The sequence below is a fragment of the Qipengyuania sp. 902 genome (assembly GCF_051195295.1).
GTDB lineage: Bacteria > Pseudomonadota > Alphaproteobacteria > Sphingomonadales > Sphingomonadaceae > Qipengyuania.
In genome coordinates, this window is sequence record NZ_JBNJLJ010000002.1 from 111,500 (window position 1) to 337,963 (window position 226,464).

Annotated in this window: 219 protein-coding genes and 2 tRNA genes (2 of these 221 only partly in view); 99 read left to right on the forward strand and 122 right to left on the reverse strand. The window is 63.0% G+C overall.

Going from position 1 to position 226,464, the window contains the following annotated elements; genetic code table 11:
- On the forward strand, positions 1–252 hold the 3' portion of the coding sequence (locus ACSH0F_RS05620) for a hypothetical protein (protein WP_435200772.1). The gene continues 234 nt to the left of window position 1, outside the view; 252 of the gene's 486 nt are visible here — the last part of the coding sequence; the start codon falls outside the window, past its left edge; its stop codon occupies positions 250–252.
- A 1-nt stretch (position 253) separates the two neighbouring features.
- Here the strand turns inward: ACSH0F_RS05620 and ACSH0F_RS05625 are convergent, their stop codons facing one another.
- From ACSH0F_RS05625 to ACSH0F_RS05650, 6 genes are all read right to left on the reverse strand, one after another.
- Positions 254–718: a MaoC family dehydratase gene (locus tag ACSH0F_RS05625; protein WP_435200774.1), complete on the reverse strand. Its 465-nt coding sequence runs from the start codon at positions 716–718 to the stop codon at positions 254–256.
- A 15-nt stretch (positions 719–733) separates the two neighbouring features.
- Positions 734–1,474: a MauE/DoxX family redox-associated membrane protein gene (locus ACSH0F_RS05630; RefSeq protein ID WP_435200776.1), complete on the reverse strand. Its 741-nt coding sequence runs from the start codon at positions 1,472–1,474 to the stop codon at positions 734–736.
- 36 nt (positions 1,475–1,510) lie between these two features.
- Positions 1,511–2,323, reverse strand: coding sequence for a DUF1206 domain-containing protein (locus ACSH0F_RS05635; RefSeq protein ID WP_435200778.1), 813 nt, complete (start codon positions 2,321–2,323; stop codon positions 1,511–1,513).
- 58 nt (positions 2,324–2,381) lie between these two features.
- A complete protein-coding gene (locus tag ACSH0F_RS05640) occupies positions 2,382–3,647 on the reverse strand; it encodes an ectonucleotide pyrophosphatase/phosphodiesterase (RefSeq protein ID WP_435200780.1) in 1,266 nt (421 codons plus the stop codon).
- A gap of 10 nt (positions 3,648–3,657) precedes the next feature.
- Positions 3,658–4,758 carry a redox-regulated ATPase YchF gene (ychF, locus tag ACSH0F_RS05645; RefSeq protein WP_435200782.1) on the reverse strand — a complete coding sequence of 367 codons (1,101 nt, stop codon included), beginning with the start codon at positions 4,756–4,758 and terminating at the stop codon, positions 3,658–3,660.
- Positions 4,759–4,823: 65 nt separating this feature from the next.
- A complete protein-coding gene (locus tag ACSH0F_RS05650; protein ID WP_435200784.1) occupies positions 4,824–5,819 on the reverse strand; it encodes an SDR family oxidoreductase in 996 nt (331 codons plus the stop codon).
- Between the two features lie 112 nt (positions 5,820–5,931).
- Between ACSH0F_RS05650 and ACSH0F_RS05655 the strand changes: the two genes are divergently transcribed.
- A complete protein-coding gene (locus ACSH0F_RS05655) occupies positions 5,932–7,455 on the forward strand; it encodes a tetratricopeptide repeat protein (RefSeq protein ID WP_435200786.1) in 1,524 nt (507 codons plus the stop codon).
- A gap of 104 nt (positions 7,456–7,559) precedes the next feature.
- Here the strand turns inward: ACSH0F_RS05655 and ACSH0F_RS05660 are convergent, their stop codons facing one another.
- The 8 genes from ACSH0F_RS05660 to ACSH0F_RS05695 form a co-directional block, all read right to left on the reverse strand.
- Positions 7,560–8,291, reverse strand: a complete 732-nt coding sequence (locus ACSH0F_RS05660; protein WP_435200788.1) for a cistern family PEP-CTERM protein — start codon at positions 8,289–8,291, stop codon at positions 7,560–7,562.
- A gap of 145 nt (positions 8,292–8,436) precedes the next feature.
- Positions 8,437–9,006 (reverse strand): aminoacyl-tRNA hydrolase, encoded by a 570-nt coding sequence (gene pth, locus ACSH0F_RS05665; protein ID WP_435200790.1) that lies wholly within the window; start codon positions 9,004–9,006, stop codon positions 8,437–8,439.
- A gap of 91 nt (positions 9,007–9,097) precedes the next feature.
- Entirely contained in the window at positions 9,098–9,793 is a 696-nt protein-coding gene (locus ACSH0F_RS05670) for a 50S ribosomal protein L25/general stress protein Ctc (RefSeq protein ID WP_435200792.1), read from the reverse strand.
- Between the two features lie 125 nt (positions 9,794–9,918).
- The gene (locus ACSH0F_RS05675; protein WP_435200794.1) at positions 9,919–10,800 is read right to left on the reverse strand and encodes a TraB/GumN family protein; all 882 of its coding nucleotides are present in this window, start codon (positions 10,798–10,800) and stop codon (positions 9,919–9,921) included.
- Between the two features lie 69 nt (positions 10,801–10,869).
- Positions 10,870–11,790 carry a TraB/GumN family protein gene (locus tag ACSH0F_RS05680; RefSeq protein WP_435200796.1) on the reverse strand — a complete coding sequence of 307 codons (921 nt, stop codon included), beginning with the start codon at positions 11,788–11,790 and terminating at the stop codon, positions 10,870–10,872.
- Between the two features lie 29 nt (positions 11,791–11,819).
- Positions 11,820–12,473, reverse strand: coding sequence for a hypothetical protein (locus ACSH0F_RS05685; protein ID WP_435200798.1), 654 nt, complete (start codon positions 12,471–12,473; stop codon positions 11,820–11,822).
- Entirely contained in the window at positions 12,457–12,654 is a 198-nt protein-coding gene (locus ACSH0F_RS05690) for a helix-turn-helix transcriptional regulator (protein ID WP_435200800.1), read from the reverse strand. Before ACSH0F_RS05690 ends, ACSH0F_RS05685 begins: the two co-directional genes overlap by 17 nt.
- Positions 12,655–12,870: 216 nt before the next feature.
- Positions 12,871–13,188, reverse strand: a complete 318-nt coding sequence (locus ACSH0F_RS05695; protein ID WP_435200802.1) for a UrcA family protein — start codon at positions 13,186–13,188, stop codon at positions 12,871–12,873.
- Positions 13,189–13,380: 192 nt separating this feature from the next.
- Here ACSH0F_RS05695 and ACSH0F_RS05700 point away from each other — a divergent pair, with 192 nt between their 5' ends.
- Genes ACSH0F_RS05700 through ppdK form a run of 3 tightly spaced genes read left to right on the forward strand, consistent with a single transcriptional unit; the run spans position 13,381 to position 19,433 of the window.
- Positions 13,381–14,280, forward strand: coding sequence for a glycine--tRNA ligase subunit alpha (locus ACSH0F_RS05700; RefSeq protein WP_435200804.1), 900 nt, complete (start codon positions 13,381–13,383; stop codon positions 14,278–14,280).
- Positions 14,277–16,697 (forward strand): glycine--tRNA ligase subunit beta, encoded by a 2,421-nt coding sequence (gene glyS, locus ACSH0F_RS05705; RefSeq protein WP_435200806.1) that lies wholly within the window; start codon positions 14,277–14,279, stop codon positions 16,695–16,697. The genes ACSH0F_RS05700 and glyS overlap by 4 nt, the downstream gene beginning before the upstream one ends.
- A gap of 60 nt (positions 16,698–16,757) precedes the next feature.
- On the forward strand, positions 16,758–19,433 hold the full coding sequence (gene ppdK / locus ACSH0F_RS05710; RefSeq protein ID WP_435200808.1) for a pyruvate, phosphate dikinase: 2,676 nt from the start codon (positions 16,758–16,760) through the stop codon (positions 19,431–19,433).
- Here the strand turns inward: ppdK and ACSH0F_RS05715 are convergent.
- Positions 19,430–20,188: a class I SAM-dependent methyltransferase gene (locus ACSH0F_RS05715; RefSeq protein WP_435200810.1), complete on the reverse strand. Its 759-nt coding sequence runs from the start codon at positions 20,186–20,188 to the stop codon at positions 19,430–19,432. The two genes, ppdK and ACSH0F_RS05715, sit on opposite strands and share 4 nt — an antisense overlap.
- Positions 20,189–20,242: 54 nt before the next feature.
- Here ACSH0F_RS05715 and ACSH0F_RS05720 point away from each other — a divergent pair, with 54 nt between their 5' ends.
- From ACSH0F_RS05720 to ACSH0F_RS05735, 4 genes are all read left to right on the forward strand, one after another.
- Positions 20,243–21,016, forward strand: a complete 774-nt coding sequence (locus tag ACSH0F_RS05720; RefSeq protein WP_435200812.1) for a ComF family protein — start codon at positions 20,243–20,245, stop codon at positions 21,014–21,016.
- 350 nt (positions 21,017–21,366) lie between these two features.
- Complete coding sequence (gene hisI / locus ACSH0F_RS05725) at positions 21,367–21,738, forward strand: phosphoribosyl-AMP cyclohydrolase (RefSeq protein WP_435200814.1); 372 nt, start codon at positions 21,367–21,369, stop codon at positions 21,736–21,738.
- A 32-nt stretch (positions 21,739–21,770) separates the two neighbouring features.
- On the forward strand, positions 21,771–22,229 hold the full coding sequence (locus tag ACSH0F_RS05730) for a MerR family transcriptional regulator (protein ID WP_435200816.1): 459 nt from the start codon (positions 21,771–21,773) through the stop codon (positions 22,227–22,229).
- A 45-nt stretch (positions 22,230–22,274) separates the two neighbouring features.
- The gene (locus ACSH0F_RS05735; RefSeq protein WP_435200818.1) at positions 22,275–24,080 is read left to right on the forward strand and encodes an acyl-CoA dehydrogenase C-terminal domain-containing protein; all 1,806 of its coding nucleotides are present in this window, start codon (positions 22,275–22,277) and stop codon (positions 24,078–24,080) included.
- An 86-nt stretch (positions 24,081–24,166) separates the two neighbouring features.
- Here ACSH0F_RS05735 and ACSH0F_RS05740 read toward each other — a convergent pair whose 3' ends face one another.
- The 5 genes from ACSH0F_RS05740 to tyrS all read right to left on the reverse strand — a co-directional run bounded on the left by ACSH0F_RS05740 (position 24,167) and on the right by tyrS (position 28,855).
- Positions 24,167–24,877, reverse strand: a complete 711-nt coding sequence (locus ACSH0F_RS05740) for a dienelactone hydrolase family protein (protein WP_435200820.1) — start codon at positions 24,875–24,877, stop codon at positions 24,167–24,169.
- Entirely contained in the window at positions 24,874–25,791 is a 918-nt protein-coding gene (gene cysK, locus ACSH0F_RS05745; protein ID WP_435200822.1) for a cysteine synthase A, read from the reverse strand. Before cysK ends, ACSH0F_RS05740 begins: the two co-directional genes overlap by 4 nt.
- Positions 25,788–27,101 carry an MFS transporter gene (locus tag ACSH0F_RS05750; protein ID WP_435200824.1) on the reverse strand — a complete coding sequence of 438 codons (1,314 nt, stop codon included), beginning with the start codon at positions 27,099–27,101 and terminating at the stop codon, positions 25,788–25,790. The genes cysK and ACSH0F_RS05750 overlap by 4 nt, the downstream gene beginning before the upstream one ends.
- A 74-nt stretch (positions 27,102–27,175) precedes the next feature.
- A complete protein-coding gene (locus ACSH0F_RS05755; RefSeq protein WP_278328699.1) occupies positions 27,176–27,514 on the reverse strand; it encodes a PilZ domain-containing protein in 339 nt (112 codons plus the stop codon).
- Positions 27,515–27,625: 111 nt separating this feature from the next.
- The gene (gene tyrS, locus ACSH0F_RS05760; RefSeq protein WP_435200826.1) at positions 27,626–28,855 is read right to left on the reverse strand and encodes a tyrosine--tRNA ligase; all 1,230 of its coding nucleotides are present in this window, start codon (positions 28,853–28,855) and stop codon (positions 27,626–27,628) included.
- A gap of 341 nt (positions 28,856–29,196) precedes the next feature.
- On the opposite strand from tyrS, the gene ACSH0F_RS05765 reads away from it, so the two are divergent.
- The 4 genes from ACSH0F_RS05765 to ACSH0F_RS05780 all read left to right on the forward strand — a co-directional run bounded on the left by ACSH0F_RS05765 (position 29,197) and on the right by ACSH0F_RS05780 (position 32,999).
- A complete protein-coding gene (locus ACSH0F_RS05765) occupies positions 29,197–29,430 on the forward strand; it encodes a hypothetical protein (RefSeq protein ID WP_435200828.1) in 234 nt (77 codons plus the stop codon).
- Positions 29,427–30,629 carry an exo-beta-N-acetylmuramidase NamZ family protein gene (locus ACSH0F_RS05770; protein ID WP_435200830.1) on the forward strand — a complete coding sequence of 401 codons (1,203 nt, stop codon included), beginning with the start codon at positions 29,427–29,429 and terminating at the stop codon, positions 30,627–30,629. The genes ACSH0F_RS05765 and ACSH0F_RS05770 overlap by 4 nt, the downstream gene beginning before the upstream one ends.
- Positions 30,626–31,588 (forward strand): aspartyl/asparaginyl beta-hydroxylase domain-containing protein, encoded by a 963-nt coding sequence (locus ACSH0F_RS05775; RefSeq protein WP_435200832.1) that lies wholly within the window; start codon positions 30,626–30,628, stop codon positions 31,586–31,588. Before ACSH0F_RS05770 ends, ACSH0F_RS05775 begins: the two co-directional genes overlap by 4 nt.
- A 73-nt stretch (positions 31,589–31,661) precedes the next feature.
- Positions 31,662–32,999: a spinster family MFS transporter gene (locus ACSH0F_RS05780; protein WP_435200834.1), complete on the forward strand. Its 1,338-nt coding sequence runs from the start codon at positions 31,662–31,664 to the stop codon at positions 32,997–32,999.
- On the opposite strand, the gene ACSH0F_RS05785 is transcribed toward ACSH0F_RS05780, so the two are convergent.
- Genes ACSH0F_RS05785 through ACSH0F_RS05795 form a run of 3 tightly spaced genes read right to left on the reverse strand, consistent with a single transcriptional unit; the run spans position 32,996 to position 35,424 of the window.
- Positions 32,996–33,382: a hypothetical protein gene (locus tag ACSH0F_RS05785; protein WP_435200836.1), complete on the reverse strand. Its 387-nt coding sequence runs from the start codon at positions 33,380–33,382 to the stop codon at positions 32,996–32,998. The genes ACSH0F_RS05780 and ACSH0F_RS05785 overlap by 4 nt on opposite strands.
- A 20-nt stretch (positions 33,383–33,402) precedes the next feature.
- Positions 33,403–34,236 (reverse strand): DUF817 domain-containing protein, encoded by an 834-nt coding sequence (locus tag ACSH0F_RS05790; protein WP_435200838.1) that lies wholly within the window; start codon positions 34,234–34,236, stop codon positions 33,403–33,405.
- Between the two features lie 6 nt (positions 34,237–34,242).
- Entirely contained in the window at positions 34,243–35,424 is a 1,182-nt protein-coding gene (locus ACSH0F_RS05795; protein ID WP_435200840.1) for a vWA domain-containing protein, read from the reverse strand.
- Positions 35,425–35,549: 125 nt separating this feature from the next.
- Here ACSH0F_RS05795 and ACSH0F_RS05800 point away from each other — a divergent pair, with 125 nt between their 5' ends.
- Positions 35,550–36,950 carry a methyl-accepting chemotaxis protein gene (locus ACSH0F_RS05800; RefSeq protein WP_435200842.1) on the forward strand — a complete coding sequence of 467 codons (1,401 nt, stop codon included), beginning with the start codon at positions 35,550–35,552 and terminating at the stop codon, positions 36,948–36,950.
- Positions 36,951–37,032: 82 nt separating this feature from the next.
- Here ACSH0F_RS05800 and ACSH0F_RS05805 read toward each other — a convergent pair whose 3' ends face one another.
- On the reverse strand, positions 37,033–37,899 hold the full coding sequence (locus ACSH0F_RS05805; protein ID WP_278328688.1) for an AAA family ATPase: 867 nt from the start codon (positions 37,897–37,899) through the stop codon (positions 37,033–37,035).
- A 101-nt stretch (positions 37,900–38,000) separates the two neighbouring features.
- On the opposite strand from ACSH0F_RS05805, the gene ACSH0F_RS05810 reads away from it, so the two are divergent.
- Together ACSH0F_RS05810 and ACSH0F_RS05815 are read left to right on the forward strand one after the other, a co-directional pair.
- Positions 38,001–39,221, forward strand: a complete 1,221-nt coding sequence (locus ACSH0F_RS05810) for a bifunctional alpha/beta hydrolase/OsmC family protein (RefSeq protein WP_435200845.1) — start codon at positions 38,001–38,003, stop codon at positions 39,219–39,221.
- A 9-nt stretch (positions 39,222–39,230) separates the two neighbouring features.
- Complete coding sequence (locus ACSH0F_RS05815) at positions 39,231–39,746, forward strand: hypothetical protein (RefSeq protein ID WP_435200847.1); 516 nt, start codon at positions 39,231–39,233, stop codon at positions 39,744–39,746.
- 42 nt (positions 39,747–39,788) lie between these two features.
- On the opposite strand, the gene ACSH0F_RS05820 is transcribed toward ACSH0F_RS05815, so the two are convergent.
- The 3 genes from ACSH0F_RS05820 to ACSH0F_RS05830 form a co-directional block, all read right to left on the reverse strand.
- The gene (locus ACSH0F_RS05820; RefSeq protein WP_435200849.1) at positions 39,789–40,382 is read right to left on the reverse strand and encodes a hypothetical protein; all 594 of its coding nucleotides are present in this window, start codon (positions 40,380–40,382) and stop codon (positions 39,789–39,791) included.
- Between the two features lie 305 nt (positions 40,383–40,687).
- Positions 40,688–42,679 (reverse strand): DNA topoisomerase IV subunit B, encoded by a 1,992-nt coding sequence (parE, locus tag ACSH0F_RS05825; RefSeq protein WP_435200851.1) that lies wholly within the window; start codon positions 42,677–42,679, stop codon positions 40,688–40,690.
- A gap of 64 nt (positions 42,680–42,743) precedes the next feature.
- Positions 42,744–43,901 (reverse strand): penicillin-binding protein activator, encoded by a 1,158-nt coding sequence (locus ACSH0F_RS05830; protein ID WP_435200853.1) that lies wholly within the window; start codon positions 43,899–43,901, stop codon positions 42,744–42,746.
- Positions 43,902–43,920: 19 nt separating this feature from the next.
- On the opposite strand from ACSH0F_RS05830, the gene rsmI reads away from it, so the two are divergent.
- From rsmI to ACSH0F_RS05850, 4 genes are read left to right on the forward strand one after another with little or no spacing between them, the layout of a single operon-like run.
- Complete coding sequence (gene rsmI, locus ACSH0F_RS05835; protein WP_435200855.1) at positions 43,921–44,790, forward strand: 16S rRNA (cytidine(1402)-2'-O)-methyltransferase; 870 nt, start codon at positions 43,921–43,923, stop codon at positions 44,788–44,790.
- Positions 44,787–45,137, forward strand: a complete 351-nt coding sequence (locus ACSH0F_RS05840) for a YraN family protein (RefSeq protein ID WP_435200857.1) — start codon at positions 44,787–44,789, stop codon at positions 45,135–45,137. Before rsmI ends, ACSH0F_RS05840 begins: the two co-directional genes overlap by 4 nt.
- 10 nt (positions 45,138–45,147) lie before the next feature.
- The gene (gene gshB / locus ACSH0F_RS05845; RefSeq protein ID WP_435200859.1) at positions 45,148–46,116 is read left to right on the forward strand and encodes a glutathione synthase; all 969 of its coding nucleotides are present in this window, start codon (positions 45,148–45,150) and stop codon (positions 46,114–46,116) included.
- Positions 46,117–46,140: 24 nt separating this feature from the next.
- Positions 46,141–46,749 (forward strand): DedA family protein, encoded by a 609-nt coding sequence (locus tag ACSH0F_RS05850; protein ID WP_435200861.1) that lies wholly within the window; start codon positions 46,141–46,143, stop codon positions 46,747–46,749.
- Here ACSH0F_RS05850 and ACSH0F_RS05855 read toward each other — a convergent pair.
- Both ACSH0F_RS05855 and hemW read right to left on the reverse strand, forming a co-directional pair.
- On the reverse strand, positions 46,746–47,642 hold the full coding sequence (locus tag ACSH0F_RS05855) for a tyrosine recombinase XerC (protein ID WP_435200863.1): 897 nt from the start codon (positions 47,640–47,642) through the stop codon (positions 46,746–46,748). The genes ACSH0F_RS05850 and ACSH0F_RS05855 overlap by 4 nt on opposite strands.
- On the reverse strand, positions 47,639–48,793 hold the full coding sequence (gene hemW / locus ACSH0F_RS05860; RefSeq protein WP_435200865.1) for a radical SAM family heme chaperone HemW: 1,155 nt from the start codon (positions 48,791–48,793) through the stop codon (positions 47,639–47,641). The genes ACSH0F_RS05855 and hemW overlap by 4 nt, the downstream gene beginning before the upstream one ends.
- Positions 48,794–48,831: 38 nt before the next feature.
- On the opposite strand from hemW, the gene ACSH0F_RS05865 reads away from it, so the two are divergent.
- Complete coding sequence (locus tag ACSH0F_RS05865; RefSeq protein WP_435200867.1) at positions 48,832–49,392, forward strand: CAP domain-containing protein; 561 nt, start codon at positions 48,832–48,834, stop codon at positions 49,390–49,392.
- Positions 49,393–49,395: 3 nt separating this feature from the next.
- On the opposite strand, the gene rdgB is transcribed toward ACSH0F_RS05865, so the two are convergent.
- Together rdgB and rph are read right to left on the reverse strand one after the other, a co-directional pair.
- Entirely contained in the window at positions 49,396–50,022 is a 627-nt protein-coding gene (rdgB, locus tag ACSH0F_RS05870) for an RdgB/HAM1 family non-canonical purine NTP pyrophosphatase (protein ID WP_435200869.1), read from the reverse strand.
- Positions 50,019–50,735: a ribonuclease PH gene (rph, locus tag ACSH0F_RS05875; RefSeq protein ID WP_278328676.1), complete on the reverse strand. Its 717-nt coding sequence runs from the start codon at positions 50,733–50,735 to the stop codon at positions 50,019–50,021. Before rph ends, rdgB begins: the two co-directional genes overlap by 4 nt.
- A 153-nt stretch (positions 50,736–50,888) precedes the next feature.
- On the opposite strand from rph, the gene hrcA reads away from it, so the two are divergent.
- From hrcA to ACSH0F_RS05895, 4 genes are all read left to right on the forward strand, one after another.
- On the forward strand, positions 50,889–51,932 hold the full coding sequence (gene hrcA / locus ACSH0F_RS05880) for a heat-inducible transcriptional repressor HrcA (RefSeq protein ID WP_435200871.1): 1,044 nt from the start codon (positions 50,889–50,891) through the stop codon (positions 51,930–51,932).
- 12 nt (positions 51,933–51,944) lie between these two features.
- Positions 51,945–52,547: a nucleotide exchange factor GrpE gene (gene grpE / locus ACSH0F_RS05885; RefSeq protein WP_435200873.1), complete on the forward strand. Its 603-nt coding sequence runs from the start codon at positions 51,945–51,947 to the stop codon at positions 52,545–52,547.
- Between the two features lie 25 nt (positions 52,548–52,572).
- Positions 52,573–54,324, forward strand: a complete 1,752-nt coding sequence (locus tag ACSH0F_RS05890) for a DUF885 domain-containing protein (RefSeq protein ID WP_435200875.1) — start codon at positions 52,573–52,575, stop codon at positions 54,322–54,324.
- 63 nt (positions 54,325–54,387) lie between these two features.
- Positions 54,388–54,678, forward strand: a complete 291-nt coding sequence (locus tag ACSH0F_RS05895; protein WP_278328672.1) for a YMGG-like glycine zipper-containing protein — start codon at positions 54,388–54,390, stop codon at positions 54,676–54,678.
- 64 nt (positions 54,679–54,742) lie between these two features.
- Here the strand turns inward: ACSH0F_RS05895 and ACSH0F_RS05900 are convergent, their stop codons facing one another.
- Entirely contained in the window at positions 54,743–55,168 is a 426-nt protein-coding gene (locus ACSH0F_RS05900; protein WP_435200877.1) for a vgr related protein, read from the reverse strand.
- Between the two features lie 113 nt (positions 55,169–55,281).
- The gene (locus ACSH0F_RS05905; protein ID WP_435200879.1) at positions 55,282–55,764 is read right to left on the reverse strand and encodes a copper chaperone PCu(A)C; all 483 of its coding nucleotides are present in this window, start codon (positions 55,762–55,764) and stop codon (positions 55,282–55,284) included.
- Between the two features lie 188 nt (positions 55,765–55,952).
- Here ACSH0F_RS05905 and dnaK point away from each other — a divergent pair, with 188 nt between their 5' ends.
- From dnaK to ACSH0F_RS05920, 3 genes are all read left to right on the forward strand, one after another.
- The gene (gene dnaK, locus ACSH0F_RS05910; protein ID WP_435200881.1) at positions 55,953–57,881 is read left to right on the forward strand and encodes a molecular chaperone DnaK; all 1,929 of its coding nucleotides are present in this window, start codon (positions 55,953–55,955) and stop codon (positions 57,879–57,881) included.
- Positions 57,882–57,954: 73 nt separating this feature from the next.
- Positions 57,955–59,073: a molecular chaperone DnaJ gene (gene dnaJ / locus ACSH0F_RS05915; protein WP_435200883.1), complete on the forward strand. Its 1,119-nt coding sequence runs from the start codon at positions 57,955–57,957 to the stop codon at positions 59,071–59,073.
- A 49-nt stretch (positions 59,074–59,122) separates the two neighbouring features.
- Positions 59,123–60,013, forward strand: coding sequence for an MBL fold metallo-hydrolase (locus ACSH0F_RS05920; RefSeq protein WP_435200885.1), 891 nt, complete (start codon positions 59,123–59,125; stop codon positions 60,011–60,013).
- A gap of 10 nt (positions 60,014–60,023) precedes the next feature.
- On the opposite strand, the gene ACSH0F_RS05925 is transcribed toward ACSH0F_RS05920, so the two are convergent.
- Positions 60,024–62,339: a patatin-like protein gene (locus ACSH0F_RS05925; RefSeq protein WP_435200887.1), complete on the reverse strand. Its 2,316-nt coding sequence runs from the start codon at positions 62,337–62,339 to the stop codon at positions 60,024–60,026.
- Between the two features lie 71 nt (positions 62,340–62,410).
- Here ACSH0F_RS05925 and radA point away from each other — a divergent pair, with 71 nt between their 5' ends.
- From radA to ACSH0F_RS05975, 10 genes are all read left to right on the forward strand, one after another.
- On the forward strand, positions 62,411–63,778 hold the full coding sequence (radA, locus tag ACSH0F_RS05930) for a DNA repair protein RadA (protein WP_435200889.1): 1,368 nt from the start codon (positions 62,411–62,413) through the stop codon (positions 63,776–63,778).
- Positions 63,779–63,792: 14 nt separating this feature from the next.
- The gene (locus ACSH0F_RS05935) at positions 63,793–64,317 is read left to right on the forward strand and encodes a CvpA family protein (RefSeq protein ID WP_278328665.1); all 525 of its coding nucleotides are present in this window, start codon (positions 63,793–63,795) and stop codon (positions 64,315–64,317) included.
- The gene (locus ACSH0F_RS05940; protein WP_435200892.1) at positions 64,314–64,754 is read left to right on the forward strand and encodes an iron-sulfur cluster assembly scaffold protein; all 441 of its coding nucleotides are present in this window, start codon (positions 64,314–64,316) and stop codon (positions 64,752–64,754) included. The genes ACSH0F_RS05935 and ACSH0F_RS05940 overlap by 4 nt, the downstream gene beginning before the upstream one ends.
- A gap of 41 nt (positions 64,755–64,795) precedes the next feature.
- Positions 64,796–66,415, forward strand: a complete 1,620-nt coding sequence (locus tag ACSH0F_RS05945; protein ID WP_435200894.1) for an MFS transporter — start codon at positions 64,796–64,798, stop codon at positions 66,413–66,415.
- A complete protein-coding gene (locus ACSH0F_RS05950) occupies positions 66,408–67,442 on the forward strand; it encodes an alanine racemase (protein WP_435200896.1) in 1,035 nt (344 codons plus the stop codon). The genes ACSH0F_RS05945 and ACSH0F_RS05950 overlap by 8 nt, the downstream gene beginning before the upstream one ends.
- A gap of 79 nt (positions 67,443–67,521) precedes the next feature.
- A complete protein-coding gene (gene phaR, locus ACSH0F_RS05955; RefSeq protein ID WP_435200898.1) occupies positions 67,522–68,076 on the forward strand; it encodes a polyhydroxyalkanoate synthesis repressor PhaR in 555 nt (184 codons plus the stop codon).
- 155 nt (positions 68,077–68,231) lie between these two features.
- Positions 68,232–69,773: a proline--tRNA ligase gene (gene proS / locus ACSH0F_RS05960; protein WP_435200900.1), complete on the forward strand. Its 1,542-nt coding sequence runs from the start codon at positions 68,232–68,234 to the stop codon at positions 69,771–69,773.
- Positions 69,774–69,810: 37 nt separating this feature from the next.
- Positions 69,811–71,160, forward strand: a complete 1,350-nt coding sequence (locus ACSH0F_RS05965) for a M20/M25/M40 family metallo-hydrolase (RefSeq protein ID WP_435200902.1) — start codon at positions 69,811–69,813, stop codon at positions 71,158–71,160.
- Between the two features lie 12 nt (positions 71,161–71,172).
- Complete coding sequence (rnr, locus tag ACSH0F_RS05970) at positions 71,173–73,509, forward strand: ribonuclease R (protein ID WP_435200904.1); 2,337 nt, start codon at positions 71,173–71,175, stop codon at positions 73,507–73,509.
- Positions 73,510–73,558: 49 nt separating this feature from the next.
- Positions 73,559–74,080 carry a peroxiredoxin-like family protein gene (locus ACSH0F_RS05975; protein ID WP_435200906.1) on the forward strand — a complete coding sequence of 174 codons (522 nt, stop codon included), beginning with the start codon at positions 73,559–73,561 and terminating at the stop codon, positions 74,078–74,080.
- 4 nt (positions 74,081–74,084) lie between these two features.
- Here ACSH0F_RS05975 and ACSH0F_RS05980 read toward each other — a convergent pair whose 3' ends face one another.
- Positions 74,085–74,537 carry a universal stress protein gene (locus ACSH0F_RS05980; protein ID WP_305932575.1) on the reverse strand — a complete coding sequence of 151 codons (453 nt, stop codon included), beginning with the start codon at positions 74,535–74,537 and terminating at the stop codon, positions 74,085–74,087.
- Positions 74,538–74,665: 128 nt separating this feature from the next.
- Between ACSH0F_RS05980 and ACSH0F_RS05985 the strand changes: the two genes are divergently transcribed.
- The 7 genes from ACSH0F_RS05985 (at position 74,666) to ACSH0F_RS06015 (ending at position 82,239) form a co-directional block, all read left to right on the forward strand.
- Positions 74,666–76,033 carry a pyruvate dehydrogenase complex dihydrolipoamide acetyltransferase gene (locus ACSH0F_RS05985; RefSeq protein WP_435200908.1) on the forward strand — a complete coding sequence of 456 codons (1,368 nt, stop codon included), beginning with the start codon at positions 74,666–74,668 and terminating at the stop codon, positions 76,031–76,033.
- 334 nt (positions 76,034–76,367) lie between these two features.
- Positions 76,368–76,718 carry an acyl-CoA thioesterase gene (locus ACSH0F_RS05990; protein WP_435200910.1) on the forward strand — a complete coding sequence of 117 codons (351 nt, stop codon included), beginning with the start codon at positions 76,368–76,370 and terminating at the stop codon, positions 76,716–76,718.
- Between the two features lie 310 nt (positions 76,719–77,028).
- Positions 77,029–78,444, forward strand: coding sequence for a dihydrolipoyl dehydrogenase (gene lpdA, locus ACSH0F_RS05995; protein ID WP_435200912.1), 1,416 nt, complete (start codon positions 77,029–77,031; stop codon positions 78,442–78,444).
- A 35-nt stretch (positions 78,445–78,479) separates the two neighbouring features.
- On the forward strand, positions 78,480–80,339 hold the full coding sequence (locus ACSH0F_RS06000; RefSeq protein ID WP_435200914.1) for a cation:proton antiporter domain-containing protein: 1,860 nt from the start codon (positions 78,480–78,482) through the stop codon (positions 80,337–80,339).
- On the forward strand, positions 80,339–81,274 hold the full coding sequence (locus ACSH0F_RS06005) for an aminotransferase class IV (RefSeq protein WP_435200916.1): 936 nt from the start codon (positions 80,339–80,341) through the stop codon (positions 81,272–81,274). Before ACSH0F_RS06000 ends, ACSH0F_RS06005 begins: the two co-directional genes overlap by 1 nt.
- Positions 81,271–82,002 carry an HAD family hydrolase gene (locus tag ACSH0F_RS06010; protein WP_435200918.1) on the forward strand — a complete coding sequence of 244 codons (732 nt, stop codon included), beginning with the start codon at positions 81,271–81,273 and terminating at the stop codon, positions 82,000–82,002. Before ACSH0F_RS06005 ends, ACSH0F_RS06010 begins: the two co-directional genes overlap by 4 nt.
- 51 nt (positions 82,003–82,053) lie before the next feature.
- Positions 82,054–82,239, forward strand: coding sequence for a hypothetical protein (locus ACSH0F_RS06015; RefSeq protein ID WP_435200920.1), 186 nt, complete (start codon positions 82,054–82,056; stop codon positions 82,237–82,239).
- Position 82,240: 1 nt separating this feature from the next.
- Here the strand turns inward: ACSH0F_RS06015 and ACSH0F_RS06020 are convergent.
- Positions 82,241–82,330 (reverse strand) — tRNA-Ser (locus ACSH0F_RS06020).
- Positions 82,331–82,449: 119 nt separating this feature from the next.
- Between ACSH0F_RS06020 and ACSH0F_RS06025 the strand changes: the two genes are divergently transcribed.
- From ACSH0F_RS06025 to mazG, 10 genes are all read left to right on the forward strand, one after another.
- A complete protein-coding gene (locus ACSH0F_RS06025) occupies positions 82,450–83,472 on the forward strand; it encodes a lytic murein transglycosylase (protein WP_435200922.1) in 1,023 nt (340 codons plus the stop codon).
- Positions 83,473–83,515: 43 nt separating this feature from the next.
- The gene (locus ACSH0F_RS06030) at positions 83,516–84,454 is read left to right on the forward strand and encodes an SPOR domain-containing protein (RefSeq protein ID WP_435200924.1); all 939 of its coding nucleotides are present in this window, start codon (positions 83,516–83,518) and stop codon (positions 84,452–84,454) included.
- Between the two features lie 33 nt (positions 84,455–84,487).
- A complete protein-coding gene (locus tag ACSH0F_RS06035; RefSeq protein ID WP_435200926.1) occupies positions 84,488–85,654 on the forward strand; it encodes a D-alanyl-D-alanine carboxypeptidase family protein in 1,167 nt (388 codons plus the stop codon).
- The gene (gene tmk, locus ACSH0F_RS06040; RefSeq protein ID WP_435200928.1) at positions 85,651–86,289 is read left to right on the forward strand and encodes a dTMP kinase; all 639 of its coding nucleotides are present in this window, start codon (positions 85,651–85,653) and stop codon (positions 86,287–86,289) included. Before ACSH0F_RS06035 ends, tmk begins: the two co-directional genes overlap by 4 nt.
- Entirely contained in the window at positions 86,289–87,236 is a 948-nt protein-coding gene (locus ACSH0F_RS06045; protein WP_435200930.1) for an AAA family ATPase, read from the forward strand. Before tmk ends, ACSH0F_RS06045 begins: the two co-directional genes overlap by 1 nt.
- Entirely contained in the window at positions 87,229–88,788 is a 1,560-nt protein-coding gene (gene metG / locus ACSH0F_RS06050) for a methionine--tRNA ligase (RefSeq protein WP_435200932.1), read from the forward strand. Before ACSH0F_RS06045 ends, metG begins: the two co-directional genes overlap by 8 nt.
- Positions 88,788–89,564: a TatD family hydrolase gene (locus ACSH0F_RS06055; RefSeq protein ID WP_435202166.1), complete on the forward strand. Its 777-nt coding sequence runs from the start codon at positions 88,788–88,790 to the stop codon at positions 89,562–89,564. The genes metG and ACSH0F_RS06055 overlap by 1 nt, the downstream gene beginning before the upstream one ends.
- A complete protein-coding gene (locus tag ACSH0F_RS06060) occupies positions 89,561–90,328 on the forward strand; it encodes an MBL fold metallo-hydrolase (RefSeq protein WP_435200934.1) in 768 nt (255 codons plus the stop codon). The genes ACSH0F_RS06055 and ACSH0F_RS06060 overlap by 4 nt, the downstream gene beginning before the upstream one ends.
- Entirely contained in the window at positions 90,325–90,492 is a 168-nt protein-coding gene (locus tag ACSH0F_RS06065; RefSeq protein WP_278328640.1) for a hypothetical protein, read from the forward strand. Before ACSH0F_RS06060 ends, ACSH0F_RS06065 begins: the two co-directional genes overlap by 4 nt.
- A gap of 117 nt (positions 90,493–90,609) precedes the next feature.
- A complete protein-coding gene (mazG, locus tag ACSH0F_RS06070; protein ID WP_435200937.1) occupies positions 90,610–91,386 on the forward strand; it encodes a nucleoside triphosphate pyrophosphohydrolase in 777 nt (258 codons plus the stop codon).
- On the opposite strand, the gene hflX is transcribed toward mazG, so the two are convergent.
- The 7 genes from hflX to dusB all read right to left on the reverse strand — a co-directional run bounded on the left by hflX (position 91,383) and on the right by dusB (position 100,589).
- Entirely contained in the window at positions 91,383–92,681 is a 1,299-nt protein-coding gene (gene hflX / locus ACSH0F_RS06075) for a GTPase HflX (protein ID WP_435202168.1), read from the reverse strand. The two genes, mazG and hflX, sit on opposite strands and share 4 nt — an antisense overlap.
- Positions 92,682–92,698: 17 nt before the next feature.
- Positions 92,699–93,241, reverse strand: coding sequence for an RNA chaperone Hfq (hfq, locus tag ACSH0F_RS06080; protein WP_305932591.1), 543 nt, complete (start codon positions 93,239–93,241; stop codon positions 92,699–92,701).
- 164 nt (positions 93,242–93,405) lie between these two features.
- Positions 93,406–94,791: a sigma-54-dependent transcriptional regulator gene (locus ACSH0F_RS06085; RefSeq protein ID WP_435200939.1), complete on the reverse strand. Its 1,386-nt coding sequence runs from the start codon at positions 94,789–94,791 to the stop codon at positions 93,406–93,408.
- A 23-nt stretch (positions 94,792–94,814) separates the two neighbouring features.
- Entirely contained in the window at positions 94,815–97,028 is a 2,214-nt protein-coding gene (locus ACSH0F_RS06090) for a sensor histidine kinase (protein ID WP_435200942.1), read from the reverse strand.
- 61 nt (positions 97,029–97,089) lie between these two features.
- The gene (ntrC, locus tag ACSH0F_RS06095) at positions 97,090–98,502 is read right to left on the reverse strand and encodes a nitrogen regulation protein NR(I) (RefSeq protein ID WP_435200944.1); all 1,413 of its coding nucleotides are present in this window, start codon (positions 98,500–98,502) and stop codon (positions 97,090–97,092) included.
- Between the two features lie 9 nt (positions 98,503–98,511).
- Entirely contained in the window at positions 98,512–99,573 is a 1,062-nt protein-coding gene (locus ACSH0F_RS06100; RefSeq protein WP_435200946.1) for a two-component system sensor histidine kinase NtrB, read from the reverse strand.
- Entirely contained in the window at positions 99,570–100,589 is a 1,020-nt protein-coding gene (gene dusB / locus ACSH0F_RS06105) for a tRNA dihydrouridine synthase DusB (RefSeq protein ID WP_435200948.1), read from the reverse strand. The genes ACSH0F_RS06100 and dusB overlap by 4 nt, the downstream gene beginning before the upstream one ends.
- 76 nt (positions 100,590–100,665) lie before the next feature.
- Here dusB and ACSH0F_RS06110 point away from each other — a divergent pair, with 76 nt between their 5' ends.
- Together ACSH0F_RS06110 and ACSH0F_RS06115 are read left to right on the forward strand one after the other, a co-directional pair.
- On the forward strand, positions 100,666–101,814 hold the full coding sequence (locus ACSH0F_RS06110) for a bifunctional 2-C-methyl-D-erythritol 4-phosphate cytidylyltransferase/2-C-methyl-D-erythritol 2,4-cyclodiphosphate synthase (RefSeq protein ID WP_435200950.1): 1,149 nt from the start codon (positions 100,666–100,668) through the stop codon (positions 101,812–101,814).
- 10 nt (positions 101,815–101,824) lie between these two features.
- Complete coding sequence (locus ACSH0F_RS06115) at positions 101,825–102,328, forward strand: CinA family protein (protein ID WP_435200952.1); 504 nt, start codon at positions 101,825–101,827, stop codon at positions 102,326–102,328.
- Here ACSH0F_RS06115 and ACSH0F_RS06120 read toward each other — a convergent pair.
- The gene (locus ACSH0F_RS06120; protein ID WP_435200954.1) at positions 102,289–102,747 is read right to left on the reverse strand and encodes a type II toxin-antitoxin system RatA family toxin; all 459 of its coding nucleotides are present in this window, start codon (positions 102,745–102,747) and stop codon (positions 102,289–102,291) included. The two genes, ACSH0F_RS06115 and ACSH0F_RS06120, sit on opposite strands and share 40 nt — an antisense overlap.
- Positions 102,747–103,688, reverse strand: a complete 942-nt coding sequence (lipA, locus tag ACSH0F_RS06125; RefSeq protein WP_435200956.1) for a lipoyl synthase — start codon at positions 103,686–103,688, stop codon at positions 102,747–102,749. Before lipA ends, ACSH0F_RS06120 begins: the two co-directional genes overlap by 1 nt.
- A 97-nt stretch (positions 103,689–103,785) precedes the next feature.
- Here lipA and ACSH0F_RS06130 point away from each other — a divergent pair, with 97 nt between their 5' ends.
- Positions 103,786–104,424, forward strand: coding sequence for a carbonic anhydrase (locus tag ACSH0F_RS06130; protein ID WP_435200958.1), 639 nt, complete (start codon positions 103,786–103,788; stop codon positions 104,422–104,424).
- Between the two features lie 39 nt (positions 104,425–104,463).
- Complete coding sequence (locus ACSH0F_RS06135) at positions 104,464–105,189, forward strand: NYN domain-containing protein (RefSeq protein WP_435200960.1); 726 nt, start codon at positions 104,464–104,466, stop codon at positions 105,187–105,189.
- Between the two features lie 85 nt (positions 105,190–105,274).
- Here the strand turns inward: ACSH0F_RS06135 and ACSH0F_RS06140 are convergent, their stop codons facing one another.
- Positions 105,275–106,546 (reverse strand): tetratricopeptide repeat protein, encoded by a 1,272-nt coding sequence (locus ACSH0F_RS06140; RefSeq protein WP_435200962.1) that lies wholly within the window; start codon positions 106,544–106,546, stop codon positions 105,275–105,277.
- Positions 106,547–106,848: 302 nt separating this feature from the next.
- Between ACSH0F_RS06140 and gyrA the strand changes: the two genes are divergently transcribed.
- The 3 genes from gyrA to ACSH0F_RS06155 all read left to right on the forward strand — a co-directional run bounded on the left by gyrA (position 106,849) and on the right by ACSH0F_RS06155 (position 110,634).
- The gene (gyrA, locus tag ACSH0F_RS06145) at positions 106,849–109,689 is read left to right on the forward strand and encodes a DNA gyrase subunit A (protein WP_435200964.1); all 2,841 of its coding nucleotides are present in this window, start codon (positions 106,849–106,851) and stop codon (positions 109,687–109,689) included.
- Between the two features lie 10 nt (positions 109,690–109,699).
- A complete protein-coding gene (locus ACSH0F_RS06150) occupies positions 109,700–109,933 on the forward strand; it encodes a TauD/TfdA dioxygenase family protein (protein WP_435200966.1) in 234 nt (77 codons plus the stop codon).
- A 107-nt stretch (positions 109,934–110,040) separates the two neighbouring features.
- The gene (locus ACSH0F_RS06155; protein ID WP_435200968.1) at positions 110,041–110,634 is read left to right on the forward strand and encodes a TauD/TfdA dioxygenase family protein; all 594 of its coding nucleotides are present in this window, start codon (positions 110,041–110,043) and stop codon (positions 110,632–110,634) included.
- On the opposite strand, the gene ACSH0F_RS06160 is transcribed toward ACSH0F_RS06155, so the two are convergent.
- Positions 110,543–111,199, reverse strand: coding sequence for a lysoplasmalogenase (locus ACSH0F_RS06160; protein ID WP_435200970.1), 657 nt, complete (start codon positions 111,197–111,199; stop codon positions 110,543–110,545). The genes ACSH0F_RS06155 and ACSH0F_RS06160 overlap by 92 nt on opposite strands.
- A gap of 52 nt (positions 111,200–111,251) precedes the next feature.
- Between ACSH0F_RS06160 and trmFO the strand changes: the two genes are divergently transcribed.
- Positions 111,252–112,619 (forward strand): methylenetetrahydrofolate--tRNA-(uracil(54)-C(5))-methyltransferase (FADH(2)-oxidizing) TrmFO, encoded by a 1,368-nt coding sequence (gene trmFO, locus ACSH0F_RS06165; protein ID WP_435200972.1) that lies wholly within the window; start codon positions 111,252–111,254, stop codon positions 112,617–112,619.
- Here the strand turns inward: trmFO and ACSH0F_RS06170 are convergent.
- The 8 genes from ACSH0F_RS06170 to ACSH0F_RS06205 all read right to left on the reverse strand — a co-directional run bounded on the left by ACSH0F_RS06170 (position 112,616) and on the right by ACSH0F_RS06205 (position 119,100).
- A complete protein-coding gene (locus ACSH0F_RS06170) occupies positions 112,616–113,074 on the reverse strand; it encodes a hypothetical protein (RefSeq protein ID WP_435200974.1) in 459 nt (152 codons plus the stop codon). The genes trmFO and ACSH0F_RS06170 overlap by 4 nt on opposite strands.
- A gap of 28 nt (positions 113,075–113,102) precedes the next feature.
- On the reverse strand, positions 113,103–113,756 hold the full coding sequence (locus ACSH0F_RS06175) for a hypothetical protein (protein WP_435200976.1): 654 nt from the start codon (positions 113,754–113,756) through the stop codon (positions 113,103–113,105).
- Between the two features lie 44 nt (positions 113,757–113,800).
- Positions 113,801–114,205 carry a TadE/TadG family type IV pilus assembly protein gene (locus tag ACSH0F_RS06180; protein ID WP_435200978.1) on the reverse strand — a complete coding sequence of 135 codons (405 nt, stop codon included), beginning with the start codon at positions 114,203–114,205 and terminating at the stop codon, positions 113,801–113,803.
- Complete coding sequence (locus ACSH0F_RS06185) at positions 114,202–114,633, reverse strand: TadE/TadG family type IV pilus assembly protein (RefSeq protein WP_435200980.1); 432 nt, start codon at positions 114,631–114,633, stop codon at positions 114,202–114,204. The genes ACSH0F_RS06180 and ACSH0F_RS06185 overlap by 4 nt, the downstream gene beginning before the upstream one ends.
- 20 nt (positions 114,634–114,653) lie before the next feature.
- On the reverse strand, positions 114,654–115,910 hold the full coding sequence (locus ACSH0F_RS06190) for a pilus assembly protein TadG-related protein (RefSeq protein WP_435200982.1): 1,257 nt from the start codon (positions 115,908–115,910) through the stop codon (positions 114,654–114,656).
- Positions 115,911–116,188: 278 nt separating this feature from the next.
- Positions 116,189–117,574, reverse strand: a complete 1,386-nt coding sequence (locus ACSH0F_RS06195) for a pyruvate dehydrogenase complex E1 component subunit beta (RefSeq protein WP_435200984.1) — start codon at positions 117,572–117,574, stop codon at positions 116,189–116,191.
- A gap of 3 nt (positions 117,575–117,577) precedes the next feature.
- On the reverse strand, positions 117,578–118,654 hold the full coding sequence (gene pdhA / locus ACSH0F_RS06200) for a pyruvate dehydrogenase (acetyl-transferring) E1 component subunit alpha (protein WP_435200986.1): 1,077 nt from the start codon (positions 118,652–118,654) through the stop codon (positions 117,578–117,580).
- Between the two features lie 131 nt (positions 118,655–118,785).
- Positions 118,786–119,100 (reverse strand): FtsB family cell division protein, encoded by a 315-nt coding sequence (locus ACSH0F_RS06205; RefSeq protein ID WP_305932614.1) that lies wholly within the window; start codon positions 119,098–119,100, stop codon positions 118,786–118,788.
- Between the two features lie 149 nt (positions 119,101–119,249).
- On the opposite strand from ACSH0F_RS06205, the gene hppD reads away from it, so the two are divergent.
- From hppD to ACSH0F_RS06230, 5 genes are all read left to right on the forward strand, one after another.
- Positions 119,250–120,371, forward strand: a complete 1,122-nt coding sequence (gene hppD, locus ACSH0F_RS06210) for a 4-hydroxyphenylpyruvate dioxygenase (protein WP_435200988.1) — start codon at positions 119,250–119,252, stop codon at positions 120,369–120,371.
- Positions 120,368–120,940 (forward strand): VOC family protein, encoded by a 573-nt coding sequence (locus ACSH0F_RS06215; RefSeq protein ID WP_435200990.1) that lies wholly within the window; start codon positions 120,368–120,370, stop codon positions 120,938–120,940. The genes hppD and ACSH0F_RS06215 overlap by 4 nt, the downstream gene beginning before the upstream one ends.
- Positions 120,941–121,021: 81 nt before the next feature.
- Positions 121,022–121,900, forward strand: coding sequence for a mechanosensitive ion channel family protein (locus tag ACSH0F_RS06220; RefSeq protein ID WP_305932617.1), 879 nt, complete (start codon positions 121,022–121,024; stop codon positions 121,898–121,900).
- A gap of 66 nt (positions 121,901–121,966) precedes the next feature.
- On the forward strand, positions 121,967–122,881 hold the full coding sequence (locus ACSH0F_RS06225) for a haloalkane dehalogenase (protein ID WP_435200992.1): 915 nt from the start codon (positions 121,967–121,969) through the stop codon (positions 122,879–122,881).
- A gap of 5 nt (positions 122,882–122,886) precedes the next feature.
- Positions 122,887–124,056, forward strand: coding sequence for an MFS transporter (locus ACSH0F_RS06230; RefSeq protein WP_435202170.1), 1,170 nt, complete (start codon positions 122,887–122,889; stop codon positions 124,054–124,056).
- Positions 124,057–124,058: 2 nt separating this feature from the next.
- Here the strand turns inward: ACSH0F_RS06230 and ACSH0F_RS06235 are convergent.
- The 4 genes from ACSH0F_RS06235 to grxC form a co-directional block, all read right to left on the reverse strand.
- Positions 124,059–124,135, reverse strand: a tRNA-Arg gene (locus tag ACSH0F_RS06235).
- A 37-nt stretch (positions 124,136–124,172) separates the two neighbouring features.
- A complete protein-coding gene (locus ACSH0F_RS06240) occupies positions 124,173–124,652 on the reverse strand; it encodes a DUF1178 family protein (protein ID WP_435200994.1) in 480 nt (159 codons plus the stop codon).
- Between the two features lie 9 nt (positions 124,653–124,661).
- Positions 124,662–125,480, reverse strand: coding sequence for a carbon-nitrogen hydrolase family protein (locus ACSH0F_RS06245; protein WP_435200996.1), 819 nt, complete (start codon positions 125,478–125,480; stop codon positions 124,662–124,664).
- Complete coding sequence (grxC, locus tag ACSH0F_RS06250) at positions 125,481–125,744, reverse strand: glutaredoxin 3 (RefSeq protein WP_435200998.1); 264 nt, start codon at positions 125,742–125,744, stop codon at positions 125,481–125,483.
- Positions 125,745–125,903: 159 nt separating this feature from the next.
- Between grxC and ACSH0F_RS06255 the strand changes: the two genes are divergently transcribed.
- Positions 125,904–126,374 carry an Hsp20 family protein gene (locus ACSH0F_RS06255; protein WP_435201000.1) on the forward strand — a complete coding sequence of 157 codons (471 nt, stop codon included), beginning with the start codon at positions 125,904–125,906 and terminating at the stop codon, positions 126,372–126,374.
- A 334-nt stretch (positions 126,375–126,708) separates the two neighbouring features.
- Here ACSH0F_RS06255 and ACSH0F_RS06260 read toward each other — a convergent pair whose 3' ends face one another.
- The 3 genes from ACSH0F_RS06260 to tpiA all read right to left on the reverse strand — a co-directional run bounded on the left by ACSH0F_RS06260 (position 126,709) and on the right by tpiA (position 129,653).
- Positions 126,709–128,343, reverse strand: a complete 1,635-nt coding sequence (locus ACSH0F_RS06260; RefSeq protein WP_435201002.1) for a CTP synthase — start codon at positions 128,341–128,343, stop codon at positions 126,709–126,711.
- A 103-nt stretch (positions 128,344–128,446) separates the two neighbouring features.
- The gene (gene secG / locus ACSH0F_RS06265) at positions 128,447–128,803 is read right to left on the reverse strand and encodes a preprotein translocase subunit SecG (RefSeq protein ID WP_278328603.1); all 357 of its coding nucleotides are present in this window, start codon (positions 128,801–128,803) and stop codon (positions 128,447–128,449) included.
- Positions 128,804–128,891: 88 nt separating this feature from the next.
- Complete coding sequence (tpiA, locus tag ACSH0F_RS06270) at positions 128,892–129,653, reverse strand: triose-phosphate isomerase (protein WP_305932625.1); 762 nt, start codon at positions 129,651–129,653, stop codon at positions 128,892–128,894.
- Between the two features lie 202 nt (positions 129,654–129,855).
- On the opposite strand from tpiA, the gene ACSH0F_RS06275 reads away from it, so the two are divergent.
- The 8 genes from ACSH0F_RS06275 to lexA all read left to right on the forward strand — a co-directional run bounded on the left by ACSH0F_RS06275 (position 129,856) and on the right by lexA (position 138,384).
- On the forward strand, positions 129,856–131,790 hold the full coding sequence (locus ACSH0F_RS06275) for a peptidyl-prolyl cis-trans isomerase (protein WP_435201004.1): 1,935 nt from the start codon (positions 129,856–129,858) through the stop codon (positions 131,788–131,790).
- A 7-nt stretch (positions 131,791–131,797) separates the two neighbouring features.
- Positions 131,798–133,297, forward strand: coding sequence for an anthranilate synthase component I (trpE, locus tag ACSH0F_RS06280; protein ID WP_435202172.1), 1,500 nt, complete (start codon positions 131,798–131,800; stop codon positions 133,295–133,297).
- Complete coding sequence (locus tag ACSH0F_RS06285) at positions 133,294–134,133, forward strand: phosphodiester glycosidase family protein (protein WP_435201006.1); 840 nt, start codon at positions 133,294–133,296, stop codon at positions 134,131–134,133. Before trpE ends, ACSH0F_RS06285 begins: the two co-directional genes overlap by 4 nt.
- Entirely contained in the window at positions 134,130–135,092 is a 963-nt protein-coding gene (pip, locus tag ACSH0F_RS06290; protein WP_435201008.1) for a prolyl aminopeptidase, read from the forward strand. The genes ACSH0F_RS06285 and pip overlap by 4 nt, the downstream gene beginning before the upstream one ends.
- A gap of 61 nt (positions 135,093–135,153) precedes the next feature.
- Positions 135,154–135,768: an anthranilate synthase component II gene (locus tag ACSH0F_RS06295; protein WP_435201010.1), complete on the forward strand. Its 615-nt coding sequence runs from the start codon at positions 135,154–135,156 to the stop codon at positions 135,766–135,768.
- Positions 135,765–136,757 (forward strand): anthranilate phosphoribosyltransferase, encoded by a 993-nt coding sequence (gene trpD / locus ACSH0F_RS06300; RefSeq protein WP_435201012.1) that lies wholly within the window; start codon positions 135,765–135,767, stop codon positions 136,755–136,757. The genes ACSH0F_RS06295 and trpD overlap by 4 nt, the downstream gene beginning before the upstream one ends.
- Positions 136,754–137,539 (forward strand): indole-3-glycerol phosphate synthase TrpC, encoded by a 786-nt coding sequence (gene trpC, locus ACSH0F_RS06305; protein ID WP_435201014.1) that lies wholly within the window; start codon positions 136,754–136,756, stop codon positions 137,537–137,539. The genes trpD and trpC overlap by 4 nt, the downstream gene beginning before the upstream one ends.
- Positions 137,540–137,685: 146 nt before the next feature.
- Positions 137,686–138,384, forward strand: coding sequence for a transcriptional repressor LexA (gene lexA, locus ACSH0F_RS06310; RefSeq protein WP_435201016.1), 699 nt, complete (start codon positions 137,686–137,688; stop codon positions 138,382–138,384).
- A 75-nt stretch (positions 138,385–138,459) separates the two neighbouring features.
- Here the strand turns inward: lexA and ACSH0F_RS06315 are convergent, their stop codons facing one another.
- Positions 138,460–140,574 (reverse strand): ComEC/Rec2 family competence protein, encoded by a 2,115-nt coding sequence (locus ACSH0F_RS06315; protein ID WP_435201018.1) that lies wholly within the window; start codon positions 140,572–140,574, stop codon positions 138,460–138,462.
- Positions 140,575–140,695: 121 nt separating this feature from the next.
- Between ACSH0F_RS06315 and gltX the strand changes: the two genes are divergently transcribed.
- Both gltX and ACSH0F_RS06325 read left to right on the forward strand, forming a co-directional pair.
- Positions 140,696–142,147: a glutamate--tRNA ligase gene (gene gltX / locus ACSH0F_RS06320; protein WP_435201020.1), complete on the forward strand. Its 1,452-nt coding sequence runs from the start codon at positions 140,696–140,698 to the stop codon at positions 142,145–142,147.
- A 10-nt stretch (positions 142,148–142,157) separates the two neighbouring features.
- Positions 142,158–143,444 carry a citrate synthase gene (locus ACSH0F_RS06325; RefSeq protein WP_435201022.1) on the forward strand — a complete coding sequence of 429 codons (1,287 nt, stop codon included), beginning with the start codon at positions 142,158–142,160 and terminating at the stop codon, positions 143,442–143,444.
- Between the two features lie 53 nt (positions 143,445–143,497).
- Here ACSH0F_RS06325 and ACSH0F_RS06330 read toward each other — a convergent pair whose 3' ends face one another.
- The 4 genes from ACSH0F_RS06330 to ACSH0F_RS06345 form a co-directional block, all read right to left on the reverse strand.
- Entirely contained in the window at positions 143,498–144,940 is a 1,443-nt protein-coding gene (locus ACSH0F_RS06330) for a sensor histidine kinase (RefSeq protein ID WP_435201024.1), read from the reverse strand.
- A 2-nt stretch (positions 144,941–144,942) separates the two neighbouring features.
- Entirely contained in the window at positions 144,943–145,908 is a 966-nt protein-coding gene (locus ACSH0F_RS06335) for a hypothetical protein (protein WP_435201026.1), read from the reverse strand.
- A 35-nt stretch (positions 145,909–145,943) separates the two neighbouring features.
- Positions 145,944–147,122, reverse strand: coding sequence for a hypothetical protein (locus tag ACSH0F_RS06340; protein WP_435201028.1), 1,179 nt, complete (start codon positions 147,120–147,122; stop codon positions 145,944–145,946).
- Positions 147,123–147,201: 79 nt separating this feature from the next.
- Positions 147,202–147,507 (reverse strand): Hpt domain-containing protein, encoded by a 306-nt coding sequence (locus ACSH0F_RS06345; RefSeq protein ID WP_435201030.1) that lies wholly within the window; start codon positions 147,505–147,507, stop codon positions 147,202–147,204.
- A gap of 86 nt (positions 147,508–147,593) precedes the next feature.
- Between ACSH0F_RS06345 and ACSH0F_RS06350 the strand changes: the two genes are divergently transcribed.
- Entirely contained in the window at positions 147,594–150,224 is a 2,631-nt protein-coding gene (locus ACSH0F_RS06350) for an ATPase (protein WP_435201032.1), read from the forward strand.
- On the opposite strand, the gene ACSH0F_RS06355 is transcribed toward ACSH0F_RS06350, so the two are convergent.
- The 23 genes from ACSH0F_RS06355 to ACSH0F_RS06465 all read right to left on the reverse strand — a co-directional run bounded on the left by ACSH0F_RS06355 (position 150,225) and on the right by ACSH0F_RS06465 (position 170,936).
- The gene (locus ACSH0F_RS06355; RefSeq protein ID WP_435201034.1) at positions 150,225–150,497 is read right to left on the reverse strand and encodes a DUF1467 family protein; all 273 of its coding nucleotides are present in this window, start codon (positions 150,495–150,497) and stop codon (positions 150,225–150,227) included.
- A 9-nt stretch (positions 150,498–150,506) separates the two neighbouring features.
- Complete coding sequence (locus ACSH0F_RS06360) at positions 150,507–152,156, reverse strand: ribonuclease J (protein WP_435201036.1); 1,650 nt, start codon at positions 152,154–152,156, stop codon at positions 150,507–150,509.
- On the reverse strand, positions 152,153–152,926 hold the full coding sequence (locus ACSH0F_RS06365; RefSeq protein ID WP_435201038.1) for a type III pantothenate kinase: 774 nt from the start codon (positions 152,924–152,926) through the stop codon (positions 152,153–152,155). The genes ACSH0F_RS06360 and ACSH0F_RS06365 overlap by 4 nt, the downstream gene beginning before the upstream one ends.
- Before the next feature lie 3 nt (positions 152,927–152,929).
- Positions 152,930–153,652, reverse strand: a complete 723-nt coding sequence (locus ACSH0F_RS06370; protein WP_435201040.1) for a biotin--[acetyl-CoA-carboxylase] ligase — start codon at positions 153,650–153,652, stop codon at positions 152,930–152,932.
- Complete coding sequence (nuoN, locus tag ACSH0F_RS06375; RefSeq protein ID WP_435201042.1) at positions 153,649–155,112, reverse strand: NADH-quinone oxidoreductase subunit NuoN; 1,464 nt, start codon at positions 155,110–155,112, stop codon at positions 153,649–153,651. The genes ACSH0F_RS06370 and nuoN overlap by 4 nt, the downstream gene beginning before the upstream one ends.
- A complete protein-coding gene (locus ACSH0F_RS06380; protein ID WP_435201044.1) occupies positions 155,112–156,656 on the reverse strand; it encodes an NADH-quinone oxidoreductase subunit M in 1,545 nt (514 codons plus the stop codon). Before ACSH0F_RS06380 ends, nuoN begins: the two co-directional genes overlap by 1 nt.
- Complete coding sequence (gene nuoL / locus ACSH0F_RS06385; protein WP_435201046.1) at positions 156,656–158,713, reverse strand: NADH-quinone oxidoreductase subunit L; 2,058 nt, start codon at positions 158,711–158,713, stop codon at positions 156,656–156,658. Before nuoL ends, ACSH0F_RS06380 begins: the two co-directional genes overlap by 1 nt.
- Before the next feature lie 6 nt (positions 158,714–158,719).
- Positions 158,720–159,025 carry an NADH-quinone oxidoreductase subunit NuoK gene (gene nuoK, locus ACSH0F_RS06390; RefSeq protein ID WP_305932648.1) on the reverse strand — a complete coding sequence of 102 codons (306 nt, stop codon included), beginning with the start codon at positions 159,023–159,025 and terminating at the stop codon, positions 158,720–158,722.
- Positions 159,022–159,645: an NADH-quinone oxidoreductase subunit J gene (locus ACSH0F_RS06395; RefSeq protein WP_305932649.1), complete on the reverse strand. Its 624-nt coding sequence runs from the start codon at positions 159,643–159,645 to the stop codon at positions 159,022–159,024. Before ACSH0F_RS06395 ends, nuoK begins: the two co-directional genes overlap by 4 nt.
- 27 nt (positions 159,646–159,672) lie before the next feature.
- Positions 159,673–160,161: an NADH-quinone oxidoreductase subunit NuoI gene (gene nuoI, locus ACSH0F_RS06400; RefSeq protein ID WP_278328579.1), complete on the reverse strand. Its 489-nt coding sequence runs from the start codon at positions 160,159–160,161 to the stop codon at positions 159,673–159,675.
- The gene (gene nuoH / locus ACSH0F_RS06405; protein WP_278328578.1) at positions 160,158–161,219 is read right to left on the reverse strand and encodes an NADH-quinone oxidoreductase subunit NuoH; all 1,062 of its coding nucleotides are present in this window, start codon (positions 161,217–161,219) and stop codon (positions 160,158–160,160) included. The genes nuoI and nuoH overlap by 4 nt, the downstream gene beginning before the upstream one ends.
- Complete coding sequence (gene nuoG, locus ACSH0F_RS06410) at positions 161,216–163,204, reverse strand: NADH-quinone oxidoreductase subunit NuoG (RefSeq protein ID WP_435201049.1); 1,989 nt, start codon at positions 163,202–163,204, stop codon at positions 161,216–161,218. The genes nuoH and nuoG overlap by 4 nt, the downstream gene beginning before the upstream one ends.
- The gene (gene nuoF / locus ACSH0F_RS06415) at positions 163,204–164,496 is read right to left on the reverse strand and encodes an NADH-quinone oxidoreductase subunit NuoF (protein WP_435201051.1); all 1,293 of its coding nucleotides are present in this window, start codon (positions 164,494–164,496) and stop codon (positions 163,204–163,206) included. The genes nuoG and nuoF overlap by 1 nt, the downstream gene beginning before the upstream one ends.
- On the reverse strand, positions 164,496–164,639 hold the full coding sequence (locus ACSH0F_RS06420; RefSeq protein ID WP_435201053.1) for a hypothetical protein: 144 nt from the start codon (positions 164,637–164,639) through the stop codon (positions 164,496–164,498). The genes nuoF and ACSH0F_RS06420 overlap by 1 nt, the downstream gene beginning before the upstream one ends.
- Positions 164,639–164,812, reverse strand: a complete 174-nt coding sequence (locus ACSH0F_RS06425) for a hypothetical protein (protein ID WP_435201055.1) — start codon at positions 164,810–164,812, stop codon at positions 164,639–164,641. Before ACSH0F_RS06425 ends, ACSH0F_RS06420 begins: the two co-directional genes overlap by 1 nt.
- Positions 164,812–165,480 carry an NADH-quinone oxidoreductase subunit NuoE gene (nuoE, locus tag ACSH0F_RS06430; protein WP_435201057.1) on the reverse strand — a complete coding sequence of 223 codons (669 nt, stop codon included), beginning with the start codon at positions 165,478–165,480 and terminating at the stop codon, positions 164,812–164,814. The genes ACSH0F_RS06425 and nuoE overlap by 1 nt, the downstream gene beginning before the upstream one ends.
- The gene (locus tag ACSH0F_RS06435) at positions 165,473–165,655 is read right to left on the reverse strand and encodes a hypothetical protein (protein ID WP_278322672.1); all 183 of its coding nucleotides are present in this window, start codon (positions 165,653–165,655) and stop codon (positions 165,473–165,475) included. Before ACSH0F_RS06435 ends, nuoE begins: the two co-directional genes overlap by 8 nt.
- Complete coding sequence (locus ACSH0F_RS06440; protein ID WP_435201059.1) at positions 165,652–166,863, reverse strand: NADH-quinone oxidoreductase subunit D; 1,212 nt, start codon at positions 166,861–166,863, stop codon at positions 165,652–165,654. Before ACSH0F_RS06440 ends, ACSH0F_RS06435 begins: the two co-directional genes overlap by 4 nt.
- Positions 166,860–167,399, reverse strand: a complete 540-nt coding sequence (locus ACSH0F_RS06445) for a hypothetical protein (RefSeq protein WP_435201061.1) — start codon at positions 167,397–167,399, stop codon at positions 166,860–166,862. The genes ACSH0F_RS06440 and ACSH0F_RS06445 overlap by 4 nt, the downstream gene beginning before the upstream one ends.
- A complete protein-coding gene (locus tag ACSH0F_RS06450; protein ID WP_435201063.1) occupies positions 167,399–168,286 on the reverse strand; it encodes an NADH-quinone oxidoreductase subunit C in 888 nt (295 codons plus the stop codon). Before ACSH0F_RS06450 ends, ACSH0F_RS06445 begins: the two co-directional genes overlap by 1 nt.
- A 10-nt stretch (positions 168,287–168,296) precedes the next feature.
- Complete coding sequence (locus ACSH0F_RS06455) at positions 168,297–168,842, reverse strand: NuoB/complex I 20 kDa subunit family protein (RefSeq protein ID WP_278328827.1); 546 nt, start codon at positions 168,840–168,842, stop codon at positions 168,297–168,299.
- 68 nt (positions 168,843–168,910) lie between these two features.
- Positions 168,911–169,285 carry an NADH-quinone oxidoreductase subunit A gene (ndhC, locus tag ACSH0F_RS06460; RefSeq protein WP_278328567.1) on the reverse strand — a complete coding sequence of 125 codons (375 nt, stop codon included), beginning with the start codon at positions 169,283–169,285 and terminating at the stop codon, positions 168,911–168,913.
- A gap of 163 nt (positions 169,286–169,448) precedes the next feature.
- Positions 169,449–170,936: a coniferyl aldehyde dehydrogenase gene (locus tag ACSH0F_RS06465; protein WP_435202175.1), complete on the reverse strand. Its 1,488-nt coding sequence runs from the start codon at positions 170,934–170,936 to the stop codon at positions 169,449–169,451.
- Positions 170,937–170,986: 50 nt separating this feature from the next.
- Here ACSH0F_RS06465 and ACSH0F_RS06470 point away from each other — a divergent pair, with 50 nt between their 5' ends.
- Both ACSH0F_RS06470 and ACSH0F_RS06475 read left to right on the forward strand, forming a co-directional pair.
- Positions 170,987–172,183: a thiolase family protein gene (locus ACSH0F_RS06470; protein ID WP_435201065.1), complete on the forward strand. Its 1,197-nt coding sequence runs from the start codon at positions 170,987–170,989 to the stop codon at positions 172,181–172,183.
- Positions 172,184–172,241: 58 nt separating this feature from the next.
- Positions 172,242–172,673 carry a hypothetical protein gene (locus ACSH0F_RS06475; RefSeq protein WP_435201067.1) on the forward strand — a complete coding sequence of 144 codons (432 nt, stop codon included), beginning with the start codon at positions 172,242–172,244 and terminating at the stop codon, positions 172,671–172,673.
- 53 nt (positions 172,674–172,726) lie between these two features.
- On the opposite strand, the gene ACSH0F_RS06480 is transcribed toward ACSH0F_RS06475, so the two are convergent.
- The gene (locus ACSH0F_RS06480; RefSeq protein WP_435201069.1) at positions 172,727–173,194 is read right to left on the reverse strand and encodes an SH3 domain-containing protein; all 468 of its coding nucleotides are present in this window, start codon (positions 173,192–173,194) and stop codon (positions 172,727–172,729) included.
- An 84-nt stretch (positions 173,195–173,278) separates the two neighbouring features.
- Between ACSH0F_RS06480 and ACSH0F_RS06485 the strand changes: the two genes are divergently transcribed.
- Positions 173,279–174,295, forward strand: coding sequence for a 2-hydroxyacid dehydrogenase (locus ACSH0F_RS06485; protein WP_435201071.1), 1,017 nt, complete (start codon positions 173,279–173,281; stop codon positions 174,293–174,295).
- 54 nt (positions 174,296–174,349) lie between these two features.
- Positions 174,350–174,778 carry a nuclear transport factor 2 family protein gene (locus tag ACSH0F_RS06490; protein ID WP_435201073.1) on the forward strand — a complete coding sequence of 143 codons (429 nt, stop codon included), beginning with the start codon at positions 174,350–174,352 and terminating at the stop codon, positions 174,776–174,778.
- Here the strand turns inward: ACSH0F_RS06490 and ACSH0F_RS06495 are convergent.
- From ACSH0F_RS06495 to ACSH0F_RS06520, 6 genes are all read right to left on the reverse strand, one after another.
- Positions 174,775–175,227, reverse strand: a complete 453-nt coding sequence (locus ACSH0F_RS06495) for a GNAT family N-acetyltransferase (protein ID WP_435201075.1) — start codon at positions 175,225–175,227, stop codon at positions 174,775–174,777. The genes ACSH0F_RS06490 and ACSH0F_RS06495 overlap by 4 nt on opposite strands.
- A gap of 4 nt (positions 175,228–175,231) precedes the next feature.
- A complete protein-coding gene (locus ACSH0F_RS06500; protein WP_435201077.1) occupies positions 175,232–176,638 on the reverse strand; it encodes an NAD(P)H-dependent flavin oxidoreductase in 1,407 nt (468 codons plus the stop codon).
- A complete protein-coding gene (locus ACSH0F_RS06505; protein ID WP_435201079.1) occupies positions 176,638–177,402 on the reverse strand; it encodes a class I SAM-dependent methyltransferase in 765 nt (254 codons plus the stop codon). The genes ACSH0F_RS06500 and ACSH0F_RS06505 overlap by 1 nt, the downstream gene beginning before the upstream one ends.
- Positions 177,399–178,526 (reverse strand): peptide chain release factor 2, encoded by a 1,128-nt coding sequence (gene prfB, locus ACSH0F_RS06510; protein ID WP_435201081.1) that lies wholly within the window; start codon positions 178,524–178,526, stop codon positions 177,399–177,401. The genes ACSH0F_RS06505 and prfB overlap by 4 nt, the downstream gene beginning before the upstream one ends.
- A gap of 89 nt (positions 178,527–178,615) precedes the next feature.
- Complete coding sequence (locus ACSH0F_RS06515; RefSeq protein WP_435201083.1) at positions 178,616–181,123, reverse strand: penicillin-binding protein 1A; 2,508 nt, start codon at positions 181,121–181,123, stop codon at positions 178,616–178,618.
- Positions 181,124–181,190: 67 nt separating this feature from the next.
- Positions 181,191–182,048 (reverse strand): N-acetylmuramoyl-L-alanine amidase family protein, encoded by an 858-nt coding sequence (locus tag ACSH0F_RS06520; RefSeq protein ID WP_435201085.1) that lies wholly within the window; start codon positions 182,046–182,048, stop codon positions 181,191–181,193.
- A 449-nt stretch (positions 182,049–182,497) separates the two neighbouring features.
- Here ACSH0F_RS06520 and ACSH0F_RS06525 point away from each other — a divergent pair, with 449 nt between their 5' ends.
- Positions 182,498–185,260, forward strand: coding sequence for an Rne/Rng family ribonuclease (locus ACSH0F_RS06525; RefSeq protein ID WP_435201087.1), 2,763 nt, complete (start codon positions 182,498–182,500; stop codon positions 185,258–185,260).
- Positions 185,261–185,338: 78 nt separating this feature from the next.
- On the opposite strand, the gene ACSH0F_RS06530 is transcribed toward ACSH0F_RS06525, so the two are convergent.
- Positions 185,339–185,974 (reverse strand): class I SAM-dependent methyltransferase, encoded by a 636-nt coding sequence (locus ACSH0F_RS06530; RefSeq protein WP_435201089.1) that lies wholly within the window; start codon positions 185,972–185,974, stop codon positions 185,339–185,341.
- 140 nt (positions 185,975–186,114) lie between these two features.
- Between ACSH0F_RS06530 and ACSH0F_RS06535 the strand changes: the two genes are divergently transcribed.
- Positions 186,115–187,134: a D-alanine--D-alanine ligase family protein gene (locus tag ACSH0F_RS06535; RefSeq protein ID WP_435201091.1), complete on the forward strand. Its 1,020-nt coding sequence runs from the start codon at positions 186,115–186,117 to the stop codon at positions 187,132–187,134.
- Between the two features lie 193 nt (positions 187,135–187,327).
- Positions 187,328–188,998, forward strand: coding sequence for a M10 family metallopeptidase C-terminal domain-containing protein (locus ACSH0F_RS06540; RefSeq protein ID WP_435201093.1), 1,671 nt, complete (start codon positions 187,328–187,330; stop codon positions 188,996–188,998).
- A 64-nt stretch (positions 188,999–189,062) separates the two neighbouring features.
- On the opposite strand, the gene ACSH0F_RS06545 is transcribed toward ACSH0F_RS06540, so the two are convergent.
- Positions 189,063–189,788: an SDR family NAD(P)-dependent oxidoreductase gene (locus tag ACSH0F_RS06545; RefSeq protein WP_435201095.1), complete on the reverse strand. Its 726-nt coding sequence runs from the start codon at positions 189,786–189,788 to the stop codon at positions 189,063–189,065.
- Positions 189,789–190,010: 222 nt separating this feature from the next.
- Here ACSH0F_RS06545 and ACSH0F_RS06550 point away from each other — a divergent pair, with 222 nt between their 5' ends.
- Genes ACSH0F_RS06550 through zapE form a run of 3 tightly spaced genes read left to right on the forward strand, consistent with a single transcriptional unit; the run spans position 190,011 to position 192,374 of the window.
- A complete protein-coding gene (locus ACSH0F_RS06550) occupies positions 190,011–190,793 on the forward strand; it encodes a succinate dehydrogenase iron-sulfur subunit (RefSeq protein ID WP_435201097.1) in 783 nt (260 codons plus the stop codon).
- Between the two features lies 1 nt (position 190,794).
- Positions 190,795–191,262: a PaaI family thioesterase gene (locus tag ACSH0F_RS06555; protein ID WP_435201099.1), complete on the forward strand. Its 468-nt coding sequence runs from the start codon at positions 190,795–190,797 to the stop codon at positions 191,260–191,262.
- Positions 191,259–192,374: a cell division protein ZapE gene (zapE, locus tag ACSH0F_RS06560; RefSeq protein ID WP_435201101.1), complete on the forward strand. Its 1,116-nt coding sequence runs from the start codon at positions 191,259–191,261 to the stop codon at positions 192,372–192,374. Before ACSH0F_RS06555 ends, zapE begins: the two co-directional genes overlap by 4 nt.
- A 7-nt stretch (positions 192,375–192,381) precedes the next feature.
- Here zapE and ACSH0F_RS06565 read toward each other — a convergent pair whose 3' ends face one another.
- From ACSH0F_RS06565 to ACSH0F_RS06620, 12 genes are all read right to left on the reverse strand, one after another.
- A complete protein-coding gene (locus ACSH0F_RS06565; protein ID WP_435201103.1) occupies positions 192,382–194,280 on the reverse strand; it encodes an XrtA/PEP-CTERM system amidotransferase in 1,899 nt (632 codons plus the stop codon).
- Between the two features lie 11 nt (positions 194,281–194,291).
- The gene (xrtA, locus tag ACSH0F_RS06570) at positions 194,292–195,281 is read right to left on the reverse strand and encodes an exosortase A (RefSeq protein ID WP_435201105.1); all 990 of its coding nucleotides are present in this window, start codon (positions 195,279–195,281) and stop codon (positions 194,292–194,294) included.
- Positions 195,271–196,494, reverse strand: coding sequence for a TIGR03087 family PEP-CTERM/XrtA system glycosyltransferase (locus tag ACSH0F_RS06575; protein WP_435201107.1), 1,224 nt, complete (start codon positions 196,492–196,494; stop codon positions 195,271–195,273). The genes xrtA and ACSH0F_RS06575 overlap by 11 nt, the downstream gene beginning before the upstream one ends.
- Positions 196,495–196,508: 14 nt before the next feature.
- Complete coding sequence (locus ACSH0F_RS06580; RefSeq protein ID WP_435201109.1) at positions 196,509–197,570, reverse strand: FemAB family XrtA/PEP-CTERM system-associated protein; 1,062 nt, start codon at positions 197,568–197,570, stop codon at positions 196,509–196,511.
- Positions 197,567–198,439, reverse strand: coding sequence for an XrtA system polysaccharide deacetylase (locus ACSH0F_RS06585; RefSeq protein WP_435201111.1), 873 nt, complete (start codon positions 198,437–198,439; stop codon positions 197,567–197,569). Before ACSH0F_RS06585 ends, ACSH0F_RS06580 begins: the two co-directional genes overlap by 4 nt.
- Before the next feature lie 17 nt (positions 198,440–198,456).
- The gene (locus tag ACSH0F_RS06590; RefSeq protein WP_435201113.1) at positions 198,457–199,656 is read right to left on the reverse strand and encodes an XrtA/PEP-CTERM system-associated ATPase; all 1,200 of its coding nucleotides are present in this window, start codon (positions 199,654–199,656) and stop codon (positions 198,457–198,459) included.
- Between the two features lie 12 nt (positions 199,657–199,668).
- Positions 199,669–201,336, reverse strand: coding sequence for a preprotein translocase subunit YajC (locus ACSH0F_RS06595; RefSeq protein ID WP_435201115.1), 1,668 nt, complete (start codon positions 201,334–201,336; stop codon positions 199,669–199,671).
- Positions 201,326–202,378 (reverse strand): capsular biosynthesis protein, encoded by a 1,053-nt coding sequence (locus ACSH0F_RS06600; protein ID WP_435201117.1) that lies wholly within the window; start codon positions 202,376–202,378, stop codon positions 201,326–201,328. The genes ACSH0F_RS06595 and ACSH0F_RS06600 overlap by 11 nt, the downstream gene beginning before the upstream one ends.
- A 15-nt stretch (positions 202,379–202,393) precedes the next feature.
- Positions 202,394–203,914 (reverse strand): XrtA system polysaccharide chain length determinant, encoded by a 1,521-nt coding sequence (locus ACSH0F_RS06605; protein ID WP_435201119.1) that lies wholly within the window; start codon positions 203,912–203,914, stop codon positions 202,394–202,396.
- Positions 203,915–203,929: 15 nt separating this feature from the next.
- Positions 203,930–204,532, reverse strand: coding sequence for an XrtA/PEP-CTERM system exopolysaccharide export protein (locus ACSH0F_RS06610; RefSeq protein WP_435202177.1), 603 nt, complete (start codon positions 204,530–204,532; stop codon positions 203,930–203,932).
- A 220-nt stretch (positions 204,533–204,752) separates the two neighbouring features.
- A complete protein-coding gene (locus tag ACSH0F_RS06615; RefSeq protein ID WP_435201121.1) occupies positions 204,753–205,979 on the reverse strand; it encodes a pyridoxal-dependent decarboxylase, exosortase A system-associated in 1,227 nt (408 codons plus the stop codon).
- Positions 205,976–207,490 (reverse strand): acyl-CoA ligase (AMP-forming), exosortase A system-associated, encoded by a 1,515-nt coding sequence (locus ACSH0F_RS06620; RefSeq protein WP_435201123.1) that lies wholly within the window; start codon positions 207,488–207,490, stop codon positions 205,976–205,978. Before ACSH0F_RS06620 ends, ACSH0F_RS06615 begins: the two co-directional genes overlap by 4 nt.
- 26 nt (positions 207,491–207,516) lie before the next feature.
- On the opposite strand from ACSH0F_RS06620, the gene ACSH0F_RS06625 reads away from it, so the two are divergent.
- Genes ACSH0F_RS06625 through ACSH0F_RS06640 form a run of 4 tightly spaced genes read left to right on the forward strand, consistent with a single transcriptional unit; the run spans position 207,517 to position 210,308 of the window.
- Positions 207,517–208,506, forward strand: a complete 990-nt coding sequence (locus ACSH0F_RS06625) for a GNAT family N-acetyltransferase (protein ID WP_435201125.1) — start codon at positions 207,517–207,519, stop codon at positions 208,504–208,506.
- Positions 208,507–208,543: 37 nt separating this feature from the next.
- Complete coding sequence (locus ACSH0F_RS06630) at positions 208,544–208,846, forward strand: phosphopantetheine-binding protein (RefSeq protein ID WP_435201127.1); 303 nt, start codon at positions 208,544–208,546, stop codon at positions 208,844–208,846.
- A 32-nt stretch (positions 208,847–208,878) separates the two neighbouring features.
- Positions 208,879–209,535, forward strand: coding sequence for a hypothetical protein (locus ACSH0F_RS06635; protein ID WP_435201129.1), 657 nt, complete (start codon positions 208,879–208,881; stop codon positions 209,533–209,535).
- Entirely contained in the window at positions 209,532–210,308 is a 777-nt protein-coding gene (locus ACSH0F_RS06640) for a hydrolase 1, exosortase A system-associated (protein ID WP_435201131.1), read from the forward strand. Before ACSH0F_RS06635 ends, ACSH0F_RS06640 begins: the two co-directional genes overlap by 4 nt.
- Here ACSH0F_RS06640 and ACSH0F_RS06645 read toward each other — a convergent pair.
- The 7 genes from ACSH0F_RS06645 to ACSH0F_RS06675 all read right to left on the reverse strand — a co-directional run bounded on the left by ACSH0F_RS06645 (position 210,305) and on the right by ACSH0F_RS06675 (position 218,752).
- Positions 210,305–211,519, reverse strand: coding sequence for a class I SAM-dependent RNA methyltransferase (locus tag ACSH0F_RS06645; RefSeq protein WP_435201133.1), 1,215 nt, complete (start codon positions 211,517–211,519; stop codon positions 210,305–210,307). The genes ACSH0F_RS06640 and ACSH0F_RS06645 overlap by 4 nt on opposite strands.
- Positions 211,516–212,901, reverse strand: coding sequence for an NAD(P)H-hydrate epimerase (locus ACSH0F_RS06650; protein ID WP_435201135.1), 1,386 nt, complete (start codon positions 212,899–212,901; stop codon positions 211,516–211,518). The genes ACSH0F_RS06645 and ACSH0F_RS06650 overlap by 4 nt, the downstream gene beginning before the upstream one ends.
- Complete coding sequence (locus ACSH0F_RS06655) at positions 212,898–213,254, reverse strand: hypothetical protein (RefSeq protein ID WP_435201137.1); 357 nt, start codon at positions 213,252–213,254, stop codon at positions 212,898–212,900. Before ACSH0F_RS06655 ends, ACSH0F_RS06650 begins: the two co-directional genes overlap by 4 nt.
- Before the next feature lie 38 nt (positions 213,255–213,292).
- Positions 213,293–215,149, reverse strand: a complete 1,857-nt coding sequence (gene ilvD / locus ACSH0F_RS06660; RefSeq protein ID WP_435201139.1) for a dihydroxy-acid dehydratase — start codon at positions 215,147–215,149, stop codon at positions 213,293–213,295.
- Positions 215,150–215,324: 175 nt separating this feature from the next.
- Positions 215,325–216,050, reverse strand: a complete 726-nt coding sequence (locus ACSH0F_RS06665) for an N-formylglutamate amidohydrolase (RefSeq protein WP_435201141.1) — start codon at positions 216,048–216,050, stop codon at positions 215,325–215,327.
- Positions 216,047–216,853, reverse strand: a complete 807-nt coding sequence (locus tag ACSH0F_RS06670) for a 4-(cytidine 5'-diphospho)-2-C-methyl-D-erythritol kinase (protein WP_435201143.1) — start codon at positions 216,851–216,853, stop codon at positions 216,047–216,049. The genes ACSH0F_RS06665 and ACSH0F_RS06670 overlap by 4 nt, the downstream gene beginning before the upstream one ends.
- Positions 216,854–217,105: 252 nt before the next feature.
- Positions 217,106–218,752, reverse strand: coding sequence for an electron transfer flavoprotein-ubiquinone oxidoreductase (locus ACSH0F_RS06675; RefSeq protein WP_435201145.1), 1,647 nt, complete (start codon positions 218,750–218,752; stop codon positions 217,106–217,108).
- A gap of 80 nt (positions 218,753–218,832) precedes the next feature.
- Here ACSH0F_RS06675 and ACSH0F_RS06680 point away from each other — a divergent pair, with 80 nt between their 5' ends.
- The 5 genes from ACSH0F_RS06680 (at position 218,833) to ACSH0F_RS06700 (ending at position 224,082) form a co-directional block, all read left to right on the forward strand.
- Entirely contained in the window at positions 218,833–219,618 is a 786-nt protein-coding gene (locus ACSH0F_RS06680; RefSeq protein ID WP_435201147.1) for a hypothetical protein, read from the forward strand.
- Positions 219,615–221,333: a lytic transglycosylase domain-containing protein gene (locus ACSH0F_RS06685; RefSeq protein ID WP_435201149.1), complete on the forward strand. Its 1,719-nt coding sequence runs from the start codon at positions 219,615–219,617 to the stop codon at positions 221,331–221,333. The genes ACSH0F_RS06680 and ACSH0F_RS06685 overlap by 4 nt, the downstream gene beginning before the upstream one ends.
- Before the next feature lie 10 nt (positions 221,334–221,343).
- Positions 221,344–221,871, forward strand: coding sequence for a molybdenum cofactor biosynthesis protein B (moaB, locus tag ACSH0F_RS06690; protein ID WP_435201151.1), 528 nt, complete (start codon positions 221,344–221,346; stop codon positions 221,869–221,871).
- A gap of 93 nt (positions 221,872–221,964) precedes the next feature.
- A complete protein-coding gene (locus ACSH0F_RS06695; protein ID WP_435202179.1) occupies positions 221,965–222,957 on the forward strand; it encodes a sodium:calcium antiporter in 993 nt (330 codons plus the stop codon).
- A gap of 39 nt (positions 222,958–222,996) precedes the next feature.
- Complete coding sequence (locus tag ACSH0F_RS06700) at positions 222,997–224,082, forward strand: PA0069 family radical SAM protein (protein ID WP_435201153.1); 1,086 nt, start codon at positions 222,997–222,999, stop codon at positions 224,080–224,082.
- Between the two features lie 19 nt (positions 224,083–224,101).
- On the opposite strand, the gene ACSH0F_RS06705 is transcribed toward ACSH0F_RS06700, so the two are convergent.
- From ACSH0F_RS06705 to ACSH0F_RS06720, 4 genes are all read right to left on the reverse strand, one after another.
- Positions 224,102–224,530: a DUF1330 domain-containing protein gene (locus tag ACSH0F_RS06705; RefSeq protein ID WP_435201155.1), complete on the reverse strand. Its 429-nt coding sequence runs from the start codon at positions 224,528–224,530 to the stop codon at positions 224,102–224,104.
- Positions 224,531–224,555: 25 nt separating this feature from the next.
- Positions 224,556–225,023, reverse strand: coding sequence for a DUF411 domain-containing protein (locus tag ACSH0F_RS06710; RefSeq protein ID WP_435201157.1), 468 nt, complete (start codon positions 225,021–225,023; stop codon positions 224,556–224,558).
- A gap of 41 nt (positions 225,024–225,064) precedes the next feature.
- Positions 225,065–225,466, reverse strand: coding sequence for a GNAT family N-acetyltransferase (locus tag ACSH0F_RS06715; RefSeq protein WP_435201159.1), 402 nt, complete (start codon positions 225,464–225,466; stop codon positions 225,065–225,067).
- A 94-nt stretch (positions 225,467–225,560) separates the two neighbouring features.
- Positions 225,561–226,464, reverse strand: partial view of a long-chain fatty acid--CoA ligase gene (locus ACSH0F_RS06720; RefSeq protein WP_435201161.1) — the 3' portion only. 701 nt of this gene lie beyond the right edge of the window; only the last 904 of its 1,605 coding nucleotides appear in the window; the start codon falls outside the window, past its right edge; the stop codon is at positions 225,561–225,563.

Here is a 226,464-nt window from a genome sequence, read left to right on the forward strand (position 1 = left end):
GCGGAAGAAGGCTATCTCAAGCGCAAGGGCGAGATACTTACGTTCGCTGCAGACTCGGGAAGCACGGAATTGCCCTATCTCGCCCGCTCCAAATACGACGGGAAGGCCTATTCCTTCTCGCTCGCCATCGACGAGGCCAGCGAAACACCGACCGGGATGGAAACGAGCGACTACTCCGGCGAGTTAACGGTCGAAGACCAGTATGGCAGCGTGGTCTACCAGGCGACCGGCATCGTCCAGTGCGGCGCCTGACCTAATCCTCTATCGGCGCGTCCTCGTCGCGTACGCGGATCAGGCCGTTGCTGATCATTTCTAGCACCGGTTCGTCATGCTGGTTGAAGGTCGTCGTCCGGCTCTTGAAAATGCCCATTTCGCGGCGCGACTTGCTCCGGCGCTTTTCGAGAATCTCGCTTTCGCAGCGCAACGTGTCGCCGGGGTACACGGGCTTCTTCCAGCGGAGCTCATCGACGCCGGGTGAGCCGAGACCGGCCTGTTTGTTGGCGGTCAGGTTCTCGACCATCATGGCCATGGTCATGGCGCAGGTGTGCCAGCCGCTGGCCGAAATCCGCCCGAAGTGGGTCTGTGCTGCGGCCTCGTCGTCGAGGTGGAAAGGCTGCGGATCGTATTTGCCGGCGAATTCCAGCACCTCTTCACGGGTGACTTCGTACCGGCCGAAGGACTGGCGGCTACCGACTTCGATGTCTTCGAAATAGATCATGCCGACAGGGATGGATCAGAGTGCGGGGCGAAGCAACATCCAAATCCCCATGCCGATCATCGCGAGGTTCTCGCTCAGCGAAATGAAGCCCAGCGGCACGTTGCCCGATCCGCCCACGCAAGCGCATTTGATGTCGCGCTTCTGGATGTAAACGGCGTAAAAAACGCTGACCGCACCGATCGTCCCGATCGTCAGCGCGACGGGTATGGAAATCCAGGGCAGGTTGCGCCCGGCCATCAGAACCGCCGCGGTCGCTTCCAGGAACGGATAGGCGTAGGCATAGGGCACCCACCGCTGGCCAAGCAGATCGTAGCCGACGAACATGGTCGAAAATTGCTCGACGTCCTGCAGCTTGAGCATGGCCAGCATAGCCATCGAGAACGCGATGAACCACTCTGCAGTGCGGACGGTAAAGGGCGACTGGTAGACGAAAAGGCTTAGCGCGACCGCGAGGGCCGCGCCGACGGCGAAGACGGCAAGGACGGGGGTGTAGCTTTTCCCGCCATCGTCCTTTTTGTCATGGCCGAAATGTTTGCGGAGCTCGGTATAACCACCGAGCCGCTTGCCATCGATGAAGGTCTGCGGCGTCGTCTTGACGCCATGCTCAGCCTTGAAGGCATCGGTTTCTTCGCGCGTGGTGAGGTGGTGATCCTCGACCGCAAAACCCTCTCGCTCCAGCAGCCATTTCGACTTGGTGCCATAGGGACAGACATGCTTGTCCATCACCATGCGATAGAGTTTTGCGGTCTTGGTCATCCTTTCGATATATACCCCCGGGGGGTATGTTTCAACTCACGCGCGGAATTTCGGCACGCCGGCATCCGAGTCGAGATCGGGAATGATCCGATAGCGAGCCAGCACGAGGCTGAAGAGACCGAAAAGCAGCAGACCGATCGCAGTCAGCGTGAAGATGAAACCTTCACCTGCCAAGCTGGCGACAGCGTCGCCCAGCGTCTTGATCTGGTCCGCACCACCCGACATGAAGCCCGCTTGGAACAGCGACCAGCCGATGACGGTGTAGACGACAGCGCGAGCAAGGAAGCCCGCTCCGCCGAGCCAGCGCGTGAAGTCGGGCGCCTGTCCGCTGATGCGGTGCATGAAGCTGCCAGTGATGCCCTTCTTCGCTTGGTGGAACGCTGCCACGAACAGCGCGATGCCGAGCAGGCCGAGCACGATGCCGCCGAATTCGAAACCGAGAACGCCGGAGGCCGCCTCCTGCGCGCCGCCGCCGCTACTACCGGACGAACCGCCCGTATCGCTGGTGGCGAGCTTGTAAGCCGAATATGCGAGTGCAAGGTGGGCGATGCCGCTACCGGCATGGCCGATCCGCTTGCCCCAGCCTTTGGCGTCCGAGCCATTGTTCTCGATATCGAACAACAGCGAGCAGAAGCGGAACAGGGCATAGGCGATCAGGCCGACGACCATAATCCACAGGATCACGGTGCCGAGCGGAAATTCCTGGATCGCGCGGAAGATGCCGTTGGTCCCCTCGGCAATTTTCTGGGCGCTGGTAAGCGCGATCAGGCCGAGGACGAAATAGAGGATCGCACGGCTGAAATAGCCCACGCGCACCAACCAATTGAATTTTTCTGATTTGTCGACCACGTCGAGGCTCCCTGTTGTTCAGGGTGCTAACGTGGCGCGGTCGCAATCCGTTCCAGAACTATTGGTTGAGGGCAGGCCGCAGGGGATCGAGCGATCCGTCGGTCCGTCCACGGGGCGGCAGACCGATGAGTTCTCGCAGCAGCGGCTCCACCGACGTGTTCCGGAACGAGGGCAGGGCGATCCCGGTGCGAAATGCCGGACCGTGAGCGATAAAGAGCGACGCCATCTCAGGCGCGGCGGGATCGTAACCATGAGAGCCGCCCGTCCAGCTGCTGTCTGAAGCGGTCGGCGCGATCGTCCAGCCCGTTTCCGCGAGGCAGAAATACGGCGGGATCCGGCGGTGCGTACCGTACTCGAACCGCTCCGGCATCTCGTCCTTGCGCCAGCACTCCATGTGCTCGTGATCGGTTAGGATAGCCGCCTCGAAAGCAGCGCGGTTGCCTTCGGTAGGCTCGAAGGTGGCATAGGCCCCGCCCTCGACAAGGCGATAGAGCGACGGATCGATGATCGTGTCGAGCCCGATCATCCGCTGCGAGCTGGTAGCGGCCATGCCATGGTCGGAAACGATGACGAGGTTTGCCGGCTGCCCCAGTTGATCGAGGCCAGCGACCAGATCGGCGATGTGCCGGTCTATATCTCGCAGGGCAACATCGAGTTCTTCACCCTGCGGGCCGACATCGTGGCCGGCAGTATCGGTGGTGTCGAAATAGAGCGTCACGAACTCCGGGCGGATATCCGCCGGACGACGCAGCCAGTCGAGCACGCTGTTGACGCGCTGCGTATTGCTGACCTGCATGCTGAATGCCTGCCAGTCGCTCGGCAGCACACCATCATCCACCGGGCCGAAACGCTTGGCGGTGCCGCCCCAGGGCACGGCCGAGCCCGGCCAGAACATGGCCGCGCTCCGGATACCGGCCTCTTCCGCGTCGACCCAGATCGGGCGCGCATCGGCCCACCACCAGGGATCGACGTTCGACATGCCGAAAGTCTCGTCCGGCCGCTCGGGATCTTCCATCCGGTTGGCGGTGATGCCGTGGTGATCGGGCACCAATCCGGTGACGAGCGTCCAGTGATTGGGGAAGGTCTTGGTCGGGAAGGACGCCTGCATCGACGCTGTCGCGCCGTTTTCGGCGAGACGAGACAAGGTTGGCGTGAGCCCGCGCTCGAGATAGTCCGGATGGAATCCGTCGATCGAGACGAGGATGGTGACCGGCTCGCGCTGTTCTACCTCCGCTGCGGCAACCGGCGGAGCATCGGCATAGGTCGCGCAGCCGCCCAACGTGGCGGCGAGCCCCAAGGCCAGTGCTGCGGCAATCCGATTCATGGGTTTCACCTCAGACGTTGAACTTGAATAGCATCACGTCGCCATCCTGCACGACGTATTCCTTGCCTTCCTGCCGCAGCTTGCCGGCCTCCTTGGCACCGCTTTCGCCGCCCAGCGCAACGTAATCATCGTAGGCAATTGTTTCAGCGCGAATAAAGCCGCGCTCGAAATCGGTATGGATTTCGCCCGCCGCCTGCGGCGCCTTCGCGCCGTCGGGAAAGGTCCAGGCGCGGGATTCCTTGGGGCCCGCAGTGAAGAACGTCTTCAGGCCGAGCAGCTTGTAGCCTGCGCGAATGACACGGCTGAGGCCTGACTCATCGAGACCCAGCTCGGCGAGATATTCCGCGCGGTCTTCCTGGGGCATGGCGACCAGCTCGCTTTCGATGGCAGCGGACACGACGACAGCTTCGGCGCCTTCGGCCTTGGCCTTTTCGAACACGAGGTCGGACAGGGCATTGCCCTTCGCTGCATCCTCTTCGGAGACATTGCAGACATAGAGCACCGGCTTGGCAGTGAGCAGCTGCGCCTGGCGGAACATGCGCGCTTCTTCATCGTCCTTGGGCTCCGTGAGGCGCGCAGGCTTGCCGTCGCGCAGCAGATCGAGCGCCTGGCCGAGCACGCTGGCCATGATCTTGGCCTCCTTGTCGCCGCCCGTCGCGCGTTTCGCCGCAGCGGGCACGCGCTTCTCGAGGCTTTCGAGGTCGGACAGCATCAGCTCGGTCTCGACTACTTCAGCATCGGCAATGGGATCGACTTTGTTGGAGACGTGCTGGATGTCGTCGTCCTCGAAACAGCGCAGCACGTGGACGATCGCATCCACCTCGCGGATGTTGCCGAGGAACTGGTTACCCAGGCCTTCGCCCTGGCTCGCGCCCTTAACCAGGCCGGCGATATCGACGAAGGCCAGCTGGGTCGGCACGACCTTGGCCGATTTCGCGATGCCCGCAATCTTGTCCAGCCGCTCGTCCGGCACGGCGACCTGGCCGACATTCGGCTCGATCGTGCAGAAAGGATAGTTCGCAGCCTGAGCGGCCTGCGTTTCGGTAAGGGCGTTGAAAAGGGTGGACTTGCCGACATTCGGCAGGCCGACGATCCCGCAGCGGAAACCCATCGATAACTCCGGAAAATGAGGTGTGGACGCGCCCTTAGCGCCGCCGCCGCAGGAATGCCAGAGCGTCAGACGTTATGGACGGCCTTGATCCAGGGGCCATAACCGCTCTCGCCCAGCCAGCCGACCTGCACCTTGGCGGTGACCTCGTTGATCGGGATCTGGGGCTTCGGTCCGGGATGCACCGGCGTGCGCAGCGGGCGCGTGCCCGGCGGCATGGCGATGATCGCGGCGATGGCGTTGGGCACATCCATTGGGTCGGCGCTGCGGGTGGAGCCGTCCTCCTCGCCCATGCGGGCGACCACTTGCGGATAGCCGCTGGTGTGAATGTCCTCGGCGCGTTCCTTAAGCTGGGCCGAGTAGATGTTGCGGTTGACCCAGACTTCCGTCGGATAGCCGCCCGGCTCGATGATCGCGACATCAATGCCATGCGGCACCAGTTCGTAGGCCAGCTGCTCGCTCATCGCCTCCAGCGCAAACTTCGTCGCGGAGTAGTGTCCAGCGTTCGGAACGATGACCCGGCCCAGCTGGCTCGAAATCGGGACGATCAGGCCCGAGCCACGCTCTCGCATGCCGGGGAGGACAGCGCGGGCCATGCGGTGGCAGCCGAAGACATTGGTGTCGAAGATCAGCTCCGTGGCCTCCATGTCCTGCACCTCGACAGGTGAGGAGATGCCGATACCCGCATTGTTGACCAGCACATCCATGGCGCCGCCCGCGATCCGCACGGCCTCTGCAACACCGGCAGCCACCTGGTCATCGTCGGTCACGTCGATCTCGATGATGTGGAGATCGAGATCGTCGGCTTCAGCCAGGGCGCGCAATTCAGCGGCCTCGGGGCGCGGCAAATTGCGCATGGTGGCGAAGACCCTGGCACCCTTGCGCGCGTAATCTTCCGCCATCAGCCGGCCGAAGCCTGAAGAGCAGCCGGTGATAAGGATATTCTTCCCTGCCAGGCTGGCGGGGATCGGCGTGCTTTGGGCCAATGCGGCGCGCGCGCCGACGACGGCCACTCCCGTCGCAGCTGCTCCGGCGAGAAGGGTACGGCGATTGATGCTCGGCATGGCTCTCTCCTAAAGTCGTGGCTCAACCTAGCACCCGCGCTGCGGATTGACAGGGTCTCTCCGATGCGAAAATTTCACGAAGATTTCAGGCAATCTTGCTAAGCGGCAGACCATGTTCAGCAAACGCCATTTTGCATCGACCTTCGTGCTGGCCGCGGCGCTTGCCGCGTGTTCGCCCGATCCCGCCACGCGCTTCGCGACCGCCGAGGAAGCCTTCGCGGCAAACGACTTCCGCGCAGCGCGCATTTCGCTGATTGCCGGGCTGAGGGAACAGCCCGGCGACCACGAGATGCGGCTGCTGCTGGCGCGGGCGCAACTGGCGCTGGGAGACGGGGAGGGTGCTGCTTCGTCGCTCGACGCCCTTCCTGCGGAGTTCGCCTCGCAACCCCGTATCGCCATCGTACGGGCGGAATCGGACATTTTGCGGGGGCGGTTCGACGAAGCACTCGCGGGCGTGGCGGAGATCGAAACAGGTGCTGCCGACCGTATTCGCGCGCTGGCCTATATCGGGCAGGAGAAGTTCGACAAGGCGGCGGAAGCGTTCGCGACAGGCGCGGCCCGCAATGAGGTCGATGCGCGCCTGTTGGCAGCCTACGGACGCTTCGCCTTGGGGAATGGCGAGGGCGACAAGGCCACATCGCTCGTCGGGCAGGCAATCGAGATCGATCCGCAACTGGTCGAGGCCCATCTGGTCAACGGCCTCGTCAGGGAGAACCGCAACGACCTGACCGGCGCTTTGATGGCCTACGACCGCGCCTTGGAACTGCACCCCGACAATTTCGACGGCCGTCTGGGCAAGGCGCAAATGCTCGCCCTGCTCGACCGATTCGAGGAGGCTTCCGGGATTGCCGATGACCTGGCGCGCGAGGCGCCCGAGGATCGCTCGGTCGCTTTCCTCGAGGCGCGGATCGCTGCGGGCGAGGGCGAATGGCAGGTCGTACGGAAGATCCTGCAGCCGTACGAAAACGAGCTGCGGTCCGCTGCGGGACTGCCTGCGATCTACGGCGAATCGCTGCTCGAGATCGACCAACCTGCGCTGGCGCTCGGCGTGCTGGAGCCGGAGCTGAGCCGACAGCCGAATTCCCGTCCGCTGCGCCGGCTCGTCGCGCGCGCGCAACTGGCCGGTGGTGATGCGCACGCCGCCCTCGGCACGATCCGCCCGCTGGCGACCCGGGCCGATGCGACGCCTGCGGAACTGCGCCTCGCTGCCCGTGCGGCAGAACGGGCGGGAAGCGACTCTGCTGGAGAATTCGAACGCCGCGCCGTGATGCCGTCTGCCGAATGGGTCGGCGGCGAACTGGCCAAGGCGGACCAGGCGCTGCGCAACCGGCAGTGGCGCGATGCTGAGACGCGGTACGAGAGCATCCTGTCGCGCACGCGGTCCGACAATGCGATGGTGCTCAACAACCTCGCCTTCGCGAAAGAGAAGCTCGGCAAGGAAGAGCAGGCGCTCGAGATCGCCTTGCGCGCGGCCAAGCTGGAGCCGGACAATGCCTCCATCCTCGACACCGCTGGCTGGCTGCTGGTTCAGAGCGGATCGCGGGCGCGTGGTCTCGAAATGCTGCGCCGGGCGGCGAAACTCGATCCCGACAATCCGACGATCCAGCGGCATCTGACAGAAGCCACAAAGGGATAGATCTCTTACGCCCCGTCTATGTCGGCTATTTGAGCACCAGACACAAAAACGGCGCAGGACCCATTAGTCTCGCGCCGTTTTTCGTGATCCAGGAGGCTGGACTATCAGGCGTAGGCCAACCGGGCCGGGGCCGCTGCCAGCGGGCGGCGACGGCGGGTGCCGATCGCAAGTCCGAGGACTGCGAGGCCGAAGAGCAGCATCATGCCCGGTTCGGGGACATCGGTACCGCTGGTCGTACCGCCGCTGGTCGAGGTCTGGCGACCGCTGGCCGAACCGACTCCGTCCGCGCCGGTGACCGACTGGTAGCGAACGAAGAAGTCGTCGAGCGCCAGCGACGCCGGAGCAGTTCCGCCAAAATCGAGGCTCAACGTGCCGCTGCCGGTATCGCCGTCGAAGACGCCGCCCGAACCGCCGCCGGCACAGCTGCCAGTACGCTGCGCCTGGAAACAGACGTCAACCGTGCCGATCCCATTCGGATAGTTCGAGCCGGTGTTGGTATAACCGTAAGTGCCGGTGCTGGTGGCCGAATCAACGTCCGGATCGGTGTTGAAGGCGAAACCGGCGACCCGCGAGCCGATGCCGTCGCCATCCGCGCCGGTGTTCGTCATCGTATAGTCGAAGGTGTAGACGCCGTTCTCGATACCGGTCAGCGTGAGCGTAAGTTCGGAGCCGAGGCCGTCGATCGAGGGCCCGCCGTCGACGAAGCCGTCGAAGGTGATGGTGAAGCTTTCGCCGACCGATCCGGCGTCGAGCAGGATCGGCTCTGCAGCTGCCGGTGCAGCAGTCGCCACGCCGACGATGGCAAGTGCCTTAAGGAAAAGTCGTTTCAAGTTCACGGTAGCCCCCGTCTCGGTTCCGGCCTGATTGATTGATTATGTCGAAATGACAGGAGCAATGCGAGAGCACCAGCATGACGAAGCTCATGTCTCATTAGGGAACACCCCGCGTCGGATTGGCTAATCACGACGTCTCGCGAGCGGATCACCCCTGCATCCGCATCGCGAAATCGCTCGTGAAACGGGCGTTGTCTCCGGCGGCCAGCCAACCCGCTTCCGCGGCAATAGCGGCGAGCATATCGGCAAGCGGATCCATTTCCGCCTTGGCGTAATTGCCGAGTACGTGGCCGGTGACCCGCTCCTTGCTGCCGGGATGACCGATGCCGATTCGCACGCGGCGGAAATCGGGGCCGAGATGCTGGTTGATCGAGCGCAGCCCGTTATGGCCCGCCAGACCGCCACCGTCCCGTACCTTCACCTTGAAAGGGGCGAGGTCCAGCTCGTCATGGAAGACGGTGAGCGCATCGGGTTCCAGCTTGTAGAAACGCAGCGCCTCGCCGACCGCGCGGCCGCTTTCGTTCATATATGTGGCCGGTTTGAGCAACAGGATCTTCTCGCCGCCGATCCGTCCTTCTTGCGTCCAGCCGGAGAACTTCTTCTGTACCGGCGCGAACCCGTGGATTTCGGCCAGCACATCGCACACCATAAAACCGACGTTGTGCCGGTGTAGTGCGTATTTGGGTCCGGGATTTCCAAGGCCTGTCCAGATCTGCATCAGCGCCCTCTAGCTTCGTGATCCCCAAAAGCAAAACGCCGGCCCATTGCTGGACCGGCGCTTCGTGTTTCGTAGCTGGATGCGGAGCGGATTATTCGCTCTTCGCTTCCTGCTCGTCTGCGGCGTCGTCGTCCGGACCCTGCTCGGTAGCAGCGGTCTCGCCCGGCTCAATGCCTTCGCCGGTCTGGTCTTCGCCTTCGGCGCCTTCGCTCTTCTTGAGAGCGGACGGGGCGACCAGCGTTGCGATGGTGAAGTCGCGATCGGTGATCGCGCTTTCGCTACCCTCGGGCAGTTGTACTTCGCTGATATGGATCGAATCGCCGACTTCCTTGCCGGTCACGTCGATCTCGATCTCGCCGGGGATCTTGTCGTTGTCGCACACCAGCTCGAGCTCGTGGCGAACGATGTTGAGCACGCCGCCCTTCTTGAGGCCAGGCGATGCTTCCTCGTTCAGGAACACCACGGGCACGTTCACTTCGATCTTGCCGCCCTTGGCGAGACGGAAAAAATCAGCGTGCTCTGGACGGTCGTTGACCGGGTGCAGGGCGACGTCCTTGGGAATTGTGCGGACCTTCTTGCCGTCGAGCTCGATCTCCACGATCGAGTTCATGAAGTGTCCGGTGCCGAGCTGGCGAACCAACTCCTTCGCTTCCACGTGGATCAGGGTGGGTTCTTCCTTGCCGCCATAGATAACGGCGGGAACACGGCCTTCGCGGCGAAGTTGACGGGAGGCTCCCTTGCCAGCCCGTTCGCGCGCCTCGGCCGGCAGGGTCAGAGCGTCGCTCATTGCACATACCTTTCGAATGCATATTGAATGTTCGGTCCCACCACGCCTCCAGGGATGACCATGGTGCCGAAGGACGCGCGCCTAGCAGGTCCGGCGCGAAAGGCAAGCGATTTGGACCGGTCGCGCTATTCGATCCGGGTCACGACATATCCGTTCGCCTGGAGCAGCGCGGGCAGGCCGTCCTCGCCGAGCAGATGGCCTGCGCCCACGGCAATCAATGGCCTGTCGCGGGCGGACAGCAGGTTTTCGATGCGCGTAGCCCAGGCGGAATTGCGGTCGATAAGCAGCGCCTGGCGCAGTTCCGGGTCGGCCAGCATCCCGCTCTGCGTTAACTGTTGCAATTCGTCCGTATCGCCTTCGCGCCACAAGCGGGCGAGGCGTCCGGGATCGCGTCCGTGCGTAGCAGCCTCTTCCAGCACCGCATTCAGCAAGTCGCGTTGCTCCTTCCGCGGCAGGCTGTCGAAGATCGCCAGTTGCGAACGGGCCCCCTCAAGTTCGATCAGGTCGCGCCCATCGAAAGCTTCGATGAGCGCGCGATCGGCCCCATTCTCCGGCTGCCCCTCCTGAGCCACCTGGGCGAGGGCGAGGGCAGCGGCCCAGCTTTCCATCGGATCGAAATAGCTGCGACGAACCTTGGCTTTTACCAGCAGCTCGTCGAATTCGTTGCGCAAATCCTTGCGAATGCGGGCGCGGATCGGGCCTTCGGGCCGGTCGAAAGCCATATTCTCGAACAGGGCGGACAGCTTGGCTCCGTCGCCCAAATTGCCCACCTCGACAACGAGCATGTCGGCATTCTCGATCACCTGTTCGAGCTGCGGAGAGCGCCAGGCTATATCGTCCGGCAAAGCATGGACTGTGCCAAACAGCCAGCCTTCGACGGCACCGTCCTCCCGCGCGATTTCCCAGAGCGCGGGGTAGGTCGTCTGCTCGGGCGGCTGCGCGGGTTGCTGCTCGCAAGCTGTCGCGAGCGTCAGAGCGGCAAAACCGAGGGCGAGACGTTTCAACATGCCGGTCTTCCAGCCCAAACTGCCGGACCGCGCAAGGGGCACGCCACAGGTGCCCCCGCGCGGAGCATCTTACTGGATCCGGGTGACCGCTATGTCGCGCCCGGCAAGGTAATCCTGGACGCTCTTTTCACCCGCCAGGTGACCGGCGCCGACGGCGATGAACACCGTTCCGGGCGTGTCCATCCGCTCATCGATCCACTCCGCCCAATTGGCGTTGCGATCATAGAGCAAAGCCTTGGCAAGCGCGGGATCGGTGAGGCTGCGGTTCATAAGCTCGGCCAGGCCATCAGCATCGCCGGCGACCCATTCGGCCAGCATCTCGTCCATCAGGGGGACGAGCTGATCGATGTTATCGATCGTGCTCATCAGAAACTCGATCTGTGTGTCCTGTGGCAAATTGTCGAATACGCCGATCTGATACTCGACCGTCTCCAGCGCATCGCGCGCCACCGCCTCGCCCGCACTAGTCTCGACCACGTTTTCGACACCGCTCTCGGCCGTCCAGCCATTCTTAAGCAGCGGAAGCACCGCCATGGTCATGCCGGCGAACCACGGCTCGAACCGGTCGAAGGCGTTCACGGGGAGACCGAATCCTGTGAGCGCTGCTTCGTACTTCGCCGACTGTTCTTCACCCAGGATACTGCGAAGGGTCTCGCCCTCCGGCAACATGGCCTGCATCGCGATCGCTTGCTGCGACGCGGGATCGCTGGTCGCATCGGCGGGGATCTCGGTCACGAGGGTATCGGCGGAATCGAGCGCGGTTTCGATCGGACCCTTGTACCATTCCACGCCATCGGGCAGCGCATGGACGGTGCCGAAAAGGTAGATGGTCGTATCCTCGTCGGCGACCTTCCACAGCGCGGGGCCTTCGCCGGTGCTCTGTTCGACAGGTGCGACGGGGGTCGAGGCAACGGCGGTTTCTTCAGCATAGGTGGCACAGCCCTGAAGCATAAGCGCGATAGGGGCGGCGGCCAGAAGAAGGTTTTTCATATCGATTATCTTTCAAGTGAAGGAACTTATCAGTTGGCCTTGCGATACAGCCAAACGATGCCCCAGACAGAAATGACAAGCAGGTACACGATCATCGGTTCCTGCGGCGGGATCAGGGCGGCGCGTTCGAGCAACCACCAGCATGGTGCGAGTATCGAATAGACATACATGGCGATAATGGCGCCATCGCCGGAAGCGCGTTTCTCGAACTCGTCGGCATTGGCGTACCAATAGAAGCTCAGGAGCGGCACGAGCAGCGCGATGGCGGCAACGACGATGAGCGCGACGGTCGGCGAAAGCGATCCGTTGCTGAAGACGCCGTTCTCACCGTTGGCCAGGCCTGCAATGGAAAGTGTCAGCCCGATAACGCCGCCGAGTACACCGCAGGCGACCAGCACCCAATTCGCGCGTCTGGTTTTCGCCGATTGCGGTTCGCTGGTCAGAAACGCCGGCTTGAGCCTGACGATACCCCAAGCGCATAAAGCGATCAAAACGATCGCAACCGCCAGAAGGATGCCGCCGCGCATCGAGAACCCACCCTTTTCGGCGGCGGACATCAGCACGCCGGTGACGAAACCGAGCAGGGCGATGAGGATGAACCCCAGCGTACCCACGCCCAGCCAACGGCGAAACGGAGAAGCTTGCTCGCTTGCAGGAGCATCGAAGTCAGTTGAGTTCGTCATCGAAGATCTCCTCGATAGGCATGCTGAAAAGGCGGGCGATGCGGAAGGCGAGGGGAAGCGAAGGATCGTGCTTGCCGGTCTCGATCGCGTTCACGGCCTGGCGCGATACGTCGAGATGCATGCCGAGCTCGGCCTGGCTCCAATCGCGTTCGGCGCGAAGGACCTTGAGGCGGTTCTTCATACAATCTGCTCCATTCATGCAGTCCCCCGGATAGGGGCCCAGGCATTGCCTGCGAAGAAAGCTGCGACGTAAGAAGGCAGGTCGACCAGCGTCGCGAAATTGTGGCTTCGGGTTTGCTTATCGCGCTTGGTCTTAGGTGGGTTGGTCATGAGAACTCTCTTCGCAAGGTCGCCGGAGCGGCGCGTAGGGCACGCTGCCCCGGCGGTAAGTTTTCGCTCAGGCGTCGGAATCGACGTCGAGGGCTGCGAAGCGATCTCCGCGGGCGGCGGCGATGGCGAGGCGGATTTCGACATTTGCAGCCTCGCGTAGTTCGGCGCGGCACTGCTTTTCCGCGGCCATCACCGTCAACCCCTTGCCACCGTCGGCGCAGGCCTTGCGGATGGCACGTTCGACCCGGCTTTCGAGGCGATTTTGGTCTTTCGCCGAGGCGAGGTCGAGATCGGTCGTCTCTACGGCGATCGAAGGAATGTCGCTCGCGATGACCTGAGCAGGCAGGATGGCCAGGGTGGCGGCAATCAGTACGGTCTTTTTCATGTGTTATCTCCAGATGGATATTCGGTCCAGTGGTAGGTCAACCTTCCGTTGTGTCAGGTTGTGCTGACTATATGTCGTGATTCACTGACCATGTCAACAAAACCTGACAAAAAGTTTTGATGACCTGTCATTCGCTTTGCGTGAGCCTTGCGGCATTGACGCGTTTTCGCCCTTGCGCCATTGCGCCGCTCCATGGACCGAAACCCGCGTAAATCCTTCCAGGGCATGATCCTTGCGCTGCACGATTTCTGGAGCGCGCATGGTTGCCTGATTCTCCAGCCCTACGACATGCGCATGGGGGCGGGGACCTTCCACACCGCCACCACCCTGCGCGCGCTGGGGCCGGAGCCGTGGAATGCAGCTTTCGTGCAGCCCTGCCGCCGGCCGACCGATGGCCGCTATGGCGAGAACCCGAACCGGCTGCAGCATTACTACCAGTACCAGGTGATCCTGAAGCCGAGCCCGCCCGACATCCAGGGCCTCTACCTCGAAAGCCTGCGCATCATCGGCATCGATCCGCTGAAGCACGACATCCGCTTCGTTGAAGACGACTGGGAAAGCCCGACGCTGGGCGCATGGGGCCTTGGTTGGGAAGTCTGGTGCGACGGGATGGAGGTCACCCAGTTCACCTATTTCCAGCAGATGGGGGGGGTCGACTGCAAGCCCGTCGCGGGCGAGCTGACCTACGGGCTCGAACGTCTCGCCATGTATATTCAGGGCGTCGACAACGTCTACGATCTCGACTTCAACGGCCAGGGCGTTTCGTATGGCGACGTGTTCCTCGAGAACGAGAAGCAGATGTCGAAATGGAACTTCGAGGTCGCCGAGACCGACGCGCTATTCGACCTGTTCAACAAGGCCGAGGCGGAGTGCAAGAACGCGCTTGCCAATGAAGTGCCCATCGCGGCGTATGAGCAGGCGGTCGAGGCCAGCCACATTTTCAACCTGCTGCAGGCACGCGGCGTGATCAGCGTGCAGGAACGCGCCAGCTACATGGGCCGGGTGCGCGATCTCGCGCGTGGCAGCTGCGAGGCGCATATGGCAAAGGAAACGCCCGCGTGGGCCGAGAAATATCCGGAGTGGTCGAAATGAGCGGCTCCGACTTCCTCCTCGAACTGCGCAGCGAAGAAATTCCGGCCCGCATGCAGGCCGGTGCGCGCGCCGAACTCGAAAAGCTGTTCCGTCGCGAAATGGAAGCGGCCGGTGTCGAGGCTGGCGAGATCACCGTCTGGTCGACCCCGCGCCGCCTTGCACTGATTTCGCGCGGGCTTCCGGAAGCGACCGAAGCGGTCAGCGAGGAGCTGAAAGGCCCTCCGGTCGGCGCGCCCGATCAGGCGCTCGACGGGTTCTGCCGCAAGGCGGGGGTCGAGAAAGGCGACCTCGAAGTCCGCGAGGTGAAGGGCCGCGAGACCTATTTCGCCGTGAAGAATATTCCCGGCCGCGCGACGAAGGACCTGCTCGCCGAAGCAATTCCCGCGATCATCCGCGACTTCAGCTGGCCCAAGTCGATGCGCTGGGGGGCTGCCTCGATCAGCACCGAGAGCCTTCGCTGGGTCCGCCCGCTGTCGGGCATCGTCGCGCTGCTGGGTGACGAGGTGGTCGAATGCGAGGTGCATGGCGTAACCTCCGGTGCGGTCACGCTGGGCCACCGCTTCCATCACTCGGGCGACATCACCATAGGCAATGCGGACGATTACGCGCTGAAGCTGCGCGCCGGTCACGTCATCGTCGATCACGAGGAACGGCAGAACATGATCCGCTCGGGCGCCGCCAAGGTGGCGAGTGAAGCCGGACTCAAACTGGTCGAGGACGAAGGACTGGTGATCGAGAACGCCGGACTCACCGAATGGCCCGTCCCGCTGCTCGGCCGGTTCGAGGAGGATTTCCTCGAAGTCCCGCCCGAGACGATCCAGCTCACCGCGCGAGTGAACCAGAAGTATTTCGTCTGCGAGGATGCGCAGGGCGAGCTCGCCAATGCCTTCATCTGCACTGCCAATATCGAGGCGGAAGACGGCGGCGCGCGGGTGGTCGACGGCAACCGCAAGGTCCTCGCCGCGCGCCTGTCCGACGCGCGCTTCTTCTGGGACGTCGACCGCAAGAAGACCCTCGCCGAGCACGCCAGGGGGCTTGAGCGCATCACCTTCCACGAGAAGCTGGGCACCGTCGCCGACAAGGTGGAGCGTGTGTCCAAGCTAGCAAGGTGGTTGGTCGAGGAAGGGATAGTAAAACCCACTTCCGTTCGCCCTGAGCCTGTCGAAGTGCCGTCCTTCACTTCGAACACTGGACCAGAAGTAAAGAACGGGGCGTCGACAAGCTCAGCCCAAACGGTTGAGGAATTGGCCGACATGGCCGAACAGGCCGCACGCCTCGCCAAGGCCGACCTCGTCACCGAAATGGTCGGTGAATTTCCCGAGCTGCAGGGCCTGATGGGCGGCTACTACGCCCGCGCCGAGGGACTGCCCGATGCTGTCGCCGACGCGATCCGCGATCACTACAAGCCGGTCGGGCAGGGCGATGAAGTGCCGACTGCTCCGGTGACGGTGGCGGTGAGCTTGGCAGACAAGCTGGACACGCTAGTCGGGTTCTTCTTCAATCAGGATCGACCCACGGGCTCAAAAGATCCGTTTGCTCTCCGTCGCGCTGCCCTCGGTGTGATTTCAACTCTGATAGAGAATGATAGCCGCGCAAAGCTTCTCCCCATCGTTATGCACGCGGGTGCTCCATTCATTGCTTATCGAATGGATCGGATAAGCAAGGATTTCCGTGACCGCATATTAGATCATTATAAGTCCGATGACCCAAGCCTGGACGACATTCGAAGGCTTAGTGCTTGGCGCGATGAAATGTCCGACGACGAGGGCTTCGAGATTCTTACCCTTGGTGCTTACCAGTCGTTCGTCGGTCCATTACTCGATTTCTTCGCCGACCGCCTCAAAGTCCAGCAACGCGAAGCAGGCGTGCGCCATGACCTCATCGATGCGGTCTTCGCACTCGGCGGAGAGGACGATCTCGTCCGCCTGCTCGCCCGCGTGAAGGCGCTCCAGTCTTTCATGGAAACCGAAGACGGCGCCAACCTGCTCGCCGGATACAAGCGCGCGGCCAATATTCTCAAGAAGGAAGACTGGCACGGCGCGGAAGGGGAAATACCGCGCACCGGCGAGGAAGACCCGCTGGCGCTGGTCGACGATCCCGACATGAAGGCGGTGATCGACGCGAAAATGTCCGAGCGTCACGCGAGGGAGCTTTCCTACACGCCCGAGCCGGCCGAAAAGGCGCTGATGGATGCGCTCGACACTTCGGAACCGGCTGCTTCGCGAGCCATTGCAGCGGAGGACTTCGGCGCGGCGATGGCAGCGCTGGCCAGTCTGCGCGGTCCGATCGACCGTTTCTTCGAAGAAGTGACGGTAAATGCGGATGAAGAAAACAAGCGAGCACACCGGCTCGACCTGCTTGCAGCTTTTCGTGCTGCAGTGCACAAAGTCGCGGATTTCTCTCGTATCGAGGGATGAACATTTTCCCCAATGGACTGTGTAACATGCGGTCCATGTCTCAGTTTGACGGGCGGTAACATGAACGAAACAGTCTTCACCTTCGGCGGCGATGCGCCGCATACGAATGCGCGGCAGAAGGACAAGACGGTCACCGGCGGCAAGGGTGCCAACCTTGCCGAAATGGCCAGTATCGGCTTGCCGGTCCCTCCCGGTTTCACCATCGCGACCGAGGAATGTCTGAAGTACCTGGCGGGCGGCAGCGATTTCTCGACGAAGCTGCGTGAGGACGTCGCCGAGGCGCTGAAGCATGTCGAGCGCACCGTTGGCAAAAGCTTCGGCGATGCCGCTGACCCGCTGCTCGTCTCGGTCCGCTCCGGCGCGGCCGTCTCGATGCCCGGTATGATGGATACCGTCCTCAATCTCGGCCTCAACGACGAGACGGTGCAGGGCCTCGCCAAGACTAGTGGCGATGAACGCTTCGCCTGGGACAGCTACCGCCGCTTCATCCAGATGTATGGCGATGTCGTGCTCGGCGTCGACCACGGCCTGTTCGAGGAAGCGCTCGAGATCGCCAAGGAAGACGCGGGCTATTACGCCGACACCGAGCTGAGCGCGGACGAGTGGAAGACACTCGTCGCCGAGTACAAGAGCATCGTGGAGCAGGAACTCGGCACGCCGTTCCCGCAGGACCCCATCGAGCAGCTGTGGGGCGCGATCAGTGCCGTGTTCGACAGCTGGGATACCGAGCGCGCCAAGATCTACCGCCGCCTTAACGACATTCCGCACGACATGGGGACAGCCGTCAATGTGCAGGCCATGGTGTTCGGCAATATGGGCGATACCAGCGCGACCGGAGTCGCCTTCACTCGCGACCCTTCGACCGGTGAGAAGGCCTATTACGGTGAATGGCTGGTCAATGCGCAGGGCGAGGATGTCGTCGCCGGCATCCGCACGCCGCAATATCTCACCAAGGCGCGCCGCGAGGCCGCCGGAGCCGACAAGCCGAGTATGGAAGAAGCCATGCCCGACGCGTTCGGCGAACTCGCCCATGTCTTCGAGCTGCTCGAAAAGCACTACAAGGACATGCAGGACATCGAGTTTACCGTTCAGCAGGGCAAGCTGTGGCTGCTCCAGACCCGCAACGGCAAGCGCACCGCCAAGGCCGCGCTCAAGATGGCGGTCGACATGGTGGGCGAAGGGCTGATCGATGAGAAAACCGCGATCCTGCGCGTCGACCCAATGGCGCTCGACCAGTTGCTCCATCCCACGCTCGATCCCGATGCACCGCGCGATGTTCTGACCACCGGTCTACCGGCCTCCCCCGGCGCGGCGAGCGGCAAGATCGTGCTCGATGCAGACACGGCGGAACTGTGGGCCAATCGCGGCGAGAAGGTTATCCTCGTGCGCGTCGAAACGTCGCCGGAGGACATTCACGGAATGCATGCCGCGACCGGGATCCTCACGGCGCGCGGCGGGATGACAAGTCACGCTGCTGTCGTGGCACGCGGCATGGGGCGGCCCTGTGTTTCGGGCGCATCGCAGGTTGCGATCGCTCGCTCAGAAAAAGGGAAAGAGCGCATGCTAACTATCGGTAATCGCGAGCTTTCCGAAGGCGATGTCATCACCATCGACGGCGGCAACGGCCAGGTTATGGCGGGCGAGGTGGCGACCATCGAACCGGAGCTCGCTGGCGACTTCGGCACACTGATGGAATGGGCCGACAAGCACCGCCGCATGCGCGTGCGAACCAATGCCGAGACCGAAACGGAGTGCAAGATGGCGCGCCAGTTCGGTGCGGAAGGCATCGGTCTTTGCCGGACGGAGCACATGTTCTTCGATGCCGGTCGGATCAGCGCCGTGCGCGAGATGATCCTGGCCGAGAACGAGTCTGGCCGCCGCGCTGCGCTCGACAAGCTGCTGCCCGAACAACGCGGCGACTTCGTCAAGATCTTCGAGGTGATGGCAGGGCTCCCCTGCACGATCCGCCTGCTGGACCCGCCGCTGCACGAGTTCCTGCCGCATGGCGACACGGAGTTCGAGGAGCTGGCCGGGGCGACCGGCGTCGGCATCGACAAGCTGCGCCGCCGTGCGAACGAGCTGCACGAGTTCAACCCGATGCTCGGCCATCGCGGCTGCCGCCTCGGGATCACCTATCCCGAAATCTACGAGATGCAGGCCCGCGCGATCTTCGAAGCGGCGTGCGAAGTGGCGAAGGCTAGCGGCGAGGCGCCGGTGCCCGAGGTGATGATCCCGCTAGTCGCTACGAAGCGCGAGCTGGAACTGCTCAAGGACGTGGTGGACCGCGCCGCGCAACAGGTGTTCTCGGATAAGGGCTGCACGGTCGACTATCTGGTCGGCACCATGATCGAGCTACCTCGCGCCGCCCTGATGGCGGGCGACATCGCAGAATCCGCCGAATTCTTCAGCTTCGGCACTAACGACCTCACTCAGACGACACTCGGGGTCAGCCGCGACGATGCGGGCCGCTTCCTGACGACCTATGTCGACAAGGGCATCTTCGCACGCGATCCCTTCGTTAGCCTCGACATCGACGGCGTCGGCCAGCTGGTCGAACTGGCGAGCGAGCGTGGGCGGACGACACGCGATGGGCTGAAGCTCGGCATTTGCGGCGAACATGGCGGCGATCCCGCCAGCATCGCGTTCTGCGAGAAGACCGGTCTCGACTACGTCAGTGCCTCACCCTACCGCGTGCCAATTGCGCGCCTCGCAGCAGCGCAGGCGAGCCTTCGCTAGTCCTTCCAGCCGGTTAGCGTCAGAATCTCGAAGGTTTCGACGACGCGGCCCTTGGCATTGGCGGAGCGCAGGAAGGCGGCCCGCGCTCGCTCCAGTGCCGCCTTGCCCAGCGGCGGTGCCGGACTGGCAAGCGAACTGCCGAGACCCTGGTCGCGCAGGTCGGAGACCAAGCGGTCGAGGTTGCCATAGGACACGCTCAGCGAGCGTCCATCGACCACCTGCCGCCGGAACAGCGCGCGCTGGAGCAAGGCGGAGGCCGCAGCGTTGTCGATCAGCGGATGCATCCGGGCCGCCGGCCGGTCCGGCTCGCTGGCGATCATGGCGGTCCGCAGAGCGGCGAGGCTTCCGGCCCCGACCACGCTGGCGATCAGGATGCCGCCATCATTCAGCGCGCTGCGAAGATGGAGGAGCGCACCCGGCAGATCGTTCACGCGGTCGAGCGAGGCTAGTGAAACTATGAGGTCGTAGGGACCGCCGGGCAGGGGCTGCTCCTCGTCCAGCGTTGCGACGTCGGCCTCCTCGACCTCGACGCCGAGCCCACGAAGCGACAGCGCGAGCGTGCCGGTCCAGTCACCGATCACCAGAGCGCGTGCCGGGGACAGGCGCATGAATTCGAGCCGCTCGAGCACATCCTCGACCATGTCGTGCAGGATATAGCGCGCGGCATCGCGCTGCGATTGGCGAACCCGCGCGCGACGCAATCCGGCGATGCGGCGGCGGCGCGAGAAGATGCGGGGCGGGGGCGTGCTGGCCATGACGCGTGCCCTGCCGTGCTTGCGGGAGGCGCGCAAGACGGGCATCACGTTTCGATGTCGACAAGACGCTTCCTCGCCGAAAGCCTCGCGCCGGTGGTGGACTTCATCTACCCGCCGCGGTGTCCGGCATGTGGCGAGAGTGTGGGCGAACAGGGCGGCCTTTGCCACGCCTGTTGGGTTGAGTTGGTCATCCCCTCGGAGCCGAACTGCCGCCTGTGCCAACGCCCGTTTGGCGAGAATGGCCCGCAGCACGGGGCGATTTGCGCGCCGTGTCACGCCGATCCCCCGGTTCATGACGGGATTTCGGCAGGAACGCTCTACGGCGAGACGGCGAGAAAGCTGATGCTCGCGCTAAAGCATGGGCGCCGGATAGCGCTCGCCCCGATGTTGGCGCGCCTGATCGCTGCGCGCATCCCTGAAATCGAGGCTGGAAAGGTTCGGATCATCGTGCCGGTGCCGCTTCATCGTCAGCGCCTTTGGCAAAGGGGATACAACCAGGCAGCGCTGCTCGGGCGCCAACTAGAGCAGCTCGGGCATGGTAAGCTTGTTGTCGATGCGCTGGTACGGACGAGACCTACGCCATCGCTCGGCGGACTGGGGGCGAAGGCGCGCAAGAAGGTCCTCGCCGGGGCTATCGCACTCAATCCCAAGATGAAACCGCAGCTCGATGGGGCAGACGTCCTGCTGGTGGATGACGTTCTGACGAGCGGGGCGACCTCTTCGACTTGCGTGAAGGTCCTGAAGCGTGCCGGCGCCAGGACCGTTCGGATCGCCTGTTTTGCACGGGTCCTGGAAGAGGCGAAAGACCTGTCGAGGCGCGCCGCCTAAACGAAACGCCCGGGTCCTTGCGAACCCGGGCGCCACGTGACGAATATTACCGGACCGGTCTTTCGACGGCGGTGCTGCCCCCCAGCAGGCACCTCGGTCCATCCCTCATCGTTTCCGGATGCGCCGCGAAAACCCTCAACGCGGCAGCGGATCCGGGACCCCCATGAACCTGGCGCTCTAGCGGCACCGATGCTCCGGTTTGGCGGATCGTCGCGATCCACGTGAGGAATGTTCACCATGCGCGCACCCGATGGAACAGGCATTTTGAAAGCTGCTCGATTTTGAAACGCATTTGTGGTTATCGTGCAACAAGCCCGTCGCATTTTTACAAGCCGGAAAGGTCCAGCCGCGTGTCCGACAGCGATCAGCGTGAAACCAGTCGCACCCTCAATCCAAAATACGACGATCGCGGCCTGCTGAGCGCCGTGGTGTTGGATTTGGCGACCAAGGACGTCCTGATGGTCGCCTTCATGAACGCCGAAGCCCTCGAAGCGACGCTGGAAAGCGGCGAGGCGCATTTTTACTCTCGTTCCCGCGACACCCTCTGGAAGAAGGGCGAGACCTCCGGCAATATCCTGAAGGTCGATGAAATCCAGGTGGATTGCGACCAGGATGCATTTGTCCTCCACTGCAGCCCCGTCGGGCCGACCTGTCACACTGGCGCTCGTAGCTGCTTCTACAGGGTGGTGGAGGGGCGAACTCTCCAACCCGTCAAGACTTGACGCTTACGTAAACGTTGGGTAGGGAAGTTGGCATGAACCAGCCGCTTCCCAAAGATGCTCCGCGCAGCGAAGGCGACCGGCGGCACGCCGGCGCGCACCTCGAACGCCCGGATGCCTTCGACCGTGAGCAGTTCTCGATCTCGGATCTGACCAGCGAGTTCGGCTGTACCGCCCGCGCCCTGCGCTTTTACGAAGACGAAGGCTTGATCGCGCCGTCACGCGTCGGCCTGACTCGCATCTATTCGAAACGCGACCGTGCACGGCTCGCCTGGATCATGCGGGCGAAGAACGTCGGTTTCTCGCTCACCGAAATTCGCGAGATGATCGATTTGTACGATCTCGGCGACGGGCGGGTCGAACAGCGCCGCGTCACGGTAGAAAAGTGCAAGACCCATGTCGCCAAGCTCAAGGAGCAGCGCGACGACATCGACAGCTCGATCAACGAACTGACCGATTTCATCGACCAGATCGAGTCGCTCGACCTCGATTGACCTAAGGGCCGATTACCCAATTTCACTTCAAGCAAGGACACGCAGATGCCCATCTATTCCGCCCCGACCCGCGACACGCGCTTCATCGTGAACGAAGTCCTCGACCTCGGCAGCTATGGCAATTTGCCCGGTTTCGAGATGGCGAGCGCAGACGTGACCGATGCTGTAATCAACGAAGGCGGGAAATTTTGTGCCGAGGTGCTCGCACCGCTCAACCAGTCGGGCGACCAAGAAGGCTGCACCAGGAACGAAGACGGCTCCGTCACCACGCCCAAGGGCTTCAAGGAAGCGTTCGACCTTTTCAACGAAGCAGGGTGGGGCACACTGTCCCATCCCGAAGAATTCGGCGGACAAGGCATGCCGCATGTTCTCGGCTTCGCAATGGAAGAGTTCATTTCCAGCGCAAACCAGGCCTTTGGCATGTATCCCGGCCTCACCAATGGCGCGATCTCGGCCTTGATCGCCAAGGGTACGCAGGAACAGAAGGAAAAGTACCTGCCGAAGATGGTGTCCGGCGAATGGACCGGCACCATGAACCTGACCGAGCCGCATTGCGGCACCGACCTCGGCATGATCCGCACCAAGGCGGAGCCGCAGTCCGACGGCAGCTATGCCATCACCGGCACCAAGATCTTCATCTCGGCCGGCGAACACGACATGAGCGAGAACATCATTCACCTCGTCCTCGCGAAGCTTCCCGGCGCGCCCGATAGCACGAAGGGCATTTCGCTGTTCGTGGTGCCCAAGTTCATCGTCAACGAAGACGGTACGTTGGGCGAGCGCAATGGCGTGATGTGCGGTTCGATCGAGCACAAGATGGGCATTCACGCCAACTCGACCTGCGTGCTGAACTATGACGGCGCCAAGGGCTGGCTCGTCGGCGAAGAGAACAAGGGCCTCGCCGCGATGTTCATCATGATGAATGCGGCTCGTCTGGGCGTGGGCATCCAGGGCCTGAGCCAGGCCGAGGTGTCTTACCAGAACGCCGTTGCTTACGCGCTCGACCGTCGTCAGGGCCGTGCGCTGACCGGTCCGGCTGATCCCGATGCGCAGGCCGACCCCATTTTCGTCCACCCCGACGTGCGCCGTATGCTGATGGATGCAAAGACCTTCACCGAAGGCATGCGCATGCTGTGCCTGTGGGGAGCGCTGCAGGTCGATCTGACGCACAAGGCGCAGACCGAGGAAGAGCGCGAGGAAGCCGATATGATGATCGGCCTGCTGACGCCGGTCATCAAGGGTTACGGCACCGACAAGGGCTATGAAGTCGCGACCAATATGCAGCAGGTTTTCGGCGGCCACGGCTATATCGAAGAATGGGGGATGAGCCAGTTCGTGCGCGATGCCCGCATCGCCCAGATCTACGAAGGCACGAATGGCGTGCAAGCGATGGACCTTTGCGGTCGCAAGCTCGCCCAGAAAGGCGGCGCCGCGATCCAGGCGTTCTTCAAGGTCGTCGGTGAAGATATCGCCGCGGCCAAGGAGGACCAGGCTCTCGCACCCATGGCCGAAGCGCTCGAGAAGGCACTCGGCCAGCAGCAGGCTGCGACGATGTGGTTCATACAGAACGCGATGCAAAACCCCAACCACCTCGGCGCGGGTGCGCATCACTACATGCACATCATGGGCATAGTCTCGCTCGGGTGGATGTGGCTTCGCATGGCGAAGACTGCGGCGGCCGCTCTGGCCAGTGGCAGCGATGACAAGGCGTTTTACGAAGCCAAACTCGCCAGTGCGCGCTATTACATGGACCGCTTCCTGCCCGATGCCGGTGCGCTGCGCCGCAAGCTGGAAAGCGGTTCGGAAAGCATGATGGCGCTGGGCGAAGAAGCTTTCGCTACCGCTGCCTGAGGCGCGGACGGTCTTTGGTAGAAAAGGGGGCGTTTCGGTGCCCCCTTTTGTTTTGTTGTGAGACCAAATGCCTGATTGGTTAGGCGTCAGGTCCGCGGGTTGGAGAGCACCTCATCGAACAGGCCGAGCATCGCCTGCCAACTTTGCCGATCGGCGCTGGCATTGAAGGCCGGATTGGGCGAGCCGTCGAGGCCGACCTTGGCGGTGAAGCCATGCCCGACATTGGCATAGCTGTGGAAGTGCCAGTCGGCCCCGACCTGGTCCATCTCTTCCCAGAAGGCCATGACATGCGAGCGTGGCACCAGTTCGTCCCGATCGCCATGGCAAACGAGCATGCGCGCCTTCGGACGGTCCTGAGCCGGAAGTCGCGTGTCGAGCAGGCCATGGAAACTCGCTACTGCAAGCAGGTCCTGCCCGTCGCGCGCCATCTCGAGAACGGCCATTCCGCCGAGGCAAAACCCGATCGCCAAATGCGGCCCGTGCGGTGCCAATTCGCGTGACAGATCGAGCGTCGCACGCAGCCGCTGGCGCATGGCGGGCGGATCGCCGCGCAGTTTCTCGAGTGCGACGAAGGCTTCGTCAGGCGTTGAGGGTGCTTCGGGTCCGTAGAAATCGCCGATCAGCACTTCGTAGGCCTCATCCACCAGCGCCCGGGCTTTGGCTTCGACGCCGGGCGTGGAGTTCATGAAGGTCGGGAAGACCGCCACTGCCGCCCGTGCTTGTCCCGCAGGCTTGCCGTGCAGAGCGACGAGCGGCGTGCCGTTATCGCCGTAGTCGATACGCTGGAGTTCGCTCATTCGGGCAGGAAGTCCGGCACCGAGAGATAGCGCTCGCCCGTGTCGTAATTGAATCCCATCACGCGGCTGCCAGCGGGCAGGTCGGGCAGTTTCTTGGCGATCGCTGCAAGCGTCGCGCCGCTCGAAATGCCGACCAGCATGCCTTCCTTCGCCGCGCATTGCCGGGCCATCTCCTTGGCGGCCTCGGCATCGACCTGGATGGAGCCATCAATCGATTGCGTGTGAAGATTGTCGGGCACGAAGCCCGCGCCGATGCCCTGGATGGGGTGGGGGCCGGGCTGGCCTCCGCTGATAACCGGGGACTGGGCAGGCTCGACGGCGTAGGCCTTGAAACCGCTCCACTTCTCCTTGAGCACTTCCGCACAGCCAGTGAGGTGGCCTCCTGTGCCGACGCCTGTGATCATCACATCGATGGGATTGTCTGCAAAATCCTCGAGAATTTCCTGCGCGGTCGTGCGGGCATGGACTTTCCAGTTACTCTCGTTGTCGAACTGGCTCGGCATCCAGGCACCGTCGGTTTCGGCGACCAGCTCCTGCGCGCGTTCGATCGCGCCTTTCATGCCCTTTTCCTTCGGCGTGAGGTCGAAGGTCGCGCCATAGGCCAACATCAGGCGACGCCGCTCGATGCTCATGCTTTCGGGCATCACGAGGACCAGCTTGTAGCCCTTGACCGCGGCGGTCATCGCCAGGCCGATGCCGGTATTGCCGCTGGTCGGCTCCACGATGGTGCCGCCCGGCTTGAGCTTGCCGGTCTTTTCGGCATCCTCGATCATGGCGAGGCCGATGCGGTCCTTGATGGAACCGCCGGGATTGTTCCGCTCGCTTTTCACCCAGACCTCGTGGTCGGGGAACAGGCGGGAGAGGCGGACGTGCGGTGTGCGCCCGATGGTGTCGAGAATGGAGTCGGCTTTCATGGCATCTGCTCCTTGAGTTTTTCTTCCGGTGTCGGTTCTAGCAATTCTTCAGGCGGGTCAAAGGTCCGGGTTGTCCGCAGAACCGGGAACAGCTTGCTCCATAGCGCCACCGTGACGATGGCACCGGCGCCTCCGCCGACCACGGCGATCACCGGGCCGAACACAAATGCGAGCGACCCCGAAAAGAAATCTCCGAACTCGTTAGAGGCGCTGATTGTCAGCAGGCTGACCGAGGAGACCCGGCCGCGCTTGTCGTCCGGAGTGTGCAGCTGGATCAGCGACTGGCGGATGTAGACGCTGAACATGTCCGCTGCGCCGACGATGAACAGCATGGCGAGGCTGAGCGGCATATAGGTCGACAGGCCGAAAACGATGGTCGCCACACCGAAGATCGCGACGGCCCACAGCATCTTCGGCCCGACATTGGTCTTCAGCGGGCGGAAGGAAAACAGCAGCGCGGTCAAGGCAGCGCCGACGGCGGGAGCCATGGCGAGCTGGGCAAGGCCCGTCTCGCCGACCTCAAGGATGTCGCGCGCATAGACCGGGAACAGCGCAGTCGCCCCGGCCAGAAACACCGCGAACAGGTCCAGCGTGATCGCGCCGAGCACCATCTTATTGCGTACGACATAGCGCAGGCCTTCAACCATCTGGTGGATCGGTCGCTTGTTCGCCTCGCGCGGGGGTTGCGGGACCTTGCCGATGAAGGAAATCGCCGTGATCGACACGGCGAACAATCCGGCGGCCACGAGATAGGGCAGGGCAGGGAGGATCGCATAGGTATATCCGCCGATGGCCGGGCCCACGATCATGCCGACCTGCCACGCGATGCTCGACAAGGCGATGGCATTCGGGAGAATGGTCTTGGGCACGAGGTTCGGGGCCAGCGCCGACAGGGCGGGCCCATTGAAGGCGCGCACCACACCGAGGACGATGGCGACACCATAGAGCCAAGCGAGCGACAGGTCTCCGTGCCACGTCAGGAAAGCCAACGCCGCTGCACATCCCAACTGGGCCAGCATCGTCAGCCGCGCGATGTTGCGCCGGTCGAAATGATCGGCCGCCCAGCCCGAAAAGGGTGTCAGTACGAACAGCGGGAGAAATTGCAGCAGGCCGATCAGCGCGAGTTGGCCGGAGGACTCCGCCACGCTCATCCCGGCATCGCGGGCGATATTGTAGGTCTGCCATCCGATGATCAGCATCATCGCATATTGCGCCAGCGTCATGCTCAGGCGCGACAGCCAGTAGGCGCGGAAATTCGCGATCCGGAAGGGCGAGCTATCGGGGGTGATTGCGGTGTCGGTCTGGCTCACGCCAGACGCATGGCAGGCGCGCCTCCCGATGGGAAGACGCGCCTGCTTTGCGTGTCAGAATCAGATCTTGGCGGTCAGCGCAGTTTGCGCAGGCGCGGGTTCGGCTGAAGCTCGTCGATCAGGGCGAGGAAATCGTCCATCCGGATGATCCGCTCGAACTGGAACCCGGCGCGATTGTCGCGGGTCCAGATGACGTAGGATTCGATCCGTCCGATTACGGGCAGGCGGATGATGACCCGCTCGCCACGGCTGAGCCCGTCGGCATTGTCGACCATGAAGCCGTTTGCCGAGATATTGGCGATGTGGAGGCGCAGATCACCCTTGCCGAAGTGCTCGGCGATGACGGGGTGATCGACCGGGTGGCGCGCCATGCGCCGCTGGTCGGTTACGCTCAATTGTGCTCCGGCACTCATCTGTTGCGATCCCTCCGAAAAATTGATCGCAATCGGTATGCACCCGGAAAGGCTGATATTTGGTAAACCCGCCCGAAGGAATTGGCGCTCGCAAGGCGGCGAGCGCCGCGATCAGCGCCGCAAAATCGCGTGTTTCTTCTTGCCCAGGCTGAGCTTGATTTCAGATTCAGTGTCAACGTTTACCAGAAAACCGGGATCGTCGACGACCGCGCCATCCAGCTTGACCGCACCTTCCGCGAGCTTGCGCTTGGCCTCGCCATTCGAGGCCGTGAAACCGAGCGCAGTTAGCGCAGCACCGATCCGCATGCCGTCGCTGCCGACCGAAAGCGTGGGCAAGTCCTCGCCCGATCCGCCACCCGCGAAGGTATCGCTCGCGGTCTGCGCCGCAACGTCGGCTGCCTCGCGTCCGCGAACTAGTGCGGTGACCTCATTGGCCAGCACCGTCTTCGCCTGATTGATTTCCGCGCCCACCAGTGCTTCCAGTCTGGCGATTTCGTCCAGCGGAAGATCGGTGAACAGCCGTAGAAAGCGCCCGACATCGCGGTCGTCGACATTGCGCCAGAACTGCCAGAAGGCGTAGCTCGGAAGCTGGTCCTCGTTGAGCCAAACGGCACCTGCTGCGGTCTTCCCCATCTTCGACCCGTCAGCGGTGGTGAGCAGCGGCGTCGTCAGGCCGAACAGCTCGCTGCCGTCCATGCGGCGAGCAAGCTCCATGCCGTTTACGATATTGCCCCACTGGTCGCTGCCGCCCATCTGCAACCGACAGCCATAGCGTTGCGCCAGCTCGCGGAAATCGTAGGCCTGCAGGATCATGTAGTTGAATTCGAGGAAGGTCAGCGGCTGCTCGCGGTCGAGCCGCAGCTTGACCGAATCGAAGGTCAGCATGCGATTGACGGTGAAATGCGGGCCGATATCGCGCAAAAGCTCGATATAGCCGAGCTCGCTCAACCACTCGTCATTGTTGACCATCACGGCGTCGGTCGGCCCATCACCGAAAGTCAGCAGGCGCTCGAAGACCTTGCGGATGCCGGCGATGTTCGCGTCGATATCGGCATCGGTCAGCATCTTGCGGCTCTCGTCTTTGCCGCTGGGATCGCCCACCTTGGTCGTGCCGCCGCCCATCACGACGATCGGCTTGTGCCCGGCCTGCTGCAACCGGCGCAGCATCATGATCTGGACCAGGCTTCCGACGTGCAGCGATGGCGCGGTGGCATCGAAGCCGATATAGCCCGGCACAATGTCCTCGGCGGCCAGCGCGTCCAGCGCCTCGCCATTGGTGATCTGGTGGATGTAGCCGCGCTCTTCGAGCGTGCGCAGGAGGTCGGAGGAAAAGCTGCTCATGATGGAGCGCGCGCTAGCAGGTAAGAACGCCCGTGCAAACGCATGAACTGGTGCCCCATCCGGCCTGTCCTCCGGCGAGCGTAAGCGCCGTTACGGCTCGGATCATCGGACGCGATGCCAATTGGCTGCGTGTCCGGTGGCGCGTCGAGGGCGTGCAAAAACTTGTCGTACCGAAGTGTGCGGGGCGCGGCCGTGCGGACGGCCTATGGCAGACCACCTGCTTCGAGATGTTTGTGAAGCCCAGAGGCGGCACGTCTTATCGCGAATATAACCTGTCCCCGTCGGAGCGCTGGAATGCTTACGCTTTCGACGCGCCTCGAAAGGGCATGCGAGAACTCCCCATGGCTCGCGGGCCCGATTGCACCATGCGGCCCGGCAGCAGCTTCGCCATCTTCGATGCGGCCATCCCCGCCGATGCCATACCGTCGGTCGATTGCGACTACGCGATGACCTGCGTCATTGAGGAACAGGGCGGCACGAAAAGTTATTGGGCGCTCTGCCATGCGGGCGATGCACCGGATTTCCATGAACCGGCTTGCTTCACAGGCAAGCTTGCGGCACCCACCGCGCCATGAAATTCGGCATCGACCGCCTTCTGACCGAAGATGAACTGCGCGCCCCGCTCGAGGGCAAACGCGTATCGCTGGTGGCGCATCCTGCTTCGGTCACCGCGCAACTGCACCATTCGCTCGACGCGCTGATCGAACGCGGGGTCAACGTCACCTCGGCTTTCGGACCGCAGCACGGGCTGAAGGGCGACAAGCAGGACAATATGGTCGAGACGGCGGACGAGACCGATCCCCGCCACAACATCCCGATCTTCAGCCTCTATGGCGAAGTCCGCCGACCGACCGGACAAATGATGTCGACAGCGGACGTGTTCCTGTTCGACCTTCAGGATCTCGGTTGCCGCATCTATACCTTCGTTACGACCCTGCTCTACCTGATGGAAGAAGCGGCGAAAGCGGGCAAATCGGTCTGGGTGCTCGACCGCCCCAATCCCGCTGGCGGCCCAGTGGAAGGCACGCTACTGGTTCCTGGACAAGAGAGCTTCGTCGGCGCGGCGCCCATGCCGATGCGCCACGGCATGACGATGGGCGAAATGGGCCACTGGTTCAAAACGCATTTCGACCTCGATCTCGATTACAAGGTGATTGAGATGGTCGGCTGGAAGCCCGGTCATGCGGCCGGCTTTGGCTGGCCGGAAGACCGGGTATGGATCAATCCGAGCCCGAATGCCGCCAGCGTCAATATGGCGCGGGCCTATGCCGGTACCGTCATGCTGGAGGGAACGACACTGAGCGAGGGTCGCGGGACGACCCGGCCGCTCGAAGTGCTGTTCGGCGCGCCCGATGTCGATGCAGGCGGCGTTATGAAAGAGATGGAGCGACTTGCTCCTGCATGGCTTCGGGGCTGCGCTTTGCGCGAGTGCTGGTTCGAGCCGACATTCCACAAGCACGCCGGGAAGCTCTGCAACGCACTGATGATCCACGCGGAAGGCCCGTTCTACGATCATCACGAGTTCCGACCGTGGCGGCTTCAAGCGCTGGCCTTCAAGGCGATCCGCAACCTCTATCCGGACTACGATCTGTGGCGCGATTTTCCCTATGAGTACGAGCTAGAGCGACTCGCGATCGACGTGATCAACGGCGGGCCGAGTTTGCGCGAATGGGTGGATGACAGCGAAGCCGAACCCGGCGACCTGGAAAGCCTTGCCGATGCCGACGAAACTGTATGGCGCCAGACAATCGCGCCGCACCTGCTTTACGGATGACCCAGGCAGCGCCGGATTTCGCCAGCCTCGTCGCCGAGGGCGATGCTCGCCTCGACGCTGGCGATCATCGGGCCGCTTCCGCTTACTATACCGCCGCCTTGAAACAGGCCGAAGCAGGCGCGCCCTATGATCGGCCCACAGCGCAAAGAGCCTTGCGGCGCTTGCAGGACATCGAGCAGGGCTATGTGCGCCATCTCCACGCCTCGCTCGAACGGCAAGGCTTCCCGCAATCGGAATGGCATCCCAGATTCGCGAAGAGTATCGCGATCATGACCGGCCAGCTTCAGCGCGAAAACACCGGCGAGCAATATCTCCGGATGCCGACGACCTATTTCTATCCCGATCTGCCCTATGCGGAATATTACGATACCGCTGGCTGGTCCTGGGTAGAAGAACTCGAAGCCTATACCGAGCAGATCGTCTCGGAAGCGAAAACCCTCATGGACGGCGGTGAAACTTTCGCGGCTTACATGAAGCGCACCAAAGACCGCCCACAGGGCAATTCGCACGGTCTGCTCGAGAATGACGATTGGAGCACCTTCGATCTTATCGATTCGGAGAAGCCGATCGCGGACCGGGTGAAGCTTTGCCCGCACACGTTTGGTGCGATTACCGACTTCGCTCCCCAGTGCCGGATACCCAAGCGCGCACCGACGATCATGTTCTCCCTCCTGAAGGCGGGTGCGCACATTCCCCCGCATACCGGGATGCTGAACCCGCGTCTCATATGCCACCTCCCACTGGTCGTGCCGGGTGACGGGGCCCTTCGGGTGGGTTCGGTCACGCGAGTTTGGGAGAAGGGTAAGCTGATGGTTTTCGACGACACGATCGAACATGAAGCCTGGAACCACTCGCAGACCGACCGCTTGGTCCTGATTTTCGACATCTGGCATCCCGATCTCGACGAAATCGAGCAGGCGCAAATCGCGGCGCTGTTCCACGCGGTGGACTCGTATTGAACCACCCCTAGGCACCAAACCCGACTTTCGATCGGTCGAAGAACCCTTGACGAAAGGCAATGGATAGGGTTGCTTGACCGAAAGTGACGGGCATACCCGCGCTTCGGGAGAGAATTTCATGGCGACAGCGGCACCGACCGGCGCAGCGCAGAGTTCAGTGCGTGCCACCCTCTGGATTCTGTTGATCGTCTACATCTTCAATTTCATCGACCGGCAGATCGTCAATATCCTGGCCGAACCGATCGCGCAGGACCTGGGTCTGAGCGATACGCAGATCGGCTTGATGACGGGCCTCGCATTTGCACTGTTCTACACCGTCCTCGGCCTGCCGATTGCGCGCTATTCCGACAGGCCGACAACGCATCGACCGCGGTTGATTGCATTGGCCCTGGCAACCTGGTCGGCAATGACCGCGCTGTGCGGGGTGGCGCAGAATTTTATTCAACTGCTTGTCGCCCGCATCGGCGTCGGTGTGGGAGAGGCCGGTTGCACCCCGCCGGCGCATTCGCTGATTTCGGATCTTGTGCCGCCGGAGAAACGCAGCTCCGCTTTGGCGTTCTACGCGCTTGGAATCCCGATGGGAACGCTGCTCGGCATGCTCATCGGCGGCGTGCTCGCCGATTGGGTGGGTTGGCGCAGAGCGTTTCTCTTCGTGGGGATTCCAGGTGTGGTTCTCGCCCTGATTGTGTGGTTCGTCCTCAAGGAACCGCGCCGTAAGGACAGCCTCGAGGTTCTACGCCAGAGGGGCACCGAAGACGTGGTCCCGTTCTTCAAGGCGATGGGCAAGGTCATGCGCTCGCGCGCCTTCGTCCTGCTTTTATGCGCCGGATCGGCGGCGGCGTTTCTCGCTTATGGCAAGGTCACCTGGACGACGATCTTCTTCCAGCGGACCCATGGCATGACCCCGGGTGAGGTCGGCTTCTGGTTCGGCGTCGTGAACGGCGCAGCGGGCATCGCGGGAACCGTGCTCGGCGGCTGGCTTGCGGACCGCTTCGGCTCGCAGAACCGTCGCCACGTTCTTACCGCGCCTGCCATCGGTATGGCCGTGGCTGCCCCGATCGCGTTTCTCGCCTATCAGGCGCAGAGCTGGCAGATGGGCCTAATCCTACTCTTCGTGCCGACATTGCTGAATTCGCTGTATTACGGTCCGACCTATTCCGCAGCGCAAGGCCTCGTGCCGCTCCGCTCGCGGGCGATTGCCGCGGCCGTTTTGCTATTCTTCCAGAACCTGATCGGGCTGGGCCTCGGGCCGTTATTCTTCGGCATGCTGTCCGACTGGTTGCGCCCCGAATACGGCGAGGAAAGCGTCCGCTACGTGCTCTATGGCGCGGCCTTTCTCGGTCTCATCCCGGCATTCTTCTTCTGGCGGTGCAGCCTGCGTCTCAACGACGAGTTGGACAAGCAGGACTAGCCGGCGGGGATCAGTTCGACGCGATCGTCCGGTTCGGGGACAGGGCGCACATCCGACGTGTCGTTGTGCATAACCATGACACTGCAACCATCGATTTGGTGATCGACCGCCGCGATCATCTCGGCGTCCTCCGGTGCGGCAGCCTCCCGCCGCAGCGAAGGCTGGCCATTAGACTCGCGAACTTGAGTGATGGTCTGCTCGCAGTCGTCCACGGTGATCGGCTCTTCAGGACAACCTTCGGGATTGAAAACCGGTACGCTCCCGTCGCACGGGGTCGTTTCCGCCGCCATTTCGGGCTCGCCAGCCGGCGTGCGCTTCTCGTCGGGCTCCGACGCAATGGCAACACCTGCCAAGGCTAGGGCAGGGAGGACAAAAAAGCGCATTGTGGTCTCCTTCGTTGCTCTCATGCGGGCTCGCGCACCGGGTGCACAAGGCTGACGAGGACGAAGCTGATCAGCATCAACAGGAACCAGCTTCCCAGTTTGGCCAGGCTGACCGGCTGCCAGCCGTCCTCCTGCCCCGGGTAGGTCCAGGCGCGAGCGAAGGTACCGATATTCTCTGCACCCCAGATGAATAACGCGACCAGAAAGAAGCCGAGAAGCAGCGGCATCCAGCGATACTCCACCCAGTTGCGGAAGTGAATTTTCGTTCGCCAGAACAGCAGGATCGTGAGGCCGAACAGCAAGTAGCGAATGTCCGGCAGCCAGTGGTGTGCGAAAAAATTCACGTAGATCGCCGCCGCCAGCGTGTAGGTCGCCCAGCGTGCGGGATAGTGCGAATAACGAAAGTCGAAGATGCGCCAGACGCGGGCGATGTAGCTTCCTACCGCCGCGTACATGAACCCCGAGAATAGCGGCACGTCGCCAATCCGCAGCACGCTCGGTTCGGGGTAGATCCACGATCCCGCTGCTGTCTTGAACAGCTCCATCACCGTTCCGACGATATGGAAGAGGAAGATGACCTTGGCCTCCGACCATGTCTCCAACCGGAAGGCTAGCATCGCCGCCTGAATTGCAACGGCTGCCAAGGTGATGAAATCGTATCGGGGCAAGGACGCGTCTTCGGGATAAAACAGATGCGTCGCCAGCAGTAGCGCCAGCGTCAGTCCACCGAACAGGCAGGCCCAAGCCTGCTTGAACCCGAACAGCAGGAACTCGTAGAGCCACAGCCGCCAGCCCGTGCCCGGATCGAACTGCTCGAGCCGGTGGCGGACCGCCTCGAAGCGGGTGTGCCGCAAGGCGTCCTATCCTTGCTTGCGGCTCAATTCGCGCATCGCGTCGTCGAGGCCGTCCAGCGTCAGCGGATACATCCGGTCGTTGACGAGGTGTTTCATCACCTTGGTCGACTGCGAATATCCCCACTGCTTTTCGGGCACGGGATTGAGCCAGACGGTCGCGGGATAGGTGTTGGTGACCCGCTGCATCCAGGTGGCGCCCGCTTCCTCGTTCATATGCTCCACGCTGCCGCCCGCATGGGTGATCTCATAGGGGCTCATGGCTGCGTCGCCGACGAACACGACCTTGTAGTCGTGGCCGTATTTGTGGAGAATATCCCAGGTCTTGGTCCGCTCCTGCCAGCGCCGGCGATTGTCCTTCCACACGCCTTCGTAGAGGCAATTGTGGAAGTAGAAGAATTCGAGATTCTTGAACTCGCTGGTGGCCGCGCTGAACAGCTCTTCGGTGATCTTGATGAACGGGTCCATCGACCCGCCCACATCTAGGAACAGCAGCAGCTTCACCGCATTGCGCCGCTCCGGTCGCATATGGATGTCGAGCCAGCCCTGCTTCGCCGTACCGTCGATGGTCGCATCGATGTCGAGCTGGTCCGCCGCGCCTTCGCGCGCGAAGCGGCGCAGTCGACGCAGCGCCATCTTGATGTTGCGGGTGCCCAGTTCCTTGGTGTTGTCGAGGTTCTTGAACTCGCGCTTGTCCCACACCTTGATCGCGCGCTTGTGCTTGCTCTCCCCACCGATCCGCACGCCTTCGGGGTTGTAGCCCGAATTGCCGAACGGGCTGGTGCCGCCGGTGCCGATCCACTTGTTGCCGCCCTGGTGGCGCTTTTCCTGCTCCTCGAGCCGCTTTTTCAGCGTCTCCATGATCTCGTCCCAGTCACCCAGCGACTTGATCTTTTCCATCTCCTCGTCGGAAAGGAACTTCTCAGCGACGGCCTTCAACCAGTCTTCCGGAATATCGACCGGGTTCTGGCCGTAATCGGACAGGATGCCCTTGAAGACCTTGGCAAAGACCTGGTCGAAGCGATCGATCAGACCTTCGTCTTTCACGAAGGTCGCGCGGGAGAGGTAGTAGAAGGCTTCCGGCGTCTGCTCGATCACATCCTTGTCGAGCGCCTCGAGCAGTGTGAGGTGTTCCTTGAAGCTTGCCGAAATTCCGGCAGCGCGCAGCTCGTCGACGAAATTGAAAAACATGACACAGGCTTAGCGGCCTCTACCGCGATGGCGAAGCGAAAATCGGCGAAGGCTGCTTAACCGGGCAATAACCATTCCCGTTTAACCCCTGAATCGGGTCTAGAAATACAGGGACGTGGCCAAGCATGGAAATGCGCGAAATCGCGATGACGGACAGCAAGGACTTGTCGGCAATTCCGGAGAGTTGCGGCAAGGTGACGGTCGGGTGCTCCGATGTCGCGGGGATCGTGCAAGGGGTCATCGACTCGTTCGGCCATTTGCGCTCCGAATATGTCGAATTGCAGGGCACGGTGTCCGCCCTGGACGAAGACCAGCGCATGGTGCTCGAAGCGACCGATGAGGCGCGATTGCTGTCGCAACGTGCGATCGAGCGGCTTTCCCAGGGTTCCGAGCTTATCGGCAATTCGCTCGGTCAGATCGGTAATCTTCTGGGTCTAGTCGAAACGCTGACCGAACATGTCACCGGCTTCGCTGCAGCGATGGACCAGGTCCGCCGCAGTTCGCAGGAAATCGACCAGATTGCCGAGACGACGAACATCCTCGCCCTCAATGCGACGATCGAGGCGATGCGTGCTGGCGAACAAGGCCGCACTTTCGCCGTCGTGGCCAACGAGGTGAAAACACTGGCCAGCGAGACGCGGCGGGCGACCGAGGAAATCGGGCGGACGATCGACACGCTTGGCGAAGAAGCCGAACAGGTGATCGAGAAAATCCAAGTCGGTGCCACCGCCAGCGCCGAGGCCAAGAGTTCCGTCACCGCTATCGAACATACGCTTCAGGGCGTCACCGAACTGATCGGCGAGGTCGATCAGCAGCAGGACCAGATCGCCCGGAATACCGCGACCATTTCGGAACATGTTCACCGCGTCCAGGATACGCTTGGCGATTTCGACACCGCGGTCAGCGACAACGAGCAGAAGCTCGCCACTGCGCATGACCGCATGGAAGATCTCGAACTGACCGCCAGCGACATGTTCGACAATCTGGTCAAAGCCGGACTTTCGCCGGACGACAGCCTGATGGTGGATAAGGCTCGAAGCTATGCCGAAGAAATAACCAAGCTTGCCGAGGACGCGCTGGCCGATGGCTCACTGACTATGGAGCAGCTGTTCGACCAGAATTACGTACATGTCGCAGGCACCAATCCCAAGCAGTACAGGACGTCCCTCTGCAATTGGGCCGATGCCAACTGGCGCCCCATAAACGACCGGGTGGTTGCCGAAGGCGGCGCGATCATGATGTGTTCGCAGGCCGACATGAACGGGTTCCTTCCCACGCATATCAGCGACCGTTGCCGCAAACCCACCGGAGACATCACGCACGATACGACCTACTGCAGGAACGGTCGCATCATGCTGTACGGTATCGACAAGAAGGCCAAACAGCAGAACGATGCCTTCATGATGGCGGTCTATCGGCAGGAAGGGGACGGGAAGAATTACGTCGTCGTGCGCAATGTCTATGTGCCGATCGTAATCAACGGTCGCCGCTGGGGCGACTTCGAACTGGCCTACAGCTTCCGCTGATTGCATCCCTTATCGACACGCGAAAAAGGGCGCGAACGACTTGGTTCGCGCCCTTTCGCTACTTTCTGCTTACTGGACGCTGCTAGCTCTGGCGCCGGGCCATGAACGCGAGACGTTCGAACATCATCACGTCCTGCTCGTTCTTGAGCAGCGCGCCGTGGAGTGGCGGGATGGCGCTGTTGGGATTGGCGTCCTGCAGCGTCTCGAGCGGCATGTCCTCGTTCATCAGCAGTTTCAGCCAGTCGAGCAGCTCGCTGGTGCTGGGCTTCTTCTTGAGGCCGGGCACTTCGCGCAGCTCGTAGAAGATATCCATCGCCTTCTTGACCAGCGTCTTCTGGATGTCGGGATAATGGACATCGATGATCTCCTGCATCGTCTCGCGATCGGGAAACTTGATGTAGTGGAAGAAGCAGCGGCGCAGGAATGCGTCGGGCAGTTCCTTCTCGTTGTTCGAGGTGATGACCACGATCGGACGTTCCTTCGCCTCGATCCGTTCATGCGTTTCGTAAACGTCGAAGCTCATGCGATCGAGTTCCTGCAACAGATCGTTGGGAAACTCGATGTCGGCCTTGTCGATTTCGTCGATCAGCAAGACGGGCAGCTGTTCGCTGGTGAATGCTTCCCACAGCTTGCCCTTCTTGATGTAGTTCGAGATGTCATGGACGCGCTCGTCGCCGAGCTGGCCGTCGCGCAGGCGGGCAACCGCATCGTATTCGTAAAGGCCCTGCTGCGCCTTGGTGGTGGACTTCACATTCCACTCGATCAGCGGCGCATCGAGCGCCTTGGAGATTTCGTGCGCGAGGACCGTCTTGCCCGTACCCGGTTCCCCCTTCACCAGCAGCGGACGGCGCAGCGTTACTGCGGCATTGACCGCGACCTTGAGGTCTTCGGTGGCGATATAGGACTGGGTGCCTTCGAAACGGGTCTGGTCGGAAGTGTTGTCGGCCATCGGTTTTCCCTTGCAACTTGACGGGAGCGTTAGGGGGAGGGCACGCGAAGGGCAAGGGGGCGTTGTAACCTCCACGACCCGCCGGACGGACAGGAGAGAATATGCCGACAGAAGCACTCAGCATCACGACCGAAGCGGGCCATGTGCTCGAAGGGTCCCTCGAACTCCCGACGGGGCTTGTGCGGGGCGCTGCACTGTTCGCGCATTGCTTCACCTGCACGAAGAACAGCAAGGCCGCCGTCACCGTGGCGCGCGCGCTGGCGCAGGAAGGCATTGCGACGCTGCGGTTCGATTTTACCGGTCTCGGCGGAAGCGAGGGCGAGTTCGGGCGCGCGGGGTTCGCCACCGATGTCAGCGATCTGGTGGATGCGGCCCGCAAGCTTGTCGAGCGTTTCGGAGGCCCGATCCTGATGGTCGGCCACTCGCTCGGCGGAGCCGCCGTGCTGGCCGCTGCCGACGATCTCGGCTCTGACCACGTCGCCGCAATTGCCACGATCGGCGCGCCCAGCGATGTGCCGCATGTGCTCGAGAATATCGACGGCGATCTCAACGCAGTCCGGGCTGGCGAGGATACCACGGTCACGATCGGCGGCCGCGAGTTCAGCCTCAGCAAGGAGTTCCTCGACAAGGTTGAAAGTGCCGACTTGCTTGCCGAAGTGGCGCGCATCCGCAAGCCGCTGATGTTCCTCCACTCGCCGACCGACCAGATCGTCGGTATCGAGCACGCTGGCGCGCTTTTTCAGGCGGCGAAACATCCCAAGAGCTTCGTCAGTCTCGAAGGGGCGGACCATTTGCTGGTCAAGAAGGCCGACGCGCGCTTCGCCGCCACGGTTATCGCGGGATGGGCGCAGCGCTACCTGCCCCTTCGCGACGACTGGCCGATGCCGGAGGACGGCGTGGTCGTGAAGACCGGCCACGGCAAGTTCGGCACTGAGGTCCACACCAAGGCCCACCGCTTCATCGCCGACGAACCGCGCAGCTATGGCGGCGACGATACCGGCCCGACGCCCTACGATTTGCTCAATGCCGCGCTCGGCACCTGCACGGCCATGACGATGAAGATGTATGCCGACCGCAAGCAGTGGCCGCTGGACGGCGTGACTGTCGAAGTGCGCCACGAACGCCAGCATGCGGAAGAATGCGACCATGTCGAAGCGATGGAGCAGGGCAAGCAACTCCAGGCGCTCCACCGAACGATCACGATCGAAGGCAACGGGCTGGACGATGACCAGCGACATAAGCTATTGGAGATAGCGGATAAGTGTCCGGTGCATCGCACTTTGGAAGGCGAATTGCACGTCCATACCGCGATGCAGGAATGAGGTAGGAAAATGTTTCGACTCAAACGCCACGTCGCGCTGAATGCCGGGTTTGCATGCCTGGCTTCGCTCTCTCTCGCCGGATGTGTCACGCAGATGGACGAAATCGATCAAAGCGATACCCGCACTCCCTTGCTCGAAGCGCGGGTTTCCCATCTTCCCATCCGTCCGCGCAGTAAGATTGTCCAATCGCCCTCAGAAGAGAATTTGCGACAAGCTCTTGCGATCGCTGGGGTCGATCATTTCCAGTTCGTCGCAGATTGTGCGGTCGGGCGCGACGGGGTCATATCTTCGTGCGGAAGGTTTTCCGTCGAACCAGAAACCGCAAACGTGAGAAAGGCAGCAGAAACCCTCTACAGAGGTTTCGCGATTGTGAGGGAAGGCGCGCCACTCAAGACCAGTGTGACACTTTCTGTTGATGCTCGATTCGAAGGCGTAAACAGCATCGAACGATGTGTCGCGGTCTTGCTGTGCGGAATTCCGACACCTCCCGCACCCAAGCCTCCAGAGCCACAGCGCCAGCAATAAATGGGTGGGAACGATTTTCTCCATATCCCACCCATCCGGAATTTATTGCGAGTAAGGCTGCCCGTTATTAGCAGCATAGATGTCGGTAGGTTCCTGAGGAGAACCGTGTTGGCCCGTCGTCGCACCATGCAAGTTCATGTTGATGGCATTTGCCATCTGCTGCGCTAAAGCTTCGGCAAACGCTTCATTGTTTGTGCCGTACTGGGTATCGTAAAATTGTGAACCATTTACAGTATCATCAGCTCGATGGACTTGGAAGCTAAGCTGCCAAAAGTTAAACCCAACCTGGTTCATATGCGCAACCTCGTGAAGGATGAGTATGCTCATGCCAGAATCATCGACATAGTTTGGGTTGCCATAGAAATTCGGATCTTGTCCGTCACCGATAATGTCCTGATAATTGATACTGTCCATATTAGGTCCGGTACCCTCGCCGTAATCGGCAGAACCGACACCATTGTTATTGAAATCGGTACGGTCAGTGACGGTGAACTCAGTATTGAGCAGTTCATCGCGGAACATGGAAACGCTGATGGTCCTTCCGAACACTGTCACGGTCGCCAAGGGGCTAGCGTCGTTCAATGCAACGAGGATTCGGAGAACTGCTTTGACAACGCGTTTGGTGGCTTCATTCAAATCGTTCTGATCGGTATTCGAATCCGTTTTTTCCCGTTTCGACCGATACTTCGATTGTCGGTTCGGGTGACGACCCGTCCGTCGGAACATTCCGCGGTGCGTAGAAGCGGACTCCGGGGCTACTCGTCGTTCCAATCGAGAAAGTCAGAATGATAGACCCGTCGCTCTGTTGTTCGCGACGTCCGGTAACGATGATCCTATTGGACATTTCAATCTCTTGATCTCTGCAAATATCGCAGGATCGGAGCAGCTATCTCACGCTAACCGGTGTAGGATAGGCATTTATTCTCGCTTTGTTCTTTTTCTCAAGCATCGATCATTTCGCGATCGAATTCGCCGGCATTGTTCTGGATGAAATTGAAGCGGTGTTCGGGGTTGCGGCCCATGAGTTGGTCGACGAGTTCCTTCACCACCGCGCGCTGCTCGAATTCGGCGGGTAGCGTGATGCGGATGAGCGAGCGCGTGTCGGGGTTCATCGTCGTTTCGCGCAGCTGGGCGGGGTTCATCTCGCCGAGGCCCTTGAAGCGGCTGACTTCGACCTTCTTGCCCTTGAACACCGTCTCTTCCAACTCGGCGCGGTGGGCGTCGTCGCGGGCGTAGCGGCTCTCCTTGCCCGCCGTCAGGCGATAGAGCGGGGGTTGGGCAAGGTAGAGGTGCCCGCCGCGCACGACCTCCGGCATTTCCTGGAAGAAGAAGGTCATCAGCAGCGTTGCGATATGCGCTCCGTCGACATCGGCGTCGGTCATGATGATGATCCGGTCGTAGCGCAGGTTTTCTGGGTCGCAATCCTTGCGCGTGCCGCAGCCCATGGCGAGCGACAGGTCGGCGATTTCGCTGTTCGCGCGGATCTTGTCCGCCGTGGCGCTGGCGACGTTGAGGATCTTGCCGCGGATCGGCAGGATCGCCTGCGTCTTGCGGTCGCGCGCCTGCTTGGCGCTGCCGCCGGCGCTATCGCCTTCGACGATAAACAGTTCGGTCTCGCCATCGCCTTCGCCGGAGCAATCGGTGAGTTTGCCCGGCAGACGCAGCTTCTTGGCATTGGTCGCGGTCTTGCGCTTGACCTCGCGTTCCTGCTTGCGGCGCAGGCGCTCGTCCATCCGCTCCATCACCTGGCCGAGAAGCGCCTTGCCGCGGTCCATATTGTCCGTGAGGAAATGGTCGAAGTGATCGCGCACCGCATTCTCGACCAGCTTGGCGGCTTCGGGCGAGGTGAGGCGGTCCTTGGTCTGGCTCTGGAATTGCGGATCGCGGATGAAAACGCTGAGCATTACCTCCGCGCCGACCATCACGTCGTCGGCGGTCAGGTCCTTCGACTTCTTGACCCCGGTGAGATCGCCGAAGGCGCGCAGGCTCTTGGTCAGCGCGGCGCGCAGGCCCTGCTCGTGCGTACCGCCATCGGGCGTCGGCACGGTGTTGCAATACCAGCTGGTCGAACCATCGGAGAATAGCGGCCAGGCGATCGCCCATTCCACGCGCCCCTGCTGGCTGCCGTCCTCGCCCTCGGGAAAATCCTGACTGCCGGCGAAAGGCTGAGAGGTGACGCACTCGCGCCCGTTGATCTGCTCGGCCAGATGGTCGGCGAGGCCGCCGGGAAACTTGAAGACCGCTTCTTCCGGCACTTCCTCTGAGGCGAGGCGGTCGGCGCATTTCCAGCGGATCTCGACGCCCGCGAAGAGGTAGGCCTTGGAGCGGGCGAGCTTGAACAGGCGCTTGGGATTGAACTTCCGATCCCCGAAAATCTCGGTGTCGGGCACGAAACTGACGGTGGTGCCGCGGCGGTTGGGAGTCGGCCCCAGCTCCTGCAGCTTGCCCGTCGGGTGCCCCTTGGCGAATTCCTGCGCGTAGAGCGTCTTGTCGCGCGCGACCTCGACCCGTGTGTCGCTACTCAGCGCGTTGACGACACTGACGCCGACGCCGTGCAAGCCGCCGCTGGTGGCATAGGCCTTGCCCGAGAACTTCCCGCCCGAATGCAGCGTGGTGAGGATCACTTCGAGCGTGGACTTGCCCGGATATTTGGGATGTTCGGCCACCGGAATGCCGCGGCCATTGTCCGACACGGTGACCTTATTGCCCTCGTCGAGCCGGATTTCGATGCGGCTCGCATGGCCTGCCACAGCCTCGTCCATCGCGTTGTCGAGAACTTCGGCGACGAGGTGATGGAGCGCGCGGTCGTCGGTCCCGCCGATATACATGCCCGGACGGCGGCGGACGGGTTCGAGTCCCTCCAGCACCTCGATCGAGGAGGCATCGTAATCGCCGCTGGAGGTAGGCGTGTTCTCGAAAAGATCGTCGGACATGCGCCTAGCTATATCGTGCCGAAGCGCCGCGCTACAAGCGCGCGGGCGAGGTTATCCGCCCCGCTCAGAAGCCGCCAGGCGCGTTGGCAACCACCACGACGCTGTCGCCGCGCACTTCGCGAACTTCCATGGCGCGCTCCACGATCCCGCTGGGCCCGAAGCGGAAGGCTCCGTCGAGCCCGAGAAAACCGTCCGAACTGCGCAACTTGCGCACCGGGAAGGGCCGACCGACCTGCCAGTCGCGCGCGACCCGCAACGTCAGCAGCACCGCATCATAACCGAGCGTCGCAATCCGATAGGGCTGGCCGCCGAAGCGCGCTTCGTAGCTGTCGACGAAGCGCTTGTAGCGATTGTCCGACACGGCGGAGAACAAAGCGCCGTTCATCGCGCGTGCGCGTGTCAGCGAGCTTTCCCCGCTCCATAATTCGGTGCCGAGTAACCGGGCGGACCCGCCGCCCGATTTCAACGCGCCAGCTGCCTGGATCGATAGCCGCGCGCCATCGGCAATCAGCACGGTGTCGTACCCGCCATGCGCCTTCAGCCGCTCTGCCGCGCTGACGATCGATGTGTTGCCGCGCGAATAGCGCTCCGTCCAAACCACGCTGCCGCCATAGGCCCCCGTCGCCCGGCGCATTGCTTCCTCGGCACGGACGCCATAGGCGCCGTCCGGTGCAATCACCGCGAAATTCTGCGCCCCGCGCTCCCGCGCATATTCGACCGTTCGCATGATCGACTGTTCGGGGATATGGCCCATGATGAAGACATTCGGGCCGGCGGCATTGGTATCGTTGGAGAAAGAGATGACCGGGACGTCCGCCGACCGGGCGACCGAAAGCACCGACGGGATATTGCTGCCGAGCAGCGGGCCGAGGATCAGGCTGTTGCCCTCCGCCACCGCCTGCCGCGCTGCCGCCTCGGGGCCCTGTGCAGTATCGTAAGTCGTAATCCGCAAGTTTTCCGCGTTGGTATCGAGCAGCGCCATGGTGGTGGCATTGGCGATCGCCTGGCCGACGTTACCGTTCGATCCGGACATGGGCACCAACAGCGCCACACGGTGTCGGGTCTGGTCTTCGGGCAGGGCAGTCGCGCTCGGTTCCGGCGTCGGCGGCGGATCGACCGGCGTGGGCCGCTCCGCCCCGCGCGGAATGACGGCGCAACCGGCCAGCAGCGTGGCGAGCGCTGCGGTTGCCAGCGTTCTACGGTCGATAGTCCAGCGCATCATCTTGCCGCATCCCTTTCAAATGGTTCATGGGGAGGGGGTGAGCGATCCCGCACCTCCCGAAAAAAGCCTCGAGCCCGGGCTGTATATCGTGGCGACGCCAATCGGCAACCTCGGTGACATCACCCTGCGCGCCGTGGGTGTGCTGCGCGCCTGCGATGGGGTTGCGTGCGAGGATACGCGGGTGACGGGCAAGCTACTCAAGCACTTAGGCATCTCCAAGCCGCTATGGCGCTACGACGACCATAGCGAGCATCGCGATCGCGGGCGGCTGGTCGGTTCGATGCGGACGCGGGCCGTCGCGTTGGTCAGCGACGCCGGGACGCCGCTGGTCAGCGATCCCGGATACCGGCTGGTCAATGATTGCCGAGCCGAGGGCATTCCCGTGACCGCGCTGCCCGGCGCCTGTGCGGCGGTAATGGGTCTGTCGCTGTCCGGCCTGCCGAACGACCGATTCATGTTCGCCGGGTTTCTGCCGGCCAAGGACAAGGCGCGCCGCGAGATGCTCGAAGAACTTGGCGGGATCGACACAACGCTGGTGTTCTACGAAACCGCGCCGCGCCTGCTCAAATCGCTCGATGCGATCGAGCAGGTGCTACCACATCGCGAAGTGGCGGTCGCGCGGGAGCTGACGAAATTGCACGAAGAAGTTCGCCGCGGCCTGCCGCATGGCCTGCGTGCCTATTTCGAGTCGCATCCTCCCAAGGGTGAGATCGTCCTGCTGGTCGGTCCGCCGATCCCCGTCGAAGCGAGCGAGGCCGATGCCGACATCCTGCTGCGCGACGCGCTGGCAACGCTCAAGCCGTCTCAGGCCGCCGCCCGCGTCGCACGGGAAACCGGGCTGGAGCGCAAGGATCTCTACGCTCGCGCGCTGGAACTGCGTGCCGAATGAGGCGGCAGCTTGCCGAAAAGAGCGGCCGCGACGGCGAGGCGAGAGCAGCGTTCTGGCTGAAGGCCAAGGGCTGGCAAATCCTCGATAGACGGGTGAAGACCCCGGCGGGCGAGATCGATCTGGTCGCGAGGCGCGGCAATGTGGTCGCGTTCATAGAAGTCAAATGGCGGCGCAAGCGCGCCGATCTCGACCATGCGATCGACGAATATCGCCTCTCCCGCGTCGCAGCGGCAGTGGAGGCCGTCGCGCATCGCTATGCCGAGAACGGCGAGGACATACGGATCGACGTAATCCTGCTTGCGCCCGGCAGCTTCCCCCGCCACATCGCCAACGCCTGGCAACCCTAAGGAGCCGCCGATGAGTCTGCGTGTCGCCGTCCAGATGGACCCGCTGGAAAGCATCAACATCGCTGGCGACAGCTCCTTCGCGCTGATGCTGGCGGCGCAGGCCCGCGGGCATAAGTTGTGGCATTACGACGTCGCGACGCTGGCTTACGAGAGCGACGGCAGCCCTCGCGGCCGGATCACGGCGCGTGTGGCGCCGGTCACGGTCCAGCGGGTCGAGGGCAACCACTTCACAGCCGGGGAGCGGCGGAAGGTTGATCTCGCGAAGGATATCGACGTCGTGCTGATGCGGCAGGATCCGCCCTTCCATCTCGGCTACATCAGCGCTGCTTTCCTGCTAGACCGGCTCAAGGGCACGACGCTCGTCGTGAACGAGCCGCGCGAAGTGGTGAATGCGCCAGAGAAGATGTTCGTGCTGGATTATGCGCAGTATATGCCGCCGACGCTGGTCGCCCGGCACCTCGAGGATCTGCGCGATTTCCAAAAGATGCATGGCTCGGTCGTGGTGAAGCCGCTGCACGGCAATGGCGGCAAGGCGATCTTCCGTATCGACGAGAACGGCACCAATCTATCGGCGCTCAGCGAGGTCTTCGACCAGACTTGGCCCGAACCGCATATGGTCCAACCCTTCCTCCCGGAAGTCAGCGAAGGCGACAAGCGCATCGTCCTGGTCGATGGCGAATTCGCAGGCGCAATCAATCGTTTCCCCGGCGAAGGTGAGTTCCGCTCGAACCTGGCACAGGGTGGTCACGCAGAAGCGGCGACGCTGACCGATCGCGAGGAAGAAATCTGCGCGGCAATGGGTCCGGAGCTCAAACGACGCGGGCTGGTGTTCGTCGGCATCGACGTAATCGGCGGCAAGTGGCTGACCGAAATCAACGTGACCTCTCCGACCGGGATAGTCGCCATCGACAAGTTCAACGGTACCGACACCGCCAGGCTGATCTGGGACGCGATAGAGCGCCGTCACGCGGATCAATAGCCGACCGGGCGCGTTGGTGCCTGCGTGAACAGCTTCATTCTCAACGCGATTGCCGGCGGCGGATATATCGGGATATTTATCCTGATGGCGCTGGAAAACATCTTCCCGCCGATGCCGTCCGAAATCATCATGGGCTACGGCGGTGTGTTGGTGGCGCAAGGGCGCATGACCTTCGCGCCGCTGCTCGTCATCGGAACGCTGGGCACGGTCGCCGGGAATTATTTCTGGTATTGGCTCGGCTCACGCTGGCGCGAGGAGGACCTCAAGCGCTTCATCGCCAAGCGCGGACGCTGGCTGACCTTCGAATGGGACGAATTCGAAAAATCCCGTCGCATCTTTCGCAAGCACGGCGACTGGATCGTTTTCCTGCTCCGCTTCTCGCCATTCCTTCGCACGATCATCTCGTTACCCGCCGGCTTGGCGAGGATGAAGCTCTGGCGCTTCCTGCTTTTCACATTCCTCGGATCGCTGATTTGGAACGGCGCCCTGATCTGGGGAGGGCGATCCCTGGCCGGGCTGATCGGCGAATACGAGACCTATGCCAGTTGGGCGGTCGGCGGTTTCATCGGACTTGGCGCCGTGTGGTATGCCTGGCGGGTGTGGAAATGGAAGCCGTCGGAAAGCGAGTCCTAATCCCGGTCGCGCGGATGGGCGGTGCGGTAGGTCTCGAGCAGTTTCGCAGCGTCGACCTGCGTGTAGATCTGCGTCGAGCCGAGACTGGAATGGCCGAGCAGTTCTTGGAGACTCCGCAAGTCTGCGCCCGCGCCCAGCAGATGGGTGGCGAAACTGTGCCGTAACGCATGCGGGGTCGCAGTATCGGGCAAACCCAGGGCCTTGCGGGCTCGCGCCGTCGCCTTCTGCACCATACCTTGCGACAGCGGACCGCCTTTCGCCCCCCGGAACAGCGGCTCGCCGGTCGACGGCGGCCAGGGGCATTGGCGGGCATAGTCGGCCACCGCCTCGCTGACGATGGGCAGGATCGGGACGACGCGTTGCTTGCCGCCTTTTCCGGTGACGGTCAGCCGCTCGCCGAGCGGAAGGACATCCGCGGTCAGTGAAAGCGCCTCGGCTATTCGCATGCCAGCACCGTAGAGCAGCAAGAGCACCGCCCGATCGCGTGCGCCGGTCCAGGCCTCGCCAGCCATCGCCTCGACCGTCTCCGCGAGCGCAGTCGCATCGTCGGGCGTCACCGGACGGGGCAGGCCCTTCTTGATCCGCGGCCCTCGCATCCGCGGCGGGTCGGTGACGTTATGGCCAGCCTGGGCGCGGGCAAAGGCAATGAAGCCTTTCAGCGCCGACAGTTCCCGCGCAGCCGAGGAGTTCGCCAGTCCATCGGCGCGTCGCGACGCCATATGCGTGCGAAGGCGGGTTGCCGTCAGTGTGGCGACCTCTGGCCAGTCGGTGAGTTCCTGACGAGTTAGAAGCCGCTCCGCCGCCGTGTGATACGCACGAACCGTATGCGGCGACTTGCGCTGGCCGATAGCAAGGTGGTCGTGCCAGACTTGCAAAAGCTCGGCTTTGCTCATGACGTCACGAGGTCTGCAGAGACCAATTCGCCCAGCAGCGCATCAAGCAGCGGCATGCCTTGCGGCGTGACGCCAATACGGCTGCCGCGCTGCCAGATCATGCAGAGGTTCGTGTAGAGCGCGAGCTTGTCGCGCTCGATCGCCCGTTCGGCGTCGAGACCGAAGCGGCGGGAAAGCGCCGTGACGTCGATCCCTTCGGCGAGGCGCAAGCCCATGAGCAGCGCTTCGGACAATTGCTCGGCCGCATCGAGATCGCGCGCGTCGGCGATGCCGTGCGCCTGCCGCTCCACTGCAGCGAGGTAATTCTCCGGCTTGCGATGGCGTATCGTCGCGACGCCACCGCGTCTCCCATGCGCGCCAGGGCCGATCCCGGCATAGTCTTCGTACAGCCAGTAAGTAAGGTTGTGACGGCTCTCCTCGCCGGGCTTGGCGTGATTGCTGATCTCATAGGAGGGCAAGCCCGCCGCTGAGGTCATCTGCTGCGTCAGCGCATAAAGATCGGCTCCGCGATCATCGTCGAGCGGGGCGAACATACCGCGCCGGACATCGGTCGCAAAGCGTGTCGCCGGCTCGATGGTCAACTGGTAGAGCGACATATGGCTCGTCCCCAAGGCTAGAGCCTCGGACAACTCGGTGCTCCACTCTTCCTCGGTCTGCTTTGGCCGGGCGTATATGAGATCGATGGAGACGCGATCGAAGTGCGTTTGCGCGGTTTCGACGGCTTTCAATGCCTCGTCCACGCCATGCAACCGACCGAGAAAACGCAACGCCTCGTCGCGCAGGCTTTGGACGCCGAGCGAGACGCGATTGATCCCCGCAGCTGCAAGTGCTGCGAAATTTGCGGCTTCGACGGAGGAGGGATTGGCTTCTAGCGTGATCTCGATATCGTCTTCGAAGCCCCAAAGCTTTTCGGCCTCTTGAAGCAATCCGGCGACCAGGGCGGGGGGCATCAGCGAGGGAGTTCCTCCGCCGAAAAAGATACTTGCGAGCTTTCCCTCAGATCGGATCGAGGCCGCTTCATGGCGCATGTCCGCGACTAGGGCGTCTCGCCACGCACCATCGTGATGCGTCGCGCGAACATGGCTGTTGAAGTCGCAATAGGGGCATTTCGCGAGGCAGAACGGCCAGTGGATATAGAGTGCGCGCGCCAAGATTGCCTTCAGCTTATCTTAACCCTCCGGGCGAAAACATGGCCTGCATGGACGGGTCGAAAAAATGGATAGCGCCGGTGATCGGCGCTGCGAGCTTGCTATGTGCCACGGGGGTCGGCGTCGCCGCAAGCGCATCGTCGCGCAGTGCTTCGTCGAGCGACGTGCATACTTCAGCGCGCATTCTGGATCTTCACAACGCTGAGCGCCAACGCTTGCGATTGCCGGAGCTCAAATGGAACGTGCATCTCGAGCGCGAGGCGAAACAGTGGGCGCACGAGCTATCCCGCAAGGGTCGGCTCCAGCACGCCGATCGGGCAGTTCGTAACGGAACGGGGGAAAACCTCTGGATGGGCACCGCCGGATATTGGTCTGTAGACACTGCCGTCGGTCTCTTCATCGACGAGAAGAAACACTACCGCCACGGCGATTTCCCGCACATCTCGCGCACCGGCAATTGGGCAGACGTCGCGCATTACACGCAGGTCGTATGGCGCGATACGCAGGAGGTCGGCTGCGCGTGGATCACTGCCCGCGGCAACGACGTGCTGGTATGCCGATACTGGCCCGCAGGAAATGTCTGGGGCCGTAAAGCCTATTGATTTTCAACCGAACTGCTCGGCTACCAGTTTTGCGAACGCATCGGCCCGGTGGCTGATGACGTGCTTCTCGTCAGGATCGAGCTCGGCGAAGGTCTCTTCGCGCCCGATCGGCACGAAGACGGGGTCGTAGCCGAAGCCCATGGTCCCTCGCGGAGGCCAAGTCAGGGTGCCCGGCGCTTTGCCTTCGTAGACAGCGTACTCGCCGTCGGGCCAGGCGAGGGCCAGGACGCAATGGAAAGCGCAGGAGCGAGGCGCATCGATGCCCCTTTCCTGCAGCATCCCTTCGACCTTGCCCATAGCCATATACCAGTCGCGGCCTGGATCGCCTTCGAACCACTGCCGCTCGGCCCAGTCCGCCGTGTAAACGCCCGGACGGCCATCCAGCGCATCGACCGAGAGGCCGCTGTCGTCGGCCAGCGCGGCAAGTCCTGATGCCTCCGCCGAGGCCCGCGCCTTGATCAGCGCATTCTGCACGAACGTAGTGCCGGTTTCGGCAGGCTCGGGCAGGCCGAGCGAGCCTGCCGAGAGACATTTGACACCGTGCGGTTCTAGCAGCGCGGATATCTCCTTGAGCTTGCCCGCATTGTGCGTCGCAATCACGAGGCTGCCGGAACCGAGGCGGCGGGTCATTTGCGCGTCGCCTCGTCCTGGGCCTTGAATATCTGTGCACAGCCCATCTGGGCAAGTCGCAGGAGGCGCAGGAAAGCCTCTTCATCGTAAGGTGCGCCCTCTGCGGTGGCCTGCGCTTCGGCGATCTTGCCCCCTTCAATCAGGACGAAGTTGGCGTCCGCGTCGGCATTGCTGTCCTCGGGGTAATCGAGGTCGAGCACCGGCGTGCCTTGATAGACGCCGCAGGAAATTGCCGCGACCTTTGCGGTGATGGGATCCTGCGTGATTGCGCCCGACTTCATCAGCCCATCGACTGCGAGCCGCAACGCCACCCAAGCGCCCGAGATCGAGGCCGTCCGCGTGCCGCCATCCGCCTGGATCACATCGCAATCCAGCGTGATCTGCCGCTCACCGAGCTTCTTGTGATCGACCACGGCGCGCAAGGAACGGCCGATAAGTCGCTGGATTTCCTGTGTCCGCCCGCTCTGCTTGCCCTTGGCCGCCTCGCGTTGGCCGCGGGTGTGGGTGGCGCGCGGGAGCATCGAGTATTCGCCTGTCACCCAGCCTTCGCCCTTGCCGCGCAGCCACGGCGGGATACGCTCTTCGACGCTGGCGGTGCATAGCACCCGCGTTTCGCCGAAGCTGATCAGGCAGCTGCCTTCGGCATGCTTGGTGTAGCCGGTCTCGATAGTGATGGCGCGCATTTCGTCCGGCGCGCGTCCTGAAGGTCGCATGAAAATCTCCTGTCACCCCTGACCCGCTCACCCTGAGCCTGTGGAAGGGTCGTTCTTCGTTTCTGGCGCTGCGCTAGAAGAAATTGCTGCCCTTCGACAAGCTCAGGGCGAACGGAAATTGAGTTTGTCCGCCAAACTTCCTACCTGTCCAACATGAATTCGCCGCCGCTCACCGACCTGTCCGACCGCGCGCGGGATATCTTCCGCCTTGTGGTCGAAGGCTATCTCGATAGCGGGCAACCAGTCGGATCGAAGGCGCTCGCTTCCGATGGCGGACTGAACCTTTCGCCGGCTTCCATCCGCTCGGTGCTAGCGGAGCTGGAGCAGCGCGGATTGCTGGCAGCCCCGCATACCAGCGCCGGACGCATGCCGACCGAGACCGGTCTGCGCCTATTCGTCGATGCGATGATGCAGGTCGCAGAACCGACGCGGGAAGAGCGTGCCGCCATCGAACAGCGCCTCGGCGAGCCGGGCCCGATCGAGCGGGCGCTGGAGGAAACCTCCGCTCTCCTGTCCGACTTATCCGGCGCGGCAGGCATGGTAATGGTCCCGACGCGCGAGCCGAGGCTGGCGCAGGTTTCGCTGACCGCGCTCGACGCTAATCGCGTCCTCGCGGTGCTGGTGGGTGAGGATGGCCACATAGAAAATCGCGTGCTGGCGCTTCCGGCCGAGGCGCTGGGCACCTCGCTCGAACAGGCGAGCAACTACCTAACCGTGCGAACATCGGGCCGCACTTTGGCCGAGGCGGCAAAGCTGGTTGAGGCAGAGATCGTTTCAGGCAAGTCCGCGCTCGACGAGGCTAGTCGCGATCTCGTGCAACGGGGACTCGCGACATGGAGCGAGGATGCGAGCCATCGGCCGGTGCTAATCGTGCGCGGTCAGGCAAACTTGCTCGACGACAGCGCGCTGTCCGATATCGAACGGGTGCGCTCGCTGCTCGACGACCTCGAAAGCAAGCAGTCGGTGTCCGCCCTGCTCGAACGGGCCCGCCGTGCCGAGGCCATGCGCATTTTCATCGGGAGCGAGAACCGGCTGTTCTCTCTGTCCGGCTCGTCCGTCATCGCCTCGCCCTATCGCGACCGCGAGGGCAAGGTCGTCGGCGTGCTGGGCGTGATTGGCCCGACCCGGTTGAATTACGCGCGAGTCGTCCCCATGGTGGATTTTACGGCCCGATCCTTGGGCAAACGCATAGGCTGACAGGGTTTACCAGTGACCGAAGAGAACAGGAACGAACCGCAGGACAAAGCGGTCGATGAAGAATTGGCGCGCGAGATGGAAGGCGTGCCCGAACACATGCGCGATGACGGCGAGGCGGACGAAGCGAGCGACGAAAACCCGCTGGACGAGGCGCTTGCCAAGCTGAAAGCGGATCTCGAAGCCGCGATGCAGGACGTGCTCTATGCGCGCGCCGACACGCAGAACGTGCGCCGTCGCCTCGAAAAGGAAGTGCAGGACGCCCGCAATTACGCCGCGACCGGCTTCGCGCGCGACATCCTGAGCGTGTCCGACAATCTCGCTCGCGCGCTCGACCACATTCCCGAAGAACTGCGCGAGAACGAGAAGTCGAAGCACTTTATCGCCGGGATCGAAGCAACCCAGCGCGAACTGGAAAAGGTCTTCACCCAGAACGGCATCACGCGCATCGCATCGACCGGCATGCCGCTCGACCCGAACCAGCACCAGGCGATGATGGAAGTGCCGACCGACGAAGCCGAACCCGGCACGATCGTGCAGGAAATGCAGGCCGGTTACATGATCAGGGACCGCCTACTGCGCCCGGCGATGGTCGGCGTGGCGAAGAAGCCGGACTGATCTTCAAACTTGAGGAAATGACACGATGAGGACTGCAATCTTCGGAGCGGCGGTCCTCGTCGCCTCGGCCTTCTCGTTGCCTGCCATTGCGCAGGAAACCACCGGTGATCGCCTCTCGGCACTGACCGAGCAATGGTATGACCAGCGGATCGAAGATGCAGGGCGCATCGTGTCGGACACGGGCGCTACGTCGCCCGGCAGCAGCCTGGCGTCGGTCACGCCCGAAGCGCAGCTGGCGCGAGCCGAATATGCAGAAGCAATGCTGGCCCGGCTCGAAGCGTTGGACGAGTCGCAGTTCAGCGATGCAGGGCGTATCGACGCGGCGGTATTCCGCCACCTGCTCGAAACCGAGATTGGCGATGCGCGCTTTCGCGAATGGGAAATGCCCTTCGACAGCGACAACAACTTCTGGAGTTATCTCGCCGCATCGCGTGGGTTCGCGACAGTCGAGGAGTATGAACGCTACATCGGCCGGATGCGCGACATCCCGCGCTTTTTCGCCGAGCACACCGCCAATGCCCGCGCGGGGCTGGCTCGCGGGTTCAGTGTGCCGCGCGTCACCCTCGAGGGGCGTGACCGTTCGCTGACGGCCTATGTCGTCGATGATCCCGGGGAAAGCCCGTTTTGGGGTGCCTTCGCGCAAATGCCCGAGCGCTTTTCCACCGAAGACCGCGAGCGTCTGCTGGCCGAAGGCCGGGCCGCCATCGCAGGCGCGGTAACGCCCGCCTATGGCGACCTGCTGTCCTTCTTTCGCGACGAGTATCTGCCGAACACGCGCACTACGCTCGGGGCGCGCGAATTTCCCGAGGGAGCGGCCTATTATGCGCAACAGATCAAGGAGTACACGACGCTCGACCTGAGTGCCGAGGAAATCCACCGGATCGGCCTCGAGGAAGTGGCGCGCATTACCGCGCAGATGGAGACGGTGAAGGCGGAGGCCGGCTTCGAGGGAACGCTGCCGGAATTCGTCACCTTCCTCCGCACCGATCCCCAGTTCGTGGCCGACACGCCTGACGAGCTGATGGGTGTCGCGGCCTATACGGCCAAGCGGGTCGACGACCGGCTGGGCGAGTATTTCGGCTTCCTGCCGCGTTACCGCCATGGCATCCGCCCGGTCGAACCGGCCATCGCCCCGTTCTACACCGCGGGCAGGGGCGGGCTAGAGTTCTGTCAGATCAATACCTACGACCTGCCTTCGCGTCCGGTCTACAACATCCCGGCGCTGACCATGCACGAATGTGCCCCCGGCCATTCGTTCCAGGCAGCGATCGCGCTGGAGCGGGACGCGGCACCGCGCTTCCGTCGCCAAACCTATTTCTCAGGCTTCGGCGAAGGATGGGGCCTCTATACCGAATATCTCGGCAACGAGATGGGCATCTACCGCACACCCTACGAACGTTTCGGCCAGCTCAGCTACCAGATGTGGCGCGCGGTGCGGCTGGTGATCGACACCGGCATCCATCACTACGGCTGGAGCCGGGAGCGCGCCATGGAATACCTTGCGTCGCGCACGGCGCTGTCGGAGCACGAGGTCGGCACCGAGGTCGATCGCTACATCAGCTGGCCGGGTCAGGCACTGGCCTACAAACTCGGCGAGATGACCATCCGCCGCGTGCGCGCCAAGGCAGAATCGGAGCTTGGCGAGAACTTCGATATCCGCAAGTTCCACGACGTCGTGCTGGCACTTGGCTCGGTCCCGCTGCCCGTCCTGGAAGAGCGGATCGACGCCTTCATCGCCGATGGCGGTCAGGGGCTGCCCGGCGTAAACTACGACTGATCCGGAACATGCGGCGTGCCTTTCCGTAGTGTGTCCAACAGGGATGCAAGACGGAGAACACTCATGAAAACGAAGCTCATGCTCGCGCCGGCGCTGGCACTATCGACCCTTTCGCTGGGCGCATGCGCGCAGAACTACGGCGTGGAAGGTGCTGCCGCCGGTGCCGCAGCAGGTGCCGGGTTAGGCGCAATCCTCGGTGAGGACATCAAGACCTACGCGCTCGCCGGAGCGGCCATCGGCGGTGTGGTAGGTTACGCCACCGACAAGAACGACCGCTGCGATGGCTACTACGGCGATGGCCGCTATGTGGACGACGACTGCCGCTACGACGATCGCTACGCACGTTACTGGTAGGAACACATCTCGAACCGGTTAGGGGGTCGCTTGTCGCTATAGACGGGTGGCCCCTCTCATGCGGTCAGCGGGGCGTCGCTCCGCGAAACCTGACGAGCAGATCGTAGGCCGAGACATCGGGTGCGCCTGCAACCCGCATACCGTTCCTCAGCCAGAAGGCGTGTTTCACGATTTCGGCCTGCTGCTCGATCCCGTACCGCTCCAGCCCCCATCCGGGCTTCAGTGCATAGTCGTAACGCGCCCAGGGCATCCGCCGCGTGACGAGATACCAGCGGCCCTTGGCCTGGACCTGCCAGACGTGGACCAGTTCGTGAATGAACAGGCCCTGCCGTGTCAGGCTCGCCGTGCTGAAATCGTCGCAATAGGCTTTGCTATGCGGATGGAAGTGAAGATGGCCGCGCGGGGCCATGGTGACCCGGCGCGGCTGGAACGGAAACCACTTGCGACGCTTGATCGTGACCCGGTTGTAATCGATGGCGTTGCCGAACACGGTCCGCGCGAGGGCGACTTCGCCGGGAGTGAGTGATCGCTCGCCCCCGGCGGGACAAGATGCAGCGCTTTCATCCGCATGGCTTTCCAGGCCGAGTGTATCGGTGGGTCCGCTCAGCGATCATCCCCGGCAGCGACGATCTCGACATCGGTGGTCATGCTCTTGCCGCCTGCAACCGTTAGCGTCATCGCAGTCGTGCCGCCGGCCTCGAGTGCGGGGTCGAGGTCGAAAGCCATCACATGCTTGCCGCCCGGTTCGAAACTCGCGCTGTCGCCGGCATTCAGCGTCAGCGGACCCATCTCGCCCATGACCATCTCACCGCTCCACTCCGTCGTATCATGGATCTGGGCGCTGCTGGCCCCTTCCACAGATGCGCTGCGGATGGCGACATTGCGCTCGCCGACGTTGGTCACTTCGAAATAGATCGCTCCGGGATTGCCGGATACGGCCGGCAAAACGAGCCGCGCATCGCTCACTTCGAGCCTCGTCGGGTTCGCCTCTGCCGCGGCCTGCGAGGCGTCTCCTCCGTCGGAGCAGGCAGCGACCGAAAAGGCTGCGACGGCAACAGCATATGGGGCGAAACGCGCGACATTCATGGATTGGCCTCCGTGTGCAACAAGCTTCGAAAACTAGCCGCGCGGGTCCCTTGTGCCAAGCAAAACCGCTCCTATATCCCGTGCGTAACACACCTAACACACCACCACTCGAACGAGCCGCCGAGTGGTTCCGCCCGTAGCGGGGAACCGACAGAGCGGTGTCCAACGAAGCAATTGATGGGGAAACCATGGCTAAAGTAATCGGTATCGACCTCGGCACCACCAACTCCTGCGTCGCCGTGATGGACGGCGGCAAGCCCAAGGTCATCGAGAATTCGGAAGGCGCACGCACGACGCCTTCGATCGTCGCCTTCACTAAGGATGGCGAACGCCTGATCGGCCAGCCGGCCAAACGCCAGGCAGTGACCAATCCCGACAACACGCTGTTCGCGATCAAGCGCCTCATCGGCCGCCGGTTCGACGATCCGACCACCAAGAAGGATATGGACCTCGTCCCCTATGACATCGTCAAGGGCAAGAACGGCGATGCGTGGGTCGAAGCGGGCGGCGAGGAATATTCGCCCAGCCAGGTTTCCGCCTTCATCCTGCAGAAGATGAAAGAAACCGCCGAAAGCTATCTCGGCGAAGACGTGAAGCAGGCGGTCATCACCGTCCCGGCCTACTTCAACGACGCCCAGCGCCAGGCAACCAAGGACGCCGGCCAGATCGCCGGCTTGGAAGTGCTGCGCATCATCAACGAGCCGACTGCGGCTGCGCTGGCTTATGGCATGGACAAGGAAGACGGTAAGACCATCGCCGTTTACGACCTCGGCGGCGGCACCTTCGACGTCTCGATCCTCGAGATCGGCGACGGCGTGTTCGAAGTGAAGTCGACCAATGGCGACACCTTCCTGGGCGGTGAGGACTTCGACAGTGCGATTGTCGAGTACCTCGCGGAAGAGTTCAAGAAGAAGGAAAACATGGATCTGAAGACCGACAAGCTCGCTCTTCAGCGTCTCAAGGAAGCGGCCGAAAAGGCTAAGATCGAGCTGTCGAGCTCGGCCCAGACCGAAATCAATCTGCCCTTCATCACCGCGCGCATGGAAGGCGGCGCGACCACCCCGCTGCATCTCGTCGAAACGCTCACGCGTTCGAAGCTGGAGCAGCTGGTCGGCGACCTGATCAAGCGCACGCTGGAGCCCTGTAAGAAGGCGCTGGCCGATGCCGGCATCGACAAGGGCGGCGTGGACGAAGTTGTCCTCGTCGGTGGCATGACCCGCATGCCCAAGGTTCGCGAAGTCGTGGAAGAGTTCTTCGGCAAGAAGCCGCACACCGGCGTGAACCCCGATGAAGTCGTGGCCATGGGTGCAGCCATCCAGGCCGGCGTTCTTCAGGGCGACGTCAAGGACGTGCTGCTGCTCGACGTGACCCCGCTGTCGCTCGGTATCGAGACGCTCGGCGGCGTGTTTACCCGCATGATCGACCGCAACACCACGATCCCGACCAAGAAGACGCAGACCTACTCGACGGCCGAGGACAATCAGCAGGCCGTGACGATCCGCGTGTTCCAGGGTGAGCGCGAGATGGCGGCAGACAACAAGCTGCTCGGCCAGTTCGACCTTGTCGGCATTCCTGCCGCGCCGCGCGGCGTGCCGCAGATCGAGGTGACGTTCGACATCGACGCCAACGGCATCGTTAACGTGTCCGCCAAGGACAAGGGCACGGGCAAGGAACAGCAAATCCGCATCCAAGCCTCGGGCGGTCTGTCGGACTCCGACATCGACCAGATGGTCCAGGATGCCGAGAAGTTCGCCGAAGAGGACAAGAAGCGCCGCGAGAGCGCGGAAGCGCGCAACCAGGCCGACAGCCTGGTGCACACGACCGAAAAGCAGCTCGAGGAACATGGCGATAAGATCGACGCGTCGCTCAAGTCCGACGTCGAGGCAAAGCTTGCTGCGACCAAGACCGCGCTCGAGGGCGACGATCCGGCCGCCATCAACTCGGCAGCCGAGGAACTGACGCAGGCTGCCATGAAGATGGGCCAGTCGATCTACGAGCAGGAACAGGCGAATGCCTCGGCTGCTCCGGAAGGCGACGCAGCCGCAGACGCCGGCTCGGACGAGGAAGAGGTGGTCGACGCCGAATTCTCGGAAGTCGACGAAGAATCGAAGAACTGATCGCTGATGAAAATCGACCCGCCACCGGTGCTCACACGCTCCGGTGGCGGTATGATTTTGGGTAGGGAAAACAATGTCAGCGACTGAAATCGATTTTTATGAATTGCTGGGCGTGTCCCGCGATGCGGACGGCGCGACGATTAAGAGCGCTTATCGCAAGCTCGCGATGAAGCACCACCCGGATCGCAATCCGGGCTGCACCGAGAGCGAGGCGAAGTTCAAGGCGGTCAGCGCCGCTTACGACTGCCTCAAGGATCCGCAGAAGCGCGCGGCTTACGACCGCTTCGGCCATGCTGCCTTCCAGAACGGCGGACCGGGCGGCGGGCATCCCGGCGCGGATTTTGGTGACATCGGCGATATTTTCGAGACGATTTTCGGCAGCGCCTTCGGTGGCGGCGGTCGCGCGCAGGCACGGCGCGGGGCGGACTTGCGCTACGACATGCAGGTCGATCTCGAAGACGCCTTCCATGGCATATCGACCGAACTGGAAATCGAAGTCTCGCAGAATTGCGACACCTGCCACGGTTCTGGCGCCACGCCCGGTACGCAGGCGCGGACCTGCAACCTGTGCAACGGCCGCGGGCAGGTCCGCGCCAAACAGGGCTTCTTCGTGGTCGAGCGGCCATGCCCAAACTGCCACGGCAGCGGACAGGTCATCACGTCGCCTTGCCGCGATTGCCGCGGGGAAGGGCGGGTCGACCGGGTGCAAAAGCTCGAAGTGGACATTCCGCCCGGCGTTGACACCGGCACGCGCATCCGCCTGTCGGGCAAGGGCGAAGCAGGCCCGCGCGGTGCGCCTCCAGGCGATCTTTACATCTTCGTCCATGTGAAGCCGCACCAGATCTTTCAGCGCGAAGGCACCACGCTCGCCACCCGCGTCCCGATCAGCTTCACCAAGGCCGCGCTCGGCGGTTCGATCGAGATTCCGAACATCGATGGTGACGAGGTGACGATTGAAATTCCGGCAGGCATCCAGTCCGGCAAGCAGCTGCGCCAGCGCGGCGCGGGCATGCCGGTGTTGCAGGGCCGCGGGCGCGGCGACCTGGTGATCGAGATCGCCGTCGAAACGCCTACGAAGCTCAGCAAGGAACAGCGGGCGCTGCTCGAGGAATTCCGCGAGACCGAGACCGGCGACGAATGCCCTGAAAGCCGCGGCTTCTTCGACAAGCTGAAAACCGCGCTCGGCGGCTAGCTCGACAGCTCTCTCGGCTGGCTCTACCAAAGCCCCGAGGGAGACTGCCATGACCAAATCGTTCGCATTCGCTGCCGGTGCCATCGCGCTGCTGGCTGCGCCTTTGTCCGCCCAGCGCAATTTCGACGAGGTCGAGATCACCGCCGAGGAAGTCGCACCCGGTATCGCCGTGCTGTTCGGCGCGGGCGGCAATATCGGCGTGAGCTACGGCGAGGACGGCACGGTCCTGATCGACGACCAGTTTGCCCCGCTGACCGCAAAGATCGAGGCGGCGATCGCAGCGCTCGGCGCGCAGCCGGTCGACTATGTGATCAACACGCATTGGCATGGCGACCACACGGGCGGGAACGAGAACCTCGGCGAGAAGGGCGCGCTCATCTTCGCCCATCACAATGTCCGCACCCGCCTCGCCGACGGGCGAGAGGGCGATAATCCGATCGCGCCTGCGGCCAAGGCAGCCTTGCCTGTCGTGACTTACGGACAGGGCGTCACCATGCATCTGAACGGCTATCGCACGGATGTGATGTTCGTCGGCGGCGGCCATACCGATGGTGACAGCGTGGTCATGTGGCACGGCGCCAATGTTGTTCACATGGGCGACCTCTATTTCAATATCCCCGGTTTCCCGTTCATCGATACGACGTCGGGCGGTAACGTGATCGACGCGATGAACTCGCTCGATGCGGTGATCCGCATGATCGACGACCAGACGGTGGTCATCCCCGGACATGGTCCGGTGTCGAACAAGTCCGAATTGGTCGCCTATCGCACAATGATCGGGCAGGCGGTCGATCGGGTCCGCGCGCTTAAGGATGAGGGTATGAATTACGAGCAGGTCGTGAAGTCGCGACCGCTCTCCCAGTTCGACCGCGGTGAAGGGTTCATCGATGCCGACGGATTCGCAGGGGCAATATACCGCAGCCTCGAAGCGCGCGACTAACGCACTGCCCCTAGGGCAGGCGCTCGCTCACTTCACGGCGGAGCTGGTCGATCAGCCTGACCGAGCAGCGCCCGGCGACAAGCTCCTCGTCGAGGATCGCGTGGAAAGCGTCGCGCTTGTATTCGCGGCAAGCCCCGTCGGGCAGGGGCTCGGGCATGGTGGAGCTGACGATGTCTATCATCCGCTCTGCTCCGTGCAGACGGCCCCAAAGGTAATCGTTCTCGCGATAAGCTCGGCTGAAGAATGCTCCGAAATTGTAGAACTCGATGCCGCGCAAGGTCGCTTGCGTACCACCTTCGCGAATACTGCGCGCATCGTCCGGACTGATCCGGTCGACTTTCACAACATCGAATTCGGTCAAACCCTCGTTGCGCGACAGGGCTAGAGTGGCCGTGTCGTAGAAGGGAAAGCCGAGGTAGGCGAAGAGCATGCGCCGCCGAAGGTTCTTCGGCATTTGCTCCAGCGCCTCGGCCAGCATTACCTCCGCCCGATCGTCGATCTCCGGCAACAGCCGTTTGGCATCGAGCATGTCCAGCAGCGTGCCGGGATCGGCCAGCACCTGCTCGGCGACGCCTTCGAAGGCCGGCCCGAGTGCGGCGGTGCCTTCCTTCTCGAAATACAGGGATAAGATCGCATAGACAGTGTCCCGGGCTTGCTGCAGCGCCTCGTCGGGAATCTCCGGATCGGCTTCCCAGTCACGAGCCAACCTGCGGGCAAGCAGGCGCAGGCGGCGGATGCGGAAACCGATATCGTGCTCGCGGAAGAAGGCGATGGCTTGCGGCGTCGCCCCGCCTCCGGGCAAAGACAACATGTCGAGCCCGCGCCGGTGCAATTCGGCTCGCAGAACCGCCTCGATCGGTCCGGTATCGTTCAACGCCAGGCCCGGTGCGGCAGCCATCGTGAGGCGGGCCAGCCTTTGCACAATCCCGCTAAGCTTTGCCTGCGCGTAGGAATGGAACGCGTATCCCGCCTGCTCCACTGCCGCCTGCTGAGCCTTGCGTCGCCAATTGCCGAGCCGCGCCGGGGTGGGGCGGTTCAGGAAAAGCGTGCGACCGAACAGCTTCTCGACGGCTGCATCGACTTCGGGCCGGAGCGAAGAGACGATCCGTCCGATCCGCTCCGCCTCGCGCGTCTGGTCCTCGAGCTGCTCCAGATTGTCGCGGATGGGTTGTTCACGCGGGATGGTGGAGAGCGAGCCGAAGATGGCAGAGAAGAACCCGACCGGCTGGTGTTTCCCGCCATCGGGTTTGCCGAACCTGTCGGGCCGCGGGTCAACGTAGATGAACCGGCGGTCCACCTCGCGCTGGGCCGGACGGCCTCGCAGCGCACCGATCGCGCCGGCGAAGGGCTTGTTGACCAGCACCGACCCGTCGATCAGGGAAACGTGATCGGTGGTTTCGCGCATCACATGCACCGGCATGATTCGTTCGAGGAAGGCGTCCCGCCCCGTCCAGCTCCTCCCGCTTGCATCCGATAGCGCGTCCATTTCGTCGAGGCGTAGCGGTGGAAAAGCGCCGGGGAAACTGGCGGTGGCCCGCGCCGCGAACACAAGTTCGAGTGGATTGGCCAGCCCCTCGCCTCCGTGCTTCGGCGTCTTCTCGCGGAAGGAAATCGGCATGCGGTGCTCGGTATCTTCGACCACTGGTGGACTGTTGAGATGGAGCAGCTCCATGTGACCGTGAAAATCGGTCGCCGTGACATAGAGATCGAGCGGGTGCCCCGGCGGGAGCAATGGCGCTTCGGCGCGCGTGTGCTCCATGGCCGCAAAAGCCCGCTCCAGCAGCCGGGAAAAGCCCAGTCCCGAAAACGGCGGTTCGAACCAGCGACCGCGGATCAGGTGCGATACCTTGCGCTCTACCTCCCGCCGAGTCTCCGGTGCGACCGTGTCCGCAATATCGCTTCCCGGTCTGCTGAGCAGCCAATTGGCGAAGGGCTGGGCCCAGATCTTTGAGAGTCGCCAGTTTGGCTTGGCCTCGGGATCGACCAGCTCGTCGACATCGGCCACTTCCAGCCACAAATCGGTCAACGGTTCCAGCGACTGGCCGGAATAGATCGCCTGCGCCAAAAACACGGCATTGATCCCGCCCGCACTCGCGCCGCTCATGATATCGGGCAGCACCCGCAGACGAAGGTCATGGCGCTCCTCCATCTGCTCGAACAGGCGGCGATAGACCGCATCGACGCCGTTGCGCGGTGCATTCTCGCTATGAAAATCGCGGCTTGCCCGGGCAAGCTGCCACAATTCGCGCGTGACGCCGTGCATGTAGACCGCCAGGCTCACCCCGCCATAACAGACCAGCGCTATTCGTAATTCTTTCTGGCGCATCGCGTCCGGTTTGCACGGCTACATCGCAGATGGCAATTGCGTTCCGCAAATGTTCCGGTTAGCAAGCGACCATGGCAAAGCCCAAGAAACGCTATGTCTGCCAAGCCTGTGGCAGTGTCTCCCACCGCTGGCAGGGCCAATGTGCCGATTGCGCCGAGTGGAACACGTTGACCGAGGACGCGCCGGCGACGGTCTTCTCGCTGAAGCACGACCTGTCCAGCGGGGGCAGGGCGGTCGAGTTCGTCGATCTCGACAAGCCGGGTGCGATGCCGACACGCCAACCGACCGGTCTGGCGGAGTTCGACCGTGCGTTGGGCGGCGGGCTGGTCCCCGGTTCGGCGATCTTGATGGGCGGCGATCCCGGGATCGGCAAATCGACCCTCCTGCTGCAGGCCGCGGGAAAGATCGCGCGCGAGGGGCACGGCGTCGTCTACGTCAGCGGCGAGGAGGCGACCGGGCAAGTCCGCATGCGCGCCGCGCGCCTCGGACTGTCCGACGCGCCGGTCAAGCTCGCTGCGGCAACCGGTGTGCGCGATATCCTGACCACGCTGGGTCAGATGGAAGCGCCGAGCTTCCTCGTGATAGATTCCATCCAGACGATGCATTCGGATACGATCGAGGGCGCTCCGGGTACGGTCAGCCAGGTGCGTGGCTGCGCGTTCGAGCTGATCCGCTACGCCAAGGAAAACGATGTTGCGCTGGTGCTGGTGGGCCACGTCACCAAGGACGGCAATATCGCCGGGCCGCGCGTGCTCGAACACATGGTCGATGTGGTGATGAGCTTCGAGGGCGAGCGCAGCCACCAGTACCGCATCCTGCGCGCGCTCAAGAACCGCTTCGGCGCGGTGGACGAGATCGGCGTGTTCTCGATGGCGGGTGAGGGGCTGGAGGAGGTTGCCAATCCTTCGATGCTGTTCCTTTCGGGGCGGGACGAGCCGATGGCGGGCAGCGCGGTGTTTCCGGCCATCGAAGGGACGCGTCCGGTGCTGCTGGAAATCCAGGCGCTGATAGTGCGGCTGCAATCGGGCGCAACGCCGCGCCGCGCGGTCGTCGGTTGGGACAGCGGGCGCCTCGCCATGTTGCTCGCGGTGCTCGAATCGCGCTGCGGGCTCAATTTCAGCTCGGCGGAAGTCTATCTCAATGTGGCGGGCGGCTATCGCCTGTCCGACCCGGCGGCAGACCTTGCCGTGGCAGCAGCGCTGATAAGCGCGTTGGCCGACAAGCCTTTGCCGGATCGCAGCGTCTGGCTCGGCGAAGTCTCGCTTGCCGGGGAAATTCGTGCCGTCGCGCATGGTGGCTTGCGCCTGCGTGAGGCAGCGAAACTCGGTTTCGAGCGAGGCTTCGGGCCGGTCGATACGAAAGGCAAGGATGCCACACTCGATTACAAGGGTTTGGGACAACTCGCCAATCTCGTTGACCGGGTGATTGGCAGCGCATAATTCTGCTCCCCGTCATGACGGGTTTCGATTTAATAGTGCTGTTCATCGTCGGCATTGCGGCGGTCGGCGGTTTCATGCGCGGTTTCGTGCAGGAATTTTTCTCGCTCGCGGCGTGGGTGCTTGCGGTGTTTGCAATCAAGCAGCTCCACACACCCTTGACGCTGTTCATGCAGGACTACCTTGGGTCGGGCATCACGACCACGCTGCTGACTTTCACCATCCTGCTGCTGATTCCCTATGCGGCGATGAAGGTCATCGCCAGCAATGCCAGTTCCGCATCCAGCGGCACGGTCCTCGGACCGATCGACCGCGTGCTGGGCTTCGGCTTCGGGGCGATCAAGGGCATCGTAATCGCCGTGGTCGCTTTCTCCCTGCTGGTGCTCGGCTACGACGACATCTGGGGCTACAAGGGTCGCCCGGCATGGATCACGACCGCTCGTAGCTACGAGCTCGTCGATGCCGGCTCACGGTCTTTGTCCGACGTTCTGGCAGAGAGGCGCGCTCGCCTTCGCGGCGAAGAGGCCGCCGAAGCCGAATGACGGCGCCAGGGCGGACTACGCTTTACTCCCCGCAACTGCTGGCTCTCGCGGTCGAGCTGGCGGATATTCCTCTCGATCCTCATGCGCCGCATTCTGGTGAAGTGCGTTCGCGCACCTGCGGAAGCACGCTGGCGATCGGTTGCGCAATCGATGGCGCTGGCGCGATATCCAATATCGGTATGAAGGTGAGTGCCTGCGCGGTCGGCCAGGCAGCCGCGGCGATCTTTGCGAGCGACGCAGTCGGCAGGAACTTCGCAGACCTGGAGGAAGCGGAGCGGAGCATCGCCGCGTGGTTGTCGTCTGGGGGCGAGCTGCCGGACTGGCCGCGCCTCGGCATGCTCGAACCGGCCCTGCCGCATCAAGGCCGTCACGAAGCGATCCTCTTGCCGTGGAGAGCTGCGCTGGACGCGCTTTCCAAGGAAACAGCCGCCCGCTAAACCCGGGCAAACAGCGCTAAAGGGCAATTGGGGAGCGACGCATGTCCGGGGGCACGACCGCATTGCAAAGGGAACCGACCGACAAGGAAATCCGCCTCGTGATCGCAGCGAGTTCGGCGGGGACCATCTTCGAATGGTACGATTTCTTCATCTACGGCACACTCGCGGCGCTTATCGGTGCGGCCTTCTTTCCCAGCGATAACGAGACCCTCGAAATCCTGCTCGTGTGGGCTGGCTTTGCCGTCGGCTTCGGCTTCCGACCGCTTGGCGCAATTCTTTTTGGCTTCCTCGGCGACAGGCTGGGGCGCAAATACACGTTCCTCGTGACCGTCACGGTGATGGGCGTGGCGACAGCCGGCGTCGGCCTGATCCCCAGCGCGGCAAGCATCGGCATCGTCGCGCCAATCATCGTGATTGGCCTGCGCATCCTGCAAGGCCTTGCGCTGGGCGGCGAATATGGCGGCGCGGCGATCTACGTCGCAGAACATGCCCCGCCGGAAAAACGCGGCTTCTACACCAGTTTCATCCAGGCCAGCGTGGTCGGCGGCTTCGTGCTCTCGATCATCGTGGTCATCGCCTGCCGCGCGTTCATCCCGGCAGACGATTTCGCGGCCTGGGGCTGGCGCATACCGTTCCTGCTATCGATCGTCCTCCTCGGCCTTTCGCTCTGGATGCGATTGAAGCTGTCCGAAAGCCCGGTGTTCCAGGCGATGAAAGAGGCCGGCGAGACCTCCGCCAATCCGTTCAAGGAAAGCCTGATCTATCCCGGCAACGGCAAGCGCATTTTCGTGGCTCTGTTCGGCATTACCGGCGTCCTGACAACGATCTGGTACACGGCCTTCTTTTCCGGCCTGTCGTTCCTGCGTGGCCCGATGCGCGTAGACGAGAATGTCGTCGAATGGATGCTGCTGATCGCCGGTTCGATATCGATGGCGTTCTACCTCGTGGTGGGCAAATGGTCCGACAGGGTGGGGCGCAAGAAACCGATCATAATCGGGGCCGCCCTTTCGTTGGTCCTGCTGTTCCCGGTGTTCTGGGGCATCGGTGCTCTCGCCAATCCGGGCCTGAATGCCAGCGCGGAGGCTGCGCCGGTCGTGGTGACGGGCGAAGCATGCGACTACGATCCCTTCGCCGAAGTCCAGGCGAGCAGCTGCGGCCGCGTATTGCAGGATCTCACGGCGCTCGGGGTGCCCTACGACATCGGCGCGGGCTCTGCCCAATCGGTCGCGATCGGTTCGCAGCCCTATCAGTACGCCGGGGTCGGCGACAGCGATCGCCGGGCGACGATTCAGGGATGGCTGGAAGAGCAGGGCTACAATTTCGAGCGGCAGACCCCGCCATTGACGAGCATCATCGGAATCATCGCACTTCTGCTGGTTCTCGGCATGTTGTCCGCCCTGACCTACGGCTCGGTCGCGGCGCTGCTGTGCGAGATGTTTCCAGCCAAGATTCGCTATAGTTCGATGTCCATCCCCTATCACATCGGCGCGGGCTATCTCGGCGGGTTCCTGCCGCTGATCGCAGGCTATATCGTGGCCATGACGGGTAACGCCTATTCCGGCCTTTGGTACACGATTGCAGTTGTCGCATTCGGCCTGCTGGTCGCGTGGTGGGGCATTCCCGACGGCCCGCCGAAGGACTTCGCAGACGCGCATGGCTGAACCGCCTCCGCCCACCCTAAGGCTGCATATCGACAAGGACGCGCTCGCGCAGAACTGGCGCGCGCTCAACCGTCTTTCAGGTCCGGCGCGGGCAGGTGCGGCGGTGAAAGCGGATTGCTACGGGCTCTCCGTCGATACCTGCGTACCGGTCTTGCGCGATTCGGGGTGCCGGGATTTCTTCGTGGCGCATTGGTCCGAGGTCCCCGCGGTTCTGGAACATGTACCTGCCGAGCAACTTTCGGTGCTGCACGGCGTCAGCTCTGCCGTGGAGGCAGACTACGCCAGAGCCACCGGAGTACGGCCTGTCATCGACAGCCTCCGCCAAGCGCAGATCTGGACCGAGGGCGGCGGCGGCCCGTGCCATCTGATGGTGGATACGGGCATCAATCGCCTCGGCATCTCGCCCGGCGAGACAAGCGACCCTGCCATTCAGGCCTTGTCGATCGAAGTCCTGATGAGCCATCTCGCCTGTGCCGATGAGGACAGCGACAAGAACCCGGCCCAACTCGGCGCATTTCGCGAGGTCATGAACAAGGTTCTGCATCGCGAGACCTCCTTGGCCAACAGCGCGGGCGTGGCGCTCGGAAGCGACTTCTCATTCGATCTGACGCGCCCCGGCCTTGCTCTTTACGGCGGGATCCCGCGACCGGAACTCGCCGATGTCATCCAGCAGGTCGCCTATCCGCAAGCGAGGATAATCCAAACCCGGCAGATCGGAGCGGGCGAAAGCGTCGGCTACAACGCAACCTTCACGGCCCCTTCAACGATGCGTGTCGGCGTCGTCTCGCTGGGCTATGCCGACGGGATTCTGCGCAATTGGTGCGGGGCGCATTTCGAAGAGAGCGGCACGCGCCTTCCCATTCTCGGCAAGGTGTCCATGGATATGATCGTGCTGGACCTCACTGGCGCTTCCGAGATCGGCGAGGGGGACTGGGTCTCGCTACCCTATCACCTGCCCGATGCTGCGCGGCAAACCTCTCTTTCGCAGTATGAATTGTTGACCGTTCTGGGACGCCGCTTCGGTTGACCTTTGCGTCATGTTGCGCTGCCGTTTTTGCACGTGCTAAGCCTTCCTCCGCACTGCACAATCCGGGGAGCATGCTAGGATGGCCAAGCGTACCGCAGACGGCGAGCCGATCATCATCAAGAAATACGCCAACCGGCGGCTCTACAACACCGATACCAGCAGCTATATCACGCTCGACGACCTGGCGAAGATGGTCCGCGAGAACGTCGACTTCCAGGTGCTCGATGCGAAGAGCGGGGACGACATCACCCACACCATTCTGACGCAGATCATCGTCGAAGAAGAAAGCCATGGCACGCAGATGCTGCCGGTCAGCTTTCTGCGCGATCTCATCAGCATGTACGGCAATTCGATGCAGTCGATGATGCCGAGCTATCTCGAAGCGAGCATGGCGAACTTCCGGAAGAACCGGGAACAGCTGCAGGCGGCCTTCGCCAAGGGCATCGAGGCCAACCCGCTCGCAAAGATGGCGGAAGCCAATTTCAAGATGATGCAGAATGCGGCGGAAGCCTTCATCCCGGGCACCCGCAAGACCGGCGCGAAGGACGTCAAACCGGAGCAGACCGACGAACTCGCCCAGATGCGCGAGCAGATGGCGGCCATGCAGAAGAAGCTGGACGAGCTTAGCAAGTAAGCTGCCGCTTAAGATTTTGATTTTTCCGTTCGCCCTGAGCTTGTCGAAGGGCCGCACTTCCTTTTAAGGGCGCACCGGAAGAAGGACGGTGCTTCGACAGGCTCAGCACGAACGGAGCTGGGGCTGGAACCGTCGCAAACCGAGGCTTTTCAAGAATGTCGAATATCCGCCATGCCCTGAACACCAAGCGAGCCGACGATTTCGCAGCCTGGTATCAGGAAGTCATTTCCGCCGCCGAAATGGCCGAGGAATCTGGCGTTCGCGGATGCATGGTCATCCGCCCCTGGGGCTACGGCATCTGGGAGCGCATGCAGCGCCTGCTCGACGACCGGATCAAGGCGACCGGGCACGAAAATGCCTATTTCCCGATCTTCATTCCGCTCTCGAATTTCGAGCGCGAGGCGGAGCATGTCGAAGGGTTCGCCAAGGAGATGGCTGTCGTCACGCACCATCGCCTGATCGCAGGCAAGGACGGAGGGCTGATCCCCGATCCCGAAGCCAAGCTGGAAGAGCCGCTGGTCGTGCGTCCGACGTCCGAAACCATCATCGGCGATGCGATGGCGCGCTGGGTGCAGAGCTGGCGTGACCTGCCGCTCAAGCTCAACCAGTGGGCCAATGTCGTACGCTGGGAGATGCGCACTCGCATGTTCCTGCGCACCAGCGAGTTCCTCTGGCAGGAAGGCCATACGGCCCATGCGGACGAAGCCGAGGCGAAAGAGCACACGCTGCGGATGCTCGAAGTTTATCGGGCCTTCGCCGACGAGGATCTCGCTCTTGCCGTCGTGGCGGGAGAAAAGCCCGAGAACGAGCGTTTCCCCGGTGCGGTCGAGACCTGGTCGATCGAGGCGATGATGCAGGACGGCAAAGCCTTGCAGGCGGGCACCAGCCACTATCTCGGCACCAATTTCTCGCAGGCCTCCGGCATCAAGTTCCAGAACAGGGAAGGCGGCGAAAGCCTTTGCCACACCACCAGCTGGGGCGTTTCGACGCGCATGGTCGGCGGCGTCATCATGACGCATGGCGATGACGACGGGCTGTGCCTGCCCCCGAAGATCGCGCCCCAGCAGGTCGTCATCCTGCCGATGCTGCGCGACAAGCCCGAAGACGAAGCGCTGATCGACTATTGCGAGGCCCTGCGCGCAACGCTCGCCAGTCAGCACGTGCTGGGCGAGCCGCTGCGGGTCCTGCTCGACACCCGGCCCGGCAAGGCCGCGGCCAAGCGTTGGGACTATGTCCGCAAGGGCGCACCGGTGATTATCGAGGTCGGCGGCCGCGACATGGACAATGGCGTCGTCAGCCTGCTGCGCCGCGACCGCCTGTGGGACGCGGATAGCGGCAAGCCCGCATTCCAGACCCCGACGCGCGAGGTCGCCGGTCAAACAGTGCCGGACATTCTCGCCGACATGCAGGCATCCCTGCTGACGGCGGCCGGCGAGAGGCGCGATGAGAACATTACGCGTGGCGTGACCGGTTTCGCGGATGTCGAGCAGCATTTCGCAGCGTCGAAATATCCCGGCTGGGTCGAAGTCCAATGGTCCAAGCCGACCGGAGAAGCGCTGGAAAAGGTGGTCGAGCGGCTCAAGGAGCATAAGCTGACGATCCGCAATGTGCCGCTGGACGTCGCGCCGGTCGATGGCGCGTGCATCTTCACCGGCGAACCGGCTGTCGAGCGCGTCCTGCTGGCGAAGGCTTACTAGCTTGATTTGACGGCGGGTTTGGCCGAGAGCTTCGGTCATGAGAAAGTTCGCCCTTATCGCCGCCCTCCTTGCCACCACACCGCTCGCAGCACAGGAGGCCGATCCGGCAGCCGACGTCTCGCAAAAACGCCTGCGCGCAGACATCGACACGCTAGTCGGCTTCGGCACCCGCCATACCCTGTCCGAACAGGACAATCCCACGCGCGGCATCGGCGCAGCAGTCGACTGGGGGCTGGCCGAATTCGGTCGCATCTCGGAGAGCTGCGGGGGCTGCCTGACGATGGTTGCGCCCGAACGCATCGAAGAGGGCCGCCGCTTGCCGCGCCCGACCCGCATTCGAAATGCCGTCGCGATCCAGCGCGGGACCGAGCGGCCGAACGAGGTCGTCATCGTGCAGGCCCATATCGACAGCCGCGTCACCGACGCAATGGATTGGGAAAGCGATGCGCCCGGCGCCAATGACGACGGCTCCGGCACGGTGTTGGTCCTGGAGGCTGCGCGGCAGCTCACCAAGAACAGCTATCCGGTGACCATCGTCTATGCGCTGCTCTCGGGCGAGGAGCAGGGGCTCTACGGCGGGCGGCTGATGGCAGACTACGCCGCGGAGCAGGGCTGGCAGGTCAAAGCCGTGCTCAACAACGATGTGGTCGGCAATAGCTGCGGCAGCGATGGCTATTGCGACCCCGACCACGTCCGCGTGTTCTCCGAAGGCCCGCGCGCGGATCTGACCGACGCCGTCCGCGCCGCCCAGCGCCGCGAGGGTGGAGAGAACGACAGCCCGAGCCGCAACCTCTCGCGCTGGCTCGACAATGTCGCCGACGAGACCGAGGGCGGGCTCGACGTGCGCCAGATCTGGCGGGTCGACCGCATGGGGCGCGGCGGGGACCAGATCCCGTTCATGGAGAAGGGCTTCCCTGCCATCCGCATCGCCGTGGCGGTCGAGGATTACGAGCATCAGCACCAGGACCTGCGGACCGAAGACGGAACCGTTTATGGCGACACGGCGGACGAGATGGACTTCGCCTATCTCGCCAAGGTGACGCAGTTCAACATTCGCGCACTCGACAAGCTGGCTCGAACCCCTGCGCCACCGGCCTCCACCGCGGAAGCCGCCGTACAGACCTACACCGACATCGCCTGGAGCGAAGTCCCGGGAGCGGTCGGCTATACCGTATGGCAGCGCCGCACCGATGAAGCCTATTGGCGCGAGGAGCCGGTGATCGAGAATATCGTCGTGACCAATGCGCGGCTGGAAGGCGTGCGCGGCGACGACTGGATTTTCGGCGTCAGCGCCACCGGTGCCGACGGATCGCGCAGCCCAGTCTCCAGCGCTGTTCCGGCAGGCCAATTTGCTCCGGTGCCGGTGGAAGAGGATGAAACCGCGTAAGCCCATCCCCATATGGCGCGCATGACAAAACAGAACAAACATCGGAAGCCGAAAGGCCTGCCGAGCAACGAACAGATACTCGAATTCATCCAGACCTCCGAGACGCCTGCCGGCAAGCGGGAGATCGCCAAGGCATTCGGCCTAAAGGGGCAGGAGAAGATCGCGCTGAAGAAGCGCCTCAAGGACATGGCCGAGGAAGGCCTGATCGACGGCAAGCGCACCGCCTATCACCGCATGGGCGGCGTGCCGAAGGTCACGATCCTGAAGATCGTTGCGATTGAGGACGGTGAACCGGTTGCGGAGCCTGAAAACTGGGCGCCGGACAGCAAGGAAAAGCCGCCGCGCCTCATGGTCAAGGAAAGCAAGAAGATGGCGGCGTTCAAGCGCGGCGATCGCATTCTTGCGCGGAACGAGGAAACCGAACGCGGCTGGCGTGCGACGCCGATCAAGAAGCTGCCCGCCCGCACCGAAGGCCTGATGGGCGTGGTGGAGAAGGATGGCAGCGGCAATTACTGGCTCGCGCCGGTCGACAAGAAGGTCCGCGATTCATCGCCCATCGGCGATGTCGGCGAGGCCGAGGTCGGCGAGCTCGTGCTGGCCGAGCGCATGGGCAAGTCCCCGCGCTCCAAGGTCAAAGTGGTCGAGGTCGTCGGCGATCCGCTGGCGCCCAAGGCCTTCAGCCTGATCGCCATCGCCAAGCACGGCATCCCGCACATCTTTCCGCGCGAAGTCATCGAAGAGGCTGAGCGCGCGGTCGACCTTCCACTCAGCGAGGATCACCGCGAGGACCTGCGCGACGTCCCTATCGTCGCCATCGACCCCGCCGACGCGCGCGACCACGACGACGCCATCTGGGCCGAGCCCGACGGCAAGGGCGGCTATCGCGCCATCATCGCGATCGCCGACGTCAGCTATTATGTGCGCCCGGGCAGCAAGCTCGACCGCGAGGCGAGGAAGCGCGGCAATTCGGTATATTTCCCCGACCGCGTCGTGCCGATGCTGCCCGAGGTGTTGAGCGCCGACGTTTGCAGCCTGAAACAGGATGTCGACCGTGCGGCCATGGCTTGCCACATCCGCATCTCGCCCGAGGGCAAGGTGACCGATTGGCGCTTCACTCGCGCCATCGTGCGGCTGGCGAAGAACATCGCTTACGAGGACGCGCAGACGGCCATAGATGCCGGCGATGCGCCGGAGTACTTAACGAACCTGTGGGGCGCATGGGAGCTGCTCTACAAGGCACGCGAGGCGCGCGACCCGCTCGACCTCGATCTGCCCGAGCGGCAGGTCAAGCTGAACGATGAGGGCGTGATTGAGGAAATCGCCGTACGCGAACGGCTCGATGCGCACCGCGTGGTCGAAGATTTCATGATCGCCGCCAATGTTGCTGCGGCCAAGGCGCTGGAGGCGAAGAACGCGCCGGTCGTCTACCGGGTCCACGAGACGCCGAGCCGTGAGAAGCTGCTCGCGTTCAAGGAATATCTTGCCAGCCAGGGCCGCAAGTTCGCCATGGGCCAGGTCATCACCCCGGGCCTCTTCAATCGCATGTTGAAGGACATTTCCGATCCGGCGGAAAAGGCGCTCATCATGGAAGCGGTGCTGCGCAGCCAGACGCAGGCGTATTACGGTCCGGCCAATGCGGGGCACTTCGGCCTGGCACTTGGCAGCTATGCGCACTTCACCTCGCCGATCCGCCGCTACGCCGACCTGCTGGTCCACCGCGCGTTGGTAGATGCCTACAAGCTCGAACAGCCGAAACCGAAGCCGAAGCTGGATCTGCGGGAAGGCTCGGGCCTCTCCGATCGCGACAAGACCGCGCTCGGCCAGATCACCGACGCCATCAGCCAGACCGAGAGGCGCGCAATGGAGGCGGAACGCGATACGATCGACCGTTATGTCGCCGCATGGCTATCGGGCCGCGTCGGCGAAACCTTCGACACGCGCATCACCGGGGTGCAGGGCTTCGGCTTCTTCGCCACGATCGACAAGCTTGGCGGCGACGGGTTGGTCCCCGTCAGCACGCTGGGCCGCGAATATTTCACTTACGACGAGAAGGCGCAGAAGCTGGTCGGCGAAAAGAGCGGCACCGAATATGCCGTCGGCGACCGCCTCAAGCTCAAGCTGGCCGAGGCCAATGCGCTGACCGGCGCGCTCAAGTTCGAAGTGCCCGACAGCGACGGGCAAGGTGTCGAAAGTCGCGGCAACCGCGCCGAGCTGAAAAAGCGCTCGCACCAGCGCAAGGGGGCTCCCAAGAACGGCCCTAAGAAAGGCAAGGGCGCACCCCGCCAGAAGCACGATCAGGGCAAGCGGGGGCGGCCGGGCAACATCCGGCATCAGGGCCGCAAGAAGTAGCTTCGGAACGGGCCGGGGCAGGGGTCATTGATGCTCTAAAGGAGACATCATGCCCCAGCTTATCCCCGGCCAGAAAGTGCCCGATCTCGACCTGCCGCTGACCATCGACGCGCGCTTCGAACTCTCGAAGCAGGAGCCCGAGAACTACACCATGCTGGTGTTCTATCGCGGCAAGCATTGCCCGATCTGCAAGAAGTACCTGACCGAGCTCGGCGGGCGACTGTCCGACTTTACCGGCAAGGGCATCAACGTGTTCTCGGTCAGCATGGACAACCCCGATCGCGCCGCCGTTGCGCATGAGGAGTGGGAAACCCACGACCTCCCGATCGCCCACTCGCTCACCGAAGAAAAGGCCCGCGAATGGGGCCTCTATATCAGCGAAAAGCGCGATGGCAGCGAGGAGCCGGACATGTTTTCCGAGCCCGGCCTGTTCCTGGTGAAGCCCGACGGGACGCTGCACCTGGCCGTGGTCCAGAACGCGCCCTTCACGCGGCCCGATCTCGACGACCTGCTTAGCGGCCTCAGCTTCACGATCGAGAACGATTACCCGACGCGCGGCACCCTAACCTGAGCGGTCAGGCCAGCGCGTCCAGCTCGTCTTTCGAGATGCCGCCGGGGATCAGGTAGAGCGGGCAGGGCAGATTGCCCGCTGTCGCCGCAAAGTGGTTGACGAGCGGGCCGGAATTGCCCTCCGCGCTCGTCGCCAGCACCAAGGCGGCGATATTGCCGTGCTCCTCGATATATTTCCGGATGACGTCGGCGGGTGGACCGGGGCGCACGGCGATGGTCGGCATCTTGCCCATCTCGCCGAAGATATTCCCCGCCGCGGAGTTGGCCATCACCTCCGCCCGGTCGCGCGCTTCTTGCTCGATCGTCGCCTGTACCCCGCCGAAGGCATTGAAGGTCTGCTGCGGCACCAGCGCCAGGATGTGGACGGTCCCGCCGGTCTTGTAGGCGCGCAGGCTGGCAAAGCGCAGCGCCCGCTTCGCCTCCTCGGTTTCGTCCATCACGACCAGATAGATACGCATCCAAAGTCCCCTCTCTCGCACGCGGGCCTATCTTGTAATTCGTATTCTGTGCAAGGACCTTGCTTGCCCGTGCCATTTTGGCCAGAGGTGCGGGCGAACTCTCTCCCCAGCGAGGACGTAACGTAAACATGCCCACGCCGATCAAGATGCCCGCCCTGTCGCCCACCATGGAGGAGGGCACGCTCGCCAAATGGCTGGTGAAGCCGGGCGACAAGGTCGAAGCCGGCGACATCATGGCCGAGATCGAAACCGACAAGGCGACGATGGAATTCGAAGCCGTGGACGAAGGCACGATCGCCTCGATCGCGGTGGACGAGGGCAGCGAGGGCGTGAAGGTCGGCACCGTCATCGCGATGCTTGCTGAAGAGGGCGAAGATCTGGACGAGGCAGCTGCGGCTGCACCGGAAGGGGATGCGGACAGTCAAGAGTCTGATTCCGCCCCCGCTCCGACGGAATCCGAAAAGAAGGACGTCGTCCCAGCGAAAGCTGGGACCGCTAACGAAGCCGCGCAACAGAAAGCGCCCCCAGCGTCCGCTGGGGTGACGAACGGCGCAAAGGCCCCCGCCGCGCCGAAGGGCGACAGCGGTGAGCGCATCATCGCCTCGCCACTCGCCCGCCGCATTGCCGAGCAGAAAGGCGTCGATCTCGCCGGTGTCACCGGCTCCGGCCCGCGCGGCCGCATCGTGAAGGCCGATGTCGAAGGCGCGGAAGGCGGGAAGGCAGCCGCTTCCGCCAAGCAGGACGCGACCGCCGAAATGGCCGAACCGCGTGTGCCCGGCAAAACGCCGGCCGAAAGCGAATACGGTGCGCCGTATGAGGAAGAAAAGCTCACCAATGTCCGCAAGGTCATCGCGCGCCGCCTGACCGAGAGCAAGCAGCAGGTCCCGCATTACTACCTCGCCGTGGACGTGCGGCTCGATGCGATGCTCGACCTGCGCAAGCAGCTCAACGCCGGGCTGGAAGCGGACGGGGTCAAGCTGTCCGTCAACGATATGCTGATCAAGGCTCTGGCCCGCGCATTGATGCGCGTGCCGCAGTGCAATGTCAGCTTCCAGGGCGATACGATCCACCGCTACAAGCGCGCCGACGTGTCGGTGGCCGTTGCCGCGCCGACCGGTCTCATCACCCCGATCATCACCGAAGCCGATACCAAGGGCCTCGCCGCGATCAGCACGTCGATGAAGGAGCTTGCGGAGAAGGCGCGCGAGGGCAAGCTGCAGCCGCATGAATACCAGGGCGGCACGGCCAGCCTCTCCAACCTCGGCATGTTCGGCATCAAGCAGTTCGACGCGGTCATCAACCCGCCGCAGGGCATGATCATGGCCGTCGGCGCGGGCGAGCAGCGCCCCTATGTCGTCGACGGCGCGCTGCAGGTCGCAACCGTGATGACCGCCAGCGGCTCCTTCGACCACCGCGCCATCGACGGCGCGGATGGCGCGCAGCTGATGGAAGCTTTCAAGCAGCTTTGCGAGAACCCGATGGGGCTGGTGGTCTAATTGAGGGTTACTCGCGCCTCTTTGGCGGCACTTCTTGCGGCGCACATTCTGTTTGTCTGGGGAATGCTAGGTTTCTTGGGTGAGACGTGGATTCGGGCAGTCTTCTGCACGGCTTCAAATACGCCGCTTGTCACTCCGCTGCTTGGAATCGCATGGCTAGCGGCAACTCTAACACCCCTCGTCGGACTTTATGCGCTCTCAAGAGGACGTTGGGAAACGATCTACCTTTACTCGATTGCGTTCACGTTCTTCACTTTCTGGCTTATTCAATTTCTCAATGAAGCTCGATTGACTTTTTGTGATGTGCTCTGATCCCCTCATCCGCGTCACGGCGATGCCAACCGACCTCAACCCCTATGGCGGGGTGTTCGGCGGGTGGCTGATGAGCCAGATGGCGCTCGGCGCGGGTTCACTTGCGAGCCGGGAGGGGCAGGGCAAGGCGGTGGTCGTCTCGGCCACCGATTTCGCCTTCCCTGGCGCGATGGCCGTGGGCGACGAGCTGTCGGTCTATTGCGAAATCCTCGCCACCGGCAAAACCTCGCTGACCATCGCCGCCGAAGCCATCGCCCGCGAGCGCAATGGCGAAGCCGAGACCAAGGTGGCGAGCGGCACGTTCAAATTCGTGATGCTGGGCGACGACGACAAACCGCGCCCGGTGCGCGCGGTCGGAGGCAAGTGGGCTTGATCTTGCGCGTCCACCCCTCTTCCGTTCGGGCTGAGCTTGTCGAAGCCTCTTTCTTCTTTTTCGGCGTGGCGCCAGAAGTGAAGTGCGGCCCTTCGACAAGCTCAGAGCGAACGGGTTTGGAAGACCCGCAAATGCGCGCGGCGCTGTCCTACACAGGGCCGTTCATGGCAGATGAAGGGCATGATCGCCGCTCGCCCCTCCGTGACATCAGCCGAAAGCACCCGCTCGCGACCCAGAAGATTTTTCCCGCCTGGACTGTGTAACACCCGGTCCATGTCTGAGACGAAACGAGAGACACCAGAGACGAATCATGGCTGACACCCAATATGACGTAATCGTGCTCGGCAGCGGACCCGGCGGCTATGTCGCGGCGATCCGCTGCGCGCAGCTGGGGCTGAAAACCGCCATCGTGGAGCGCGAGCTGCTCGGTGGGATCTGCCTCAACTGGGGCTGTATACCGACCAAGGCGCTGCTGCGGTCGGCCGAGATCAAGCACTTCATGGAGCATGCGGGCGACTACGGGCTGAAGGTCGCATGCAAGATCGAAGCCGATCTCGAAGCAGTGGTGAAGCGCAGCCGCGGCGTCGCCAAACAGCTCAATCAGGGCGTCACGCACCTGATGAAGAAGAACAAGATCGCGGTCCACATGGGGGAGGGCACGCTGACCGGTCCGACCAGCCTCACCGTCAAGGGCGAAGAGGGGGAGGAGAAGCTCTCCGCCAAGCACGTGATCGTCGCCACCGGTGCCCGCGCGCGCGACCTGCCTTTCGCCAAGGCGGACGGCAAGCGGGTGTGGACCTATCGCACCGCCATGACCCCGCCCGACATGCCCAAGAAGCTGCTGGTGATCGGCAGCGGTGCGATAGGGATCGAGTTCGCAAGCTTCTACAACGACATGGGCGCGGATGTGACCGTGGTCGAAATGCTCGACCGGATCGTGCCGGTGGAGGACAAGGACGTCTCCGCCTTCCTCGAGAAGAACCTGACCAAGCAGGGCATGACGATCATGACCGGAGCCGGTGTCGAGGACCTCAAGGTCTCCGATAAGGGTGTGAAGGCCAAGATCAAGGATGCGAAGGGCAAGGTCGGCGAGACCGAGTTCAGCCACTGCATCGTCGCCATCGGCATCGTGCCGAACACCGAAGGCATCGGCCTAGACAAGCTGGTCGAAATGGACCGCGGCTTCATCCAGATCGACGGGATGGGGCGCACCAAGTCGAAGGGCCTGTGGGCCATCGGCGACTGCACACCCGGCCCCTGGCTGGCGCACAAGGCGAGCCACGAAGGCGTGACCGCCGCCGAAGCCATCGCGACCGAGCTGGGCTTGAAGGGCCTCCACCCGCATGCGCTCGACCGCGCCAACATCCCGGGTTGCACCTATTGCCACCCGCAGATCGCCAGCGTCGGCCTGACCGAGGAAAAGGCGAAGGAAGCGGGCCATGAGGTCAAGGCCGGAACCTTCCCCTTCATCGGCAACGGCAAGGCCATCGCGCTGGGCGAGGCGGAGGGCTTCTGCAAGACCGTGTTCGACGCCAAGACCGGCGAGCTGCTGGGCGCGCACATGGTCGGCGCGGAAGTGACCGAGATGATCCAGGGCTTCGTCGTCGGCAAGACGCTGGAGACCACCGAGGCGGAACTGATGCAGACCGTCTTCCCGCATCCGACCATCAGCGAGAGCATGCACGAGAGCGTGCTCGCGAGCTACGGCAGAGCCCTGCATATCTGATGGGCACGTCTAGGGCGGGAAGCTAGGGGAAATTGATGACGAGTTTCCTGATCCTCGCCTTCCTGCTCCTCGTCGCAGGCGTGGTGGCCGTCCCGCTGGCGAGCCGCTTCGGCCTCGGCTCGGTGCTCGGCTACCTGCTGGCGGGCATGGCGATCAGCCCGCTGCTCGGCACGCTGAATGTCGATGTCGAGGCGCTGCAGGTCTTCGCCGAGTTCGGCGTGGTGATGATGCTGTTCATCATCGGCCTCGAGATGGAGCCGAAGCGCCTGTGGGACATGCGCGGCAAGCTGGCCGGGCTGGGCGGCGGACAGGTGCTGCTGACGACCGGCGCGATCTTCGTGATCGGGCTGATCGCGGCGAACCCGTGGCAGACCGCGCTGGCCATCGCGCTCATCCTCGCGCTCTCCTCCACGGCGATCATCGTCCAGACGCTGACCGAGAAGAACCTGTTGCGCAGCGAAGGCGGCGAGGCCAGCTTCTCGGTGCTGCTGGTCCAGGACGTGGCGGTAATCCCGATCCTGGCGTTGCTGCCGCTGCTTGCAATGCCGGAGCTCTACAGCGCCGCTGCTGCAGGGCACGGCGGGGAGGGCGCGCATGGCGGGATCGACCTGACCGAGGCGATGCCCGTCTGGCTCGCGGGCCTCTCGCGCGTTGCCGCTGTCGCAGCCGTCGTCGCGATCGGCATCTACGCCATCCGTCCGCTCTTCCGCTACATCGCCGCAGCCAATCTGCGCGAGCTCTTCACGGCGGCCGCGCTGGTCGTGGTGATCGGTATCGCCCTGCTCATGTCTCTCGTCGGCCTTTCACCGGCGCTCGGAGCATTCGTCGCCGGTGTTGTGCTGGCGACCAGCGAGTACCGCCACGAACTCGAAAGCGACATCGACCCGTTCAAGGGGCTGCTGCTAGGCCTGTTCTTCATCACCGTGGGCGCCGGGATCGACTTCGGGCTTGCCGCCGGAATGATCGGCGAAGTGGTGTTCTGGGCGGCGGTGATCATCCTCGCCAAGATGGCGGTGCTGCTGCTGGTCGGCTACAGCTACGGACTGCGGCGACAGGCGCTCTGGCTGTTCGCGCTCAGCCTGCCGCAGGCCGGAGAGTTCGCCTTCGTCCTGATCGCCTTCGCTGTCGGCAATTCCGTGTTCGACCAGGCTATGGCCGATCTGCTGCTGCTCGTCGTGGCACTGACGATGCTGGTCACGCCGCTGCTGTTCATCCTCTACGACAAGGTCGTGGCGCGCGCCTACTGCACTGGCCAGCAGGGCGAGGCAGACACGATCGACGAGGAGAGCCAGGTCATCATCGCAGGGCGCGGGCGAGTCGGCGGGATCGTCGACCGCATGCTGCAGGCCGCGGGCTACTCCACCACCGTCATCGACTACGACAGCAAACATCTCGAGATGGTTCGCAAGTTCGGCTTCCGCAGCTACTTCGGCGATGCCACGCGACCGGACCTGCTGGCTTCGGCAGGTATCGACAAAGCGAAGCTGCTGGTCGTCACACTCGATGAGAAAGAGCAAATCGACCGCTTGGTCAAATACGCCGTCGCCAACTTTCCGAAGCTGCATGTGACCGCGCGGGCGATCGACCGAAACCACGTCTACGAGCTGTGGGCCTATGGTTGCCGCGATATCATCCGCGAGACCTACGACAGCTCGCTCCGCATGGGGCGCTCGGCATTCGAGGCACTGGGCATGGATCGCCAGCAAGCGCGTGCGGCGACCGATGCCTTCGAGGAAATGGACCGCAGCTCGATGCGCGAGGTCGCCGATCTCTACGACATGGACATCCCCTTCGAGCAGAACGAGCCGCTGATCGCCAAGGTCAAGGAACTGCGCAGCGAGTGGGATCCGATCCTGCGAGAGCAAATGGATGAAATCCTGAAGAGGGGCCACTGATGGACGCCGAAGCTCGCGGAACACATCTCTACGTCGCCGACGAGCGCAACCAGAATGTCCTGATCGATATCAATGGCGAGCACCATCGCCGTCCCGATGCCAAGATCAGCGTCTTCGACAGCGGCTTCGTGCTTGGCGACGGGGTGTGGGAGGGCATTCGCCTGCATCACGGAAGGCTCGCCTTCCTCGATCGCCACCTGGACCGTCTCTGGCGCGGTGCAAAAGCGATCCACATGGATATCGGCATCCCGCGCAGGGAAATGAAGCGGCGCTTATACGCCGTGCTGGACGCGAACGGGATGGACGGGGAGGGCGTCCATATCCGGCTGATGGTCACCCGCGGCATTCGCTCCACGCCCTATCAGGATCCCCGCGTGGTAGTGACCCCTGCGACCATCGTGATGATCCCGGAATGGAAGGAGCCCGCGCCGGAAACGGCGACGCGCATGCTGACGCTCGCCACGGTCCACGTGCGCCGCGGCTATCCCGATGTGCAGGACCCGATGCTCAATTCGCATAGCAAGCTCAACTGCATCACCGCCTGTATCCAGGCAGCGCAGGCCGGAGCGGACGAGGGCCTGATGCTCGACCCGCACGGCTTCGTCGCGACCTGCAATTCGACGCACTTCTTCATCGTGCGCGAGGGCGAGGTCTGGACTTCCAGCGGCGACTATTGCCTCGATGGTATCACCCGCGGCGTGGTGATCGAGATCGCTAGGGAGGCCGGCATGACGGTGCGCGAGCGCAACTTCTCGCTGACGCACGTCTATAGTGCCGAGGAGGCTTTCACGACCGGAACCTTCGCAGGTGTCGCTCCGGTGGGAACGATCGACGGTCGTGTGATCTCCATACAGCGCGGCCCCGTCGTCGAGCGCCTTCAGCAGCTCTATCTCGACCGGTTGGCAAAGGATGTCGCGGAGAGGGATCGGCCATGACCATTCGCATCGCCATGTGGTCCGGCCCCCGCAATATCTCGACCGCCATGATGCGCAGCTTCGGGTCGCGCGACGACTGTGCCGTTTCCGACGAGCCTTTCTATGGTGCCTTCCTGAAGACCAGCAGGGAGGATCATCCTCTCGGACGCGAAACGATCGAGTCGATGGATTGCGACTGGCATTCGATCCTTGAGACACAATCCGGGCCTGCACCGAACGGCGAACCGATCTGGTATCAGAAGCACATGCCGCACCACATGCTGGGGCCGGTCTCGATCGAGGATATGCCGCAACATCGCCATGCCTTCCTCATTCGCGCTCCCGAACGGGTCGTGGCGAGCTATCGCAAGAAGAACGAATTGCGCCGCCCCGAGATGTTGGGGTTGGAGCAGCTACGGCGCTATTTCGAATTCGAGAGAGATCGCTCCGGCCGCGTCCCTCCGGTTGTAGATTCGGATGACATTCTCGCAGATCCGGCTCGCGTTCTCGGATGCTTGTGCCATGCACTCGAAATACCGTGGGATCCGGCCATGCTGTCCTGGGAAACCGGCCCTCACGCCGAAGACGGCGTCTGGGGTGTGCATTGGTACGACAAGGTCAACGCCTCCACCGGCTTCGGCGCAGCTCCCGACGAGATACCGCAACTGGACGGAGAATATGCCCGTGTCGCCGACGCTTGCCGCGATGACTACGAGGCACTCTCGCGGCACCGGCTCTCGGTCGACTGAAACGCTGCAACCCACTGTCTTCTCATGCGTTACGGTTCAGAGGAGACAATCATGGAATATGAAATCGACGATCAGCCGCAGGGCGAGGAAGACGATCTGGAAGCACAGCGCGATGGCGGCATCGTGGAGGATCACATCGCTCTGAAGAACCAGTCGAGCGTCGAGGCAGAGGACTATCCCGCCTCTCAACGCGCCGATCAATCTCTGGTTCGCGGTCTTAAAAAGAAGAAGGACTAGCTGGCGGACAGGGTGGGATTCGAACCCACGAAGGGCTTGCACCCTTGCCGGTTTTCAAGACCGGTGCATTCAACCGCTCTGCCACCTGTCCGCGAGCGAAAGGCTAGCTAGCGTCAAGCATCCGGCTTGTCACGACCGACATGGCTCATTTCGTGAGGCCATGCGAAATCCGACACTTGCCATTCATCTCGCGTCTGCGAGAATTGGGAGATGACATTGAAGAAAATCCTCGCCTTCATCGCCGCTCTCGCCCTGTCGCTGCCCGCCACCTCCGCAACAGCGCAGAGCGATTTGTCGTTCGAAGCCTATATGCAGCTGCTGATCGCCCGAGCGCGCGCCGAGGGCGTTTCCGAAAGCACGCTCCAGCGTATGACCGCCGGTCTCGAACCCAACCGAAGGGTTATCGAACTCGATCAATCACAACCGGGCTCACCCACTAGCAGCGGCTATCCTCCACTTGCCCCTTACATCGCCACGCATGTCGACAGCGCGCGCATCAATGGCGGCCAACGAGCCTATGCGAACTACCGCTCGCGCCTGCGCGCCATAGAGAGCGAGTATGGCGTACCGGCGGAAATCCTCGTGGCGATTTGGGGACATGAAACTGCATACGGCGCCGTAAAGGGCGGTTTCGATCTCTCGCAGGCTCTTGCCACGCTGGCTTGGGAAGGACGCCGCCGCGACCTGTTCGCCGGCGAATGGGTCGCCCTGATGAAGGTGGCCGACAAGGGATATTCGCGCAGCGAGCTTAAGGGCAGCTGGGCCGGTGCTTTCGGAAATCCGCAGTTCCTCCCCTCCGTCTATCTCCGCTTGGCCGCCGACGGAGACGGTGATGGGCGTGCCGACATCATGAACAACGGCAATGACGCACTTGCGTCCATCGCCAATTACTTCCGCGATTCCGGCTGGCGTGCTGGGCAACCTTGGGGTGTTCGCGCGTCTGTACCCAATGGGTTCAATGTCTCCGCTTATCGCACGACCATCGATGCGCCCGTCTGCAATCGCGTGCATGAGCGTCACAGCGTGTACAAGACCGCCGCCGAATGGCGAGCGCTCGGCGTTCAACCCCAACGTGCGCTTGCACCCGACACGCTGGTGACGCTGTTCCAGCCTGACGGGCCGGGCACTCCCGCTTGGCTCTTAACGTCAAATTATCGGGCGATCCTCGAATACAATTGCTCGAATTATTACGCCATGAGTGTGGGGCTGTTGGCGGATGAAATTGCGCAATAGGTTTGGAGTGTTCTGTGCTGGGCTTCTGGCGGGCGCTACAGGGATGCCCCTCGCCGCTCACGCTCAGCAGGCAGCGGACGCATTAACAGGGCCGGCTGCCGACTATCCGATAGTGCTCGGTGATCCCTTTGTGATTGATGGCCAGACTTTCACGCCCGTCGATACCATGAATTACGACCGCGTCGGATATATCGCAGCCGATGAAGAGGGCGGCGGCGGGGTGACCGGGGCACATAAGACCTTGCCCCTGCCGAGCTATGTCGAGGTGACTTCGCTCGAGACCGGTCGCACGATTCTCGTACGTCTGGAGAGACGGGGGCCAATGACAATTGATCGGCTACTTGCGCTGTCACCCGGCGCGCTCGCGCAACTTGGGGCAATTGACGGGGCGCCGATACGTATTCGCCGGGTCAATCCGCCCGAAGAGCATCGTGCGATGCTGCGACAGGGCGAGGAAGCACCGCTGCGCATGGATACCCCCGCCAGCCTCGTCGAGGTGCTGAAGCGACGGTTGCCGGACGCCGGCTCTGCGTCCTTGCGCGATCCACGCCAAGATGCGGTCACCGGCAGGGAGCCGGATACTGCGACAATACCGGCCATCGATCCGAGTGCGGACTTGCCGGCTCCTGGCGAGAGCCGATCCGTGACGACCGAAGCGAGCGAGCAAAACGATAGCCAAGAGCTGACTCTAGTTAAAATTGCCGAGCCGGACCCGGTGCCTGCAATCGACGATGCGGAGCAGTTCAATCCCACCCTGCCGACCCCGTCAGACCGCGGCGGGTTCGTCGTGCAATTGGGCGCGTTCTCGGTACGCGCCAACGCCGAGCGCCTTGCCAACAAGATCGATGGCTTCATCACGCCGAGCGGCTCGCTCAGCCTCGTTCGAGTTGGGCCATTCGCGAGTAGGGAAAAGGCCGCGCAAGCGCTCGCAAAGCTGCAGGGCGCAGGCTATAGAGACGCTCTGATCCAAACCGCAGAGTAGCCGGTCGGTCCGCATCCGGCCTGCAGGAACCGCATGCGCAAGCAACTGACTTTTCTTTCGGCACTGGCCCTTGCAAGCCCCGCAACTGTAGGCGCACAGCAGTCTCGATCCGAAATCGAACCGGCGATCCCCAGCGTCGAAGCGGCACCGATCGCTTATCTGATCGATGCCAAGAGCGGCCAGGTGTTGTTCTCGCGCGAGGCCGACCGCCGGTTCGTGCCCGCTTCGATCACGAAAACCATGACCACCTTCCTCGCTTTCGAGTGGATGGAGGAGGGAAGACTCTTCCCGCAACAGGTCTACACGATCCGCCCGGAAACTTTCCGCAAGTGGCACCGCGTCGGCTCGACCATGTTCCTGCCCGCCGATGCGCGGGTCACAGTGGACGATCTTCTGCACGGGATCACCACCATCTCTGCCAATGACGGGTCGATTGTGCTGGCTGAAGGCGCGGCCGGCACGCTGGAAGACTGGCTTGCGGCCATGAACGCCAAGGCCAGCGAGATCGGCATGAAAGACAGCCGCTTCGGCACACCGAACGGCTGGATGGACGAAGGCGGCACCTTCACCACGGCGCGCGATCTGGCGCTGCTCGGCCAGAGGATGATCGCCCGGCACCCGTCCAAATACGCGCATTTCTTCGGAGCGACCGGTTTCGAATACAACGGCATCACCCAGCGCAACCACGATCCCATTACCGGCGTCGTGCGCGGTGCCGACGGAATCAAGAGCGGCTTCACCAACCAAGCCGGCTACGGCTTTCTCGGTTCCGCCGAGCGGGACGGGCAACGACTGATCATGGTGGTTGCGGGTAGTCCGCGAGGAACGATGCGTAACGAGGCTGCCCGTAGTTTAATCGAATGGGGTTTCAACTCCTTCGATAGCAGACTGCTCGCGCCAGTAGAGCAGCGGATCGCGACCGCACGCGTGCAAGAGGGGTCAGCGCGATCCGTCGGCCTTCATGCTCGGGGACCGGTCCGGATCGCCACTCCGCGCGGGAAAGATCCTAAGGTGACGCTTTCAATTCGTTACGAGGGCCCCATCCGCGCGCCTGTAAGCGAGGGCGAGCGGATCGCGGAATTGATCGTCGAGATCGAAGGCATGCCCGAGAGCCGCATCCCTCTCTATGCGGAGCGAGATGTCGAAGTGGCCAGCCCGGTTCAGCGCTTGGTCAATGGCTTTGTCGGTTGGGTATCGTGACAAGCGGACGCTTCATTGCTTTCGAAGGTGGGGAAGGCATGGGCAAATCGACCCAGGCCCGCATGCTTGCAGACGCACTCGAGGCGCGAGGCGTCTCCACTTGTCTAACGCGCGAACCGGGCGGCACATCGGGCGCCGAGGCCATTAGGGGCTTGCTTCTCGATCCTCCGGGCGAAGGCTGGACGAAGGAAGCCGAGGCCCTGCTTTTCGCGGCCGCAAGGGCGGATCATGTGGCGCGGCTTATCCGACCTGCGCTGGAAGAAGGACGATGGGTCATCTGCGACCGCTTCCTGGACTCGAGCAGGGCTTATCAGGGGGCCGGGGGAGGACTCGGGGACGAGACGGTACGCGAGATGCACGCAATCGGCAGTGACGGGCTGCTGCCAGACATGACGCTTGTCATCGATGCAGAAGCCGCGGAGGTCGATCGGCGACTGACTGAACGCGACGGCGGGTTTTCCGACGCCATAGGTGGAAGAGCGGCAGAGTATCATGCGTCGGTCAACGCAGCATTTCGTGACTTCGCCGTGCAGGAGCCGGACCGCTTCGCACTGATCGATGGTTCCGGTTCCAAGGAAGACGTCCACGCTCGTGTACTCCATGCGCTCTCACCTTTGTTCGGCGAGAGCTATTGATGCTCCTCGGACATCAGGACGCCTGGCAGGAATGGCGGGAAGCCGGGAAGGGCAGCCGGATGCATCACGCCTGGTTGCTCGCGGGCCGCCGAGGCGTGGGCAAGGCGAGCTTCGCTGCGGCGGCGGCGCGCGAACTGCTCGACGCGCCCACAGAACTGGAGCACCATCCCGATATCCTCCTGCTCACGCACGAGCCGAAGGACGAAAAGGAAGAACGCAAGCGCGCCGACGGCAAACCGTTCGAACTCGCGCGCAGCATTCGCATCGCGCAGGTCAGGAGGATGCAGCAGCGGCTGACCACTCGACCGACGGCGGGCAATCGCCGCGTCATCATCATCGACCCGGCGGACGATCTTGAGCGGAACGCAGCTAATGCTTTGCTCAAGAGCCTGGAGGAGCCGCCCGAGGGGACGTTCTTCCTGCTTGTGGCCCATAGTCCTGCCCGGTTACTGCCGACGATCCGCTCCCGCTGCCGCGTCTTGCGGTTTCCGGTAGTGCCTGATGGGGCGATGGCTTCGCTTCTCGCCGAGCTTGCGCCTGGGGCCGATCAAACGACGCGAGATGCAGCCATTTCCGCTGCGGCAGGATCGCCCGGTGCAGCGCTGTCATTCGTCGACCTCGATCTCGGCAGGGCTGCCACGCTGATGCGCAACATCCTCGAAACCGGGGACCCGGACTTCGCAATGCGCGGTCGACTTGCCGGGGCGATCGGCGCGCGTCCGGATCGCGAACGCTTGCAAGCCGTCCTCGACCTTGCGCGTTCGGCACTCGCGGACAGATTGGAAGCACACACGGCATTTCCGCTCGCGCTTATAGACGCACACAGCGAACTTGTGCGCCTCACCGGCGAACAGCCGACCTATAATTTCGATGCAGGGCTGCTCGCCATGGAAATCGGCACCTTGCTCGCCAAGGCGGCTCCGGCTAGCGAGCGGGCCAATGTCTGAACCCTATTATATCACCACCGCGATCCACTACCCGAACGGTAAACCGCACATCGGCCACGCCTACGAAACGATCGCAGCCGATGTGATGGCGCGTTTCCAGCGTCTGCGCGGGCGAGAAGTGCGCTTCCAGACCGGCACGGACGAACACGGCCTCAAGATGGCGCAGAAGGCTCGCGACCTCGGCCAGACTCCTCGAGAGCTGGCAGACGAGATGTCTTCTTCCTTCAAGGACTTGTTCGACGTTCTGAACATCTCGTACGACCGCTTCATCCGCACGACCGACTCCGATCACCACCGCGCGAGCCAGGCGATCTGGAAAGCGATGGAATCCAAGGGCGATCTCTACCTCGACCGTTACGAAGGCTGGTATTCGGTCCGCGACGAGGCCTATTACGACGAGAAGGAACTGATCGATGGGGAGGGGGGCGAAAAGCTGTCTCCCCAAGGCACGCCGGTCGAATGGACCGAGGAAGAAAGCTGGTTCTTCCGCCTATCGAATTATGCCGAGCCGCTTCTGGAATTGCTACGAAAGCCGGGTTTTCTCGAGCCGACAAGCCGCCGCAACGAGATGATCGCCTTTGTCGAGCGCGGCTTGCAGGATCTTTCCGTCAGCCGCACGAGCTTCGACTGGGGTGTGAAGGTTCCCGGTGCCGATGGGCACGTGATGTATGTCTGGGTGGATGCGCTGACGAACTATATCACCGGACTCGGCTATCCCGACGGCGGCAAGCTGTGGGGCAAGTTCTGGCCGGCCGATCTTCACCTGATCGGCAAAGACATCGTACGTTTCCACACGATTTACTGGCCCGCCTTCCTCATGAGCGCCGATCTACCATTACCGAAGAAAGTCTTCGGCCACGGCTTCCTGCTGAATCGCGGCGTGAAGGAATCGAAATCGGCCGGCAATGTTACCGATCCGATGGAACTTGCCGAAATCTTCGGTGTGGATGCGCTCCGCTATTTCCTGATGGCCGAAGTGACCTTCGGACAGGACGGCAGCTATTCCGCGGAAGCTCTTGTAACCAAAGTGAATGCCGAGCTCGCCAACAGCTTCGGCAATCTGGCGCAGCGCACACTGTCGATGGTCGCAAAGAACATGGACGGCAAGCTGGAAGCTTTCGAGCCTACAGGCGACGACAAGGCGCTGCTGGCTAAAGTAAGCGACGCCTGCGCCGTTACGCTGCCGCAGGAGTTCGAGGCGCTTAATTTCTCGGTTGGGATCGAAGCCTGGCTGCGCGCGGTCTTTGCCTGCAACCAATATGTCGACGAACAGGCCCCTTGGGCGCTGAAGAAGACCGATCCGGAGCGGATGAAGGCAGTGCTGCAGACATTACTCATCGCGATCCGCGACCTTGCCGTCGCGATCCAACCCGTCGTCCCCGAAAAAGCGGCAGCAGTGCTCGATCAGCTTGGCGTCCCCATGGAGCAGCGAAATTACGCCGCGCTTGCCGACGAAGGCTGGTTCATAGCCAATGTGGCTTCCGGACGACAGATCGAAAAGCCGACGCCCGTCTTCCCGCGGCTTGAACTCCCTGAAGTGGAGGCCGCGTGATGCTCGTCGATAGCCATTGCCATCTCGAATACGAAGGCTTGGTAGAGGATCAGCCAGCCATCCTAGATCGCGCTCGCGCGGCCGGGGTCACGGCATTCCTGAATATCTCGACCAAGCAGTCGGAATGGGCAAAGGTCGTAGGGAGGGCCGAGCAAACTTCGGAAGTGTTCGCCAGTGTTGGCATCCATCCCCACAACGCCGATGAGCATCTCGATCTGGGGCGGGAAGAGCTTCTCGCGGCTACGAGAAGCCCGAAGGTCGTTGGTATCGGGGAAACCGGGCTGGATTACTATTACGACCATTCGGACCGCTCGGCGCAACAGCGGCTATTCCGCATGCACATCGATGTGGCGCGCGAGACCGGATTGCCGGTCATCATCCACACGCGCGATGCGGAAGATGATACGCTTTCCATTCTCGAGGACGAGTTGGGGCAGGGGGCCTTCCCCGCGCTGATCCATTGCTTCACCGCTTCGGCGGAGTTTGGCGCACGGGTGCTGGAAATGGGCCTATCGATCTCGATCTCGGGCATCGTGACCTTCAAGAATGCCAAGGACCTGCAGGCAATTGCGAAGACCATTCCTCGCGATCGGCTGCTGGTCGAAACCGATAGTCCGTTTCTTGCTCCGGTCCCGCATCGTGGAAAATCTTGCGAGCCGGGATATGTCCGTGACACCGCCGCATTTCTCGCGGAACTGCGCGGCGAGAGCCTTGACGACCTCGCCAATTATACGACGCGCAATTTCTTCAGCTTGTTCAGCAAGGCAGCGCGGTGAAGCTCTTGATGCTGGGCTCGGGCACCTCGACCGGGGTGCCGCGGATCGGCAACGACTGGGGCGAATGCGATCCTGGCGAACCGCGGAACCGGCGTAGCCGCGTTTCCATTATCGTCCAGAACGATGCAGGCCAGCAGATCTTGGTCGATACCTCGACCGATCTGCGGAGCCAGTTACTAGCGAACGATATCGACAAGGTCGATGCCGTTTTCTGGACGCATGATCACGCCGATCATTGCCATGGTATCGATGACTTGCGCGTCATGCGCTACGACCGCAGCAATCCGTTGCCCGGGTTTGCGAGCAAAGTGACCTGTGAGCGTTTGCGCCGGAGGTTCGATTACGTTTTTGAAGGGCAGTTCGGATATCCGACGCTCATTGGCTTGCAAGAAGTTACGGAAAAACCGTTGGTTGCGGGTTTTTCTTTCGATTACGTCGAAATGCCTCACGGGCCCGTCACCAGCACCGGCTTCCGCTTCGAAGCGGACGGCCGTTCGCTGGTTTATGCAACCGATTTTAGCGAGATAACCAAGGAGATGCTCCGCTGTTTCCAGAATGCGGATCTCCTTGTGGTCGATTGCCTTCGCCGGAAAAAGCACCCGACGCATGCCAACTTAGAAATGGCGCTCGAGCTTGGTCGGAAAACAAAAGCACGAAAAACCGTCCTAACGCATATGGACAAGAGCATGGACTATCGGAGCCTTTGTGCCGAGGTACCGGCTAACGTGCTGGTCGGTTACGATGGCCTAGAGATGGCGGCATGAACGAATACCAAATCGTCTCGCTGATTTCTTTGACAGGCTTTCTGATCTTGATTGCCGCTGGCTTCGCCAACCGCGACGTTAGCTGGCGCAAGGGGTTGTTCATGGCGGGGGCATGGGCTGGCATTTTCGCGATCGTTATCCTCGTGATCGACATTGTCAGCTAATTATCGACCACCCCTTCATTTTACATAATATATATTATCGTTCTAGCTGACGGAATGCGGTGGAATGTTCGCGCCGGGTCTCTTCCTCCACCGGAAGCATCAGGCTATTTCGTTTGCATGACCGCTCAACTGAACCGTCTTCTTGAAATCATGGCGCGGCTACGTGATCCGGAACGCGGCTGCGAATGGGATACGGCGCAGACCTTCGCCACGATTGCGTCCTATACGATCGAAGAAGCCTATGAAGTCGTAGATGCCATCGAGCGGAATGACATGGCGGACTTGCGTGGAGAACTCGGTGACCTGCTGTTCCAGGTCGTCTTCCATTCCCGGATGGCAGAAGAACTCGGCCACTTCGCATTCGACGACGTCGCCAAAGACATTTCGGACAAAATGGAAGCCCGTCATCCGCACATCTTCGGAAACGAAGGCGGCGTGATGGAAGACAGTCGCTGGGAAGATCTGAAAGCCGCCGAGCGCGAGGCAGGTGGATCGACCAGCGCGATGGATGGCGTCGCCAATGCGTTGCCGGCGCTGTTGCGCTCTTACAAATTGCAGAAACGCGCGACACGTGCCGGATTCGACTGGCCCGATACTGCCGGACCGATCGAGAAAATCCAGGAAGAACTCGGCGAACTTGATGAAGCGGAGAGCGAAGATGAACGCCTGCTGGAAGCGGGCGACGTTCTGTTCGTGGCGGTCAATATCGTGAGGCGCTACGGCGTCGATCCCGAACAGGCTTTGCGAGCGTCGAATGCGAAATTCGAACGGCGCTTTCGCGACATGGAGCGCCTTACCCGGTCGGAGGGGCGCGAATTTGCTAATCTTTCGCTCGATGAGCAGGAAGACGTCTGGCAAAAAGTGAAAGCGGCTGAAGAAGACTCGAACGCCTAATCCTGCAAACTCTGAAAGCGCCCGAATTCCTTATCGGACAGCTTCACGACCAGACTGCGCCGCCCCTTGTCGCCCTCCGGCTCGTCCGAGAGTACGCGGCCGTGCTGGTGCAGCCAGGCGAGAGCCTTACCCTCGTTGGCCTCCAGCGTGATCTCGTGCTCGCGTGATCCTGCCGTAAGGATGGCATCAACGCGGGAAAGGAAGTCATCGACCCCTTCCCCGGTCAGCGCGGAAATAGCGACCACGTCTTTGTCCGCGGAGGCAACTTCCTCGAGTTCGGCTCGCTCCTCATCAGATAGAAGATCCAGCTTGTTCCAAACCTCTAGGATCGGGATTTCACTCCCCTCGCCCTGCTCTCCTGCTACGCCCAGATCGGCGAGAACCTGCAGCACCTGTTTCTTCTGCGCATCGCTCGACGGATTGGACATATCGCGCACGTGGCAGATCACGTCCGCTGCAGTCACCTCCTCCAGCGTAGCGCGGAAGGCCGCCACCAGCTGCGTCGGGAGATCGGAGATGAACCCGACGGTATCCGACAGGATCGCCTTCTCGACGCCTGGCAAGGCGATGGCGCGCATCGTCGGATCCAGCGTGGCGAAAAGCAGGTCTTCGGCCATCACTTCAGCCCCAGTCAGGCGATTGAACAGTGTGGACTTGCCGGCATTGGTGTAACCGACGAGAGCGATCACCGGCCAGGGTGCACGTTCGCGACGTTCGCGATGGAGGCCGCGCGTCTTTCGGACCTGTTCCAGTTCCTTGCGCAAACGCCCCATGCGCTGGCGGATCATCCGACGGTCGGCCTCGATCTGGGTCTCGCCCGGGCCGCCCAGGAATCCGAAACCGCCGCGCTGCCGCTCGAGGTGGGTCCAGCTTCGCACAAGACGGCTCTGCTGGTAGTCAAGATGGGCTAGTTCGACTTGCAGGCGACCTTCGGCAGTGGCCGCACGTTCGCCGAAAATCTCGAGGATCAGGCCGGTGCGGTCGATGACCTTGCGCTCGAGCTTTTCTTCAAGATTGCGCTGCTGGATCGGGCTCAAGGCGCCATCGACTACCACCAGTTCAGCGTCGTCCTGTTCGCAGGCGATGCGGATGTTTTCTACCTGCCCTGCGCCGAACAGCAGGTTTGGACGCACCTCCCTGACGGGCAGGACGAAGCTTTCCGCCACGATAATGCCGATCGCGAGCGCGAGCCCCTCCGCCTCGGCCAGACGCGAGTCTGCATCGAGATCGTAGGCCATGCCTCTGATGTCAGGGCACACGACGAGGGCCCGCGCACCGCGCGACACCTCGCCCATCAGGTCGTCGTCGAAACTCAGCTGTCGTCCTCGTCCCACTCCTCGGTCAGATCGACCGGGGTGGCTGGCTGGATAGTGGATACCGCATGCTTGTAAGCCAGCTGGACGTAGCCGTCACGTTCCAGCAGCATGCAGAAAAGGTCGTACGCCGCGATCTTGCCTTGAAGCATCACGCCGTTGACGAGAAACATCGTTACCTGCGCTTCAGCCTGGCGTACTCGAGTGAGGAAAACGTCCTGCAGCAAACGCTGCTTGGCGCTCGAATTGGTGCTCGCAAACTGCTCCGCATCGACGGGCTGTGCCGGCATGATCGTGCTGATCGCATGCTTGTAGACCAGCTGCGACTGGCCGTCCCGGCGCAGCAGGATCGAGAAATTGTCGAACCAGGTCACGATACCCTGGAGCTTCACCCCCTTCACGAGGAACATCGTAACCGGCGTCTTGTTCTTGCGTAGCAGGTTGAGGAAGGCATCCTGAAGATTGCCTTTGCGCTGCCCCCCGCCATCACCGGACGACGGCTTTTCGGGGCGCGGGCGCGCCGAGAGGGTTCGTTCGGACATATCTGTCTCTCCGTTGTTGGCGGACCTCAACGGATCCGCTGTCTGGGGTGCCCACCACCCCCGATATTGCGCGCACCGAGCCGCGCCCTGTCAATGTGGCCCTTCATACGCGTTTTCGCAATCTTTGTATTATCTTCCGCGCGCGATAGCAGGATTTGAGAAGGCTAGTCCTTGCCGGACGCCGGTTTCTTGTCCGCCATTCCGAGCAATTTGAGTTTCCGATGGAGGGCGGAGCGTTCCATGCCGATAAAGTTGGCGGTTTTGGAAATATTGCCGGAGAAGCGCCTGATCTGGATCGCCAGATATTCACGCTCGAAATTCTCGCGCGCCTCGCGCAGCGGCGACCCCATCAGGGCTGCGACCCCGCCATTTCCGCCGAGCTTTCCGCCGAGAACTTCTTCGGGAAGCATTTCGGCTTCGATTTGTTCGAGCTGTTCGCGGGGGGTGAGGATAACGGTGCGCTCGACGACATTGCGAAGCTGGCGGACATTGCCGGGCCAATCGTAAGCCTGAAGCGCCGCCATCGCTTCTTCATTGATGGTCGGAGGACGGATACCCTGTTCCGCTGCGTAGTGGGTGAAGAATGTGTCCGACAGCAAGGGGATATCGTCGCGCCGCTCCGAGAGCGACGGCACCTCGACTGGAACGACATTCAACCGGTAGAACAGATCTTCGCGGAAGCGTTTCTCCGACATTTCCTTCTCGAGATCACGGGCCGTCGAGGAAACAACCCGCACATCAACACCGATCTGGCGCGTGCCCCCTACCCTCACGAAGCTCTGTTCGGTCAGCACCCGGAGAATACGGGCTTGGGTCGAAAGCGGCATGTCCGCCACCTCGTCGAGATAGAGCGTACCGCCGTCGGCCATCTCAAGTAGCCCCGGTCGCACCAGCTTGCCGTCAGCTTCCTCCCCGAACAACTCCTCTTCGAACCGCTCAGGAGTTATGCGTGCCGAGTTCACGATGACGAACGCCTTGTCGGCGCGCGGGCTCCAGCTGTGCAGCAAGCGCGCCGCCACTTCCTTTCCGGTACCGGCCGGACCGCTGATGAGTACGCGGCTCCCCGTACTGGCAACACGCTTCAGAGTGGCTCTCACGGCATTGATCGCGGCGGAATTGCCGGTGAACTCGCCGTTCTGGACCATCCCTTCACGCAACCTACTGTTCTCGCGACGAAGCCGCTCGGTTTCGGTTGCCCTACCGACGAGGTGCAATAACCGTTCGGCTTCGAACGGCTTTTCGATGAAGTCGACCGCCCCGCGGCTGACCGCACTCACCGCCGTATCGATATTGCCGTGGCCGGAGAACACGATGACCGGCAGATCGGGTTCGCGCTTCTTGATCTCGTCCAGCACTTCGAGGCCATCCATGGGGCTCCCGTGGAGCCAGACGTCCAGCAAGACTAGGCTGGGCCGGCGTTCGTCGACCTGCGTAAGCGCGCTGGAACTGTCGCCGGCGGTCCGGCACTCGTAGCCTTCGTCGCTCAGCACGCCGGCTACAAGATCGCGAATGTCGCGTTCGTCGTCGACGATCAGGATGTCTAACGCCATTGGCTGCTACCCTTTGCTTTGTATCATTGCGCGCCCCCCACGGGCGTTGTGAGGGGATCGCGCGCGAACCGCATCGCAACGCGCGTTCCCCCGCTTTCGAGTGAGGAGAAGGTCATCTCGCCGCCATGTTCCTCGACGATCTTGTTCACGATCGCGAGACCCAGGCCGGTGCCCTTCTCGCGGTTCGTCACATAAGGTTCGAGAATCCGATCGCGGTCTTGCGGCAGACCGATGCCGTTGTCCTCGATCGCGACATGCAGCGAATCCTCAGCCTCTTCGACCGTTACCACGATCTTGCCGCGATAATCCGGCTCCGCATTCTGGGCTTTGGCCTCGGTCGCTTCATAAGCGTTCTTCAGGATATTGGTAATCGCCTGTCCGAACTGGTGGCGGTCGCACTGGATGCGGATCGGGCCTTCGCTCTCGGCGACAAGCGAATAATTGACATCTTGGTGGCCGACCTCCTGGAGAAAGAGCGATTGCCGGACAAGATCGAGCGCGTCTTCGGTGCGGAACACCGGCTTGGGCAACCGTGCGAAGCTGGAGAATTCGTCTACCATCTTGCGCAGACCGCCGACCTGGCGGACGATGGTACTGGTAAGTTCATCGAACAGCTCGCCATCTTCATGAATTTGCTTGCGATACCGACGCTTCAGGCGTTCGGTGGCCAGCTGAATCGGAGTCAATGGGTTCTTGATCTCGTGTGCGATCCGCCGCGCTACATCGGACCACGCAGCTTGCCGCTGGTCGAGCAGTTGCCGGGTAATGTCTTCGAAGGTTATGACGTGCCCCTCGGCCTCCTCGCCGATCTTGACCGCGAGCGTGAGCAGTTCACCTCGACGCGAATGGCTCACAACCCCTTGTGAAAGGCCTGCCTCGACCATGACTGCAAGTTGAGGAGCCAGCTGGCGTAATGTGGCAGGACGTGGCTGGCCTGCTGCGTCTTCCATTAGCATGGTCTGAGCCGGCGCATTCATCAGCAAGACGTTCATGTCGCGGTCGATCGATATGACGCCCGCACTCACGGATTCCAGCACCGCTTCGATAAAACTGCGCCGCTCTTCCAGTTCATCGTTGGCGGCGAGCAAGGCATCGGTCTGCTTTTCCAGCTGCGCCGTCATCCGGTTAAAGGCGCGATTGAGCAGGCCAATCTCGTCGGCTCCGGTGCGGCCCTCGACCCGCAGTGCGAAGTTTCCGGCGCCGACCTTGCGAGCGGCTGCGATGAGGTCGGTGAGCGGTTCGACCTGCCTGTCGGCAAAACGCAGCGCGAACCAGACCGCCAGCCCGACCAGCGCGAGACTGACGAAGAAGAGCGCGAGATTGAATCTCAGCTGGAGAGCTCGCGCGCGCCGGGTGAGTTCGTCATAGGCGCTCGAAATCGACCGCGCGCTCTCCCAGCTCCGGAAGCTGGTCGCCTCGGCATTCCGCGCCGTGTAAAGATAGATGCCCGCTTGCCGATCGATCGGAGCCACCGCCTCGATCCTCTCCGGTGTGCCGCGCACGACAACCTGTTGCCCGCGGCGAATATCGCCAAGTGTTTCCTCGGCGAAGGGCACAGGATTGCTTTCCTCGGATAGGCCATACGCGACGGCAGTCCGCATCGAAGAGTCGGGTAGCGCCTGCAGGATTGCGCTTTCGATGACGTCGCGCGGCTGTGCCTGGAACTGGTAGACAAGGGCGAAATTGGGATCGGTCACCGATACCCGCTCGAGGATTGAGCGCATGTCCATCGCCATGGAAATGGTTTCATTGGCAAGATCGAGCTGGTTCTCTTCGTAATAGCTTTCGGCCAACTGGTTCGCATTCTCCATGAGACCGCGCGAATTATCGGAGAACCAGAAATCCACCCCGGACTGGAAGAGGAACGCGGCGAAGCCAGCCACCAGCAGTGTCGGCACTGCGGCAATCATGGAAAAGAAGAAAACGAGCCGCACATGAAGCCGCGCGGTACTGCCCGCAGCGCGGCGCAGGGCCAGGCGCCGTCCAGCGAGGACGAGCAAGGCCATTGCGGGAATTAGGGTGCCGATCAGCAGGCCTGCGACTTGCCTGCTGGGTAGAAGCTGCCCGTTTGGCGGGGCCGCAGTGAAAGTCGCCCACGTACTTGCGACCATGACAAGAAAAGCCACCGCGAAAAAAATCTCGAGATAACCGACCAGATTGGCCCTGCGTGACGTCACGACGAACTTGCGCCACCATCTCGGTGTGGTATTGGGCTGGACTGAAGCGGCGCTCGCCATAGTGGCAGCCTTACAACAGCGCTGTTGCAGGACTGCAAGTACAAATTCGACAAAGCGGCGGCTAGCGGCGGCGTGCGAAATCCTCGGGCGCAATATCGAGCTCGCCAAGCCGCTTCCGCAGGGTGTTGCGATTGATGCCGAGCAACTGCGCAGCGCGTAGCTGATTACCTTCGGTCATCCGCAACGCATGCTCGAACAGCGGCTTTTCGAATGACGCCAGAACGGCGTGATACAGGGTACCGTGGGAGTTCCCATTCTCCGCCAGCCACCCGTCTATCGCTGCACTAAATCCGGAGTCCGGCGCGCCCGACCCCGTCGAAATTTCAGTGCCGATGGTGTCCGCTACGCTGTCGACATCGATGACGTCGTCACGCGCCAGCAGGGCCAGGCGAAACACCACATTGCGAAGCTCCCGCACATTGCCGGGCCAGCGCCGTGCCGCCAGCGCAGCTATGGCGTCGTCCGTGATTTGCCGTCGCGGCAGCCCCTCGCTGGCTGCCTGTCCGAAAAAATGCTTCACCAGAGCGCCGATGTCTTCGCGCCGCTCTCTCAAGGGGGGGAGCGGCATAGGCACTACATTGAGGCGGTAGAACAAGTCCTCGCGGAACCGGCCGTCCTCGATCATCGGCGCCAGGTCCCGATTGGTTGCCGCGATTATGCGCACGTCGACGCCGATTTCCTGCCGTCCGCCGACCCGGCGGATACGCCCCGATTGTAACGCCCGCAAAAGCCGGGTCTGCGCATCAGGCGGCATGTCGCCGATTTCATCGAGGAACAGCGTGCCGCCATTCGCTTGCTCGAATTTGCCGATCTGCTGGCTGACTGCCCCGGTGAAGGCGCCGCGTTCGTGACCGAACAATTCGCTTTCTAGCAGGTCATGCGGGATCGCCGCCATATTGACCGCGACGAAGGGCCCGGTCTTGCGCGCGCCAAGCTGGTGAATGGCTTCCGCGACCAGTTCCTTGCCGGTGCCGCTTTCGCCCGTGACCAGCACAGTCAGATCGTTACGCAAAACGCGCGTGATCATCCGGAACACGCTCTGCATCGCAGGGCTGCGACCGATCAGCGGCAGGGCGCTGGCTTCCTCGTCCCCTGCGGCACTGACCGACGGCCGGTTGGCCACAGCCTGCCGCACGGCCTGGGTCAACTCGTCGAGATCGAAGGGCTTTGGGAAATACTCGAACGCATGACTGTCGCTCGCTCTCACGGCGGTATCGAGGGTGTTTTGTGCCGACAGGACGATCACCGGCATATCGGGAGCCAACTCGCGCACGTGGCCGATCGACGCCAGCCCGTCGCCATCTTCCAGCATGACGTCGGTCAGCATGACGTCGAAGTGTCTCGCTCCAACGAGATCGTCCCGCTTGGCAACACTTTCGCAGGTTGTGACGTCAAAGCCCTCTTCCCGCAGGGCCTCGCTTATCACTGTCGCGATGGCACGGTCGTCTTCGACCAGCAGAACAGCATGGCTCATTTTGTCTCCCTAGGCCGCCACCGGCAGGTTGATGCGAAAATGGGTGAGCCCGTTGCGTTCATCGCGCTCGTGGCCGATGCGCCCGCCCATATCGCGCACAAGTTTCCTCACGAGTGCGAGGCCCAGACCCTGGCCGTGCGGCTTACTGGAAACGAACGGTTCGAACACATGGTCGCGGAGCGCCTCGTCGATACCAGCGCCTGCATCGGTTACCGTAATCTCTATAGGCAACCGGGTGGCTTTCCCAAGCCGGATCGCGCTGAAAACCAATCCACTGACGAACCGGGTACGTACGGTGACCTGGGGAGTGTCCAATTTTGCGCTCGCATCACAGGCATTCGCGATGAGATTGATCAGCACCTGTTCGAGCGCAGCCTGGTCGGCGGCAACCGGGGGCAGCGACGGATCGAATTCCTCGAGTAACTCACAATTCTCGGAGCGACCCGCACGAACTGTTGCCATCGCATTGCGGATAGCCTCGTGCAGGTTACAATCACCGACCACGGCAACGGACTTGCTACCGAGCTGCTGCATGCGGTCGATCAGTTCCGCGATGCGGTCCACTTCGCCCAGGATCATGCGAGCGAGCGGCTTGTCCTTCCCTTCGACCCGCCGCGTCAGCAGCTGGCTGGCACCACGGATGGCGGACAGCGGGTTCTTGATTTCATGGGCCAGCACGGCCGGAGCACGGAGCTCCATACGCTCGTCGTCTGCAGCGCGCGTATCGCCCTGCCCGACATCGGAAAGCGTCAGCACACGCCAGCCCGGGTGGTTGTGTAGCGGAGAGCTGGTCAGATTGATCCGTCGGTCGCGGTATTTTGTAGCGAAGGACACACCGCGAGCGATCATCTGGACATCGGACCGGTCGAGGCTCGAGCGTACGCGATGGTCGGCGAGGTCCACCACGTCGGTCAGCCGCTTGCCGATCAGGCGCTGCGCGCTGGAGTCCAACATGTCTTCCGCTGCGGCATTCGCCTCCACGATATAGCCGTCGGCATCGATCAACAGTACGGCAAAGATGAGGCCTGCAATCTGCGCCGCTGCGTCAGGCGCGGGCGAGGCTCCGGTCACGCTGCCTGCTGCCGCCGGAACGGCTCATAAAAGCGCTCGAGTTCGCCAAGCACTTGCGCGGGATCATCGACGAAGTTCACGTGGTTTCTGAACTCTGCCGACCCGCGCAACCCCTTCGTGTACCAGCCAAGGTGCTTACGGGCGATCTTCACGCCGGTGGTCGGGGTGTAGTGGTCGAGCATCATCCGGTAGTGCTCAGTAACGACGGCATATTGCTCATCCATGTCCGGATCGGCGAGAATTTCGCCGGTGCGCCACCAATGCATCACCTGCGCGAGCAGCCAGGGTTTGCCATACGCGCCGCGCCCGATCATCAGCCCGTCGGCACCCGACTGTTCGAGCGCTTTGGCAGCATCATCGATCCCGCAGATGTCGCCGTTGACGATCACCGGGATCTCGACCGCCTCCTTCACCTTGCGGACGAAGGCCCAGTCGGCGCTGCCCTTGTACATCTGGTTGCGCGTGCGACCGTGGACGGTGATCATCTTAACGCCGAGGTCTTGGGCGATCTTCGCGAGCTCCGGTGCATTGAGGTCGGAATGATCCCAGCCCATCCGCATTTTTACCGTCACCGGCACATCGACCGCCTCGACCGTCGCTTTCATTAGCCGCGTGGCAAGTTCGACCTCGCGCATGAGAGCCGAGCCGGCCAGTTGGCCGACGACCTTGCGCACCGGACAGCCGAAATTGATGTCGATGATGGCCGCGCCATTGCCTTCCTGCAATTTTGCAGCCTCGGCCATGCTGTATGAATCGCAGCCGACCAGCTGCATCGACACCGGTTCCTCGATCGGGTCCCATTCGGCCTTCTGCACGCTGATGCGCGTCTCGCGGATCGCAGCTTCGCTGGCGATCATTTCGGTCACGTTGAGGCCGGAGCCATAGCGGCGCACAAGACGGCGGAACGGTAGGTCCGTCACTCCCGTCATCGGCGCCAGAACGACGGGCGTGTCGATGGCTACCGGGCCGACATGGATCGGCTTCGGCGGGACGGGAGGGAGAGGAGATGCGCTCATGCTGGTGCGTGCCTAAATATTGGGCAGCCACATAGTGCGTTGCAGCACAAACGGCAAGCCGCTAGCGGGCGAGGGCATGAGCGAAGCGCCCGCCCTCCCCCCGTTCGCCGCGATCGTGGTCGCTGCGGGCAAGGGCCTGCGCGCGGGACAGCCGTTGCCCAAGCAATTCGCGCATTGGCGAGGCAAGCCCGTCGTCCGGCACTCGGTTGAGACGTTGCTTGCAGCCGGAGCCGTCGAGGTGGTTGTCGCGATCCCCGAAGGAGCGGAGGAGATTGCATCGGAGTGCCTGTCCGGTCTAGATGGATTAAGGTTGGTGATCGGCGGCCTAACGCGCCAGCAATCGGTGATGAATGCTTTGGAAGCTATCAATGATGGCTCATACACCCGCGTTCTGATCCACGACGCGGCGCGACCAGACTTGCCTTATCACGTCATAGAAAGCCTCATAGACCGATTGGTCGTAATCGAGGGCGCTATTCCGGTTTTGCCAGTCGTCGATAGCCTTGCGATCGAAAATAATGGACGCATGGCCGGAACCGCTCCGCGCGAGCAACTCCGCCGGGTCCAGACCCCGCAGGCCTTTCGATTTGACGATATCCTTGCGGCGCACCGGACCTGGACCGGTGATCCGGATGCCGGCGACGATGCGCAGGTTTTGCGCGCGGCAGGCCGTACCGTCGCACTTGTACCCGGAGACGAGCGTCTCGCCAAACTGACCTATGCGGAGGATTTCGTGAGCGAGCAACCAGCCATACGCACGGGGATGGGCTTCGACGTGCACAAACTTGCGACCGGAGAGGAGCTGTGGCTCGGCGGCATCCAGATCGAGCACGACAAGGGGCTGGCCGGCCATAGCGATGCCGATGTAGCGCTGCACGCGATCGTCGATGCGCTCCTCGGGGCAATCGGCGATGGCGATATCGGAACGCATTTCCCGCCCAGTGACCCACAATGGAAGGGGGCAAGCAGTGACCGCTTCCTCGCTCACGCGGCAAGACTGGTGGGCGAAGCCGGATACAGCGTCGGAAATGTCGACCTTACCATCATATGCGAGGAGCCTAAGATCGGTCCGCATCGGCCTGCCATGCGCCAACGCATTGCCGAATTGCTGGGCGTTGACATCGATCGCATATCGGTGAAGGCGACCACTACCGAGCGGTTGGGTTTCACCGGCCGCGGCGAAGGCATTGCCGCGCAGGCGATTGCCACAGTGATCCGCAGCTGACGGAGGCGATATGGAGCACGGCGCTCTCCTGCCCGAGGATATCGACGATCTTGCCCGGCGGGTGGTCCAGGAAAACCGCGCCCGCGGTCGCAAGGTCGTGCTGGCGGAGAGCTGCACCGGCGGGCTGGTCGCAGCGGCGCTGACCGAAATCCCCGGTTCTTCCGCCGTGCTCGACCGCGGTTTTGTGACCTATTCCAACGAGGCCAAGATGGAGAGCCTCGGCGTGCCGCTGGACATCATCGAAACCTTCGGCGCGGTCTCGATCGCGTGCGTTTGGGCGATGGCCAAGGGAGCATTGCAAAACAGCAGTGCCGACGTCGCCGTTGCGATCAGCGGGGTGGCCGGTCCCGATGGTGGGACGACACTGAAGCCGGTCGGCACGGTTGTGTTCGCGCGGGTGGTCCGGGGTCAGGAGGGCGAACCCGACGGCGAGCTCAAGCGCTTCGAACCGACCTCACGCGCCGATATCCGCCGTCAGGCGACGGTCTGCGCGCTCGAATTGCTGTTGCCGTAAAGCGCGTCGGCGCGTGCTTCGAATGCGCCCATCATCTTGCGGAACGCGCGGTCGAAATATTGCCCGGCCAGCGCCTCGAACACCGCATTGCGAAATTCGAAATCGACGCAGAAATCGACCTCGCAGCCGCCCAGGGCCGGGGTGAAAGTCCAGTTGTTGTCGAGATCCTTGAGCGGCCCGTCGACGTAGAATACCTCGATATGCTCGGGACGGCGCTTTTCGACGCGGGACGTAAAGCGCTCGCGGATGGCCTTGAAGCCGACCAGCATGTCAGCCACCATCTCGGTCTCGCTATCCGAGCGAACGCGGGTGGCAATCACCCAAGGAAGGAATTCCGCATACCGCCCGACATCTGCGACCAGATCGAATATCTGCTCGCAAGTGTACGGAAGGAAACGTTTTTCGCGAATGCCGGGCATCAGCCGGCCTGCTTCGCCAGCTTCGCCTCGCGCGCTGCGCGCATCTGCGCGAAATCGTCGCCCGCATGATAGCTCGAACGCGTCAGGGGGCTCGAAGCCACCTGCAGGAAGCCTTTGGCGCGCGCAATCGAGCCGTACGCAGCGAACTGCTTCGGAGTCACGAATTCCTCGACCTTCGCATGCTTCGGCGTCGGCTGGAGGTACTGGCCCATGGTAATGAAATCGATGTCGGCACTGCGCATGTCGTCCATCACCTGATGGACTTCGAGCCGCCCTTCCCCGAGCCCGAGCATGATACCGGACTTGGTGAAGATGAGCGGATTGTGGACCTTCACTTCTTCCAGCAGACGGAGCGAGGCATAATAGCGCGCACCCGGACGGATCGTCGGATACAGGCGCGGCACCGTTTCGAGGTTGTGATTGAAAACGTCGGGCCCTGCCTCGCAGATTTCCGCGATGGACTGCTTCATCCGGCCCTTGAAGTCGGGTGTCAGGATCTCGATCGTCGTGTCCGGCGTCTCGCGGCGCAGTGCGTTGATCACCTTCACGAACTGCCCTGCCCCACGGTCAGGCAGATCGTCGCGATCGACGCTGGTGATGACGATATGCTCGAGGCCCATTGCCGCTGCAGCGGTCGCCGTATGCTCGGGTTCGAGCGGATCGACCGGCATCGGCATACCGGTCTTGATGTTGCAGAACCGGCAGGCGCGCGTGCAGGTATCGCCGAGGATCATCACCGTGGCGTGCTTCTTGGTCCAGCACTCCCCGATGTTGGGACAGGCGGCCTCTTCGCACACCGTGTGCAGGTTCAGTTCGCGCATCAGCTTGCGCGTTTCGTGATAGCCCTTGCTGACCGGCGCCTTGACGCGAATCCAGTCGGGCTTGCGCTGGCGGGCCGGGCGTTCGCCTTCAGGCTGGGGAACTGTGGAAAGATCGTTCATGTCGCGGCCCATCTAGGCCCCCTCCCCCTTCCGGGCAAGCCACATAGCTATTCGGACCCTCTTGCCAGCCGCGCAAATTCGTTGCAGCGGAGCAGGTATGAAGACATTCGACGAGATGATCGAGGGCTACGCCCGTTTCCGTGCCGGCGACTGGAAAAAGCAGCACGAACGCTGGAGCCAACTGGCAGAGGGCCAATCGCCCCAGGTGATGGTCATTTCCTGCTCGGATAGCCGGGTCGATCCGGCGCAGATCCTCGACGTGGACCCGGGCGAGATATTCGTGGTCCGGAATGTCGCCGCGCTGGTGCCGCCTTACGAGACGACGCCCGGTCGCCACGGTGTTTCGGCGGCGCTCGAATTTGCAGTCCAATTCCTCGAGGTGCGCGAAGTGGTCGTGATGGGCCACGGCATGTGCGGGGGTTGCCAGGCGGCGCTGACGCAAGACCTTCACGGCAACGACATCGGCGAAGGCGGCTTCGTGGCGCACTGGATCGACATGCTTGACGAGGTCCGGGAGCCGATCGCTGCAGAGCACGGCACGAAGGGCCGGACCGCAGAGCAGGCGATGGAGCTTGCAGCCGTGAAGGTCAGTCTCGAGAACCTGCGGACCTTTCCGTACGTCGAGGCGAAGGAAGCGGCAGGGGACCTCAAGCTGCGCGGAGCCTATTTCGCGATCTCGGACGGGGTCCTTCATCTGCTCGATGAGAACTCCGGACAATTCTCGCCCGCACAGTAAGCTCTTGAGTTCGAGCAGGCTGCACGCCATTGGCTGCACATGGCCGACAAAGACCTCAAGAATATCGCCCTGCTGATCGATGCGGACAACACCACCCCCAAGGGGATCGACCCGGTCCTGACCGTCATGGCCGAACTCGGCCAGGTCAACATCAAGCGGGCCTATGGCAATTTCGCCAAGAACAATCTCTCCAAGTGGGGAGAAATCACACACAAATACGGTATCCAGCCGCAGCAGCAGTTCGATCTCACCGCCGGCAAGAACGCTACCGATATGGCGATGACAATCGATGCCATCGATCTGCTATATCAGGGCAAGGTCGATGGCTTCGGCATCATGAGTTCGGACAGCGACTTCACCCCTCTCGTCACGCGGCTGCGGCAGGATGGGCTCGTCGTCTATGGCTTCGGCAGCACCAAGAAGACCCCCGCCGCCTTCAAGAGCGCCTGCACGCGCTTCATCGACATCGACGCGCTCATCAAGGGCGCCTCGGACGAAGCGGATACCTCTAAATCCGATAGTGGGAAGGCTAAGGCCGGGATCGACGACGAGTTGGTCGAACTGCTTGGAACGGCATGGAAGGCAGCGCACCGCGATGACGATGGCTTCGCGCAGATGGGCGAGGTCGGGCAGATCGCGGGCAACCGCTCCAGCTTCGACGTGCGCAACTACGGGTTCAAGCGGCTCTCTGACCTTTTCGAAGCGATAGAGCAGTTCAAGATCGAGCGGCGCGACAACACCATGTGGGTCAAACGCCTCCGCTGAGTACACACTTGACTAGTGACGAACGAAAAGGGCGCGAACTCCGCAAGGAATTCGCGCCCTTTCTTATCTCATGGCTCGGGTCAGATCAGCCGCCCTGCTGGCCCGAATAGACGCCCCACAGGTTGGCGATCGCCTGACGCGCGCCTTCGACCCGGTTGAAGGTCGCTTGCGCTTCGGCATAGTTGCCCTGGTCGTATTGCGCGATACCAAGGCGGGTCAGCGCCATCGGCGTGTCCGCACCAGCCATGGTGGAAGCCTTGAGGTAAAATTCCTCGGCCTCTGCAGGACGCCCCATGCTGAGCATGGCGTCACCCGCTGCCATAACGGTGGCAAGCGTTGCGCCGGACTTGCGCGCATCGGTCAGCAAACCGTCCATATCGGCACGATCGGCCGCAGCGCGATCGGCAGCCTGCTTGCGGGTATCCACGAGATAGGCATCGTTCTCCGACAGGAAGCCCTTCGACTGGCCTTCGTCGATGACGGAAACCACTTCTGCGGGCAGACGGCGATAGTCCGCTGCTTCGACATACTCACCATAAAGGCGGGCATCGTTTAGAGTGCCAGCGCGCCGGCCGAGACGCAGAAGGTCGAGCGTTGCAGGCTTATCATAGCCACCGGTGTTCAGCAGGATCGCAATCGCATCGCGCCAGCTGGTCTCGCTCGGGAATTCCGAAACGTACATATTGGCGAACTTGATCGCTTCCGCCTTCATGTCACCGCGATACGCGACGGCCAGACCGCGCTTGATCCAGTCCTCTTCCAGCGTGCCACCGGCTGCCTTGCGGGCCTCCAGAGCGTTGGAGAGGTAAGCTAGGCCTTCCGCATCGCGATTCTCGGCGAAATAGGTCTCGGCAATGATCGCTTCCGGATTGTTGTCCGTATAACCGGCAGCCATCGCCGCCTCGAGAGCCGAGCGTGCGGCGGCGTAATCCTTCGCGTTATAGGCGACCTGGCCGATCATGAAGTTGTAAGGACCGACCTGCTCGGGAGCGACCTTACCGCTGGCGAGCATCAGTTCGAGACCCTGACGGGCAAGAGCGTTGTCGTTGAATTTCTGGCCGGCATTCACGATCGCGCCGCCGGCAGCGAAGCGGTCGTCTTCATTCTCGATTGCTGCTACCACGGCCGGGATTGCCGCCTTCACGGTCGCCGGGTCGGGCGTTTCAGCACCAAGCGCTTCCTGAAGAGGCGAATAAGCGGCGATAAAGCCTTTCGAGTAGCTCGGATTAGCTTTTTTCTGAGCGGAGGCAGGTGCTTCGAGGGCGGTGGCGGTGACCGCAGCGCCGGTCGCGAGAGCAAGGGCCATTGCGATTGTGGAAGCCGCACCATTGGTGCGGGCGAGACGAGTGAAAATCATACTTGTACTCCCAAGAGTGGTAAGGGGGGGCTAAGCGCGCGCGGCGCCGATTTTAGTCAACGAAATCGGCAATGCCGTCAGGACGCTCTCATTGCAAATCGTTCTAGGCGAAGCGGGCTGAACGGGCTTTGAATACGGCCCGTGCCGCTCGTTCAGCATGCAATTTGGAGTTCGCGCACCCATATGTGGAAAAAGCGCGCGAAACCGCCCTGTGTTCCCTCCTCTCGGTGGCAACCTGCGTGGCTTTGGCGTAACCTCCAACCGACCAGAACATAAGCAGTTCGCAGAACGGAAAAGCTGTCTTGTCAGACGATATTGAAGTCCTTGATCCCCCTCCCTACGACGGAGGCGACTACACGCGCATCGACATCGTCGATGAGATGAAAACGAGCTATCTCGATTACGCGATGAGCGTGATCGTCAGTCGCGCGCTGCCCGATGTGCGCGACGGGTTGAAGCCGGTGCATCGCCGCATTCTTTTCGCCAGCCAGGAAGGCGGCTTCGTCGCCGGGCGGCCCTATCGCAAGAGCGCCAAGATCGTCGGCGACGTCATGGGCAACTATCACCCGCATGGCGACGCGGCGATCTACGACGCGCTGGCGCGCATGACGCAGGATTGGTCGCTGCGGGTGCCGCTGGTAGACGGTCAGGGCAACTTCGGTTCGATGGACCCCGACCCGCCGGCTTCGATGCGGTATACCGAAGCGCGACTTGCGCGCGTGGCCAACGCCCTGCTCGACGATCTCGACAAGGACACGGTCGATTTCGCGGACAATTACGACCAGTCGCGGCGCGAACCGACCGTACTCCCGGCACGTTTCCCGAACCTGCTTGTCAATGGCGCGGGCGGCATCGCGGTCGGCATGGCGACGAACATCCCACCGCACAATCTCGGCGAAGTGATCGACGGCTGCTTCGCCTTCATGGACAATCCCGCGATCACCAGCGAGGAATTGTTCGAGATCATTCCAGGCCCCGATTTTCCGACTGCTCCCCTCATCCTCGGCAAGTCCGGTGCCCGCGCTGCCTATACCACGGGCCGCGGCTCGATCCTGATGCGCGCGCGGCACGAGTTCGAGGAAAAGCGCGGCGACCGGCGTTCGATCGTGCTGACCTCCATCCCCTTCCAGGTCGGCAAGAGCTCGCTGGTCGAGAAGATTGCCGAAGCCGCGAAGGAAAAGCGGATCGAAGGCATTTCGGACATCCGCGACGAAAGCTCGCGCGAAGGCGTGCGGGTGGTCGTGGACCTGAAACGCGATGCCTCGCCCGAAGTCGTGCTCAACCAGATCTGGCGCTATACGCCAGCACAGGCGAGCTTCCCGGCGAATATGCTGGCGATCCGTGGCGGGCGCCCGGAAACGCTCACCCTGCGCGAATTCATCCAGGCCTTCATCGGCTTTCGCGAGGAGGTCATCACCCGCCGCACCAAGTTCGAGCTGAACAAGGCCCGCGAACGCGCGCACATCTTGCTCGGCCTGGTGGTTGCCGTGTCCAACCTCGACGAGGTCGTGGCGATGATCCGCGGCTCTTCAAATCCGGCGGATGCGCGCGCCAAGCTGCTCGCCAAGGAATGGCCGATCGGCGATATCGCGCAATATATCGCGCTGGTCGAAGCCATCGAGCCGAGCGACGAACAGACGGGCGGCACTTATCGCTTGTCCGAGCGGCAGGTGAAGGCAATCCTCGACCTGCGCCTCCATCGCCTCACCGCGCTGGGGCGCGACGAGATCGGCGACGAACTCAAGGAACTGAGCGTCGCGATCGAAGAATATCTCTCGATCCTTGCCGATCGCGTGAAGCTCTACGGGGTGATGCGCGAAGAACTGGAAGAGATCAAAGCCAGCTACGCCACGCCACGGATCACCGAAATTGCGCCCGCCTGGGACGGTCTCGAGGACGAGGATTTGATCGAGCGCGAGGAGATGGTCGTCACTGTCACCCACGGCGGCTACATCAAGCGGACCCCCCTGCAAGCCTTCCGCGCGCAGGCCCGCGGCGGCAAGGGCCGCAGCTCGATGGCGACGAAAGACGAAGACGCAGTCGTCGAAATGTTCGTAACTTCGACGCACAACCCTGTGCTTTTCTTCACGAATACTGGCCGCGTCTATCGCCTCAAAGTGTGGAAGCTGCCCGAAGGCGGGCCCACCACCAAGGGCCGCCCGATGGTGAACCTGTTGCCACTGGGCGACGACGAACGTGTGACCAACGTACTGCCCCTGCCCGAGGACGAAAACGAGTGGAGCGCGCTCAACATCGTCTTCGCGACCGAACAGGGCATGGTCCGGCGTAATTCGATGGACGCATTCACCAACGTCCCCTCCAACGGCAAATATGCGATGGGCTTCGTCGAGGACAGCGGCGACCGCCTGATCGGCGTGAAACTGCTGAGCGAGGACCAGGAAATCTTCCTGGCCTCCGATGCAGGTAAGGCCATCCGCTTCGCGGCCACCGATGCGCGTGAAACCAAGAGCCGCACCGGCATCGGCGTGCGCGGCATGACATTGAAGGATGGCGCGAAGGTCGTCTCGTTGGCTGTGCTCGACGCCTGCGAGCGCGACACCGACGTCCGCGATGCCTATCTGCGCGCCGCGGTCTGGAAGAACAACGACACCGATCCGACGCTCGATGCCGAAAAGGTCGAGCAGATGGAGGAGTGCGAGGAGTTCATTCTGACGCTGACCGAACGCGGCTACGGCAAGATTTCCTCGGCCTACGAGTACCGTACCATCGGCCGCGGCGGCCAGGGCCTGACCAATATCGGCGAGCCGTCGAGCAATCCGAACCGCAATGGCTCCGTGGTCGGCAGCTTCCCGGTAAAGCATGGGTCGCAGCTGATGCTGGTGACCGACCAGGCGAAACTCATCCGCCTGCCAATCGATTTCCGGCACTTGCTGGAGGATGGTTTCGAGAACCACGCGGGCTATTCGATCTCGGGGCGGACCTCATCGGGTGTAAGCATCTTCAAGGTCGCGAAGGGCGAACGCATCGTCGGCGCGGCTTTGATCGACGAAACCGAAGAGCCGGAGAACGAGGCCGAGGAAAAGGTGGCGGACGAAATCGCGGCGCGCGGCGGTCTAGAGCAGACCACCCCGCACACGACCGCGCATTCGGACAAGAACATCGATGGTGAGCCAGGCGGATGAGGTCTTTCCGGTGAGACTGAAGGTCGAGCCAAGCGGCCAGGCGTGCGGTGCACGTGTTACCGGGCTCGACCTTTCCCGCCCGATCGGTCCCGAACTGGCCGCGGAAATTCGGTCGGCCTGGCTCGAACATCGCGTCCTCGCTTTTCCCGGCCGACCGGCGAACGACGACACGCTTGAAGCTTTCTCGCGCGCGATGGGCGGGTTCGGCGAGGATCCGTTTTTTGATCCTATCGAGGGCCGGTAGCACATTGCCGAGATCCTGCGCGAGGCCGACGAACAAGCCTCGCTTTTCGCCGAGAATTGGCAGAGCGACTGGAGCTTCTCGAGCATCCGCCCGCCGGGACCTGCCTGATGGCGTTCGACGCCCCGCCCCTAGGCGGCGATACCCTCTTCGCAAACCAGTTCGCGGCCTTCGATGCCTTGCCGGATGCGAAGAAGGACGAGCTTCGCGCGCTGACTGCCATTCACAGCGCGAAGCTCGCCTATGCACCCGACGGCACCTACGGCGAGAAAGATCGCGCGGGCGATCGTTCCATGGCGATCCGGCCTGATGAGAGCGCGAACGCGACCCAGAGCCATCCACTCGTCTACCGCCACCCGGAAACAAGCGAGGAAGCCCTGTTCTCGACGCTCGGTTATATCGTCGGCATCGAAGGATTGGCCCAGTCCGAGGCGCTCGCCCTGCTCACCGAATTAGCGCAGTGGCAGGCCCGCGACGAATTCATCTACCGCCATGTTTGGGAACCCGACATGCTGATTGTGTGGGACAATCGCCCCGTGGTGCACAAGGCGAACGGAGGGTATGAAGGTCACCGGCGCGAATTACATCGCACCACGATTGCCGCTTGGCGGCCTAGCTTCTCCGACTACGCAATGTCTGGACCACGCCCGTCACAATCAGGAATTGTGCGGCATAGTAGAGCGGCCAGACGAACCATTCGGTGAGCTCACCGGGAAGAGTTTGCGATTCGCGGGCGAAGATCAGCAAATCGCTCACCACAAACATGACGGCACCTATGCCCACGCGGTACCGAGGAAACCGGCTTGTCCAGGCGGCAGCGGCCATCAGTCCCACCAGCCCGCTATAAACCGTTGCAAGTTCCCAGTTCGGCAGTGGGCGCGTCATACCGACAGCGATGACAGCAGGCAAAACGATCAGAGCGAGGCCGGCAAGCCGCTGGCTAAAGCTCGTCTGCGCTCTCCGGTTCCGCAGGTACAATGCGATGGCGACGAGATGAGAAAGCGCGAATAGCCCGCCACCCACCAGAAAGCTGATCTCCAAAGCCACGTCGGCACACGCTGCAATGGCCATAACCGCTGCGATCAGCAGCCCGTCAGTTCCCTTCCCTCGCGCGGCAGCGTAGACCGCAAGTAACCCGACCCCCGCACCTTTCCAGATCATCAGCCACGCGCCACCGATCTCGTCGTCCATGACGAAGAAATAGGTGACCGCCGCCAGCAGACTCAGCAGCAACCAGGGGCGATGATCGGCAAGGGCTTTGTGCGCCATACCTTCCGCTAGGCCTTGATGCGACGGGGGGGCAAGCCCTACAGGGAGCGCAATGACCCACGATATCCACATCATCGGTGGCGGACTGGCCGGCAGCGAGGCCGCTTGGCAGCTCGCGCAGCGCGGTTTCAGCGTGCGTTTGTCCGAAATGCGGGGTGGCGGCGACATGACGCCAGCCCACCAGACCGACGGTCTGGCCGAGCTCGTCTGTTCGAACAGCTTCCGCTCCGACGATAGCGACAAGAACGCCGTCGGCCTGCTGCATCACGAGATGCGCGAGCTCGACAGCATCGTGATGCGCGCAGGCGAGAAGGCGCGCGTGCCTGCGGGGTCCGCCATGGCAGTCGATCGCGATGTCTTCTCCGCCGAAGTCCAGCGGACGCTCGACGAGCATCCCAAGGTCTCTGTCGTGCGCGAACGGGTGGATGCCCTGCCTGATACGGGGCGGACTATCGTCGCGACGGGGCCGCTGACAGCGCAGGCGCTCGCCGAGAGCATTGTGAGAGCCACCGGGCAGGATCGCCTCGCCTTTTTCGATGCCATCGCACCGATTGTCCATCACGACAGCATCGATATGGATATCTGCTGGATCCAGTCGCGCTGGAACAAGCGCAACGAGGCGTCGAACGAGGACGGCGATTATATCAACTGCCCGATGACCAAGGAGCAGTATCTCGCCTTCCACCAGGGTCTGATGGATGGCGAGAAGACCGAGTTCCGCGAGTGGGAGAAGGACACCCCGTACTTCGAAGGCTGCATGCCGATCGAGGTGATGGCATCGCGCGGCGTCGATACGCTGCGCTTCGGGCCGATGAAGCCGGTCGGGCTTGACAATCCGCGCGACACCACGCCCGAATTTCCGCAAGGCCGCTGGCCATATGCCGTCGTCCAGCTGCGGCAGGACAACAAGCTTGGCACGCTGTGGAACATGGTCGGCTTCCAGACGAAGCTGAAATACGGCGCACAGGTGGAGCTGTTCCGCACGATCCCGGGCCTGGAGAACGCCGAGTTTGCGCGGCTGGGCGGCCTGCACCGCAACACCTTTCTAAATTCGCCCGTCGTCCTCGACCGGCAGCTTCGCCTGAAAGGTGCAGAGCATATTCGCTTCGCCGGTCAGGTGACCGGATGCGAGGGATATGTCGAAAGCTCTGCTGTCGGCCTCGTCGCGGGCATGATGGCCGCGGCCGAACTGGCGGGTCGCGAGTGGCAGGGGCCGCCGCGCACGACTGCGCTGGGCGCGCTGCTCGCGCATATCACCGGGGATGCGGAGGCCGAGAGCTACCAGCCCATGAATGTCAATTTCGGCCTCTTCCCGCCGCTGCATGATGTCGGGAAGAAGCAACGCAAGGAGGCCTATACCTCACGCGCCAAGGCCGATCTCGCCGAATGGATCGCTCGCGAAGAGCTCGTGGCAGCCTAACAGGCGCAGCGCGGCTTCTTGCGACGCTTCGGTGCGGTGGTCGCGAATTCGCCCGGCGCCAGCTCGTTATCGCCATCGGCATCGGCGCCTTCGAACTTGTCGACCGTGGCCACCGCCCATTCCTCGAAATCGAGCAAATTGTTGCCATCCCTGTCGAGCTTGCGGAACGCGTTTGAGCGGGTCGAGAGCATTTCCGTGCGGGTAATGCGCCAGTCGCGGTTGCGATCGTAGCGGAAGAAGCGGCGCTGCTCGCGCGTCAGCTCGGTCGCCTCGGGCGGTGCCGGGCCGATCGCCTCGCCCGGATCGACTGGCGGAACCTCGGGGAGTGGCGCTTCGCTTTGCACGGCCATCGGGGGCGGCGCGCCCTCTTCGACTTGCGCCCTGCCCTGCCACCAGAACAACCCGAGACCTACAAGAGCCAGCGATGCGGTGCTGCCGACAACCAACCCCTTCATGTCCTGGCCTCCTGACTGCTTGGGATTTTCAGCGACCGAAGACGCCGGCACGCAAGGCCACCATGGCGCTGCCGCGCCCGGCAAGCAAGGGCGCGCCACCGGCAACAAGCGAGCGGCGCGCCAGTGCATCGAGAACGGCGAGAGGGCGCATCGCTCTGGTCATCGAAGCAGGCTGACCCATTGATGCCTGCGCATAGGCGATAAGTTCCGGGGTGCGATCCTCCTGCGGCAAGCCCGAAAGCAGGTCGGCTAGTGCCCACCGTCCTGCGGCAAGTCGCACCGCTGGAACGTCCGCTCCGGGGTCAAGAGTGGTCCCGAGCGCCAGCCAGCCAGCCTCGCGGCCTGCCTTCAACGCCTGTATCGCGGACCTGTCGAGGGGCTCGGCCAGCAGGACGGCTTCCCAACCGTCGACCAAAGCTCCCAATCGCGGGCGGTGCTCGCCGAAGCCCTTGGCAAGTTCGTCCAGCAAAGGATTTCCGCGCGGCAACTCACCGGCGCTTGCTGCCAGCGCATCCCGCCACCAGGCGAGCCGCAGCTGTCCGACGATGGCCTCGCTGGCTCCGGCCACCGACCGCGCCAGGTTGCGATCGAAGGCCAGCAGCGAAGCGAATGCACCGCGATGCTCGGGCAATGCGTAGCCGATGGCTACCTGCGCCTCGGGAGGCAGATCCTCGACAGTCATCGGCAGGCGTTGGCCATAGTCATGGGCAGCGCCTATGGCCGAGATCAGGCTTGGAGGTAAGCCCTGCGCGTCGAACGCACCGGGATCGAACCCAGATTCACGAAAATGAGGTTCACGTTATACGCGCCGGTTCCCTCAAGATCGACATAGTCCCGGCCGTCGAGCGATGTGCCGTGCGTGACCGTCAGGTTCGCAGAACCGAAACTCTTCGCTGTGAAAAGAGATTCCTCGAAATTCGTCTGCAATTGCGCATCGTCGGGCGTCGGCCAGAGGATCGCCGAGCGCGCGGTTTCGTCGATCGCCGCTGCCATCGAGTTGGTGAAATAGAGATAGATCCCAAAATTCATGCATCCGAGTATCAGCGTGAGCGCGACTGGAATGGCGAGGCCAAACTCAACCGCTGCCGCGCCGCGCCGATCCCGTGAAAGATTTTTGAATAGTCGCATCATTCCACCTGCAGAGTAACACTGCCCGTTGCCGTGAACGTGTCGACAAAATCGGCATATCCCTCGATGTCGAGGATCGGTTCGTAATCTTGATCGACTTCGATAGAAAGATACTGCGTGTAGTCGAAGCCAGCGTTGATACAGGCCGGCAAACTGTTTTTCTCTCCATCGCATTCGATCCACCGTTCCACGGTGATATCTCCGAGAGGCACACCGCTACCTTCGTGCACGCGGGCTTTAATCTCCACGTCGGTTGGCAACGTTTCCATCTCCGACATGATATAGTCCGCGCCGATCTGCGCATATTGCTGCACCTCCAGCTTATGCACAAAGCCAAGTGCCAGATCGATGCCCCCAAGTGCGAACATCAGGAGCACCGGCGTTGCGATCGCCAGTTCGATAGTCGCCGTACCCTTCTGGTCCGCGCGCACCTCTCTGCTCTTTCGTATCATCATTTCCGCAACCTCAGGACCTGTGCGCCGGAAAACGAGACCACGCCGCGACCCGGCTGGCAGGTATTGGACACTGAGGTGTTGCCGGTGAAGGTGATGTACTGCGCCACGATCTGCAGGCAGTCGGTCGTCATGCTGCTGTTGCCGCTGAAGGTCACCTGATTGCTGGGCGAGTAAATTGTGCCCTCGAATTCGGAATCGTTGTCGCCGGTTACAAAGAGGCGGTTCGCGTTCGACAGCGGAGTGCGGCTGTCCTGATGCATCAGGATGCCGGCGTAGTCTCCGGTGTCGGGCGCGGTAATCTGGACGTTCGATGTCCCCATTGCATCGAAAGTGCCGACCTTGTTGGCGTTGAATGGAGAGCTGGTGTTGGTGAACACCAGTGTCACACCGTCGCCAATCACCTGAGCCTGGCCGGCGATCTTGAACCCGCCTTCGCCGATGTAATACGTGCCCGGCTGCAGAGTTACACTGGCCTTGCTGTTGACGGTGATCCCTTTGTAGCACCCCGGATAAAGGATGTTTCCGTTCCCCGAGACAGATTCCGTGTTCGAACAGACCTGGTCGGGATCCGAAATAAGGTCGGCATAGGGATCGTTTTCGGGTGCGACACCGCGGTTGATGCGCGTGTCTTCAGAAATATTGTTGCCCTCGATGACGTTGCCGACGGCCGAAAGTGCGCCGGCCACGATGCTGTCGCTTGTCGTCGCGTCGAAATCGGAATTGGACTGCAAGCCGCAGTTCATGTCGACCGAGGAAGAGCCCGTGATGGAAAGCGCCGTACCGTTTGGCGAAAGCGCGATCATGCAGTTCGCGACCTCACTCGAAGCCTGAGCCACCGCTTCGACGCGGATCGTCGGTGCGGTCGGCATGAAGAAGCTGGAAAACGGCAGCTTGGTCGAAGTCGACAGGACTACGCGGACCATGCTGGCATCCCCAGCGAATTCGCCGGCCGTCGGCGGCGTCTCTACTGCTTCGATGATATACGAATGCTGGGTGTTGCGGCCTAGCACGTTGCGGACCACGGCATCGACTTCCTCTGCATCGCCGCCGTTCTTGAGCTCAAGCCCGCCGGCCATTGCAGCCGAGTCAGCAGCACTGCGAAGATCGCGCTTCCAGCTGATCCATTGGGCGACATCGATGGCCAAGCCGAGCGTCCCGACCAGAGGAATCATCGACAGGCCCATGAGGGTCAGCACATTGCCGCTTTCATCCTTGCGGATATCGCGAACCAGATTTCTCATACGATCGATCATAAAACCACACCCAGGCTTTTGCAGAGCGTGCCTTTTGCCACGCTTGTATGAGAAGCCTGTAAAGCGGTGTAGTTAAGGAACGCTAAAACGCCGCCTCCGCTTAACCGTCAAATCGCCGCAGATCCGAGAAAGCGAGCGCAAAAGCGTCGCAGGGATTTAACCATCGTCAGCGCATCGTGGGAAAGGTTTGGCCGCAAGAAATTACTTAGCAGGGCGCAAAAGGCCCGCACAAACTAACGGCGCGGGCCTCTTATATTTTCACGCCTATACCGCCCGGGTCAGTCCCGGTAGCAGACCTTCTTCGCCGCCTTCACAATGCGCGGCGTATCGATCAGCGCAAGCTTTTCGAGGTTCGCCGCATAGGGTAGCGGCACGTCCTCGTCGCACACGCGCGTGACCGGGGCGTCGAGATGGTCGAAGCCATCCTCCATGCAGATTGCAATGATCTCCGAAGCGATCGAACAGGTTGGCCAGCCCTCTTCCGCAATCACAAGGCGGTTGGTTTTCACCAAAGATGTCAGCACAGTTTCCCTGTCGAGGGGACGCAGGGTACGCAGGTCGATGACTTCGGCGTCGATGCCCTCGCCCGCCAGTTCCTCGGCAGCTTCGAGCGCCAGCCCGACAGCGATCGAATAGGCGACGATCGTCACGTCCGAGCCTTCGCGCATGATGCGCGCCTTACCGATCGGCAGGACGTAATCGTCCATGTCGGGCACGTCGAAGCTGCGCCCGTAAACCAATTCGTTCTCCAGGAAGACGACCGGATCCTCGCTGCGGATCGCCGCCTTCATCAGGCCCTTTGCGTCGGCGCTGTCATAGGGCGCGATAACGATCAGGCCGGGCACGCTGGCATACCACGGACCGTAGTTCTGACTGTGTTGCGCGCCGACCCGGCTGGCCGCGCCATTAGGGCCGCGGAACACGACCGGGCAGCGCATCTGGCCACCGGACATGTAGTTGGTCTTGGCTGCCGAATTAATGATGTGGTCGATCGCCTGCATGGCGAAGTTGAAGGTCATGAACTCGACGATCGGGCGCAGGCCGCCCATCGCTGCGCCCGTGCCGATGCCGGCAAAGCCGTATTCGGTAATCGGCGTATCGATGACGCGCTTGGGCCCGAATTCGTCGAGCAGGCCCTGCGTGACCTTGTAGGCACCCTGATACTCGGCGACTTCCTCGCCCATCACGAACACGCGCTCGTCGCGGCGCATCTCCTCGGCCATGCCGTCGCGCAAGGCCTCGCGGACACTAGTCGAGGTGTAGCTGGTGCCTTCGGGGACATCGGGATCGCGAACGTCCGTCTTCGGCTTGGGCTTGGTGATTTCGGCCTCGCTTTCCTCGCGGCCGACATCCTTGCCCTCGCCCTCTACGTCTTCGACCTCGTCCGTCGCTGCCGGCGCCTCGATGTCGGACGCATCTTCGCCTTCGCCAGCCAGCATGGCGATCACGGTGCCGACCTTCACACCTTCGGTGCCTTCCTCGACCATGATCCTGCCGAGCGTGCCTTCGTCGACCGCCTCGAATTCCATCGTCGCCTTGTCGGTCTCGATCTCGGCGATGATGTCTCCGGCGACGATCTCGTCACCTTCCGATTTTAGCCATTTAGCAAGCGTGCCTTCCTCCATCGTGGGGGACAGCGCGGGCATCTTAAGTTCGATAGCCATGGCTCAATATTCCTCCACCAGAACGTCGGTGTAGAGTTCGGATGCTTTCGGTTCGGGCGAGCTCTCGGCGAAATCGGCCGCCTCGCTGACGACCTTGCGGATGTCCTTGTCGATCGCTTTCAGATCGTCTTCCTTGCTGCCGTTCTCGATCATGAACTTCTTCAGCCCTTCGATCGGGTCCTTGTGCTCGCGGATGTCCTGGACCTCCTCGCGCGTGCGGTACTTGGCCGGGTCGGACATGGAGTGCCCGCGGTAGCGATAGGTCTCGCATTCCATCAACACCGGCCCCTTGCCTTCGCGCACATGCTTGAAGGCGATCTCGGCAGCCTGACGCACTTCGAGTACGTCCATGCCATTGACCTTCATGCCGGGGATGCGGAATGCAGTGCCGCGGCGATAGAATTCGGTTTCTGCCGAGCTGCGCTTGACCGCCGTGCCCATGGCATACTGGTTGTTCTCGACCACGAAGACGATCGGCAGGTTCCACAGCGCCGCCATGTTGAACGTCTCGTAGACCTGGCCCTGGTTCGCCGCGCCATCGCCGAAATAGGCAAGGCAGAGGCCGCCATCGTCGTTGTACTGATGCGCAAGCGCAAGCCCGCCTCCGAGCGAAACTTGCGCACCGACGATGCCGTGGCCGCCGTAGAACTTATGCTCGGTGCTGAACATGTGCATCGAGCCGCCCTTGCCCTTCGAGATGCCCGCTTCGCGGCCGGTAAGCTCGGCCATGATGACCTTGGGATCGATGCCATAGGCCAGCATGTGGCCATGGTCGCGATAGCCCGTGATGACGCTGTCGAGCCCCTCGGTCAGCGCCGATTGCAGGCCGACGGCAACCGCCTCCTGGCCGATGTAGAGGTGGCAGAAACCGCCGATGAGGCCGAGGCCGTAAAGCTGGCCGGCGCGTTCCTCGAACCGGCGGATGAGCAGCATCTGTTCGTAGAAATGCTGCAGCTGCTCGTCGCTCGCCTTGTAGCGCTTGTCCTTTTCCAGCGTGTCTTGCAGCGAGTGGAGGACGAAATCCGTATCCTCGGTGGGCGACTTTGCGGGGCTTTTCTTGCTCTTGGGGGCTTTGGCCAAGACATCCTATCCTTGTTCTTCCGGGGAGGAATATGTGCCGAGCCTATAGGCACAGCCGCACCTGCCGCGCAACACGCGGTGCGCATGTGCATACGAAAACCCTTACGGAATGCAGCCGCTTGGCGCGAAACTCAGTCTTCCAGCTTGATGACGACTTCATCCGGATGGACGACGTTGAGCTGGCTGCGCAGCAGTTCGCCCACCATGTCCGGATCGGCATGGTCGTGATGCAGCAGAGCCACGCGGTTCTTCAGCGCAGTGCGCTCTTTCTCGATCTCGGCGAGCTGGACCTTGCGTTGGTCGAGCAGGCGCAGGTTTTCGCTCCAGGCGAGGAGGCCCGACGGTCCCGCAATGGCAATTCCGCCCATCACGAGCAGCGCGGCCAGCGCGCCATGCTGGCTCGCCTTCCCCCTGCGGATCGCTGCGATGGAACCTGACCGTTTCACAGTGTCACAGAATCACAGTTGGGCCGCCTGCGCAAGCACAATTGCGACCGGCGGAACTGCCGCTGCCCCGAGCCGTTCGATCCTTGACAGCAAACGGTAACTTTTGTAACTAGTTTCCATTGCAACCAATCAAATCACCGAGGACCGAAATGCCCGATCTCTTCGAAAACCCCATTGGCCTCGACGGTTTCGAATTCGTCGAATTCTGCGCTCCGGAAAAGGGCGCGATCGAGCCGGTCTTCGAAGCAATGGGATTTACCCATGTCGCCACGCACCGGTCGAAAGACGTGCATCTGTGGCGCCAGGGCGGAATCAACCTCATCCTCAATTACGAACCGCGCAGCGCCGCATGGTTCTTCGCGCGTGAGCACGGTGCCTCGGCCTGCGGCATGGGCTTCCGCGTCCGGGACGCGAAGAAGGCCTATGACGAATTGCTCGCTCGCGGTGCGGAACCGGTGCAGGTCGAGACCGGCCCGATGGAGCTGCGCATTCCCGCGATCCGCGGCATCGGCGGGGCGATCGTCTATCTGATCGACCGCTATGCCGATGACGACGGCCAAGGCCTGTCGATCTACGACATTGACTTCGAATATCTGCCGGGTGTCGAGAAATTCCCCGACGGCGCAGGCTTCAATGTCATCGACCACCTCACGCACAACGTTTACAACGGGCGCATGAAATACTGGGCGGACTATTACGAGACGCTCTTCAACTTCCGCGAAATCCGCTTCTTCGACATCAAGGGCGAATATACCGGCCTCACGTCCAAGGCGCTGACCGCGCCAGACGGAAAAATCCGCATCCCGCTCAACGAGGAAGGCGAAGGCGGCAAGGGCCAGATCGAAGAGTTCCTCAAGGAATTCAACGGCGAAGGCATTCAGCACATCGCGCTCATCTGCGACGATCTCGTCAAGTGCTGGGACAACCTCAAGGACCTCGGCGTGCCGTTCATGACTGCGCCGCCGGAAACCTATTACGAAATGCTGGAAGAACGCCTGCCCGACCACGGCGAGGACGTGAACGAGCTCAAGATGCGCGGCATCTTGCTCGACGGCACGACCGAAGGCGGTCAACCCCGCCTGCTGCTGCAGATTTTCGCCGAGGCACAAGTCGGCCCGGTGTTCTTCGAATTCATTCAGCGAAAAGGCGACGAAGGCTTCGGCGAAGGCAATTTCAAAGCCCTGTTCGAAAGCATGGAGCGCGACCAGATCAAGCGCGGCGTGCTCAGTGTCGAGGATGACGAAACGGTCCAAGCGGAGCCTGCGGAATGAGCGAGACAGCACCACACCCCATCAAGCTGGGCGGCGTTCACCACGCGGCCTATCGCTGTAAAGACGCCAAGGAGACCGTCGATTGGTACGGCAAGGTCCTAGGCATGGATTACACGACGGCCTTTGCCGAAGACCACGTGCCCTCGACCGGCGAATACGACCCTTACATGCACGTCTTCCTCGATGCAGGTAACGGCAACATCCTCGCTTTCTTCGAATTGCCAAACCAGAAGGACATGGGCCGCGACGAGAACACGCCGCAGTGGGTCCAGCATCTCGCCTTCAAAGTAGATAGCGAGGACGAACTGCTGGCTGCGAAGGAGCACGTAGAAAGCCTCGGCATCGATGTGCTGGGTCCGACGCACCACGGCATTTTCAAGTCGATCTACTTCTTCGATCCCAACGGCCACCGCGTCGAACTTGCGACCGATATCGGCACCGAAGAGCAATACGCGGAACTCAAGCGCGTGGCGCCGATGATGCTGGAAGAATGGAGCCAGACGAAGAAGGCACCCCGGCATGCGGACTGGCTGCACGAACTAGCGCGCAAGGAGCACGCTGCGAAGTAACGGCGCTGTCCGGACCGGCTGAGTGCCGCCGGAACCCTTTGCAGCCATTCGGCGTTGCCCCGCAAAGGGAGTTCCATACACGTGAATTATATCGGCACGCTGCGCGACCAGCTGCAGGACATGGGAACCGGGTTTATCGAAGCCCTGCCCAGCATAGCCATTGCGCTCGTCATACTTTTCGTCACGTGGATCGTAGCCCGGTTTGCCGTCCGCATTTCGGACATGATCGTCGGCCGCACGGAAATCCGTGCGAGCCTGAAGAATCTGATCGACACGCTGGTGAAGCTCGGCATCTGGCTGATCGGGCTGTTCATCGCCGCGGTCGTCGTGATGCCGGACCTCACTCCCGCCAGCCTGCTCGCCGGACTCGGCATCGGTGCCGTCGCGATCGGCTTCGCCTTCCAGGATATTTTCGAGAACTTCCTCGCGGGTGTGCTGATAATGGTGCGCGAGAAGATGCGCATCGGCGACATCATCGAATGCGAAGGCATCACCGGCAAGGTCGAGCATATCACTTTGCGCGAAACGCACGTCCGCAAGCTATCCGGCGAACTGACAGTCGTTCCAAACTCCATCCTGTTCAAGAACCCGGTCGAGATCTTCACCGATGTCGACCAACGTCGTCACGAAGTGGTCGTCGGTGTTTCCTACGATACGCAACTCGACCACGCAGCCGATGTGATCCGTCGCGCGGTGGAAGACGTCGACGATGTGCTCGCCAGCAAAGGCGTCGACATCTTTGCGCAGGAGTTCAATTCCAGTTCTGTCGATTTCCTCGTGCGCTGGTGGGCAGGATCGACACCGCGCGCCGGTTGGGAAAGCAAAGACAAGGTCGTCCGCGCAATCAAGGCCGCGCTCGACGAAGCGAGCATCGAGATCCCGTTCCCTTATGTGACGCACACGTTCAAGGAAACGGTGCCGGTCAGCCAGCTGGGTGACACGACAAAAAAGACGCCGTAAGGGTTTCGATGAAGGACTGATCTCGCGAGCCTCTTCAGGTCGCGGTCTGGCCCGAGGGAGATGCCCATGGAAATCCTGCGCACGCCGTCCGAACGGTTCGCCGACATCCCCGACTACCCGTTCGCGGAAAACTGGTTCGAGGTCCACCTTGGCCGTGGGCTGACCGCCCGTCAGCATTACGTCGACGAAGGGCCAAAGGATGCTCCGCCGGTCCTGCTCTTCCATGGCGAGCCAAGCTGGTCTTTTCTTTATCGCAAAATGATACTGATCCTCGCCGATGCCGGGTTCCGGGTGCTCGCACCCGACCTCATCGGCTTTGGGAAGAGCGACAAGCCGGACGATATCGACTTCTACACCTATGCGCGCCACGTCGATTGGCTGAAGCAATGGCGCAGCGCGGTCGAGCCGCGGCCCGCCGCCCTGTTCCTGCAGGATTGGGGCGGCCTGCTGGGCCTGCGCATGCTGGCTCACGATCCGGACCTATTCGCCTGCGTCGTGGCGAGTAATACCTTTCTACCTGCGGGCGGCACCCCGTCTCAGGCCTTCCTCGCGTGGCGCGAATTTTCCCGCAGCTCGCCCGATTTCCGGATCGGCGCGCTGCTCGATCGCGCGACAGCGACAGAGCTAAGCGAGGCCGAGATTGCGGCTTACGATGCGCCCTTCCCGACCGAGGCTCACAAAGCCGGCGCACGCGCCTTCCCCAGCCTTGTGCCGGTAGAGAATGGCATGCCCGGGGTGGCGGACAACAAAGCGGCCTGGCCAACATTGGCAGCCTACGACAAACCCTTCCTGACGCTGTTCGGCGAAGACGATCCGGTCACCAAGGGTAGCGAGAAATTCCTGATCGATCGCATCGCCGGGGCCAAAGGCCAGCCACACAGGACCTTGCCGACCTGCGGGCATTTCTGTCAGGAAGACCAGCCCGAAGCGCTCGCCGAGGGCTTGATCGCCATGGCTCGCAAAGCAGGCCACCTCGCTTGAACGAAATGTCGCGCCTGACTCGCGCGCAAGAATTCTCGCTCTGCGTCGCCGTCGCGGTCGTGACGGCGAATGCCTATTACATCCATCCCATCATCGGCGACGTCGCGGACCATTTCGGCGTCAGCCACGCCCGCATTGGCCTGGTCCCGTCGCTCAACCAGCTCGCGCTGGCCGTGGGCATTTTCCTGCTGCTCCCGCTCGGCGATCGCATATCGAACCGGCGGCTGACGATCATGTTTGCCGCAGGCCAGACGGCCTCGCTGGCACTGATGACGCTGGCGGGCAGTTTTGCGCTCTTCGTCGCCGGTTCGACGCTTCTCGGCTTCTTCACCATCGCGCCGTATTTGCTCCCGGCCTACGCCTCCAAGCGGGTCGCGCCCGAGCGGCTCGGGCAGGTCATGGCCTTACTCACGGCCGGGGTAATCCTCGGCATACTGGTCGCCCGTGTGGGAGCTGGCGTAATCGCGGAATATCTCGACTGGCGTGCCGTCTACTGGCTTGCGACTGGACTGATGCTCGCAGTGACTATCGCCCTTCCCCGGCTGATGGAAGGCGGTGAACGCGATACGGCAGGGCGCGAAAGGTATGGCGCCCTCCTGCTGACGGTCTTCCCGCTGATAAGGGAATACCGGGAGATCCTCGTATCAGGTGCGATCCAGGCGCTCAACTTCGGCCAATTTATCGCGCTGTGGCTCGCGCTCGCGCTGCATCTCACCTCGCCGGAGATGGGCTACGGCACCGATACGGTGGGCTATCTCGCAGGGATCGCGGCAGTCAGCATTTTCTCGACGCCGCGGCTCGGCCGCTGGGCGGATGAGGTTGGCGCGCGGACGGCCCGCGCGATTTTCGCTGCCGTCCAGCTGTTCGGCGTCCTGTTGCTCTGGCCCCTCGGCGGCGCGGTCGTCACCCTGCTCATTCCCCTGGTACTGGCCAATCTGGTCGGGCCCGGGATCGATGTGACGGGACGCATGACGTTCCTGACCCTGCGCCCCGATCTGCGCACGCGCCTGACTACGATCTATGTCGTGCTGATGTTCATTGGCGGCGGCCTAGGCAGTTATGCCGGGACCGCAGCCTACGATGCCTTGGGATGGGCCGGGACCTGCATACTACTCGCGATTTTCTCGAGCGTTCTGACCGCACTGGCATTCTACGCGAAGCGCTATGGCAAGTGAGGTGGTGCGCCCGACAGGATTCGAACCTGTGGCCCCCAGATTAGGAATCTGGTGCTCTATCCGACTGAGCTACGGGCGCCCGGCGGTGCGTTTAGCAGACAGAAAGCGGGTGGCAATCAGTTGAGTTCGTCGGGCGGAGCGACCGGGAACAGCAATGGCGCTACGGTTATGCCTTCGGCGACCATTTCTTCGGCCTCGTCCTTGGTCGCCTTGCCGTGGATAGGAGCCTCGTCGGTCTCGCCGTAATGCATGGAGCGGGCCTTGTCGGCGAATTTATCGCCGACCCAGGTGCTCTTCTCCAGCGCCTTGGCCTGCGCTTTCGCTAAAGTTTCCAGAGCCTGCTTGACCTCCGCCGGCAGTTCCCCGCGGATCATAGGCTTTGTTCCGTCGCCACTCGGCTCGGCTTGGCGCGGCGCCTCGGTGCGATTACCCTTCGCCGAAACCGCTGGAGCCATGGGTGCTTTTCCGACTTCTCCGCAGCCGCATTCGGGGCATGTAAGCAGCCCGCGTTCGCGTTGGCTGTCGTAGTCGGAGGACGAGCCGAACCAGCCTTCGAAGCGATGGCCCTCGCTGCATGAGAGGTCGTAAACTATCATGTCGGCAGCCTAAGAGGGTATCTGCCGACGATTTTCAAGGCTCGGGACCTGTCGGCGGACTTCGGCGATCCGGGCCATGTCGAGATCGGCGAAGGCTATTCCTGATCGCTCGCCGCCCATGTCGAGCATGACTTCACCCCACGGATCGACTACAAGGCTGTGTCCGTAGGTGCGGCGACCGTCAGCGTGCTCGCCCACCTGCGCGGCGGCCACCACGAAGGCGCTCGCCTCGATCGCGCGGGCGCGTTGCAGCACGTGCCAGTGCGCCTCCCCGGTCGGCACGGTGAAGGCAGCAGGCACCGCAATCGCATCGCAGCGGCGCTGGGCCAAAGCCTCGAAAAGCGCAGGAAAGCGGATGTCGTAACACACGGTCAAACCTAACCGTCCGAGCGGCGTGTCTTCGACCGTGACCACCTGATCTCCGGCGGCATAGGCATTGGACTCCCGCCAGCTTTCTCCGGTCGAGAGATCGACATCGAACATGTGTATCTTGTCGTAACGCGCAGCGATCGAGCCATCCGGGGCGACGACGAAGGCGCGATTGGCCCAGCGCCCATCCCCGGTATCGACAGCCAGCGAACCGAGCGCGACCCACATGCCAGCCTTGGCTGCCGCGTTTCGCGTTGCGTCGAGCGCCGGGGTCTGCGCCTCGGCACTGATGTTCGCAGCTGCGCGTTTCCGGTCGCGATCGAGCAGACCCGACATCTCGGGCGTGAACAGCATTCCCGCGCCGCCGTCGCTCGCTTCGTGCACAGCATCCGAAATGCTGCGCGCGTTTTCATCCGGATCGATGCCGGATGTCATCTGAAGCAGGGCTATGCGGACCATTCAGCCTTCCAGCATTGAATCCAGTTTGCCCTCGCGTTCGAGCGCGGCGAGATCGTCGGAGCCGCCGACGTGCATGTCGCTGATGAAGATCTGTGGCACCGTGCGCGCATTGGGCGCTCGCTCAAGCATTTCGGCGCGCTTCGGGCCGCCCATGGTGATGTCGTGATCGGTGTAGTCGACACCCTTCTCGTCGAGCAGGCGTTTGGCGCGAACGCAGTATCCGCAGCCGAATTTCGTATAGATGGTAACGTCGGGTTGGCTCATCGATGTCCTCGCAATCCGGCCCTGATCTAGCGCTCGCCAGGAAATCTTGAAAGCGCTTTCACCGAACCTATGTTGACCGTGTCGCCACGGATCGTGGCGGCGACGGGGTGCCACGAAGGGCCCCGCCTATATGAATCGCTCACAGGAGGATTTGTTCAAATGAATCGTATGGATATGACCCCGTATCGTCGTTCGACCGTCGGTTTTGATCGCCTTTTCGACCTGATGGAGCGCCAGGCACGCAATGCCGGCGGCGACAATTACCCCCCTTTTAATATCGAGCGTCGCGGCGAAGACGAATACCGCATCACTTTGGCTGTGGCCGGATTCCGCCCCGGAGATCTCGATATTACGGCCCAGCAGAACCTGCTCGTCGTGCAGGGTCGCAAGCGCGATGAGAGCGCCGATGGCGAAATGTTGCATGTCGGCATCGCCAATCGCGGTTTCGAACGTCGCTTCGAGCTGGCCGATTATGTCCGCGTCGAAAACGCCGACCTGGCCGACGGCCTGCTTATCATCGATCTGCTGCGCGAAGTGCCCGATGCGATGAAGCCGAAGAAGATTGCAATCGGTGGGCAGAAGCCGCTCGAAATCGTCAAGGATGACGAGGACGACAGCGCCGCTGCCTAATCCGCGCTCAATTCGAGAAATTGCTGATCAAATGTTTAGGGGGCGGAACGAAAGTTCCGCCCCCGCGACGTTGAACGCCGCCTTACCTCGAAATCGGCCGTCCGGGTCGCAGAAGACAGCCGTCTTCGAGAAAAGCCCCACCGCATGGCGGCACCACAAGTATCTCGAATTGCCGCGATATTTTCTGCGACAACGACTGTAGTCTGCACCAGATACATCAAAAGATAAACCCGAAATTCCGCAGAAATTCGGGGTTTGTCGCGTCTATACAAGCCTCGAAATTGTCGGCTTAACGATTTCAACAACTTGACGAATTCTCCGAGCGCGAAAAGTTTTAGACGAGACGCGCCTGCTCGAGCGCAGCGCCGATAAATCCGGCGAAAAGCGGGTGCGGGTCGAAGGGCTTGGACTTGAGTTCAGGGTGGAACTGCACGCCCACGAACCAGGGATGGTCGGGACGTTCGACGATTTCGGGCAGCAGGCCATCGGGTGACATGCCGGAGAAGATCAGTCCCTGCTTTTCCAGCGGTTCGATATAGGCCCCGTTGACCTCGTAGCGATGGCGGTGCCGCTCGGAGATGTCGCTTGCGCCGCCGTAGATAGCCGACACGTGACTGTTCGCCGCAAGCTTTGCATCATAGGCACCAAGGCGCATGGTTCCGCCCAGATCGCCGCCCGCCTCGCGGGTCTGGAGCCCCTCTTCGGTCATCCACTCGGTAATGATGCCGACGACTGGTTCCGATGTCTCGCCGAATTCGGTCGAGCTGGCCCCGTCGAAACCCGCCGAGCGCGCGCCCTCAATGCAGGCCATTTGCATGCCGAGACAAATGCCGAGGAACGGCACCTTCCGCTCGCGGGCGAACCGAACGCTGGCGATCTTGCCTTCCGACCCGCGCTCGCCGAAACCGCCGGGTACGAGGATGCCGTGCATCGGTTCAAGTTGCGCCGCGATGTCGCTGTCGCCCTGTTCGAAGACTTCCGCGTCGATCCACTTGATATTGACCTTGACGCGGTGCGCCATGCCGCCGTGAATCAGCGCTTCGTTGAGCGACTTGTAAGCATCCTGCAGGCCGACATACTTGCCCACTACGCCGATCGTCACCTCGCCCTCGGGATTCGAGTGGCGATCGACCACATCGTACCAGCGCGAGAGGTCCGGGTCGGGCGCATCGGTAATGCCGAAGCCGCGCAGCACCTCGGTGTCGAGGCCCTCGCCGTGGTATTGCAGTGGCACGGAATAGATGGACGGCGCGTCCAGCGCCGGGATGACCGCTTCCTTACGGACATTGCAGAAATTGGCGATTTTCTGGCGCTCGCTATCCGGGATCGGATGTTCCGCACGACAAAGCAGGACGTCGGGCTTGATCCCGAGGCTGGCAAGTTCGCGCACCGAGTGCTGGGTGGGCTTGGTCTTCAGCTCGCCTGCAGCGGCGATGTAGGGAACCAAGGTCACATGCACGCTGAGCGACTGCATCGGCTCAAGCTCGTTCCTGAGCTGGCGGATGGCTTCCATGAAAGGCAGGCTCTCGATGTCGCCCACCGTACCGCCGATCTCGCACAGAATGAAGTCGTGATCGCCTTGGTCGGCGAGCGCGAAATCCTTGATCGCATCGGTAACATGCGGGACGACCTGGACCGTCGCGCCGAGATAGTCGCCGCGCCGTTCCTTGGCGATGATCTGCTGATAGACCCGGCCGGAAGTGACATTGTCGCCTTGATGGGCTGATACGCCTGTGAAACGCTCATAATGCCCCAGGTCGAGGTCGGTCTCCGCCCCGTCGTCGGTCACGTAAACCTCGCCGTGCTGATAGGGGCTCATCGTGCCCGGATCGACGTTGAGATAGGGGTCGAACTTACGAATGCGGACCTTGTAGCCACGCGCCTGAAGGAGAGCAGCGAGCGATGCTGCCATGAGACCTTTGCCGAGCGAGGAGACCACGCCGCCGGTGATGAAAATATACCGCGCCATGGGAGTCGGGCCTTAAGCTGAGTATCGGAGTCGGTGCAAGCGCAAAGCCGTGCGATTGCGCGGCTCGTACCGCGCAATCCACAATTTCACGATCTGGTTTGGGTTATTCGGTCGAGCCGGCCAGCGGATCATCGCTGACAGGTGCAGCATCACCGGTCGTTGCTGGGCCAAGCGGATCGGCCGGTGCTGCTGGAGTGACATTCCGGTCGAGCGTCGATTCGAGCGAGTCCGCGCTGGTTGTCTCGACCGCAACCGCTGCCAGCACGATCGACAGGATCACAAAGAGCACGGCGAGCCACTTGGTCGACCGGGTCAGGAAGTCCGCCGCACCGCGAGCGCTGAGCATGCCGGAAGGGCTGCCTCCGATACCCAGCCCGCCCCCTTCTGAGCGCTGCATGAGGATCACGCCAACGAGCACGGCGGCAACGATGGCCTGGAGGACGGTGAGAAACAGGAACATGACTTCGGGTACTCTTCGGTAAGAATGTGCGGCCCCGCATCTAGGCTGCGAGGCCGCATACGGCAAGGGTGCCGGGCCGGCGCGGAGTTCAGGCGTCCTCGGTTTCCGACGCTGCCACGACGATGCCGAGGAAGCTTTCCGCGCTCAAGCTCGCCCCGCCGACGAGTGCCCCGCCCACTTCGGGCAGCGACAGGATTTCCTTCGCGTTCTCGGGCTTCACCGAGCCGCCGTAGAGGATGCGAACGTCTGCCGACGCTTCGGCGCCGTAAGTCTCGTCGAGCAGTCCGCGAATAGCCTTGTGCATCGCTTCGATGTCCGCAGAGGTCGCCGTGCGACCGGTGCCGATCGCCCAGATCGGTTCGTAGGCAATTGTCAGGCGCTCGGCAGGGTCCTCGAACGAACCGAGCGCGGATTTGATCTGGCCGAGGACGAAAGCTTCGGCATCGCCCGCGTCGCGGGTCTCAAGGGATTCGCCGCAGCAAAGGATCACGCGCAATCCGGCCTCGATCGCCGAATCGATCTTCGCATTGATCAGTTCGTTCGTCTCGCCGTGGTCCTGGCGCCGCTCGCTATGACCGACGATCACGAACTTCGCCCCAGCATCGGCCACCATCGCGGCATTGATGTCGCCCGTATGCGGACCCTCGGCCCCGGGATGGCAGTCCTGCGCGCCGACGCCGATCTGCTCGGCCTCGCGATGAACCGCGTGAATCAGCGTGTATGGAGGTGCGACCGCGACCTCCACCTTCATGTAGCGTTGTGCGGCACGATCGATGGCGCGTGCTTCGGAAAGCATCGCCCGCGTGCCGAACATCTTCCAGTTTCCAACGATATAGGGCCGTTCGGCCATTGCGATTTCCTGCGAAGAATAGATGATTGGCCGCTCGCTATAGGAGCGTTGTGTTGCGCCCCGCTAGACAAGCTTTCTTCGCGCGTCAAAACCCTTTGCAACCTGTTGCGGCGAGGTCGCAGGGGGGATAAAGGCTGCCGCCAAGGGCGACCGCTCGCTGCGGAAGCCATCGATCTACGTCTATTCGGGACCGCCCGCACTCATGCTCACTTTCTTTCGCAATATCTTCAAGACCAAGATCGGCCTTGCCTTCGCACTCGCCTTTCTCGGACTGATCGCGCTCGCCTTTGCCAGCGCGGACGTCTCGAGCACTGGCACCTTCGGCGGCGTGGCAGGCGGCGACCGAGTGGCTGTGGTCGGCAGCGAGAAGATCGGGACCGCCGATCTGGTGCAGGCTGCGAACAACGGCCTCGATCGCGCCAGGCAGGAAAACCCGACACTGTCGATGGAAGGTTTTCTCGCGCAAAATGGCCTGGAACGCTCGCTCGATGCCCTGATCGATCGCTTCGCAATTCGTGCCTATGCGGAGAAATACGGTATCCGGGCGGGCGACAATCTGGTGAACAGCGAAATCCGCATGCTCCCGGCATTCCGCGGAGCTGACGGGAACTTCAGCGAAGACGTCTATCGTCAGGCACTGGCGCAGGCGCAAATTTCCGACGCGCAGGCGCGTGAGGATTTCGGCACGGGCCTCCTGTCTCAGCAGCTTTTTGTTCCGGCGACCTTCGGCGCGACCGTGCCGGACAAGCTAGCCTATCGATACGCCCAGCTTCTTAAAGAGCGTCGGCAGGGTACGATCGCCCTGCTCCCGTCTGCGAGTTTTGCGCCAACCGGCGATCCCTCGGACGCAACGCTGAGGGCTTATTACGAGTCCAACAGCGCCGATTTCATTCGTCCCGAACGTCGCGTCGTGCGTTTCGCGACGTTCGACAGCAGCGCACTGGGCGACCGGGTCGAGCCGACCGAGGCGGAAATCGCAGAGCGTTACGAAGCCGATCGCGAGCAATATGCAGCAAGCGAAACGCGTGATGTTACCCAGCTCATCGTGCCGACACAGGCGGCCGCCAATTCCTTGCGCGAGCGCATTGCAGGGGGTGCAAGCTTCGATGCCGTGGCGCGCGAAGCGGGGCTGCGAGCGACGCCGTTGACGGGCCTAGATCGCGAGGCGCTGACCTCGCAGGCCTCCGAAGCCGTCGCCGCGGCGTATTTCTCGGCGGGAGAAGGCTCCATCACGCAGCCGGCGCGCAGTCCGCTCGGCTGGCACATCGCACGCATTGATAACGTTGAAACCCGAGCCGCACGGACACTCGCCCAAGTCCGCGAAGAAGTCGCCGCGGCCGTGCGCGAAGAAAAGCGTGTCCAGGGGCTCGCCGACCTCGCCAATGAAATCGACGACCAGCTGGCCGATGGTGCAACCTTGCGCGAGGTGAGCGAGGAGCTCGATCTCGAGCTGACGACCACGCGACCCGCTATTGCCAATGGCCGCATCTACCAGACGCAGGAAACTCTTCCCGACGTGCTGGCGCCCGCGCTGCAGACCATTTTCCAGATGGACGAGGAAGAGCCCGAAATTGCTCCTCTTGAAGGCGGGCAGACCTACCTCGTTTACGAGGTGGCCCAGATCACAGCATCGGCCAAGGCCCCCCTTGCCGAGATCAAGGATCGCGTCGAGGCAAACTGGCGCATTTCGGAAGGCCTGAAGCGCGCCCAGGCCGCTGCCGACCGGGTGACGAAGCGCGTGCGTGGGGGCGCATCGCTTGCCGCCGCCGTCGCGGAGGAAGAGACGAACCTGCCGGCACCCGAAAGCGTCGATCTGACGCGCGAGCAACTTGCCGCCCAGCGCGAACGCCGCATTCCGCCGCCGCTCGCCCTGCTTTTCAGCATGGCCGAAGGCACCACCAAAAAGCTCGAAGCTGCGCAGAAGATCGGATTCTTCATCGTCAACCTGGAAGATATCAGCATGGACGATATCGCCGAGGACGATCCGATGATCGCACAGGCAAAGTCCCAGCTCGGCCCAGTGATCGGCGAGGAGTATGCCGATCAGCTGCGGCTTGCGATGCGCGAAGAGCTCGGCGTAGAGCGGAACGAAGACGCGATCGAAGCTGTTCGTCGCCAGCTGCTTGGCACGAACTGAGACGCCCTTGTTCACCGTTCTCGAAGGCCTCGACCAAGCACGTACCGAGCTGGGCGAGGGTCGTCCCGCGCTGGTCTGGCGCAGCATCGTAGCCGATACCGAAACGCCGGTCAGCGCGGCGCTCAAGCTGTTCGAGGAAGGGCGCGGCGATTTCGTACTCGAGTCGGTCGAGGGTGGCGAGACACGCGGGCGCTACAGCCTGATCGGTATCGCGCCAGATTTGGTATTCCGGGCGCGTGGTGACGAGGCGGAAATCAACCGCGATTGGCAGACGGATGGCGACGCTTTCGTTCCGTGCGAAGGCGGCGCGCTGGATGCGCTGCGCAGGCTGACTAAAGACTGCCAATGTGCGACGCCGGCAGCGCTTCCGCCCGCCCTCGCGTGCCTAGTCGGCTATTTCGGTTACGAGACAATCGGCCTGGTCGAGAAGCTCCCGCGTGCTCCGGAGAGCGAAGTCGATTTGCCGGACATGCTCTTCGTCCGCCCCACGGTGATCCTTGTCTTCGACCGGCTCAGCGACACGTTGTTTTGTATTGCGCCGGTCTGGCCGGACGGATCGCTAGATTTGGCGCAGGAGCGGATCGACGAAGCTCTTCGGAAGCTCTCCCTGCCGCTGTCACAGTCTGCCGACCGGTATCCCGACCATGTCGAACCGCAGCTCTCCTCGACTATCGATGCCGACGATTACCAGGCAATGGTCTTGCGCGCGAAAGACTACATCGCGGCTGGCGACATATTCCAGGTCGTTCTCTCGCAGCGCTTTACGTCGCCTTTCGAGCTGCCGCCCATGGCGCTCTATCGGTCGCTCCGGCGCATCAACCCGTCGCCCTTCCTCTACTTCCTCGATCTTCCCGGCTTCGCCGTAGTCGGCTCCAGCCCCGAAATTCTCGTGCGAGTGCGCGAAGGCAAGGTTACGATCCGACCGATCGCGGGTACTCGGCCGCGCGGCGCAACCCAGGAGGCGGATCGGCTCGCCGAGAAATCGCTTCTGGCCGACCCGAAGGAGCGCGCAGAACACTTGATGTTGCTCGATCTCGGGCGCAACGACGCAGGACGCGTGGCGGACGCCGGCAGCGTCGAGGTCACGGAGAGTTTTACGGTCGAACGGTACAGCCACGTCATGCATATCGTCAGCAACGTCGTCGGGCGCCTAACCGAGGGCAAGGACGCGCTCGATGCGCTGTTTGCCGGGTTCCCGGCAGGCACCGTCAGCGGTGCACCCAAGGTGCGCGCCTGCGAGATTATCGCCGAGCTGGAACCTGCAACGCGCGGCCCCTATGCGGGCGGCGTCGGCTATTTCGCGCCGGACGGATCGGTCGACAGCTGCATTGTCCTGCGCACCGCCGTGGTGAAGGATGGGATCATGCATGTGCAGGCCGGGGCGGGCATCGTGGCGGACAGCGATCCAGCCTATGAGCAGCGCGAATGCGAAACCAAGGCCGGCGCCCTGCTCGCCGCGGCAAAGGACGCGGTGCAGCTCGCAAACGAAACGGGATACGGCCAGTGAGAGTTGCAATTGCCCTTCTCGTTCTCGGCAGCCTCGTAGCCTGCGAGCAACAACCTGCCGGCGAACCCGTCGCGCGTGCCAGGATCGACGGGCAGGCGCCATCGCCTTCGCCATCAGCCGAGCCGAGCGAGACGGCGACCGTCGCAAGCTCGGTGGAAAGCGCCTGTCGGTCCATCATCTTCGAGGACACACCTCTTACCCACTGCCTCGCCAATCCCGTCCGCCACCGCATCGGCATGGATCTGGGGCCGTCGGGCGAAGCGCCCTATCGCAGCTTGACAGCGTTCTCGCGCCAACGCGGCGAGAACGGTGTCGCCTTTGCGATGAACGCCGGCATGTATGACGACGAGGGCGAGCCGATCGGTTACTTCGTTGAAGGCTCGGAGCGACTCAAGACTCTCAACACCGCCGAGGGCGAAGGCAATTTCCACCTCAAGCCCAACGGCGTGTTCTACGGCACGGCGGGCGAATGGCACGTCCGCACGACCGAAGATTTCCTGGCTAATGTGACCGAGCGGCCGGAGTTCGGCACACAGTCCGGGCCGATGCTGGTCATCGACGGCAAGCTGCATCCCGAAATAACGCCGGACGGACCTTCGAGGCTGATCCGCAACGCAGTCGGCGTCGATGGGCAGGGCCGGGCCCATTTCGTGATTTCGAACGCGCCGATTTCCTTCGGCAAGCTCGCGCGCTTCTATCGCGATGAATTAAAGACGCCCAATGCTCTGTTCCTCGACGGGAACGTCTCGCAATTGTGGAACCCGGCGACCGACCGCCTCGATACCGGCGCGCCGATCGGCCCGATCGTGGTCGTCGAAAAGAAGGACAGCGAATGACCGAACAGCGCCGTCGCCTCTATCCGGAGATCGAACCCTACGAAACCGGGATGCTGGATGTCGGCGAGGGTCATTCACTCTATTACGAACGGGTCGGCACGCCCGGCGCGAAACCTGCGGTTTTCCTGCATGGCGGCCCGGGCGGCGGCATGTCGCCCGATCACCGGCGCCAGTGGGATCCCGAGCTCTACGACATCCTGCTGTTTGACCAGCGCGGATGCGGCAAGTCGCTGCCTTTCGCCGAGATCGAGCATAACGATACCTGGCGCATCGTCGCCGATGTCGAGCGGCTGCGCGAGATGTGCGGGCATGACAAGTGGCAGGTCTTCGGCGGTAGCTGGGGCGTGACGCTCGCCCTCGCCTACGCCGAGACCCATCCCGACCGCACGAGCGAACTGGTGCTGCGCGGCGTATTCCTCGCGCGCCAAACCGAGAAAGACTGGCTCTACACCTATGGAGCCAGCGAGATCATGGCCGAGCAGTGGGACCAGTTTACCGGCCTCATCCCCGAAGATGAGCGTGGCGATCTGGTGAAAGCCTATTACAAGCGCCTGACCAGCGATAATGAGGAAACACGCCGCACTGCCGCGCGCGAATGGTCGCTGTGGGAAGGCAACGTTGCCACGCTGTTGCCAGACCCTGCCCTGCTGGACACCTTCGCCGATCCGGCCAAGGCGGTGCCTTTCGCCCGGATTTGTGCGAAATTCTTCCTCGAGGACTTCTTTCTGGATGAAGCGCAATTGTTGAAGAACGTCAGTGCGCTGGCAGGCATACCGGGCATCATCGTTCAGGGCCGCCACGACATCTGTACACCGCCAACATCCGCTTGGGCGCTGAAAAAGGCGTGGCCCGAAGCCGAGCTGTGGATCGTCGATGACGCGGGACACTCCGCAGCGGAACCGGGCATCATAGATGGCCTCGTGCGGGCGACCGACAAGCTGGCTCGCAAGCAGGTGTGACATTGCGGGCAGCTTAACTTGCTTGAAAGCCCGAAGCCGTGCCGCCATTGAGCGATCCGCAATGACCGACAGCCGCTCCATCCTCGTCATCGACAATTACGACAGCTTCACCTTCAACCTCGTCCATTACCTGATGGAAATGGGCGCCGAGGTGGAGGTGGTGCGCAATGACGCCATCTCGGCGGGCCAGGCGATGAACAGCGGCGCGGCGGGCTTCCTGATCTCACCCGGTCCCTGCACACCGAACGAGGCCGGCGTTAGTCTCGACCTCGTGGCGGCATGCGCGGATGCGTGTAAGCCGCTGCTCGGCGTCTGCCTTGGCCATCAGGCGATCGGCCAGCACTTTGGTGGCAAGGTCGTTCGCGGCGGGCTGATGCATGGCAAGACGTCACCGGTGGAACATGACGCCACCGGCGTATTTGCCGGACTGCCGTCACCCTTCATCGCGACCCGCTATCACTCGCTGATTGTGGAGGACATTCCCGAGTGCCTCGCGGTCAACGGCACCAGCACGACGCCCGGCCTCGATGGCAGCAGCGTGATGGGGTTCCGTCATAGCGACTTGCCTATCCACGGCGTCCAATTTCATCCCGAAAGCATCGCGACAGAGCATGGCCATGCGTTGCTTGCGAATTTCCTCTCGCTGTGCGGCATCAAGGCAAAGGTGCCGGCATGAAGACGCTCCCCACAGCAGAGCAGCATCTGGCCGAGCAGGAGGCCGAGGAGGTCTTCGGCTGGATACTGGACGGCGAGACGAGCGACGAGGAAATCGCGCGGTTCCTACGCGAAATATCCACCCGCAGCGAAACATCCGATGAGATCGCGGGCGCGGCACGGGCCCTGCGGGCGCGACTGATCCCGATCGATGCGCCTGAAGGAACGGTCGATTGTTGCGGCACGGGCGGCGATGGGCACCACACGCTTAACGTCTCGACGGCAGTGAGCCTCTTGGTCGCGGCGTGCGGCGTCCCTGTGGCCAAGCACGGCAATCGGGCGGCGAGCAGCAAGTCGGGCGCGGCAGACACGCTCGAAGCGCTCGGGCTGGACATGGAAGCGGCAGGAAGAACCGCCGAGAAGTCGCTGGCCGAACTAGGAATTTGCTTCCTCTTCGCAAAGAACCATCATCCAGCAATGGGGCGGATGCAGCCGATCCGCCAACAGCTCGGCGTTCGCACGATATTCAACCTGATGGGGCCGCTGTCCAACCCGGCAGGCGTGAAACGCCAGCTGATCGGGATTGCGCGCCCGGCCTATGTGCCGATCTACGCAGCGGCAAAAGCCAAGCTCGGCACCGAGCGTACCTTTATCGCTTCTGGCGACGAGGGGCTGGACGAGCTTAGCCTTGCGGGTGGAAACGAGCTGGCCGATGTGACCGGCAACGATTTCGAGATGCGGCGGGTAAATCCCGTACAGGCGAACCTGCCCCACGCACCGGTCGAGGCGATCCGCGGAGGCGATCCGTCGCACAATGCGAAGGCACTGGAAGCGCTCTTGCTCGGGGCGCCCGGACCCTATCGCGACGCCGTGCTGTTCAACGCCGCCGCGACGCTGATCGTGGCAGGCAAAACCGAGGACTGGACGGTTGGTGCCGAAATGGCTGGCGACGCAATCGATAGCGGCGCTGCCCGGCAACTGCTGGCGGACTGGATCGCGATCGCGCAATGAACAAGCTGGTCGAGATCTGCGAAACCAAGCGTGGCGAGGTGGCCGAGCGTATGCAGAAGCATTCGCTCGATTCGCTCGATGTGCGAGCCACGGGCCAAACGCCGCCGCGTGGCTTTCGCTCCGCACTGGAATGCGCGCAGCAAAATGGCTTCGGCCTGATCGCCGAAATCAAGAAAGCTTCACCATCCAAGGGTCTGATCCGAGAGGATTTTCGCCCCGAGCAGCACGCTCGTGACTACGCCAGGGGCGGTGCGGCCTGTCTCTCCGTCCTGACCGATGCCCCGTACTTCCAAGGCCACGAAGACTATCTGGTCGAAGCGCGCGAGGCTTGCGATCTGCCGGTCCTGCGCAAGGACTTCATGGTCGACCCCTGGCAGGTCGCTGAAGCCCGCGCGCTCGGCGCTGATGCGATACTCATCATCGTTGCCGCGCTGGACGACGGCGTGATGGGCGAGATCGAAGCGGCCGCGATTGAGCGCGGGATGGACGTGTTAGTCGAAGTCCATGACGAACACGAGCTGGAACGCGCGCAAGCGCTTCAATCGCGGCTCATCGGTGTCAACAATCGGGATCTGCGGACCTTTACCACCGAACTAGCGACCACCGAGCGGCTCGCAGCCCTCGCCCCTGAGCACGCCCTTATTGTCGGAGAGAGCGGCATTGCGACGCATGCCGATTGCCAGCGCCTCGCGCGCGGCGGCGTCCGTAGCTTCCTCGTCGGCGAAAGTCTGATGCGGCAGGCCGATGTCGTCGCTGCGACGCGTACCCTGCTCCAAGGCTGACTCAGCTCCGGCACGTATCGCGAACGCCTGTTCTCCACAAGAAAGGTCCGAAACGGCTGAATTGCTTGACTTGCTGATATCCGTTGCCTAATTGTTCCACATTCGTTCACAGGGTTGTGAACAGGCGGCACGGGAGTTGCGCAGATATGCTGACAGCCAAGCAGCACGAATTGATCCGCTTCATCCAGCAACGGCTGGAGGAGACCGGCATTTCACCCAGTTTCGAAGAAATGAAGGAAGCGCTCGACCTCAAGAGCAAATCCGGCGTGCATCGCCTGATTTCCGCTCTCGAAGAACGTGGTTTCATCCGTCGCCTGCCCAACCGGGCGCGCGCGCTCGAGGTCGTCAAACTGCCCGAAGATGCGGTGACAGGCTCCGGCCAGGCCAAGCCTGCGAACGATACCGGCGCGACCACGGCGGCTACGGTAACGGCGAAACCCGTCGCCCCGGAACCGGCGAACGACATCATCGACGTGCCGCTCCATGGCCGAATCGCGGCTGGCGCGCCGATCGAAGCGATCGAGGGCCAGGCGAGCATGCCTGTTCCTGCCGCGCTGCTTGGGCCCGGCGAGCATTACGCGCTCGAAGTGTCGGGCGACTCGATGGTCGAGGCAGGAATCTTCGATGGCGACTTCGCACTCGTGCGACGGTCCGATACCGCTCGCGACGGGGAGATCGTCGTGGCGCTTGTCGATGACGAAGAAGCTACGCTGAAATATCTGCGCCGCGATGGCGGGCGAATCCGCCTCGATCCTGCGAATGGGGCCTACGAACCGCAGGTTTATGAATCCCATCGAGTGAAGGTTCAAGGCAAGCTTGCCGGTTTGCTACGGCGCTACCATTGACGCTCGACGAGATAGGTTTGGTTTGGGAGAGGGGCGCGGCGTCGGCTGCGCCCCCTCTTCTTTCAGAGGTTGTTTTTATTGGGAGCCCGCGTTCCGCCGGACGAGAGGGCGGAACCAACCGTGCTCGCCCTGCCCTTCGGCGACGGTATCGATACGCTCTTCGGCAAGGTAAATGGCGGTACCCCCTTCCCGCTCGAGAAACCGGCGATCGGCCTTGAGCCAACGTGGCTTGCATGAGAGCGGCAGGAAGCGATCAGCGATGACGATGTCGGACCTGTCGCAGGCGGCGGCAAGCGCTCGCTCCTCGATAAGTTCGCGGCTTCGCGCAATCAGCACGTCCCATTCTCGACCATCCCTATCGATACGTAAGCTACAAAAATCCCGGCTGCACCGAGCGCCCGACCATTCGGCTAAAGGTACGGGCTCCCCGTCGAGCGCTGCGATTTCGCGCAGGTTTTGCTGGGCGTAGCTGCCCTCGCTGTCCCGCAAAACAAGCAGCCGACCGTCAGCGCTCGCTATACCAACATCACGCCCGTCACGCGTTATCACGATGTCCGGGGCGGGTGTCGCCCACATCCATAAGGAAGCGACGGCGACGGGAATCACGCCCCAAAGCCGTTTTCTTCCATGCCACAAGGCTAACCAGAGCGCGCCAAGGACAAATATCGCCATCGCCGCCATCGGCATCTTGGGCGCGAGCTTCACGGCACCCGGCTGAGCCGAAACGAGGTGCGCGATCCACAGCAGCACATCGAGCGATTTGCCGACCAGCCACCAAGCCGGCGCCCCCAGCCCGACTACGTCCATCGCCAGCGCCAGTGCCACCAGCGGCATGGAGACGAAGGTCACCAGCGGGATCGCGAACAGATTTGCGACCGCCCCGTAAATCCCCGCCCGGTGGAAATGGAAGAGGACGATCGGCATAAGTGCGAGCTCGATGACAAAGCCGGTCAGGAACAGCATCAACGCCCGGCGGCCGAAACGGCGCAGGCCGCTTTCTTCTCGTGGCGCAAGGAATTCGCGAAACGGCTTCGCATTATGCAGCGCGACGATGGCTAGCACGGCGGCAAAGCTCATCTGGAAGCTCGGCCCGACCAACGACTCCGGCCACAGGAATAGCACCGAAATTGCCGCCACTGCGACTAGGCGCAAAGAGAGCGGCTCGCGCCCAAGCGCCAGAGCCGTCAGGACCAGAAGTGCGCCGATGCAACTACGCACCGTCGGCACCTGAGCCCCGGTCAAAAGCGTGTAGCCGATCCCGGCAAGCGCAGCGATTGCCGCGGCGACAATCGGCAAACGGACCCGCAGCGCAAGCCATTGCCACAGGGCCAGCAACTTGAGCGCAATCAGATAGGTCGCGGCGATGATCGCGCTCACGTGGAGACCGCTGATCGACAGCAAATGCGTGAGACCAGAATCGCGCATGGCCACCTCGTCCGCTTCGGAAATCGCCCCGCGATCGCCGCTGGCGAGAGTCGCCGCGATCGCGCCGGGAGCGCCGTCGAGACGGTCGCGAACATGCGCCGAGAGGTGCCGCTGAACCTGCGCAATCCAGCCTTCGCCGCCGCCCCCGCCGGCCTCTTCTACAATTTCGATATCCCCCACAACGCTGCCGGTGGCTGCATAGCCATCGAACCAGGCCCGTCGCGCGAAGTCGTAGGCACCCGGTACGATTGGCGGCGAAGGCGGCATGAGGCGCGCGGACAGCCCGACGCGTACGCCCTCCCGCAGCCCGCTATCCGCTTGATCCAGCGGCACATTGACGCGATAGGCCTTGGCGATTCCGTCCCCGGCATCGCGAGCCGCCAGTACGAGGCGGATGCGGTCACGTGCGGGTTGGTCCTCGCGCTCGAGAATGCGGGCGTCGAGCCGCTCGAATGCCGGTCGTTCGATCGGTTCTGCCCCGATCAATTCCGATCTTGCCCAGACCAGCCCGATCCCTGCCGCGAGGACGAGCGACGTGGCGACAGTCGCGGCGAGGAGGTAGGCGCGCTCGTCACGATCGCGCCACGCGGCGAGTGCTGCGAGGGCGACCAGCACCAGTCCAGCGATCGCCGCAGACCATTGCCATGGCGTATCGAGCAGAAACCACAGGCCGATCCCGCCGCCGAAGGCAACTGCCAGCCACGGTCCGCGGTCGAATCCGGCACTCGCCAAACCCGTCTCGCAGCGATCCGCAATTCTGGACATCAGGCCGCGCATGCGCCAAGGGCGCGGCACAGCCTGCACGGATCCTCCGTCCGTCCCCCCCATCGGTACCGAAGGCGTCCCGCGCGTCGCCATGCAAGTGTTTGAAAGGAAGCGAGAGCCAATGGCAAGCGATAGTGGAACGCCCGAGGGACAGGTCGTAACCCGCTTTGCCCCTTCGCCCACAGGATACCTGCATATCGGCGGGGCCCGCACGGCACTGTTCAACTGGCTATTCGCCCGGCACCACGGCGGCCGCACGCTCCTGCGGATCGAGGATACGGACCGCAAGCGCAGTACGCAGGACGCGATCGACAAGATCATCGAGGGGCTCGACTGGCTAGGCCTCGATTTCGACGATGCGCCGCTGTTCCAGTCCGACCGCGCCGAACGCCATGCCGAAGTGGCGCACCAGCTCCTCGCAGCCGGCCATGCTTACAAATGCTACGCCACGCCCGAGGAACTAGAGCAGATGCGTGCCGACCAGCGCGCAGCCAAGCAACCGATGCGCTACGACCGTCGCTGGCGCGACCGCGACGAGAGCGAGGCTCCCGAAGGGGCGCCCTTCGTTATCCGCCTTAAAGTGCCGACCGAGGGCGAGACGACCATCGAAGATGCCGTCCAGGGTCCGGTGACCGTGAAGAACGCCGAGATCGACGATTACGTCCTGCTCCGCGCCGACGGTACGCCGACCTACATGCTCGCGGTGGTCGTCGACGATCACGATATGGGTGTCACTCACGTTATCCGCGGCGACGATCACCTCAACAACGCCTTCCGCCAGCTCCCCGTGATCCGCGCAATGGACGCGATCGAAGGCGGCTGGCCCGATCCGGTCTATGCTCACGTGCCGCTGATCCACGGTCCGGACGGCGCGAAAATGTCGAAGCGCCACGGCGCCGTCGGTGTCGAAGGTTATCGCGACGAAGAAGGCGTGCTGCCGGAAGCGCTGTTCAACTATCTGCTGCGCCTCGGCTGGGGTCACGGCGACCGTGAGGAGATCAGCCGCGAGGAAGCGATCGAGCTGTTCGACCTCGATGGAGTTGGCAAGGGCCCGGCCCGGTTCGACATCAAGAAGCTGCAAAACCTGAACGGGCACTACATCCGCGAGGCCGATGATGCGCGACTGGCCCGCATCGTGGCCGAGAAGCTGGGCGATGACTCAGATGTCGACTTGCTCGAGCAGGCAATGCCGGTCCTTAAAACGCGCGCCAAGTCTGTCAACGAACTCGTTGAAGGATCGCAATTTCTTTTCGCCACACGGCCTCTCGGCATGACCGAAAAGGCGGCCGGCCTGCTTGATGACGAAGCGCGCCAGCGGCTCGCTGGCCTGTCGAAAATGCTGCATGTGCAAAATGACTGGACAATCGAGGCTCTCGAAGCCACTACGAAATCGTATGCCGAGCAGCTCGAACTGGGTCTCGGCAAGCTCGCGCAGCCCATGCGCGCAGCATTGACGGGGACGACCACGTCCCCCGGCATTTTCGATGTGCTGGTCCTTCTGGGCAAGGAAGAAGCGCTCGCGCGGATCGATGCGCAAGCCGCCGACGCCCCGGGGCCAGACGGAAACCGTTGAGGAGACACGCGTGGCCGACAACAAGGCAACTCTCGATCTGGGCGACCAGACCCAGGAATTCCCCGTACTTCAGGGCAGCGTCGGCCCCGATGTCATCGACATCCGCAAGCTGTACGGTGGCACCGGCAAGTTCACTTACGATCCCGGCTACAAGTCCACCGCCAGCTGCGAAAGCGCGCTGACCTATATCGATGGTGAAGAAGGCGTCCTGCTGCACCGCGGTTATCCCATCGGCCAGCTGGCCGAACATTCCAGCTTCATGGAAGTCGCCTACCTGCTCCTGAACGGCGAACTTCCGGGCAAGGAAGAGCTGGACGATTTCGACTATACCATCACCCGCCACACCATGCTGCACGACCAGCTGCGCCAGTTCTACCAGGGCTTCCGCCGCGACGCGCACCCGATGGCGATCATGTGCGGCGTGGTGGGTGCCCTCTCGGCGTTCTATCACGACAGCACCGACATTTCCGATCCCGAGCATCGCAAGATCAGCAGCCACCGCCTTATAGCCAAAATGCCGACGATCGCGGCCTGGGCCTACAAGTATGCCATCGGCCAGCCTTTCATGCAGCCGGACAACAACCTGAGCTACACCGGCAACTTCCTGCGCATGACTTTCGGCGTTCCGGCCGAGGAGTATGAAATTCACCCGGCGATCGAGAAGGCAATGGACCGGATTTTCATCCTCCATGCCGATCACGAGCAGAACGCTTCGACCTCGACCGTGCGTCTTGCCGGTTCGTCAGGCGCGAACCCGTTCGCCTGCATCGCAGCGGGTATCGCCTGCCTTTGGGGGCCTGCGCATGGCGGCGCCAACGAAGCCGCGCTGAACATGCTTCAGGAGATCGGCTCGCCCGACAAGATCCCGCATTATATCGAGCGTGCGAAGGACAAGAACGACCCGTTCCGCCTGATGGGCTTCGGCCACCGCGTGTACAAGAACTACGACCCGCGCGCGACGGTGATGCAAAAGACGCTCCGCGAAGTGTTCGAGGCACTTAATGTCAGCGATCCGGTGTTCGAAACGGCCCTGCGCCTCGAGGAACTCGCGCTGAACGACGATTACTTCAAGGAAAAGAAGCTCTTCCCGAACGTCGACTTCTACTCGGGCATCATCCTGAATTCGATCGGTTTCCCGACCACGATGTTCACCGCGCTCTTCGCCCTCGCCCGCACCGTCGGCTGGGTGGCGCAGTGGAACGAGATGATCTCCGATCCCGGCCAGGTCATCGGTCGCCCGCGCCAGCTCTACACTGGCCCGACCGAGCGCGAATACGTGCCGATCGACAAGCGGTAAGCCCGGCTTCCGCACCGACAGATCAAGGGGCGCTGCGGCGCCCCTTTTTCGTATCAGTCGTCCGTGTCGTCTTGCGGGATGTCGCGGCCCGGTCCGTCCCGCTTCTCCGCTCGCATCTCGTCGGCGGCCGGAACCGAAAGGGTGAAGCGCGCGCCCTGCCCCGGCGCGCTTTCGACCGTGAGATCGCCGTCCATCGCCCGCGCGATCCGGCGTGAAATGTAGAGGCCGAGGCCGGAGCCGCCATCGCCGCTCCGCCCGAGCCGCTCGAATTTCTCGAACACCCTTGCCTGCTGCTCCTCGTCGAGGCCGTGACCTTGGTCTGCCACAGTGATGAGCGCGCGGCTGCCGATCCGGTCGAGACGGATCCAGACCTGGCTGTCCTCAGGCGCATAGCGGATCGCGTTACCGACGAGGTTGAGCAGGATCTGCAACACACGCCGGAATTCGGCGATGGCCAATTGGCTCTCGCCTTCCACAGGAGGTACGAGTGTGATGCCTTTCTCCTGCGCACGAACGCCGAGAATGCCGCAGGCCCGCCGCGCGACGTCGGCAAGCTCGATACGGTCCGGCGCGGTAACGAACTGGTCTGATTCGACGACCTCGAGATCTGAGAGGTCGTCGATCAGTGCCAAGAGATGCTGGGCCGCGGTAGCGATATCGGCCGCATAGGAACTGTATTCATCGGCAATCGGCCCGGCGAGCTTCGTCCGGATCGTCTCGGCATTGGCAATAATCCGATTGATCGGCTGCCGGAGGACCGGCGTAAGGTCGCGCCCGAAGGATGCGCCTTCGATACCGGCACCATTTTCCGCAGCCTCTACGCCCGAAGCAGGCGTGTCAGCAGTCAGGTAGAGGGCAAAGCCTGCACTACCCGGCTCGCCCTTTCCGAGCGGTTCCAGATGCGCCGTCCATGCGCGCTTGGACCCGTCGATTTCGCAGCGCGAACCATCGAGCAAGCGCCAGTGGAGCGGCTGCTCGTGGGTGCTGCCTGGCAAATGGACGAAATCGGTCCAGGGTCGGCCAATCCCTGCGCGAGCAGCTTCTACGAACCCCGCAAGGTCGGGCGCCTCGGTCTCTACCGACAGTATGCCCTGCGATGGGCTTAGCCGCACGGTACAGTCCGCGAGATGGCGGTTTATCTCGATCCGGCGACGGGCTGCGTCGAGTTCGTTTTCCGGCGGCAGTTCCTCGCTGTGCCAGCTCACGACATCGATCGCGCTCTGCGAAATATTCCCGTCGTCATCGAACTTGGGAGTGATTTCCACCCAGGCGGTGATGCTGTTGTCGCCGTCGATGGCGGTGAATTGTCGCGCGAGCCGGAGACCATAGGCGTTAGCCTTATCGACCAGCGCCTGCAGTTCAGGGATGGCGATCGGGCCTCCGATCTGCCCGCCGCAGGCTTCCTGCAAGCTCGCTAGCGGTTCGCCGGCTTCCACGAGCCGCCCTTCGCTATCGGCTTTTGCGGATGCGATATAGCTTGTGCCGACGCTGGTCATGGTCAGACGATCCCCATGGCACCGGCTTCGGCAAGCCATTTCTTTGCCTCGGCCGGCGTGATCGCATCGAGCCCGCCTTGCGGGCTGCTTTGTGGGTGTAGCCGCAGAAGCTGGGTATTTGCTTCAGCAGCGTCGAGACCGCAGCCGCGCAGCGCCAGCGCGAGCCGCGCGACCTGCCGCTCATTCGTAGCAAGCACAGCGAGGTTGCGCGACTGGTGCGACCGCGCCGCCAGTGCTGTAATGAATAGCGCGACACCGGCCTGTTCCACGTCGAGCGCCTTCGTAACTTCGTCTCCAAGCCCCGCCACGAGCCGAGCGAGCAGCGACAGGCGGGCCGAACTCTCGTCATAGGCGTTGCGCAGCTTCGCTTCGGCGCGGATCATGGCATCGGACCGGCGATCGCCCCCGAAGTTGCGCCACCCCAGCAGTAGTTCGTGGAACAGGTCTCCAGGCAGTTCGGCAAGTGAAAGCTCCATGCGCCGCTGCGACTGAGCGAAGCGCGCCTGCGACGCCAAAGCCCCCATCGCCGCGCTGGCCTGACCGCTGTCGGGCGAAGCAATCAGGGTCTGCAAGAGCGGGGAAAGCACCGGATCGATGCCGTATTGCGCTTCCATCCGCGCCGCCAATTGCCACTCGAGCGCGAGCGCATGGCAATGCGAGAGGATGCGCGGGCTGGTGAACAAATGCTGCGCCAGCGCTTCGCCATGCTTGTCGGCAAAGGCTTCGCGACCTGCTTCCCCGGTCGCCTCCGCCTGGGCGCGCAGGATCTGCCAGGCAAGATCGTGGCACATGCCGCGAATCCGCGCGACGATCTCGTCGCTGAATAGCGAATGGTCCGGGGTCGACAGCAAATGCTCCAGGATGGGCGTAACCCGTGCAAGCACGGCGTTCCCACCCGCCAAGGAATCGCGCAATTCTCTCGCTTGGTCCGCTTGGGCAGCGTCAGGCACCGGAATCTCCATCTTCATGCCTTCGCGCTATCATGGACATGGTTAAGTCGACGTTAGTCGCCACGGTAAGGCACAAGGAAGAGCGAAATGAGCACCAGCAAAGCCATGATCGCAGTGACCGGCTGGGTAATCCCTAGAAACGCGCACGGAACCAACAATGCGCTGATTGCGATCCGGTCGCGGTAGGTCTCGCCCCAATTGTCGTCCCGCAGGCGGGCACCTAGTCGCAAGAGACCGAACAGCACCGCCGGAACGAACAGTCTCAGCCAACCGGTATCTTCGGGAGAGGCGGCCGCGATGAGGATCGCCAGCACCGGATCAGTCGACCAGTCGAGCGCTTTCGCCAGCGCCGATCTTCGCGCGCCGAATTGCCCCGCCCGCGCGATGCGCTCCACCGTCTCTCCCGCCGCGCCGAGCATGGCCATGACCGTACCGAGCGCCAGTGCGGGTACCGGCATGCCGAGAGCCGCGAGTGCCAGAGCGCCGATCCCGCTAACCGCTGCGCCCAGCGCTGGAAGTCTCGCGCCCTTTTTGCCCAATGTGTCGCGCGCAAGCCGGGCGCCGACCCGCTCCGCGACCGCAAGTCCGGGGGCCGTGTAGGGTGCTGGCGATGCATGGGTCTTGATCCAGCGTTCTTCCCTTTCGGCCAGGTCTTCGATGCTGGGATCAGTATGCCACTGACCGTCCTCGATCAGCCGCTTTTCCAGAGGTAGGACCTTGACCCCCGATTGCAGCGACAGCCGCAGCAGGCTGGCAACCACGTCGCTATCAGGCGGCAGCTCGGCGAGACGTTCGACCACCGAACCCGGCGCGAGCAAGGCGCCCGACCACGCAAACTCGAGATCTATCCTCTCGTAGCCCCTCGGCACGGCGTCTTCGGCTGGAAAGGCCAGCACCGCCGGGCGAGCTACATTGCGGAGCACAGCAGCATCGGAAGGCAGGACGCCGGGAGCAAGCACGAACAACTCGTCGGCTGCAGTCACAAGACCCGAGAGGGCCCGCGGGTTCTGCATGGCGACGAAGCGGACGCCGGATTGTTCGGCACGGCGCTGTGCCTCCGCGACCTCGCGGCCAATCCCTTCGACAAGGCATGCAATCGTTTCGCAACCGGCCGCCAGCGCGAGATCGATTTGCCGGTCGATGACGCGTGCGCCCGCGAAATTGCGATAGGCCGCGCGCACCGGTGCCGGGGTGACGGCATCATCGAGCGTGGAAAGAAGGGCGACGCGCAAAACGCTCTCCGGTTGGGCTGCTGCGTCGGCACTCTAGGTTTGCCCGGACTGCTAAGCCACCCCAGTCGGTGGATTTCCCTCAGTCCCGGAAAGCAAGTTCTTCGCTGAAGTTACGAATGCGGACGACTATTCCCGGGTCGCCCGGTGCGCCCTCCAATGCTTCTCGGGCCATCGCCGCCAATTCGTGCGCATGAAAGCTGGCAGCCAGTCCCCCGAGGCGTTCGGCAGCGACTCGCCAGTTGCCGTCGCACCGTGCCCTGCCCAGCAGATCGGCCTGCCGTGCCACGCTTTGCGCGAAAGCAGCTTTCAGCTCGGCCTGCAGCGCCTCGTCGGCACCGGCAGCTGCACCGATAGCGGCTTCGAAATCTGACGAATGATAGGCCATCGCGCCTAAACCTAGGCAGGGATGAGTTAAAGTGGGTTTAAGCATAATCGAAACGTGGTAGATTCTGCCCTATGAGGAAGCGCTCCATGATCAAGGCTGTCTCCGACGAGACATCGGTTGATGAAATTGAAATCGAGGGTTCCCAGCACCCTGTCGATGAAAGCTCGGACGAATTCGAGGAATCCTACGACGCGGATGTGGAAGAGTACGAGGAATTCGTCGCCGAAGACGATGACCCCTCACTCCGTCGCCGATGGGTTGCGCCGGCTCTTGCCCTCACTGTCATCGTCGCATGGACAGGCTTTTTCATATGGGCGAACCGGAGCGAAATGCTTGCGGGCGGTACGCCGCAACAATGGACCGGATGGATCACGAGTTGGGCGATTCCGGTCCTGCTCGTGGTAAGCCTGTGGATGCTGGCCGTCCGCAACTCCCGGCGCGAGGCGCGGCGGTTCGGCGAAGTTGCACGGTCGCTGTCGGAGGAATCGGCGAGGCTTGAGGCCAAGCTGGCCGTGGTGAACCGAGAACTCAGCCTCGCGCGCGAATTTCTCGGCTCGCAGACCCGCGACCTGGAATATCTCGGTCGCTCGGCAAGCGAGCGGATTTCCGAACATGCCGACCGCCTTCAAGGCCTCATCCACGACAATGGCGAGCAAGTGGATGCAATCGCCCGCGTCAGCGACACGGCACTCGAGAACATGGACAAGCTGCGGGACAACCTCCCGGTCATCGCCAACTCGGCCAAGGATGTGTCCAACCAGATCGGCGGAGCCGGGCGGACGGCGAAATCCCAGCTGGACGAGCTGGTTGCGGGCTTTCGCCGACTCAACGAATTCGGCACCGCGAGCGAGCGGCAAGTCGCTTCTCTGCGAGAGCGCGTGGACGAAGCGCTTGTGGCATTCGAAGCGCAGACCGAGCAGCTCGGCACCATCGCAGAGCAGCGTTTCGCAATTCTCCGCGAGGAGAGCGAGGCTTTCCGGGGCGAACTGGACGGGCGCGAAGTCGATGCCCTCGCCGCCATGCGCGGTCGGGCCGAAACCCTGCGCGCAGAGCTTGCCGAAACCGGGCAACAAACGTCGGCGGAGCATGAGGCCGCTGTCGCGCATTTGCGGGTCCAGCTCGACAGCCTGCGCGATGAAGCCGCGACGATCGCTGCCGAGGTGCGCCAAGGCGAAGCAACGGCCTTGGCGAGCTGGGGCAACCAGATCGACGCCATGCGCGAACGGCTCGAGCGGACCGTCGAGGAGATCAAGGCGATCGACCAGTCCGCGATCGATTCCGCGAATGAGAAGCTGAAGGCGCTGTTTGCCGAAGCAGAAGCCGTCGACGCTCGTATTACCGAACGCAACCGGCTGTTCGACGAACAAACCGCAAGGCGCCAGGCGAACTTCGACGCAGCCGAAGAAGCGGCTCTGGCAACCATGCACGAGCGGCTCGAAGCGCTCGACGACGCGCTGGCTACCAAGCGCGCCGCTCAGCTCGAGCAGGCCGACACGCTAGCTCGCGAGGGCGATGCGCTGGCGGAGAAGATCGGCCGTCTCGGAGAAGTGTTCGATGCCGTCCACCGGCAGGGACAGGAAGCCAGCGGCAGCGTTGCCAAGGGTGTCGATGCCCTCAACACGAAGCTTGTGGAAAGCCGCGAAGCGCTCGACGGAACGGACATGGCCGTCGCTGCGCTCACTGATGCGAGCGTGCGCCTGCTCGAACTCATTCAGGCAAGCGCCCACCAAAGCCGCAACGACCTGCCCAATGCGATGACGGCGAGCGAAGAGCGCCTCGCGGCCATCGAGGCCCGCGCCCGCGAAGTCCACTCGCTGCTCGACCAGGCCCGGCAGGCCGGCGAGCAGGCCAGCACAAGCATGGATACCGCCGGGAACCAAGCGCGCGGCGCCATGGCAGAGATCGACCGCTTCCAGGCCGATTTTGGGGAGACCACTGCAGCCCAAGTCGGCAGCATCGAACGACTCCGCGCAAGTGTGGCCGCGCTCGGCTCAGAAAACGAGGCCGTGGCAACGAAAGCGCAGGAAGAACTGCGCGAGGCGATCGAAGCGCTCCAAACCAGCGCGCGCTCCGCCCTTGCGGCAATCGAGAGCGAGCAGGCCGACCGGATCGACCAGATTGCAGCGAAAGTCGGCGAGAAGAGCGCCGAATCGATCGAGAGGGCGCTCGCCGATCACACCGACGAGACGCTGGCGAAGCTCGAAGAGGCGACGACACGATCTTCCGAGGCGGGTCGCGAAGTTACGCGGCAACTGCGCGATCAGCTCGCGAAAGTGAACGAACTGACCGGCAATCTGGAGAGCCGCATCGCGCACGCCCGCGAACGCGCGACCGAGGACGTCGACAACGATTTCTCCCGCCGCGTCGCGCTGATTACCGAAAGCCTGAATTCCAACGCCATCGACATTGCCAAGGCTCTATCGACCGAGGTGACAGACACGTCGTGGGCCAGCTATTTGCGCGGCGACCGGGGCATATTTACCCGCCGCGCCGTGCGTCTGCTGGACAACACCGAAGCGCGGGAGATCGCCGAGCTCTATGACGCGGACCACGATTTCCGCGAACACGTCAGTCGCTACATACACGACTTCGAGGCGATGCTGCGGACGATGCTCAGCACCCGCGACGGACACGCCGTCAGCGTCACATTGCTGTCGAGCGATATGGGCAAGCTCTATGTGGTGCTGGCGCAGGCACTCGAACGCCTGAGGCAATGATCAACCGGCGGACGGCCCCCAGAAAATCAGGTCTTCGGGCCCGATCCAGCCATTGACGTAATTCGCGACGTAGAGCGTCGTCAGAATGGCAGCGAGTACGACTGCGCGCACCATGAGTCGCCCCGGACGGAATTCGACCGGGGCGCTATCGGCCTGCCCTTGCACCTTCTCGACCCCAGCCTCGTCATGTGTGCGGACGCCGAAAGGCAGCAACACGAAAGCGCTGAACACAAGGAAGAGGAAATAGATCGCGAGAATGCTGGTCCACTGCATCGGTCGACCTCACAGGTTCGGCAGAATGACGCGCACTTGCGGGCGCTTGCCGGACCAGCGCTGTGCGGCACGTCGGGCGGAAAGCCTAGCCGCTTCGTGCACCAGCGCCGGGTCCTTACGTGCATCACCCTTCAGCTTGCGGATCGCCGCCACGATGTCGGCCCGCGCCTCCTCGACGAAATCGGGGTAGTCCTCGTCGAGCGGCAGGCCGAGGCTATCGAGCCGCGGATTGAGGTCGCCGTCAAGTGCGACGACCACTACGCCCTCGCGCATGAGCCGGCGGCGCATCGTAATCGCCTCGCCATCCGCGGGCGCGATGATGTCGCCATCAAGCACGAGGCGCCCTGCCCTAACCTCGGCAATCTTACCCGGAGCGCCGGGTGCGAGGCGGACAATATCACCGTTCTGCTGCACGACGTTCGAGGGAATGGCGTTGGCCGCGCCGAGCCGCGCCTGCTCCTGCATGTGCCGCATCTCGCCGTGGACCGGCACGAGGACCTCCGGGCGGATCCAGCCATACAGAGCCTCGAGCTCGGGGCGTCCGGGATGGCCTGACACGTGGATCATGCTCTGGCGGTCCGTCACCATCGTAATCCCGCGCGCAGCCAGCTTGTTCTGCACCGCGCCGATGCTGATCTCGTTGCCCGGAATCTGACGGCTCGAGAACAGCACCACATCGCCGCGTACCAGTTCGAGCGGATGGTTTTCGTCGGCAATCCGGGCCAGCGCTGCGCGTGGTTCGCCCTGCCCTCCGGTCGCGAGGATCAGCAAGTCACCACGCGGCAGGCCCATCGCCGTGTCGAAATCGACCGGATCGGGGAAATCGGTGAGATAGCCATTCGCCTGGGACACCTCGATGATCCGGTCGAGCGAGCGTCCGGCCACGCAGACCTGCCGGCCGGTCTCGCGCGCGACATCGCCTAGGGTCTGCAGCCGTGCGACATTGCTGGCAAAGGTCGTCACCAGCACACGCTTGCCGCTGTGACGTTGAACCTCTTCGAGCAAACCCTTGTAGACCGCTCCTTCGGACCCACTTGGTGCAGGATTGAAGACGTTGGTGCTGTCGCACACCAGTGCCAGCACGCCTTCGTCGCCGATCTCGGTAAGCTCTTCTTCGGTGGTCGGCTGGCCGATGATCGGATCCTCGTCCAGCTTCCAGTCGCCGGTGTGAAAAATGCGGCCGTGCGGGGTCTCGATCAACAGCGCGTTGCCCTCCGCGATCGAATGGGCGAGCGGAATGTAAGTGACCTCGAAAGGCCCCACCGCGAAACTGCCGTGATCGTCCTCGATGATGTTGAGTTCGATGTCGTTCTCGATGCCCGCTTCCTGCAGCTTGCGCCGCACCAGTTCAGCCGTGAAAGGCGTGGCATAAATGGGCACGCCGAGATCTGCTGCGAAGTAGGGGACTGCGCCGATATGGTCCTCATGGGCATGAGTGATCACAATGGCTTCGAGTTGCTCCACGCGATCCTCGATAAATTCGAGATCGGCGAAAACGAGGTCCACACCGGGATACTGGTCGCCGGAAAAGGTCATGCCCAGATCGACCATCAGCCAGCGACCCTGACAGCCATAGAGATTGACATTCATGCCGATCTCGCCCGACCCGCCGAGGGCGAGGAAGAGGAGTTCGTCTTCCGGGGTGAAGTCTTTTTTCATGCTGCCCGCTCCGCCAGCAGGGCCAGCCCTTCGAGGGTGAGGTCCGCATCGACCACGTCGAACAGGTCGGTATGTTCATCGAACAGGATGGCGAGCCCGCCGGTGGCGACCACCCTGACCGGACGCCCCACTTCCTTTTTCATGCGCGAGATCAATCCTTCGATAAGCGAGACGTAGCCCCAGAATACGCCGATCAGCATCTGGTCCTCGGTATTGCGGCCGATCACGCTATCGCTCTTCGGCTTTTCGATTGCGATGCGCGGCAGTTTGGCTGTATTGCCGACCAGTGCGTCCAGCGACAGATTGATGCCGGGCGCGATGATACCGCCCTTGTATGCACCGGTGAAGTCGACTGCATCGAAGGTGGTTGCGGTGCCGAAATCGATCACGATCAGGTCGCCTTCGTATTTCTCATGCGCTGCCAGCGTGTTGAGCGCGCGATCGGCGCCGAGCGAACTCGGCTGCTCGATATCCAGCTCGAAGCCCCAGCTGGCGTGGCCCTGTCCTGCGACGAGCGGCGTGATGCCGAGATATTTCTCGGACAGGACGGTGAGGTTGTGGATCGCCCGGGGGACGACCGATCCGATTATGACCTGCTCGATATCGCTCTTGTCGAAGCCCTGAAGCTTCGCGAGCTGGAGCAGCCAGACGGCATATTCGTCGCCGGTGCGCCGCGGATCGGTGGCGATGCGCCAGCGCGCCTTGATGGTCCGCCCATCGAAGAGGGCGAAGACCACATTGGTGTTACCGACATCGGCCGCGAGCAGCATGGCTCATCCCTCCTGTATGGCGAGCATCACGTCGCCAGCATGGATGACACGCCGCGCGCCATCCGCCAAGCGCAGCGAAAGCGCGCCCTCGGTTGTCAGTCCAGCGAATTCCGCCGTGATCGGTTCCTCACCGGGAGGGTGGACGGTGAGCCGGGTGCCGACTGGATGGGCAGCCTCTTCCCAGCGGCGTATGAGTGGTTCGAGGCCATAGTTCCGCCAGCGCTCGAGTTCGCGATCGAACGACGCAGCGAGCGCGTTAGCGAAATGGTCGCGATCGGGCGCCGGGGCGAGTGCGCTCAGGGCGACAGTCTCGCGATCCGGGAGATTGGGCGCAGCGGCGAGGTTTACCCCGACTCCCACCACGATGGCGTCGCCCTCCCGCTCCAGCAGGATCCCGGCGAGTTTGGCAGAGCCGAGCATGAGGTCGTTGGGCCATTTGAGCATTGGGACCTGCGGCGGCGACAGCAGCGGAGCGACCGCTTCGTAAAGTGCAAGTCCAGTGGTCAGGGCAAGGCTGGCTGGTTGCGGATCGCGCGGATGGGGCCGCACGATGGTCGAGCCCATGAAATTGCCCGACCCGTCGAACCACGTCCGGCCTTGCCGCCCGCGCCCGGCGACCTGCCGGTCGGCGACGAGCCATTGGCCTTCGTGCACTGCCCCCCCGCGGCGTAGCTGCTCCGCCAGATCGCTATTGGTCGAGCCGGTTTCGGCGACGACGCGGATCACATCGCGGCGGCAAAGCTCGCCGCAGCAGCCGCACTCCATTCACCGAGCGGGATGGTCAGGAAATAGCCGAGCGGCGAGATGATCGCGACGCTGAGTCCCAGGACGATCCAGTGGCCGATCGGGCTTTCGGTCTCCACCTCGCGCGTGGCGTCGTCGAAGAACATCACCTTGACGAACTTGATGTAGTAGAACGCGCCGATGACGCTGGCGGCGATGCCGATGGCGGCCAGTGCGACCAGGTCTGCCTGCACGGCTGCCTGGAAGACCACGAACTTGCCCCAGAAACCGAAAAGCGGCGGGATGCCGGCGAGGCTGAACATCAGCGCCAGCAGGCACCACGCCAGCGCGGGCCGGTTCGTCGAAAGCCCCGCGATATCGTCGAAGGTTTCGAGGTTCTGCCCCATCGGATCGCGGAGCATGAGCAGTGCGGTAAAGCTGCCGACGGTCATTGCGACATAGATCGCGAGATAGGTCATTACGCCGGCCACGCCTGCGGGCGTCGCCGCGGCCAGACCGATGAGGATGAAGCCGACATTGTTGATCGAAGAGTAGGCGAGCAGTCGTTTGAGGTTCTGCTGACCGATTGCGCCCAGCGCACCGACCACGATGGACGCCAGCGCTGCAAAAATCACGATCTGTCGCCAAGCATCCACTTCGCCTGCGAACGGCTCCATCGCCATGCGGACGAGCATTGCCATCGCCGCCACCTTCGGCGCGGTCGCAAAAAAGGCAGTGACCGGCGTCGGCGCGCCTTCGTAGACGTCGGGCGTCCACATGTGGAACGGCACGGCGCTGACCTTGAAGGCGAGCCCTGCCAGGACGAAGACGACGCCGAACAACGCGCCGGTGGAGAACTCGATAGCGAACGCTGCGCGGATGCCTTCGTAATTGGTGCTGCCGGTAAAGCCGTAAACTAGGCTGACGCCGTAAAGGATGATGCCCGATGCGAGCGCGCCGAGGACGAAATACTTAAGCCCCGCTTCCGCAGAGCGCGTGTCGTTACGCAGGAAGCTGGCGAGCACGTAGCTCGACAGGCTCGACATCTCGAGGCCGATGTAGAGCGTCATGAGATCGGTGGCGGAAACCATCATGCCCATACCGACGGCATTGAACAGCATCAGCACTGGATATTCTGGGCGGTAAGCCCCGCGCTGGTCGAAGAACCGCGGCGTGACCATCAGCACGGCGATGGTCGCGAGATAGATGAGGATTTTCGCGAAACTGCCGAACGTGTCGGCGCGATAGAGATCGCCAAAGGCCCGGCTGGCTGTCTCGCTTACGGCAAGATCGAACAGGTGCCAGCTGAAAAGCGTTGCGCCAACCAGCGCCGATACGGCCAGGATGGTGACGAGGCGTGCCGAGCGCGGACCGCCCCAGGCCGATACCAGCAGCAGTACGAGGCCGACGATCGAAAGCCCGACCTCGGCGCCGGTGAAATAGAGGGAACTGGCGAGATTCATCAGTGCGCTCCCTCCGCATCATGTGCGGCTGCGACAAAATTGGCGTTGCGCTCCATCGGCTCGCCGACCCGGAGCTGGCTGTCGCCCACCGGCGCTGCGCGCGCCATGCGGACTTCTAGCGCGGCGATGTCCTGACGCATCGGGGCGAGGAAACTTTCCGGATAGACACCCATCCACAGCGTGGCCGCAGCGATGGGCGCAAGCATTATCCACTCGCGTGCATTGAGATCGGGCATGCGGGCCGCATCGGCATTGCGTTGCTCCCCGAAGGCCACGCGACGGTAGAGATAGAGCATGTAGGCAGCGCCGAGGATGATGCCCGTGGTGCAGACCAGCGTCACAAGGGTCGAGACCTTGTAGAGGCCGGCCAGGGCAAGGAATTCGCCCACAAAGTTGCTGGTGCCCGGCAGGCCGATGCTGGCCATCGTGAACAGCAGGAAGAACAACGCATATTTCGGCATGTTGATGCTGAGCCCGCCATAGCGGTCGATCTCGCGCGTGTGCAGCCGGTCGTAGATCACGCCGACACACAGGAACAGCGCGCCGGACACGAGGCCGTGGCCGAGCATGACCATCATCGCGCCCTCGATACCCTGCACATTGAAGGCAAAGAGGCCCGCCGTAACGATCGCCATGTGGGCGACCGAGGAATAGGCGATCAGCTTCTTCATGTCGTGCTGCACGAGCGCGACGAGCGAAGTATAAATCACCGCGACCATCGACAGCGCGAAGACCAGCCATGCGAACTGCGCGCTGGCCTCAGGAAACATCGGCAGGCTGAAGCGGATGAAGCCATACCCACCGAGCTTCAGCAACACGCCTGCCAGGATCACGGACCCTGCGGTCGGCGCCTGCACGTGGGCGTCGGGCAGCCAGGTATGCACCGGCCACATCGGCATCTTCACCGCGAAGCTCGCGAAGAAGGCCAGCCACAGCCAGGTCTGCGCCTGCGGGCTGAAGTCGTAATTGAGCAGCGTCGGGATGTCGGTGGTGCCCGCATCGTTCACCATCCACATCATCGCGATCAGCATCAGCACCGAGCCGAGCAGCGTGTAGAGGAAGAACTTGTAGCTCGCATAAATGCGGTTGTCGCCGCCCCACACGCCGATGATGAGGTACATCGGGATGAGGCCCGCTTCGAAGAAAATGTAGAACAGGAACATGTCCTGCGCGGCGAACACGCCGATCATCAGCACTTCCATCAGCAGGAAGGCGGCCATGTATTCGCCCACGCGCTTGGTGATCGCGTCCCAGCTGGCAAGGATGCAGATCGGCATCAGGAAGACGCTGAGCATAATCAACATCAGGGCGATACCGTCGATCCCCAACGCATAGCTGAAGCCGGCAAAAATCTCCGCCCGCTCCACGAACTGCCACTGCGCGCCGCCGATATCGAAGTTGAGCCACAGCAGTACGCCGAGCGCGAGATCGAACAGCGTTGCGAACAGCGCCACCATGCGGGCGCTTTGCGCACTGAGGAACAGGCAGGCGATGGCGGCGACGAGCGGCACCGCGAGCATCAGCGAGAGGATGGGGAATTCCATCAGAACAGCACCCAGGTGACAGCGGCGACGAGCCCGAGGAGCATCACCAGCGCATAGCTATAGAGATATCCGGTCTGGAACTTCTTCGCGCCGACCGAGCCCTTTTCGACCACCCAGGCCACGCCGTTGGGGCCGAAGCGGTCGATCGTGCCGACATCGCCGAGTTTCCAGAACTGGCGTCCGAGCCAGAAGGCAGGGACAATGAACAGGTAGTGGTAGAGCTCGTCGAAATACCACTTGTTGTAGAAGAACCGGTAGATCGGGCCGAGCTGTTCGGCACCCTTGGCCGGGATCGTCGTGTCCTTGATGTAAGCCAGCCAGGCAATGGCGAGGCCGATCAGCATGACGAAGGTCGCCGTCAGCTTCACCCAGTAAGGGACATTGTGCAGTGCGTGGATCAGGTTCTCGTTGAAATAGATCGAGCCGTCCCAGAAATCCGCCCCGTCGATGAAGGCGTCCTTGAACACGAAGCCAGCGAACACTGCGCCAATCGACAGGATTCCCAGCGGGATTAGCATGCTGAGCGGGCTTTCATGCGGGTGGTAGCCGCCCGTTCCTGCTTCGTAGTTCGGCGACGGCACGGCGTGCGTGACGTCGTGGCCGGCATCTTCCTGCACGGCGGGATTGTGATCTTCCGGATCGTCATGGCCATGGTGGACGGCGTGCTGGATATGCTCGCTATCGGCCCAGCGCGGCTTGCCCCAGAAGGTCAGGAACATCAGGCGCCAGCTGTAGAAACTGGTCAGCAGGGCCGCGATGGCACCCATCCAAAAGGCGAACATGCTTATTTCCGTTCCGCGCGCGAAGGCGGCTTCCAGAATGGCATCCTTGGAATAAAACCCGGCGAAGCCGAACACGTAGAGCACGCCGACCCCGGTGATCGCGAGCGTACCCGCCATCATGGCCCAGAAAGTCAGCGGGATTTCCTTACGCAGCGCGCCGTAATAGCGCATGTCCTGCTCGTGATGCATGGCGTGAATGACCGAGCCCGCGCCGAGGAACAGCAGTGCCTTGAAGAAGGCGTGCGTGAACAGATGGAACATCGCGGCGCCGTAGGCGCCCACGCCTGCAGCGAAGAACATGTAGCCGAGCTGCGAACAGGTCGAATAGGCGATCACGCGCTTGATGTCCCACTGCGTCGTGCCGACTGTGGCGGCGAAAATGCAGGTGGCAGCACCGATAAAGGTAACCACGCCGAGTGCGACAGGGGCGGTCTCGAACATGGGCGACAGGCGGCAGACCATGAACACGCCAGCGGTCACCATAGTGGCGGCGTGGATCAGTGCGGAGACGGGCGTAGGGCCTTCCATCGCGTCGGGCAGCCAGGTGTGCAGGCCGAGCTGCGCCGACTTGCCCATCGCGCCGATGAACAGGAGGATGCAGAGCACGTCCATCGTGGCGACGCGATAGCCGAGGAAGCCGATCGTCGCGCCGCTCATCGACGGAGCCGCTTCGAGGATTTCGGGGATCGATACGGTGCCGAACACCAGGAAGGTGCCGAAGATGCCGAGCATGAAGCCGAGGTCGCCGACGCGGTTGACGACGAAGGCCTTGATCGCGGCGGCGTTGGCGCTGGGCTTCTTGAACCAGAAGCCGATGAGCAGGTAGCTGGCGAGGCCCACCCCTTCCCATCCGAAGAACATCTGGACGAGGTTGTCGGCCGTCACCAGCATCAGCATGGCGAAGGTGAACAGCGAGAGGTAGGCGAAGAACCGCGGCTGGTCCGGGTCTTCCTCCATATAGCCCCAGCTATAGAGATGGACGAGCGCCGATACGGTGGTGATGACCACCAGCATCACTGCGGTCAGCGTGTCGACGCGGAGGGCCCAGTCGAAGGCGAGATCGCCCGACTGCATCCATTGCAGCACCGGCACGACGGTGGCGGTGCTGTCGCCCAGCCAGAAGCCGATGAAGACCGGCCAACTCAGCGCGCAGCTGATGAACAGCGCACCGGTCGTGATCGACTTGGCGACGACGCTCGGCGCAGACTTGTTGATGAAGCCGCCGACGATCGCTGCCAGCAAGGGCAGGAAGACGATGAACAGGATGGGATGCACCGGTGCTTACCCCTTCAACCGGTCGACGTCGTCGACGGCAATCGTGCCGCGACCACGGAAGTAGATGACGAGGATGGCGAGCCCGATGGCCGCCTCGCCCGCCGCGACGGTCAGGACGAACATGGCGAATATTTGCCCGACCAGATCGCCGAGGAAGGCGGAAAAGGCGACGAGGTTGATGTTCACCGCGAGCAGGATTAGCTCGATCGCCATCAGGATGACGATGATGTTCTTCCGGTTGAGGAAGATGCCGAGCACGCCCAGCACGAAAAGAATCGCGCTGACGACGATATAATGTTCGATGCCGATCACAGCTCGACCCCCTTGCCGATGCCCGGCTGCTTCATCACCGTCGCCTCTTCCGGGCGGCGGCGGTTCTGCTTGCCGATATCCTGTTGGCCGCGTGCATCCGCCGGGCCCTTGCGATGGGTCAGGACGATCGCGCCGACCATGGCCACCAGCAGGATGATGCCGGCCGCTTCGAACAGGAAGATGTAGTCGCGATAAAGCAGCGCGCCGATGCTCTCGATGTTCGAGCGGTCGAGCAGCGGAGCAGACGCACCGTCCGGCGTGCCCAGCTCGATAGCGCCAACCCGGTAGGCGCCGATGCCCAGCACCAGCTCCGCCAGCAATATGGCCGCGATGGCGATACCAAGAGGGAAATTCTTGATGAAGCCTGCGCGCAGCTCGGCGAAGTCGATGTCCAGCATCATGACGACGAACAGGAACAGCACCGCGACCGCGCCCACATACACGATGACCAGCAGCATCGCGATGAACTCTGCGCCCACCAGCACCATCAGCCCCGCCGCATTGAAGAAGGCGAGGATCAGCCAGAGGACCGAATGCACCGGGTTGCGCGACATGATGACCATGACGGCGCTGGCGATCACCAGGACGGCGAACAGGTAAAAGGCGATGGTCTGAATCATGAGCCCCGTTTCTCGTTGGCGCGGCGGTTAGCGATAGGGCGCGTCGGCTTCAAGGTTTGCGGCAATCGCCCGCTCCCACTTGTCACCATTCGCGAGCAGCTTGGCCTTGTCGTAAAGCAGCTCTTCGCGGGTTTCCGTCGCATATTCGAAGTTCGGACCCTCGACCACGGCATCCACCGGGCAGGCTTCCTGGCAGAAGCCGCAATAGATGCACTTCGTCATATCGATGTCGTAGCGCGTGGTGCGGCGGCTGCCGTCTTCCCGCGGCTCGCTCTCGATCGTGATCGCCTGCGCCGGGCAGATCGCCTCGCACAGCTTGCAGGCGATGCAGCGCTCTTCCCCGTTGGGATAGCGGCGCAGCGCATGCTCACCGCGGAAACGCGGACTAATCGGGTTCTTCTCGAACGGGTAGTTGATCGTCACCTTGGGTTTGAAGAAATACTTCAGCGTGAGGGCGTGCGCCTTCACGATTTCCCACAGAGTGAACGATTTTACGAGATGCGCGATCGTGCTCATGCCGCGCCTCCGAAGTGACCGGTTGCCATCAGATAGCCTGAAATTACGACGATGAAGAACAGGCTGAGCGGGAGGAAGACTTTCCAGCCAAGCCGCATCAGCTGGTCGTAACGATAGCGCGGAACCGTCGCCATGACCCAGCTGAACATGAAGAAGAAGAAGAACGTCTTGAGCAGGAACCAGATGATCCCCGGAATGTCGAACCACGGGATCAGGTCGATATTCAAAGGCGGTAGCCATCCGCCGAAGAACAGCAGCGTGTTCAGCGAGCACATCAGCAGGATGTTCGCATATTCGCCCAACCAGAAGAGAGCGAAGCTCATCGAGGAATATTCGGTCTGATACCCGGCGACGAGTTCGCTCTCGGCCTCGGTCAGGTCGAACGGCACACGCTGGGTTTCCGCCAGGCAGGAGATGAAGAACATCACCCAGATCGGGAAAATCAGCGGGTGGACGACATAGGCGTTGATGAGGCCAAGCCCGAACGCCTCCTGCCCCAGCACGATACCCGTCAGGTTGAAGGTCCCGGCGAACAGCACGATGCAGACCAGGATGAAGCCGATCGAGACTTCGTAGGAGATCATCTGCGCCGCGGCGCGCATGGCCGAGAAGAACGGATATTTGGAGTTACTCGCCCAACCGCTCATCACGACGCCGTAAACCGACAAGGAACTGATCGCGAGGATGTAGAGCAAGCCGACATTGATGTTGGCGAGCACCACGCCTGCGTCGAACGGAATTACTGCCCAGGCCGCCAGCGCGACGGTGAACGTCACGATCGGCGCGAGAATAAAGATCCCCTTGTTGGCCGCGCTCGGGATGATGGTTTCCTGCAGGAACACCTTCAGGCCGTCGGCAAAGCTCTGCAACAAGCCGAACGGGCCGACCACATTGGGGCCACGACGCAGATTGATCGCCGCCCAGACCTTGCGATCGACGTAGATGATCATGGCGACTGCCAGCATGAGTGGAAGCGCGATCAGAAGGACACCGGCGATTGTCGCGGTGAACCACGCGAACTCGTAATTCATGCCAAGGGATTGGAAGAATTCGGTCATTCCGCGGCCTCCGCCAAGTCTTCGCCGTGCAGCAGTTCTGCCGAGCAGCGCTGCATCACCTCGCTAGCGCGGGCGATCGGGTTGGTGAGGTAGAAGTCCTTGATCGGATAGGCACTGATCGAGCCCTCCGCCTTGGCCTTGGCGTCGGCCTTGGGCAGCGCGCCGTAATCAGCGAGGCCTTCCTCGCCCAGCGCAGGCACTTCCGCAATCATCGCAGCCTGTAGCTCGGCGAAACTGTCGAAGCCGACCTCCACCTTCAACGCATCTGCCAACGCGCGCAAGATCGTCCAGTCTTCGCGCGCATCACCCGGCGCGAAGACGGCCCTCTCGGCGAATTGCACGCGGCCTTCGGTGTTGACGTAGGTCCCGTCCTTTTCGGCGTAGCTTGCCGCAGGCAGGATCACGTCCGCCGCATGCGCACCCTTGTCGCCATGGTGGCCAATATAGACCTTGAGCGCGTCGGCGAAGGGTTCGAAATCCATCTCGTCCGCACCGAGGCTGAGGACGACCTTGGGCTTGGCCTTCACAATATCCGGCATGCCGCCGGGCTGCGCGAAGCCGAGCATCAGCCCGCCCATGCGCGCCGCGCTGAAGTGAAGGACATTGAACGCCGCGCCGAACTTCTCGGCCAGCGCAAGCGCCTTGCCATGCGCACCCTTAAGGCCCGCGCCGCCGACGATGATCGCCGGGCTTTCGGCATTCTCCAGCGCATCGCTAAGCGCCTTAGGTAACGTGTTAAGTACGGCAAGATCCTCGCCGAGGAATTCGGCAGGATAGGTCGTATCCCACCACGGGCCCACCACGAATACCTTCGCGCCGCGCTTCACCGCCTTGCGGATGCGCACGTTCACCAGCGGCGCTTCCCAGCGCACATGGCTGCCGACGATCAGGATCGCATCGGCATTCTCGATCCCTGCAAAGGTCGAGTTAAAATTGACCGCAGCGAGGTTCGACGTGTCGTAATCCATCCCGGTCTGCCGACCTTCGACCAGCGTCGAACCGCAGGCCTTCAGCAGCGCCTTGGCCGCGAACATGGTCTCGCAATCGAGCATGTCGCCGGCGATGGCCGCTATGCTCTTGCCCGGCTTGGCCTTGGCGATGGCCTTGAAGGCTTCGTCCCAGGTCGCCGCCTGTAGCTTGCCACCTTTGCGGATATACGGCTTGTCGAGGCGGCGGCGCATCAGGCCATCGACCTGATAGCGGGCCTTGTCCGAGATCCACTCTTCATTGACGTCGTCATTGATGCGCGGGAGCGCGCGCATGACTTCGCGGCCCTTGCTGTCGAGGCGGATGTTCGATCCGACCGCATCGGACACGTCGATGCTGAGCGTCTTCTTGAGCTCCCACGGACGCGCTTCGAAAGCGTAGGGGCGGCTGGTTAGTGCACCGACGGGACACAGGTCGATCACATTGGCCGACAGCTCGTGCTCGGCCGCCTGCTCAAGATAGGTGGTAATCTGCATGTCCTCGCCGCGATAGAGCGCGCCGATTTCGTCCACGCCGGCGATCTCTTCGGAGAAACGCACGCAGCGGGTGCAGTGGATGCAGCGGGTCATGATCGTCTTGATCAGCGGGCCCATGTACTTCTCGGTCACCGCGCGCTTGTTCTCATGATAGCGCGTAGCGCCGCGACCGTAGGTCATCGACTGGTCCTGCAGGTCGCATTCGCCACCCTGGTCGCAGATCGGGCAGTCGAGCGGGTGATTGATGAGGAGGAACTCCATCACCCCTTCGCGCGCGGTCTTGACCATCTCGGTGTCCGTGCGGATTTCCTGGCCGTCGGTAGCGGGGAGCGCACAGCTCGCCTGCGGCTTCGGCGGGCCGGGCTTCACTTCGACCAGGCACATCCGGCAGTTGCCGGCGATGCTCAGCCGCTCGTGATAGCAGAAGCGCGGGATTTCCTTCCCCGCAAGCTCGCACGCCTGCAAAACGGTCGCGCCGTCCGGAACCTCGAGTTCCTGTCCGTCTACGGTGACTTTAGGCATTATTCAGCTGCCTCTGCGAATTTCGCATTGTGTTCTTCGATCCGGCGTTCGAGCTCGGGGCGGAAGTGGCGGATCAGGCCCTGAATCGGCCAGGCCGCCGCGTCGCCGAGAGCGCAGATGGTGTGGCCCTCGACCTGCTTGGTGACTTGCTGCAGCATGTCGATTTCCTCGATCGCGGCGTCGCCGGTCCGCAGACGCTCCATCATGCGCCACATCCACCCCGTACCCTCGCGGCAGGGGGTGCACTGGCCACAGCTTTCGTGCTTGTAGAAATAGCTGATGCGGCTGATGGCGCGGACGATGTCGGTGGACTTGTCCATCACAATGATCCCGGCGGTGCCGAGTCCCGAGCCGAGTTCCTTGAGGCCATCGAAATCCATGATCGCCTGGCGCATCTGGTCGCCGGGGATGAGCGGGACGGAAGAGCCGCCGGGGATGACGGCAAGCAGATTGTCCCACCCGCCGACGATGCCGCCGCAATGGGTATCAATGAGCTCCTCGAAGGAGATGCTCATCGCCTCTTCCACGACGCAGGGCTTGTTCACATGGCCGCTGATCTGGAAGAGCTTGGTTCCCTTGTTGTTCTCGCGCCCGAAGCTGCTGAACCAGCTAGCCCCGCGGCGCAGGATGGTCGGGACGACGGCAATGCTCTCGACGTTGTTGACCGTGGTCGGGCAGCCATAGAGGCCGGCGCCTGCCGGGAACGGCGGCTTGAGGCGCGGTTGGCCCTTCTTGCCTTCGAGGCTTTCGATCATCGCGGTTTCTTCACCGCAGATATAAGCGCCTGCGCCACGGTGCAGGAAAACATCGAAATCGTAGCCCGACTTCGACGCATTCTTCCCGATCAGGCCCGCGTCATAGGCCTCGTCGATGGCAGCCTGAAGCGTTTCGGCCTCGCGGATATACTCACCGCGGATGTAGATATAGGCCGCGCGCGCGCGCATCGCATAACCTGCAACCAGCGCGCCTTCGATCAGCTTATGCGGATCGTGGCGGATGATCTCGCGGTCCTTGCACGAACCGGGTTCGGATTCGTCGGCATTGATGACGAGGAAGCTCGGGCGCCCGTCCTTGCTTTCCTTCGGCATGAAGGACCATTTGAGGCCGGTCGGGAAGCCCGCCCCGCCCCGCCCGCGCAGCCCGGATGCCTTCATTTCTTCGATGATATTGTCATGGCCGCGCGCGATCAGCGACTTGGTATCGTCCCAGTCGCCGCGCTGCTGCGCCGCCTTCAGGCCCCAGTCTTGGAAACCGTAGACATTGGTGAAGATGCGGTCCTTATCAGCCAGCATCAGGCGAACCCTCCGAATACGAAGATGGCAACCGCGATCAGGATCGCTGCGAGCACGACCGTCTTGACGATGCCCTTGAACACCTTCCACGCGATGACGATCAGGATCAGCGCGACGATGATCGAGATGATATTGCCATCCATCAGTGATCCTCCGGTCCGCCTTTGGCCCGGCCCTGCCCTGCACCGATTGCAAGGAAGACGACGCCGAGTGCCAAGAAAGTCGCCCCCAACGAGCCGCGTTCAGCAAGGAAATATGCAATCGCTGCAGCGATGAACAACAGCGCGGCCGCGATCATGAAAAGCGTTTTGCTCATCACCATTCGCTCCGGTAATCGTGATTGGCATCGACCATTTCCGGAAGCGAGCTGAGCGCATTGGCCGGTTCGCTGGTGTGGCGGCCGGGCTCCTGTGTGCCGGTTTTGGGTTGCTCGCCAGCGGCCAGCGCGTCGAGGATAGCATCGAGGCGCTCGGGCGTGAGGTCTTCGTAATTATCGTCGTTGATCTGGACCATCGGCGCGGTGGCGCAATTGCCCATGCATTCGACTTCAGTCAGCGTCCAAAGGCCGTCGTCGGAAACATGCCCCTTGCTCATACCGCGCTTCTTGCAGGCTTCGATCAGCCCGTCCGAGCCGCGCAGCATGCAGGGCGTCGTGCCGCAGACCTGGACGTGATACTTACCGACCGGCTTCATGTTGTACATCAAGTAGAAGGTCGCAACCTCGAGCACGCGGATCACCGGCATGTCGAGGTAATCAGCGACATATTCGATCACCGGCAGCGGCAGCCAGCCCTGCGTATCGGTTTCCTCACCGACCTGGCGTTGGGCAAGGTCGAGCAGCGGCATCACTGCCGAGCGCTGGCGCCCTTCAGGATAGCGCGCGATCGCCTTGTCGGCCTTGGCGCGATAGCTCTCGGTAAACTCGAAAGCACCCCAGCGGTCGCGCAGTTCGGGAGTGTCGGGTGCGGGTGAACGGTCAGCCATGGGTCAACCTGTGCTGGAGATATCGGCCGAGATAGAGGCCGATGACGGCAGCGAAGGCCGTCGAAAGGATTTCCTTGAGCGAGCTTTCACCATGGAAGGCGAGCAAATAGGCCGCCACCGCCGAAGCGAAGGCCGCGAAAGCCGCGATGAAGATGAAGATTTCGCGCGCGATCACCGGTCACATTCCCCGAACACGACGTCGATGGCGCCGAGGATGGCGGTTGCGTCGGGCAGCATGTGGCCACGGCTCATGAAGTCCATCGCCTGCAAATGCGAGAACGCGGTCGGGCGAATTTTGCAGCGATAGGGTTTGTTCGATCCGTCGCTGACGAGGTAGACGCCGAATTCGCCCTTTGGGCTTTCGGTGGCGACATAGACTTCGCCTGCAGGCACGTGGAAGCCCTCGGTATAGAGCTTGAAGTGGTGGATAAGCGCTTCCATCGACTGCTTCATCTCGGCGCGCTTGGGCGGGGCGACCTTGCGGTCGTCACTGGCGACAGGGCCGGACGGCATGTCACGCAGACACTGCTTCATGATCTTCGCGCTCTCGTAGACTTCCTTCACGCGCACCACGAAGCGGTCGTAGCAGTCCGAATTGGTGCCGACGGGAATGTCGAACTCCATCCGCTCGTACACGTCATAGGGCTGCGACTTGCGCAGGTCCCACGGGATGCCGGCCGCACGGATCATCGGGCCGGAGAAGCCCCAGGCGACCGCGTCGTCCTTGCTCACCACAGCAATATCGACATTACGCTGCTTGAAAATGCGGTTGTCGAGCACGAGGCTCATCGCATCGCCGAACAGTTCGGGCAGGCGCGTGTCGAGCCATTCGCCGATATCGACCAGCAGCTTTTCCGGCACATCCTGGTGGACGCCGCCCGGGCGGAACCATGCCGCGTGCATGCGCGCGCCCGAGGCGCGCTCGAAGAAATTCATGCAGTCTTCGCGCAGTTCGAACACCCACAGGTTCGGCGTCATCGCGCCCACGTCCATCACATGCGCGCCGATGTTGAGCATGTGGTTGCAGATGCGCGTCAGCTCGGCGAAGAGCACGCGCAAGTACTGGGCGCGCTCCGGTACTTCGACGTTGAGCAGCTTCTCGATCGCGAGAACGTAGCTGTATTCCTGCGCCAGCGGGCTGCAGTAATCGAGCCGGTCGAAATAGGGCAGCGCCTGCAAATAGGTCTTGTTTTCGATCAGCTTCTCGGTGCCGCGATGCAGCAGGCCGACATGCGGATCTATCCGTTCGATGATCTCGCCGTCGAGCTCCATCACCATGCGCAGCACGCCGTGCGCCGCGGGGTGCTGGGGCCCGAAGTTGATCGTGTAGTTCGTGATGACTTCGTCGCCGGTGGTGGGCGACTCTTCGAGCTGCATACTCATGCGCAAATCCAGTTGCCGGAGTAACTCTGCGACTTGCCCGCGGCATCGGTCACGGTGACGTTCGCCGGACGGGTCTGGCCCTCACCGGCGGCGGGTGCGACGGAGACGGTGAAGCCCTCGCCTTCGAAATTCGTGCCGGACTTGACCGCATCGAGCCCGCCGGTGGTCGCATCGGTCATCACCAGCGTATCGCCGACGCGGACCACGGCCTTCCCGGGCAGCGACTTGTCGCGCATGCCGGCGGCGATGATCATCTCCTGCTCACCGACCATGAATGTGCACCCACCCTCGCGCGGGCCAAGATTGACCCCGCCGACATCGCCGAGCTGCTGGAGCGTGGTCACGTCTGCCTGCGCAGGCGGTGCCTCGACCGCCACGTTCGGTGCATTCGGATCGGGTTGCGACGGATCGAGCGCGGCACCCTCGCCCGAACCGCCGATGCGGCTGGCGAAGTCGTCGGCGCTTTCCTGCTCGGCAGGCTCCTGCGAGGAGCAGGCGGCCAGAGCGAGCACGGCAAGGGGAAGAAACGCCCGCATCACTTGCCGTCCTTCTTCGCCGCCGGCTTGCGCTTGGCGGGAGCCTTCTTCTTTTTCGTTTCGGTCGCCTTGGCGGTGTCGGTCGTCTTGCCCTTGCGCTTGGGTCGGGCCGCGCGGTCTTCGGTCGGCTTGGGCGGATCAATGGCCTCGCCGCCGTCTTTTTCCGCCGGAGCGCCCGCACTCACCTTGTCGGCTGCGTGCTTGTCGGTCTTAGCGCCCGCGCCCGTATCCGACGGCTTTTCCGTAACCTTGGGATCGTCCACCGGCGGCGTGTCCGCCTTCTCGTCGCCCGGCAGGACATAGTCCGCGCCCTCCCACGGCGACATGAAGTCGAACTGGCGCAAATCCTGAGCAAGCTCGACCGGCTCGTAGACCACGCGCTTCTCGTCTTCGGAATAACGCAGTTCGGTGTAACCGGTCAGCGGGAAATCCTTGCGGAAAGGGTGCCCTTCGAAGCCGTAATCGGTCAGGATTCGGCGCAGGTCGGTATTCCCGGCGAACAGCACGCCATACATGTCGAACACCTCGCGCTCGAGCCAACCGGCGTTCGGCCACAGCGTAGTGACCGTCGGCACGGGCGTATCCTCACTCGCGCGGCATTTCACCATAATCCGGCTGTTGGTAGTGAGCGAGAGCAGCATGTAGACGATCTCGAACCGCTCGGCCCGCGAAGGATAGTCGGCTCCGGCGATTTCCATCAGCTGCTGGTAAGCGTGATCGTCACGCAGGATGCGAAGCACGTCTTCGATGCTGTCGCGCTTTACATGCAACAGGAGTTCGCCATGCTCTTCGTGCGCGTCGACCAGATGGTCGCCCAGCGCAGTCGAAAGCGTGCCTTTCAGCCCGTCGATCAGCGTGAAGCGGGGCGCGGAATGTAGCGTTGCCATATCCTCGCCCTTACCTCTGGATCGTGCCCGAACGGCGGATTTTGCGCTGCAGCTGCATCACGCCATAGAGGAGCGCCTCGGCCGTCGGCGGGCACCCGGGAACGTAGATGTCGACCGGCACGATGCGGTCGCAGCCGCGCACGACCGAGTAGCTGTAGTGATAATAGCCGCCGCCATTAGCGCAGCTGCCCATGCTGATCACATATTTCGGATCGGACATCTGGTCATAGACCTTGCGCAGCGCCGGAGCCATCTTGTTGCATAGCGTACCGGCGACGATCATTACGTCCGACTGGCGCGGGGACGCGCGCGGGGCGACGCCAAAACGCTCCATGTCGTAGCGCGGCATGTTCACATGGATCATCTCGACCGCGCAGCACGCGAGGCCGAAGGTCATCCACCACAGGCTGCCGGTGCGCGCCCAGTGGAACAGATCCTCGGTGCTGGTGACCAAGAAGCCCTTGTCGTTCACCTCGGTCTGCAGCGCGTTGAAATAGTCCGCATCGGGCTGGCGCACTTCGCCGCCCTTGGCGGTCGGCAGCGCGCTGTCGCGCATGCGCTGGCCGTCGAGCGCGGGGTTCAGCGAGGCGGTGCCGACGAGGGCGGGATCGGTGTTCGGGTTGCTCATTGCCAGTCCAGCGCCCCCATCTTCCATTCATAGGCGAGACCGATAGCGAGGATACCGAGGAAGATCATCATCCCGGCCCAGCCCATCCAGCCGGTCACGTCGAGGCTCACTGCCCAGGGAAACAGGAACGAGGCCTCGAGATCGAACAGCAGGAAGCTGATCGCCACGAGGTAGAATTTCACGTCGAACTGGCTGCGCGGGTCTTCGAAGGCTGGGAAGCCGCACTCGTATTCGCTCAGCTTCTCGGCATCGGGGTTATGCGCGCCGGTGAGCCGCGAGACACCCATCGGCAGGAACACGAAGGCTGCCGAAAGGATGACCGCGATGAACAGGAAGATGAGGATGGGCAGATATTGTTCGAGGTCGACCACGTAGAGTTCCTTGGCGCGGAGGCGATTCCGCTTGGGTACGGTTCGCGCACGCCTCTAGGCCCCTCGGCGGGCGGGTGCAAGGGTGCGGCACGCGCAAATCCCGCACAATCGATTGCGCAAACCGGGACCGGATGCTCCGCCCCCGGCCGCGCATCCGGCGAGCCTATTTCAAGGCGGACTTGATCGCCTTGTCGGTTGCAGCGCCATAGGGCGGCTTGAGACCGCCGAGCTTGGCGATGTCGATCTTGGGCTGGCTGTAGACGCTGCGCGCATGGCTGAATTCGCGGAAGCCCTCGACCCCGTGATAGCTGCCCATGCCTGAAGGTCCGGTGCCGCCGAACGGCAGATCGTCCATAGACACGTGGAAGATTACGTCGTTCACGGTCACGCCGCCGCTGATAGTCTTGGTCAGCACCTTCTCGCGTTCGTCGCTGCTCTCACCGAAGTAATAGAGGCCGAGCGGGCGGTCGTTTTCGTTCACGTATTCGATCGCTTCCTCGACGCGGCTGTAGGTCTTGACCGGGAGGACCGGCCCGAAGATTTCCTCCTGCATCGCCTTCATGTCGTCCGTAACATTCTTGAGGATGGTCAGCGGCATCTTGCGCTGGTTGGCATTGCCGAAGTCCTCGTTACCCGGGTTGACCTCGATCACCTCGGCACCCTTGTCCTTCGCATCGGCGACCAGGCCCTTTAGCCGCTCGAAGTGATGGTCGCTGACGATGCTGGCGTAGTCTTCGTTCTCCAGCATAGTCGGATACATATTCGCGGTGCCCTGCCAGACGCCATGGATCGCTTCGTCCTGCTTGCTTTCCGGCACGTAGAGATAGTCCGGGGCTAGGCAAATCTGGCCTGCATTGAGCATCTTGCCGAGCGCAATACGCTCGCCCGCCTTGGCGAAGTCCGCACTCTCGCCGAGGAAGACCGGGCTCTTGCCCCCGAGTTCCAACGTGACGGGGACGAGGTTCTTCGCTGCAGCTTCCATGACCTTGCGACCGGTCGCGGTGGAGCCGGTGAACACGAGATGATCGAAGGGCAATTCGGAAAAGGCGGCCGCGACTTCGGGGCCGCCGGTGAAGACAGCGCACTCGTCCGGAGTGAAATATTCCTCGACCAGTTCCTGCGTCAGCAGGCTGGTCTTCTCGGTAAACTCGCTCGGCTTGATCATCGCGCGATTGCCCGCGGCGAAGACCTGCATCAGCGGGCCGAAGCTGAGATTGACCGGGAAATTCCACGGGCTGAGGATGCCGATTACGCCCTTCGGCTCGTACCGCACTTCCGCCTTGGCGCCCATCAGGCCGAGCGGGAACTGCACGTGCCGCTTGTCTGGCCGCGCCCACTTGTCCATGTTCTTGAGGCAGTATTTGCCGAAGTTCATCGTGCCGACGATGTCGGTCATCATCGATTGCTGGGGCGAGCGGTTGCCGAAATCGGCGCTCATCACCTTGCACAGATCGTCGGCATGGGTTTTCAGCAGGTTGATGGCACGCTCGATGCGATCCTTGCGCAGAGCCATCGGCTCGGGCCGGGTCTGGGTGTGCGCGGCGCGCTGTTTACGCAGCACGTCTTCCATCTCGCTCTTCCGGTCGTCCGCCATCCCTCTCTCCATTTGATCTTGCTGCGGCGCAGCACTAGGTAGAAGCCAACCTCCAATTAGGTCGCCATTGGCAACCGATATCACAGAACCAGAGGACCAGCACAAGCATGACCCAGTTCAGCGCAGCCGACCCAGTCGTCATCCTGTCTTACGCACGCACGCCGATGGGAGGCATGCAAGGCGCATTGGCCGATGTTTCGGCGACCGATCTCGGCGCGACTGCAGTCAAGGCTGCGGTCGAGCGCTCGGGCGTGCCGGTCGACAAGTTCGACCGCACCTATATGGGCTGCGTCCTGCCCGCAGGCCTCGGCCAGGCCCCTGCCCGCCAGGCCTCGATCAAGGCTGGCCTCCCGAAATCGGTCCAGGCGACCACCGTCAACAAGGTCTGCGGCAGCGGAATGCAGACGGTCATCATGGGCGCCGAAGCGCTCGCCACGGGCGATGTGAACTACATCGTCGCCGGCGGCATGGAGAGCATGACCAACGCGCCCTACTTGCTCAAAAAGCACCGCAGCGGCGCGCGGCTGGGCCATGACACGACCTACGACCACATGTTCCTCGACGGGCTGGAAGATGCCTATGAGGAAGGCCGCGCCATGGGCACCTTCGCGCAGGACACGGCGAACGACTACCAGCTGACCCGCGAGCAGATGGACGACTATTCGATCGAATCGCTGCGGCGCGCCAATGCCGCCATCGAGAGCGGCGCGTTCGCCGACGAGGTTGTGCCGGTCAGCTTCTCGACGCGGCGCGGCGATGTAACGGTCGAACATGACGAACAGCCCGGTAAGGGCAAGCCCGACAAGATCCCGACACTGCGCCCCGCTTTCGCCAAGGACGGCACGATCACCGCAGCGACGTCGTCCTCGATCTCCGATGGGGCAGCTGCCGTAGTGCTGACGCGCGAGAGCGTCGCCAGGGAAAACGGGCAGGAGCCGGTCGCGAAGATCGTCGCCATGGCTGCGCATGCTCAGGAGCCGAGCGAATTCACCGTCGCCCCTGTCGGCGCCATCAATAAGGTTCTCGTGAAGGCCGGCTGGTCGGCGGATGAGGTCGACCTGTGGGAAGTCAACGAAGCGTTCGCCTGCGTCGCCATGTTCGCCATGCGCGACATCGGCATCCCGCATGACAAGATCAACGTGAACGGCGGCGGTACTGCGCTGGGCCACCCCATCGGTGCCAGCGGCACACGGATCATCGTGACGCTGCTCAACGCGCTCAAGCAGCAGGGCAAGAAGCGCGGCATCGCCTCGCTCTGCATCGGTGGCGGCGAAGCCACGGCAGTCGCAGTCGAGCTCGTCTGACGTTCTTCGCGGCACTTCCCCCGAGCCTGCGCGTTGGTGCGGCGAAAGGGGAAGTGCCATGAAGACCATACTTTTCGTCGCTGCCGCAACGGTAGCGCTCGCCGCCTGCGGATCCAACGAGGAACCCGCTCCCGAACCGCTGGATACGGCGACACCGGCCGACACGACGCTCGGCAGCACGGCTACTGGCGACATGACCGGAACCTACGAGGTGCAGATGGCCGACGGCAGCGTCACCATGCAGCAGATCAACGCCGACGGCACCTATGTCGATACAATGCCGGACGGTACCGAGACAGAGCGCGGCACCTGGCGCCAGGAAGGCTCGCAAATGTGCTTCGATCCCGAAGGTACCGATCCCGAGGAATGCTACGCCGGCGGCGCGCCTGGCTCGGATGGCCGTTTCCAGATGCGCGATGCGGATGGGAACACGACCGCGACGGTACGTAAGGTCGACGGCAATGGAGTCGCTGCCGAAACGACCATGTAAAAGGTCCAAGCTGAAGACGGAAAAGGCGGCTGGAACGGGCCGCCTTTTTCATGTCACGGCGTGCCTGCGCCCCACAACCGATCCTGCGCGATCCAGCCACGGCGGTTCGCGATAGTCACTTCGCACCATCCATCTTCGCAGTCGCCCAAAGCCGCGACGACGCCCGGCTCGACCCGCCACTTAAGCACGGCATCAGCGGCGGGGCCGGAGCGCATGTCGGCGGGCCCCTCACCCATAACGATCGCGCCGTGATCCGGGCTCAGCAGGCGGGCCACTACCCAGCCCTTGTCGCCCGCAGGATCCTCGATCAGCCGCCAGCCTTCCATCACGCGCACCACTTTCACGGGCAGGCCGGGCCGGCGATAGACCCAGTCGATCTTGTAATCGGCACTCGGCCCCACACGCATGTTGAGCTCGCTGGCGCGGATGGTCGCCCAATAGGGCACCTCCCGCTCCTGCGCGGCTGCTGATGCGGGCAGACCGATGAAGCAAACGAGGGCGATGAGAAGGCGCGCGACCATATCGGAACCTTTACACGATTCTGCGCTGCCACGGCAACCGCGCTTGACCACCACCCCGCCCTCGCCCTAGCGCTTTTCACCAGCATGGATAGCGCCACCGAACAGGTCGAGAAACGCCTCACCCGCACGCCGCGGGTGGTCGTCACCCGTCACCTCATGCCCTCGGTAGAAGAGCGTATGGGCGAGTTGTTCGACGTGACGCTGAACGGCGAGGACCGGCCGCTGACACGCGAAGAGATCGTGGCTGTAATGCAAAACTGCGACGTCCTCGTGCCGACCGTCACCGACCGCATCGACGGCGACATGATTGCGGAGGCGGGCGACGACCTCGGCCTGATCGCCAATTTCGGCGCAGGCACCGAACATCTCGACCTCAAGGCGGCGCATGATCGCGGGATCATGGTGACCAACACGCCCGGCGTCTTCACCGACGACACCGCCGATCTCGCAATGGCCGGTATCATCGGCGTGCCGCGCCGCATCCGCGAAGGCGTGCAGCTGATCCGCAGCGGAGAGTGGACGGGCTGGACGCCGACGGCACTGCTCGGGACGAAGCTGGCGGGCAAGGTGCTCGGCATCGTCGGCATGGGGCGCATCGGACAAGCCGTCGCCCACCGCGCGCGCGCTTTCGGCCTGCGCATCGCCTATCACAATCGCAAGCGCCTGCCCGAAGCGGTCGAGCGCATGTTCGATGCCGTATATGTAGAGAACCTCGACGATCTGGTGGCGCAGGCGGACATTCTCACGCTCCACTGCCCGGCGACGCCCGGTACGCACCGACTGATCGACGAGCGGCGCATCGGCCTTATTAAACCGGGCGCGAGCCTCATAAACACCGCCCGCGGCGATCTCGTCGATCAGGAAGCATTGATTGCGGCACTTGATAATGGCCACCTGACCGGCGCGGGACTCGACGTTTATCCCGACGAGCCGAATGTGGACGAACGCCTGATCCGCCACCCCAATGTCATGACCCTGCCCCATATCGGCAGCGCCACGCGCGAAGGCCGCGAGGAATCGGGCCTGAAGGTCATCGCCAATATCCGAATGTGGGCAGACGGGCATCGCCCGCCAGACCAGGTACTGACCGGCCTCGGCTGACCTTCGCCGAAGTCCGCTTGCCATCGGCGGGCAAGCCTGTAACTCCCTCACGCCATGGACGAATTTTCAGCCAAGATCGAAGCCCTCGAACACCTGTGGATGCGCTCGTGGATGCAGCGCGATCGTAACCAGATGAAATCGCTCGCCGCGCGCGATTTCATTTTCTTGCTAGGATCGAGCAAGCCGGTAATCCTAGACCGCGCCAGCTGGCTGGAGGCCGCGACCACGCGCTTCCGCTGCACCGGATACCGCTTCGACGAAGTCTATGTGCGTCGCCACGGCAATGTCGCGGTCTTTGCCACGCGCCTGGGGCTGGAAGCCTCGATCGAAGGCCGCGACTGGACCGGCGACAGTTGGGTCGTCGACCTGTGGCAGAAGGCGCGAGTCAGCCGTAAATGGAAGCTGATCGAACGCACCCTCTCGCGGCCCGATACCGACGAAAAATTGCCGGACGCGATCAGGGCGATGCAATTGTGGCGCTAGAGTTTTAGTTCGTAGAAGCGGTTGTCGCCGTTGTCCGTATAGCCAGCAAAGGGCCCAATCTCGGAGAAGCCCGCAGCGCGATAGAGTCGGTTTGCAGGCTCGAACGGAGCGCTGATACCGGTCTCGAGCTTGACTAGGTCGAATCCCAGATTGCTCGCTTCTTTTAGAAGCAGATCGAGCAGCGCTTTGCCAATGCCTTTACCGCCATGTTCGGGCAAGGTGCGCATGCTTTTGATTTCGGCGAATTCCGAATGCGTGCGTAGCGCCCCGACCGCGAGAAGTTGGCCATCGTTCCAAGCACCGAAAATCCGGATATCGCTGCTGCGCATCCGGTCGAGGTCGAAAGCATAGGCGGTCCCGGGCGGCGAGACCTCCAGCATATTGCGATGGTGAAACTCAAGCAGCCTCGCAATAATGGGATCATCGACGCTGGCTTGCGCGAGGTGCACGCCCTCAATCCCCCGTCAAAATACGATCGACCAGTTCCTTCACCGTGGGGGTGAAATTGTTCGAGTAGAAGGGGTCCTGCTTGAACCGGTAGGCCGCATGCCCCGCGAAGGCGAGGTTTTCGTCCGGGTCGCCGCCATGGGCGATGTCCTGCAGGGTTTTCTGGATGCAGAAGCTGCGCGGGTCGGCGAGACGGCCCGTCGTATGGTTGTCGTGATCCTTCCAACTGGAAAACTGGCAGTGCGACAGGCAACCCATGCATTCCTGCTGGTCGGTGCGGATCTGCTCGGCACTTTCGGGGGTGGTGAAGACTACCGTGTCGTCAGGCGTCTTGAGCGCTTCGGTAAAGCCTTCGTGCATCCAGCTCTGCGCCTTGCGCTGGTCGCCGGGATGGACGTAAAAATACTTCGCCTTCCCGTGATCAGCGAGCGGGATGGTGCCCTCTTCCTCGTCGCGCTTGAAGATCGGGATCTGGCGTTCGCTGCGGTGCATCAAATCGTAGAGGAACGGCGTCTTCACCGCGCTGGAGTAGAAGCCCGTGGGGCTGAACTTGTGCAGCAGTACATCGCCCGGCTCGACCGTGCGCAGCATGTCCTTCCACACCTGCGGGATCGGGCTTTCATGGGTGAGCAGCGGGCGCGTGCCGAACTGGAAGGCGATCTTGCCGAGCTCGGGATTGTCGATCCAGTCGTTCCATTCGCGCAGGAACCAGACGCCGCCGGCCATCACGATGGCAGTGTCCTCGCTGACGCCTTCGTTGCGCATGGTTTCGCGCAATGCCTTCACGCGCGGATAAGGATCTTCGGGCTTGGTCGGATCCTCTGCATTGGAGAGGCCGTTGTGGCCACCCGCCAGCCAGGGGTCTTCATAGACAACCGCCGCCAGCAGGTCCGGCACCTTGGAATAGCTGCGCTTCCACAATGCCCGAAAGGCGCGCGCGGAGGACACGATCGGCAGGTAATGCACATTGTAGCGCTGGGCGATCTCGGCCAGCTTGTAGGGCATCCCCGCGCCGCAGGTAACGCCGTCGATCTTGTCCGCACAATTGTCGAGCACGCCTTCGAGCACCTGCTGCGCGCCGCCCTGCTCCCACAGGACGTTGATGTTGATCGCGCCCTTACCGTCGGCGATCTCGTAGGCGCGGTTCACCTGTTCGGTCGCGCCGTCGATGGCGTAGCGCACGAGCTGTTCGAAACGCTCCTTGCGGGTGGCCTGCGGATAGACCTGCGGGATCGGATTGCCGTCCTCGTCATAGCTGTCGGCGTTGACAGCACTGACCGTGCCGATGCCGCCCGCTGCGGCCCAGGCTCCCGAACTCATGTGATTGGTGGCGGACACGCCCTTGCCGCCTTCGATCAGCGGCCAGACTTCCTTGCCGCCGTAAACGATGGGTTTGAGACCCTTGAAACTCATTATGCTTTCTCTCTCTTCGTCGGCCGCTCGATGGGCGGCGCCTCGTGCGCGACACTGTCGCCGCGGCACGGTTCGATCTCTCCGGGTTCAGGCCTCGTAGCGGCTGCCTTGAACTGTGCATAGTAGCCCAGCAGTTCCGGCGCGTCCTTGAAGGCGACGAGTTCGTATCCCACCCGTTCCAGCTCGCACGATAGCAGCAGCGGGTCGATCCCGTGCTGGTCGGTCGGGCGATCCTTGTCGACCACGATGACTTGACCATCTTCTCGCAGCGACGGCCAGAGGCGCCAAAGGAATTCGTAGGGCTGTTCGATCTCGTGATACATGTGGACCATGAAGATGCGGTCGAAACTGTTGGCGGGCAGGCGCGGATCGGCCGGTTCGCCGCGGCGGATCGAAACATTGTCGAGCCGCTGACGCTCTACCCGGCGGCCGAGACGCGCCAACGCATCGCCGTCGATATCCTGTGCCAGCACCCGGCCGTTTTCGCCGACCCGCTTGGCGAGGCGGAGCGTATAATAGCCATTGCCCGCGCCGATATCGGCCACGGTCATACCCGGCTCAAGTTCGGCCAGGTCCATCACCGTCAGCGCCTCGCCGCGGCTGTCGCGCTGGTCCTCGCTATCGATGGAATAAGTGCCGATGCCGGATACCGGACGGTCGGGCGCGGGAAACTCGGCCGGTTCGTCTCCGGTGCTCAGCAGCCCGCCGTCGCAAGCGGCGAGACTGGCTGCGATGAGAGGGAGAAGAACGAGGCCGGGCCTCACTCCGCGTCCTCCACCTCGACCGTTTCGCCGGTCACCCGCTGGGCAAGTGCGGCGGAAATGAACGGATCGAGCGCGCCATCGAGGACGTCGTCGGGCGTGGGCGAGGTTACGCCTGTGCGCAGGTCCTTAACCATCTGGTAAGGCTGGAGGACGTAGCTGCGGATCTGGTGGCCCCAGCCGATGTCGCTCTTTTCCTGGTATTCGCCCGATGCCGCCGCCTCGCGCTCGGCCATTTCGCGCTCGAACAGGCGGGCCTTCAGCATGTTCATCGCAGTCGCGCGGTTCTTGTGCTGGCTGCGGTCGTTCTGGCTGGCAACGACGATCCCGCTCGGCTGGTGAGTGATGCGAACCGCGGAATCGGTCGTGTTGATGTGCTGACCGCCCGCACCGCTGGCGCGGTAGGTGTCGATCTTGAGGTCGGCGGGATTGATCTCGATATCGATGTCGTCGTCGATCACCGGATAGACCCAGACCGAGCTGAAGCTGGTGTGGCGCCGCGCGCTGCTATCATAGGGGCTGATGCGGACGAGGCGGTGGACGCCGCTCTCGGTCTTGGCATAGCCATAGGCATTGTCGCCCTTTACCAGCAGCGTGGCGGACTTGATGCCCGCCTGGTCGCCTGCCTGGTATTCGACCGTCTCGACCTTGTAGCCGCGCTGTTCGGCCCAGCGGGCGTACATGCGGAAGAGCATTTCCGCCCAGTCCTGGCTTTCGGTACCGCCGGCCCCTGCATGGATTTCGATATAGGTGTCGTTGCCGTCGGCCTCGCCCGAAAGCAGCGCTTGCACCTTGTCACGATCTGCGCGTTCGGCGAGGCCTTCCAGCGAAGAGAGCCCCTCGCCCACGACCTCGTCGTCGCCCTCGGCCTCGCCCATTTCGACGAATTCGATGGCATCGGACATCTCGCTCTCGATCTCGCGCACGGTCGTGATCGCGGTCTCGAGGCGCTTTTGCTCCTGCGTGATTGCCTGTGCCTGCTTGGGATCGTCCCACAGCGTCGGATCCTGCACGCGCGCATCGAGTTCGTCGAGGCGACGCAGAGCGCGCTCCCAGTCGAGCGACTGGCGGACGAGCGCCAGTGCGGCTTCGATCCTCTCGATATGGGCCTGCCCTTCGGCACGCATGGCGAATTCCTTCAAAACTTTCGGCAAATGACTTGCCACCGTCCCCTAACGCGCGGGCAGCGATTGTAAAGCTGGGTAGCCGGTGCTGGCTAGTAGATACCGCCCTGTTCCTCGACGAAATCGTCGGGACGCTCCACCTCACGAGCCGCTGCCCGCTGGGTCGGACCCTGCCGGGCACGGCGGATCAGCTCGAGGATTTCGTTGCGCTTGGCAGCGATCACGTCCGAGCGGGTGGAGCGCGGCGGTTCGGTGTCCGGCTTGAACGCCTCCCAGATGATCGCGGCCTTCGGATCGTCGGACGGTGTGCCGTCGAACACGCGCTTGCCCGTGCGCCGGTCCACCTTGACCATGCGCACACCGGGCGGGGCGACGAAATCCTCGGCGTTCCAGCGCTCGCGCGTGGCCTCGACGAAGCGCTTCATGATCGGCGCCGCGGTATTGCCGCCCTGCACCCAGCCACCGAGATTGCGCGGCTGGTCGAAGCCGACGTACATGCCCGCGACGATGTCCGGCGTACCCCCGACGAACCAAGCATTGGTCGGGCCGTTGGTGGTCCCGGTCTTGCCGAATAGCGGCAACTCGAGGCTGCGCAGGCGCACGGCCGTGCCGCGGGTCACCACGCCCTGCAGCATGTGCACGACCTGGAACGCGGTGCGCGGATCGAGGACCTGCTTACCGCGCGGTTCGAAGCGGGGCATCGGCTGGCCGTCCCACTGCTCCATGTTGCAGCCGGTGCATTCGCGATTGTCGGAACGGAAGATCACCTTGCCGCGGCGGTCCTGCACGTAATCGATCACTGATCCATCGGTCTGCCGTCCCCAATTGGCCAGCGCGGCATAGCCGTTGACCATGCGCGCGACCGTTGTGTCGCCAGCGCCTAGCGCGAAAGAGTAATACGGCTCGTAATCGCCGATGCCGACGCGCTTGATCGTCTTGACCACATTATCCATGCCGGTCGTGTCGGCGATATGGATGGTCATGAGATTGCGGCTCTGCTCGAGACCCCAGCGCATGGTGTGAACCCCGCCGCCGCCGCCGCCGAAGTTGCGGAAGCACTTCTCGCCGAGGTTGGCGCCCTGCCAAACGCAGAAGGTCTGATCTGGCACCTCGGTCGCCGGGGTCATGCCGTGGTCGAGCGCGGAGGCGTAGACGAAAGGCTTGATCGTCGAGCCGGGCTGGCGCTCGGCCTGTGTCGCGCGATTGAATGCGCCGAGGCGGCTGTCGAACCCGCCCTGCATGGCGAGCACACGGCCCGTCTGCGGCGCCTGCGCCAGGAAACCGCCCGAAATCTCCGGCACGCCCCGCAGCCGATAGCCGTCGCCCGACTGGACGGCAGCGACCACGTCGCCAAGCTTGAGCGACGAAGGCGCGCCGATGAGAGGAAAATCCTCGCCGTCGGTAAAGCCGATGGTCGCCGACGATCCGGTCGCGGTGATTACGCCAATGCGCCAGTCTTCGTAATTGATCGAGAGATTGGACGAGGCGAGCTGCGAGTGCAGGTCGCCGTTCTCGGGATTAAGCGTGGCGACGGGCCCGGTGAAGCCGCGATTGCCGTGGTAGCTGATCAACTGCGCGCGCAACGCATCGCGCGCGGCATCCTGCAACTCGGTGTCGAGCGATGTCCGCACCCACAGCCCGCCAGCATAGACGCTGTTGCCACCGTCCTCGGCAGTCTCGCCGAAGCGGTCGATGAGCTGGCGGCGGACTTCTTCGAGGAAATAGCCCGCATCGGCCGATCGCTCGCTGCGCTGCTGAACGAGGCCGAGCGGCTGTGCCTTGGCGCGGCTCGCTTCGGCAGCAGTGACGAAACCGTTTGCCTGCATCTGGTCAAGCACGAAATCGCGGCGTGTCAGCGCGAGTTCGCGATATCGTTCGCGACCGTAGCGTTCGGGGGCTTTCGGCAGGATCGCGAGGAATGCGGTCTCGTGCAGGTCGAGATCGCCGACGTCCTTGTCGAAATAGGCCCGCGCGGCCGCCTGCACGCCGAAGCTGCGCCGCCCTAGGGGGATTTCATTGAGATAGAGCTCGAGGATTTCCTGCTTGGTCAATACGCTCTCGATGCGCGTCGCCAGGATCATTTCCTTGAGCTTGCGGGTGATCGAATACTCGTCACCCAGCAGGAGGTTTTTCGCCACCTGCTGTGTGATGGTCGATCCGCCCACGGCGCGCTCGTCCGAACCGAATTTCGTGGCGTAGTCCACTACGGCATTCAACGTGCCGGTCAGGTCGACACCGCCATGGCTGAAGAAGGTCTTGTCTTCGGCCGACAGATAAGCCTCGATCATCTGATCGGGGAAGTCGCCATATTGCAGCTGGACGCGCCGCTCGCGAGCGTAGGAATGAACGATCTCGCCATCGACTCCGCGCACCACGGTCGGCAGCGGTGTCTCGTAGTCGAGCAGGCTTTCCGCATCGGGCAGGTTGCGCGCCAGCGTTGCCCAGGCGAGCACCAGCAGGACGACGGCCACGCCGGCGGCATAGCTGACGACTCGCAGCTTGCGATTGGTCGCCCAGTTGTCCTTGAACCAGACGATCAATCGCCGTGGATCGTCGGTCAGCCGGTGGCGATAATACTGGAGTGGGGTAGCGTCGGACATATCTGGGCAGCGCCTTTAGCACGGGCTTTCTGCATATCGCCAGAACAAGAATGCCCCGATGACGCGATTATTGCTGCCGGGCGAAATAGATACGGATGGCTCGCGCCATGGTTTGCGCGAATTGCTCGCGGCCTTCTGCCGAGCCGAGCCGCTGCGCCTCGGCAGCATTGGTGATGAAACCGCTCTCGAACAGCACGGACGGGACGTCGGGCGCGCGCAAAACTTTGAGCGCGGCCGAGCGGATTGCCTGAGGATGGAAACGCAGCACGCCCTCGCCTTCGCGCCGGATCAGGCGAGCGAACTCTGCCGATTGCTCCTGCGTGCGGCGCTGCGACAATTCGACGAGGATCGTGCTCACCGTGTCGCTCTGATCGGAGAGATTGACGCCGTTCAGCCTGTCGGATGCGTTCTCCCGTTCGGCAAAACGGGCGGCGGCATCGCTTGAGGCTTCGTTCGAGAGCGTGTAGATGCTGGCTCCCTCCACCTCGCTCGCGTCGCCTGCGCTGTCGGCGTGGATGGATAGAAAAAGATCGGCATTCAGCCGGCGCGCGATCTCGAACCGTTCAGCATGGAGGAGATAGCGGTCGTCATCGCGGGTCAGCGCGACCCGCACGCCGCCCTCCTCCTCGAGCTCTTGCTTCAACGCGCGCGCGAGCGAAAGGACGAGCGATTTCTCCACCAGCCCCTGACCTGTCGCACCGGGGTCGTGTCCGCCATGCCCCGCATCGATCACCACCAGCGGCAGGGCTTCATCGCCCGACACGCTCGGCAAATCAAGATCGTCAGAAGCGCTCGGCAAGGTCACGCGCTGCACATAGGCACGGCCGGCTTCCGATGAAGGAAGGAGCTGCGATGTCAGCACCAGTCCCACGACGAGGACCAGCGGGATTCCGAGAAGCAGCAGGATTTGCGTGCGCGGTGCCATTTATGGTGAATCGTTAGGGCTTTCTTGCCGCTCCGCGCAATATGGTTGCCGTTGGAAACCCACGGTGCTAGCGATACCGTATCGGCTGTCCGGTGCCTCCGATCGGCGCGAAACGCGCGACGAAGAGGGACATTCGGGCCTGCCGCCCACCGATCCGCAGCCGTTCGGCAATCAGGATCGCAACGAATACAGGTTGATGCAGGACATGCTCCGTTCCTCCCCGGCAAACGCAGAACTGGCCCGGCGCCAGCGCGCGCTCCCGTCGGGCCGGACAGCGCTGGATACGCGCAGGGCAGTCTCCGCAGTCACGAATACCCGGCCCCGCGCACATCTGCATGACGGCCGGTCCATCAACGCCGCGGCTCCGGACTACGGACGCGGAAATCCCAACATGATGCGCCGCGCGGACGACGGGCCTGCCCCGCCCCGCAGCGGCTGGAGACAATTACATGGCAACGCGCATGCTTATCGATGCGCGCCACCAGGAAGAAACCCGGGTGGCGGTCCTCAAGGGAAACCGGATTGAGGAGTTCGATTTCGAATCTGCCGATCACAAGCAGATCAAGGGCAATATCTATCTCGCGAAAGTAACCAGGGTCGAACCGTCGCTTCAGGCGGCCTTCGTCGACTTCGGCGGCAATCGCCACGGATTCCTCGCCTTCAGTGAAATCCATCCCGACTATTACCAGATTCCGAAGGAAGATCGCGAGGCGCTGCTCGCCGCCGAGGCCGAGGCTGCCGAAGAAGAAGCCCGCCTGCGCGCCGAAGAGGAAGAGCGCGGCGAAATGCCCGGTGATGAATATGACGCCGAGGACGAAAGCTCCGAAGCTCTCGCCGAAGACCTCGCCGAAGACGGCCTCGAGGAAGTCGACACGTCCGACAAGGACAAGGTCTCCACGATCGAGGAAGGCCAGCTCGACGGCGACGACGACGAGGATGACGACGATAGCGAAGACGAAGACGACGAGTCCGGCAACCAGCGCCGTGGTCGCGGTCGCAAGGGTCGCGGTCGCCGTCAGGGCAAAGGCGGCCGCAGCCGCGCCAAGGAAGTCGACGAAGCGCGCGCCAAGCGCATGGCGCTGCGTCGTCGCTACAAGATCCAGGACGTCATCCAGCGCCGCCAGGTGTTGCTCGTCCAGGTCGTCAAGGAAGAGCGCGGCAACAAGGGCGCAGCGCTGACAACCTATCTCAGCCTTGCCGGACGCTACACCGTCCTGATGCCGAACAGCAGCCACGGGGGCGGCATCTCGCGCAAGATTTCCAGCGCATCGGACCGCAAGCGCCTGAAGCAGGTCGTCAACGATCTCAGCCTGCCAAAGACCATGGGGCTGATCGTTCGCACCGCCGGCCTCAGCCGCACCAAGACCGAGATCAAGCGCGACTTCGACTATCTCGCCCGCCTGTGGGACGAGATCCGCGAACGCACCCTGTCTTCCGCCGCACCGGCGCTGATCCACTCGGACAGCGACCTGATCAAACGCGCCATCCGCGACATCTACAATCGCGAGATTGAGGAAGTCGTGGTCGAGGGCGAGGATGGCTACAAGTCGGCCAAGGAATTCATGAAGCTGCTGATGCCCAGCCACGCGCGCCGGGTGAAGCAATATGCCGATCCCGTCCCGCTGTTCCAGCGCTATGGCGCGGAGGACCAGCTCAAGGCGATGTACGACCCCGTCGTGCAGCTGAAGAGCGGCGGCTACCTCGTTATCAATCCGACAGAGGCGCTGGTCTCGATCGACATCAACTCGGGCCGCTCCACCAAGGAGCACAATATCGAGCAGACCGCGCTGCACACCAATCTTGAAGCTGCGCGCGAAATCGCCCGCCAGTTGCGCCTGCGCGACATGGCCGGCCTCGTCGTCATCGACTTCATCGACCAGGAGCACCACTCCAACACCCGCAAGGTCGAAAAGGCGATGAAGGAAGCGCTGAAGAACGACCGTGCACGCATCCAGGTGGGCCGCATCTCGAGCTTCGGCCTGATGGAAATGAGCCGCCAGCGCCTGCGCACCGGCGTGCTCGAAGCGACCACGCGCGATTGCCCGCATTGCGATGGCACCGGCCTCGTGCGGACAGCATCCTCCGCCGGTCTTTCGGCCTTGCGTCTGATCGAAGACGAAGCTGCCAAGGGCAAGGGATCGATCATCACGCTGGCCGCTAGCACCGAAGCCTCGGTCTATCTGCTCAACGAGAAGCGCGCCGATCTGATGGAGATCGAGGAGCGTTACGGCGTGACCGTTGTCGTCCGTCCGGAAGGCGAAGACGAAGGCGCGAAGATGAGCGTGTCGAGCTCCGGCCCGCGTCCGACCAACGTGCCCAAGTTCGAAACTCTCGTCGAGGACGATGAGGACGAGATCGACACCGAGGCCTTCGACGATGAGGATGACGACCAGGACGAGGACGACAACGATCGTCCCCGCAAGAAGCGTCGCCGCCGTCGCGGTGGTCGTGGCCGCAACAAGCGCCGCGACGAAAACGGTGCAGACGACGACAGCGACGATAACGACGATGAGGAAGACGAGACTTCCGAGGATAACGGCGAAGACAAGCCGAAGAAGCGGCGCCGCCGTGGTGGACGTCGTCGTGGCGGCCGCGGTCGCGGAAACCGTAACGATGCCGGCGATGAGGCCGAGAACCTCGAACCGGTGTCGGAGCAGGTCGTAGAGGACATGGCCGTGGTCGCCGGTCCGGAAGACAGCTCGGAAACCGCGGAAGCCGCGGCCGAAGAAGATGCTCCGAAGCCGAAGAAGCGCACCCGCAAAGCAAAAAAGGCCGACGACGAGCCGACCGACGACAGCGCCGTTACCGAGGAAAAGCCGAAGGCAAAGCGGACCCGCAAGCCGAAGGCGGAAAAGCCTGAGGCGGAAACCGCTCCCGACCCCGATACCGAGGAAAAGCCGAAGCCCAAGCGCACTCGGGCGAAGAAAGCGGCTCCGAAACAGAGCGACGATAAGGCTGCAGGTGACGTCTCCGAACAGGTGACGGAAGACATGGCTATCGTCGCCGGACCGGAAGGCACACCGGAGACCGCCGAGGCTGCCGCCGAAAAGAAGCCCGCCCGCAAGCCGCGTGCGAGCAAGGCGAAGCCCAAGTCCGATGCCGACGCTGCGCCCGAGACGAGCGCTGCGCCGGAAGCGGAAGAGTCCGCCGGAACCGTCGAAACGGCCAAGCCCCGCAAGGGCTGGTGGCAACGGACCTTCGGCGACAGCTAAGCCCCGAGCAGATTGCCTGAACGAAAGCGCCCCGGCCCTGCAAAGGGTCCGGGGCGTTTGTTTAAAGGCTCGCCCGGATCACGCGCCTTCCTTGCGCGCGACGCCCCATTCCATCCAGCCCATCACCTTCGGCGCTTTCGGCAGATAGGCCTGCCCAAGCGGTTCGACCGCGAACCCGGCACCGCGCAGCGCGGGTCCGATCGGTCGGGTCAGGTGGCATCCACCGGCCATCGGCTTCCAGACAGGTTCGATCCGCTCTTGCCATTTCGCCACGCCCGCATCTGGCGAACGCCCATGCTCAAGAAACAGCAAGCGGCCTCCCGGACGCAAAATCCGCCGCATTTCCGACAAGACCTTGGCCTGATCGTCCACGGAACACAGGGTGTAAGTGCATACGACTGTATCGAAACTGCTGTCCTGGAACGGTATGGCTTCGCCAACACCCTGCCGCAGGTCGACCGCCCAACCCTTCCGTTCGGCTTCGGCACGGGCACCGTCGAGCAGCTTGCCATGCGGATCGATCCCGCTGAAGGCCGTCACCTGCTCCGTATCGTAGAGTTTCTGGTTGAGCCCCCCGCCGCAGCCGAGCTCGAACACGTGCCCGCGAGCGAGCGGAACGACCATGCGGCGACGGTCCTCGATTTCCGACTGGCCGCAGGCATAGGTGATCATCCGCGGCATGACGTGCGCATCGTACCAGCTCTTCAGTCCCACCGCCGGCTCCTCTCCCGCGAAGTCGATGAAACAAGCTATCGCGTTTCCGGCGTGCCGCAAGCGGTTTCTCGCGCGCAGAATTCGGTGGCGGCGTGGCACTGCCCGGCGTATTGGCGGCGAAACTCACAGACGGACATGCCATGACCAAACCAATTTCCCCCCTTCGCATTCCTGAGGAAGCCAAGGACCGCATCCGCACGCTGTTCATGGCCAAGCACGCCTTGTTCGGCGGCGGGATGCACCCTGAAGATGGTAACCACGCCATCTATCATCACGAGGTCCGCACCACTTTGGAAGGGCTCGGGCTCAATCTCGAATTCGCGAACCACTACGAAGTGCTGTTCGAGAAGCCCGACGTGGACTTCGTGTTTCCGCTGCTCAATCGCGGCGGCTTCGTGAACAGCGAGATGCTGATCCCGATCCTGTGCAACAAGCACGCGATCCCCTATCTCGGCGCGATGCCCTTCCTTCGCGGACTGGGCGACGACAAATCGGTGTCGAAGCTCGTCTGCGAGCACGCCGGCGTGCCGACCGCGCCCTGGTTCTGTTACCGCCGCGGCGCTCCCATCCGCGAGGACGACCTTCCCGCGAAGGACGCCGGCCGCTGGGTGATCAAGCCCAACGCCTCCTCCGCCAGCTGGGGCATCACCGACGCGAGCACTTGGGTCGAAGTGGCGAATGCGGTCTGGCACATCCACACCGAGGGTCACGATGCGATCGTCGAGCCGTATCTCAACGGCTATGACGTCCAATGCGCCTTCATCACGATCGAGGACGAGCCGATCGCCCTCCCCATGCTGTGGTACGAGCGCGAGGATACGCAGCGCCTGTGGACCTATTACGAAAAGCGCGACCTGGTCGAAAACAAGGAAAAGGCGGCGCTCAAGCGTTTCGACGATCCCGACCTTGCGCCGAAGATCGAGGCCATGGCGCGCAAGGTCGCGCAAGAATTCGTGCCCTTCGATTACGGGCGGATCGAGTTCCGGCTCGATCTCGAAACCGGCGACATCAACTTCATCGAGATCAATCTCAACTGCAATTTGTGGTCGGAAAAGGTCATGGCCAAGGCTGCGGCGAAAGCCGGGTTCAGCCATGCAGATCTGCTCGAAACACTGCTCGCCGAATCGTGGCGGAGGAACGGGCTCATCGCTGCCGGCTGAGTTGTGCGCAAATATTGCTGACGGATAGCACGTTCGTCATATTGCGCGAACGCCCTCCGCGACTTCAGATATGTTGCCCGAACTGCTTGAAAAAGCGGTAAACGCTCTTGCCACCGCCTGACCTATGGTTAGGATGCGGTTACTTGGTGCTCGGTGCACCAAGGGTCGTATTTTTACATTTTTGGAGGGGTCCATGCCGCGCCATACCGTGCTGTCCGAGGGGACAGACTATCTCTACACGCACACCTGCACAGACGCTTGCGATCACGGCAGCGAACTGCGTGATCAGATCACGCTCGACACCGTGCTCGACTACGATACCGGCGCGCTGGCCGAGGACTTTAACCTCGACAATTTCGGCGGCTTCGGCTTCGGTTTCCGCGGCAAGCTGATTGCCGATCTGGACCAGGTCGTCGATCAGATCTTCTCCGGCAATTCGCACAATATTACCGGCAGCAACCGGATCACCTATACTTTCCTGCAGGGCGACAACCTCGTCGGCCTCTACAACAACCCGCAGTACGGCTTCGGTGCCAGCAATGGTGCTGCGCCGTTTACGGCCGCACAGATGGACGCCGCGCGCGCATCGATCGCCCTGTGGGACGATCTGATCGCGCCCGAATTCGTGGAGAGCAACGGCCGCGGTGCCGACATCCAGTTCGCGAACAGCTGGGACCCGGCGCAGGCTTATGCCTATTATCCGGAATATGGCTTCACGAACGCTCGCGGCTATAACTTCTTCGGCGATGTCTTCGTCGCCGATCCCCGCAGCTATTTCGATGCCGACGGCGCGCTTCTTCACGAAGGGAATTATTCCAACGGCGATCTGAGCTTTGGTGGTTACGGCGCGACAACCCTCACCCACGAAATCGGTCATGCGATCGGCCTCAGCCACCCTGGGGCCTACAATGGTGCTGGCGCAACGACCTATCTCGACCAGGCCGAATATGCCCAGGATTCAGAGCAATATTCGATCATGTCGTATTGGGGGGCATCGGAAACGGGTGCGCGCATCGTCAACTGGGGAACGTTCTTCTTCAGCAATGCGCAGACGCCGATGCTGCATGATGTCTACACCATCCAGCAGGTCTACGGTGCCGATCCGACCACCCGCGCCGACGATACCACCTATGGCTTCAACTCGACCGCAGATCGTGAAGTGTTCGACTTCACGCAGAACGAACACCCCTATCTGACGATCTACGATGCCGGCGGCATCGACACGATCGACCTCTCGGGCTTCGAAGCCAGCGTGCTGATCGACCTGCGCGACGGGCAGTTCTCGTCTGCCGGCCAGGGCAACATCACCACTGCCGACCAGGCAGAGGCCCTGCAATCGCTGAATGACGCGATCGAAGTGGCTTATGGCATCGAGGATTACTACGCGCCTGCCGATCAGGCTATGATCGACAGCGTGACGAGCCGCTACATGGGCTTGAATGCCCGCGACATCGCCGCCGATACCGGGCATGCCGGGGTCGAGGCGATGCAGTATCAGAACATCTCGATCGCCTATGGCACCGAAATCGAAAATGCGGTCGGTACGGACTATCGCGACGTCATCATCACCAACGAGCAGGACAACGTCCTGACCGGCAACGGCGGTGCTGACGTCTTCGTGTTCGCCTCCGACGAGCGTCTGTTTACGGACAGCTTCACCAATGGCGGAACCGACATCATCACCGACTTCGAGGAAGGCGTCGACACCGTCGACCTGTCGGGCCTCGGCATCACCGAAGCCTCGACCCTGACCGCGATCGACAATCGGCTGGAAATCGACATCGACAGCGATGGCGTGATCGATCAGACGATCATCTTCGAAAACCTCGATGCGATTCCGGTTGGCGATATCTTGTTCGGCTGATCCAAGAAGGGTTAAAACCGCCTGAAAGAATCCGCCTCGCGCCACCCGGCGCGGGGCGGTTTTTCTATGCCGGGATCACCTCGCCAGCGTAATCGAAAATTTTGCCGCTGTCGGAAGGCCCGAGCCTGGAGATGACTTCGAGCAGGTTTGCAGCAGCTTCGAGCGGCGCAGTGAGCTGGCCATCGGGCAGGTTCGATTGGAACGGCTCGGATAGTTGCGTGTCGACCGTGCCCGGATGGAGGCCGGTGACCACGGCCTGCTTGTGGGTGCGACCCAGTTCGATCGCGAAGTTTCTCAGCAGCATGTTGAGCGCCGCCTTGCCGGCGCGATAGCTATGCCAACCGCCGAGACGATTGTCGGAAATCGAGCCCACGCGGGCCGATAGGGCCGCGAACACGCAACGCTCCTTCCGGTCGAACAGCGGCAGCATGTGCTTGGCGATAATTGCCGGGCCGATAGTGTTGAGCAGGAAAACTCGCTCCATCGCATCGGGATCGAGCGAGCGGTAGCTGCGCTCGGGCCCGGTGCCGTCGTCCAGTGTCAGCACGCCGCTGGCAACGATGACGAGGTCGGGCGGTGCGTCGCTCATGGCGTCCGCCGCCTCGGCGATGCTGGTTTCCTCGTCCAAATCGAAGGCAAAGGAGTGCAACCCCGCAATGCCGGGATCGCCCGAACGACACCCTGCCCAGACCTCCGCGCCCTGCTCCACCAGCGCCTCTGCGAGTGCACGCCCGATGCCGCCGCTGGCTCCGAACACGGCGGCTGTGTGAAATTGCTTTCCTACGTCCATCCTATCAGACTACACCGATTGCATATCCGGATTGTTCCCTCGCTCCGCGCAGAATTCGGCCAATTTCGCAATCTCGCTTTTATCCGCTCTGGACTGTGGTCCATGCGGTCCATGTCTTCGATCGTGTTGGACACAGTGTGCAGGAATTGCAGCATCGTCGGCCTTGCGCCACTCGTATGAACCGCTAGATGGGTGGCAGAAAGCAACAGGAACGACTGCGTAATGGCGACCTTCACCCTTCCCAAGAATTCGAAGATCACCGGCAAGGGCCGCGCGCATAGCGCTGACGGCGGCAACCGCATTCGCAAGTTCAAGATCTACCGCTACGATCCCGACACCGGCGAAAACCCGCGCTACGACACGTTCGAGCTCGACCTCGACGATTGCGGGCCGATGGTTCTCGACGCGCTGTTCAAGATCAAGAACGAGATCGATCCGACGCTGACCTTCCGCCGTTCCTGCCGCGAAGGCATTTGCGGATCGTGCTCGATGAACCTCAACGGGAAGAACGGCCTCGCCTGCACCACGGCGATCGAGGACCTCAAGGGCGAAATCCGCATCACCCCGCTGCCGAGCATGGACGTGATCAAGGACCTCGTGCCCGATTTCACGCATTTCTACGCCCAATATGCCAGCATCCGCCCTTGGCTGCAGACCGTCTCCACTACGCCGAGCGGCAAGGAACGCCTGCAGTCGCCCGAGCAGCGCGAGCAGCTCGACGGGCTGTACGAGTGCATCCTGTGCGCCTGCTGCTCCACCGCCTGCCCCAGCTATTGGTGGAACAGCGACAAATTCCTCGGCCCGGCGATCCTGCTGCAAGCCTATCGCTGGCTGGCCGACAGTCGCGACGAAATGACCGGCGAGCGGCTCGACCAGCTGGAGGACCCCTTCCGCCTCTATCGCTGCCACACGATCATGAATTGCGCGAACGTCTGCCCCAAGGGCCTTTCGCCCGCCAAGGCGATCGCCGAAACCAAGAAGATGATCGCCGAACGCGCGATCTGACGTGCTACCGGACGAGGTCTTCGATCACGGGCCTGACCCGGACAATCCGGGCTGGCGGCACTGGAACCTGAAGGACCAGTCGCTGTTCAACGGTGCGGTGATGGGCAAACTCATCACGCGCATCGACGATGACGGTAAGGCGCGGCTGCGCATGTTCCCGGAACGGCGACACGAAAACCTGCAGGGCATCATCCACGGCGCAGTCATCCTGTCGCTGATCGACATCAGCCTGTTCACCACCATGCACACTATCGGCAGCGGGAATGCCGGACCGTCGGTGACGGTCGAGCTCTCCACGCAGTTCGTCGGTGGCGGGCAGCCCGACCGCCCGCTCGATGCGGTGTGCGAGATCGTGCGCGAGACCGGCAGCATGGTGTTCGTGCGCGGAACGGTCGAGCAGGAGGAACACACCGTCGCCAGCTTCTCCGGCATCGTGAAGAAGATGCACCGCCGCCCGACCCCGCAATGAGCGGCACGCTCGCGCATTACGAGCGGCTTGTCGAAGCCGGCGAGCTGCGCTCGGACCCGGACCAGCGCCGCGCTGCCGAACGGCTCGATCAGCTGCAGCGCGAATTGCAGGCGGACGCTCCCGGCAGCATCCTCTCGCAGCTCTTCCGGCCCAGGAAAACGCGGCCGCAGGGCGTCTACATGTGGGGCGGCGTCGGGCGCGGCAAGTCCATGCTGATGGACCTGTTTGTCGAGACGCTGGAGATCGAGCAGAAGCGCCGCGTCCATTTCCACGAGTTCATGCTTGAGGTCGACCGCCGCATGCGCGAGCGGCGCGAGACCGATCCGGGCGATCCGACGGGCAAAGTCGCCCGCGACATTGCCAAGGACGTCCGCTGTCTCGCCTTCGACGAGATGGTGGTCACCAACACGGCCGATGCCGCGATCATGAGCCGCCTGTTCACCGCGCTGATCTGCGACGAGGGGCTGGCCGTGGTCACCACCAGCAACCGCCCTCCCCGCGACCTCTACAAGGACGGCCTCAACCGCTCGCTCTTCCTGCCCTTCATCGACCTGGTCGAGGCGGAGTTCGATGTACTGCCGCTCAACGGTCCGACCGACTACCGGCTCGACCGGCTCGGCGATATCGACACCTGGCATTCGCCGCTCGGCGACGAGGCGACCGCGCAAGTGCGCGAAGCATTCTTCCGCCTCACCGATTACAAGCCGGAGGATGCCGAGCACGTGCCGTCGGGTACGCTCGACCTCGGCGGCGGGCGGACGTTGCATGTGCCGAAGACCCTGAAGGGCGTTGCTGTCTTCAGCTTCAAGCGGCTGTGCGGCGAAAACCGCGGCGCAGCCGACTATCTTGCAATCGCCCATGCCTACCATAGCGTGATCGTGGTCGGGATCCCCGCCATGTCGCCTGACAACCAGAACGAGGCGATCCGCTTCACCAAGCTGATCGACGCGCTCTACGAGAACAACGTCAAACTGTTCGCCACCGCCGCTGCCGAACCGGAAGACCTCTACACCGCCGGCGAAGGATCGTTCGAGTTCGAGCGTACGGTCAGCCGCCTCAAGGAAATGCAAAGCGCCGAATACATGGCGCGCGGCCACGGTCTCGCCGACTGAACCGGGCTCAGCCGCTGGGCTTGAGGTGGCGCAGCGAGCGTTCCAGCATCAACAATTGCCACAACACACGGCTGTTGTCGGACCGGCCCGCGATGTGCGCTTCCGCCAATTGGGCGAGCGGCTTGCGGGCAAACCATCCACTGCCGACCAGCAGTTCGCTCGACGCCACGGAGCGCGCGGCATCCGCCAGCGGCCCGCGAAACCAATCGGCGATGGGTGTGACGAAACCCTGCTTCGGCCGATAAAGAATGTCGTCCGGCAGGTAGCGCTCCATCGTGTGTTTCATCAGCCACTTGCCCGTCGTGCCGCGAATGCGCTGGCGGTGTGGCAGGCGTGCGGCGAGTTCGATGAAGCGGTGGTCGAGCAAGGGCTCGCGCGCCTCGAGGCCGACGGCCATGCTCGTACGATCGGTCTTGGTCAAGATGTCGCCGGGCAGCCAGAACTTGAGATCGGCATATTGCGCGCGATCCAGCCCGCTGCGCGCCGGAGCGTTGCGCATAAGTTTCTCGAACGGCTGCTCCGCGCGATAGCCGGCGCGGTCACGGATCATCGCCTCGCCATAGAGCGCAGTTCTTTGCTCGGGCGCCAGAATGGCGAGCGCGCGCGCGTAACCGGCCTCGCCGCTCTGAGCGAGCGAGAGCAGGGTCGCCTTGGCCCTCAGCGGACGTGGCGCCCAGTCGGCCTTTGGCCAGATGCTTCCAAGTGCACCGAACACCGGTTCGCGCAAGATTTGCGGCAGGACTGCCCGGGCCTGCTCTTCGCGCGCGTGGAATAGCTGGCGGCGGTACCCTGCCAGCGCTTCGTCCGCCCCATCGCCGGACAACGCCACCGTAACATGTTCGCGCGCCAGTTCGCACACGCGCAGCGTCGGCAAGGCGCTCGCATCGGCAAACGGCTCGTCGAATATGCCCGCGATGTGATCGATCTCGTCGAACTGGTCGGCCGATACAATGCGCTCGTGGTGATCGGTGGCGAAAAGCTCCGCCACCTTGCGGGCATGCGCCGTCTCGTCCACGCCCGCCACGTCGAAGCCGATCGAGCAACTGGTGACCGGCTGCGCGCTCGCCTCGCTCATCAGCGCAACGACGGACGAGCTGTCCACTCCGCCCGAGAGGAACGCGCCCAGCGGCACGTCGGCGACCATGCGGCTGGTCACGCCTTCGCGCATCAGGTGCAGCAATTCGGCGGAGTGATCCTGCTGCGAACCCCTCGACCGCTCGGCGAAGCTGACGTCCCACCACTGCACCGACGAAGCCGGGGTACGACCGTGCTCCAGCAACTGGTAGTGCCCCGCCGGAAGCTTGCGGACCCCGCGCAGGATCGCGCGATGGTCCGGCACATAACCCCAAGTCATGAAGTCCTCAATCGCCAGCGGGTCGATCGTCCGCCTGAGCAGCGGATTGGCCAGCAGACCCTTCAATTCACTCGCAAAGGCCAGCGCGCCTCCCGGCAGTTCCGCAATGTAGAGCGGCTTCACCCCGAGCCGGTCGCGCGCGAGGAACAGCTGCCGGGTCGCGCAATCGTAGAGCGCGAAGGCGAACATGCCGTCGAGCCGCTCGAGACATCGCGGACCCCATTTCTGCCATGCCGCGAGGATCGTCTCGGTGTCGCCATCTGTGCGGAATTGCGCCCCGCCCTGCTCCAGCTCCCGGCGCAGCTCGCGATAATTGTAGATCTCGCCATTGAAGACGATAACCGCGCGCCCGTCCGCGGAATGCATCGGCTGGGGCGAACCGGCCAGATCGATGATCGAGAGCCGTCGATGGCCCAAGCCGACGCCCGGGGCGGTCCAGACGCCCGCGCCATCCGGGCCACGATGTGCGAGCGCATTCGTCATGGCCTCGACCCGTTTGGGATTGACCGGCTTCACCGTCTCATAATGGAAAATACCCGCGATCCCGCACATAGGCCGGCGTCCTAGCCGAGGTGCGCGACGGCGGCAAAGGCGATTGCGACGGCGAGCATGATGGCGACGATGAAGGTCGCCGACATAGTCTTTCGCTCGAGCGCCGCGAGGGTCGGCATCTCCTCGATCTCGGCGAGCGACCAGCCGGCGTCTTCCGGGTCACGCTCGAACCAGCGCCGGGCCACGCCGAGGACGAGCGCGATAACGATGCCGAAGAAGAACCAGCCGTAGACGATGTGATCGAAGCTCCCGGCGGCTTCCGCGCCCACATATTGCGCGATGAAGATCGTCGCCCAGGCGCGAATACCATTGGCGATAATCGGCACGACGACGCAGGCGAGCATTAGCCAAGCACGGCGAGTCCAGCTTTCGAAGCAGGTGAAGGCCACGAGTGTGCCCAAGGTGACCATCGCGATGAGAAATTTCACGCCGGAACAGGCTTCGGCCACGATGAAGAGGCCGGCTGGCGTGTCGATATAGATACCGTCGGATACCATGGCGACGCCACTCGCCTGCGTCAGCCACGTCGCGAGATGCGCGGTGATGGCCTGCAACTGCGGAATGATCTCGTCCCCGAAAGGCACTAGGAAGCACGAGTAGGCGATCGGCAGCGCGAGGATCAGGCTCGTCCGCAATCCGAACAGCGCGATAGCGGCACCTTGGAATGCCATCACTGCACCTGCCTGTGCGAACAGATTGATGTCGAGCGTGCGACCGCCGAGCCAGACGAGCAACCCTGCCCCGAACCACGCCAGAGCAGGCCACCAGTCTTCGGGGGACAGCGCAGCAAGCTCGTCGCGCTTGATCCAGACGAGCCAGGCGATGATCGCCGGAATCAGCAGAATGTGGCTGTAAGTGTCGATATTCCACCACTGGTGGGCCATTTGCGCCCATTCCTCGAAGGTCACGACAAACAGAAGCAGCCAGACCAGCCCGAGCTGGACCAGGCGACTGCTCCACGCCCTATGCGGCGCTGCATCGAGAGCGATCTCAGGCGGCATCCCGCCCAGCCTTTCCCGGAGCGAGAATTCGGGGGAGTTGCGCGTAGACGCTCTCCCAGCTCATGGTCTCGACTGCGAACCGACGCGCCGCCGCGCCCATGCTGCGTGCCGCCGCTACATCGGTCGCAAGCTGTTCGATCCGCTCGACCCACATATCGGGATCGGGCTTGATGACGGCGAAATGTACATCGCTTGTCGCATCGATGCCGTTCGCCGCGCCGGGCGTCAGCAGCACCGGTCGGGCCATCGCCATGGCTTCGAGCACCTTGTTCTGGACGCCCCGCGCAATCATCAGCGGTGCGGCGACAATGTCGGCGGCTTTCAGGAACGGGCGAACATCGGGCACCTCGCCCCATACGCGCGTCCCCGACTCTCCGTGCCGAGCTTTCAATGCAGCCGTCGGCGCCCGGCCGACGACATGGAAGCGGGCACGCGAGAAGCGCTTGCGCAGTTTTGGCATGACCGCGTCGATCATCCACTCGGCTGCCGCGATATTGGGCGCGTAATCCATCTGTCCGGTGAACACGATCTGCGGGTCCTCGGCCTCAACCAGTTCCTGCTGTCCGGCCACGCCGACCGGATCGAAGAACCCGGCATCGATCCCGTTGCCGAGCGGGCGGATGTCCGTGCCGGACAGATTGTCGAGATTGGCCGAGAGCAAATTTGCCTCGGCGCTACTGACCAGCAGCAGGCGGTCGGCGCGAAGGGCAAGGCGGGCCTCTTCGCGCGCCAGCAGCCGCGCCTCGCGACCGTTTAGCCACTTTCGCTGCCCCGCCTCCGCGTAGGCGGCGAATTTGGCGCTATCGACGTCGCAAAGATCGACCACGACATGGCCCTGGAAGCTGTCGGGGATGTATTGCCCCATCTGACCGGAGAAGACGAAAATCGTGTCGATGCGATGATTGCCGAGCGTCTTGTGGACGTAACGGCGCATGGCGTCATGTTCGAATGCCGCAAGGCTCACCGGCTTGTTGGCGAGTACCGCCTGAATCCCAGCCAGCGGCAGCGGCTTGGTCCGCTCTATTAGGGCATGGGTCTTGGCGATTTCGGCGAGCGCGCCCTTTTGCGCCAGATCGTTTTCGGTTTCTGCAAACGTCCCGATATGGACAGGGCCGAGGCGCGCCACCCCCTTGAGGAGGTGGTGCGAACGAATCTTATCGCCGCGATCGGGCGGGAACGGGACGCGGTGCGCGAGGAAGAGGATGTCGCCCATGACCGGAGCCTACTTCAGCCGAGGCCGCAGGCGATGACGGGGCCGATCCGGTTGGCGAGTGCCAGCGGCAACCGTTTCCACAGTTCGATTTTGGCGGAATAGCCCGGATCGGTCGGGTCGATATTGCGCGCCTCGCTGCCCGGCGCGCTCCAGATGCGATAGACCAGCGGTTCCGGCTCGAACCCCCAGTTCTTCTTGAAGCTGAACGGGCCGCTGCCGGTCTTGGAGCGGCCGAAATCGAAGCGCGTGCAGCCCTTGCGCCGCGCGTGGAGCATCAGCTCGTAATACATGCGCTCGTTGGCACGGAGGTTGCGGGCGGCGAAGGTCCCGCCGCCCCAGAACGGCATCACGGTGGCATCGTGGTAGAGCGAGAGCACGCTCGCGGTCGGTCTCCCGCCGTGACTCACGGTCAGGATATCGGCATCGTCGCCGAACCGGTCGAGCACCGCGTCGAACAGGCTTCGCGGGAAGACCGGCGTGCCGAGATTGTGGACGCTTTCGGCATAGACGGCGTAATGCGCCGCGCGGTCCTGCTCACTAATGCCGGTGCTAACAATCAAATCGTTGGCGAGACCCTTGCGAACTTCCGCCCTCGCCTTGCGTGGGATAGCGAGCAATTGCGCTTCGTCGTCTTCCTCCAGATCGCGCGCGAAATTGGCGTGCTTGCCTGTGATCGTTTCCCATCCGTCCGGCGCCACCGCATCGCGCAATTCGATGCTCGGGACACACAGTCGCTGGGCAAGCTCGCTGGCAGTTCGGGCAAGAAGATCGATGTCGCGCTCGCGCGAAAACAGCATTCCGCCGCCGACCCCGAACCCGCTCGATACCAGCGCCCGCCCGAACAGCGGCGAATGGACGAGGGTCAGCGGGAGCCAGCCGGATAGCGTCGTTCCCCGCTCGACTACAATCCCATAAGGCGGGTTGCCTGTGCCCTCTGCGATGGCGGAAAGCCACAGCGGGCGTTGGAAGACGCTGCCGCCGTTCTCGGCCACGAAGCGCTCGATCCGCGCGACTTCGGTTGCATCACCGAAATCGACCGCACGCATCGTCGCACCATGCGTCACCGGCGCGTTCATGCCGCCCAGTCGAGGCTGCGCGCTGCCTCCCGCTCGGCCAATGCGTCCATTCGGCCCCAGGCAAATTCGCCGAGCAGGTCGGACAGCTTGTCCTCCATGCGCGAAAGGTTGGTATAGTGCCGCAGGCGCGAGCGCATCGGTGCTCCGTAGACGCGCGGCTGGTCGGGGTCGACTTCCCAAGGATGGAAGTAGAAGACCGCCGGACGCCGATCTTGGCGATTGACCTGTCGGATGGCCCAGCGGCTGAAGGCATAGGGCAGGACGCGGAAAAACCCGCCGCCTCCCGCAGCCAGACGACGGCCTCTGAATACCGCCGTGGTCACCGGAATCTCGACCAGGTCGCTGCCGGATACGGGATTAAACGCGAACCGCGGTGCCTCACGCCAGCCGTAATGGTCGTGGACCACGGGAGCGACGCTGGAGGAGTAGGCATAGCCGTGCTCGGCCAGGACCTCGTGCGCCCATGGGTTGCGGGCGTCGATTGAGAAACTCGGCGCGCGGTAGCCGGTTATCGCCATGCCGCCTGCGTCCTCCAAGATGGTGCGCGCCTTGGCGAGATCCTCGGCAAATTCCTGCGGGCTGAAGGTGAACACGCGCGTGTGATCATAGCCGTGGCTTGCGAGTTCGTGTCCGCGCTCGACGATTGCGCGCATGGCCGCGGGATTGCGCTGCGCCACCCAGCCCAGCGTGAAAAAGGTCGCCTTCACGCCTGCGGCGTCGAACAGGTCGAGGATGCGTGCGACGTTGTCGCCCACCCGCAGCTGGAGCGAATCCCAGTCCTCGCGCTTGATGGTGTGTTCGAAGGCGCCGACCTGGAACCAATCCTCGACATCGACCGACAGGCCGTTGACGATGCTATGCTGTGTCACCGGCCCCTCCCGACGTGTCAGGCCGCTGCGCGCGTCGCCTGGCTCTCGAAATAGTCTATCATCATCGTGAGCACATGTCGCAGCGATTGTTCCTGCTCGTCGAGGCGGCGCTCGATGGCTTCGAGGCGCTTGTCGGCATCCTGCGGCAGCGCACCGCTTGCCTGGTCGCGCGAGGCGGCGAGTTTCTGCACCTCGCGGCGCATCGCAGCCATGTGCTTGTCGCGCTCCGCAAAAGCCTTCTCGATGGCTTCGATCTGGTGATCGAGGAGCCCCGTGTCGCGTGCTTCCGAACTGACCGACGGCTGCTGCGCCGGTTCGCTGCGTGCACGGGCGATGGCATCCGCAGCGGGAAGGTCGCGGTCCGGGCGCGGCTTGGCGACCGTCACGCTTTGGGCCTCGGCCGAATTGTCGCCGTTCATCTCCTCAAGCACCGCTTCGAGCATGTCGGCTTCGAGGACCGACTGTTCTTCCACCGCGCCCATCAGCAGCAGGCGGGTCATGACCTGGTTGATCTTGCGCGGTATGCCGCCCGTCACCTTGTGCAGCTTCACCCAGATGCCGCCGTCGATTTCGGGATTGCCGTCCCATCCAACATGCGCGAGGCGATGCTCCACATATGGCTCAATTTCGCCCGGCTGCATCGGTTCGAGATGATGCGCAGCAATCACGCGCTGTCGCAATTGCTCGAGCTCTTCCGATTGTGCGAGCAGGTGCTTGAATTCGGGCTGGCCCAGCAGGAGCGTCTGCAGCAGCGGATGCGAGCCGAGCTGGAAATTCGACAGCATGCGCAGCTCTTCGAGCGCGCCGATGGAGAGATTTTGCGCCTCGTCCACGATCAGCAGGACTCGGCGGCCGTTGCGGGCTTCTTCGTGCAGGAACAGCTCGATTGCAGCAAGTGCGGCAGCCTTGTCGCCGCCCTCGATATCGAGGCCGAAGCTGCGCGCGGCGACGTGGATCATCTCGTCGTCGTCCAGCGCGCTGGTCACGACTTCGCCCACCGTCATCCGCTCGTCGTCGAGCTTTTCTTTCAGATGCGCGACCAGCGTGGACTTACCCGATCCGACCTCGCCGGTGATGACGACGAAGCCCTCGCCCTGGTTGAGGCCGTAGCCGAGATAGCTCAGCGCCTTCTTGTGTGTGACGCTTTCGAAGTAGAACGCCGGGTCGGGCGTCAGCTGGAAAGGGCGCTCGCGAAAGCCGTAATATTCTTCGTACATGCTGCGTCCTTATCAGAAGTCGTAGCGCAGGCCGAGCAGCGCGGAGGCGGTGAGGAACTCGTCGGCTGAGGCTTCCGGATCGATCATGGTGAGCGCCACTGCGGCCCGTGCCGAGAGATTGCGCCACACCTGCTCGGTATAGGAAGCCGAGGTGCCGAGCGTGAAGGCATCGCCGAGCGAGCTGGCACCGCTTTCGAACCAATTCGCGTAATTGTTGAGCGCGTAATTGCCGCGGCCGAACGGGCCAGCCAGATTTGCCGTGACGTACACGCTTTCGTCGACAATCCCGTCGGCAAGCTCCAGGATCGTGCCCGGCGCACCGATGAAGCGACGGCGATCGTATCCGGCACCGATACCGGCCACCGTTCGGCCCATTTGATGCGCATAGCTCAATACGACGCCGCGCCCGCGGAAGACCGAGGAGCGGACCGAACCTAGCGCGCCGTCGATGCAGCCGAGCCCTTCGAGGCTGTTGACGCAACCCGTGATGTCACCCGTCACGGGGTCGCGGACGACGTCGAAATCGGTCGGCAAAGCAACCAGAGCGTTGTTCAGGCGGCCACCGAAGCCCTGGATGCTGTCGTACACACCGATGCCCAGCGTGCTGCGGCTGCTCGGGGTCCAGTTGAAGCTGCCGTAGAAGGTTTCGCTGTCGTAGCGGTGGCCGAAAGTCGCCTGCAATTCCGTGCGGCTGCTCGGTCGCCAGATCACGCCGACATCCCAGATGAGTCCGTCCGCCTCGTAGGCGATGGTGCGCGGGCTGCTTTCGTCGGTGATGAAGCGGCCATCGTTGCCGAGCACCGGATCGCCGTCCGCATCGCGCAGGACATCGCGGCTCGACACTTCGACGTCCTCGATCCCTGCACCGAAGACCACCGCGAGTGTGGGCGTGACCGGCACCGTGACGTCGCCGCGAACGTAGACATCGCGGACGCGCTGATCGAGATTGGAGATGTCTTCCTGGTAGAAGCCTGCTCCGACACCCACGCCGACCGGCAGTCCTGCCCGGCCCGGAGCGATCCCGGCGCGCACGTTGGCGCTATGGCTGACGCTCTTGTCGAAAATGTCGGCCGGCTGGCCACCGGCAGTGACGAAATCCGGTCCATCGACCCGCGTGTAGCCGATCCGGTAATTGGCAGAGACGTCCACGCCCTCGACCTGCGTCTGCAGCGTCGGACCGGCATAGATCGAGTAAGTCTGGGTGGTGAGATCGTCCGCAGCCAGAGGCGCGATGATCGAGCGGCCCGAGCCATCGACGCTGGTGCGCGTCGCGAGCGCTCCGGCCTCAACCGTCAGTACATTCGGCACGACCGAAGCATAGCCGCGGGCGATGCCGGTCAGCGTGTCGGAGTCCGCTCCATTGGACTGGTGGGCGAAGTTCCGCTCGTATCGCAGCGACACGGCAGCGCCGGTGTTGCGTCCCTGCACCGAAGCATCGACGCCCGCAGCCAGCTGCGTATAGGTCAGCACGTCGTCGCCCGGCGTGATCTGCCAATTGGCGATGGTATTCGCCTCGATATAGGGATCGATCCGCGTACGGTGCGAGGCGCGGCTTTCCGAGCGGCTCTCAGCCTCATCGGCTCCGGCGTCTCGGTTTTGCTGCGCCATGGCCGGACTGGCCAGTGGCACAAAGCCCGAAAGTGTCAGAGCCGCCAGAGCGAGCCACGCCTTACTGGTCACGGGATGTCTCCCCATAACCGTAATAGCTGCCGAAGCGGCGACCGCTGGGGCTGAAGGTGGTGTCGTTAAGCAGCAGCTTGATGTCCGGACATGCCGACAGCAGATCAACGGCGTCTTCCAAAGCAGCGCGACCGGTCTGGTCGCTGCGCGCCACAAGCAAGGCCTGGCCGACATGCTTGGCCAGCTCGGCTGCCGGCGTCGCTGCCAAGGCAGGCGGGCTGTCGAAGATGACGAAGCGGTTCGGCGCACCGCGGGTGAGGCGGTTGAGCACTTCCCAGGTGCGTTCGCTGGCGAGATATTCGCTGTCGCGCCCGGTGCGTCCGCCCGCGGGCAGCACCCACAGGCCGGGGATGTCCGTACCCACAACGAAATCTTCGACGTGCGCCGAGGGATCGGAAAGCACGTCCATGAAGCCCTTGCCTGCATCCAGCCCAAGCTTGGACATGATCGAGGGCTTGCCGAAATCGGCATCGATCAGCAGCACTTCCGTATCCCGCTCAGCCGCCATGGCGATGGCGAGATTGAGCGCGCAGAAGGTCTTGCCTTCATTGGGATGAGGCGAGCAGATCAGCACCCGACGCGCAGTCGCGCTGGCTTCGGCCTTGGCGGCTGCCAGCACCTGTCGCTTCACGATGCGGAATTCTTCCAGCAGGGTGGAGGCGCCGCCGTCCGGGTCGATCAGGCCCTGCTCGCTGAGGTAGGAGCGGACGACCTCTCGCTTTTCCCCGCTGAACCGGACCGAAGGGACCTCGGGTTCACGCGCCGCGGTGATGGCCGAAGGCACTGGAGCCGCTGTGGCAGCAGTCTCGGCCTTCTCGCCGATGTAATCGGATGCACGACGCTTCGGCGTTGGCTCCGGCGGAGCCTCCGAAGCGGCGCGCTTGGGGGCAAATTTCTTCGCCTTGTCGCTATCGAGCCCCTTCGGAACTCCGGCCGGACGCAGATTATCGAGGCCGAACGCACCGCTCGCCCGTTCGAGCAGCGATGCGCGGTCCGGCGTGGCCTGCTTTTCCGGCGGCGTGATCTTGGTGGGCTTGTTCACTGACACATTCCCCCCTTAGGCGACCGAGCCGACCTGGATGACTTCTACGACCAGCAGCAGCAGGCAGACACCTGCCAAGGCGCCGCTGGCGGCGAAAAACTTCTTGAGCTGCACCCGCTGGCGGCGACGGTCAGCTGCCGTGATCGAACGCGAGATCGTGCCGATGACCGGCATGTCGAGCACGCGTTCCAGCTTCTCCGACGTCGTAAAGCTGGAACGCAGCTGCCCCATCACGAACGCCACGGCCGCGCCAGCGGCGAAGCCAGCCAGCAAGACGACGACCAGCAGCAGCGGGCGATTGGGTGCGGCCGGCTTGGTCGGCGCGGTCGGCGGATCGATCACTTCGAACTGGAACGCGCTGCGCTCCGTTTCGACCTGGCCGCGCAGGCGCATTTCCTCGCGGTCCTTGAGCAGCTCGTCATACTTGTCCTTGAGGACCTCGTAGTCGCGGCTGATGCGATTGGCCTCGGCAGCCACGGCGGGTTCTTCCGCCTGGTTGGCGATGAGGCGCGAGATGTCGGACTGCAGCGCGGCTTTGCGTGCCTGCAGCGCCTGATAATTCGCCTGACGCTCCGACCGCATGGCGACGAGCGAAGTGTAGGCAGGGTTTGCCGCGCCGCCGGCTCCGGAAGGCTCTTTCGCCGCCTGCTCGCGCAGGGACGCGACCTGGCGCTTCTGGGCCTGAATATCCGGGTGGCTGTCGGTCAGGCCGCGGGCGCGCATGGCGGAAAGCTGCGACTGGGCCTGTGCCAGAGCTGCGCGCGCGCCACCCTCGGCTCCGAACGTCGCAATGGTGCGCGGGGTGCTTGCGATCTGGCCATCGATCGCGGCGAGCGAGCTGGAGGCCGCAGCAATGTCGCTATCGACATCGCGCATCTCGTCGCGCATCGCGTTGATCCGCGTCGTGACGGTGCCGACGCCGCCGATCAGCTCGGGGTTCTGCGCTTCGAAGGCAAGGCGGCGCTGTTCGGCAGCCTCGAGTTCCTGCTTCCGCTCGTCGAGCTGCTGGTCGAGGAAAGCGAGCGTATCGGCGACCTGGCCGCGATTGCCCGCGACGTTTTCCTCGCGGAAAATGTCGATCAGCTTCTGCACCACGTCCTGCGCCAGCGCGGCGTTTTCCGCGTCGGTCATTGAGGAATTGCCGATCGTCGCGGTCAGCTCGAAGAGATTGTCCTCGGTGCTCACGACCCCGACATGGTCGGTCAGGCTATCGACCGCCGACTGCATCTCGCGCTGGGTGTTCACATTCTCGCCCAGCTGCGTTGCGCGAACGACCTTCTCCAGATTGACAGCGCTGGTCAGGGTCTGGCGCACCTTGGTGATCGCCTGCCGCCCCTCTCCCGAAATCTCGAGCTGCTTGGAAAGGACATCGTCGAGTTCGACATAGATCCGCGCTCGGCTTTCGTAGCTGTTCGGGATAGTCGCCACGAACAGCCAACCTACGATGCAGACGCCCCAGGCGACGGCGAGCGCCAGCCAGCGGCGGTTCCACACCGTATGCAGCGCGCTGCGGATCTCGTCGAAGACTTCCTGCATGCCCCCGCTCTACCCCTAGAAAGTGCTTTCCGGGATGATGATGACATCGCCCGGTTGCAGCAGCACATTCGCATCGCTGTCGCCGCGCTTGAGCAAGTCGGTCAGCCGCAGCGCATACTCGCGCTGGCGGCCTTGCTGCTTGTCGAACCGGATCAGCTTGGCGCGATTGCCCGCAGCAAATTCGCTGAGGCCCCCGACGGCGATCATGGCGTCGAGCACGGTCATATTCGCACGATAGGGCAGCGATGCCGGCTGTTCTGTAGCGCCGACGATGCGGATTTGCTGGCTGAAGGTGCCGGCGAATTCGTTGACGATCACCGAAACGAGCGGATCCTCGATATACTGGCTCAGCTGTAGGCGGATGTCCTCCTCCAGCATGGACGGGGTCTTGCCGACGGCCGGCATGTCCTTGACCAGCGGAATTGTGATGCGCCCGTCGGGGCGGACCTGAATTTTTTCCGCGCCCAGCTCGGGATTGCGCCAGACGTGGATCGTCAGCTCGTCGAGCGGACCGATGACGTATTCCTCGCCCGGTCCTTCCTGCATCGCGACGAAGGTCGCAGGCGGCAATTCGTCACCGGTGGTAGTGCAGCCGCCCAAGGCGAGCGTAGCGGTCATACAGCCGCCGATCAGCCTGGTGGTGTAGCTCAGTCGCATCGATAGGTCCCCGTGGATCGGTCGGAGCCTTTCCAACACACTGCGTGTCGAATTTGCCCCATTTCGCAGGCCCTATGCGCTGCAAAAGGTGAATATAGCGTTATCCATACAGCGCCAAAGCGCCTGATTCCCGCGGGTTTACCTTCATTTTACAGCCCCGTCCCAAAGCGGGACTCTTCGCTCAGATTAGAACTTCGGATGCCGGGCCCTGACCGAGAAAGGCGCTGGGGGATGCGCTCGCGCCATAGGCTCCGGCGCAGAAGACGGCGACGATGTCGCCGACCTCGGCGCGCGGCAGGTGCGCCTTGTCGGCGAGGCGGTCGAGCGGGGTACACAGGCAGCCGACGACATTCGCCTCTTCCTGCGGCTCCGCATCGAACCGCGTGGCGATGGCGACTGGATAATTCCGCCGTACGACCGTGCCGAAGTTGCCCGATGCCGCGAGCTGGTGGTGCAGGCCGCCATCGGTGACCAGATAGGTCTCGCCGTAGCTTTCCTTGCGATCGACGATGCGGGTCAAATACACGCCCGCTTCGCCGACGAGATACCGTCCGAGTTCGAGGAAAAACTCCGTATCCCGCAGGCTGGCAGGCAAGGCGGAGAAGCGCTCTTCCAATGCAGCCCCGACGGCCGCGATATCGAGCGGCTCGTCCCCCGCGAAATAGGGAATGCCGAAGCCGCCGCCCATGTTGAGCTTGGGCAAACCGACCCCGGCATCATCGGTGATCCGCGCAGCAAGCTCCAGCACCTTGGCCTGCATGTCGATCACTGCCTCTGCCGAAAGCGCCTGGCTGCCGGTGAAGATATGCAGACCGCGCCATTCGCAACCAGCCTCCACGACCTCTCGCGCCAGCACAGGGACCTGGCTGGCATCCACGCCGAAGGGCTTTGGTCCGCCGCCCATTTTCATGCCCGATCCCTTAAGGTCGAAATCGGGATTCACGCGGATGGCAAGTCGCGGCGTCGTGCCGAGCTGCTCGCCGATAGCCAGCGCCCGCCGCGCCTCATTGGCGCTTTCGAGATTGAGCGTGACGCCCGCCGTAATGGCCGCTTCGAGTTCGCTATCGCGTTTTCCGGGGCCCGCGAAGCTGACTTTGGAAAGGTCGAAGCCGATCGCCGCGACCATCTCGAGCTCGCCGCCAGATGCGATATCCAATCCGTCGACAAGGGTCGAGACATGCTCAAGAACGGGCCGGAAGCTATTGGCTTTGATCGCATAATTGATCTTTATCCGGTCCGGCATGGCATGGCGGAGATCGATTATCCGCTGTGTGATCAGGTCTCGCGAATAGACGAACAGAGGTGTTTCGCCGGTCTGCTCGACCAAGGCGGAAACCGCTTCTCCGCCGATCGCCAGTTCGCCTTTAACAGCATCGAAACCCGGCGGTATGGGTCCGAGCGGCTTCATGCGCCCACCTCTCGCGCCAGCGCGGCCCGGTCGATCTTGCCGTTGGGATTGAGCGGAAGCGTTTCGCGCCAGTCGATAGTGTGCGGTTGCATGAAATTCGGCAAATCCCTGTTGAGCGCCTTCTCTAGCGATGTTTGCGCGTCCTGCGCACCCGCTTGCGCCCGGACAACCAGATGGATCGCTTGTCCGAGCCTTTCGTCAGGCACACCCAGCGCCACCGCTTCGGCGACAAGACCGGTAGCGCGCGCTGCGTCCTCCAGTTCCTGCGGGCTGATCCGGTTGCCCGCGCTCTTGATCATCGCATCGCGGCGGCCGACGAAATAGAACAATCCATCGGCATCGCGTTTGACCCGATCGCCGGACCAGACCGCCGTGCCGCCATATTCGGACACGGTGGGCGCTGGCCGGAAGCGCTCGCGGGTTCGCTCTTCGTCCTGCCAATATCCCTGCGCGACCAGCGGCCCGCAATGGACCAGTTCGCCTTCCTTGCCCGGCCCGCTCACCTCGCCCATGTCGTCGATGACGAGAATTTCCGCGAAAGGGATGGCCTTTCCCATGGAGGTCGGATGCGTCGCAACGAGTGCCGGATCAAGATAGGTCGAGCGGAAAGCCTCGGTGAGACCGTACATCGGGAAGATCTTTGTTCCCGGCAGAATAGATCGCAGATCTCCTACCAATTGCGAAGTCAACGCGCCGCCCGAATTGGTGATCCGGCGCAAGGTAGATACCGCATCCTCCGGCCATTCGACTTCGGTCAGTTGCACCCAGAGCGACGGAACGCCAGCCAGTGTCGTCACCCGATGCTTTCCGCAAGACTTGGCCACATCTCGCGGGAAGAGATAATCCAGCGGCACCACGCTGCCGCCCGCATACCAGGTCGAGAACAGCTGGTTCTGCCCGTAATCGAAACTGAGCGGCAGCACGGCCAGCGTCACGTCGTCGGCCGCCATCCCAAGGTAATGCGCGACGGAAACCGCCCCCAGCCACAGATTGGCATGGCTCAACATCACGCCCTTGGGTGCGCCTGTCGATCCGCTGGTGTAGAGAATGGCGGCCAGGTCGTCGGGATCGTGCTGCGATAGTCCGAGTGTCGCAGCGGTGTCTTCTGCCTCAGCAAAAACTGCGCTTTCCTCCAGCAAGTCGCAACTGGAAGGGACGTCGCCCTCTTCGAGCGTCGTGAGCCGCGCCTTCGTCCCCATCAACAGCACCGCGCCGCTGTCGCTCAGGATATGCGCGACCTGCGCGCGTTTCAGCAGCGGATTGATCGGCACATGCACCACGCCCGCCCGCGCCGCCGCGAGCGGCAGCAGGCAGGTAAGCTCGCCCTTCGCCGCCCAACTTGCCACGCGCGCGCCGGGCTCTGCCTTGCTGGCAAGCCACCCGGCCAGCAGCGACACGCGCTCCCGCAAATCGGCATAGGTCAACGTTCGGTCCCGCAACACCAGCGCAGAGGCCTGTGCATCGCCTCTCTCGGTCAGTTGATCGAGCGGGTACGGCGTGGGATCAGGCATCGAGGCTCCGGAGCGAGGACGAACGGGTGACTATCGAAGTCAGCTATCACGAGACGGTTAGCAAACTGCAAGAGTTTGCCCAGTTCGCGCGTGGACCTTTCGACCGACCGGACTGGTATGCCCTGCTCCAACGAGGCGGAATGCAGCCGGTCATCGTGGTTGGACAAAGCAAGCATCGCGTGGCCGCCCTTCCACTCATGGAGTCGGGCGATAGCCTCGCCGGCCTCGCCAACTGGTTCAGCTTTACATGGAGACCGCTCGGCCGCGATGACGAGCTGGTCGACGAAATCTTTATCGCGATGGCGCAGGATTTGCGCAGCCGCGCTTGCGCTATCACGCTCGCCCCGCTCCCGGACGAGGACGGCAGTGCCTCCCGGCTAGAGCAGGCCTTCCGCAAAGCCGGCTGGGCCGTCTTTCGCGAGCAGTCCGACGAGAACCACGTGCTGCATGTCGAGGGCCGAAGCTTTGCCGAATATTGGGCCTATCGCCCCGGCCAGATGCGGACGACACTGGAGCGCAAGGCGAAGAAAGTCGATGTCGAAATCCTGACCCGCTTCGACGAGCGAGCTTGGGACGGCTATCGGATTGTTTACAAGAATAGCTGGAAACCTGCCGAAGAGCGGGCAGATGTCCTCGAAGCCTTTGCCCGGATGGAAGGCGAGGCGGGCCGTATCCGCATTGGTATCGCACGCGCCGAGGGTGTGCCGGTGGCGGCGCAATTCTGGACGGTCGAGAACGGCACGGCCTACATCCACAAGCTGGCGCACACCGAGGCGGCCAAACCGCTCTCCGCCGGTACCACGTTGAGCGCTGCGCTGTTCGAGCATGCGATCGACATCGATGGGGTCGAGCTGATCGACTTCGGCACCGGTTCGGATGCCTACAAGCGCGACTGGATGGAGACGGTCCGACTCCGCTATCGGCTCGAATGCTATGACTGGCGCAACCCCCGCAGCTGGAAGCGCATCGCCAAGGCCATGGTGCGCCGCCTTGCACGCGGCAAGTCGCGCCGCTAAGGGCAACGCCTCGCGACGCAGGGGATATGCAAGCTACATGACCGCCGAGACCGCCACAGCAGAGCCGACAGGGCCGAGCCGCAGCGCCATCGACACGACCCTGCGCGCCATCTTGCGCGATGTGCTTGCGCTGGAGGAGAGCCAGGTCGAAGCCTTCGACGCCGACACCGGCCTGTTCGGTCACTTGCCGGAACTCGATTCCATGGCGGTTGCGGGCCTCTTCACCGAGATGGAAGACCGGCTCGACATCGTGATCGACGACGACGATGTCGATGGCGAAATGCTCGAAACTTATGGCGGCCTGCTTGCCTTCGCCGAGGCGAAGACGGTCGAGAGCTGACCGGCATAGTGTATAGCAGCTGGCCCTGCCCGATGCCTTCCGGGGCGACGGCGGACGAGATGCTGCTGGCATTCGATCGCAAACGCGAGCACCGCCTCTTAGTGCTGATGCCGCTGTTCGACGAGGCCAGCAAGATGCGCCGGCAAGTCGTTGAAACCATGCGAATTCTCGATCAGTCGGGCGTCGATTGCTTCTGCCCCGATTTGCCGGGCTGCAACGAAAGCCTTGCGCCGCACTCAGAACAAACACTCTCCGGCTGGCGGGATGCCGCTGCACGCGCGGCCGCACACGTTGAAGCGACCCATGTGCTTGGCGTGCGGTCTGGCTGTCTGGCAGCGCCCGCAGAGTTGCATGGCTGGACTTACGAGCCTGTAAAACCAAGGTCCGTCCTTTCGCGCTTGGCACGGGCGGAACAAATATCCGCTCGCGAAGCGAATGAGACCGTCACCGCAAAGCAACTGATGGCCGAAGGTTACGAGAAAGGCGTCACGCTGGCTGGCTGGTCGTTCGGACCCGATCTCGTGAACGAGCTGGCCACCAGCGAATTGGCCTCGTCCCCACACCGCCTGCCCATAACGCAGGAAGAAGTCGGCGGAAGCCCCCTCTGGTTGCGCGCAGAGCCCGCCTTCGATCCTGCACAGGCCAAGGCGCTGGCCGTGATCATCGTCGAGCGGTTGGAGCTGCCATGAGCAGGCTACCGCTCACGTTCGAATGCCAGGGCAAGCGCTGCGGCGCCACGCTGGACAGCGCGCCCGGCACCACCGGCCTGCTGATGGTGAGCGGAGGAAACGAGGTGCGGGCGGGCGCCTTCACCGGAGCGTCGCGGATCGCTGCCGAGATCGCGACGAAAGGCTTTCCCGTCTTCCGCTTCGATCGTCGCGGGGTCGGCGACAGCGAGGGCGAGAACCGCGGCTATCGCAAATCTCGCAAAGACATCGCCGCAGCCCTGCTCGCCTTTCGCGCTCTCGCGCCGCAGGTGGAACGCGTGGTCGCTTTCGGCAATTGCGATGCGGCAACCGCGCTCATGCTGGCGAGCGGCGCGGAGTGCGATGCCCTCGTGCTGAGCAATCCCTGGGTCATCGACGACGAGACCGATACCACGCCCTCGCCCGCCGCTATCCGGTCGCGCTATGCAAGCAAGCTGGCCAATCCTGCCGAACTGAAGCGATTGCTCACCGGCAAGGTCGACTTGGGAAAGCTTGCGCGAGGACTCGGTCGGGCGGCCCAGCCTCGGCCCGCTGCTTCATCGCTTGCCGAGGAAGCCCGCGAAGGGCTTGCCGCTTTCACCGGGCCGGTGACGATCCTGCTCGCCGAGAATGACCGCACCGCCCATCATTTCGGCGAGCAATGGGACAAAGCGGATACGCGAATTCGCCGCTGCCCGGACGCTGGCCATGCCTATGCGGGTGGCGCGGCGCATGGATGGCTGCGGGCGCAAGTGCTCGAAGCGCTGCGAGTCTAATCGCGGGTAAAGTAGCTGGTCAGCTCGACATGGGTCGACCAGCGGAACTGGCCCACCGGGCGCAGTTTCTCGAGCCGGAAACCTGCATCGACCAAGGTGCGCGCATCCTTGGCCCAGCTGGCCGGATTGCAGCTGATATAGGCGGCGCGGCTGGCTTCGCTCGCCGCGATCTGCGCGATCTGCTCTCGCGCACCTGCACGCGGCGGATCGAGCAGGAGCGCGCCGAACCGGCTTGCCTCATCGGGCTGCAGCGGATTGCGGAAAAGGTCGCGGTGCATCGCCTGGACGGGAAGGCCCCGCGCATTGGCTGCGGATTTGCACGCGAGGTGCGCATCGCGCGCGGCCTCCACGGCCAGCACCTTGGCAGGTCCAGCCAGCGCAAACGCGAATGTGCCGAGCCCTGAGAACAGATCGGCGATGGTATTCGCGCCCTGCAGATATGCCTTGGCATCCTCGACCAAGGCATTTTCTCCGTCCTGCGTCGGCTGGAGAAAGCTGCCATGCGGAAAACCGACTGGAACCGGGCCGAGCGTAACGGTGGCCGGTTGCGGTTCCCACTGCGTTTCCGCGCCGTATCCGCGATCGAGCGACAGTCGCGCCAGACCGTAGTCCCGCGCGAAATCGAGCAGCGCTTCGGTAGCTGCCAGACCCTCGGCCTCGATCCCCTTGATCGTGCAATCGATACCCTGGTCGATCATCGTCACTTCGACATCGACCGTCTGGCGGTCGGCATAAGCGGCGATCAGCTGCCTTAGCGGGGGCACGAGTGCCGCAAGCTCCGGCAGAAGGACTGGACACTCGCGCAGGTCGACGATCCGATGCGAGCGCGCTTCGCGAAAGCCCAGCACTGCACCCTTGCCCTTACGCAACCCATGGAGCGTCGCGCGGCGGCGCGTTGCCGGCGGCGAAAGGTGCGTGGGCAGCACGTCTTGCGGCTCGATGCTCTGCCCATGAGCCGCATGCAGCACGCGGTCGGTGACGAACTGGCGCAATGCGTCCTCGCCAGCATGCTGGAGCTGGCAGCCACCACACCCCTCGTCCTGCGCCACGGCGAAGTGACGGCACGGCGGTTCGACATGTTGCGGTCCTGCGTCGAGCGTGCCATCGGGCAGCACGACGTCACCTGGGACACCTCCCGTTACATGACGACCGGAGGCCGTGACGCCATCGCCGCGGGCGGCAATGCGACGGATCGGCTCGGCTTCGCTCACAGGAATGCCGCCATGGCCGGTTTCACCGCGCGCGCCAGATCACTGGCCGAGAAAGCCGAGGCGGCCCGTCGAGCCGCTTCGTGATCAACCCAGACCGCTTCCTCGCAGGCGCGCATCGTGTCCGAATGCACCGCCAAACGTGACGCCACAATACCGGCGAGCACATCGCCGCTGCCTGCCACCGATAGCCAGCTCGATCCGCGCGGGAAAAAGCGCATTCCCTCACGGCCCAACAGCACGGTGTCGGGTCCCTTGGCGAGCACTGTCATTCCAGTGACGTCGTGCAACCTCCGTGCGCGGTCGAGCTTGCTTTGAAGCGTGACGCCAAAGCTTTCGCACAACGTCGCGAGCTCGCCCTCATGCGGTGTCAGGCAAATCTTCGTGACGTCGATCCCGTCCAGCATATCCGGGCGCAGGAGAAGCAGAGCGTCTGCATCAAGAACGCATGGGCGGCCGCTTCCCAAGACCCGCGATAGCCGGTTGCGCGCCTCGGCATTGCGGCCAAGTCCGGGCCCGGTGAGCAGAGCCGAAATCCGCTCATCTTCAAGCACGGCGTCAAGGTCCTGCTCGATCACCAGATCCGCCGGTGCATCGGGATGCGAGTGGTCGCTCACCAGCTTCACATAGCCTGCCCCCGCATGCATCGCGGCCTCGGCAGAAAGGAGCGGAGCGCCAGGCATCGATCCTGCAACAACTGCCAGCAGCCCGCGCCGATACTTGTGACTGTCTGCCGCAGGCGCTGTCAGTTGCGGAGCCGACGCCAGTCGGTCGCTTACGTCCTCCAACGCGAGGCCGATCGGGACGCAGCGCAATGCGCCCATCGACGCCATCGCGGGCATCAGGAAATGGGCTTGCTTCCAAGCGCCGAGTGCGAGCGTAAGGTCATATTGAGGCAGCGGCCCGAGGACCGATCCCGTGTCGCTTTCGACCGAGCTCGGAACATCGATAGCTATTTTGTAACAATCGCTTGCGGCGAGTTCTTCGAGCAGGCTCGCAAATTCGTCCTCGACGTCTCTCGATAGCCCGTAACCGAACAGGCAGTCGACGATGACCGGGTCGGTCAAAGCCGCGCGGCCAATCACCTTCCCCTCGAAGGCTGCCCGCGCCTTGCGCGCCGTCTCGCTTTTCGGTTCCACGGGAGCGATGACGCGCACCTTGTAGCCCTTCGCATGCAGGCGACCGGCGATGACGTAACCGTCCCCGCCATTGTTGCCAGGCCCGCAGAGCACGGTGATCGGTCGGCCCGCAGCCATCCGCATCACCCATTGAGCCGCGCCTTCGCCGGCCCGCTGCACCAGCTCCCATTCGCTGGTCCGGGCATCCATCGCGGCTTGCTCGGCTGCGCGCATGGCTTCGACGCTGAGGACTGCAGTCGGGCTCATTGCGACGCCTGCGCCGGGAAATTGTAGCTGTCGTTGCCGATGGTAACGTAGATCCTATCCTCGCGGACTTCGCTGCGCGCAGTCTCGAACCCATCGACGCTGGCGAAACCCTCACCGCGTTCAACGAGGCGACGGAAGCCGCCATTGGGATGACGGATCACGAAGACATTCGCCCCGCCAACCCGCGCGGTTTCGAGGCGGCAGTCGTCGGACCACTCGCCCTCGCCCTCGAGCGCGCAAAGCACCGGTTCGGCCCCCACCTCGGCTACGCCCTGCTCCTCCGAACAAGCGCCGAGGATTGCAGCAAGGCACAGCGCTGCGGTGACATCGTAGGGAGAGGGTCGAAATTTCATGCCCAGCGGCTGCCACGCCGCGCTGCGCGGGGCAAGCCTCAGCGGCGCCTGATCTGCGAAACGTCCCGGATCGCGCCGCGCGCGGCGGAGGTCGTCATTGCGGCATAGGCTTTCAGCGCATCGGTCACGCGGCGCTCGCGCGGAGCGGCGGGAGCCCAGCCATTGTCGCTCTTTGCGTCCATCGCGGCGCGGCGGCGATCAAGGTTCTCGTCGGAAACTTCCAGCGTGATGGTGCGATTGGGAATGTCGATGGCAATGATGTCGCCGTTTTCGACCAGGCCGATCGCCCCGCCCTCCGCAGCTTCGGGCGAAACGTGGCCGATCGACAGGCCGGAGGTGCCGCCGGAGAAGCGGCCGTCGGTGAGCAGCGCACAAGCCGCGCCCAGGCCCTTCGATTTCAAATAGCTAGTCGGGTAGAGCATCTCCTGCATCCCCGGTCCGCCCCGCGGCCCTTCGTAGCGGATCACGACCACATCGCCTTCCACCACCTGGCCGGTGAGGATGGCGGTCACGGCATCGTCCTGGCTTTCGTAAACCTTGGCAGGGCCGGAGAACTTCAGGATGCTTTCATCAACCCCGGCAGTCTTTACGATGCAGCCGTCGCGCGCGATATTGCCGTAGAGCACGGCTAGGCCGCCATCCTGGCTGAAGGCGTGCTCGGCGCTGCGGATAACGCCGTTTTCGCGGTCGAGGTCGAGCTCTTCCCAGCGGCGCGACTGACTGAAGGCGGTCTGCGTCGGCACGCCTCCAGGCGCTGCCGAGTAGAATTCGCGCACCTTGTTGTTCTGCGTGCGCCCGATATCCCAATCGTCCAGCGCATCGCCCATGGTGGGGCTGTGCACAGTCGGCAAAGCGGTATGGAGCAGGCCTGCCTTCTCCAATTCGCCGAGGATCGACATGATGCCGCCCGCGCGGTGGACGTCTTCCATGTGCACATCGCTCTTGGCGGGGGCGACCTTGGACAGGCACGGCACCTTGCGGCTGAGGCGGTCGATGTCTTCCATGGTAAAGTCGACCCCTGCTTCGTTCGCTGCGGCGAGCAGGTGCAAGACAGTATTGGTCGAGCCACCCATCGCGATGTCGAGGCTCATCGCATTTTCGAAAGCTTCGAAGCTGGCGATTGTGCGCGGCAGCACGCTGTCGTCGTCCTCTTCGTAATAGCGTTTGGCGAGCGTCACCACGAGCCGCCCCGCCCGCTCGAACAGGCTCTGGCGGTCGCAATGTGTGGCGAGAGTCGAGCCATTGCCGGGCAGCGACAGGCCCAGCGCTTCGGTCAGGCAGTTCATCGAATTGGCCGTGAACATGCCCGAACAGCTGCCGCAGGTCGGGCAGGCGTTCTGCTCGATCGCGGTGACTTCCTCGTCGGTATAAGATTCGTCCGCCGCGGCGACCATTGCGTCCACCAGATCCAGCGCGACTTCCTTGCCCTTCACCACGACCTTGCCCGCCTCCATCGGTCCGCCGCTGACGAACACCGCCGGGACGTTCAGCCGCATCGCCGCCATCAGCATGCCCGGCGTGATCTTGTCGCAGTTGGAGATGCATACCATCGCATCGGCACAGTGAGCGTTCACCATGTACTCGACGCTGTCGGCGATCAGGTCGCGGCTGGGTAGCGAATAGAGCATCCCGTCGTGGCCCATGGCGATGCCGTCATCGACCGCGATGGTGTTGAATTCCTTGGCGACACCGCCCGCCGCCTCGATCTCGCGCGCGACAAGCTGGCCGAGGTCCTTCAAGTGGACATGTCCGGGGACAAATTGTGTAAAGCTGTTCACGACCGCGATGATCGGCTTGCCGAAATCGCCGTCCTTCATCCCCGTCGCACGCCACAAACCGCGCGCGCCGGCCATGTTGCGGCCATGGGTGGTGGTGCGGGAGCGGTAGGCAGGCATGGCGGGTCTCGATTGCTGAACTGAACCAGTAGCCGCTCACCCTGAGCCTGTCGAAGGGTCTGGAGCCGTGGTGGCTATCCTTCGACAAGCTCAGGATGAGCGGAGCTACAGAATTAGGTCAATTCAGGCGAGGTGCGAAACAGCTTTTGCTTGGCCCCGCGCAAACTCCGCCCCTTCAGACCTCGAGCGCGACGCGCCCCAGCACATCGGCCAGCATCACCGCCCAGCGCGCCTGACCGGCAGGCGTGTCGATCTGATCCTGCCGGATCTCGACCGTGCAATAGGGGATGCCGTTCGCCTCGGCATGGCGGTCCATGGTGGCGTTGAGCTGCTTGCCAGAATAGGGCTCGTTGTCGCCCACGGTCAGCCCCTGCTCGCCGAACAGGCGGATCGCATGGCGCGCCGCCGTATCGTCCTGGTTGTAGAGCAGAGCGACCTCCCACGGTCGCTCCTCGTCACTGCTTGCAAGACTGGGCGTGAAGCTGTGCAGCGCGATGATCATCTTCGGCCTGGCATCCGCAATGAAGCTCGCCAGCGCGGTGTGGTAAGGCCGGTGATAGAGGTCGAGGCGCTTCTCGACGTCGGCGCCGATATTGCCGGGGATGAGGTGCCCGTCGCTTTCGGTCGGCACGACGGCAGGCTCGTCTTCCTTGCGGTGGAAGTCGCAGACGAGGCGGCTGACGGTGGCGATATGGGCGGGGATATTGTGGCGGCGCGCGAGGCGGTCGGCGATGCCGCCCACGCCGATATCGACGGCGATGTGATCGTTCAGCAGCTTGCGATCAATCCCGAGATCGATGTCCGCCGGCACGAAATTGGAGGCGTGATCCGCCACGCAGATCAATCCGCCGGGGCGGATCGTGTCCATACCAACCTGGCGGTACGGAAGGCCGTCGATCATCTGAGGTTCCCTTGCATCTGCCACCAGCGGGGATGGTCGGCGGCAATGCGTGCCGCGGCCTCGTCCCGCGCTGTTTCGTTCTCGAACAGCGCGAAACACGTCGCGCCCGAACCTGACATACGGGCGAGAAACGGCGAAGTTCCGCGTATTGCGGCGAGCACGTCGGCGATTTCGGGGCACAGTTCGATGGCCGGCGCTTCGAGGTCGTTGCGGCCTTGTAATGCGATGGCCCGCGCGTCGCCCTGAGGCATCGGCCCGCGGTCCACGCCATCCCATGCCTTGAACACCGGCCCCGTCGAAAGCGGCAGGCGCGGATTGACGAGCATCACAGGGGTTCCGGCAAGACTGTCGTCCGCCGGTTCGAGCTCGGTCCCCGTCCCGCGCCCGATGCAGGTGCGACTCTCGACGCAGGCCGGGACGTCTGCGCCGAGCGCGGCGGCGCGTTCCCGCCAGTCGTCCGGCAGGCCGAACCGCTCGCGAACGATGCGGAACACGGCCCCGGCATCGGCCGAACCCCCGCCCAGCCCCGCCGCGACCGGCAGATTCTTCTCGAGCGTGATCGTAAGTCCGTCCGCCCTCGGCAGCTTGCCCAGCGCCATGGCGACGAGATTGTCGAACGGATCGTCCAGCCCGCCTGCGAACTCGCCGAAAACCTTCACGCTGTCCTGCTCCGCGCTACTGGCGCTCAGCCGATCCCCCGCATCGACGAAGGCGAACAGCGTTTCGAGTTCGTGATACCCGTTCCCCCGCCGCCTGCGGACATGCAGCGCTAGGTTGATCTTGGCGTATCCGGTTTCGCGCATACCTATGTGAATAGCTGTGCGGCGAAATAGAGGCCGAGTATCACGATCGCGCCATAAGTGGTGAGACCAAACCAATAGAGGCGGGGTGTCTTCTCGCGCGTTATTGGACCGATCGGCCACGGTGTTACGCTCTCGCCACTCCGCAGACTCCATCGCATCATGAATAGTCCCCCGATTGCGACGAAAACCATCACTATGCCAAGCGCAAGCTCGCTCATCGGCCCTCCAGGCTACCGATCAGATAAATCCAGATCACATATTCGGATAGTTCGGCCCGCCGCCGCCTTCGGGCGTGGTCCATTCGATGTTCTGGTTCGGGTCCTTGATATCGCAGGTCTTGCAGTGGACGCAGTTCTGCGAGTTGATCTGGAACTTCGGCTCCTTGCCGTCCTCGACAATCCACTCGTAGACCCCGGCAGGGCAGTAACGATTGGAAGGCCCGTCGAAGACCTCGAACTCGCTTTCCCGCTGCAATTCGCGGTCGAGGACCTTGAGGTGGACCGGCTGGTCCTCCGCATGGTTGGTGTAGCTGAAGCTCACATTGGTCAGCTTGTCGAAGCTCAGCACGCCGTCGGGCTTGGGATAGGCGATGGGTTTGTGCAGGTCCGCGCGCTCGAGCATCTCGTGATCACGGTGGTGCTTCATGCTGATCGGCAGGCCGATCTTCAGAGTGCGCATCCACATGTCGATCCCGGCCAGCACGGTGCCGATGTCCTCGCCCCATTTGGCGACGGCGGGCTGCGCGTTCTGGACCAGCTTGAGTTCCTTGGCGATCCAGCTGTCGCGCAGGTTCGCGTCGTACTCCATCAGCTCGGTGTGCTCATGGCCCTCGGCAATCGCCGCGGCGACGCTTTCTGCCGCCAGCATCCCGCTCTTCATCGCGGTGTGGCTGCCCTTGATGCGCGGCACGTTGACGAAGCCCGCCGCGCAACCGATCAGCGCGCCGCCCGGGAAGGCAAGCTTGGGCACGGACTGCCAGCCGCCTTCGTTGATCACACGCGCGCCATAGGCCACCCGCTTGCCGCCTTCGAGGATCGCGGCGACATCGGGGTGATGCTTCCAGCGCTGGAATTCCTGGTAGGGCGAAACGTAGGGGTTCTTATAGTCGAGCGCGGTAACGAAGCCGATCGCAACCTGCCCGGCCGCCTGGTGGTAGATGAAGCCGCCGCCCCAGGTGCCGGTTTCGCTGAGCGGCCAGCCCTGCGTGTGGATCACGCGGCCCGGCTCGTGCTTGGCGGGATCGATGTCCCACAATTCCTTGATGCCGAGGCCGTAGACCTGCGGCTGGCAATCCGCCTCCAGGTCGAACTTCGCCTTCATCTTCTTCGTGAGGTTGCCGCGCGCGCCTTCGGCGAAGAGCGTGTATTTCGCGTGGATTTCCATGCCGGGCTGGTAATCGCCCTTCTGACTGCCGTCTTCGGCAATGCCCATGTCTTGCGTGACCACGCCGGACACCGCGCCATTATCGTCGAACAGCACTTCGGCGGCGGGAAAACCGGGGAAGACCATCACGCCCAGCCCTTCGGCCTGTTCGCCCAGCCAGCGGGTGAGATTGCCGAGCGAGCCGGTGTAATTGCCGTCGTTCCGCATGAAGGGCGGCAGCAGGACTTCCGCCATTTCGGACATGCCCGTGCCGGACAGGACCCAGTGATGGTTTTCCGTCACCGGCGTTTCCGCCATCGGGCAATCCATGTCGCGCCAGTCGGGGAAGAGCTCGTTCAGTGCCTTGGGATCGACCACTGCGCCCGACAGGATATGCGCACCGACTTCGCTGCCCTTTTCGAGCACGACGACTTCCAGATCCTCGTTGATCTGCTTCAGCCGGATCGCTGCCGCCATCCCGGCGACCCCGCCGCCGATGATGACGACGTCGCAGGGCATGGATTCGCGTTCGCTCATGTCTCTCTCTTTTCGTCGCTAAATGTGTTGCCGATGCCTTGATTGCTGGGGCGTTAGAGGTCAAGACCTGCGCCGACACGATGATGCAGTACGACACCCCCGAAACCCGCGATTTCGACGGAGCCGAGGCACTGGAAGGGGCGATCGCGTGGTGGCGCGAGGCGGGGGTCGATTTCGACTATTCCGAAACACCGACGCAATGGTTGGCGGAGCCGGAGAGCGACGATGCCGTAGCGGCTCCGAAACCCGCTGCCCCGCCGCCTCCGCCGCCCGCGACACCGCTCTCGCGCGCCCTTCAACAGGATGCAGGCCCGCCGATTGGTGGCGCGCGCGAGAACTGGCCCGACAGTCTCGAAAAATTTCGCGAATGGTGGATGACCGAGCCGACGCTGGCCGAAGGATCGCTCGAGCGCCGGGTGCCGCCGCGCGGGGTTGCGGGGGCGAAACTTTGCATCCTCGTCCCGCAACCCGACCCGGATGACGCCGAGGGCCTGCTGACCGGCGGCGCGGGTAAGCTGCTTACCGCCATGCTGCAAGCGATGGGCGTGGGCGCGCATCAGGTTTACGTGGCGAGCACCCTGCCCGCTCCCATGGCCATGCCGGAATGGAACTCGCTCGCCGCGCGCGGCCTGGGTGACGTGACGCGCCACCATCTGGCGCTCGCCGCGCCCGAACGCGTGCTTGCGATCGGCCGGGCGCAGCTGACGCTCTTCGACATCGCGCCCGAGAAGGTGCGCGACCCGCTGGTGCTGGAGTGCGGCGACAAGACCCTGCCCCTCCTCGCCGCTCCCGATTTTTCGCAGATTGCCCGAAGCGCCGCGCGGCGCGCGAATTTGTGGCATCGCTGGCTGGAATGGACTGCATGACGATACGACCGACACTCGCCCTCGCCTTGGTGGCAGGTGCGATCTACGCAACCCCTGCCGCCGCGCAACAGAGCAGCGTCGACTACTTTACCCGCTCGCATGCCGAGGCCTTGCCGCGCCTTCTGTCGAGCGAGGATCGCGGCTATTACGGCTCGCTCTACGAAGCCATCAATGCGCGCAACTGGGACCGGGTCGAAGTCCTGCTGGCGCAGCGCGAGAGCGGGCCGCTGCACGGGGCAGCGCTGGCGCATTACTATCTCCATCCCGAAAGCCCGCGGATCCCTCTGGAACGGGTCGAAGCGTGGTTGGCCCAATACCGCGACCTGCCGGATGCCGAGAATATCGTGCGGCTCGGCCAGACGCGCGGGTTGCAAGGGGATTACAATTTGCGGCGCGAACGGCGGCTCGTGCGTCAATCCGGCATCACCCGCCGCACCCTGCCGCGCACGGTAAGCGACGGCACCATGCCCCAATCGGTGAGCGAGGCGATCCTCGGGCACATTCGCAACGACGATCCCGATGGCGCGCGACTGCTGCTCGACGGGGTCGATGCCACGCTATCGTCCGAAGCGCGCGCCGAATGGCGGCAGCGGGTCGCCTGGAGCTATTACATCGAGAACCGCGATGGGCAGGCCTCGGCGATTGCGGAGACTGTCCGCAACGGCGGTAGCGGAGCGTGGGTCGCGGAAGGCGACTGGGTTGCAGGCCTCGCTGCCTGGCGTCTCGGAGATTGCGCGCGCGCTGCAGCCGCTTTCGGACGCAGTGCCGGTGCGGCGCACAATCCGGAACTGTCCAGCGCTGCCCACTATTGGGCCAGCCGTGCGCTGGTCCGCTGTCGCCAGCCCGAAGACGCCGCGGAGCAGCTACGCGGAGCGGCGCGCTTTCCGGACACGCTCTACGGCATGATCGCGCATGAGCGGCTCGGCAAGCCCCTGCCCGATACGCATACCACGCCCGATCTGACGCCGGGTGACTGGCAGCGCCTTTCGCGGGAGGAAGCGGCGCGCAATGCCGTGATGCTCGCAGAGATCGGCCAGCGCGAGCAAGCAGACGAAGCGCTGCGCTGGCTGGTCCGCACCGGCGACCCGGACGATTTCGCAGCGCTGGGCAGGCTTGCCCGCGCGCTCGGGCTCACCGGCACGCAGAATTTTATGGCGTACAACGCGCCCCCGCGCACCGGCTCTCCGCCGAGCCTCAAATATCCGGTCACCTTCCGAGAGCCGATCGGCGGCTGGCGCGTCGATCCCGCCCTCGCCTTCGCACACGCCTTGCAGGAATCTAATTTCCGCGAGCGCGTGGTCAGCCCGGCTGGCGCCATCGGCCTGATGCAGATCATGCCGATCACGCAGCGCGAATATGCCGCCTCCATCAACATGAGCAGCGGCGCGGATCTGAAGGACCCGGCAGTCAATCTCGCCTTCGGTCAGCGCACGCTCGAAGCGCTGGGGTCGGCGCGTTACACGCAAGGCAAGCTGCCCAAGGTGATGGCAGCCTACAACGCCGGCCCGACACCGGTCGCGCGCTGGGAAAGCGAGGTCCGCGACCAGGACGATCCACTGCTCTACATGGAGTCGCTGCCCTATTGGGAGACGCGCAGCTATGTCGCCATCGTGATGCGCAATTACTGGATGTATCTGCGCCAGGCAGCCGCGCCTGCGCCCAGCCGGATCGACTTGGCCGAGAACGACTGGCCGCAATTCCCCCGCGCCAATTAGGAGCAGCGTAATGGCGATCGACGAAAGCCGCGAGTTCAAGCCGGTCAGCATTGCACTGCTGACCGTGTCGGACAGCCGCACGCTGGCCGACGACACTTCGGGCAACATCCTCGCCGAACGGATCGAAGGCGCCGGACACAGCCTCGCCACTCGCGAGATCAGCCGCGACAGCACCGAGGAAATCGCCGCGCACCTCCACCGCTGGATCGACGACGAGGCGATCGATTGCGTCATTTCCACCGGCGGCACCGGGCTGACTGGTCGCGACGTCACGCCCGAAGCGCTGGACCGGGTAAAGAGCAAGGACATCCCCGGTTTCGGCGAGCTGTTCCGTTGGCTCAGCTACAAGACCATCGGCACCAGCACGGTGCAAAGCCGGGCCTGCGGCGTGGTGGCGCGCGGAACCTATATCTTCGCCCTGCCAGGCTCGAACGGCGCGGTGAAGGATGGCTGGGACATGATCCTCGCCGAACAACTCGACAGCCGCAACCGGCCCTGCAACTTCGTCGATCTCATGCCGCGCCTGCGCGAACGGTAGGAACGCTACCGTTCCTCGCGCGTCGTTCGGGCACGCACCCGGGGGAGCAAACTGTTCGAGATAGCGGCCTTTTCGACGCAGACGCTCCTGATTCTGTTCGGCGGCGCGGCCGTGCTGATCGCACTCGTGGGTACGCGCATGGCGGGGTTGGCGGACACTCTGGCCGACCGCACCGGCTTCGGCGAAGCGCTGGTCGGATCGGTGCTGCTTGGCGCAGGCACGAGCATCGCCGGCATCGTGACATCCGCCAGCACGGCGGCGAGCGGTGCGCCCGATCTGGCCGTATCCAACGCGATGGGCGGGATCGCTGCCCAGACCATGTTTCTGGCGGTCGCCGATGTCGCCTATCGCAAGGTCAATCTGGAGCATGCAGCGGCCAGCCCGGTAAACCTCGGACAGTCGACGGTGCTAATTATCCTCATAGTGCTGCCGATCATGGCTTGGGTATCGCCGCCCTTCGCCGTCTTCGGCATCAATCCGCTGACGCCGGTGCTGGTCATGGTCTACCTCGTCGGCCTCCACAACGCGCACCGGATCAAGCAGCGGCCGATGTGGCTGCCGCGGAAGACCGATGCCACGCGCGACGAAGACGACGATGAGTGCGATGACCGGCGGCCGCTGGCCCTGCTGTTCGCGATCTTCGGGGGCATGGTCGCCGTGGTCGGATTGTGCGGCTATGTCGTGGGGACTGCCGGGCTGGAACTCTCGGGCAGGCTCGGCATATCGCAGGGCGTCGTCGGGGCGCTGGGCACCGCCATCGTCACCTCCCTACCTGAACTGGTCACCACCATCGCCGCCGTTCGCAAGGGGGCGTTGCAACTGGCGGTCGGCGGGATCATCGGCGGCAACATGTTCGACGCACTGTTCATTGCCGCCAGCGACGTCGCCTATCGCGAAGGCAGCATCTACAATGCGATGAGCGAGCGCAGCGTGTTCTGGATCTCGCTATCGATCCTGATGACGGGCATCCTCCTGCTCGGCCTGCTCCGGCGCGAACGACAGGGACCAGGCGGGATCGGCTGGGAATCGGTTTTGCTGATCGGCTTGTGGCTCGGCGGCGCGGCCTTGCAGATTTCGCTCGGCTGACGACTCGACAGACTCGCTTGTTCCACTTATGTTCTATTCATGGACAAGCGGATGGAGCCAGCCATCGCCGGGCGCGGCGCGCAATCGGCCAGCGTGCCGACGCGCTTCGGCCTCGCCACGCGAGAGACCGATGGCGACTGGCGCGATCACATGGAGGCGCTGGACGGACCTCCCGTGAAGTTGCGGACGCATGTGACCGAGGAGCGGCCCCGGACGATCCTCAGCTTCAACCAGTCGCCGGACATCTTCTTCGACCGCTCGATCAACGCCTATCGCGGCTGCGAGCATGGCTGCGTCTACTGCTTCGCGCGGCCCACCCACGCCTATCATGACCTGTCGCCAGGACTGGACTTCGAGACCCAGCTATTCGCCAAGCCCAATGCAGCCGAGATCCTGCGCGCCACGCTGGCCAAACCGAAATACCGGCCGAAGCCGATCGCGATGGGGACCAATACCGATCCCTACCAACCGATCGAGCGCGATTACCGGATCACGCGTTCGGTGCTGGAGGTCTGTCTGGATGCGCGGCATCCCGTGACGATCACCACCAAGTCCGACCGCGTGCTCGACGATCTCGACCTGCTTACCCAGATGGCAGAGCGCAGGTTGGTGGCAGTGGCGATCTCGGTGACGACATTCGATCCCAAGCTGTCCGGCAAGCTGGAACCGCGCGCAGCATCGCCTGCCAAGCGATTGCAGGCGCTGGGAAAACTTGCCGATGCGGGCGTGCCGACACATTGCTCGGTCGCGCCGGTCATCCCGGCGATAACCGACGAGTTCATGGAAGAAATCGTCCAGCGAGCCGCAGCGACGGGCGTAGATAGCTGCGGCTGGATCCCGCTGCGCCTGCCGCATGAAGTTGCTCCGCTGTTCTGCGAATGGCTCTCGGTCCACTACCCCGAGCGCGGCGATAAGGTGATGAGCATCGTGCAGTCGATCCGCAGCGGGAAGGACAACGACCCGAACTTCTTCAGCCGCCTGCGCCCCACCGGTGTCTGGGCCGACCTCTTCCGCGCCCGCTTCCGCCTCGCCTGCAAACGTGCCGGTATCGGCAAAGCGAAGTTCGAACTGGATTGCACGCAGTTCAGACCGCCTGCGGTGGGCGGGCAGCTGCGGTTGCTTTAACCTCCCCGGTCCGGAGAGGTTAGAACCCCTCGCCCTCCTCGCCCGGCGCAAACCGCACCAGCCTGCTATCCACTAGCGCTGCTGTGCGATTGATCACCGCCTTCTGGTACTCAGGATCCTTGATCATCTCGAAGAAGGCTCCGCTGTTCGGGTACTGCGCCACGAAGCCGTCGTGCCAGCGCCGATCGTCCGGTCCGGTGACCATGCACTGGAAGGCGCCGCGCCACACGATCGAGCCGCCGACGCGGCGGAAGATCGGGCCGCTGGTCTTGCCATATTCCTCATAGGCGCGGCGGCCGCTCCAGCCGTTGCCATGATGCTCGTGACCCTCGGGGTATTCGGCCTCGTCACGATAGAGCAGCAGGTTGAGCATGTGGATCGGCTCGTCGCGCGGCAGGGCCTTGAAAGCGTCGAAATTGGCGCGGTTCGGGTCGATGTAATTGGTCAAATGGTCTCTCCGGAATCGATCGTGCTCAGTGATTGTGGGCTTCGGCTGTCCCTTCATGGGTCGCCCATACGCGGTGTTTTCCATCACGCATGATCAGGACGGTCTGATAGGTCTGGCTGCGCCCCGCCACCTCCATGCCCGGAGAGCCGATGGGCATGCCCGGCACGGCGAGGCCGACGGCGTCCGGCTTCTCATCGAGCAGGCGCCGTACGTCTTTGGCAGGCACATGGCCTTCGATCGCATACCCCTCGACCGTCGCCGTGTGGCAGCTGCGCAGGTTGGCGGGCACACCTGCCGCATCCGCGACAGGCGTCGTGTTCTCCACATCGCGCACGGTCATTTCGAAACCGGCGTCGCGCATCCGCTCGATCCATTCGCTGCAGCAGCCGCACCACGGGGTCTTCGCTACGTCGATGGTACTGGCGGAGGCGGCCTGCGCGCAGGCGATCAAAGCCAGTGGGGCCAGTGCGAAAACAGGGCGAAAGCGGGGCATTCGAATACTCCTTGAAAAGTCTTGCGAGCGACTGTCGCAGCTTATCTATGCAGGGATAGCTGCATGTAAACTGTATCGAGCCGCCGTCCGAATTTCATGTCGACCTGCCGCATCCGCCCTGCCTCGACGAAGCCGAGCTTGCCGTGCAGCGCCACCGAGGCGGGTTCGCCCCCTCCGATGACTGCGATCATCTGCTCGAAGCCTGCGTCGCCCGCTGCATCGACCAGCGCCGCCAGCAAGGTGGAGCCGAGGCCCGAACCGCGCTGTAAGTCGGCGATGTAGATGCTGTTTTCGCAAGTGTGCGCATAGGCCGCGCGGTCGCGGAATTGCGTCGCATAGGCATAGCCCCTCACCTCGCCGTCCCGCTCCACCACGAGAAACGGCCAGCCATGCGCTGCAACCGCGCCGATCTTCTCGCGCCAGAACGCCTCGTCCGGAGCCACGGTATCGAAGGTCGCCGTGCTGTGCGCGACGTGATGGGCATAGATCGCCTACACCGCAGCGGCATACTCCGCTACTGCGGTACGCACGGCCGCGTCAGGCGAGCGTATAGTCGCTGAACCGATCGCGCAGATCCTTCTTGCTGATCTTGCCGGTCGCGGTGTGCGGGATGTCGTCGACGAATTCGACTGCATCGGGCAGCCACCATTTGGCGACCTTGTCGGAGAGGAAGTACACGACCTCCTCCGCCGTGCAGTCCTTGCCCTCCTTCTTGACCACGAACAGCACCGGGCGCTCGTCCCACTTGGGGTGGAACATCCCGACGCAGGCCGCTTCGGCCACGGCCGGGTGGCCGACGGCCGCATTCTCGAGCTCGACCGAGCTGATCCATTCGCCGCCGGACTTGATGACGTCTTTCGTGCGGTCGGTGATCTGCATCGTGCCATCCGGGTGCAGGATGGCGACATCGCCGGTGTCGAACCAGCCATCTGCGGTGAGAGCATCTTCTTCGGCCTTGAAGTAGCGCTTCACCACCCACGGACCGCGGATTTGCAGCGCACCCGATGCCTCGCCATCGCGCGGCAGGACCTTGGTGCGATCGTCGAGATCGACCGTGCGCAGCTCCACCCCGAAAATCGGGCGGCCCTGCTTCATCGTCTTCTCGACCTTCTGTTCGAAGGTCATTTCGTCCCAATCCGCCGTCGGGCCGCCGACCGTGCCGATCGGCGAGGTTTCGGTCATGCCCCAGGCGTGCTGGACGCGCGTGCCGTTCTTCATCAGCCGCTCGATCATGAAGCGCGGCGCGGCCGATCCGCCGATGGTCGCCGCGTGCAGCTTCGGCAGCTCGATGTCGTTCGCATCGCAATACTGGAAGTGAGCGAGCCAGACAGTCGGCACGCCGGCGCTGTCGGTGACGCCTTCCTTCTTCATCATCTCGTCGAGCACAGCCGGATCGTTGACCGCGCTGAACACGAATTTGATCCCCGCCATCGCGCCAGCA

Coding starts and splice junctions, on each gene's coding strand:
- ACSH0F_RS05625 (WP_435200774.1), bottom strand. CDS start 718: ATGATCTATTTCGAAGACATCGAAGTCGGTAGCCGCCAGTCCTTCGGC.
- ACSH0F_RS05630 (WP_435200776.1), bottom strand. CDS start 1,474: ATGACCAAGACCGCAAAACTCTATCGCATGGTGATGGACAAGCATGTC.
- ACSH0F_RS05640 (WP_435200780.1), bottom strand. CDS start 3,647: ATGAATCGGATTGCCGCAGCACTGGCCTTGGGGCTCGCCGCCACGTTG.
- ychF (WP_435200782.1), bottom strand. CDS start 4,758: ATGGGTTTCCGCTGCGGGATCGTCGGCCTGCCGAATGTCGGCAAGTCC.
- ACSH0F_RS05650 (WP_435200784.1), bottom strand. CDS start 5,819: ATGCCGAGCATCAATCGCCGTACCCTTCTCGCCGGAGCAGCTGCGACG.
- ACSH0F_RS05655 (WP_435200786.1), top strand. CDS start 5,932: ATGTTCAGCAAACGCCATTTTGCATCGACCTTCGTGCTGGCCGCGGCG.
- pth (WP_435200790.1), bottom strand. CDS start 9,006: ATGCAGATCTGGACAGGCCTTGGAAATCCCGGACCCAAATACGCACTA.
- ACSH0F_RS05670 (WP_435200792.1), bottom strand. CDS start 9,793: ATGAGCGACGCTCTGACCCTGCCGGCCGAGGCGCGCGAACGGGCTGGC.
- ACSH0F_RS05675 (WP_435200794.1), bottom strand. CDS start 10,800: ATGTTGAAACGTCTCGCCCTCGGTTTTGCCGCTCTGACGCTCGCGACA.
- ACSH0F_RS05680 (WP_435200796.1), bottom strand. CDS start 11,790: ATGAAAAACCTTCTTCTGGCCGCCGCCCCTATCGCGCTTATGCTTCAG.
- ACSH0F_RS05685 (WP_435200798.1), bottom strand. CDS start 12,473: ATGACGAACTCAACTGACTTCGATGCTCCTGCAAGCGAGCAAGCTTCT.
- ACSH0F_RS05690 (WP_435200800.1), bottom strand. CDS start 12,654: ATGAAGAACCGCCTCAAGGTCCTTCGCGCCGAACGCGATTGGAGCCAG.
- ACSH0F_RS05695 (WP_435200802.1), bottom strand. CDS start 13,188: ATGAAAAAGACCGTACTGATTGCCGCCACCCTGGCCATCCTGCCTGCT.
- ACSH0F_RS05700 (WP_435200804.1), top strand. CDS start 13,381: ATGGACCGAAACCCGCGTAAATCCTTCCAGGGCATGATCCTTGCGCTG.
- glyS (WP_435200806.1), top strand. CDS start 14,277: ATGAGCGGCTCCGACTTCCTCCTCGAACTGCGCAGCGAAGAAATTCCG.
- ppdK (WP_435200808.1), top strand. CDS start 16,758: ATGAACGAAACAGTCTTCACCTTCGGCGGCGATGCGCCGCATACGAAT.
- ACSH0F_RS05715 (WP_435200810.1), bottom strand. CDS start 20,188: ATGGCCAGCACGCCCCCGCCCCGCATCTTCTCGCGCCGCCGCCGCATC.
- ACSH0F_RS05720 (WP_435200812.1), top strand. CDS start 20,243: ATGTCGACAAGACGCTTCCTCGCCGAAAGCCTCGCGCCGGTGGTGGAC.
- ACSH0F_RS05730 (WP_435200816.1), top strand. CDS start 21,771: ATGAACCAGCCGCTTCCCAAAGATGCTCCGCGCAGCGAAGGCGACCGG.
- ACSH0F_RS05735 (WP_435200818.1), top strand. CDS start 22,275: ATGCCCATCTATTCCGCCCCGACCCGCGACACGCGCTTCATCGTGAAC.
- ACSH0F_RS05740 (WP_435200820.1), bottom strand. CDS start 24,877: ATGAGCGAACTCCAGCGTATCGACTACGGCGATAACGGCACGCCGCTC.
- cysK (WP_435200822.1), bottom strand. CDS start 25,791: ATGAAAGCCGACTCCATTCTCGACACCATCGGGCGCACACCGCACGTC.
- ACSH0F_RS05755 (WP_278328699.1), bottom strand. CDS start 27,514: ATGAGTGCCGGAGCACAATTGAGCGTAACCGACCAGCGGCGCATGGCG.
- tyrS (WP_435200826.1), bottom strand. CDS start 28,855: ATGAGCAGCTTTTCCTCCGACCTCCTGCGCACGCTCGAAGAGCGCGGC.
- ACSH0F_RS05765 (WP_435200828.1), top strand. CDS start 29,197: ATGGCTCGCGGGCCCGATTGCACCATGCGGCCCGGCAGCAGCTTCGCC.
- ACSH0F_RS05770 (WP_435200830.1), top strand. CDS start 29,427: ATGAAATTCGGCATCGACCGCCTTCTGACCGAAGATGAACTGCGCGCC.
- ACSH0F_RS05775 (WP_435200832.1), top strand. CDS start 30,626: ATGACCCAGGCAGCGCCGGATTTCGCCAGCCTCGTCGCCGAGGGCGAT.
- ACSH0F_RS05785 (WP_435200836.1), bottom strand. CDS start 33,382: ATGCGCTTTTTTGTCCTCCCTGCCCTAGCCTTGGCAGGTGTTGCCATT.
- ACSH0F_RS05795 (WP_435200840.1), bottom strand. CDS start 35,424: ATGTTTTTCAATTTCGTCGACGAGCTGCGCGCTGCCGGAATTTCGGCA.
- ACSH0F_RS05800 (WP_435200842.1), top strand. CDS start 35,550: ATGGAAATGCGCGAAATCGCGATGACGGACAGCAAGGACTTGTCGGCA.
- ACSH0F_RS05805 (WP_278328688.1), bottom strand. CDS start 37,899: ATGGCCGACAACACTTCCGACCAGACCCGTTTCGAAGGCACCCAGTCC.
- ACSH0F_RS05810 (WP_435200845.1), top strand. CDS start 38,001: ATGCCGACAGAAGCACTCAGCATCACGACCGAAGCGGGCCATGTGCTC.
- ACSH0F_RS05815 (WP_435200847.1), top strand. CDS start 39,231: ATGTTTCGACTCAAACGCCACGTCGCGCTGAATGCCGGGTTTGCATGC.
- parE (WP_435200851.1), bottom strand. CDS start 42,679: ATGTCCGACGATCTTTTCGAGAACACGCCTACCTCCAGCGGCGATTAC.
- ACSH0F_RS05830 (WP_435200853.1), bottom strand. CDS start 43,901: ATGATGCGCTGGACTATCGACCGTAGAACGCTGGCAACCGCAGCGCTC.
- rsmI (WP_435200855.1), top strand. CDS start 43,921: ATGGTTCATGGGGAGGGGGTGAGCGATCCCGCACCTCCCGAAAAAAGC.
- ACSH0F_RS05840 (WP_435200857.1), top strand. CDS start 44,787: ATGAGGCGGCAGCTTGCCGAAAAGAGCGGCCGCGACGGCGAGGCGAGA.
- gshB (WP_435200859.1), top strand. CDS start 45,148: ATGAGTCTGCGTGTCGCCGTCCAGATGGACCCGCTGGAAAGCATCAAC.
- ACSH0F_RS05855 (WP_435200863.1), bottom strand. CDS start 47,642: ATGAGCAAAGCCGAGCTTTTGCAAGTCTGGCACGACCACCTTGCTATC.
- ACSH0F_RS05865 (WP_435200867.1), top strand. CDS start 48,832: ATGGCCTGCATGGACGGGTCGAAAAAATGGATAGCGCCGGTGATCGGC.
- rdgB (WP_435200869.1), bottom strand. CDS start 50,022: ATGACCCGCCGCCTCGGTTCCGGCAGCCTCGTGATTGCGACGCACAAT.
- rph (WP_278328676.1), bottom strand. CDS start 50,735: ATGCGACCTTCAGGACGCGCGCCGGACGAAATGCGCGCCATCACTATC.
- hrcA (WP_435200871.1), top strand. CDS start 50,889: ATGAATTCGCCGCCGCTCACCGACCTGTCCGACCGCGCGCGGGATATC.
- ACSH0F_RS05890 (WP_435200875.1), top strand. CDS start 52,573: ATGAGGACTGCAATCTTCGGAGCGGCGGTCCTCGTCGCCTCGGCCTTC.
- ACSH0F_RS05895 (WP_278328672.1), top strand. CDS start 54,388: ATGAAAACGAAGCTCATGCTCGCGCCGGCGCTGGCACTATCGACCCTT.
- ACSH0F_RS05905 (WP_435200879.1), bottom strand. CDS start 55,764: ATGAATGTCGCGCGTTTCGCCCCATATGCTGTTGCCGTCGCAGCCTTT.
- dnaK (WP_435200881.1), top strand. CDS start 55,953: ATGGCTAAAGTAATCGGTATCGACCTCGGCACCACCAACTCCTGCGTC.
- dnaJ (WP_435200883.1), top strand. CDS start 57,955: ATGTCAGCGACTGAAATCGATTTTTATGAATTGCTGGGCGTGTCCCGC.
- ACSH0F_RS05920 (WP_435200885.1), top strand. CDS start 59,123: ATGACCAAATCGTTCGCATTCGCTGCCGGTGCCATCGCGCTGCTGGCT.
- ACSH0F_RS05925 (WP_435200887.1), bottom strand. CDS start 62,339: ATGCGCCAGAAAGAATTACGAATAGCGCTGGTCTGTTATGGCGGGGTG.
- radA (WP_435200889.1), top strand. CDS start 62,411: ATGGCAAAGCCCAAGAAACGCTATGTCTGCCAAGCCTGTGGCAGTGTC.
- ACSH0F_RS05935 (WP_278328665.1), top strand. CDS start 63,793: ATGACGGGTTTCGATTTAATAGTGCTGTTCATCGTCGGCATTGCGGCG.
- ACSH0F_RS05940 (WP_435200892.1), top strand. CDS start 64,314: ATGACGGCGCCAGGGCGGACTACGCTTTACTCCCCGCAACTGCTGGCT.
- ACSH0F_RS05945 (WP_435200894.1), top strand. CDS start 64,796: ATGTCCGGGGGCACGACCGCATTGCAAAGGGAACCGACCGACAAGGAA.
- ACSH0F_RS05950 (WP_435200896.1), top strand. CDS start 66,408: ATGGCTGAACCGCCTCCGCCCACCCTAAGGCTGCATATCGACAAGGAC.
- phaR (WP_435200898.1), top strand. CDS start 67,522: ATGGCCAAGCGTACCGCAGACGGCGAGCCGATCATCATCAAGAAATAC.
- proS (WP_435200900.1), top strand. CDS start 68,232: ATGTCGAATATCCGCCATGCCCTGAACACCAAGCGAGCCGACGATTTC.
- ACSH0F_RS05965 (WP_435200902.1), top strand. CDS start 69,811: ATGAGAAAGTTCGCCCTTATCGCCGCCCTCCTTGCCACCACACCGCTC.
- rnr (WP_435200904.1), top strand. CDS start 71,173: ATGGCGCGCATGACAAAACAGAACAAACATCGGAAGCCGAAAGGCCTG.
- ACSH0F_RS05975 (WP_435200906.1), top strand. CDS start 73,559: ATGCCCCAGCTTATCCCCGGCCAGAAAGTGCCCGATCTCGACCTGCCG.
- ACSH0F_RS05980 (WP_305932575.1), bottom strand. CDS start 74,537: ATGCGTATCTATCTGGTCGTGATGGACGAAACCGAGGAGGCGAAGCGG.
- ACSH0F_RS05985 (WP_435200908.1), top strand. CDS start 74,666: ATGCCCACGCCGATCAAGATGCCCGCCCTGTCGCCCACCATGGAGGAG.
- ACSH0F_RS05990 (WP_435200910.1), top strand. CDS start 76,368: ATGCCAACCGACCTCAACCCCTATGGCGGGGTGTTCGGCGGGTGGCTG.
- lpdA (WP_435200912.1), top strand. CDS start 77,029: ATGGCTGACACCCAATATGACGTAATCGTGCTCGGCAGCGGACCCGGC.
- ACSH0F_RS06000 (WP_435200914.1), top strand. CDS start 78,480: ATGACGAGTTTCCTGATCCTCGCCTTCCTGCTCCTCGTCGCAGGCGTG.
- ACSH0F_RS06005 (WP_435200916.1), top strand. CDS start 80,339: ATGGACGCCGAAGCTCGCGGAACACATCTCTACGTCGCCGACGAGCGC.
- ACSH0F_RS06010 (WP_435200918.1), top strand. CDS start 81,271: ATGACCATTCGCATCGCCATGTGGTCCGGCCCCCGCAATATCTCGACC.
- ACSH0F_RS06015 (WP_435200920.1), top strand. CDS start 82,054: ATGGAATATGAAATCGACGATCAGCCGCAGGGCGAGGAAGACGATCTG.
- ACSH0F_RS06025 (WP_435200922.1), top strand. CDS start 82,450: ATGACATTGAAGAAAATCCTCGCCTTCATCGCCGCTCTCGCCCTGTCG.
- ACSH0F_RS06030 (WP_435200924.1), top strand. CDS start 83,516: ATGCCCCTCGCCGCTCACGCTCAGCAGGCAGCGGACGCATTAACAGGG.
- ACSH0F_RS06035 (WP_435200926.1), top strand. CDS start 84,488: ATGCGCAAGCAACTGACTTTTCTTTCGGCACTGGCCCTTGCAAGCCCC.
- ACSH0F_RS06045 (WP_435200930.1), top strand. CDS start 86,289: ATGCTCCTCGGACATCAGGACGCCTGGCAGGAATGGCGGGAAGCCGGG.
- metG (WP_435200932.1), top strand. CDS start 87,229: ATGTCTGAACCCTATTATATCACCACCGCGATCCACTACCCGAACGGT.
- ACSH0F_RS06055 (WP_435202166.1), top strand. CDS start 88,788: ATGCTCGTCGATAGCCATTGCCATCTCGAATACGAAGGCTTGGTAGAG.
- ACSH0F_RS06065 (WP_278328640.1), top strand. CDS start 90,325: ATGAACGAATACCAAATCGTCTCGCTGATTTCTTTGACAGGCTTTCTG.
- mazG (WP_435200937.1), top strand. CDS start 90,610: ATGACCGCTCAACTGAACCGTCTTCTTGAAATCATGGCGCGGCTACGT.
- hflX (WP_435202168.1), bottom strand. CDS start 92,681: ATGGGCGAGGTGTCGCGCGGTGCGCGGGCCCTCGTCGTGTGCCCTGAC.
- hfq (WP_305932591.1), bottom strand. CDS start 93,241: ATGTCCGAACGAACCCTCTCGGCGCGCCCGCGCCCCGAAAAGCCGTCG.
- ACSH0F_RS06085 (WP_435200939.1), bottom strand. CDS start 94,791: ATGGCGTTAGACATCCTGATCGTCGACGACGAACGCGACATTCGCGAT.
- ACSH0F_RS06090 (WP_435200942.1), bottom strand. CDS start 97,028: ATGGCGAGCGCCGCTTCAGTCCAGCCCAATACCACACCGAGATGGTGG.
- ntrC (WP_435200944.1), bottom strand. CDS start 98,502: ATGAGCCATGCTGTTCTGCTGGTCGAAGACGACCGTGCCATCGCGACA.
- dusB (WP_435200948.1), bottom strand. CDS start 100,589: ATGAGCGCATCTCCTCTCCCTCCCGTCCCGCCGAAGCCGATCCATGTC.
- ACSH0F_RS06110 (WP_435200950.1), top strand. CDS start 100,666: ATGAGCGAAGCGCCCGCCCTCCCCCCGTTCGCCGCGATCGTGGTCGCT.
- ACSH0F_RS06115 (WP_435200952.1), top strand. CDS start 101,825: ATGGAGCACGGCGCTCTCCTGCCCGAGGATATCGACGATCTTGCCCGG.
- ACSH0F_RS06120 (WP_435200954.1), bottom strand. CDS start 102,747: ATGCCCGGCATTCGCGAAAAACGTTTCCTTCCGTACACTTGCGAGCAG.
- lipA (WP_435200956.1), bottom strand. CDS start 103,688: ATGAACGATCTTTCCACAGTTCCCCAGCCTGAAGGCGAACGCCCGGCC.
- ACSH0F_RS06130 (WP_435200958.1), top strand. CDS start 103,786: ATGAAGACATTCGACGAGATGATCGAGGGCTACGCCCGTTTCCGTGCC.
- ACSH0F_RS06135 (WP_435200960.1), top strand. CDS start 104,464: ATGGCCGACAAAGACCTCAAGAATATCGCCCTGCTGATCGATGCGGAC.
- ACSH0F_RS06140 (WP_435200962.1), bottom strand. CDS start 106,546: ATGATTTTCACTCGTCTCGCCCGCACCAATGGTGCGGCTTCCACAATC.
- ACSH0F_RS06155 (WP_435200968.1), top strand. CDS start 110,041: ATGGCGTTCGACGCCCCGCCCCTAGGCGGCGATACCCTCTTCGCAAAC.
- ACSH0F_RS06160 (WP_435200970.1), bottom strand. CDS start 111,199: ATGGCGCACAAAGCCCTTGCCGATCATCGCCCCTGGTTGCTGCTGAGT.
- trmFO (WP_435200972.1), top strand. CDS start 111,252: ATGACCCACGATATCCACATCATCGGTGGCGGACTGGCCGGCAGCGAG.
- ACSH0F_RS06170 (WP_435200974.1), bottom strand. CDS start 113,074: ATGAAGGGGTTGGTTGTCGGCAGCACCGCATCGCTGGCTCTTGTAGGT.
- ACSH0F_RS06175 (WP_435200976.1), bottom strand. CDS start 113,756: ATGACTGTCGAGGATCTGCCTCCCGAGGCGCAGGTAGCCATCGGCTAC.
- ACSH0F_RS06180 (WP_435200978.1), bottom strand. CDS start 114,205: ATGATGCGACTATTCAAAAATCTTTCACGGGATCGGCGCGGCGCGGCA.
- ACSH0F_RS06190 (WP_435200982.1), bottom strand. CDS start 115,910: ATGATCGATCGTATGAGAAATCTGGTTCGCGATATCCGCAAGGATGAA.
- ACSH0F_RS06195 (WP_435200984.1), bottom strand. CDS start 117,574: ATGGCTATCGAACTTAAGATGCCCGCGCTGTCCCCCACGATGGAGGAA.
- hppD (WP_435200988.1), top strand. CDS start 119,250: ATGCCCGATCTCTTCGAAAACCCCATTGGCCTCGACGGTTTCGAATTC.
- ACSH0F_RS06215 (WP_435200990.1), top strand. CDS start 120,368: ATGAGCGAGACAGCACCACACCCCATCAAGCTGGGCGGCGTTCACCAC.
- ACSH0F_RS06225 (WP_435200992.1), top strand. CDS start 121,967: ATGGAAATCCTGCGCACGCCGTCCGAACGGTTCGCCGACATCCCCGAC.
- ACSH0F_RS06230 (WP_435202170.1), top strand. CDS start 122,887: ATGTCGCGCCTGACTCGCGCGCAAGAATTCTCGCTCTGCGTCGCCGTC.
- ACSH0F_RS06240 (WP_435200994.1), bottom strand. CDS start 124,652: ATGATAGTTTACGACCTCTCATGCAGCGAGGGCCATCGCTTCGAAGGC.
- ACSH0F_RS06245 (WP_435200996.1), bottom strand. CDS start 125,480: ATGGTCCGCATAGCCCTGCTTCAGATGACATCCGGCATCGATCCGGAT.
- grxC (WP_435200998.1), bottom strand. CDS start 125,744: ATGAGCCAACCCGACGTTACCATCTATACGAAATTCGGCTGCGGATAC.
- ACSH0F_RS06255 (WP_435201000.1), top strand. CDS start 125,904: ATGAATCGTATGGATATGACCCCGTATCGTCGTTCGACCGTCGGTTTT.
- ACSH0F_RS06260 (WP_435201002.1), bottom strand. CDS start 128,343: ATGGCGCGGTATATTTTCATCACCGGCGGCGTGGTCTCCTCGCTCGGC.
- secG (WP_278328603.1), bottom strand. CDS start 128,803: ATGTTCCTGTTTCTCACCGTCCTCCAGGCCATCGTTGCCGCCGTGCTC.
- tpiA (WP_305932625.1), bottom strand. CDS start 129,653: ATGGCCGAACGGCCCTATATCGTTGGAAACTGGAAGATGTTCGGCACG.
- ACSH0F_RS06275 (WP_435201004.1), top strand. CDS start 129,856: ATGCTCACTTTCTTTCGCAATATCTTCAAGACCAAGATCGGCCTTGCC.
- pip (WP_435201008.1), top strand. CDS start 134,130: ATGACCGAACAGCGCCGTCGCCTCTATCCGGAGATCGAACCCTACGAA.
- ACSH0F_RS06295 (WP_435201010.1), top strand. CDS start 135,154: ATGACCGACAGCCGCTCCATCCTCGTCATCGACAATTACGACAGCTTC.
- trpD (WP_435201012.1), top strand. CDS start 135,765: ATGAAGACGCTCCCCACAGCAGAGCAGCATCTGGCCGAGCAGGAGGCC.
- trpC (WP_435201014.1), top strand. CDS start 136,754: ATGAACAAGCTGGTCGAGATCTGCGAAACCAAGCGTGGCGAGGTGGCC.
- lexA (WP_435201016.1), top strand. CDS start 137,686: ATGCTGACAGCCAAGCAGCACGAATTGATCCGCTTCATCCAGCAACGG.
- ACSH0F_RS06315 (WP_435201018.1), bottom strand. CDS start 140,574: ATGTCCAGAATTGCGGATCGCTGCGAGACGGGTTTGGCGAGTGCCGGA.
- gltX (WP_435201020.1), top strand. CDS start 140,696: ATGGCAAGCGATAGTGGAACGCCCGAGGGACAGGTCGTAACCCGCTTT.
- ACSH0F_RS06330 (WP_435201024.1), bottom strand. CDS start 144,940: ATGACCAGCGTCGGCACAAGCTATATCGCATCCGCAAAAGCCGATAGC.
- ACSH0F_RS06335 (WP_435201026.1), bottom strand. CDS start 145,908: ATGAAGATGGAGATTCCGGTGCCTGACGCTGCCCAAGCGGACCAAGCG.
- ACSH0F_RS06345 (WP_435201030.1), bottom strand. CDS start 147,507: ATGGCCTATCATTCGTCAGATTTCGAAGCCGCTATCGGTGCAGCTGCC.
- ACSH0F_RS06350 (WP_435201032.1), top strand. CDS start 147,594: ATGATCAAGGCTGTCTCCGACGAGACATCGGTTGATGAAATTGAAATC.
- ACSH0F_RS06355 (WP_435201034.1), bottom strand. CDS start 150,497: ATGCAGTGGACCAGCATTCTCGCGATCTATTTCCTCTTCCTTGTGTTC.
- ACSH0F_RS06360 (WP_435201036.1), bottom strand. CDS start 152,156: ATGAAAAAAGACTTCACCCCGGAAGACGAACTCCTCTTCCTCGCCCTC.
- ACSH0F_RS06365 (WP_435201038.1), bottom strand. CDS start 152,926: ATGCTGCTCGCGGCCGATGTCGGTAACACCAATGTGGTCTTCGCCCTC.
- nuoN (WP_435201042.1), bottom strand. CDS start 155,112: ATGAATCTCGCCAGTTCCCTCTATTTCACCGGCGCCGAGGTCGGGCTT.
- ACSH0F_RS06380 (WP_435201044.1), bottom strand. CDS start 156,656: ATGGAATTCCCCATCCTCTCGCTGATGCTCGCGGTGCCGCTCGTCGCC.
- ACSH0F_RS06395 (WP_305932649.1), bottom strand. CDS start 159,645: ATGATTCAGACCATCGCCTTTTACCTGTTCGCCGTCCTGGTGATCGCC.
- nuoI (WP_278328579.1), bottom strand. CDS start 160,161: ATGAGCACGATCGCGCATCTCGTAAAATCGTTCACTCTGTGGGAAATC.
- nuoH (WP_278328578.1), bottom strand. CDS start 161,219: ATGACCGAATTCTTCCAATCCCTTGGCATGAATTACGAGTTCGCGTGG.
- nuoG (WP_435201049.1), bottom strand. CDS start 163,204: ATGCCTAAAGTCACCGTAGACGGACAGGAACTCGAGGTTCCGGACGGC.
- nuoF (WP_435201051.1), bottom strand. CDS start 164,496: ATGCTGGCTGATAAGGACCGCATCTTCACCAATGTCTACGGTTTCCAA.
- ACSH0F_RS06420 (WP_435201053.1), bottom strand. CDS start 164,639: ATGGATGGCAATATCATCTCGATCATCGTCGCGCTGATCCTGATCGTC.
- ACSH0F_RS06425 (WP_435201055.1), bottom strand. CDS start 164,812: ATGAGCAAAACGCTTTTCATGATCGCGGCCGCGCTGTTGTTCATCGCT.
- nuoE (WP_435201057.1), bottom strand. CDS start 165,480: ATGGCTGACCGTTCACCCGCACCCGACACTCCCGAACTGCGCGACCGC.
- ACSH0F_RS06440 (WP_435201059.1), bottom strand. CDS start 166,863: ATGAGTATGCAGCTCGAAGAGTCGCCCACCACCGGCGACGAAGTCATC.
- ACSH0F_RS06445 (WP_435201061.1), bottom strand. CDS start 167,399: ATGCGGGCGTTTCTTCCCCTTGCCGTGCTCGCTCTGGCCGCCTGCTCC.
- ACSH0F_RS06450 (WP_435201063.1), bottom strand. CDS start 168,286: ATGGCAACGCTACATTCCGCGCCCCGCTTCACGCTGATCGACGGGCTG.
- ACSH0F_RS06455 (WP_278328827.1), bottom strand. CDS start 168,842: ATGCGCGACAGCGCGCTGCCGACCGCCAAGGGCGGCGAAGTGCGCCAG.
- ACSH0F_RS06470 (WP_435201065.1), top strand. CDS start 170,987: ATGACCCAGTTCAGCGCAGCCGACCCAGTCGTCATCCTGTCTTACGCA.
- ACSH0F_RS06475 (WP_435201067.1), top strand. CDS start 172,242: ATGAAGACCATACTTTTCGTCGCTGCCGCAACGGTAGCGCTCGCCGCC.
- ACSH0F_RS06480 (WP_435201069.1), bottom strand. CDS start 173,194: ATGGTCGCGCGCCTTCTCATCGCCCTCGTTTGCTTCATCGGTCTGCCC.
- ACSH0F_RS06485 (WP_435201071.1), top strand. CDS start 173,279: ATGGATAGCGCCACCGAACAGGTCGAGAAACGCCTCACCCGCACGCCG.
- ACSH0F_RS06490 (WP_435201073.1), top strand. CDS start 174,350: ATGGACGAATTTTCAGCCAAGATCGAAGCCCTCGAACACCTGTGGATG.
- ACSH0F_RS06500 (WP_435201077.1), bottom strand. CDS start 176,638: ATGAGTTTCAAGGGTCTCAAACCCATCGTTTACGGCGGCAAGGAAGTC.
- prfB (WP_435201081.1), bottom strand. CDS start 178,526: ATGCGTGCCGAAGGGCAGGCCCATATCGAGAGGATCGAAGCCGCACTG.
- ACSH0F_RS06515 (WP_435201083.1), bottom strand. CDS start 181,123: ATGTCCGACGCTACCCCACTCCAGTATTATCGCCACCGGCTGACCGAC.
- ACSH0F_RS06520 (WP_435201085.1), bottom strand. CDS start 182,048: ATGGCACCGCGCACGCAAATCCTGCTGCTTCTCGGAATCCCGCTGGTC.
- ACSH0F_RS06525 (WP_435201087.1), top strand. CDS start 182,498: ATGGCAACGCGCATGCTTATCGATGCGCGCCACCAGGAAGAAACCCGG.
- ACSH0F_RS06535 (WP_435201091.1), top strand. CDS start 186,115: ATGACCAAACCAATTTCCCCCCTTCGCATTCCTGAGGAAGCCAAGGAC.
- ACSH0F_RS06540 (WP_435201093.1), top strand. CDS start 187,328: ATGCCGCGCCATACCGTGCTGTCCGAGGGGACAGACTATCTCTACACG.
- ACSH0F_RS06545 (WP_435201095.1), bottom strand. CDS start 189,788: ATGGACGTAGGAAAGCAATTTCACACAGCCGCCGTGTTCGGAGCCAGC.
- ACSH0F_RS06550 (WP_435201097.1), top strand. CDS start 190,011: ATGGCGACCTTCACCCTTCCCAAGAATTCGAAGATCACCGGCAAGGGC.
- zapE (WP_435201101.1), top strand. CDS start 191,259: ATGAGCGGCACGCTCGCGCATTACGAGCGGCTTGTCGAAGCCGGCGAG.
- ACSH0F_RS06565 (WP_435201103.1), bottom strand. CDS start 194,280: ATGTGCGGGATCGCGGGTATTTTCCATTATGAGACGGTGAAGCCGGTC.
- xrtA (WP_435201105.1), bottom strand. CDS start 195,281: ATGCCGCCTGAGATCGCTCTCGATGCAGCGCCGCATAGGGCGTGGAGC.
- ACSH0F_RS06575 (WP_435201107.1), bottom strand. CDS start 196,494: ATGGGCGACATCCTCTTCCTCGCGCACCGCGTCCCGTTCCCGCCCGAT.
- ACSH0F_RS06580 (WP_435201109.1), bottom strand. CDS start 197,570: ATGAACGCGCCGGTGACGCATGGTGCGACGATGCGTGCGGTCGATTTC.
- ACSH0F_RS06590 (WP_435201113.1), bottom strand. CDS start 199,656: ATGTACGAAGAATATTACGGCTTTCGCGAGCGCCCTTTCCAGCTGACG.
- ACSH0F_RS06605 (WP_435201119.1), bottom strand. CDS start 203,914: ATGCAGGAAGTCTTCGACGAGATCCGCAGCGCGCTGCATACGGTGTGG.
- ACSH0F_RS06610 (WP_435202177.1), bottom strand. CDS start 204,532: ATGACCGCTACGCTCGCCTTGGGCGGCTGCACTACCACCGGTGACGAA.
- ACSH0F_RS06615 (WP_435201121.1), bottom strand. CDS start 205,979: ATGAAGCCGCTCGGACCCATACCGCCGGGTTTCGATGCTGTTAAAGGC.
- ACSH0F_RS06620 (WP_435201123.1), bottom strand. CDS start 207,490: ATGCCTGATCCCACGCCGTACCCGCTCGATCAACTGACCGAGAGAGGC.
- ACSH0F_RS06630 (WP_435201127.1), top strand. CDS start 208,544: ATGACCGCCGAGACCGCCACAGCAGAGCCGACAGGGCCGAGCCGCAGC.
- ACSH0F_RS06635 (WP_435201129.1), top strand. CDS start 208,879: ATGCCTTCCGGGGCGACGGCGGACGAGATGCTGCTGGCATTCGATCGC.
- ACSH0F_RS06640 (WP_435201131.1), top strand. CDS start 209,532: ATGAGCAGGCTACCGCTCACGTTCGAATGCCAGGGCAAGCGCTGCGGC.
- ACSH0F_RS06650 (WP_435201135.1), bottom strand. CDS start 212,901: ATGAGCCCGACTGCAGTCCTCAGCGTCGAAGCCATGCGCGCAGCCGAG.
- ACSH0F_RS06655 (WP_435201137.1), bottom strand. CDS start 213,254: ATGAAATTTCGACCCTCTCCCTACGATGTCACCGCAGCGCTGTGCCTT.
- ilvD (WP_435201139.1), bottom strand. CDS start 215,149: ATGCCTGCCTACCGCTCCCGCACCACCACCCATGGCCGCAACATGGCC.
- ACSH0F_RS06665 (WP_435201141.1), bottom strand. CDS start 216,050: ATGATCGACGGCCTTCCGTACCGCCAGGTTGGTATGGACACGATCCGC.
- ACSH0F_RS06670 (WP_435201143.1), bottom strand. CDS start 216,853: ATGCGCGAAACCGGATACGCCAAGATCAACCTAGCGCTGCATGTCCGC.
- ACSH0F_RS06675 (WP_435201145.1), bottom strand. CDS start 218,752: ATGAGCGAACGCGAATCCATGCCCTGCGACGTCGTCATCATCGGCGGC.
- ACSH0F_RS06680 (WP_435201147.1), top strand. CDS start 218,833: ATGATGCAGTACGACACCCCCGAAACCCGCGATTTCGACGGAGCCGAG.
- ACSH0F_RS06685 (WP_435201149.1), top strand. CDS start 219,615: ATGACGATACGACCGACACTCGCCCTCGCCTTGGTGGCAGGTGCGATC.
- moaB (WP_435201151.1), top strand. CDS start 221,344: ATGGCGATCGACGAAAGCCGCGAGTTCAAGCCGGTCAGCATTGCACTG.
- ACSH0F_RS06700 (WP_435201153.1), top strand. CDS start 222,997: ATGGACAAGCGGATGGAGCCAGCCATCGCCGGGCGCGGCGCGCAATCG.
- ACSH0F_RS06710 (WP_435201157.1), bottom strand. CDS start 225,023: ATGCCCCGCTTTCGCCCTGTTTTCGCACTGGCCCCACTGGCTTTGATC.